This is a genomic window from Oleiagrimonas sp. C23AA (assembly GCF_011759385.1).
Classification (GTDB): domain Bacteria; phylum Pseudomonadota; class Gammaproteobacteria; order Xanthomonadales; family Rhodanobacteraceae; genus Oleiagrimonas.
Map to the genome: position 1 here is coordinate 113474 of NZ_JAARLY010000002.1, position 230686 is coordinate 344159.

The following is a 230686-nucleotide window of genomic DNA, read 5'->3' on the forward strand; positions in this document are numbered from 1 at the left end:
TTCGTGCGGCAGATGGACGTGCTGCTGCGCCAGGGGCAGGCGCAGGCGCTGACCGCCTCGGCGCATGCCATGGCACGCAGCCTGGTGGTGATCGGCGCCACGTTGCCGCATCGAAAAGATGGCTGGTATGTGCAGCGCAGTGTGCAGCCGATAAGCGTCGATGGCTATGGCGACGATTGGGCGCCGATGACGCCCTGGCAGATGACCGTGCCAGGCGACGGCAAGGCCATGCTGGCCACCTCCGGGCACCAGTTGTACTTGTTCGCGCGCGTGGCCGATACCAGCCGCCAGCGTGTCGATGTGGATGACCCGATGGCCATGCAGGCCGACCACCTGACCCTGGTGCTCGCACGCGGTGATCGGCGCGCGCGCTATCTTCTGGCCAGCGCCGCACCGGGCGCATTCACGGCCAGGCCGCTGCATGTGCCAGAGAGCTTTCCGCAGACGCTTTCCGGCGTCTGGCAGGAAGATGGCAGCGGCTATCAGGTGGAAATGGCCTTGCCGGATGATCCGGCGCTCAGCGGCATTGGCCTGGCCGCCTTCGACGGCGCGCATCCGGTGGCCAGCGCCAATACACCGCCGGTGCATCCGTTGTGGCGCTACCTTCCGGCGCTGGCTTCTCAGCTGGCCCAACTGGCGCCGCCGCGCACGCGTGCGCGATTGCTGGCGCCCTCGGCCTGGCTGCTGGCGCAAAGCGGCTCGTTGAGCATGGGCGATCAGCGCGAACCGGGTTGGTTGGCGGCCACGGTGTACCGCCTGCTGTTGGCCGCGCCGTTGTCCGAGCCGGTGATGTGGACGGCCGATTCGCCGCAGATAGGCACGCCGGAAGTGCTCAGCGCTCTTGGTGGCACACCGGCGTCGCGTTGGCGCGAGGGCCGGCTGCGCGGCAGCGTATTGCTGACCGTGGCGGTGCCGATTCGCGTGGATGGCCACGTGGTGGCGGCGCTGTCGCTGGAGCAGGCCAGCCGCGCCTTGCCGCTGTTGGCCAATCGCGCGCTGGCTGGCTTGTTGATGGCCAGCTTCGGCGTGCTGTTGCTGGCGGCGCTGGTGCTGTTTATTTTTGCTACGCGATTGAGCCTGCGCCTGGGGCGCCTGCGTGATGCCGCCGAATCGGCGCAGGCACACGATGGCCGCTTCGATGGACCCTTCCCGCAGGTGCAGGCGCAGGATGAGCTGGGCGATCTGGCGCGCAGTTTTGCGCGCCTGTTCGACGTGGTCGGCGGTTACACCGACTACCTGCGCACGCTGGCCTCCAAGTTGTCGCACGAACTCAACACGCCGCTGGCCATTGTCAAATCCTCATTGGATAACCTGGATCACAGCGGTCTGCCCGAAAGCGCACAACCGTATCTGGATCGTGCCCGTGACGGTGTGCTGCGCATGGGGCAACTGGTGCGCGCCATGAGCGAAACCAGCCGCATGGAACGCGCCATCGCCGCGGCCGAGGCCGAGGAAATGGATCTGGTCGACGTGGTCGGGGGTTGCGCCGAGGCCTATCGCGCGCTGCTGGGTTCGCGTCGGCTGTACGTGGAGTTGCCCGAGCAACCGCTGCCGCTGCACGGCGCGCCGGAACTGGTCGCGCAGGCCCTGGACAAGCTGTTCGACAACGCCATGTCGTTCACGCCGCAAGATGGCTGGATCCGCATCGGCCTGTATGCCACGGCCGATGGCGCAGAGATCGAGGTGGCCAACCAGGGCCCGCCCCTGCCCGAGGCCATGGCCGGGCGTCTGTTCCAGTCACTGGTGAGCATGCGCGACAAGGCCGAACGCGGTGGCACGCCGCACCTGGGATTGGGGCTCTACGTGGTGCGCCTGGTCGCCGAACGTCATGGCGGCCGAGCCGAGGCGCACAATCTGGAAAATGGCGCTGGCGTCGCGTTCTGCCTGCTGCTACGCGGTATGCCACGTCAGCGACTGGGCTGACCACACGGGTCGCCGCTGCGGCGATATATGACTTTGCGCAACTGTCGCCCCCGCGGTGGCCCTGTTATCTTCGCCGATCTTCCCAGCCTGATTTGTTGCCGTGATTTCCCAGGACGCTTTCGACGCGCTGGCCCGTGAGGGCCATACCCGCATACCGGTGGTTCGCGAGGTGTTTTCCGACCTCGACACACCGCTGTCGGTGTACATGAAATTGGCCGATGGCCCGTACACGTTCCTGTTCGAATCGGTCGAGGGCGGTGAGAACTGGGGTCGTTACTCCATCATCGGCCTACCAGCCAAGCGCGTGTACAAGCTGCGTGGGCACACGCTGGAGACGGAAGATTTCGGCGAAATCACCCAGACCCGCGAAGTGGCCGACCCGCTGGCCGAGGTCGAGGCACTGCGCACGCAATACGACGTGCCCAAGTTGCCCGAACTCCCGGCGTTCACCGGTGGCCTGGTCGGTTACTTCGGTTTCGAGACTATCGGCTACATTGAGCCGCGACTGGCCAGGTGGGACCAGCCCGACGAGCTGGGCACGCCCGACGTGTTGCTGATGCTGGCCGAAGAGCTGGCCGTGTTCGACAGCCTGAAAGGGCGCCTGTACCTGATCGTGCATGCCGACCCTTCGCAGCCGCAGGCCTATGCTCGTGCGCAGCGTCGCCTGGACGAGCTGGTGTACCGGCTGCGCCACTCGGGCTCGGCCTATCCCGACGCCATGCACGCGGCCTCGGTGGATGAAAGCGACTTCAAGTCCTCGTTCACGCGCGATGAGTTCGAGGCCATGGTCGAGCAGGCCAAGGAATACATCCGCGCCGGCGACATCTTCCAGGTGGTGCCATCGCAGCGCCTGTCGGTGCCGTTCACGGCGCGGCCGGTGGATGTCTATCGCGCCCTGCGCGCGCTCAATCCTTCACCGTACATGTACTTTCTGGATCTGGGCGGCACGCAGATTGTCGGCTCGTCGCCGGAAATCCTGGCGCGTCTCAAGGACGGCAAGGTAGTAGTGCGGCCGCTGGCCGGCACCCGCAAGCGTGGCGCCACCGAGGTCGAGGATCGGGCGCTGGAAGCCGAGCTGCTGGCCGATCCGAAGGAGCGTGCCGAACATGTCATGCTGATCGACCTGGGCCGCAACGATGTCGGCCGGGTCAGCGACAACGGCAGCGTGGAAGTCACTGATGCGTTCGCCATCGAGCGCTATTCGCACGTCATGCACATCGTCTCGCAGGTGCAGGGCACGGTGCGCGAAGGGCTCAATTACATGGATGTGCTCAAGGCCACCTTCCCGGCCGGCACCTTGTCGGGCGCACCCAAGATCCGCGCGCTGGAAATCATCCAGGAACTGGAGCCGTTCAAGCGCAACATCTATGCCGGTGCCATCGGCTGGATTGGCTGGTGGGGCGACGCCGATACCGCCATCGCCATCCGCACCGCGGTGATCCAGGACGGACGCCTGCACGTACAGGCCGGTGCCGGCATCGTCTATGACTCAGATCCCTCGTCCGAGTGGGAGGAAACCATGAACAAGGGCCGCGCCCTGTTCCGCGCCGTGGCGCAGGCGGCCAGCGGGCTTTAGGCGACCTTTTATGCGCTAAAGTGCCGATGACGGCCGCGCGGGGCGGCCTGCTTGAGGGAATGGCCATGCTGGTGGTGACGACGGAAAACGTGCCCGGTCGCGCGGTGCGCGACGTGAAGGGGCAGGTGTTCGGCGTGGTGGTGCGCAGCCGGGGGATTGGCGGCAACGTCATGGCGGGCTTGCGCTCGCTGGTCGGCGGCGAAATCCACGAGTACACCGCGCTGCTCGAAGAAGCGCGCCGCCACGCGCTGGATCGGCTGGTGGCCAACGCCTCGGCCATGGGCGCCAATGCGGTGGTGATGATGCGCTATGACTCCTCGGAAATCGGCCAGACCATGAGCGAGATCGTGGCCTACGGCACCGCCGTGGTGCTGGAGCCGGCCGGCTGACCGCACATGTTGCGCAAGACGCTGATGTGGGTGGGCGCGGCCTGCTTGCTGCTGGGCCTGCTATTGCTGGCGAGCGCGGGCACGGTGCTGTTGGCGCCGCAGTTATTGGTTCTTGGAGTGGTGCTCTTGCTGGGGCTGGCGATCGAGCGTTGGCGCTACAAGCGCGTGCACCATGCCCGTCCCGCACCTCACTGGCAAGACACCGGCGAGCGTTTTGTCGATCCTGAAAGCGGCCAGCTGACGGCGGTGTATTTCGACCCGGCGACGGCCGAGCGTCATTATCTTGGGGTTCGTGATGCGTCATAAAGGCGCTGTCAGCGCGTGCGCTAAAAACACATCAAGGAGACGATGATGAAACTTAAAAGGTTATTGCCGTGCGCTGCACTGCTCGCTTGTGCGCCGGCGCTCGCCCAGGAACACAGCCTGCCTGATGCGCCGCACATACTGGTGCGGGGCCACGCCGAAGTCGATGTGGTACCCGACCGCTTCACCATCCACCTGCGCATAACTGACACCGATCCATCGCCAGGCAAGGCGCGTGCGCAGGTCGAGCAGCACGTGAACGCCCTGCTCAAGTCCATTGATTCGCACCACGCCATGGCCAAGCTGACGCGAGCCAGCAGCCTGTCGATCGGTGACGCCAGCCGCTACGAGAATGGCCGAACGGTGCACGTGGGCACGGAAGTCGATCGGCGCGTCACCGCGACGTTCGACCGCTTGGATGATTTGCGCCGTTTCATCAGTGATCTGCCCAGTTCGTCCCATGTGCTGGTTCAGTCCACGGACGTCGCACGCAGTGATCGCTCACGCATCAGGCAGAAGCTGCGTCGTCAGGCGATTGCCAACTCGCGACAGGCTGCGCGTCACCTGGCCAAGGCTTATGGCATGCGTATTCGCGGGGTCTACAGCATCTCGGAGGTCGCGCCGAATTTCGCCTATGGCATCCAGGCCGGGCAGTGGGGTTCGGGCACGTCGCCAATGGAGCAGACGGCCATGAGCACGCCTCCGGCGCCCCCGGCTCCGCCAGCGGCATCAACGACCAGCCACATACCCACCCAGCTACGGGTCGGTACGATTACTTTCCGCCAGAACATGTATGCGGTGTATCTGATAGCGCCCGACGATAAGGCTCACTGACCGTTTGGCGTGGGTGTTGTCTGGTGGGTGTAGGCGTTCAATAGCGCCTGCATCTGCGCCTTGCGTACCTTGGTCGGTTGCCTGGAAAGTGCCTTCACGGCGCGATAAAACGCCGGCCAGTCATGGTGCTGGCGGCGAAACATTTCGGCGAAGGCCGGCTCCCAGTGGTCGTAAAGGCCAAAGGGCAGCAGCTTGGCGTTGTTCATGGGCGCGGCCATCCAGGCACTGAAACCGGCATCTTTGCCGTGCCACTGCTTTTTCAGCGCCTGAAATTGCTGGCGCATGTCATCGAAGGCGCGTGCCTTGCCGGCGCGTTTTTGTGCCTCGCTGGCGGCGCTGGCGTACAGCGACGCCAGGCGCTTTCGTGTGCGCAGGATGAGTTGGGTGATGGCCTTTCCGTGCGCCGCTTCGGCCGGTTGTTCCAGCGGCGTACCCTGGGCGGCGTGCCATTCGCGCAGGCCTTCGTGTTGCACAAAGGTGGCGAACGATTCGTTGAAGGCGGTATCGCCTTTCAGATAAAGCTTCTGGTGCGCCAACTCGTGGAAGACCGTGCCGATCAGCTCGTCGCGGCTCCAGCGATTCATGGTGCTGAGAACCGGGTCGGCAAAGTGCCCGAGCGTGGAATAGGCCGGCACACCGCCAATGTAGACATCATCGCCCTTGGCCCGAAGTCGCGCCGCGGCTGCTTGTGCGCGCTTCAACTGATAGAAGCCCTGGTAGGCCACGCAGCCGGCAAACGCAAAGCAGTGCGTTACCGGTGCCAGCGACAGCGCCGGCGTGGCGAACACGTTGTACATCACAAAGGGGCGATCCAGCTGGGCGTAAAGCGTATAGCTGCGATTGCGTGGCAGATGCAGGTGGTCTGACGCGAACGCGCGGGCTTTGAGTACGGCGGCAAGCCGCGCACGCAGCGCAGGCGGCGTATCGGCTTGTGCAATGACCTTGTGGATCGGTTGGCGTCGGCGCAGCACACCCATCTCGCCACTGGCCAGATGGGCGTAGTAGCCCAGCGTGCTGCATCCGCTCAGCGTCAGCAGCAAAAGTGTCGACAGCGCGCTGCGCCAGGCGATGCGGCGCCTGTGGACAGCGCGTGCGGGCCTAGCCACCGCTGCTTGGTGTGGCTGGAGTGCTGGCCGGGGCGGCGCTGCTGCTGGCAGCCGGCATATGGCCAAACTGATCCATGGTGCGGTCGGTGGCGTTGTGCTCCATCACCTGATTCAGCGCTTTGTCGTTTTGACTGTCCGAGGCAGGTTTGGCTGCGCTGGCGGCAGGTGCGGAAGCACTGGAGGCTGCCGCCGGTACGCTGGCGGGCGTGGCTGGTGCCGTGCTGCCCGCGCCGGCCGGGGCGGTGCCTTGGATGCCCAGCGCCTGATCCAGTGCCGGGAAAAACTGGTCCGGCGCCTGGATCTGCGGCAGGTGGCCCAGCCCCGGCAGGCGGATCAGCGTGGCATCGGGTATGGCATCGGCCGCCTCGGCACCCAGTTTGCGATAGTTGCCCAGCGTCTTTTGTACGCGTTCGGTGGCGAAGTTCTTGCCCACGGCGGTGGTGTCGGCCTGGCCGATGATCAGCGTGGTCGGCACATGGATATCTTCCAGCTGATGCACCACCGGCTGGGTCATGATCATGTCGTAGGTCTTGGCGGCGGCCCAGGCCACCTTGTCGGCATCGGGGCCCTTGTACATGCCGGCCTGTACCTTGGCCCATTTGGCAAAATCATCATTCCACTGGCCGCCAAAGTAGTTGGCCATCTGGTAGGCCTTGATGCTGGCGAAGTCGGTTTTGCGCGTGTGGGCGTACCACTGGTCGATGGTCTGGTAGGGCACGCCCTTGGCCAGCCAGTCTTCCAGCCCAATGGGGTCGACCAGCACCAGCTTGTCGATGGACTTGGGGTACATCAGCGCATAGCGCATGGCCAGCATGCCGCCCATGGAGTGACCGATGACGGTAACCTGATTGACTTGCAGCGAATCGAGCAGCGCGTGGGTGTTTTCGGCCAGCTGCGCCAGGCTGTACTGATAGTTTTCCGGTTTGCTGGATTTGCAAAAGCCGATCTGGTCCGGCGCGATCACGCGGTAGCCGGCGCGGGTCAGGTGCTGGATGGTGCTTTGCCAGTAATCGGAGCAGAAGTTCTTGCCGTGCAGCAGCAGCGCCACCTTGCCGTTGGCGGTAAGCGGCTGCACGTCCATGTAGGTCATGTGCACCTGGTCACGCTGGCTGGTGAAATCGTAGTTCTGAACCGGGTACGGGTAGTCGTAGTTGGCCAGGTCGCCGCTAAGTGGCTTGATCTGCGTCTGTGCCGACTGCGCCAGGGCGACCGATGTGGCGCCGCACAGTGTCACCAGGGTCAGGGCGCCGGCCAGGCGGTTGAAAACAGCGCGTGCAGACATGGAACACTCCCGAAAATCAGCCGGACATCAAAGGCAAAGTGTGGGCCAGCCACTGGCCAAGGTCCAATGCCACCGGCGCAGGTTATGGCGAAAGGTTGCTTGAGATGAACCGCAGCGAACCGCACAATGCGGTTCCAGTCTGTCCACGGCTCAGGCTGGCACCGAATGTGAATGCCCCACCCTGAACATGGCCCGGATGGACCGCGCATGCTGCTGATGATCGACAACTACGACAGCTTCACCTTCAACCTTGTGCAGTACCTGGGCGAACTGGGGCAGCAGGTGAAGGTGGTGCGCAACGACGCGCTGTCGGTCGAGGATGTGCGAGCGCTGGCGCCCAGCCACATTGTGATTTCGCCGGGCCCGTGCTCGCCGGACGAGGCGGGTATTTCCTGCCAGCTGATCGAACAGCTGGGCGGGCAGATTCCCATTTTCGGGGTGTGCCTTGGCTATCAGGCCATCGGCCAGGTCTACGGCGGCAAGGTGGTGCGCGCGCGCCAGATCATGCATGGCAAGGTGTCGCCCATTCGCCATACCGGCAAGGGCGTGTTCGAAGGCTTGCCCGATCCGTTCGAGGCCACCCGTTACCATTCGCTGGTGGTGGCACGTGACTCGATCCCCAAGTGCCTGGAAGTGACTGCCTGGACCGAGAGCGCCGATGGCAGCATCGACGAGGTGATGGGTTTCCGTCATCGCGAGCTGGCGGTGGAGGGGGTGCAGTTCCACCCCGAGTCCATCCTCACCCAGCACGGTCACGATCAGCTGCGCAACTTCCTGGGCCTGCCGCGCGCACTGGCGGCCTGACGCGACGATGACGGAATCTGCCATGAGTTTTACCCCGCAGGAGGCCCTGCAGCGCACCATCGAGCATCGCGAGATCTTCCACGACGAGATGATGTCGCTGATGCGCCAGATCATGCGTGGCGAGGTCAGCCCGCTGATGACGGCGGCCATCATCACCGGCCTTCGCGTCAAGAAGGAGACCATCGGCGAGATCACCGCTGCCGCGCGCGTCATGCGCGAGCTGGCCACGCCGGTGCCCAGCGCTGACAGTTCGCACTTTGTCGATATCGTCGGCACCGGCGGCGATGGCGCGGGCAGCTTCAATATTTCCACCACGGCCATGTTCGTGGCCGCGGCAGCAGGCGCGCGCGTGGCCAAGCATGGCGGGCGCAGCGTGTCGTCCAAGTCGGGCAGTGCGGACCTGCTCGACTCACTGGGCGCCAATATCGAACTGGGGCCTGAGCAGGTGGCCGAGTGCCTGGCCGAGACCGGCATCGGCTTCATGTACGCGCCCAAGCATCATCCAGCCATGCGCGTGGTGGCGCCGGTGCGCAAGGAGATGGGTGTGCGCACACTGTTCAATATTCTGGGGCCGCTGACCAACCCGGCCGGCGCGCCGAACATCCTGATGGGTGTGTTCCACGAGGACCTGGTCGGTATCCAGGTGCGCGTGCTCGAGCGCCTGGGCGCGCAGCATGCGCTGGTGGTATTCGGCCGCGATGGCTTGGATGAAATCTCGCTGGGCGCCAGCACCCGCGTCGGTGAGCTGCGCGACGGTGTGATCCGCGAATACGACATCGAGCCGGAAGACTTCGGCTTCCAGATGGCCTCCAGCCGCAACCTGCGTGTGGACAATCCCGATCAGTCGCGCGAGACCGTGCTGGAAGTGCTCGATGGCACGCCTGGCGTGCCGCGCGACATCGTCACGCTCAATGCCGGCGCGGCGCTGTATGCGGCCAACGTGGCCGATTCGCTGGCCGATGGCGTGGAAAAAGCGCGCGAAGCGGTGGTGTCCGGCGCCGCACATGCCAAAATGCAATCCTTTGTAGCGACTACCCGCCGCCTGGCGGCCTCTGCACCATGAGTGACATTCTGCAACGCATCCTGACGCGCAAGGCCGAGGAAGTGGCCGCGCGCCAGCAACAGATTCCGCTGGTCGAGCTGACTGCGCGCTGCGCGGACCTTCCCGATACGCGTGGTTTCGGCGACGCGCTGGAGGCGACCATCCACACCGGTCGCCCGGCGGTGATTGCCGAGGTGAAAAAGGCCAGCCCCAGCAAGGGCGTGATCCGGCCCGATTTCGACCCGGCCGCCATTGCCCGCAGCTACGAGCAGCACGGCGCGGCCTGTCTGTCGGTGCTGACCGATGCCGAGTTCTTCCAGGGCAGTGAAGACTATCTGGCGCAGGCGCGTGCGGCGTGCCAGCTGCCGGTGCTGCGCAAGGATTTCATCGTCGATCCGTACCAGGTGTTCGAGGCGCGCGCGATGGGTGCCGACTGCATCCTGCTGATTGTCGCCGCGCTCGATGATGCCGCCATGCTGGAGCTTTCCATGCTGGCGGCCGACCTGGACCTGGACGTGCTGGTGGAAGTGCACGATGGCCAGGAGCTGGATCGGACCTTGAGCGTGCCGGCACGCCTGATCGGCATCAACAACCGCAACCTGCGTACCTTCGAAACCGATCTGGACACCACGTTGGGCCTGCGCCGACGCGTGCCCGAAGAGCGTCTGCTGATCACCGAAAGCGGCATCCACACCGCCGACGATGTGCAGCGCCTGCGCAAGCACGGTATCGAGGCGTTCCTGGTCGGCGAGGCATTCATGCGCGCCACCGATCCGGGCGAGGCGCTGAGCCGCCTGTTCTTCGACGCCTGATACGCCGCACCATGACTGAAACAGGGGAACGGTTGCCCGAGCCGGCGGCAACCGAAACGACTGCTGCGCGGCTGGTGCTTTTTGATTTCGATGGCGTGATCCTGCGCGGTGACGCGTTCACGCTGCTGGTGCGCGAGCAATTGCGCCGCGGACGCTGGCGATATCTGCCCGCGCTGGCGATGGCGCTGCCCAGTGCGCCCTTGTTGCCCTTTACTCGCCGGCCGCTGCGCCATGGTGTGGTGCGTGCGGCGCTGATGGGCTTGGGCGAGGCGCGCTACAAGGCATTGGCACGGCGCTTTGGGCAGCGGCTGGCACGTCAGCCGGGGCGCTTTCACCGTGATGCGCTCACGGCCTTGCGCCGGCACCTGGCCGCGGGCGATCGCGTGGTCGTGGTGACCGGCTGCGAGACCGAGCTGGTGCGCGCCATTTTCGACGAGCTGGGCTTGCCCGATCTGCCGCTGGTGGCCTCGCGCCTGAAGCGCGGCTGGGTCGGCATGCGCATGGCCTGTCACAACGTCGGCGCCGAGAAGCTGCGCCAGTTGCTGGCCCACGAGCTTGGCGAGCGTTGGGATATCGCCTACAGCGATTCGCTGAAAGATTTGCCGATGCTGCGCGCGGCCGACTCACCGGTGCTCGTCAATGCCTCGCCGCGCCTGCAAAAGCGTGCCACGGCCGCGCTGGGGCGCGAGCCACGTTTCGTCGACTGGTGGTAGCTGACCGCGCCCGTCGCATGACGGGCGCAGGTGTAGCGGCGCGCCTTAACGCGTGCCGCGCACCACGATGGTCTTGCCGGACACATCGATCATGCCTTTTTCCTCCAGCTGCTTGAGCACGCGGCCGACCATTTCGCGCGAGCAGCCGACGATGCGGCTGACTTCCTGGCGCGAAATGCGGATCTGCGTGCCTTCCGGATGCGTCATGGCGTCCGGTTCGTCACACAGGTCCAGCAGGGTGCGCGCCACGCGATTGGACACATCCATGAAGGCCATGCGGCTGACCTGACGTGAAGTACGCAGCAGCCGGTTGGTCAGCTGGAAGCCGATGGCGAACAGCAGCTTCGGGCATTCGTCGCGCAAGGTGGTGTCAAACAGCTGGAACAGCCGTTCGTAGCTGATCTCGGCCAGCTCGCAGGCGGTGCGGGTGCGCACCAGCGAATCGCGCTGGGACTGATCGACGAACAAGCCCATTTCGCCGATGAACTGGCCGCGATTGATATAGGCCAGGATCAGCTCGTGTCCCTCGTCATCCTCGTTGCACACCGTGACCGAGCCATCGATCACGTAATACAGCGTGTTGGCTGGATCGCCCGGCCGGATGATGGCGGTCTTGCCCGGATAGCGGCGGCGATGGCATAGCGCCAGGAACCGTTCCATCGATTCGGGGTCCGGCGCCAGGTTGGGTGGAGCCTGGTGGCGTTCGAACTGTTGTTGCAGAAGATACTTCAGCTGGGCCACGGCAAATTCCCGTTTGCGACATGAGTCAGGGCACCGACCAAGGCCATGCCATGGTCGTGGCGGGCGCGGACAAGCCGGTCCTCAACTCCCCTCAACACCGCATACTATACAAATACATGCCGACCTGACCATTCCGGGCGGATGGGTTCAAATCGCGGTGATCTTGTTCCATAATTCCGCGCTTACGTCAGCGCTAGGCTGATCCAGAGGGTTGCGGCGCCAGAAGGCTCGCGCATCGCCATTCGTTTTTCGCGCGGGGACCCTTGTTGCGCTAACCCGCCGCTACTTCACGCCATCCAAGTGGTCGAGAGGGCAGCTGTGGTCAAACCGCTTCCGCGTCTCAGGCTCCAGGGGTTCAACAACCTCACCAAGGCCCTGAGCTTCAATATCTATGATGTCTGCTATGCCGTGTCGGAAGACCAGCGACAGCGCTACATCGAATACATCGATGAAGCCTACGACGCCGACCGCTTGACGCAGATTCTTACCGATGTGGCCGACATCATCGGCGCCAACATCCTGAACATCGCGCGCCAGGACTACGATCCGCAGGGCGCCTCGGTGACCATCCTCATTTCCGAGGAACCGGTGGTCGAGAAACTGGGCCGCGATTCCATCGCCGGCGCGGTGGCGCATCTGGACAAGAGCCACATCACCGTCCACACCTACCCGGAAACGCACCCGCACAACGGCATTGCGACCTTCCGCGCGGATATCGACGTGGCCACCTGCGGCGTGATTTCGCCGCTGAAGGCGCTCAACTACCTGATCGACAGCTTCGAGTCCGACATCGTCATCATGGACTACCGCGTGCGCGGCTTTACCCGCGACGTGAAGGGCAAGAAGCACTACATCGATCACAAGATCAATTCGATCCAGGACTATCTGGCGCGCCACATCCGCCAGAAGTACGAGATGTTCGACGTCAACGTGTATCAGGAAAATATTTTCCACACCAAGATGCACATCAAGGACTTCGACCTGGACACGTATCTGTTCGAGGCCACCGCCAGCGATCTGTCCTTCAAGGAGCGCCAGCGCATCGAGTCGCTGCTCAAGCGCGAGATCGAAGAGCTGTTCCACGGCCGCAACCTGATGTAACTGAGCGCGATGTAAGGCGTGCGCCCGTCGTGCGCTGGCCGCTATGCACACGCCCCGCCCTTGCGCGGGGCGTATGCGTTTTAAAGGGCGCCAGGTCGATATTCAGCGTTGGGCAGGGTGTGTGCGGCCACGGTGGGCGGCATGCGTGCGTGGCTGCTTTTTATCTTGCTGATCGTGCTGGTGGCCTGGGCCTGGCAGCGTGGCCTGCGTGTGCCGCCGCGCTATGTGCCGTGGACAGCGTTGCAGGTGCGCGAGCTGCCGGGGCCGTTCACGCGCCTCAAGCTGGCCCGGTTGGCGGCACGGCCTGCGCAGTGTCATGCGCTGCTCAAGCGCTTTGGTGCGGCTTTCGACCCCGTGCCCGATCACGATGCCGGCCACGGTTGCGGCTGGCGCGATGCGGTGCGCTTGCGTGGGATGGGCGATTTGCGGCTGTCGCGGCCGACCTTGGTGACCTGTCCGCTGGCCGTCGCACTGGCGGTATTTGATCGCCATATTTTGCAGCCGGAAGCACGGGCGGGTTTCGGGCAGGCGGTGACACGGCTGGATCATGTCGGCAGCTACGCCTGCCGTACCGTGGATCGGCGCGCGCATGCGCCGCTCAGTCGCCATGCTCGAGCGCAGGCCATCGATGTGACCGGTGTGCGTCTGGTAGATGGCACCACGATCGAGGTTGGCCAGAGCTGGAACGCCAACACGCCGGCCGGGCGGTATCTGCATCAGGTGGAGGCGGGCGCCTGTCGCATCTTCGGGCTGACGCTTGGACCAAACTACGATGCGCTGCATCGCCGCCATTTTCATCTGCAGCGGCCCGGTTTCGGCGGCTGCCACTGAATGGGCGTCGCCTCAAAGACGGTAGGCGACGCCCTTCATCACCTTCGAGGCCAGGCGCATCAGGCCGGGGATGGGCATCGGCAAGTCGACGCCGCCGCGCACCTGCGCCTCGCGGGCGTGGCGCGCCTCATCGGCCTGCATCTGGCGCAGCACCGCGCGCGAGCGGTCATCCTCGGCAGGCAGGGATCTCAAATGCTCGTCCAGGTGCGCTTCGACCTGGCGTTCGGTTTCCACCACAAAACCCAGGCTGACCGGATCGCCCACCGCGGCAGCAGCGGCGCCGATGGCAAAACTGCCGGCGTACCACAGCGGATTGAGCAGGCTGGGGCGGCTGTCCAGCTCCTTCAGGCGGTCCGAGCACCAGGCCAGGTGGTCGGTTTCCTCATCGGCGGCGTGCAGCAAGTGGCGATGGGTGTCGGCATCGCGCGCCATCATCGCCTGACCCAGGTACAGCGCCTGTGCGCAGACCTCGCCGGTATGGTTGATGCGCATCAGCCCGGCGGCATGACGACGCGCGTCGGCCGCCAACTTCGTATCGGCATGCTGGTGACCGGGCGAGGGGCGCTGCGCCTCGGGCTGGCCGCCAACCGCTTCCATGGCGCGCTCGATGCCGGCCAGCAGGCGGTCGGCGGCGGTCAATTGTCGAAAGCTCATGCGCGTCACTCCCAAGTCCAAGGCAAGGCACATGCCGGCCGGTGGGCCTGCATCGCCCTTATTGGACCGCACCGGCCGGCGCTTGCCCAGTCCTTGGCGTGTGAAAATTTCGTCTCAAGGGGTTTTCCTCGCGCCACCTTGCCGCTACCATACGCGGCCATTCCCGAACGGCAGGTGTCACACACCGAGCACTTGCGCCGAGAGGCGCGCTTCGTGTTAGACTTGCGGTTTGCCGAGTCGCCAACGACTCACTTGCGCAGAGCTGGCGGTTTCCGCTATTCTCTCGCGCCTTTCGGTTTCTCATTCCCATCCGCCCTGTGGGCGGCAGACAGGTTGTTTCGAGATGAAGACCTTCAGCGCCAAGCCTGAGAGCGTCAAGCGCGACTGGTTCGTGGTCGACGCCACGGGCAAGACGCTCGGCCGCCTCTGCTCCGAGCTCGCCCGCCGTCTGCGCGGCAAGCACAAGCCCGAATTCACGCCGCACGTGGATACCGGTGATTACATCGTGGTGATCAACGCCGCGAAGATTGCCGTCACCGGTGCCAAGCTGGACGACAAGTTCTACCATCGTTTCACTGGCTACGTCGGCAACCTGAAGAGCATGACGCTGCGCGACATGCTGGCCAAGCATCCCGAGCGCGTGATCGAGATCGGCGTCAAGGGCATGCTGCCGAAGAACCCGCTGGGCCGCGCCATGTACAGCAAGCTCAAGGTGTACGGCGGTGCCGAGCATCCGCATACTGCACAGCAGCCGCAGGCGCTGGAGATTTAATATGGCCATTTCGCAAAACTACGGCACCGGCCGTCGCAAGACCTCCGCTGCGCGCGTGTTCCTGCGCAAGGGCGAAGGCAAGATCATCGTCAACGGCAAGCCGCTGGACGAGTTCTTCGGCCGTGAGACCTCGCGCATGATCGTGCGCCAGCCGCTCGAGCTGACCGAAAATGTCGATACCTTCGACGTCAAGGTCACCGTGGTCGGCGGTGGTATCACCGGTCAGGCCGGCGCCATCCGTCTGGGCATCGCCCGCGCTCTGGTCGAGTACGACGAAGCGCTGAAGACTCCGCTGCGCCGCGCTGGCTTCATGACCCGCGACGCCCGTGAGGTCGAGCGCAAGAAGGTCGGTCTGCACAAGGCCCGCCGCGCTACCCAGTTCTCCAAGCGTTAATCGTCTGGTAGAATTGTCGCGATCCGTTATTGGGGGATCGTCTAATGGTAGGACTGCAGACTCTGACTCTGCCTATCTAGGTTCGAATCCTAGTCCCCCAGCCAAGTCAAAGGCCCCGCTGAAAAGCGGGGCTTTTGCTTTTTTGTATGCCGCATTCTGTGTATCGGTGATACGTTCGCCGGATAGCGCGGCTGCGCCCAAGCTGCCTGATGCAAGGTCAGGCTATGGCGTGCATGGTCCGGCATGTCATCAGTTTCCCGATGTAAACACGTTGAATATACCTCTGGCACTGTCGGGTGCTCGGGTGGATGCGTTGTGATGGTGGGCCTGAAGCGGTGCTTTTGACCGTTTCGCCTCCCCAAGACACATCCCCAAGGAGTTCTACGTGAAGCGAGCGATTCTGACTTTGGCGCTGTCGGGCCTGATGGTGTGCGCGATGCCGGCCCTGGCTGCGGACAGTGGTGCGCATTCGCACAGCGATCATGACGCCAGCCAGGCCACACCGGTGCCCAAGGCGCGTGCCGTCACCTCGCACGGCACCGTGACGGTGGATGGCAAGACCATTCACTACACCGCCACCACCGGCAACATCCTGCTGCGCGATGACAACAACAAGCCGATCGGCAGCATGTTCTATATCGCCTACACCAAGGACGGCAACGGCTCTGGTTCCAAGCGCCCGGTGACCTTTCTCTACAACGGTGGTCCCGGCTCGTCCTCGTTGTGGCTGCAGATGGGTGGCATCGGTCCGATGCGGGTCGACATGGGCAACGGCGAAGCCACTGCACCGGCGCCGTATCAGGTGCGCAAGAACCCGTACACGCTGCTCAACGACAGCGATCTGGTCTTCATCGACGCGATGGGCACCGGTTACAGCTATGCGGTCGGCAAGGCCAAGCCCAAGCAGTTCTGGGGCGTCGACCAGGACGTGCACGCGTTCGGGCAGTTCATCCGCCGCTATCTGAACAAGTTTCATCGCTGGAATTCGCCCAAGTTCCTGTACGGCGAAAGCTATGGCACCACGCGTTCGGCCGCGCTTTCCAACTACCTTCAGGACCAGGGTATCGCCCTCAATGGCGTAGTGCTGCAGTCCTCGGTGCTGAACTATTTCGCCTGGATGCCGGGTTCAGATGACGACTACATCTACAACTTGCCCACTTATGCGGCGCTGGCCTGGTATTACGACAAGGTGCCGAACAAGCCGGCCAAGCTGGCCGATTTCGTGCAGCAGGCGCGTGAATTCGCCGACGGCCCGTATCTGCAAGCGCTGGAGCGCGGCGATACACTATCCAGCGGCAAGGCGCAGCAGATCGCCGAGCGCATGCATCAGCTGATCGGCCTGCCGGTCGAGTACATCAAGCGCGCCGATTTGCGTATCGATCCGTCCAACTTCCGCAAGGAGCTGAACCTGCCGCAAGGCAAGATGATCGGCCGCTACGATGGTCGCTACGCCGGCCAGGATATGGATCAGATCAGTTCGGTGCCGGGCTTTGATCCGTCCAACCAGTTCATCTCGCCGGCGTTCACCGCGGCCTTCCACGGCTATCTGAACAATACGCTGAAGTGGAATACCGATCGCAAGTATCGGGTGATGAACGGCAAGATCATCCAGAAGTGGGACTGGAAGCACCACGGCGCGGGTGGCAATGGCTGGCAAGAGCCGATGCCGTATGTGGCCGGCGACCTGGCCGCGGCGTTGCGCAAGAACCCGTACCTGCGCGTGCTCTCGGAAAATGGCTACTATGACTTGGCCACGCCGTTCCACGCTACCGAGTACGACCTCAACCACATGATGCTGAAGGGCGATTTGCGCAGTCACGTGAAGTTCGCTTACTTCCCGTCCGGGCACATGATTTATCTGAACCCGAAGGCGCTGAAGGCGATGCACGCGCGTCTGGATCGTTTCTACGCCAACACGCTGAAGGCCGACCAGACCGGGCCGGCGTCGAAGTAACCGCGTCCGCGCAAGAAAAGCCGCCGGTTAGCCGGCGGCTTTTCTATGTGGGCGATATGGGTCGAGATCAGCGCTTTTGCGATTCGGCCAGCAGCTCGCGCCGGGCCTGGCCTTGGTGCTGGAGCATCCAGCCGGGATATTCGGCGGGCAGGGCGCTGACCTCGTCGAGCGTGGCCATCTCATCATCGCTCAGTTCGAGCTTGGCCGCGGCCAGGTTGTCTTCCAGCTGGTCCATGCGCTTGGCACCGATGATCACGCTGCTGACCACGTCCTGCTTGAGCAGCCAGGCCAGCGCCACCTGCGCGACCGATACCCCGTGCGCCTCGGCAATCGGGCGCATCGCATCGACGCAATCAAAGGCGCGTTCGCGGTTCACCGGCGGGAAGTCGAAGCTGGTGCGTCGGTCGCCCTGCTGGCCTTCTTCGTCGCGCGAATACTTGCCGCTGAGCAGGCCGCCGGCCAGCGGGCTCCACACCAGCAATCCTAAGCCCTCGCTGCGCAGCATCGGGGTCAGTTCTCGCTCCAGGTCGCGCCCGGCCAGCGTGTAATAGGCCTGCAGCGAGGCGAAGCTCTCAAGCCCCAGGCGCTCGGCGATGCCCAGGGCCTTCATGATCTGCCAGGCGGCCCAGTTGGACACGCCGACATAGCGCACGTGACCGTGCTGGACCAGGTTGTCCAGGGCGCGCACAGTCTCTTCGATCGGCGTGGCGGCATCGAAGCCGTGGATCTGGTAAAGATCAAGATGCTCGACTTGTAGCCGTTTCAGGCTGGCCTTGACGCCTTCCATGATGTGAAAGCGCGAGTTGCCGCGGCCGTTGATGCCGTTGCCGCTGGGTCCGAACACCTTGGAGGCGATGACCACCTCGTCGCGCGGTACCTTCAGATTTTTCAGCGCCTGGCCGGTCAATTCCTCGGCGCGGCCTTCCGAATACACATCGGCGGTATCGATGAAGTTGATGCCGCCTTCGAGCGCGCGGGCAATCAGCTTTTCAGCGTCGTTTTGCTGAAGATCGCCGATCTTGCTCCACATCTCGCCCTGACCACCGAAAGTCATGGTGCCCAGGCAAAGCTCGGAAACAAAAAGGCCCGTGCGGCCTAGCGTGCGGTATTGCATGAGGGACTCCTGCAAGCGTGGCGCGGACGGCGCGATGCACTGCCGGCAAGGCAGACGCAGGGGATATCGGCCGGCCCGCAGTGGGGGTCATGGCGTGGCGGTAATGTCACTAGCCGCCCAGACCATGCTTCAAAGGCTACCCGTCTGCGTGCATGCAGGGCGTCGAGTGGGCTGTTAAACCCACTTTACGTGCGGCCGTGAACCGGCGTCAGTCGATGACATCCTGGCCGCATACCACCACGTCGGCACCACGGGCGGCGAACAGCCCTACGGTGACCACGCCGGCAATCTGGTTGAGTTCGGCTTCCAGGGCTACCGGGTCGGTGATCTTCCAGCCGTGCACGTCGATGATCCAGTTGCCATTGTCGGTGGTGACGCCGTCGCGCCATACCGGCTGGCCGCCACGACGGACAATCTCGCGCGCCACGTGGCTGCGTGCCATCGGGATCACCTCAATCGGCAGCGGAAAGCGGCCCAGCACGTCGACGCGCTTGCTGGCATCGATGATGCAGACAAAACGCTTGGAGGCCGCGGCGACGATTTTCTCGCGGGTCAGGGCCGCGCCGCCGCCCTTGATCAGGCGCTTGTGCCCATCGCACTCGTCGGCGCCGTCCACGTACAGCGGCAGCGGGCCCACCGCATTGAGGTCGAACAGCTCGATACCCAACCCGCGAAGCTGTTCGCTGGACTGGTCCGAACTGGACACGGCACCTGCGATGCGATGCTTGATTGCGCCCAACGCATCGATGAAGTGCGCCACGGTGGAGCCGGTGCCGACGCCGACGATCATGCCTTCCTCGACGTAGCGAATGGCGGTTTCGGCGGCCTGGCGTTTGGCGGTGTCGTGGGTCATGCGCGAGCCTTGTCAGGTGAAGGGGCCTGCCGGCCCGTTGAGCTTGGGGGCGGTCAGAGCATGCCCAGAATGTATTGCCAGTCCGAGGCCTCGACCGGCATCACCGAGAGCCGGTTGCCCTTGCGCACCAGTGGCATCTCGGCCAGAGCCGGTTGCGCCTTGAGTTCATCCAGCGCGATTGTGCGCTCGAATTTGCGCTCGAACTTCACATCGACCAGCATCCAGCGTGGTTTGTCGCGGCTGCTCTTGGGGTCGAAATAGTGACTGTCCGGATCGAACTGGGAAGGGTCCGGGTAGGCCTCGGAGGCCACGCGGGCGATGCCGACGATGCCCGGCACCTTGCAGTTGGAGTGGTAGAAGAACACGCCATCGCCCACTGCCATGCCGTCGCGCATGAAGTTGCGCGCCTGGTAGTTGCGCACGCCGTCCCAGGGCTCCTGCTTGACGTTCTTCAGATCATCGATGGAAAAAGTGTCCGGCTCGGACTTCATCAGCCAGTAGTTCATGCGTGCGTGGTTTCCGTGTCAGTGGCCGGTGCCCAGGGCATTGCAGTCGATCAGTTCGCGTTCGGTGGCGACGTAATCGAGCCGCACATCCCATGGCTGCGGCATGATCGCATCCACTTCCTGAAAGACATAGCCGACGCCGACCAGCAACGGATGCGCGGGGCGATCCTGGCCGTTCAGAAAGTCAAAGGCGCGATCGTAGAAGCCGCCGCCAAAACCGATGCGCTGACCAAAGCGGTCAAACCCCAGCAGCGGCACCAGTACCAGCTGCACGGCCTCGGCGCCGAGCAGGGCACCCGCGTCCACCTGCGGTTCGGGGATGCCGTAACGGTTGGGGGCAACGGCGTCGCCGGCCTGCCAGCGCGCGAAGCGCATGCTGCGATCGTCACCAATGACCGGCAGATGCCAGTGCTGGCCGCGTTGCGCCAATCCGGCCTGGGCCAGGTTCAAGGGCAGCTCGCCGCCCATCGCCCAGTAGCCGGCGATGTGGGTATCGACCATGAATTCGGGCAGCGTTTCCAGCACGTGGCGCAGCCCCTGCGCCGCTTCGATGCGCTCGCGCGGTGACAGGCCGTTGCGTTTGGCCAGCATCTGCGCGCGCCATTGTTTGCGCTGTTCGGGGGCGATATCGACCACGGCCTCGTCCGGATGCGTTCCTAGACCGGTCGGCGCAGCACGCCGACCGGTCGCGAGGGAATGAGGGAGAGGCGTTCTCCACAGTGCCGATGCCCACCAAACGACCTTGATCCAGAGGGATCAGGTGGGTGGACTTGACGTGGCTTTAAGGCTTCCCGCTCATGGCGGACATGCACAACGGCCACGTTGCCGTCGACCCGGGTCGTATTTTAGGAACAAGGCAAATGTAAGAGTGAGCTGTCGCACACCGCAGGGAACGCCTTGGCCCTATTGTACCGCAGCGGCAGTGCAACGAAACCTGTCTGGGCAAGCTTGGGTGCCGAAAAGCTTAGCCCTGGCCAGCCTCGACGGCGCGCTCCAGCTTGCGGCACATGGCTTCCAGGCGATCGCCGACGCGATGGTCCTGATGCTCGCCACGGGTGCGCATTTCCAGCAGTTCATGCGTGATCGACAGCGCCGCCAGCACCGCCAGGCGGTCGAAACCGGGGCTTTTGGCGTTGGCGCGCAGGTTGCGCATGGCGTTGTCCAGATAGCCGGCGGCGGCGATCAGGCCGGGCTTTTCCTCCGGCTCGCAGGCGATCAGGAATTCGCGATCGATCAGTTTGACGGTGACCGGTTCACTCATGGTGCGGACCTTGGGGCCTTCAGCTCGGGTTCTCCAGCGCCTTCAAGCGCTGGATCATGGCTTCGACACGGCTTCGCGCCTGCTCGTTGCGCGCCATCAGTGCCGCACGTTCGCCCATCAATTGCTCTTGGCTGTGACGCAGGCTGCGGTTTTCCTCGCCCAGCCGGCGCACCGTCTCGACCAGTTGATCGACCATGGCCTCCATGGCGTCCAGTTGAGTCTTGATGGGGTCGGAAGTGTTCATGTCGAGCCGACTATAGCAGGGGTGCGGCTGCGATCATGCCATGACGATGGCAGGCAGGTCATGGTCGCTTTCACGATGCCGGAACGTGCTTGTCATTGGCGGTGCCGGGCTGATGCGCCGTACAGAAATCCAGGCATTCGCCAGCTGGCATCGGGCGTGCCAACCAGTAGCCCTGGATGATGTCGCAACCATGGTTGCGAAGGTACGCCAGCTGCTGCTCGTTCTCGACACCTTCAGCCACCACTCGCAGGCCCAGCGAGTGCGCCATGGTGATGATGGTATCCGTGATGGCCTCGTCGTCCGGGTCGATGGCGATGTCGGCAATGAAAGTCTGGTCGATCTTCAGCACGTCGATAGGCAGGCGCTTGAGATAGCCCAGCGACGAGTAGCCGGTGCCGAAGTCGTCGATGGCCACGTTGACGCCGATGGCCTTGAGCTCGCCCAGCGTGCGCGTGGACTGTTCGGCATTGCCCATGACCATGCTCTCGGTCAGCTCCAGCTCCAGCCGGTTGGCCGGCACCCCGTGAGTGGCCAGTACATGGCGCAGGCTGGCGGTCAGCTCGCTGCGCTGAAGCTGCGCCATGGAAAGGTTCACTGCGAGGCTGAGCTCGGTCAGGCCCTGCTCGCGCCAGCGCCGCAGGTCCGCGCAGGCGCGGTTGAGAACGAACTCGCCGATGTCGACGATCAATCCGGTTTCCTCGGCCAGGGGGATGAACACCGCCGGCGAGACCTGACCCAGGCGCTCGTTGTGCCAGCGCAGCAACGCTTCCACGCCGATGATGCGACCGCTTTCAAGCGCCATCTTCGGCTGGTAGACCAGACTGAGCTCTCCGTGCTCGAGTGCCCGGCGCAATGCGCCGGCCATGGTCGCGCGCAGTCGGGCGCTGGCATCCATGGCGTCGGTGTAGACCATCCAGATGTTGCGGCCGCGTTCCTTGGCCTGATACATCGCGGTGTCGGCATGCTTGAGAAGGTTGTTGATGCCGTGTGCGTGGTCCGGGTAGAGCGCGATGCCGATGGATGGCGAGATCAGCACCTCCTGGCGTGTATCGAGCAGCAGTGGCGCGTTGAAGGCCTCCACGATTTTCTGTGCCACGGCTTCGGCATCGGCGATGTCGGTGATGGCTTCGAGAATGAGCGTGAATTCGTCGCCGCCAACGCGGGCCACGGTGTCCTGCTCGCGAAGGCACTGGCGCAGGCGCGTGCCGGCCGCTTTCAGCAGGCGGTCGCCGGTGTCATGCCCCATCGAATCGTTGATGTGCTTGAAGCGGTCAAGATCGACGTACAGCAGCGCCGCCTTGGCGCGGTTGCGGCGTGCGCGCAGGATGGCATCGCCCAGGCGCTCGGTGAGCAGGGTGCGGTTGGGCAGGCCGGTGAGCATGTCGTAGTTGGCCAGGTAGCGCAGTTCCTGTTCGGCACGCTTGCGGTCGGTAATGTCGGTCATCACCGCCACATAATGTGTACGCTGGCCGGCGGCATCGCAGACCTGGCTGAGCTCGGTCCAGCACAGAAATTCGCTGCCGTTCTTGCGGCGTTGCCACAGTTCGCCGCGCCAGTGGCCGGTGGTGGTGACCAGTTCACGCAGTTCGGCGTAGGTTTCGGCCGACTGTTGCGCGCAGTTGAGCAGGCTGGCATCACGCCCGACGATGTCCGCTTCGCTGTAGCCGGTCATGCGTGTGAAGGCGGCATTGACTGAGGCGAAGCGGAAGGACAGGTCGGTGACGGTGACCGCCTCGGCCATGTTGCGGATGACTTCGGCGGCGATGCGCCGGTCACGTTCCTGGGAGCGGGTGCGGGTGATGTCACGCGAAGTGCCCGACAGGCGGGTTGGTTCACCCCTGGCATCGCGCTCGACCACCTTGCCGCGGATCAGCACCCAGGCCCAGCCGTCATTGTCCGATCGCACGCGAAGCTCGATCTCCAAATGATCGGCTTCGCCGGAAAGATGAGCGCGCAGCGCCGTCTGCACTCGCGGCAGGTCGTCCGGGTGCACGATATAGTTGCGCCAGTCGTCGATGGACATCTCGCCGGCATGGGCCATACCCAGCAGTTGCTGGGCGCCGACCTGGTACAGGCGGCCGTCTTTCAGGTTGAGATCCCAGAACTGGTCGCCCGAACCCCACAGCGCCATGCTCAGACGATCCTCGCGATCGCGCAGCTGTGACTGGTGTTGACGCTCCTCGCTGCGCCGGGCACGGATCGCCGCATTGATAGCCACGGCGGCCAGCGCGGCGCCGATGCCGTAGAGCAGCAGCATGGGCCAGGATTGCCACCACGGCGGCGTCACCATCAGATCCAGGGTGGTCGCCGGGCCGCCGAACTGACCTTCATGGTTGGAGCCGCGTACCTGGAACTGGTAGTGGCCGGCGTCCAGGTTGGTATAGGTGGCGCTGCGTCGCGTGCCGGCATCGATCCAGTGCTGGTCGAATCCCTCAAGGCGGTACTGGAAGCGATTGTGATGCGGGGCGGCAAAATCCATCGCGGCAAATTCAAAGCGCACCGCGCGGGCCGACTTGGGAACGCTCAGGTGGCCGCTGTCGGGCATCGGCCGGGCGGCGGTGCCGACGCCGACATAAAGATCGGTAATCGCCACCCGCGGCAGGAAGTTGCTTGGTTGTACCGACGCCGGCTGCACGCGATCGAAGCCATGAATGCCGCCAAACAGCAGGCTGCCATCGTGCGCTTGCAGACAGGCTTCCGAATTGTATTCCATGCCCTGAAGACCGTCTCGCAGTCCGAATGTGCGTACCTGCTCGGTCTGCGGATCGTAGCGCGAGATACCCAGGTTGGTACTCAGCCACAGTCGGTGCTGAGCATCTTCGCGGGTGCAGTAGATGGTGGCGTCAGGAAGGCCATCGCGCATCAGTATCCGCTTGAAGTGGGCACCATCCGCATTGATTTTGAGCAACCGGTTCAGGCCAGTTTGTGTGCCTACCCAAAGCGTGCCGGTCTTGTCCACGAACAGGCTTGTAATGACGTGCCCGCTGAGCGAGTCGCTCTTGGCATCGTGTTCGCGGAAGGTGCGTACGCGGTGGGTGACCGGGTCGACCATGCTCAGGCCATTGGCCGTGCCCAGCCAGATGCGGTGCCCTGCATCCTGGGTAATCGACAGCACACTGTCATTGGCCAGCGTGTCGTCTGGATGGTGTGCGTCGTGCTGGTAGCGGGCCACCACCTTGCCGTTGTCCACCACGCGTACGCCACGGGTGAAATAACCGATCCACCAGCGTCCCTGGCGGTCGCGCATGAGAGTGCGCGCCAACGCGCCCGTGATGTCGGCGTCAGCGCCGTGCAGCTGCAGGCGTTGCGCCTTGTCGCGACTGGCGTTGAGGATCAGTACCCCATGAGTGGTCGCCAGCCACAGCGAGTCGTGATCACCGGGAGCCACGCTGTAGATGCGCAGGTCTTCACGCTCACCTGGGGGCAACGCCCGTGCCAGAACGGGCAGATAATCGACAAAACGCTGCGTGCCAGGATCATAGCTGCGCAAGCCGTTGCTGCCCATGCCCAGCCAGAATAGGCCATGATCGTCTTCGTACAACGCTCTTACGTTGTTGCCACGCACAGCGTCGGCCATCGGCGGGCGGTCGAGAATGGAGCGAAAAGGAGTGCCGTCGGGCGCGGCGTAGGCGGCGCCGTGGGTCAGGGTACCCGCCCACAGCAGCCCGGAGCGATCGACCAAAAGATGCGTGATGCCCGCTTCCGGCAGACCGCCGGCAAGGTTTGGCCTGGGGCGCAGCAAGCGCGGGCTGAACGCGTTGTCCAGCCGCACCAGCCCGGTATGTGCCACCGCCAGCCACAGGCGGTGTGCATGGTCTTCGACAATGGCTCGAACATCGGCGTCCATGTCGCTGATGACATCATCCTGGCGGGGCCACAGCAGGGTACCGCGACCATTCACCGGATCGATGCGATAGAGGCCGTGAGCGCCGCCGGCGAGCAGTTCGCCGCTGCGGCGGCAGGTCAGCGCGCGCGGTGCCAGCGCCGCCAGTGAAACGCTACGAGTATGTGCTGCATCCTGACCCAGTATCAGTAACTGGTCGCCGGCCAACGCATAACGTCGGCCGTCACTGCAGCGCGTAAGCTGGCGCACCGGCGGTTGCTGGGCGACTGGGGCATGACTTTCCCACAGCGTCAGAGCGTTCGCATAGGGAGGGTCACTGATCAGCAGCCTGCCGCGTGTGGCTACCCACAATCGCTTGCCATCGCCGCCGGCCAGGTCGTCGATCATGCCCAGATGGCGGGTCCAGCCTCCGGGGAGTGGCACGGTGCGGTCATGCGAGGGGTCGAACAGTACCAGTCCGCCGGTGGCCGACCCGACCCAGAGGCGTCGGTTCTTGCCATCGGCCAAGGCCGTGATCAGATTGTCCGGCAAGCTCGCCTTGCGTGCGGCATCGTGCCGGTAGCGGCGCAGGTGATAACCATCCCAGCGGTGCAGCCCACCCTCGGTGCCTATCCAGATGAAGCCGCGCCGATCCTGCAGCAGCGCATGCACGGTACTTTGCGCCAGCCCCTTGTTGGCGTCGATGCGACCGAAATAGAAATCACGTTCATAGGCGTGCAGTGGGCCACTGAGCAGCAGCGCCAGACAGGCAAGCCAGGGCCACAGCCGCTGTCGGCGCCCGGATGATTGCGAGCAGGAGGTGTGTCTGGCCATGCGCCCTTGCGAGTGGTTCCCCTGTCCGCGAGTGTAGGCAATCCCACCTACGGGTGCCAGAATGGTCCCGATATCCAAGAAATACCGGGAAATACACGCGATGAGCGAACAGGCTTTCAGCCATGGTGAACTGCGCGAGGCGCTGGAAAAAGTACGGCTGGGGCCCTCGGCCAGCGAGCTGCATGGCTCGATGACCGGCTTCCTGAGCGCTGGTGGCCGCGCCGAAACCGCGCGCCTGCTCGATGCGCTGAAACTGGAAAGCGATGACACCCAGGCGCCGGCGCTGCTGTCGCGTTTGTATCGTGACTGCATGGTGCAGCTGGACGACCCGCAGTTGGCGTTCGAGCCGCTGCTGCCGGGTGACGAGGCCTCGCTGGATGCCCGCGCCGATGCGCTGGTCGAGTGGTGCCGCGGCTTTCTGGGCGGGTTTGGTCTGGCCGGCGTCGAGGCCAAGCGCCTGTCCGAGGACAGCCAGGAAATGCTGCGCGACCTGGCCACGATTGCCAGCTCCCAGCTCGATCATGGCGACAGCGAGGAAGATGAGCAGGCCTTTGCCGAGGTCAGCGAGTTCGTGCGCGTGGGAGCCATGCTGCTGCACGCGGAAATGACGCGTCCGGCGGCTCAGGGCAATACCACGGTGCATTGATGCGCGCTGGCCTGTACCGATGACGCGGGTGCGCGCCAAAGCCGCTTCGGCCGTGGTTCACGCATGATCGGCGCGGCGGAATTTGCCCGGCGCCGTCGGCAGCTGATGCGCATGGCCGGTGCCGACGCGGCGGTGCTGGTCGCTGCGGCGCCCGAGCGCATGCGCAGTGCCGATGCGGCCTGGCCGTATCGGCAGGATTCGGATTTCCATTATCTGTGCGGCTTCCCCGAGCCTGAGGCGGTGCTGGCCCTGCTGCCGGGGCGCGGTCACGGTGAAGTGGTGCTGTTCTGCCGCGAAAACGATGCCGAAGCCCATGCCTTGCGTGCGCCGGTGATCGGCGCCGAGGCGGCGATTGAGCGTTTCGGTGTGGATGATGCATTCCCTGTGGCCGACATTGACGACATTCTTCCCGGCATGCTGGAAGGACGTGAGCGCGTGTTCTGCCACTTCGGACGCGAGCCGGGTTTCGATGCGCAGCTCATGGGCTGGATGCGGCGCCTGCGCACCTTGCGCGGTGGTGGCATTGTGCCCAAGGAATTCCAGGATCTGGGCCACCTGCTGCACGACCTGCGGCTGTTCAAGTCGCGCACGGAGTTGCGCCTGATGCGCCGTGCCGCGGCATTGACCGCCGAGGCCCATCGCGATGCCATGCGCCTGACCCGTCCTGGCCGACACGAATTCGAGATCGAGGCCGAGTGGCTGCACGCAGTGCGCCGCCGTGGCGCGGTGGCCGCGTTCACGCCGAATGTGGCCGGCGGCGAGCGCGCCTTGATCGTGCACTATCACGCCAATAATGCGCGCCTGGCCGATGGCGAGATGGTGATGCTCGATGCCGGTGCCGAAATTGACTGCTATGCGGCCGACATCACCCGCACCTATCCGGTGAACGGCCGCTTTTCACCTACCCAGCGCGCCTTGTATGAAGTGGTGCTGCAGGCGCACACGGCGGCCTTGCAGGCCATTGCGCCAGGGCGCGCTTATCTGGATGCCCATGAAGCGGCGCTGGATGCGCTGGCCGAAGGACTTTGCCGCCTGGGCGTGTTGCCCGGCAGTGCAAAAAAGGTACGTGCCAGCGGCGCGCTGGAGCGCTTGTTTCCGCACAAGACCAGCCACTGGCTGGGCATGGACGTGCACGATGTGGGCGACTATCGCGTGGCCGACGAGCCCAGGCTGCTGGAGCCGAACATGGTGCTGACGGTGGAGCCGGGTCTCTATATTCCGGCCGATGCGACCGATATCGACCCGAAGTGGCGCGGCATGGGCATCCGTATCGAGGATGATGTGGTGGTCACCCGCGATGGCCACGAGGTGCTGACCGACGCGGTGCCACGCGATATCCCGGGCATTGAGGCCTTGATGGCAGGAAGCGGCTAACGCCGCTGGCTCAGGCGCGTTGCTGTCTGGCCGTGGCCTGCATCGGGACCGGCGTAAGGCGGCCTTCGTCCAGCCGCAGCACTTGGTCGACCAGCGTCGAGAGCCCACCCAGCCGGTGCGTGATCAGGATCACGCTGCGCCCTTCCATGGCGCGCGCCAGCGCCTTGTAAAGCGAGGCGGCCGTCAGCGCGTCCAGACCTTCGGTGGGTTCGTCCAGGATCAGGATCGGCGCATCGGCCAGCAGCGCGCGGGCGATGGCAATGCGTCGGGCTTCGCCACCGGACACGCGCGCGCCGTTCTCGCCCACCCAGCTGTCCAGGCCGCGGGGCAGGCGCGCGATCATGGGCTTGAGCTGCGCTTGCTCGATGGCCTGTTCGATCTCGGCGTCGCTGGCGTCTGGACGCGCCAGGCACAGGTTGTCGCGCAGGCTGGCATCGAACAGGTAGGGCTGCTGATCGACCACGGCAAAACGTTCGCGCACCGCATCCCCCGTGCAGCGCGCCAGCGGCACGCCGCCCAGGCTGATCTGGCCGCGCTGGTACGGATACAGGCGGGTCAGCGCATTGACCAGACTGCTCTTGCCGCTGCCGGAGCGACCCAAGATGGCCACGCGACGCCCGGCGGGAAGGTCCAGGTCCAGGCCGTCGAGTACCCACGGCGCCTGTTCGTCATAACGCAGACCCAGGCGCTCGATACGCAGATGAGAGTCCTGGCCAGGCGATTGCGGCTCGGCCGGGTCGACCATGGCCGGCGCGGTGTCGGCCAGCGTGAATACGCGTCGGGCCGAAGCCAGGGTGGCGCCCAGCTGACTCCAGGCATCGGGCAAGGGAGCTACCGCCTCGAACACCGCCTGGGCCAGCAGCACCAGCATGGTCAGCTCCGGTCCACTGATGGCCCCGCGCGCCAGCGCCGGCAGGCCCAGCACCAGTGCGCCGACCAGGGTGCATTGCGCCAGCGTGGTAACGCCGGCGCCGCCCAACGCCTGCAACCGGTCGAGCCGGCGTTGCGCGGCCTGCTGGCGTGCGGTGGCCTGCGCCAGGCGCGCGGCATGCGCGGTCTCGGCGCCATACAAGGCCAGCTCGGCGCGGCCATGCACGCCATCGGCGGCCAGCGCACGCAACGTTTCCAGGGCTTCGCCCTGCACCTGGCCCTGTGCGCGGCCGCGACGCAGCGCCCAGCGCGGCAGCGCCAGGCCGGCCACGGCCAGCACGACCGCCAACAGCAGCGCCAGTGATGGCAGATACAACGCCACCACCACCAGTACCACCAGCGTGGTGATAGCGGCCACGGCCATCGGCACCAGCAGCGCCAGATAAGCGTGCTCCAAAGCATCGACATCACCGCGCAGGCGCGAGAACAGCTCGGCACTGCGCAGCGCACCCAGTCGCGCCGGCGCCAGCGGTACCAGCCGCGCGAACAGCCAGCTGCGAAGGTCGGCCAGCACGCGCAGTGTCGCCTCGTGGGTGACCAGCCGCTCGACGTAGCGCCCGCCGGTGCGCAGGATCGCGAACAGACGGATCAGCGCCGCTGGCGTGTAGTAGTTGATCGCCGCGCCGCCAGCGCCGACCAGCGCCATGGCGGCAATGAAGTGGCCGGACACGGCCAGCAGGCCAATGCCCGAGAGCGTGCTGAGCAGGGCCAGTGCGGTGCCGCCGGCCAGCCAGCGCCAGTGGCGGCGCGCCAGCGCGCCCAGTCGCAGCAGCAGTTCGCGGTCGGTCATCGGGCGGTTCATGCGGCAAGGTCCGAGGCTAAGAGATCGGCAAAGGCACCGCCGCGCGCACGCAGCACACCGGCGGCACCGCGTTCGATAATGCGTCCGTGCGCCATCACCGCCACGATGTCGGTGTCGGCAATCGCATGCAGGCGATGCGCCACGCGGATGACCGTGCGTCCGCGCATCAGTCGATGCAGGGCGTCGTCGATCTGCGCGGCAGTGGCGCTGTCCAGGTGCTGGGTCGGCTCGTCCAGCAGCAGCAAGGGGGCATCGCGAAGCCAGGCCCGCGCCAATGCCAGACGCTGCACTTCACCGCCGGACAGTCCTCGGCCGTGTTCGCCCAGCGGTGTGTCCAGGCCGCGCGGCAGGCGTGCGATCACCGTCGACAGCCCGGCCGCCTGCACTGCCGCGGTCAGCGACTGCTCGTCGGCGTCGGCACGGGCCAGCAGCAGGTTGTCGCGCAGGCTGCCATGAAATACATGCGCCCGCTGCGGCACCCAGGCCACCTGCTGGCGCCAGCTGTCGACATCCATTTCGTGCAGCGGCTTGCCGTTGATGCGGATCTCACCGGCTACCGGCGCGGCAAAGCCCATCAACAGCGCCAGCGCCGTGCTCTTGCCGCAACCGCTGGCACCGACCAGGGTCAGGCAGCGGCCGGCGGCGACTTCCAACTGCAGCTCGTCGAGTACCGGCACGCCTTCGTCGTAGGCAAAGCTGACCCGTTCAAAGGCCACGGCCACCGACGCGCGATCAGGCGTCGCGCTGCTGGCCAGCACGGTTGTCGAGGCCTTGGTCGGCGCTTGTTCGCCAAGCAGCTTGGCCAGGTCCTCGGCCGCGGCGGCGGCATCCATGCGTTGATGGCGCTGCGCGCCCATCGAGCGCAGTGGCAGGAAGAATTCCGGTGCCAGCAGCAGCACGAACAGGCCGCTCTGAAAATCCAGGTCGCCCCACATCAGCCGGAAACCGATCAGTACCGCGACCACGGCAATGCTTACCGTGGCGAAGAACTCCAGCACCAGCCCGGAAAGAAACGCCACCCGCAGCACCGCCATGGTGTCGCGGCGATAGGCCTCGCCGGCCGCCTCGAGCGCTGCCTGCTCACGCGCGGCGGCGCGGCAAAGGCGCAGCGTGGTCAGGCCCGAGAGCGCGTCCATGAAGCGCGCGCCCAGGCGCTTCAGGCGCAGCCAGCGCTGCTCGCTGGCCGATTGCGCGGCCCAGCCGGCCAGCACCATGAACAGCGGTATCAGCGGTGCGGTCAGAAACAGGATCAGCGACGACCACGGATCGGCCGGCAGTACGCAGATAAGGATGATCGCCGGCACCATGCCGGCAAAGCCCACCTGCGGCAGATAGCGTGCGTAGTAGGGCACCAGTGCCTCGACGCCATCGACCACGCGGGTGATCAGCTCGCCGCTGGACTGGCGCTTGGCCCACAGCGGGCCGCGACGGGCCAGTTCGTGCTCGGCGCGCTCGCGCACGTTGGCACTGACCTGGGCGCCGGCCTCGAAGGTCAGGCGGCGTTGCGCCAGGGTCAGTACCAGGCGCATGCCGGCGAGCACCAGCAGCGCGACCAGATACGGCCACAGGCTGCCCAGCCCGGCATGCCTGAAGATGGCGCTGGAAAGCACATGCGCCACCATCCAGGCCGCCCCGCACATCGCCAGGGCCTGTGCCGCACCCAGCATAAGGCCGCGTGAGAGCAGGCGTTTGACCGGCGCGCGCTGGGCGCGCAGCCATGTGTCGGCGGCAGAACGGGGGCGGGAAGCGGACATGGCAGACGGCGCGGTAAAGAAGGGGAGAGATACGGGTTCTAACAAGAGGCGGGACCGGCCGCAGCCGGCCCCGCCGGGCGTTGCCACCTCAGGAGGCGGTGGCTTCGCGTTCGGCCGCTTCCTCGGCGGCGTGATCGTCCTGCGCGTCCAGCAGCATGCCGCCGGCCGCGGCGATGAGCACGATCATGGTGGTGCCGATCAGCCAGGCGAAGTACCAGGCGCCGGTGTCACCCAGGATCACCGCCATGGCGATCACAATCACCGCCAGGAACATGAAGAGCAGGAAGTAGAGGAAGGTTTTCATGGTTGTTTCCTCGCTATCAGTACGCGTGCTCGTCAGACGCCACGTGCTCGGCGCTGACTTTGCCGCGCATCACGTAGAACGCCCAGCTGGTGTACCAAACCACCAGCGGCACGAAGACCAGGGCAAAGCCCAGCATCCAGGTCAGCGTCAGTTGGCTGGAGCTGGCATTCCACACCGTCAGGCTTTGCGCCGGATGGCTTACCGACGGCAGCAGGAACGGGAACAGCGCCACACCGGCGGTACCGATCACGCCCAGCCAGCTGAGCGCGCCCAGCCACCAGGCCAGGTGCGAGCGGTTGCCGGCCGCGGCCAGATGGCCACAGATCAGCGCGGCAAAGCCGATAGCCGGCACCAGCCACAACACCGGGTGGGCGTTGAAGTTGGACAGCCAGGCGCCATCGGCCAGCTGCACGCTTTGCTGCAGCGGTGTCTGCGCGGTGCCGGCCAGCGGGCCGCCGGTGCGCACGAAGCCCTTCATCGCGTGCACCCAGATGCCGCCGATGGCGAACAGCACGATGCTCAGCAGCGAGGCCAGACGGGCCAGGCCGCGTGAACGGGCGTGGATGTCGCCCTCGCTGCGGTTCATCAGCATCACCGAACCCATATACACCGACAGGCACAGGCTGAGCACGCCGCAGAGAATGGCGAACGGATTCAGCAGGCCCAGGAACGAACCGGTATAGGTGGAGGTGAGGTTCCAGTTGAACTGGAACGGCACGCCGCGGAACAGGTTGCCGATGGCGGCACCGAACACGATCATCGGTACGAAGCCGCTGATGAACAGCGCCCAGTCCCACACGTTGCGCCAGCGCGGGTTGTCGATCTTGCTGCGGTACTCAAAGCCCAGCGGGCGCATGATCATGCTCCATAGAAGCAGCAGCATGACCACGTAGAAGCCCGAGAAGGCGGTGGCGTAGATCAGCGGGAAAGCGGCGAACACCGCACCACCGCCAAGGATGAACCACACCTGGTTGCCGTCCCAGTGCGGGCCAATGATGTTGAGCGCGACACGGCGTTCGATGTCGGAGCGTCCGACATAGCGCAGGATCGTGCCCACGCCCATGTCCATGCCCACCATGGTGGCCAGACCGATCAGCAGCACGCCGAGTAGCAGCCACCAGGTCACTTGAAGAATCGCGTACATATCCATGGATCAGGCCTCCGCGTGGGCCAGCGCCGGGTTGTCGTTGCCACCCAGCGTCGGTTGCGAGTCGATGGGCGTCGGTCCCTGCTTGATGGCGCGCACCATCAGGTACATCTCGACGATGATGAAGGCGGTATACAAGGCCACGAAGCCGATGATCGAGAAGATCATGTAGCCCAGGCTATGCGTGGACGCGGACATCCACGTCGGCAACATGCCGTACACCGTCCACGGCTGGCGGCCCAGCTCGGCCACCACCCAGCCGGCCTCGTTGGCCAGGAACGGCACCGGAATCATCCACACCGCGATCTTCAGGAACCAGCGCTTGTGCTGCACGTTGTTGCGCATGGTGTAGATCACCGCCATCACGAAGAAGGCCAGCATGGCAAGTCCCAGCGCGACCATGATGCGGAACGACCAGAACACTGGCGCCACTTCGGGAATGGAATCCTTGGCCGCCTTCTGGATCTGCGCCGGCGTGGCCTGACTGACATCCGGCGCGTAGCGCTGCACCAGGAAGCCGTAGCCCAGGTCATCCTCGTGCGCCTTGAACTGCGCCATGGCCTGGCTGTTGCCGGGGTCGGCCGACAGCTTCTGCAGGGCCTCGACCGCCGGAATGCCGTTCTCGATGCGCGCGGCGGCATTCTTCTTCAGCACGTCCACGCCGGGCACGGTGCCGTCGGTGGAGTGGGTGACCAGCAGCGAGAGCACGTAGGGCACCTGGATCTGGCCGTGGTTGGTCTCGTCCTTCTGCGAGGGGAAGGCGATCAGGTTGAACGGCATCGGTGCCTTTTCGGTCTTCCACAGGCCTTCCATCGCCGCCAGCTTGGTCGGCTGTGCCTGCGCGCCGATGAAGCCCAGCGCGTCGCCCAGGGTGATCACGCCGGCCGTGGCCAGCACGCCGAACAGGGCCGCCATGCGGAACGAGCGGCGCGCCAGTTCGGTGTGACGATGGCGGATCAGGTAGAAGGCGCTGACGCCGGCCACGAAGATCGCCGCGGTCACATAGCCGGCAATCGAGGTGTGCACGAACTTGGCCTGTGCATCGTGGTTGAAGATCAGCTGCGGCAGGCTGGCCAGTTCCATGCGCATGGTCGCCGGATTGAAGTGCGCGCCGGCCGGATCCTGCATGAAGGCATTGGCGACCAGGATCCACAGCGCCGACAGGTTCGAGCCCAGCGCCACCAGATAGGTCACCGCCAGATGCTGGCCGGCCTTGAGCTTGTGCCAGCCGAACACCATCAGGCCGACCATGGTCGACTCCAGGAAGAAGGCCATCAGGCCCTCGATGGCCAGCGGCGCGCCGAAGATGTCACCGACGAAGCTGGAGTAGAACGACCAGTTGGTGCCGAACTCGAACTCCATGGTCAGGCCGGTGGCCACGCCCAGGGCGAAGTTGATCAGGAACAGCTTGCCCCAGAACTGCGCCATCTGCTTGTAGATGGACTTGCGGGTGACGACGTAGACCGTCTCCATTGCCGCCAGCATGAACGACATGCCCAGCGTGAGCGGCACAAACAGGTAGTGATACAGCGCCGTCAGCGCGAACTGCAGACGCGAGAGATCGACAACACTTGGATCATGCATGACGGCAGGTCCTTGAAGTCTGGTCAGAAAAACGCCAACCGGCAGGGCTGCTGCGCTGCGTCAGGGGTGGGCGACGGTCAATGCGATGGGCCGCGACGGCACATCCGGACCACGTTCGCATCCGTGCCTGGATGCGTGCCGCGGTACCGGGCGATGGCGACCGGCCGGGCTGTTGAACGGGCATAGGCTTCACTCTCGGTCGAAAAGACAGCGGGGCGACACGCCGCTTGCACGCGCGCGTCGGCAACGGTGTGCATTGTTTCGCGGGATGAAAGTGAGTGACTTGACGACGATCAAGCGCGACCGGGCGATGCTGCGCTGCGACGCCCTGCCGCAGGGCGGCCTGTCGCAGTCTTGACCGCAGGTTCAAGCGCCGTCCGTATAGTTGGCGGCGCTTTCTGCCCATTAGGTGCGCATCATGCTGGATGCCGAGCTTCTGTCGCGAATCCAGTTCGGGTTCGTGGTCTCCTTCCACATTCTTTTCCCCGCATTTTCCATCGGTCTGGCCGCCTGGCTGGTCTTCATCGAGGCCATGTGGCTGCGCAAGCGCACGGATGTTTGGCGTGACCTTTATTTCTTCTGGCTGAAGATTTTCGCCGTCTCGTTCGGCATTGGCGTGGTCACCGGCATCGTCATGAGTTTCCAGTTCGGCACCAACTGGTCAAAGCTTAGCGAAGCGGCCGGCAGCGTGCTGGGACCACTGCTCAATTACGAGGTGCTGACCGCGTTCTTCCTGGAGGCCACCTTCCTGGGCGTGATGCTGTTTGGCTGGAAGCGGGTCAGCCACCGTCTGCACTTCATTGCCACCTGCATGGTCTCGTTGGGCACGTTGATCTCGGCGTTCTGGATCATGTCGGCCAACAGCTGGATGCAGACACCCACCGGTTTTGCCATCCGCCACGGCGTCTATGTGCCCACCGACTGGTGGAAGGTGATCTTCAATCCGGCCCTGCCGCTGAGCTATGCGCACATGGTGCTGGCGGCATTGTTGACCACCAGCATGGTGGTCGGCGGTGTGTCGGCCTGGTATCTGCTGCGCGGCCGCTTTCCCGAACGCTCGCGCTTGATGCTGAAAGCGGCGGTGGGGTTCGTTGCGCTGGCCATTCCGTTGCAGATCTTCGTCGGTGATGCCGCCGGCCAGCAGATTCTGCATACGCAGCCGGCCAAGCTGGCCGCGATCGAGGCCAACTGGACCACCGGCCGCGGGGTGCCGTGGACGTTGTTTGCCTGGCCCGACCCCGAAAACGAAACCAACCACGCGGCCATCGAGATTCCGCGGGTGGGTAGTTTGATCCTGACCCATCAGTGGGATGGCCAAGTGCCGGGGCTGAAAAGCTTCCCGCCTCAGGATCGGCCGCCGGTGGCGCCAACGTTCTTTGCCTTCCGGGTGATGGTGGCGCTGGGCTTTGCCATGCTGGCGCTGGCCTGGTTCGGCGCGTGGCGCTGGTGGCGCGGGCACCTGTTCGACCGGCGCTGGTATCTGCGCCTGTGGCTGTGGCTGTCGCCGGCCGGCTTCATCGCCCTCTTGGCCGGCTGGTACACGCGTGAGATCGGCCGCCAGCCGTGGGTTATCTACGGTTTCATGCGCACCGATCAGGCCTTCAGCGGCGTGCCGCTGGCCAGCGTGGCCATTTCGCTGACCGTCTTCGTATTGGTGTACATGGTGATCTTCGGCTTTGGCCTGCACTATCTGCTGAAGCTGGTGCGTCGCGGGCCGGTGGCCGCGCCGCCACGGCCACACGATGGCGCGCATACGCCTGCTCGTCCGCTGTCGGCGGCGCCGGATGCGGAGGATCTGCCATGAATCTGGACGTTTCCACCGTGTTGCCGGTGATCTGGTTCGCCATCATCGGCTTTGGCGTGATGATGTACGTGTTGCTGGATGGCTTCGTGCTGGGCATCGGGGCGCTGTCGCCGTTCGTCGACGATGAGCACCAGCGCAGCCTGATGATGTCCACCGCCACGCCGATCTGGGACGGCAACGAAACCTGGTTGGTGCTGGGTGCGGCCGGTCTCTATGCCTGCTTTCCCAAGGCCTATGGCGTGATTTTGTCCACGCTCTACCTGCCGGTGCTGATGATGCTGGTGGCGCTGGTGTTTCGCGGTGTGGCCTTCGAGTTCCGCTTCAAGGCGCATGCCACGCGCCACATCTGGGATGTGGCCTTTGCCGCCGGCTCGATTCTGGCCGCGTTCTCTCAAGGCGTGATTCTGGGCGCGCTGGTCAACGGCTTGCCGCTGACGCATGGCGGCGGCCCGGCCGGTGGCGTGCTGGACTGGTATCGCCCGTTCTGCCTGCTGACCGGGGTGGCGGTGGTGTGTGGTTACGCGTTGCTGGGGGCTACCTGGCTGGTATTGAAAACCGAAGGGCGGCTGCAGGCGATTGCCTTTGATCTGACCCGGCCGCTGGCAGTGGGGGTGATCGTGTTCATGCTGCTGGTCAGCGCCTGGCTGCCGTTCCTGCAGACGCACCTGATGCACCGCTGGTTCGACTGGCCCAATTTGTTGTACCTGTCACCTGTGCCGGTGGTCACCGCGGTGGTGGCAATGGCGTTGTGGCGGGCCATTGTGCGCAAGCGCGAGGTGGCGCCGTTCGTGCTGGCGATGGCGCTGTTCGTGCTGGGTTTTATCGGCCTGGCGCTGGGCCTGTGGCCGAATATCGTGCCGCCGGACTTGAGCATCTGGGATGCCGCGGCGCCGCCCAGCTCGCAGGGCTTCACCCTGGTCGGGGCGGCGATCATGATTCCGGTGGTGCTGGTCTACACGGTGTTCTCGTACCGGATTTTCCGCGGCAAGGTGCAGGCCGAGGACAGCTATCACTGAGCCTTGCTGTGATCGCAAGGCGGCAAGGCGGCGAGGCGCGCCAAGACGCCTCGCCGCCTTGCATCGGCGATCAGCCCAGCGCGGCGAAGGCGTCGCGGGTCAGGTTTTCCGGGTCGCCATCGGTGCACACCACATCGTCCTCGATGCGGATGCCGCCGTACTTGCCAAAGCGCGCCACCTTGTCCCAGTTCACCTGCTTGGCAGCCGGGGTTTCTTTCAGCTCACCCAGCAGCATGTCGATGAAGTACAGGCCCGGCTCGATGGTGCAGACCATGCCCGCCTCCAGGCCACGGGTCTGACGCAGGAACGGGTGTTCCTTGGGCTGCGGCACGGTGTCGCCCTTGGCGCTGGCCATGAAACCGCCGACATCGTGCACCTGCAGGCCAATGCTGTGGCCCAGGCCGTGCGGGAAGAAGGTGCGCGTCACGCCCTGTTCTACCGCCGCCTCGGCGCTCATCGAGATGAAGTCGTGCTCGGCCAGCAGCTGGCCGATCATGTGATGGGCCTTGACGTGCAGTTCGCGGTAATCCTGACCCGGACGCACCATGTCGCACAGTTCGCGCTGCAGACGGTTGACGCCATCGATCAGCGGCTGGAATTCGGCGGCCGCCTCGGTGGCGTAGCTGCGCGTGATGTCGCTGGCGTAGCCTGAGCAGCTGGCGCCGGCGTCGATCAGGAAGGTCAGGCTTTCGGCCGGCGGCGTGCGGTCAAAATGCATGTAGTGCAGTACCGCGCCGTGTTCGTTGAGGCCAACGATGGAGTTGTACGGCAGTTCGGCGTCGATCTGCCCTGCCGCCTGCAGGTAGGCCATATGTATGCCCAGTTCGCTTTCGCCGACACGGAAGGCGGTTTCGGCGGCGCGATGCGCCCGCGCACCAATGCGGTTGGCCTGACGCATCAGCACCAGCTCGTACGGGGTCTTGTAGACGCGGTGATAGTGCAGGTAGTCCAGCACCGCCTTGGGGTTGTTCGGCACCATGTCGCCGACCGCGTCGTGGGCCTCGCCGATGACCGCGCAGCGCGCAGGGTCCTTGGGCAGGTGCGCGCGCGCCTCGTCGGCCTCGCGGATGGTGACAATGTCGAACTGGTCGACCCAGTAGCCGGACGGCGCCTCGGGCACTACATGCCAGTAGTCGCGCGGCTGCAGGAACACCAGCTTGGGCTTCTTGCCCGGCGCATAGACCAGCCAGCTGCCGGGGGCATCGATCAGCGGCAGCCAGTGCTTGAAGTGCGGGTGCACGGCAAACGGGTAGTGCATGTCGTCCAGGAACTTCAGCGCCGGCTGGCCGGCCGGCACCACCAGTGCCTCCAGCCCGGCGGCATCCAGCGCCGCGTCGGTACGCTGGCGAAGCGCCTGCAAATGCTGCGGATAGAGGGTGGCAAGTTCGTCGTTCATGGCATGCGTCCCAAGGTATGACAAACCCTCATGGTGCCTGCCTGCGGGCGCTGCGCCAAGGCCTGTGCCCGCCCCGTGGCGGGGATTTCATGGGACATGCACCCGCTTTTTCAGGCCATGTTCACCGGTTGTAGCCAAGCATCCAGTGCCGCTCCGTCGGCATCGTCGATGGCGATGATGCGAAAGCCGGCCCAGTACTGGTCGGGCGCCTCGGCCGGTTCGTGCCATTGCTCTTGCACACCAACGTCGATCGGGCGGCGGCTGCCGTCCGGCTGGCGCAGCTCCAGGCGCAGTTGGTAAATTCCCTCGCTGCTTGGCTGGCGGCGGCTGATCAGCATCAGCCCGGTGCGTGAGAGATTGCCGACCTGGCCGATGGCTTCGCCAGCAATGCTGTCATAGGCGGGCAGCGGGCCGTCGGCGCGCTTGCGTGGGGCACGGCGTTTTTCCTCGCTCATGCCTCGTGTTCCTCGTTTTCGGCCGTGGCCTCCATGGGGGCCGACCAGTGGCGCAGGCCGCGTACCGTCGCTTGCCATGCCCGCTCGACCAGCGAGCCGACGCTGTGATCGGGCAGCTTCACCAGGTCGTTGACCATGTCGCGTGCCAGTTCACGCAGATTACGCCCGTCACAGCGTACGCCGCGGCGATTGACGATCAGACACTGGCCAGTCTCCGGAGAGTGCCAGGCCAGTTTGCGCCGCTGCATACTGTTGTCCGGTTGCAGGCATAACAGCCAGCTGCCGAAGGGCAGGGCGGTCAAGGCATCCAGCGCCGCCAGCGTTCTGGGGGTCAGCGGGGGCTGTCGGCGGATGGCCTCGGCCGCTGCCGCGCCACTGCCGGGGCGACGTTTGAGACGCGCGGCCAGTTCGCTGTCGCTGGGTATCGGCGCGGGTACTGGTGTCTCGCCGGTAGGGTTGCTCGGGCCCGGCAGTTCCGACCCTGCATGGGTATCGGGCGCAGCCGGCTTTGGTTCCCCGGGCAGATCCAGTTGCCGGGTAACCTTGTTGGCGATTTGCCAGGCATCCTGCCCCTGGATACCGACTTGCCCCAGGCCGGAGGCTATCTCGGTACGCAGCTCACGGCGTGCATCGGCGTCGGGTGTCTCGGCCAGGCGCAACAGCTGGTCGGTTACCTGCAAGCGGCGCTGAAATGCCTCGCTGTGTTCGCCCGCACGCAGCAGGGTGAGCGAAAGCACATCGGTCCATGTGTGATTGAGCATGATGCGCAGCAGGCCGTTGGCCTGACCCCGACCGAGACGTTCCCCGATCAGCTCGCGTGCGCGCTGACGTGCCAGTTGAAGGCGCTCGCGTCCCTGGGCAGCCTCGATGTGGCGACGCTCGGCCACTTCGGCACGCCGGCTGAGCGCACGTGTCTGCGCCTCGATTTCACGCCGTGCTTCGTCAAAACGCTCGCTGCGGCCATCGTATTCGTGGGCGACGCGCCGGGTCAGCGCGCGCAACTGGCGGGACAGGGCCGGATCCTCATCATCGCCGCCCAGCCAGCGTGTGCCGGCGTCGACCAGCGTTTCCAGCAGGCGTCGACCTGGGTGTTCCGATTGCACGAAGAAGTTGGGATCGGCCAGTGCGGCGCGCAGCATTGGCACCTGCACGGGGCCCAGCAATTGGCGTGCGCCGGGGCTGGAGCCAAGCTCGCCGGCTAGCTGGCCGAACAGCATCGACATCAGTTCGATGGTGTCATTCTGGCTGCGGCTGAGCCGTGTCGGGGTGCGGCCATCGCCAGACTGGCGCAGCTGCGCGGACAGGTCCTGGCGAATATGTTCCAGGGTGCGTTCGGCCGGTTCGCCGTCGGTTCGCGGCGTAGACCAGTGCAAATGCTGCAAGGCGTCCAGTGCCTGCTGTACCTGCTGATCACTGGCGACCGCTCCGGCAGCGGCCGGTGGCCGCTTGCCCTGCTGGGAACGGCGCTGCTGCAGCAGGCCGCTCAGTTCGTCCAGCCATTGATGGTTCTGTCGTGTTCCCGCCGATGGGCGTGGTGCGTTTTCGGATGTCGCCGCGTGCTGCTCCTGCAACTGGGGTCGCGTATCGGCGGAGCCAGGGCGGCGTGACAGGGCGGCACGCAGGTTGGGCAGCACGCGCTGGCGCAGCAACACCACGTTGGCCTGTTCGTACAGCGGTGCGAAGCGGTCGATAAGCTGCTGCTCGAAAACCCGGTGCATCATGATGCGATGCGCCGACGGCAGATCGAGCACGTCGGTGGCCTCGTGCCAGGCGCCGAGTAGCGCCTTGGGGCCCAAAGGCAGCTCTTCCGGGTCCAGCGGCGAGCAGGCCATCAACGCGGCGCAGCGATAGCCCAGTTCGAACAATGGCATGCTGGCGCGTGCATTGATGCGCGCGGCAATTTCATCGAGCAGCACATGCTCCTCGAACTGTTCCGGGTCGACCAGCGAAAGGCCACCACGGGTCGGGTGATCGATGGCCGGGGCAAGATCGTGATGGCCGGGGTTCTCCACCTGCTCATCCAGCGCCGCGGCAAAACGCTGGGCGATGTGGGAGCGGGCATGCTTGACCATGCGCAGGCTGTGCAGCACCTGTTGCTGATCGGCATTGTTGAAAGACTGATCGGCGCGCCTGAAAAGCTGCTCGCAAAGTTCATCGAGCAGCGCAGGAATATGCGGCTCGATATGGTTCAGGCACAGCGTGCGTAGCTCGCCGAGCATATGGCGCGCGCGTGGGGCTAGTGGCGTGCCGGCCGATGCCGTCGGCGAACGCTCCGTGTCGCGATTCATCCGATCTGTCTCCCCTTCCCTCCCGGCATTGTAAGCCTGCTTGGGGCGACCGCGCATCTATGCCGCAGAGCATTAGTTCAGGAACAGTGCGGTGACGTCGTTGAGCAGGCGTTGGCCCTCGTCGGTCGTGCGCAACCTATGGGCATCGTCCAGCAGCCAGCCACGATCGATGGCCTCGCGGCGTGGTGCCTCGATAGCCGAGAGGTGCAGGCCGGTTCGCGGGCTGAAATCGGCCAGCGGCGTGCCCTCGATCAGGCGCAGCGCATTGAGCATGTATTCAAAGCCGCGTTCGGATTCGGGTACCGGCTGATCGCCGCCGATGCGCGCGGCGTGGTCGGCGGCCTCTTGGTAGGCGCGCGGGTGGCGGGTTTTCCAGCGTCGGCGGATGCCGTCGGCGGCGGTGATCTTGCCGTGTGCGCCGGCGCCGATGGCCAGATAGTCGCCAAAGGTCCAGTAGTTGAGGTTGTGCCGACTGCGCCGGCCATCGCGGGCATAGGCCGACACTTCGTACTGGGCAAAGCCCGCCTCGGCCAGGCGTGCCTGGCAGGCCTCCTGCATGCTCCAGGCATCGTCATCGTCGGGCAGCGGTGGCGGCTTGGCGGCAAACAGTGTGTTCGGCTCCAGCGTCAGCTGGTAATGCGAGATGTGCGCCGGCTCCAGCGCCAGCGCGCGTTCGACATCGGCCAGTGCGCCGACCAGGTCCTGTTCGGGCAGCGCGTACATCAGGTCGATGTTGAAGTTGTCAAAGCCGGCCCGGCGCGCCAGTTGGATGGCCGACTCGGCTTCCGCGGCCGAGTGGATGCGCCCCAGACGGCGCAACTTGGCATCGTCGAAGCTCTGCACGCCGAACGAGAGCCGGTTGACGCCCGCGACAAGGTAGTCAGCGAAACGGCCGTGCTCGACCGTGCCCGGATTGGTCTCCAGCGTGATTTCGACGTCGCTGGCCAACGGCAGTCGTGCCGCTACGCCATCCAGGATGCGTCCGATCAGCGCCGGCGCGAACAGGCTGGGCGTGCCGCCACCGAAGAAGATACTGGTCAGTGCACGCCCGGCAATGGCATCGGCAAAGTCGGCCATGTCGCCATCCAGATCGGCCAGCAGCGTGCGTGTGTAGTCGATATGCGACTCGCCGCCGCGTGTGGCGTGCGAATTGAAGTCGCAGTAAGGGCATTTGCGCACGCACCAGGGGATATGCACGTACAGCGAGAGCGGGGGCGGAACTAGCCGGGTCATGGATTCATTCTACCGGGTGCGGGCTTGACCCGGGTCAAGATGGCGCGCGCGACGCTGGGCGAGCATGGTGACCTTGCTAAAGGACTTAAGGTTTCCAGGCCATGGCGCACGAGCTGTTCAGCAGCGATGAGCACAAGGTGGTGGTGTTCTCCAATCTGGTGCGTGGCGACGATGGCGTGCAGGCCAACCAGTGTCTGGTGGTGCATCAGGGCAAGAGCGCGCTGCTCGATCCGGGCGGGGCGCTGCTGTACACGCCACTGTCGATGGCCATGGCGCCGTACGTGAAGCTGACCGAGCTGACCTACATCCTGGCCTCGCATCAGGACCCGGACATCATTGGTGCCGTCGATCGCTGGCTGCTGTATACGCCAGCCACGGTGTGCTGCTCGCGGTTGTGGGGGCGCTTCGTGCCGCACAGCGTGCCGCATTATCAGTCCAATGCCGGACATGATCGCTATTGCCTGATCCCCGACAAGGGCATGGATCTGCCTCTGGGCGACAGCGTGATCCGTGCGGTGCCGGCGCACTTTCTGCACAGCGTGGGCAATTTCCAGTTCTACGATCCGGTCTCGAAGATTCTTTTCAGCGGCGACCTGGGCGCCTCGATGCAGGGTGATGATTTTGCCCCGGTCACCGATTTTGATGCGCACATTCCCGGCATGCTGGGTTTTCACCAGCGCTACATGGGTTCGAACCGGATCTGCCGCTTGTGGGCACGCATGGCCAGGCAGCTGGATATCGACACCATCGTGCCGCAGCACGGCCGGCCGTTCATCGGGCCGGCCATGGTCAAGCGCTTCATCGACTGGGTCGAGCAGCTTGAATGCGGCATCGACCTGATGGGGCCGTCCGACTACGCGGTGTGATCTCGCAGCCAGGCGTCGATGTCGCCACGCAGGCAGGCCAGGGCGCGGGCACGATGGCTGAGGCGATTCTTGCGCGCGGGCGACATTTCGGCCGCGCTTTCCTCGTGGCCATCGGGCAAAAACAGCGGGTCGTAGCCGAAGCCGCCGTCGCCGCGCTCGGCCTCCAGAATGCTGCCGTGCCAGCGACCTTCGGCAATCAGCGGTGCCGGGTCGTGGGCATGACGCAGCAGCACCAGGGTGCAGATGAAAAACGCCTGGCGGCGCCCGGCCGGCACGCCCTGCATCTCTTCCAGCAGGCGCAGGCGGTTGGCTTCGGCATCGCCATGACGGCCAGCGTAGCGGGCCGAGTACAAGCCCGGTTCGTTGTCCAACGCCGCCACGCACAGGCCCGAGTCGTCGGCCAGAGCCGGTCGACCGGTGGCACGCGCCGCGTGGCGGGCCTTGATCAGTGCGTTTTCGACGAAGGTCAGGCCGGTTTCCTCGGCATCGTCGACGCCAAGGTCGGCCTGCACTGTCAGCTCAAGACCGGTATCGGAAAGCAGGTCGGAAAGTTCGTCGAGCTTGCCGCGATTGCCGCTGGCCAGAACCAGTTTCATGCCGCTACCTCCAGCAGATCCCATGGGTTGCCGTACAGATCCTCGAACACCGCCACGGTGCCGTAGGCCTCGTGACGTGGCGCCTCGCGAAAATGCACGCCGGCCTCGCGCATGTGTGCATGATCGCGGGCAAAGTCGTCGGTGTGCAGGAAGAACACCACCCGTCCACCGGCCTGGCGTCCGACCGCGGCCTGTTGTTGTTCGCCGTCGGCGCGTGCCAGCAGCAGGCCGCCGCCCGGCGCTGCGGCAGGTGTCACCACCACCCAGCGTTTGCCGGCGCCAAGATCGGTATCGGCTTCCAGCGTAAAGCCCAGCGCGCCGGTGAAGAAAGCGATGGCCTCGTCGTAGTCACGCACCAGCAGTGTGCTGAGCGCCAGGCGTCGCATGCCCGCCATGGCTTTAATGCCCCGGGTGAGGCGTGTTAAGTGCCTGGCGCTGCAACTGCACCAGCTCGGCGACGCCCTTCTCGGCCAGGCCCAGCAGGCCGTCCAGCTCGTCGCGGCGGAACGCATGACCTTCGGCCGTGCCTTGCAGCTCGATGAAGCCGCCGCCATCGTTCATGACCACGTTCATGTCGGTGTCGCAGTTGGAATCCTCGGCGTAGTCCAGGTCCAGCACCGGCACGCCCTGGTATACGCCCACCGAGACCGCTGCCACGGCGCCGAAGATCGGGCTGCGCTTCAAATGATGGCGTTTCATCAGCACCTCGACGGCATCGACCAAGGCCACGTAGGCGCCGGTGATGGCCGCCGTACGGGTGCCGCCGTCGGCCTGGATCACGTCGCAATCGAGCGTGATCACGCGCTCGCCCAGCGCCGCGCGGTCCACGCAGGCGCGCAGGCTGCGGCCGATCAGACGCTGGATTTCCATGGTGCGGCCGCCCTGACCGCCGCGCGCCGCTTCACGCTGCATGCGGCTGTTGGTGGCGCGCGGCAGCATGCCGTATTCGGCGGTGACCCAGCCTTCGCCCTTGCCGCGCAGCCAGGCCGGCACGCGCTCTTCGATGCTGGCCGTGCACAGCACGCGAGTGTCGCCGAAGCTGACCAGCACCGAGCCCTCGGCGTGGCGGGTGTAGCCGCGTTCGATGCTGATCGGGCGCAGTTGGTCGGCGGCGCGGCCGCTGGGGCGCGAGAACGAAGTCATCAGATACCTCTTTGCATGCTGGCGTGGATTCAGTGCGGCGCAACCAGCCCTGCGCCGTGGTTCTGGCGCAGCCGGTGCGGCCGTCACGGGGCCGATGCTTGGGATCGGCGGGGCCGGCAGTTTACCATTAGCCTCTTTTTTATCGCTTGGAGTGCGCATGATCCGCAGCATGACCGCCTATGCCTCGGCGGAAGCGTCCGGCCCGCTCGGAACGCTGGTGTGCGAGTTGCGCACGGTCAACCATCGCTATCTGGAGCAGAGCCCGCGCTTGCCCGACGAGCTGCGCCGCTTTGAATCGACCCTGCGCGAGCGCGTGGCCGCACGCCTGTCACGCGGCAAGGTCGACATCACCGTGCGCGTGCGCAGCGAGGATCGCGCCGATGCACTGGAAGTGGACGAAGCCCAGCTCACGCGTCTGGCAGGTCTGGCCGCGCAGCTCAACAAGCGTTTCCCGAAGCTGGACGTCAGCCTGACCGAGCTGCTGCGATTCCCCGGCGTGATGCGTCAGCCCTCGGTGGACGCCGATGCGCTGGAAGCGGCGCTGGTCGACGTGCTGGAGGAGGCATTGACGGCGCTGGCCGACAGCCGTGGCCGCGAGGGCAGCAAGCTGGCGGCGATCATCGGCGAACGCCTGGATGGCATCGAGGCCATCGTCGCGCAGGTGCGCGAGTGGCTGCCGACCATCCGCGAGGCACTGCGTGCCAAGCTGGAAGGGCGTCTGGCCGACATCAAGGCGCCGGTCGAGCCTGGCCGTATCGAGCAGGAACTGGTGATGCAGCTGTCGCGCATGGATGTGGACGAGGAGCTCGATCGCCTCGGCGCGCATATCAGCGAGGCACGTCGCATTCTGGCGCTGGACGAGCCGGTCGGGCGCCGTCTGGACTTTTTGATGCAGGAGTTCAACCGCGAGGCCAACACCCTGGGCTCCAAGTCGGTGGACACGCGCACCACCAACGCCGCGGTTGAGCTGAAGGTGCTCATCGAGCAGATGCGCGAGCAGGTGCAGAACATCGAATGAGCCACGCACACCGCCACGGCACCCTGTTCATCGTTGCTGCGCCGTCCGGTGCCGGCAAGTCCACGCTGGTCAACGCGCTGCTCGAGCGTGAGCCGGACATCTCGCTGTCGATCTCGCACACCACGCGTCCGCCGCGCCCGGGCGAAAGCTACGGCCGCCACTACTACTTTGTCGAACGCGCCGATTTCGAGCGCGAGATTGCCGAGGGCATCTTCCTGGAGCACGCCGAAGTGCACGGCAATCTGTACGGCACCTCGCGCACCATGGTGCAGGAACTGCTGTCGGCCGGGCGCGATGTGCTGCTGGAAATCGACTGGCAGGGCGCGCAGCAGATTCGTGCCAAGGCCGAATGCGTGAGCGTGTTCATCCTGCCGCCCTCGCGCGCCGAGCTGGAGCGTCGCCTGCGCGGCCGCGGTTCGGATGCACCGGACGTGATCGAGCGCCGCCTGCGCAATTCGCGCGAGGAGATTGCCCACGCGCACGAGTTCGACCACATCCTGGTCAACGACGATTTCGAGCAGGCGCTCGATGAGCTGCAGAGCATTGTGCACGCCGTGCGTGAAGGCCGTGGCAGCGCCGGTGACCGCCACCAGGTCTTGATCGACGAATTGCTCGACGCCGGGCACGGATAAACACGGCGTGTCAGCCGGCGAATGTGGGAAGCCGGCGCCGCTGTGATGACGCATGGTTACAAAATGGTAAGCCCAAGGACGCGTGCAATGAGCATGGGCAAGTCAGTGGCGGTGCCGCCCATGTCGGTCAGCGCGACGGAGGCTGGCGCGGTGGCGCACGCCCCCAGCCGCCATCAGGCCGGCACCGATCACGGTTGTTTCTGCACGTTCCGGAACCAGGGTGGCGCGATGACGCTTGGGCCCTCTGAGCGCAGTCACACGTGCCGGCACAATATACGCAACTACATCGCCGGCATGGGCCGTAAGCACGGTGGCCGCCGCGCCATCCATTTTTCCGGCGCCTTCGCCGGCTCGGCACCGGCTACCTGGCGATCTCCGGCTGGACCCGGCATCCGCTGGTCGGGTACGACCTCGTCGAGGATCATGGCGACTGGACGTCGCCTGAGGGCAGGCCCATTGGCACCATCACCTCTGGTCATCACTTCGATGCGTGGACGAAGCCGGGCATGAAGCTGGGTACTTTCGACGACATAATCGTGGAAACCGAGGGTGACCACAGCAGTGGCCATGCGCATATCGCGGTGGGTCAGGACGTTGTTCGTTCGCCAACGCCCTGCGATGAAATTCACCAGAGCGGCGCAAATCGTCGCCCGCAGCCGAACACTGCGTCGCGTCCACGGCTCTAGCCGTCCACGCCAAGCTCGGATACCTTAGCCCGCTATGACCGATCATTCCGATCTTCGCCAGGCCGCCGACGAGGCCGCCGCCGCGGTACAGATCCGTGGCCTGACCACGGTGCTGAACGGCAAGACCATCTTCGATGCGCTGGATCTGGATATCCCGCGCGGCAAGGTGACCGCCATCATGGGCCCCAGCGGCACCGGCAAGACCACCCTGCTCAAGCACATCACCGGACAAATGCGTGGTGATGCGGGCCAGGTTCTGGTGGATGGGCAGAACGTGCCCAAGCTTTCACGCGAAAAGCTGTTTCGCCTGCGCGAGGGGATCGGCTTCCTGTTCCAGAATTCGGCGCTGCTGACCGATTTCGACGTGTTCGAGAATGTCGCCTTCCCACTGCGCCAGCACACCCGGCTGCCGGAAGTGCTGATCCGCGACATCGTGCTGACCAAGCTGCAGGCAGTGGGTCTGCGCGGGGCGGCCAAGCTCATGCCCAGCGAGCTGTCCGGCGGCATGGCCCGCCGCGTGGCGCTGGCGCGTGCCATCGTGTTTGATCCCAAGCTGATTCTTTACGATGAGCCGTTCGTGGGCCTGGACCCGATTGCGCTCAATCAGGTGCTGAAGCTGATCCGTACCTTGAACGAAACGCTGGGCATCACCAGTGTGCTGGTGGCCCACGAGCTTTCCGCCGTGCAGCAAGTGGCCGACCACATCTACCTGATCGCCAACGGCAAGGTGGTGGCCGACGGCAAGCCCGCGGACATTGCGCAGGACGGCTCGCCCTGGACCGGCCAGTTTTTTGGTGGCCAGGCCGACGGTCCGGTGCCGTTCCATTACCCGGCCGGTGACTACGCCACCGAGCTGGGTCTTGCAGGAGACGCTTCATGAGCGCACAGGCGCCCCGCCGCAATTTCCTGGCCGACGGTCTGGCGCAGATCGGCGACGCCGGCCTGTTTCTGCCGGCGCTGCTGGCCGCACTGCCGCGCAGCTTCCGCTATTTCCGCGAAACCGTGCGCCAGCTGTGGTTCGTCGGTGCCATGAGCCTGACCATCATCATGACCTGCGGCTTGTTCGTGGGCATGGTGCTGGCCTTGCAGCTGTATCACGTGTTGTCGATTTTCGGCGGTACCTCGTCCACCGGCACGGTGGTGGCGCTGGCGGTGTTCCGCGAGCTGGGCCCGGTGGTCACGGCATTGCTGTTTGCCGGCCGCGCGGGTACCTCGATCACCGCCGAGATTGGTCTGATGCGCGCCACCGACCAGCTTTCGGCCATGGAAATGATGGCGGTGGACCCTATGGCCTACGTCGCCACGCCGCGCTTTCTGGCCGGTATCATCGCTATGCCGCTGCTGTGCTCGGTGTTCAGCCTGCTGGCCATTCTTGGCGGGCATCTGGTGGGCGTGACCTGGCTGGGCATCGACAACGGCACCTTCTGGTCGAACATGACCGCCAATGTGGATGTCTGGAAGGATGTCATTGACGGCATGCTCTGGAAGGGCCTGGCGTTCGGCGGCGTGGTCTCGCTGATCGCCGTGCACCAGGGCTACACCACACCACCGACTAGCGAGGGCGTGGCCTATGCCACCACCCGCACCGTGGTCGCCTCCTCCATCGCCATTCTGGCGATCGATTTCGTGCTGACCGCCTTCCTGATGTGATGGCGGCCGGCTGCATGCTTTTTTCCCTTTCCGTTTTCCGCTTACTGAGGACCGTGCCGTGACCCAGAGACGCTCCTACGCCGTCGGCACCGGCTTGTTTATCGTGCTCGGCTTTCTGGCGTTGGCCTATCTCGCCACGCAGACCACTTCGCTGGCCAATTTCGACGAGGGTTCGACCTACGACCTCAAGGCCCGCTTCACCAACATCGGTCAGCTCAAGGACCGCGCGCCGGTGAAGATGGCCGGTGTGCGCATCGGTTCGGTCAAGTCGATTCAATTTGAGAACGACAAGCTCGATGCGCTGGTCACCATCAGCGTGGACAAGCGCTTCGACCAGATTCCCGATGACTCATCGGCGGCGGTATTAACCAGTGGTTTATTGGGCGATCAATACATTGGCATCCAGCCGGGTGGTTCGCCGCAGAACCTCAAGAACGGCGACACCTTCATCCTGACGCAGTCGGCCATGCAGCTGGAAGACCTGATCGGCAAGTTCCTGGTCAATGGCAATGGCGACAAGAAGAGCGGTGATGCCGACAGCGCCAGCAAGCCTGCCCCGGACGCCGGCCAGTAAGCCGGCGCTCCATCCCCCTAGGAGAACTTCCCCATGATGTTGCGTACCCTGGCCATGGCCTCTGTGATGGCGCTCGTCGGCGCGTTCGTGCCGATGCGCGCGAAGGCACAAGACAGCAGCGGTGTGAAAACGCCCGAGCAGGTGGTGAAAACCATTGCCAATGACCTTGGCAAGGCCATTGATGGCCACCGTGCCGAGCTGAAGGCCAACAAGGAAAAGTTGATCCAGGTGATCGACAAGGTCTTCCTGCCGCACTTTGACATCGACTACGCCTCGATCCTGGTGCTGGGTCGTCATGCCCGGCAGGCCACGCCCGAGCAGCGTGAGCGCTTTGCCAAGGCGTTCTACAACTCCATCACCCATCGCTACGCCGAGGGCCTGCTCAACTACACCCGAGGGTCGGTGAAGGTGTTGCCTTTCAAGGGCAGCCTGGACGATCGCCGCAGCATCGTGCGCACCCAGGTAGTGCTCGATGACGGCAAGACCGTGTCAGTCGACTACGCGTTCCGCAAGACCAGTGGTGGCCAGTGGAAAGCCTACGATGTGATCATCGAGGGTATTTCCTACATCACCAACTATCGTGCGCAGGTCGACGCCGAAATCCGCAAGGAAGGCATCGACGGCCTGATCAAGCGCCTGGAAACCCAGGGCGATCAGGTGCTCAAGGACATGTCCAAGGAAAGCAAGTAAACGGCCATGACTGACAGCGCCATCCATGTTTCCCAGGGCGAAGGGGTGCTGCGCTTGCGTGGCACGCTGGGTTTCGCCACCGCGGCCAAGGCGTTGCGTGAAGGCAGTCAGGCGCTCGCGGGTGGCCGTATCCAGATATTGGATCTGGCTGGGCTGGAGGCGGTCGACAGTGCAGGCCTGGCCTGCGTGCTGGCGCTGATGGCCGAGGGCCGGCGCCAGGGGCATGTGCCGCGCGTGCAGCAGCCACCCAAGGCGCTGTGCGATCTGGCTCGCGTATGCGAGGTCCAGGACCAGCTCGCGGCCTGACCGCATGGTGACCTGACCTCCAGGCTTTCGGCCAAGGGCCGGCGCTCGACAGGCGCCGGCCTTTTTATTAGCAGGTTTCGTGGCGGCTTTTTTCTTGCCCAGCGGTACCTTGGGCCTCCGGGGGCTGACGCGTATTCGATGCTGGACCGGAAGTCGGTCGAGGTGCTCGGCTCGTGCAGGCAGTGCGTATCAGGAATATCCCTTGGGGTTGCTTATCCGGCGTGCCGATGGATCACAAAAAAGCCGGCAAGGAGCCGGCTTCTTTGCATGTGTTGCGGAGCTCTCAGCCACCCGAGGCCGGTGGCGGGATGCTGCTGGCGCCCGCGGGGGCACCCTTGTTGCCGGACTTCCCGCCATGCGTCTTCTCCCAGTCGTGCTGCTCGTTGAGCAGTTGATCCGGGTCGAAGCCTTTCTCATCCAGACCCTGCATCTGTTCGATGATGGCTGCGGGCGGATTGCCGTCATAGAGCGCGTAGAGGCGCTGTTGACGATACGCATCGCGCAGGAAGATATAAGGGTCGTAGGCCGAATCCAGGAAGCTTTCGGCATCGATGGCACGCGCCCGCAACGTCACCAGATACAGCAGGCTGGGCAGGTACTGCTGGCTGTATTCATAGTCGTGGTTGCGTGCGTAGATCGACAGCGGGTCGAAGAAGTAGCTGTCTACCGGCAGGTGCCAGACGTCGCGTGTGGTAGTGGGTCCTATCAGTGGCAGCACCAGATAGGGGCCGTCGGGTACGCCCCAGCGCGCCAGCGTGATGCCGAAGTCCGTCTCCTGTTGCGGCAGGCCCAGCCGACTGGCCGGATCAAGGAAACCGCCCAGGCCTACCGTCAGGTTGACCAGGAAGCGGCCGGTATTCTGCAGAGCCTGCTTCGGACGGGCCTGAAGCACATCGTTGCCGATGGTGATCGGCAGGCGGATGTTGGAGAAGAAATCGGAAATGGCGCGACGCACCGGCGGATTGGTGACCTTGCGGTAGGTCACCGCGACCGGACGGATAACGGCCTTATCCACGTCCTGGTTGAAGGCGAACACCTTGCGGTTGAAGCCTTCCCACGGATCATCGGTGCGGGGTTTGGCAATGGCGCAGCCGGCCAGCACGGTGACCGTGGCCAACAGGGCGGCGCGACGCAAAAAGCGGTGGGGGACACGCATACGTAAGTGACTCAGGCCGTATATGTACCGAGCAGTTTATTTATTTTGTTGCCGCTTTGCCATGCCCCCAGCCTTACAAAGCGCCAAACTGTGCATGGTACGGCAGGTGTGCGTTGCCAGCAAAGCATGCCCGCAGCTAAACTTGTGAACTGACAAACTCTCTTTTACGTCAAGGATTTGAAATGGCGCGTATTACCGTCGAAGACTGCCTGCAGGCAGTCGATAACCGTTTCGAGCTGGTGCTGATGGCCACCAAGCGTGCCCGTCAGTTGGCCAAGGGTGCCGACGCCTTGCTCGATGCCGAGAACGACAAGCCCACGGTGCTGGCCCTGCGTGAAATCGCCGAGGACCGTATTGACGAGGCCACCATCGACCAGATCGACCGTGCCGAACGTGAGCGTGCCGAGCGCGAGGCGCTGGAATGGGCTGCCGCCGAAGTGGACGAAGACGCCGCCAAGAACGGCGACGAGTAAGCGTCCAAGTTTGCCGCGATCAGTTTGGCCCAGTGCGGCCCGTGCCCTGGTGGGGACTGTCGGGCTTGGCGCAAACGGTCGCTTGCCGACGGTGGTCCGGTTGGTCCTGATGCGTGATGCATCGGTGGCGACAGGCCGCGTACGCCGGCTGTGATCGGCGTGTCTCGACCCTGAGGCGTTTTTGTGGGCATCATGCCGTGTACGCCGGACCGGCCGGCTCTTCTTCATTGCGGCGCATGGGTATGATGGACATGGCGGCCACCACGCACGAGACCGATATTCCGGGCGACGTGCTCGACCTGGAACAGCTGCTTTCCGGCTATCTGCCGGAGGCGCAGGTGCGTCAGGTGCGCCAGGCCTATCTGATCGGCGCCGAGGCGCATGCCGGGCAAACCCGCAAGAGCGGTGAGCCGTACATCACTCATCCGGTGGCGGTGGCGCGCATCCTGGCCGAGCAGGCCATGGACGCCGAGACCATCATCGCGGCAATCTTGCACGACACGCTGGAGGACACCGGCCTGGCGCGCGAGCGCATTGTCGAGTGCTTTGGCGAAACCGTGGCCGAGCTGGTCGATGGCGTGACCAAGCTGGACGCGGTGCGTTTTTCCAGCCGCCAGGAAGCGGCCGCGGAAAGCTTCCGCAAGATGCTGCTGGCGATGGCACGCGACTTGCGCGTGATCCTGATCAAGCTCTCCGATCGCCTGCACAACATGCGCACGCTGGGCGCCAAGGCGGGCCCGTCACGCCGGCGCATTGCCCGCGAGACGCTGGAGATCTACGCCCCCATTGCGCAGCGCCTGGGCATGAACAAGCTCAAGGCCGAGCTGCAGGATCTGGGCTTTCGCGCGCTGTATCCGGATCGCCATCGCGTCATCTCGGCGCGCATCAAGAGCGCCATTGGCAATCGTCGCGAGTCGATGGCGCGCATCGATCACGCGCTGGAAGCGCGGCTCGAAGCCGAGCAGATTCCGGCGCGCGTGGTCAGCCGGGTGAAATCGCCTTTCAGCATCTATACCAAGATGCGCAACGACCACAAGTCGTTCAGCCAGGTGATGGATGTTTACGGGTTTCGCGTGGTCACCGACAGCGTGATGCGCTGCTACCATGCGCTGGGTGCCATCCACGCGCTGTTCAAGCCGGTGGAAGGGCGCTTCAAGGACTTCATCGCCATTCCCAAGGCCAACGGCTACCAGTCGTTGCACACGGTGCTGTTCGGGCCGTTCGGCGCGCCCATCGAGATCCAGATCCGCACCGAGGAAATGGATTCGGTAGCCGAGCGCGGCGTGGCCGCGCACTGGGTTTACAAGACCGAGGGTGGCCCGGCCAACAGCGCGCAGCACCGCGCGCGCGAATGGCTGGCCAATCTGGCCGACCGCCAGGCGGCGACGCCGTCGTCGATGGAATTCATCGAAAGCGTGAAGATCGACCTGTTCCCGGACGAGGTCTATCTGTTCACGCCGCGCGGCGACATTCTCTCGCTGCCGCGCAGCGCCACCGCCCTGGATTTTGCCTACGCCGTGCATACCGATGTGGGTTATCACGCGGTGGCCGCGCGCGTGGACGGCAAGCTGGTGCCGCTGCGTACGCCGCTGGCCTCGGGGCAGCAGGTGGAAATCATCACCGCCGCCTCGGCCGTGCCCAATCCTGCGTGGCTGGACGTGGTGGTCACTGGCAAGGCGCGCACCGCCATCCGCCAGTATCTGAAGCATCTGCAGCATGAGGATGCGGTCGACTTCGGCCACCGTATGCTCGATCGCGAACTCGATGCGCGCAATGCCACCCTGGACACCATTCCAGCGCCGGTGCTCGAGCACTTCCTGGCCGAGCATAATCTCAAGCGTCTGGAAGAACTGCTCGCCGATATTGCGCTGGGCAATCGCATGCCCGACCACGTCGCCGAGCAGTTGCTGGCCGGCGTGCGCGATGGCGGCGCCTCGGCCACGCGCCGTCCGGCCGGCGACAACATCCGCATCACCGGCACCGAGCGCGGCGTACTCAGTTTCGCCAATTGCTGTCATCCGTTGCCGGGCGACGACATCATCGGCTACCTGTCCTCGGGCAAGGGCATCGTGGTGCATCGTGCCGAGTGTCCGAACGTGGCCGAGCTTCGCAAATCGCCCGAGCGCTGCATCGGCATCGAGTGGGATCGCCAGGTCTCCGGCGACTACAAGGTGGAACTGCGCACCGAGGTGCTGAATCGCCCCGGCGTGCTGGCCACCGTGGCCGCGGCCATTGCCGAGGCCGAGTCGAACATCGAGAACGTCGAGTACATCGAGCGCGACTTCACCGCTGCCACGCTGCTGTTCACCATCGAGGTAAAAAACCGCAAGCACCTGGCCGACGTGATGCGTCGCGTGCGCCGTACCGCGGTGGTCAACGGGGTCTACCGCTACCCGCTGTAAGCGCGCCGATAAGCCTTTTTCGCACTTATGCTGCAGCGTGCCTCGACGTTCGCGCGGGGGCTGTCTAGGCTTGGCCTTTGTTTCCGTCCAAGGTAGCCATCTCCATGACCCGAGCCATCATCGCCACCGACCACGCCCCGGCCGCCATCGGTCCGTATTCGCAGGCTGTACGCGCCGGCAACACGGTGTTCCTGTCCGGGCAGATTCCGCTCGACCCGGCCAGTGGCCAGCTGGTCGAGGGTGATATCGCGGTGCAGGCGCGCCGGGTCTTCGACAACCTCAAAGCGGTTTGCGCCGCGGCTGGCGGTTCGCTGGGCCAGTTGGTGCGCATCGGCATCTACGTGACCGACCTGGCGCACTTTGGCGTCGTCAACGAGGTGATGGCCGAGTACTTCGCACAGCCGTATCCGGCCCGTTCGACCATCGAGGTGTCGGCGCTGCCCAAGGGTGCGCAGGTAGAGGTCGACGCCATCCTGGTGCTGGACTGACCCAGACGCTGGCAGCCGTTTGCGCGCGGCGCCGACAGCCGGTGTCTCCATGGACGTGCTGACGGCGCGGCGGGCCTCGGGTAGGCTTGCCGCGCATGTCCACCGTTTCTTCCCGCGCCCCGGCGGCTCTTGACGCCGGCACCCAGCCGCTGACCACGCTCAAGGGCGTGGGGCCGGCGCTGGCCGTGTCGCTGGGCAAGCTGGGGTTGGAGCGGGTGCAGGACCTGTGGTTCCACCTGCCGCTGCGCTATGAGGATCGCACCCGGCTGGTGCCGCTGGCTGAACTGAAGGTGGGCGATCGCGTGCAGGTCGAGGGCGTGATCGAGGCGATCGATCGCGGTTTTCGCTACCGGCCGCAGTTGAAGGTGGCGCTGGGTGACGATTCGCACGTCACTTTGCTGTTGCGCTTTTTCCATTTTCGTCGCGCGCAGGTCGAGCAGATGGCGGTGGGTAGCCGGCTGCGCTGTTATGGCGAGGTGCGTCAGGGTCCGACGGGCCTGGAGATGGTGCATCCCCAGTACGAGCGCATCAGTGGACCCGGCACGCCGCTGGACGGCACGCTGACGCCGATCTATCCGACCACCGATGGCCTGGGCCAGAAGCGCCTGGGCAGTGTCATCGACAAGGCGCTGGCACAGCTTCCCGGTGACGACGTGCTGGAACTGTTACCGCCGGCATTGCGTGCGCCACTGGGGCTGGGCTCATTGCGCGAGGCCTTGCTGACCGTGCACCGGCCGCCAGCCGGCGCCGACCTGCAGCGCCTGGCACGCAACCAGCATCCTGCGCAGCAGCGCCTGGCCTTCGAGGAGTTGCTGACCCAGCACCTGACGCTGCGTCGCTTGCGTGAGCGCGTGCGCCGTTATCGCGCGCCGCCACTGGTGGGTGATGGCCGTCTTCGTCAGCGTTTCCTGGCTGACTTGCCGTTCACGCCGACCGGCGCGCAATCGCGCGTGGCCGAGGAGGTCGCCGCCGATCTGCACCACGATCATCCCATGCTGCGACTGGTGCAGGGCGACGTCGGCAGCGGCAAGACGGTGGTGGCCGCGCTGGCGGCCCTCAATGCAGTGGAAAGTGGTTTCCAGATCGCGCTGATGGCGCCAACCGAGCTGCTGGCCGAGCAACACCTGCGCAATTTTCGCGACTGGTTCGAGCCGCTGGGGCTGGAGGTGGTATGGCTGGCCGGCAAGGTGCAGGGTCGGGCGCGCAAAGCCGCGCTGGAGGCGGTGGCCGGTGGCGCGCCAGTGGTGGTTGGCACGCATGCACTGATGCAGGAAGGGGTCATGTTCGCGCGCCTGGGCCTGGTCATCGTCGACGAGCAGCACCGCTTTGGCGTGCATCAGCGCCTGGCCTTGCGCGACAAGGGCCGCCAGGCTGGCGAGGTGCCGCATCAGCTGGTGCTCACCGCCACGCCGATTCCGCGCACCTTGGCGATGAGCGCCTACGCCGACCTGGATGTGTCCTCCATCGACGAGTTGCCGCCCGGGCGCACGCCAGTGCAGACCGTGGTGGTGTCTAACGCGCGTCGTGGCGAGGTGGTCGAGCGCATTCGCGCGGCCTGCCTGGAAGGGCGTCAGGCCTACTGGGTGTGCACGCTGATCGAGGAATCCGAACAACTGGAGGCACAGGCGGCCGAAGTGGCGCACGCCGAACTGCAGGCCGCCTTGCCGGAGCTTGCCGTGGCGCTGGTACATGGGCGCATGAAAGCCGCCGAGAAGCAGGCGGCGATGGATGCCTTCAAGGCCGGTGAGATCGCGGTGCTGGTAGCCACCACCGTGATCGAAGTGGGTGTGGACGTACCCAACGCCAGCCTGATGATCATCGAGAATGCCGAGCGTCTGGGGTTGTCGCAGCTGCACCAGCTTCGCGGGCGTGTCGGCCGAGGCGCCGTGGCCTCCAGCTGCGTGTTGCTGTATCGACCGCCGCTGTCGCAGATGGCGCGCGAGCGTCTGCAGGTGATGCGCGACACCGGCGATGGTTTCCGCATCGCCGAGAAGGATCTTGAACTGCGCGGGCCGGGCGAAGTGCTGGGTACGCGCCAGACCGGCCAGATGAGCTTCCGCGTTGCCGACCTTGCCCGTGATGCGCACCTGATGCCGGCCGTGCAGGAAGTCGGTGAGGTGCTGCTGGCCGAGCATGAGGCACTGGCCGAGCGCCTGGTGCGGCGTTGGGTGGGCGGCGCGGCACGTTATGCCGATGCCTGATGCGGCCACACGTGCCGTGCACGCGTCACGCTGCTAAGCTGGCCGTTTTCGCATCGGAGCCAACCGTGGCCGCACCCCATCTGCTGATCGATACCGACCCGGGCGTGGACGATGCGCTGGCGCTGTTGATGGCGCATGCGCATGCCAAGGTCGAGGCGCTTTCCATTGCGGCCGGTAATGTCGGTCTCGAGCACACGGTGCGCAACGCCTGCACGCTGCTGGACCTGATCGAGGCGGACACGCCGGTGCATGCCGGCTGCCCGACGCCGCTGGTGCGCCTGCCCGAGGAAGATGCCGCCTTTGTACACGGCAGTGATGGCTTGGGTGATGTCGGCTTCCCCGCGCCGCAGGCGCAGCCGCAGGACGAGCACGCTGCGCTCACCTTGATTCGCCGCACCCGGGAGCGTCCGGGCGAGCTGACACTGGTGGCCCTGGGGCCGTTGACCAATCTGGCCCTGGCGCTGCGCCTGGACCCGTCGCTGCCCGAGCGTGTGAAGCGACTGGTCATCATGGGCGGCGCGGTCACCGGTCACGGCAACACCATGAGTGTGCCGGCCGAATTCAATATCGGCTTTGACCCGGAGGCGGCCAAGGTGGTGTTCGAGGCCTGGCCGATGTTCGATTTGGTCGACTGGGAAGCCACCTTGCGTCACGCTTTTGATGGCGACACCTTCGCCGCCTGGTTGAAGGCGGGTGACCGGCGCGCCCGCTTTTTCGACCAGATTTTCGGCAAGGCGCGCCAGTACAATGCCATGCGCGGGCGCAGTGGCGTGATTGCCGCCGATGCGCTGGCCATGGCGGTGGCGCTGGATGAGTCGATCATCACCCGCGCCGAAACACGTCACGTCGGCGTGGAAACCGAGGGTCGTCTCACCCGCGGTTCCACCGTGGTCGACTGGGAAAACCGTCTTCAGCGTCCGCCCAATGCGCGTATCGTGTTCGACGTCGATCAGGCCGCCTTCGGCGCTATGGTGGCGCGGGCGCTGGGCGCCACGGACTGATTTGCCGTCAGGGACTTGCAGGTGCCCTGACACGCCTATACAATGCCGCTCTTTTCGCCGAGCTTTTCTTCGGAGCGCCCCATGAAAGCCGATATCCATCCGAACTACCAGCCGGTGGTGTTCCAGGATCTGTCATCCGATTTCTCGTTCCTGACGAAGTCGACGATGACCAGCAAGGAAACCATCAAGTGGGAAGATGGCAACGAGTACCCGCTGATCAAGGTGGATATCTCCAGCCATTCGCACCCGTTCTACACCGGCAAGCAGAAGACCATCGATTCCGGCGGTCGCGTCGACAAGTTCCGTCGCCGCTACTCGGTCGGCGGCAAGCAGTAAGCTGCTTGTGCTTGGCGGCGCCGGTCCTTGGGATCGGCGCTGGTCAAAGCATGGTTGGACGTGCGCGTCCGATCTGCCTGAAAACGCTCGCCAGCAAGTCTTGCTGCGCGGGCGTTTTTCGTATGCGCGCGCGGCGGGACTTGTAATTGCGAAGATGGCCCCCAGTCAGCAACGGCGCGGCGGCTGTGCGATAATGGCGTGCTATCGGATGCCTGCGCATCCGTTGCGCAGCCGGCCGATTTCCCGTTGGCCGCGCCTTCCCCTATCCCCACCGACGCCGACCCCGTTTCCCATGAGTCGCGTCGGGGCTGAACGCAAGGAGTCTGCCGTGTCCGACAAGACCGTCAAGCTGATCGACGAGGCCAACAAAACGACCGAGCTTCCGCTGGTCGGTGGCACCATGGGTCCCGAGTGCATCGATATCGCCAAGGTGTACAAGGAAACCGGTCATTTCACCTTTGATCCGGGCTTTGCGGCCACCGCCAGCACCAAGAGCGCCATCACCTACATCGACGGCGACCAGGGCGTGCTGCTGTATCGTGGTTACCCCATCGAGCAGCTGGCCGAGCACTCCAACTTCCTGGAAGTGTCGTACCTGCTGATGAACGGCGAGCTGCCGAACAAGAGCGAGTTCGACAACTTCGAGCATCAGGTCACGCACCACACGATGATGCACGAGTCGCTGAAGAACTACTTCCGCGGCTTCCACCATGATGCGCACCCGATGGCCATGCTGTGCGGCGCCGTCGCCTCGCTGTCGGCGTTCTACCACGACGATCTGGATATCGAGGATCCCGAGCAGCGCAAGATGGCCGCGATCCGTCTGATCGCCAAGATGCCGACGCTGGCCGCTGCCGCCTACCGCTACACCATCGGTTGGCCGATCCGCTATCCGAAGAACAGCCTCGAATACTGCGATCGCTTCCTGCACATGATGTTCGAAGTGCCGAGCGAGCCGCTGGAGCTGAACCCGGTGGCCGCCAAGGCCATGGATCTGCTGTTCATCCTGCACGCCGATCACGAGCAGAACGCGTCGACCTCGACGGTGCGTCTGGTCGGTTCCACCGGCGCCAACCCGTACGCCTCGGTCGCGGCCGGCATTGCCGCGCTGTGGGGGCCGGCCCATGGCGGCGCCAACGAAGCGGTGTTGAAGATGCTGGCCGAGATCGGCTCGCCCGATAACGTCGAGACCGCGGTCAAGCGCGCCAAGGACAAGGATGACAGTTTCCGCCTGATGGGCTTCGGTCATCGCGTCTACAAGAACTTCGATCCGCGCGCCAAGATCATCCGCGAGATGTGCCACAAGGTGCTCAACGAGCTGGGTGTGTCCGATCCGCTGCTGGACGTGGCGCTGAAGCTGGAAGAGGCTGCCCTGAAGGACGACTACTTCGTCGAGCGCAAGCTGTATCCGAACGTCGACTTCTACTCCGGCCTCATCTACAAGGCGCTGGGTATCCCGACCGAGATGTTCACGGTAATGTTCGCCATTGCCCGTACTGCCGGCTGGGCCGCGCACTGGTGCGAGCACCACGAAACCCCGGGCGCCCGCATAGGCCGTCCGCGCCAGATCTACACCGGCGCTGCCACGCGCGATTACGTGGCTGCCGACAAGCGCTGATTCACCGCGCTTGCGAAGATCTGAAAAAAGCCCCGGTTCGCCGGGGCTTTTTTTATGGAGCGGGTGTGCCTGAACGTGGGCGGATGACGGCCATGGTGCGCACGAATCAGCGTAGAGCGGCGGCCAGCATGGCCTCGAACTCGTCCTCGTGTTCGACTTGATGGTGTGCCGATGCCAGCAGTTCGCGCACGCCCTGCAGTGAGGCGCGCCGCATCGGTTTCTCATCGACCCGGTCCAGCGGTGCCTGGCGCAGGCTGTCGCCGGGCATCACCGTCAGGTCAAACGGCAGGTTGTCGGCGGCGAACAGAAACACCGGAAAGTCGCGCTGGCTGTCGCGGTCCTCGCGCAGGGTGCGTGTCTGGGTTTCGTACGGCACGCCATGTTCCTGCAGGAACAACGGCACCGCTTCGGGGTCGTCGGTGAAAAGGTGCAGGCACACGGCCGAATGCGTATCGGCGGTGCCCTCCAGTACTGCGCCGACCAGTCGCGGCCGGAAACGGGCGAAGAACTGCATGGCTTCCACGGCCGCTTCGCGCCGCTCGCGCAAGGCCTGCGGCTGGCTATCGGCCTGGAAAATGCGCTGGTGTTCGCGCAGTGCCTGCTCGATTTCGCTGTTGCGGGGCAGGGCCTGGGTTTCGGGCATGCCCAGGCGATCGGCGGCCTTGTGCTTGGCGTGATGGTAGTCGCGGATGCCGTGTTCGCTCATCAAGCGGGCGGCTTCCTGGGCAATCAGGATGCGGTTGCGTTGCTGGCGATCCTGGGCGTGGATGCGATGGTGCTCACCTCTGGCCATCATTGCTGCTCCGGTCGGGGGTCCACACGCAAACAGACTACCTGAGCGCGCACCTGCTGTGGAAGCAGCTTGTCGTCCAGGCCATTCACGGTTCAGTGGCGGTGCGGTGGTGTCGGCCAAACGCCATAAAAAAAGGCCCGCCTGTGACCAGGCGAGCCGTAAGTTCCTTGCTTGAATTTTCGTGGGCCTAGAAGATGTCGTAGGCGTGTTGCTGTTCCTTGGTTTCCTGCTGCTGCTTGGCCTTGGCGCGCAGGCGATCGACATCCTCGACCTTGAAGTATTCCTTCATCGCGTCCGGGTCATCGACGCTGGTCGGCAGGCCGCTGTGCTTGTTGATGGTCAGCGTGGTGATGCCTGGCGGCATCGGCAGCTCCGCCGGCGGCTTGCCCTTGAGCGCGGCGCCCATGTAATCCATCCAGATCGGCAGCGCGGTTTCGGCACCGAATTCGCCGCGACCGAGAATGCTGAAGTCGTCGAAGCCGACCCAGACCACGGTGACAAGATCGGTATTGAAGCCGCCGAACCAACCGTCGCGGTGATCGTTGGTGGTGCCGGTCTTGCCGGCAAGGTCGGTGCGACCCAGCGCCATGGCGGCGTGGCCGGTGCCCTTGCGGATCACGTCCTTCATCAGCGAGGTGATCAGGAAGTCATTGCGCGGGGTGAGCACGCGCGGTGCCAGGCGCGGCTTGTCGTCGGCATGTTCGTCGGTTGCTCCTGCAACGCTGGCGGCGTTGACCGGTGCCGTGGCCGGCGCCTGCGGTGCGTTGCTGGCCGCCACCGTGCCGGCGGTGGCCGGTGCGGCCGAGCTGGCGGCACTGGCCAGCGGGTCGGTGTCGACATCGGTGGGGTCTTGCAGCAGGCGCTGCTGGCACTGGCGGCAGGCACGCTGCGGGTCGGCCTTGTATACCGGCGTGCCGTTGCGGTCGTCGATCTCGGAGATGAAGTACGGCGTGATCAGGTAACCGCCATTGGCGAATACCGAGTAGCCGCGCGCCATGCTCATTGGTGACACCGATGCTGTGCCCAGCGCCATCGACAGGTTGTCCGGCAACTGCGACAGGCTGAAGCCGAAACGGATGATGTAATGGCGCGCGTAGGGCAGGCCCAGCGCATCGAGCAGTCGCACCGAGACCAGGTTCTTCGACTCGACCAGCGCGGTGCGAAGGCGCATCGGGCCGTCGAACTTGCCGTCGTCGTTGCTCGGCGTCCATACGCCGTTGGGCTTGGACGGGTCGGGCAGCACCACCGGCGCATCATTGATGATCGAGGCCGGCGTATAGCCGTGCTGCAGCGCCGCCGAGTAAAGATACGGCTTGAAGCTGGAGCCGGGCTGGCGACCGGAGCCGGTCATCAGGGCGCGGTTGAACTTGCTGCGCAGGAAGCTGAAGCCGCCGACCAGCGCGCGCACGGCGCCGGTGTCGGGGTCCAGCGACACCAGAGCCGACTGGGCGGCGGGAATCTGTGCCAACTGCCACTGCTTCTTGGTTTCACTGGTCGAGGCGACGTTGTCATCCTTGGTTTTGCTGTCGTGCTTGGTGGTGACCTGTGTCACGCGCACCACGTCGCCGCGCTTGATCACCGCATCCACGGCCTTGGGTCGGGCGCCGGGGTAGTTGGCGTTGACGTAGGGGCGCGCCCAGGCCACTGCATCCATGTCCAGGGTGATGGTTTTCGAATCACCGAGATACACCGTGGCCTTTTTGGCATCGGCATCGGTGACGATGCCCGGTAGCAGTCCGGCGACGGAGTTGTAGCTGTCCAGGTCGTGATCGAGCTGGTCGTCGGTAACCTGTGGCGGCAGCTGCACATGGGCCTCGGGGCCGCGGTAGCCGTGACGGTGGTCGTAATCGATCAGGCCCTGGCGCAAGGCGTGGTTGGCGTCGCCCTGCAAGTCGCCCTCGATGGTCGTATGGATCACATAGCCATCGGTCAGCGCCACATTGCCCAGGCGATCCAGCGCCGCTTGACGCACCATCTCGGCCACATAGGGTGCATGCACCTGCACCGGCGGCTCGTGCAGCGAGGCGTGGTCGGGCTCGGCGATGGCCTGCTTGTACTGCTGCTGGTTGATGAAGTGGTGCGACAGCATCTGCCCCAGCACCCAGTTGCGGCGATCGATCGCGCGCTTGGGGCTGGTGATCGGGTTGACCACCGAAGGCGCCTGATACAGCGAGCCGAGCATGGCGCACTCGGCGATGGTCAGCTGGTCCAGGGTCTTGCCGTAGTACACCTGCGCGGCGGCCGCGACGCCATAGGCGCGGTGGCCCATGAACATCTTGTTGAGATACAGCTGCAGGATCTGGTCCTTGCTGAGCTCATTCTCGATGCGGAACGAGAGGAAGATCTCGGTGAGTTTGCGCGTATAGCTTTTCTGCGGGCTCAGGAAGAAGTTGCGCGCCACCTGCTGGGTGATGGTCGAGCCGCCCTGCACCTTGCGACCGCCGGCCAGCACCACGTGTACGGCCGCGCGCAGCGTGCCTTCCACATCAATGCCCGAGTGGTGATAGAAATCGGCGTCCTCGGCCGAGAGCACGGCATTCTTCAGGCGCGCGGGTACGTTCTCGATCTTGATCGGGATGCGGCGCATTTCGCCAAAGCTGGCGATAAGCTTGCCGTCCTTGCTGAGAACACGCAGCGGCACCTGCATGCGGACATCTTTTAGGGAGTCGACAGAGGGCAGGCGCGGGGCAATCAGCCAGTAGGCCACGCCGAGTGCTGCCGCCCCGAGGACGATGCCGGCCAGCGCGAGAATGAGCGCATAGCGCAGCAGTCGCTTGAGGATTCGCATGGATGCAGATCGCGGTTGAGTGAAAGGGTACAGAACAAATGTTTAACCACCCGAGTATAGGGGGAGCGGGTGGCCAATGAGAAACGCCTGATCATCGACACGTGGCGGCGCCGTTCAGTTCGCCGTGACTGTATCGGGTATCGCATTTCGTGCAGCGATCCGCGAAATTGCGGGTGCCGGCAGTGTATAGTGCAGGCGCTTGTTGCCTTGGCAGTCGTCGACTGGGTGCTTTGGCGTGGGGACGCCAACGGGCACCCGGCGTGCGAAAACCAGTTGTTGCCAATGCGTTAAGTTTGGGATTTAATGTCATTGCGCAGCTTTTTCTCCTAAGGGCGCAAGGGGAAGGGGGAAACGTGGGACTGTTCACTCCGAAGGCGCCACCGTTGATCGGTGTTGACGTCAGTTCGACAGCGGTCAAACTCCTGCAATTGAGTCAGGTCGGTGGTCGATACCGCGTGGATCACTACGCGGTCGAGCCCTTGCCGCCAAATGCCGTGGTCGAGAAGAACATTGTCGAGGTCGAGGCCGTCGGCGATGCCGTGCGACGCGCATTGGCCCGTTCCGGGTCGAAGCTCAAGCACGCTTCGGCGGCCGTGGCCGGGTCGGCGGTTATCACCAAGGTCATCCCGATGCCATCGGAACTGACCGAGGATGATCTCGAAGGCCAGATCCAGGTTGAGGCCAATCAGTACATCCCGTATCCGATCGAGGAAGTCAGCCTCGATTTCGAGGTCATCGGGCCGATGCGCGACAACCCGGAAATGAGCAATGTGTTGCTCGCCGCCTCGCGTACCGAAAATGTCGACATGCGCGTGGCCGCGCTCGAACTGGGCGGGTTGACCGCCAAGGTGATCGACGTCGAGGCGTTCGCCATGGAGAACGCCTTTGGCCTGATCGTCGACCAACTCTCGGTGGCGCGTGACGCGTTGATCGCCGTGGTCGACGTCGGCGCCACCATGACCACTCTGGCGGTGCTGAAGAATCAGCGCACCGTCTATTCACGCGAGCAGGTCTTCGGCGGCAAACAGCTGACCGACGAGATCATGCGTCGCTACGGTCTGTCCTACGAGGAAGCCGGCCGCGCCAAGCGGCAGGGCGGGCTGCCCGAATCCTACGAGGAGGAGCTGCTGCTGCCGTTCAAGGAGGCCATGGTGCAGCAGGTCAGCCGATTGCTGCAGTTCTTCTTCGCCGGCAGCGAATACAGTCGCGTCGATCAGGTCGTGCTGGCCGGTGGTTGCGCCTCCATCGAAGGGGCCAGTGAGCTGGTCGAGGAACAGATGGGTGTGCCGTGCTGCGTGGCCAACCCGCTGGCGCGGATGTCGCTGGCGCCACGCATCCAGGCACAGGCGCTGGCTAAGGACGCGCCGGCATTGATGATCGCCGCCGGCCTCGCGCTGAGGAGCTTTGACTGATGGCGCGCATCAACCTACTGCCCTGGCGTGCCGAACGCCGCAAGCAACGTGAGCGCGAATTCTACATGCAGCTTGGCGCCGCCGCCCTGGCCGGGGTGGTGGCGGTGTTGCTGTGGGGATCGTGGATGAGCGCCCGCATCGATAACCAGCAGCAGCGCAACAGCTATCTGCAGGGCGAAATCAAGCAGCTGGACAACAAGATCGCCAAGATCAAGGATCTGGAAAAGGTCCGTGACCGGCTGCTGGCGCGCAAGCAGATCATCGAGCAGCTGCAGGCCAACCGCTCGCAGATGGTGCATCTGTTCGACGAGCTGGTGCAGACCATCCCCGACAGCGTGCGCCTGACCGACATGAAGCAGACCGGCGACGACCTGGCGCTGGACGGTGTGGCGCAGTCCAACGCCAGCGTGGCGCAGTACATGCGCAACCTCGAGAACTCGCCGTGGATGAAGGACGTGGACCTGCGCAAGACGGAGAACCGTCATGACGGCACACGCACCCCCTACAGTTTCAACATCAAGCTCAAGCTGACCAAGCCCCCGGCCGATGAGGGTGGCGATACCGGCGCCTCGTCGCCGATCGCCAAGCCAAGGGGAGGAGCCAAGTCATGAGTTTCATCGATGACCTGCGCAACCTCGACCGCAATAACGTCGGCGGCTGGCCCACCTCGGTAAAGGGGTTCTTCACTGGCCTGCTGGTGGTAGTGATCATCTTCTTTGGCTGGTACCTGTATGTCAGTGACCAGCAGGACGACCTGGAGCGCTATCGTCGCCAGGAAGTGCAGCTCAAGCAGGAGTTCGCCAAGAAACAGGCCAAGGCGGCCAACCTGGTGGCGCTGCGCAAGCAGCTCGATTCCATGCAGGACATGCTGCGTCAGCTGCTGCGCCAGCTGCCCAGCAAGACGGAAATGCCGCAGTTGCTGGTGGATATCTCACAGACGGCCCTGGCCGCCGGCCTGCAGGTGGATCTATTCCAGCCCGGTCCGGAGGCGCCCAAGGAATTCTACGCCGAGAAGCCGATCCAGATCCGCATGGCCGGCACCTATCACCAGTTCGGCACCTTCATCAGTGGCGTCGCCTCGCTGCCGCGAGTGGTCATCCTGACCATGCACAACGTGTCGCTGAGTCCGCAGCGGGCCGCGGCCAAGGGCGCCGACCCGGTTCCCGGTGGCGTGCTGGTGTTGCAGGGTACGGTCAAGACCTATCGCTACCTGGATGAGGACGAGACGGCCAAACAGGCCGCCAAGGGCAAGTCGCGGAGGGGCCGCAAATGAGCCTGCGTCAGACCACGATTCGCCTGATCACCCTGGTATTGGCCGTCTGCGTGCTGGCCGCTTGCACCAAGGGCACCTCCGATGTGCGTGACTGGGTGGCCAAGGAGAAGGCGCGCAAAGGGGCGCCGCTGCCGCCGCTACCGGTGATCAAGACTTTCGAATCATTTACCTATCGCGATCAGGACAAGCGCGATCCGTTCGAGCCCAGCCCCACCGAAGACCGGCATACCAGTGTCGACAGCGGGCCGCGTCCGGACGAAAACCGGCCCAAGGAGCCGCTTGAGGCCTTCGCGCTGGACAGCCTGAAGATGGTGGGGACCATCGGCAAGGCCGGCTCGCACCTGGTGGCGCTGGTGCGCGACCCCACGGGCGTGATCCATCGCGTCCACGTCAATGACTACATGGGACAGAACTATGGCCACGTCACCGATATCGGCGAGGACCACATCGACCTCACCGAGCTGGTGTCGAACGGCAACGGGGGCTGGATGGAACGCCATGCAAGCATCGCGCTCGAGCAATGAGGACCCATCGGGGGTGATCAACATGACTAACAGGACGCATCATTCTCGGGGCCGCAACGGTTCGTCGCTGCGCCGTGGCTGGATCAGTGCACTGGCCGCCCTGGCCATGCTCGTGGCGGTACCGGCCTGGGCGCAAAGCACGCTCAAGGACGTCAGCTACCAGCCCATGCCGGGTGGCAAGGTGGCCGTGAAGATGAGCTTCGGTGGCAAGGTGCCTTCGCCGAAGATCTTCACCACGCAGAAGCCGCCACGCATCGCCATCGACTTCGACGACACGCGTAACGCATTCGCCAAGCGTCACCTGGATATCGGTGAAGGCGCCACCTCCGGTGTGTCGGTGGTATCGGCTGGCGGGCGCACGCGCGTGGTGGTCGAGCTCGATCACGTTTCCAACTACCACACCCACGTGCAGGGTGATGCACTGGTGATGACGGTGGCCAACGGCGATGACATCGATCCGGCCGCCACGGCCGGTACGGTGGACCCGACCAAGCAGCTGCCAGTGCCGGCCAATGCACCGCAGGTGTCTGACATCGATTTCCGGCGCAGCGCCGATGGCGCGGGCAAGGTGCTGATCGACTTCACCGGTCCCGGCGCCGATGTCGACATGAATCAGACCGATGGCAAGGTCTCGCTCAATCTTTCACATGTGCGCGTGCCGGAGCGTCTGGCCAAGCGCCTGGACGTGCTCGATTTCGCCACGCCGGTGCAGTCGGTGACCACGCACCCGGATCACGGCGGCGCGCGCATGGAAGTGGTGTTTGCCGGCCAGGTCGAGGCTTCTGCCTATCAGACACCCAAGCAGTACGTGCTGGAGATCGCGCGCAAGAAGAAGAGCGACAGCAGCAACGGCACCGAGCTTGGCAAGGTCAAGAAGCCTCACTACACCGGCAGCCGCGTCACCTTCAACTTCCAGGACATCCAGGTGCGTTCGGCGCTGCAGCTGCTGGCGCAGATGTCGCATCTGAACATGGTGGCGGCCGACAGCGTGACCGGCTCGGTGACCCTGCGCCTGGAAGACGTGCCCTGGGACCAGGCGCTGGATGTGATCCTGCGCGCCAAGGGGCTGGACAAGCGTCGCAGCGGCAATGTGGTGTGGATTGCGCCGCAGAAGGAAATTGCCGACTACGAGGAGAACCAGGCCGAGGCACGCCTGAAGGCCCAGCAGGCCGCCGATCTGGTCTCCGACTACATTCCGATCAGCTATGGCAAGGCCGCCGATATCGCCAAGCTGCTGACCACCGGTTCCATGCAGGGTGGCGGTGGTGGCGGTGCCGGCAACCGCACTCGCGGCTTCCTTTCGCCGCGCGGCAGTGTTTCCTATGACCAGCGCACCAACACGCTGCTGATCAACGACATTCCGGAAAAGGTCAAGGAGATCCGCCAGCTGGTGGCGGTGCTGGACAAGCCGGTGCGTCAGGTGCTGATCGAGTCGCGCATCGTCGCGGCCACCAACAGTTTCACCCGCGAGCTGGGCGTCAAATGGGGCGTGAGCGCGTTCCATACCAATCCCAGCGGTCAGCGCATCATTACTTCAGATACGGCGGCCCACGCCAACGATCTGAACAACAACATCACCGACGTCCAGACCGGCAACAGCGATACGCTGACCTTCCCGGGCGGCCTGAATGTCAATCTGCCGGCGTCGGATGCGGCCTCCAAGGGCGGCAGCGTGGGCCTGGCGATCCTGGGCGCCAACTACCTGGTCGATCTGGAACTGTCTGCGGCGCAGTCCGAAGGCCGCACCGAGATCATCTCCAGTCCGCGCGTGATCACGGCCAACCAGCAGGAGGCCGACATCAAGCAGGGTGAGCAGATCGGTTACGTCACCTACCAGAACTCCAACGCATCCGGTGCCAACAGCGGTACCGCGACGGTGCAGTTCAAGGATGCCGTGCTCGAGCTCAAGGTCACCCCGACCATCACCGCCGACAACCGCGTATTCCTGAAGATCAACGTCAACAAGGATGCGCTGGATGGCTTCGTCAACAACCCGGGCGGTGGCCAGGTGCCGCAGATCTCGACCAAGTCGCTTAATACCTCGGTATTGGTGGACAACGGCCAGACCGTGGTACTGGGCGGCATCTACGAGATCACCAAGAACAACACCACGGCCAAGGTGCCGGGGCTGGGCGACATCCCGATCCTGGGCTACCTGTTCCGCAACACCTCGCGCCAGGACAACAAGGCCGAGTTGCTGATCTTCGTCACGCCGCGCATCCTCAGCGACAACGAGTAGTGTGCGGCAAGTGTGAGACTCAGAAGGGGCGGCCTGGCCGCCCCTTCGCTTTTGCGGCATCTTGAAACCTTCAGGGGCATCGTGCTGTCAGTAGCCGGTGTCCGGATTCACGAAACCCACGGGATGGATATGTCAGACAGCCACACCGGTGATCTCCAGGCCGCCTTCGTGCGCCTGCGCGAGGAACTTTCCAAGGCCATCATCGGCCAGCCGCACCTGGTCGAGTGCCTGCTGATCGCACTGCTGGCCGACGGCCACCTGTTGGTGGAGGGGGCCCCGGGTCTGGCCAAGACCACCGCCATCAAGGCGCTGGCCGCGCGAGTCGAAGCGGATTTCCACCGCGTGCAGTTCACCCCCGACCTGCTGCCGGCCGACCTTACCGGTACCGATGTGTTCCGGCCGCAGAGTGGCGAGTTCCAGTTCGAACAGGGGCCGCTGTTTCACAACATTGTGCTGGCCGACGAGGTCAATCGTGCTCCGGCCAAGGTGCAGTCGGCGCTGCTGGAAGCGATGGCCGAGCGCCAGATCACCATCGGTCGGCGCAGCTGGCCGCTGCCCGAGCTGTTCATGGTGATGGCCACGCAGAACCCGATCGAGCACGAGGGTACTTTCGCCTTGCCCGAAGCGCAGCTCGATCGCTTCCTGATGCATGTGTCCATCAGCTATCCCGATGCCGAGGCGGAGCTGGCCATCCTGGAGCTGGCCCGCGATCAGGCGCGTCGCACCCGCCATCCGCAGCCGGCCGATATCCAGCGTGTCAGCCAGACCGATGTGTTTGCCGCCCGCGATGCCGTGCTCGACGTGCACATGGCGCCGGCGCTGGAGCAATACCTGACGCAGATCATCCTGGCCACGCGTGATGCTGGCCGTTACGACGCCGAGCTGGCCCGCTGGATTGCCTGGGGTGCCAGCCCGCGCGCCACCATCGCGCTGGATCTTTGCGCACGCGCCCACGCCTGGCTGGCCGGCCGCGACTACGCCCTTCCCGAAGATGTGCAGGCGGTCGCCCACGAGGTGTTGCGCCACCGTGTGCTGCCCAGTTACGAGGCCGAGGCCGAAGGCATCCGACCCGACGCAATCATCGCGCGCCTGCTGGAACACGTGCCGCTGCCGTGAACAGACCGGCCGCTTCCGCCACGCCGGCACCGGATCCGAATATCGCGGTGACGCTGGACGAGCTGTTGGCGCAGCGCCTGCGCGTGCCGGCATCGGTGCGTACCGCGCCATCGCTGGCGCGTGCGCCCATGGCCGGCGCGCACGCCGGGCGCACGCGTGGACGTGGCATGGACTACGTCGAATCGCGTGCCTATGAGCCGGGCGATGACATGCGCCAGATCGACTGGCGCGTCACCGCCCGCACCGGGCGCATGCATACCAAGCTTTTCCAGGAAGAGCGCGAACGCATCTTCATGGTGCTGGGCGACACGCATGCCAGCCTGCAGTTCGGTACCCGCGTCCGCTTCAAGTCGGTGCAGGCCGCGCGCGCGCAGGCGCTGGCGACGTGGCTGGCCGTACGCGCTGGCGAAAGGGTCGGTGCAGTCGCCTTCGGTGCCGTGCAACATGCCATGAAGCCACGGGGCGGACAACGCGGTGCGCTGGCGCTGGCCGGGGCCTGGGTCGACTGGGATCGCCAGGTCCGTGCGCAGTCGGCGCCGGCCCGCGAACCCTTGTCGGCGGCATTGGCGCGTGCAGCCACCTTGATGCGCGGTGCCGGACAGGTGCTGCTGGTTACCGATGGTCAGTGCGTGGACGACGACGCGCGCGCCCACCTCTTGCAGCTGCGCCGGCGTGCCGATGTCAGCGTGTTGATTGTGGCCGACGCGCTGGAACTGGCGGCGCCGCCCGCCGGACGCTACCCGGTGGAGGTGGGTGGTCTGCGGCGTTTGCTGGATCTTCGCGGGGCGGCTCAGCGCCAGCATTTTCATGAGCAGCTGGGCCAGGGTGTGGCGCATATCACGGCGTTGTGCCGTGCGCTGGGGCTGCGCCATCGCATCATCGACACGGCTGTCGATCCGTTGGATGCGGTGCTGGCATTACGCAGTGGTCGTGGCGAGGTGGCGGCATGATCGCTGCACCCAGTGGCCCCAAACTGCGCGATATTCATCCGCCCCCGCCGCCCTCGTGGTGGCCGCCGGCGCCGGGTTGGTGGTTGCTCGCCGGACTGGTGCTGGTCGTGCTGGTTCTGTTGGCGTGGTGGTGGCGCCGTCGTGGCATGCAGCGTCGCCGCCGCCAGCAGGCATACGCTGAGCTTGATCACTTGCTTGACGCTTATCGCCAGCATCAGGACGCCGCCGCGCTGGCGGGTGGCCTGTCGCAACTGCTGCGCCGTGTCGGGCGCCTGCATGATGCGGCCGCCGCCGCTGATGCCGGCGAGCGCTGGCAGGCGCTGCTGGCCCGGTTCGCGCGCGACTCGGGTCAGGTTGAAACACTGGCGGCTCTGGACACCGTGATGTATCGGCGCCATGTCGAGCTCGACGTCGAGGCAAGTGTCGATGCCGTGCGCCAGTGGCTGCGTCGGGCCTTGCGCCAACGGGGGGCGTCATGACCGTATTTGTCTGGCCCTGGGCGTTTGTCGCACTGCCGCTGCCCTGGCTGATCTGGCGCTTCTGGCGTGCGGCGTTGCCGGGACGCGCACTGCGCCTGCCTTATCAGGTGCTGCAGACATCGGCACCTGGCCCGCGTGCACGCACGCCGCGGCTGGTCGTCATGCTTCTGGCGCTGGCCTGGCTGGGCGCAGTTGCTGCCGCCGCGCGTCCGCAATGGGTGGGCCCGCCGCAGGCCATCAAGCGCAGCGGCCGCGCGCTGATGCTGGCGGTGGATATCTCCGGTTCCATGGCGCTCAAGGACATGCGGGTGGGCGGCCATCCGGTAAGCCGCTTCGCCGACGTGGAGGCCATCGCCGGGGACTTCATCAGCCGTCGCCAGGGCGACCAGATGGGGCTGATCCTGTTCGGCTCGCAGGCTTATCTGGTGACACCGCTGACCTTCGATCTTTCCGCCGTGCGTGCGCAGCTTGATGGCGCGGCGGTGGGCCTGGCCGGGCGCGAAACCGCCATCGGCGATGCCGTGGCCGTGGCCGTGCGCCGGCTGCGCAAGTTGCCGGCCAAGGCGCGCGTGCTGATTTTGCTGACCGATGGCGTCAACACCGCTGGAGCGCTGGATCCGAAAACCGCCATCCAGCTGGCCAAGGCGGCTGGCGTGCGTATCTACACCATTGGCATTGGCGCCACCCACATGCAGGTGCAGGGATTCTTCGGCAGCCAGGTGGTCAATCCCTCGGCGGATCTGGACACCGACATGCTGACCCATATGGCCAGCGAAACCGGCGGCAAGTTTTTCCGTGCCACCGACAGCCATCAGTTGGCCGAGGCCTATCGCGCCATCGATCGCCTGGAGCCGGTAGCCCACGACAACGTGGTAGTGCGTGAGCGTGACGAGTTGTTTCGCTGGCCGCTGGGCGCTGCGCTGGTGCTGGGGCTGATGACCGCGTTGGCTGCGGCGCTGCCTGCACGGAGGTCGCGCGCATGATGCATTTGTTCGGCCCCGTGCAGCTGTTGCACCCGCTGGCGCTGTGGTTGTTGTTACTGCTGCCGGTGAGCTGGCTGTGGCTGGCCCAGGGCGACAACGGCGAGCGCGCGCTGTCGCGCCTGGTCGATGCCAGCTTGCTGCCGCACCTGGTCGCCGGGCGGCGGCGCCGTGGCTGGGCACCGTGGGTGATCGTCACGCTGGGTTTGTTGTTGCTGGTGGTGGCCATGGCCGGGCCGGCCTGGCGGCAGAAGCCGCAGCCGCTGTATACCGCCCATGCCGCGCAGGTGGTGGCCATGTCGATGTCCTCGCGCATGCTGGCGCGTGATGTCACGCCGGACCGGCTGACCCGCGCCCGCTACAAGGTGCATGCGTTGTTCGACGCCAACCGTGGTGGCCAGAACGCGCTGGTCGCCTATGCCGGGCAGGCCTTCGTGGTGGCGCCGCTGACCAGCGATGCTGGTGCGTTGTCGGATCTGCTCGACGCGCTATCGCCCGACACCATGCCGACACCGGGCAACAATGCCGCCGATGCCATCAAGCGCGGCGTGAAGCTGCTTGATGGCGCCGGCATCAAGAATGGCTCGCTGGTGCTGGTGACCGACAGTGCAAACCAGGCGGCGGTTGACGCCGCCAAGGCCGCTCATGCCGACGGCGTGCGCGTATCCGTGCTCGGTGTGGGCGCTGCCGGCAAGGGCGCGCCGGTGCCGGGCGAAGGCGGCGGTTTTCTTACCAACCGTCAGGGCCAGATCGTCATGGCCAAACGCGATGACGGGCAGCTGCGGGCGCTGGCCGCCGCGGGAGGTGGCATCTACCAGCCACTGACCAACAATGCCGAGGACATTCACGTGCTCGCTGCGCAGCTGCGTCAGGGCCAGGCGGCCAAGCGCGCGAAGGACCGCGCCAGCCGGCAGTGGATCGACGAAGGCCCGTGGTTTGCGCTGGCACTGTTGCCGCTGCTGGCCCTGGGTTTTCGCCGTGGCTGGCTGTTGCTGCTGTGCCTGGCGGTGGCCCCCATGTGGCCGGCACCGGCGCAGGCTTCCACCTGGCAGAATCTTTGGCAGCGCCGCGACCAGCAGGCCGAGCAGGCGTTGCGCCAGGGCCATCCCAGGCAGGCCGAGAAGCTGGCCCATTCGCCCATGCTTCGTGGCACGGCGGCCTACCGTGCCGGGCAGTACAAGGCGGCGGCCAAGGCCTTCGCACAGGCCGGCGGTGCGCAGGGCGCCTATAACCTGGGTAACGCCCTGGCGCGCCAGGGCCAGTATCAACAGGCCATCAAGGCCTACGACCGCGCGCTCAAACTCGATGCCGGTCACGCCGATGCCAAGGCCAATCGCAAGGCCATCGAAGACTGGCTCAAAAAGCACAAGCCGCCCAAACAAAGCGGCAATGGTGCCAAGGATCGCAAGCACGGTGGCAAGGGCGGCCAGGGGCAGTCCAAGCAAAAGAGCGCCGGCAAGGGCAAGGATTCGGATCAATCCAAGCAGTCCGGCCAGAAGGGCGGCTCCCAGGGCGGCAATGGCCAGCATGGCCAGAACCAGTCGGGCCAGAAAAAATCCGCCAACAAGGACCGCAGCGGCGCCGACGCCAAGCAGGACAAGGCGCAGCAGCAACAGGCAGAGCAGGCGCGCAAGGCCATGAAGCAGCAGATGGACCAGGCGCTGAAAAAGCCGCAGGGCCAACACGGCAAGCAGGCGGCGCAAGGCAGCTTTGCGCTGGGCCGCCAGAATCCGCCGCAGGACAAAAACCACAAGGCGCTGTCGGCACCGCTGCGTCAGGCGCTGGACCGTGTGCCAGATGATCCGGGCGGTCTGCTGCGGCGCAAGTTCATGCTCGAATATCAGCGTCGCCAGCAGGGCGATACTTCCCGCAGTGACGGAGGCGATCGATGAGTGTGCGGCGACTGGCATGGCTGGCCGTGGCGTGTCTGGCATGGGCGGCGGCCTGTATGGGCCTGGCGCAGGCGGCGGCCGCGCAGGTACACGCCTCGTTCGATCGCGATCACGCCGCACTGGGCGATACCGTGACGCTGAACGTCAAGGTGCAGGGCGCGACTCGGCTCACACCGCCCGATACCAGCGCGCTGTCCCAGGATTTTCAGGTGCTGGGCACCTCTCGCAGCACCTCGATCAGCATCATCAACGGCCGCCGTCAGGACAGCGTGACCTGGTCGGTCGCGCTCAAACCGCTGCATGCCGGCACGCTGACCGTGCCGCCGCTGCAGGTAGATGGCCAAACCACGCGGGCGCTGACGCTGACCGTGTCGCCACCTTCACCGCAAGGGCAGGGCCACGCCGGCGATCCGGTGTTTGTCGAGGCCACTCCCAGCAGCACCCAGCCTTACGTTGGTCAGCAGATCGATCTGACGGTGCGCCTGTTTTTCCAGCCCAGCCTCAGTGATGGCAGCCTGGACAAGCCCAGCGCCAAGGGCCTGCAGGTGCGGCGCATGGGCTCGGATGACCAGTATCAGACCAACCGCGACGGCCAGTCCTATCACGTAGTCGAGCGTCACTATGCGCTGATTGCACAAAAAGCCGGGCGCATGGATATCCCCGGCATCGGTTTCTCCGGCACGGCGCTGGACCCGAACGGTTTTGCCAGCTTCATGGGCGGCGGTCAGGCGGTGCAGGCGCGCTCGCCGGCCATCGTACTCAATGTGCGTGCGCAGCCGGCCTCGGCCAAGGGCAGCACCTGGCTTCCGGCGCGCTCGGTGAACCTGTCGCTGCAGGGCTTGCCCTCCAGCGGCAAGGTGCAGGTGGGCGAGCCGTTGACGCTAACCCTGACCGAACAGGCCAACGGGCTGCCGTTTGAATCACTGCCGGAACCGGCACTGCCGCCGATCGCCGGCGCCCAGGTGTACCCGGACAAGCCCCAAGGCCAGACCGACGACGATGGGCACTGGTTGCAGGGCAAGCGCACCCGCAAGTTCGCCATCGTGCCCTCGGCGCCCGGCAAGCTGCACATCCCGGAGCTGACCCTGAGCTGGTGGAACACGGTGACCGACAAGCCGGTGACCACGCGCATTCCCGCGCATGACATCCAGGTGGTGGGTGCCGCGGGTGCGGCCACGCCTCCGGCCCAAGCCGGATCATCTTCGGCACCTGGCGTCCCGGCCAAGGTGAGCCGCAGCCCGGCGCCGGCCGCCAGTGTCGCCGCTTCGGGTTTGGCATCCTCGCCATCCGGACTTTCCGATCGCTGGATGTGGATTGCATTGGGCGTGCTGGTGCTTTGGCTGCTGACGCTGGCCGGTGCGGTGTGGCTATGGCGTCGTCGCCGCGGCGCGAAGGTGCCGCCGCCGCCCGAAAAGCCTTCCTCTGCCGAACGCAAACCGTCGCCCCGGGCCGGGCGCCAGCACTTCCTGCTGGCCGCGCGGCGCGAGGACGCCGATGCCCAGGCGCATGCGTTGCTGGACTGGGCGCGGCAAGAGCGACCGGGCGTGCCGCATCTGGAGGCGCTGTCGCAGGCGCTGGCCGATACCGAGCAGCGCGCGGCCATTGAGGCCTTGCAGCAACTTCGCTTTGCCGGCAAGGGCGAGTCCGGTTCGCTGGGCGAGCGCCTGGCCCGGGCCTTCGGCAAGGGCTTTGCCTGGAAGGTGGGCAACGGCGGTAACGGTAAGGCAGATGACTTGCCGCCGCTGTATCCGTTCGATCTGGGCGATTCCACGCGGCGTTGATTGTCCCCAGGCTGGCGCTGGGTGGTCAGCGCCGGTCAGTTCGGTAGACTCGACCGACAGGCTGATTTCAGCCTTGGGGAGGGTGCACATGGGCGATCAGGATCACCCGCAGGTGCCGCATCGCGGCTGGCGTGCCATGGCGCTGCACACGCGCATGCTGATCGGTTTCATGGTCGGTGCACTGGCCGGCATGGCCTGCTATGCATGGGCCGGGCAGGCGCCATGGCTGGACATGGTGGTGGCGTACATCAGCCAGCCGGTGGGCGATCTGTTTCTTCGCCTTCTGTTCATGCTGGTGGTACCGCTGGTTTTCTCCGCGCTCGTGTTGGGCGTGGTCGAGATTGGCGATCCGAAGCTGCTTGGCCGGCTGGGCCTGCGCACGCTGCTGTGGATCATCGCGGTCACCGCCATTGCGGTGACTATCGGCCTGGTGCTGGTCAACGTATTTCAGCCCGGCCGCGGTTTGCCGGCCGAGGTCGGTGAGCATCTGCTGGCGCAGGCCTCGCAGCGTGCCGGTGATATCGCGGCGCGCCGCGAAGCGCTCTCGGCGCGCGAACTGCTGCTCAATATCGTGCCGACCAACCCGGTGAATGCCGCTGCCAGCGGCAACCTGATCGGGCTGATGTTTTTCGCGCTGATGTTCGGCATTGCCGCCACCGTGCTGCGCACCGACGGCACGCGCACCTTCGTGGGCACGGTGCAGGGCGTGTACGACATCTGCCTGCGGCTGATCAGCTGGGTCATCGGTCTGGCGCCATACGCGGTGGCGGCACTTTTGTTCACGCTGACCGCGCGGCTGGGCTGGGATGTGCTGGGCCAGCTGGCGCGCTATGTCGGCGTGGTGGTGCTGGCGCTGGGCCTGCAGACCTTCGTGGTGTTGCCGGTACTGGTACGGTTTCTGGGTGGCGTGCGGGCGCGGGCCTTTTTTCGCGGCGCGCAGACGGCCATGCTGACCGCCTTTTCCACCTCATCCAGCAGCGCCACCCTGCCAACCACCCTGCAGGCGGCCGAGCATCGCCTGGGCGTGCCCAAGCGCGTGTCACGCTTTGTCTGCACCCTCGGCGCCACCGCCAACATGAATGGAACGGCGCTGTACGAGGGCGTGACAGTGCTGTTTCTGGCCCAGTTCTTCGGCGTGGACTTGAGCCTGCTGCAGCAGATGGTGGTGCTGTTGATCTGCGTGCTGGGTGGCATTGGCGCGGCCGGCGTGCCCGGCGGTTCGCTGCCGGTGATTGCGATGATCCTGGGCATGTTCGGCATTCCGCCCGAAGGCATTGGCCTGGTGTTGGGCATCGACCGCTTTCTGGACATGTGCCGCACCGCGCTGAACGTGACCGGCGACCTGGCCGCCTCGGTGGTGGTGGCGCGCAGTGTCGGCGAAACCGTGGTGCCGGTGACCGAGCCGGCACTGTAGCCGTCAGCTGTTGAGCATCACCGCTTCCTGCACCGCCTCGGTCAGTTCATCGCCAAAGCAGCACAGCGTCACGCTCATGCCTTTGGGGGCGCGGCGCACCTCGCGCACGGCAATCGCGGCCGCCTTGGCCGGCGGGTAGCCATATCCACCGCAGCTGATGGCTGGAAAGGCGATGCTTTGCACGTCATGCTCGTAGGCCAGTGCCAGACTGTGCCGGTAGCACCCGGCCAGGGCCTCGGGCTCGCCACTTTCGCCGCCATGCCAGACCGGACCCACGGTGTGGATGACATAGCGCGCGGGCAACTGGTAGGCGTCGGTGATGCGTGCTTCGCCGGTACGACAGCGCACGCCTGAATCCATCTCTGGAATGGCCTTGCATGCTTCCAGCAACCGGGGGCCGGAGGCGCGATGGATGGCGCCATCAACACCGCCGCCGCCGAGCAGGGTGCGATTGGCGGCATTGACGATAGCATCAACCTTCAGGGTGGTGATGTCGGCTTGGATCACTTCGATGTTCATGGCGCCAGCCTAAATAAGGCAACCTGTATATTCGGGTGCCGGTGGCGAGGATTTGTCATACTCCGTTCATCGCCTGCATGACGTTAGACCATGGCTACCACTGAAAATACTTCGTTCGGCTACCTTCTGAGCGACGTTACATTGCTGTTTCGCAAGCATTTTGACCGTCGCGCGGTGCGCTTCGGCCTGACTCGCGCGCAATGGCGCGCGGTGAAGGTGCTGCATTTCCGGCCGGGCATCCGGCAAAGCCAGCTGGCCGAGTTCCTGGAAATGGAGCCGATTGCGGTCGGTCGTGTCATCGACCGTCTGCAGGCGGCGGGCTTTGTCGAGCGCCGTGCCGATCCCAACGACCGGCGCTGTTGGCGGCTCTACACCACCGACCAGGCCGCCGCCGTGGTCGGTGACATGGAGCAGATCAGCCGCGAACTGCGCGTCGATGCCACTCGCGACATTCCGCTTGCAGAGCTGGAAGCGACCATCGCCACGCTGGAAAAGATCAAGGCCAACCTGCAGGCGATGGATGGCGGCATGGCGCTGCCCACCGACGGCGACTGAGCGCCGCCGCCGTTCGCTGGCCTACTCGCCGGCACCATCGCCGGCAAAGGCGCCCCGGCCTGAGCCGAAATCGCCCTTGGCCTGCGCCGCCATGTAGCTCCACACCGCATACACGGCCACATTCTGCGTCAGCGCATCGCGGTCGATCTTGTCCAGCGTGTCGTTGGAGGTGTGGTGCCAGTCGAAATAGCGCGTCGCGTCCTGCGACAGCGAAAGTGCCGCCATGCCCACGCCGTGGATCTGCGACAGATCCGAGCCGCCGCCGCCCGGTCGCTTGGGGTCGTAGGCCACGCCCAGTGGTTTGAGCACCGTGGCGATTTGCGCCACGGCCGGGCGCGCCTCCGGCTTCACCGAGGCGCTCATGCGGTAGATGCGGTCGGCGCCCAGGTCCGACTCGCTGCCCAATACGTGGCCGGTCACATCCTTGGCGTGGGCCCTGGCGTAGGCCTTGCCGCCCCAGAGGCCAAATTCCTCGTTGGCAAAGGCGATCACCCGAATGCCTCGCGCCGGCCGCTGCGGCAGCTGGGCGATCAAGTGGGCGGCGCCGACGGCGATGGCAATGCCGGCACCATCGTCGATGGCTCCGGTGCCCGGATCCCAGGAATCCAGGTGCCCGCCCATGTCGATGAACTGGTGCGGGTAGCGCGAACCATCGAGTTCTGCGACGACGTTGGCGCCGGTGTATCGGCCGTCGAAGCCCACGTCCAGATCCAGATGCACACGCACCGGCTGGCCCGAGGCCAGTTCGCGTTCAAGCTGGTCGGCATCGGGATTGGACAACGCCGCGGCCGGGATGGCCTTGGCCGGATCGGTGAACCCGGTGACGCCGGTATGGGCGATGCGCTCGTGCATGTCGGTGCCAGCCGAGCGCAGGATATAGGCTACTGCGCCCTTGGCCGCGGCGATTGGCGGTCCTGCCACACGCTGCGGCGAGCCAATGCGGCCGTAGTCGCGTCCATCGCGAAAGCGGTGCATGGCCTGGCCCAGGTAGACGATCTTGCCGCGCACCTTGGCGGCCGGCGCGGCCTTCAGCGCGGCCAGATTCTTGAAGGCCACCACTTCGGCGGTGAGTCCGCCCTTGGGTGTGCCGGCCGAATAGCCCAGCGCGCTCAACACCAGATGCTGGCGGTAGGGCGACACAATGGCGCCCGACTCGCTGCGACGCACCCACTTGGGGTAGCTCACAGGTTCGGTGTAGACCCGGTCGAAGCCCATCTTTTGGAGCCGTGCCATCAGCCAGGCGCGCGCCTTGGCATCGTTGGCTCCGCCGGCCAGGCGCGGGCCCACCTGCGTGGTCAGGTCGCGCACCAGTTGGTAGGCGGTGTCATCGTGGCGTGCCTGCTTGCGCAGCTGTATGGCCGTTTTTACGGCTGCGTCCGGTATGTGCGTGGTGGCCGCGTAGGCGGGCAAGGTCGCGGTGCCGGCCAGCGCCAGGGCACCGGCCAGGATCAGATATCGCATGTGTGGTCTCCCCGAGGTAACCGCTTCGATTATGCCGCGCTGGCGCATTTGCGCCAGCGACAGACGTCACCGCCAATCAGGGAGCGCCGCGCTCCTTGATCAGGTCGCGGATTTCCTGCAGCAGGGCCACATCCGGTGGCGGCGCGGCAGGAATGGGCGGGGCTTCTTCCTTCTTGCGCTTCAAGTTGTTGATGGCACGAATGACGAAGAAGATCACCAGCGCGATGATGACGAACTGGATCACGGTGTTCAGGAAGGCGCCGATCATGATCGCCACCTCGCCCTTGCCGTCGGCCGCGGCGGGTTTGAGCACCCACTTCCATTTGGCAAAATCCACGCCGCCGATCAGCAGGCCGATCGGCGGCATGATCACGCTGTTGACCAGGGCGGTGACGATCTTGCCGAAGGCACCGCCAATGATCACGCCCACGGCCATGTCGATGACATTGCCGCGCAGCGCGAATTTCTTGAACTCACTCAGAAGGCTCATGGCTCCCCACGAAGCTGACCCGGTCCCAACGCCGGCCGCTTCACTTTAGCGCCACTTGGCTGAGTGCGAAGGTGAACGCCTAGACGATACGCCCTTGCAGTGTGGCGATGCCTTCCAGTTCGGCGACGAAGGTGTCGCCACGGTGCAAGGCGGCCACGCCGGCCGGGGTGCCGGTGAACAGCAGGTCGCCGGCTTTCAGTTCGAACAACCGGGACAGCTCGGCGATCATCTCCGGCACGCTCCAGAGCATGGCGTCCAGGGTGCTGTGCTGGCGCTGCTGGCCGTTCACACTGAGGCTGAGCGTGGTCTGTGGCGAGGGCTTAGCCTGGCTCGCTGGCACCAGTGCCGATACCGGTGCCGAGGCATCGAAGGCCTTGGCCGTGTCCCAGGGCTGGCCCTTGTCCTTGGCACGCGACTGCAGGTCGCGCCGGGTCAGGTCCAGGCCAATGCCATAGCCATAGATCAGCGCCTCGGCCTGTTCCGGCGCGATATCGCGCCCGCCGCTGCCCAACGCCACCACCATTTCCACCTCGTGATGCAGATTCTCCGTAGCGGTGGCGTAGGGCACATCGGCGCCATCGGTGACGACGGCATCGGCTGGCTTGGTGAAGAAAATCGGCTGGCTGCGGTCGACCGCCATGCCCATCTCCTTGGCATGGTCGGCGTAGTTGCGGCCAATGCAGAAAATGCGGCGCACCGCGAAGCGCTGGTCACTGCCGGCCACCGGCACGCTGGGCGTCGGGGCAGGGGCAAACACGTAATCCATGGCATCGGTTCCGGGTGGGGGAAGCGCCATTTTACGCCGTCGGCGCCGGCCGCCATGGGCCAGGTGACACCTGTCAGTGCAAACGCTTGATGTTTCGCGCTTATCCGCTTGGCGCGGCTGCCCGATGCTGGGCGCCGACGCATCAGGGGAGACGGCAAGGTGAGTGAAGGCGATCTGCTTGAGCAACTGAAGATCGATCGGGGACAGCGCGAGGACGGCAGCGGCCACGGCCGGCGTTGGCCGTGGCTGGCGGGCGTGGTGGTGCTGCTGGTGGCGCTGGGCGCGGGGTTCTGGTGGTGGCAGCAGCGTCCGGTACAGGTGAACGTGGTCTCCGCCGAACGACCGCAGTCCGGTGCCGCGGCGGCGGCCGTGCTGCAGGCCACCGGTTATGTGACCGCACGGCGCCAGGCCACGGTCTCGGCGCAGATCACCGGCACGCTGACCCAGGTACTGATCGAGGAAGGCGATCACGTCAGGAAAGGCCAGGTGCTGGCGCGGCTGGAGGACAAGGCGCAGCGCGCCGATCTGGACGCGGCCCAGGCCAGTGCGGCAGCCGCCCACGCGCAGATTGGCCAGGACCGCGCACAACTGCGCCAGGCCGAACGCGACATGCGCCGGCAGGAAAGTCTGGTCAGGCGCGGGCTGGTCACCCGTCAGGCCGCCGAACAGGCGCAGACCCAGGTCGATGCGCTGCACGCGCAAGTCGATGCCGATCGCAAGCGCGCCGCCGCGGCCGATGCCCAGGTGGCCGTGGCCCGTGTGCAGTTTGGCTACACCGTGGTGCGCGCGCCCTTCGCTGGCGTGATCACCGCCAAGGCGGCGCAGGTCGGCGAGATTGTCTCGCCGCTGTCGGCCGGCGGCGGCTTCACCCGTACCGGCGTGGGCACCATCGTCGACATGGACTCGCTGGAGGTCGATGTCGACGTCAACGAGGCCTACATCGGCCGCGTCAAACCCGGCATGCCGGCACAGGCGGTGCTCGATGCCTATCCGGACTGGAGCATTCCGGCCCACGTGATCGCCATCGTGCCGGCCGCCGACCGCGGCAAGGCCACGGTGCCGGTGCGCGTGGCGCTGGATGCCCACGACGAACGCATCGTGCCGGACATGGGGGTGCGTGTCAGCTTCCTGGAGAAGCGCCAGGCGCCCGGCCGCCAGGCGCCGGATGGGGTGCTGATTCCGGCCTCGGCCATCGTCCGTCGTGGTGGCCACGAAACGGTGTTTGTGGCCGATGGCGACACCGCACGTGCGCATGCGGTGTCGCCGGCCAAGGGCAGTTACGGCGATCTGAAGCGCATTCCCGCGGGCCTCAATCCCGGCACCCGCGTGATCGACCATCCGCCGGCCGGACTGCAAGACGGCGACCGCATCCGCATTGCCAAACCCGCTTCCTGACACGCCGCGCGGCGGCTTTCTTAAGACGAGGACATGCCATGGGCACGCTGATCGACATCAAGGGGCTGAGCAAGGTCTACGAACGTGGCAAGCAGAAGGTCGAGGTGTTGCATCACATCGACCTTGAGATTGCCGAAGGTGACTTCCTGGCGCTGATGGGTCCGTCGGGTTCGGGCAAAACCACGCTGTTGAACCTCATCGGCGGGCTGGATTCGCCCAGTGGCGGCAGCATCAGCGTGGGCGGTCAGCAGATCGGCCGCCTGGGCGGCAGCGCGCTGGCCAAATGGCGCGCGGCCAACGTCGGCTTCATTTTCCAGTTCTACAATCTGATGCCGATGCTCTCGGCGCAGAAGAACGTGGAGCTGCCGCTGCTGCTGACCAAGTTGTCGGCCGCCCAGCGCAAACGCAATGCGGCGATCGCCTTGAAGCTGGTGGGTCTGGAGGAGCGCGCCTCGCACCGGCCTGCCGAACTGTCCGGTGGTCAGCAGCAACGCGTGGCGATTGCCCGCGCCATCGTCTCGGACCCGACGCTGCTGGTCTGCGACGAGCCGACCGGCGACCTGGATCGCCAGTCGGCCGAGGATGTGCTCTTGCTGCTGCAGCGACTCAATCGCGAGCACGGCAAGACCATTGTCATGGTCACCCACGATCCCAAGGCGGCCGAGTACGCCTCGCACACGCTGCACCTGGACAAGGGCTCGCTGGTGGAGCAGGTGACGGCATGAACAGGCCAGCACGTTCATTCACGCCAAGGCGGCGCGGCGCCGCCCGGCGAGGGAGGGCAGCATCGTGAAATATCTTCATCTGATCTGGGCGGGCCTGTTCCGCCGCAAGTCGCGCACCTTGCTGACGCTGGTCTCGATCGTGGCCGCCTTCGTGCTGTTCGGCCTGCTCGATTCGGTCAGCATCGCCTTCAGCGCCGGCAACAGCGTGGAGGGTGCCGGGCGCCTGATCGTGACCTCGCGCATGTCCATGCAGCAGGCGTTGCCCGAATCACTGGGCGCGCGCATCAAGGCCGTGCCGGGGGTGACGGACGTGGCCTCGGCCAACTGGTTCGGCGGTGTCTATCAGGACGCCAGGAACCAGGTGATCTCGTTCGCCGTCAGCCCCAGCTACATCGATCTGTATCCGGAGCTGACCCTGCCGGCCGATCAGCGCAAGGCGTGGATGGCCACCCGCACAGGCGCCATCGTGGGCGCGGCGCTGGCGAAAAAGTTCGGCTGGAAGGTGGGCGACAAGATTCCGCTGCAATCGACCATTTTCCCCTCCAAGGCCAGCGGCGGGCAGACCTGGACTTTCGACATTGCCGGCATCTTTCACGCCAAGGATCCCAAGGCCGCCGGCCGCGAACAGATGCTGATGTTCCACTGGAAGTATTTCGACGAGAACAACGCCTTCGGCTCGGGCACGGTGCACTGGTATGTGGTGAAAGTCGCCGATCCGGCTCACGCCGACGCAGTGGCCAACGCCATCGACACGCTCTCGGCCAATTCCGACCACGAAACCAAGACCCAGACCGAGCAGGCTTTCCAGGCCTCGTTTATCAAGCAGATGGCCAACGTCGGGCTGATCGTGGCCTCGATCATGGGGGCGGTGTTCTTCACCCTGCTGCTGCTCACTGGCAACACCATGATGCAGGCGGTGCGCGAGCGCACCTCGGAGCTGGCGGTGTTCAAGACCATCGGTTTTTCCAGCCGCTCGGTGCTGTGGATGGTGCTGGCCGAAAGCGTGCTGCTGCTGGTGCTGGGCGGTTCGATCGGCCTGGGCGTCGTGGCGCTGGTCATTCCCGGCATGGCGGCCGCCAGCGGCGGCATGCTGCCGATCCATGGTCTTGACCCGCGCACCTGGGGGCTGGGTGTGGCGCTGATGCTGATCATCGGCGTGGTGGTCGGCCTGCTGCCGGCGTTGCGCGCGATGCGCCTGAACATCGTCGATGCGTTGAGCGGACGTTGAGGAGCCAAACTCATGAAGCGATTTCTTTTCAATCTCATGCTGGTCGTGCTGATCGCCGTGGTGCTGGCGGTGTGGGTCATGCTGCCGTGGATGGGGGTGCTGGCGGCCGCGGTGCTGCTGGCGCTGTGGCTGGGCCTGACACGCAACGGGCGCCAGACCGTGTCGGTCACCTCGGTGGGCCTGCGCACACTGGGCCAGCGGCTGGGTTCGGTCTCGGTGATCGTGATCGGTATTGCCGGCGTGGTCGGTGTGCTGGTGGCACTGCTGGCGATGGGGTCGGGACTGAGCGCGACCTTGCAGGGCGGTGGTCGTGATGACACCGCCATCGTGTTGCGCGGCGGCTCGACGTCCGAGGCGCAGTCGGTGCTGGTGCGCAGCGATGTCGATGCCATTACCCAGGAGCCCGGCGTGCAGCAAGATGCCAAAGGCAAACCGCTGGCATCGGCCGAGCTGGTGGTGGCCGCCAACGTGCGCAAGAAGGGCTCCGATGACGATGCCAACGCGCAGCTGCGCGGTATCGATCCGATGGCCTGGGCACTGCGGCCGGATCTCAAGATCATTCGCGGACGCAAGTTCCATACCGGCATGCGCGAGCTGGTGGTGGGCGAGGGCGCGGCGCGCGAGTTCGCGCACATGGATGTCGGCGATACGGTCAAGCTGGGGCGCGAGGACTGGAAGGTGGTCGGCGTGTTCGCCTCGCACGACGCCTACGATTCGGAACTGTGGGCCGATCGCGCCGCGGTGTCCGATGCCTTTCGCCGCGGCAACAGCGCCGAGTCGGTGCTGGTGCGGCTGACCTCGCCGGCGGCCTTCGACCGCTTCAAGGCGGCGTTGGCCTCCGATCCCAAGCTGAAGGTGGAGGCGCAGACCACCCGCGATTACTTTGCCAAGCAGTCCGAGCAACTGACCCGGGTGATCCGCGTGGTCGGCATCACGGTGGGTGTGATCATGGCCATCGGCGCCGTGTTCGGCGCGCTCAACTGCATGTTCGCGGCGGTCGCTTCCCGGGCCCGCGAAATCGCCACACTGCGCGCGATCGGCTTTCGCGGCACGCCCGTGGTTACTTCCGTGATGCTCGAGACCATGCTGCTGGCGCTGGCCGGCGGCGTGCTGGGAGCGGCGGTGGTGTGGCTGTTGTTCAACGGTTACACCGCCTCCACGCTGAGCGGCTTCAACCAGGTGGTGTTCCGCTTCCGGGTCGACCCGGCGCTGATCTGGACCGGCCTCAAATGGGCCTTGGCCATCGGCTTCGTCGGCGGGCTGTTTCCCGCGGTGCGGGCGGCCCGCTTGCCGGTAAGCACGGCGCTGCGCGAGCTGTAGGCGTGCGGTGTTGAGCCTGACTCATGAGACAAAGGCGGCGGCATGACCCGCCGCCTTTGTCATTACCGTGCTTTCTGGCGCGCGAAGATGACCGTTACCACGCCAATCAGGATGATGCCCATGCCGGCCAGATCCACGGGGCCGACGTGTTCGCCGGCCAGCAGCACGCCAAACAGCACGGCCACCGGCGGGTTGACGTAGGCGTAGCTGGTGGCCAGCGCCGGGCGTACGGATTTGAGCACATACAGATACGCGCTGAAGGCGATCAGCGAGCCGAAGATAATCAGGTAGATCAGCGCCGCGGTGGCATGCGCGCTGGGATGGGCCGGCAGGTGCTCGCCGCTCAGCCAGGCGGTCAGGGCCAGGGCCAGGCTGGCGCTCAGCATCTGCGCGGCGGTGTTCATGGGGCCCTTGGGCATGTCCTGGCGCCGGCTCCAGACCGATCCGAAGGCCCACAGCGCCGCTGCCAGCAGCAGCGCCAGGGCGCCGAGGCGCGAGCCGGAAAGTCCGGCACCCAGATTCAACACCACCACGCCGACAAAGCCGATGACCAGCCCGAGGCCTTCACGCCAGTGTGGCCATTCGCCGTAAAAGCCGGCAAAAACAGCCGCGAACAGCGGCATGCTGGCGACGGCCACGGCGGCAATGCCGGAATTGACGGTCTGTTCGGCAAAGCACACCAGTCCGTTGCCGCCGAGCAGAAGCAGCGTGCCGGTGATGGCCGCGTTGCGCCACTGGCGCCGGCTGGGCGCGGGCACACCGCGCAGGCGCAGCGCGAGGAACAGCACGAGGCCGGCGATGGCAAATCGGATCGCGGCCAGCGCGAACGGCGGATAGCTTTCCAGCGCGAAACGGATACCCAGGTAGGTCGAGCCCCAGACCACGTACAGCGTGCCCAGCGCCAGTGGTACCAGCCAGCGTTCACGCGAGGTTTCGACGCTGTCGCCGGTGCACGAAACCGCCGGGCGCGGCATGGCGGCGCCGACGGGAGGCGGAGTGGGCGAGACTTCCTGGTGACTCATGGCTCGATGCTCAGCGGGCACGGTGGCGCGCATGGTAGCCGCAGCGGCGGATGCGCGTGATGGCCATCGGTCATGTGCCGGCGTGTTCGTGGTCGAGCACGCGTTGCTTGCGTTCCAGGCCCCAGCGATAACCGCCCAGGCTGCCGTCTTCGCGTATCACGCGGTGGCAGGGCACAATCAGTGCCAGGCGGTTGCTGGCGCAGGCGCGGGCCACCGCGCGCGCGGCGCGGCGCGGTTCGCCAATCACCTGGGCCAGTTCGCCGTAGCTGACGGTGCGGCCGGGAGGCAGGCGCGTCAGGGCTTGCCACACGCGCCACTGAAAGGCAGTGGCGGCGACATCCAGCGGCGGCAAGGTGTCGGGCGCAGCGTCGGCCCAGCCCATGTCGTGTCCGACGCGGGCGATGACCGCATCCAGCCACTCGTCGCGCCCGGCGTCGACACGCTGATGGCGGGCCTGCGGAAATTCTTCGCGCAGCCGCTCGGCGAGGGTCGGCGCATCGTCACCCAGCATCACCGCGCAGATGCCGCGGGCCGTGGCCGCCACCAGCAGTTCACCCAGTGGCGTGGCGACCGTGGTGTGACGGATATCGATACCGGCCCCACCACGGCGGTAGCGCTCGGGCGTCATGCCGAGCAGGCGGTCGGTCTGTTCGTAGACGCGACTGCCCGAGCCGAAACCGGCGGCATAAACGGCCTCGGTCACCGGGGTCCCCTCGCGCAGTTCGGCCTTGAGCACCGCAAAGCGCCGCGCACGCACGTATTCTGCCGGGCTGACGCCAAAGCGCTGGCGAAAACGGCGCTGCAGGTGCGAAGGGCTTAGACCGACCGCGCGGGCCAGTTCGGCCAGCCCCGGCGCTTGCGCATGCGTATCGAGCAGGCTCAGCGCGCGATCAAGCGCATCGGCGCACGTATTCGGGTGAGGTGTGACGGTTCGCGGTGCCATGCAGGCAAGTATCGCCACCGCGTCCGCCGTCTGCCATCCGCTTCTTGCGCGGTCAGTGGTGCGTGTGCGCGTGACGCGATTCGCGGATGACCACGTATTCGCCTTCCAGCACCTGACCGGCATCGGCCTGGCGGCTGCCCGGCTTGGCACCGCGCGGGCGATGGCGCTGGACACGGGCAATTTTCCACTGGCGCACCAGCAGCATGACGGCACCGACGCTGACCAGTACAGCCAGCGCGATCAGGCCAAACACCATGAACACGCCCAGCACGGCCAGGCCGAGGGCGGCCATCAGAATGCGCGCCAGCGGATGGCGCGGACGACGCACGGGGGGCAGCACGAAGCGCATGACGGAACTCTAGAAGCTACAATCGAGCCCCTAAGATGAGGTCAATCACGGTTTGAGACAAGTGCCGATGGATATGCAAGCCCCCGCCGCACAATCACTTTGCCGCCTGGACGAGCTCCAGGACGGTGTCGCTCTAGGCGTTGAGACGCGCATCGACGGCGAGGATGCCTCGTTGATCGTGCTGCGCGAAGGTGAAGCGGTGGCCGCCTATCACAACGTCTGCCCGCACGCCGGGCGTCGCCTGGACTGGGCGCCGGGCAAGTTTCTGCTCAAGGATGGTGTGCTGGTCTGCGCCGCCCATGGTGCGGCGTTCGCGGCGGCAAGCGGCCTTTGTACCGATGGCCCGTGCAAGGGCGAGCACCTGGTAACGGTGGCGGTAAAGGTGGATGGCGAGGACGTGGTGCTGGCCTGACCTGAAGCGCCCGCCTCAGCGGTACAGCAGGTTCACCGTGACCAGGGTGACCACCAGCATGAGGATGGTCAGCGGCAGGCCCACGCGGATGAAGTCGCGCGAACGGTAGCCTCCGGGGCCGGCCACCATCATCAGCGCCGGATGGCCAGAGCTGATCAAGAAGGTATTGGACGAGGACACCGCCACGATCAGCGCGTAGGCAGCCGGGTTGCCGCCGGTGGCCACGGCCACGCTGATGGCGATGGGTACCATCATCACGGTGGCGCCGACATTGGACATCACCTGCGAGAACATCAACGTCAGAATGGCGATGGCCGCCTGCAGCATCCACTGCGGGGCACCATCGGAGAAATGCAGCACTTCCTGCGCCAGCCAGGCGGCGGCGCCGGTCGAGTCCATCGACCAGCCCAGCGGGATCAGGCAGGCGGTCACGAAGATGGTCTTCCAGTTCACCGCCTTGTAGGCCTCGTCCATATTCAGCACGCCGGTCAGCAGCATGCCGATGGCGCCGCTCATCATGGCCACGGAAAGGTCCAGATTGGTGAACAGCGCCAGGCACATGGCGCCCAGGAAGAAGCCCAGCGCGTTCCAGATCTTGCCGGGGCGCTGTTCCTCTTTGGGTACGTCTGTGACCACCACCAGGTCGCGATCTTCCTCGGCCAGCGTCAGGTCGCGCCAATGGCTGTGCAGCACCAGCGTGTCACCGGCGCGCACGGTGATGCCGCGCAGATCCTCGCGGAACACCTGGTCGCCGCGATTGACCGCCAGCACCGAGATGCCATAGCGCTTGCGCAGACGAAGGTCGCCGATGCGTTCCTTGATGAAGCGCGAGGAGGGCGGAATCACCGCCTCGGAAATGCCGGCGCGGGTCGGGTTGAACAGGTCGCCCAGCTGCTTCATGCGCGTGGAGACTTTGCACAACTGGTTGTTGGCGAAGGTGGCCACCGCCTCACGCGAGTCGAGCACGCCCAGCACCGTGCCGACCCAGATCATCTGGTCCGAGGGCGGCGCCATGCGCGATTCGTTGCCGTTCTTCATGGCCAGGATCAGCGGCGCGCCGTGCAGCTGCTCGACCTCGCCCACGCTCATGCCCACCAGCGGGCTTTCGGCGGTGACCGTCAGCTCGGCCGGGTCACCGGCGATGCCGTAGGTTTCGGCAAAGTAGCTCTCGGTGCGGCCGGGCACCACCTTCTGGCGCTCCACCTCGTGCGTGGGCAGCAGGCGACGGGCGAAGAAATAAAAGTAGCCGATGCCGACCACAGCCAGTGTCACGCCGACCGGTGTCACGCTGAACAGGCCGAATTTCGGAATCGTGTGCGCACCCGGCGGCAGGTTGCGGTTGGCGCTGGCGATCAGGTCGTTGAGCAGGATCAGCGGCGAGTTGGCGATCAGCGTGGTGTTGGTGCCGGTAAGAATGCAGAACGCCATCGGCAGCAGCAGCTGCGCCAACGGCACGCCGGTGCGTGCCGACAGTCGGCTGGACAGCGGAATCAGCAGCGCCGCCAGCGCCTGACTGGGGATGATCGCACTGAAAATGGAGCTGACCGTGTTGATGATCGGCCCCAGTCTCTTCTCTTCGCCACGCGCCACGCGCATGACGAAACTGGCGGTCTTGCTGAGCGCGCCGGCACGATCCAGCCCCGCGCCCATGATCATGATCGCGATGATCGCAATCACCGCGTTACCGGCAAAGCCCTGGAATACCTGGTCCGACGGAATCAGCCCGGTCAGGCCGATCACCACCACCACCAGCAGCGCCACCATGTCGGCGCGAATCCACTCCAGCACCAGCATGATCATGGTGAACGCCACCAGGGCGAGCACCAGCATCATGTCGGGAGTGAGGGTCAGGCCGGCGGCAGAGGGGTCCATGGGTTAACAGGCGGCGTACGCAGGGGAGGGGCTGCCCGCGGCGGGCAGAAGCAAGTCAGGGCAGGCGCGTTCAGTCGCGCACATACAGCAGATCCCACACGCCATGGCCCAGGCGCAGGCCGCGACGTTCGAAATGGGTCTGGATGCGCCAGTCCGGACGCTCGGCGTAGGCGCCGGGCGCCACCTGGTTATGCCAGCCTGGCGCCGCCTCCATCACCTCTCGCATGTGTTCGGCGTATTCGGCCCAGTCGGTGGCCAGGTGTAGCAGGCCGCCCGGCGCCATGCGCGAGGCCAGCAGCTCGGCCAGCGCCGGCTGCACGATGCGGCGCTTGTGGTGACGCTTCTTCGGCCACGGGTCGGGGAACCAGATGCGCACTTCATCGAGCGCGCCCGGGGCAATCTCATCGCGCAGCACTTCCACCGCGTCATGGCGATACACGCGCACGTTCTGCGCGTGCTGTTCGGCCAGGGCGTTCATCAGCCGGCCAACGCCGGGACGATGCACCTCGATGCCGATATAGTCGCGCTCAGGATCGTGCTCGCAGGCCCAGGCCAAGGCCTCGCCATTGCCGAAACCGATTTCCAGCACGCGCGGCGCTTTGCGCTCGAACACCGTGTCCAGATCACGCGGCGTGCCCCGGTAGTCCAGGCCGAAGCGCTGCCAGTGTGCATCGAAGGCGCGCTGCTGGGCGGGGGTGATGCGACCCTCGCGCAATACGAAGCTGCGCACCGGACGACGGGTCGGTGGCTTGCCGTCTTCGTAGGCCACCGGTGGATCCTCGCGATGCTCAGCCACGGCACAGCTCCGCGCAGGTCGGCTGGCAGCACAGGGCGCGGGCCGGGGCGGCAGGGGCGATAAGGCGGTGGCGGTCCATCCAAACTCCAGCGACAACAGGCAGGCGAGGCAGCGGCCATGCAGGGCGTGCCCGCGCGCCGACCGGCCGCTTGGCACGGCGGCGTCGGCTTCACGATACTGGCGCGGCAGCCCCACGTGTCATCCGCATGGCGCCATTGTAGCGGACCGTTGCGTGATCGGGGCGATGCTTTGGTCCATGGTAAGCCGCCAAAGGGCGGATGATGACCCGTTGACCTGTCACCACCGACGCCGGCGCTTGCCAGCACGAGGCAAACCGGCTTAAATCGGAGCCTTCGCGGGTGTAGTTCAATGGTAGAACGGCAGCTTCCCAAGCTGCATACGTGGGTTCGATTCCCATCACCCGCTCCAGACAAACGAAAAACGGCCGGGTTGGCTGTCGCCCCGGCCGTTTTTGTATGCGTCGCCGGATGGTCGCTAGTGATCGTGCGCCAGCATGGCGCGCACCGAGTTGACCGCAAACTCGACGCTGGGTGCGTGGTTCAGCTGGCCGTTGCCGATTTTTTCCGCCACGCCGCCGATGACCACCTGCGGCCCGGCATGGAGGTGGCAGCCGCAGGAGAGCACGGTTTCGTGCAACTGCGCCAGGGCGCGCACGCCGCCGGTAAAGGCCGGTGAGTTGGCCACCGCTTGCACGCGCTTGCCCTTCAGCGGTGAAGCGCCCATCGGTCGCGAAGCCCAATCCAGGGCATTTTTCAGCACGCCGGGCAGCCCGTGGTTGTATTCAGGCGTGACGATCAGCAGCGCATCGGCTTGATCAATGGCCTGTTTCAGTGTGGCCACGGCGGTGGGGCGTGGCTCCACATCCAGATCCTGGTTGTACAGCGGCAGGTCGACACTGGCGATGTCGACGTGGGCGATGCCTTCGCGCTCGATGGCACGGGCGAGTGTGGTCAGCACACTGGCCGAGTAACTTTGTTCGCGCAGGCTGCCGGCCAGGCCCAGCAGCAGTGGGAGACGGGGCGCATCATTCATGGATGAATCCTGTATCGGGAACAAGGCACGCTACGTGGCCGCCCGACATCTTTCCACTGGATCACAAACGGCGCTCATGCCTTGAGGTGCTGGTCGAGCCTGCCAGGCGCCCGGCACGTGCGATTTCGCTCCGTTCCCGGGCGGTGTGTGCCCAGTGCGTGACGGGACGCGCCGAAGGCAGCCGGGAGACTGGTTCGGAGCATGGCTGGCAGGGTATGACGCAAGGCTTGCGGCGCGCGCATGCCGCGGCCGGAGTAGCGATGGGCAGGGGCGCGCGAAAGTGTGCAAAAAACACTTGTGCGCAGGGGCATCTGGCCTCACCATCGCGGCCGAATTTCATCCTGCCACGGAGCCGGCGCCATGCCCTCCATTATCTTGTTGGGTTGGCGTGAGTGGCTGGCTCTGCCGGACCTGGGCATTCCGGCACTGCGTGCCAAGCTCGATACCGGCGCGCGCAGTTCAAGCCTGCATGTCGAGTCGCTGGAAACGTTTCGCCGCCACGGGGACGACTGGCTGCGCTTTGCTGTACGCAGCTACGGCCGGCGCGGATTGATGCACGGCTGCGAAATGCCAGCCTGCGATCGGCGCCGTGTCACCGATGCCGGTGGCCATAGCAGTGTGCGCTGGTTCATCCGCAGCGCGGTGATACTGGCTGGTGAAAGCTTCGAGATCGAGTTGAATCTGGCTGATCGTCGAAGCATGCGCTTTCCCATGCTGGTGGGCCGCAGTGCGCTGGAAGGGCGCTTTGCGGTTGATCCGGCGCAATCCTATGTCGGCGGCCATGCCGCCCCGTCTGTGCTTCCGCTTTCATGAAACTTGCTGTGCTTTCGCGCAATCCGCGCCTTTACTCCACCCAGCGCCTCATTGAGGCGGCGCGTGAGCGCGGCCACACCGCGCGCGTGCTGGACCCGCTGCGCTGCTACATGAGTGTGTCGCCGGACAACTTTGGCGTGCATTACAAGGGGCGCGCGCTGACCGGTATCGACTGCATCGTGCCGCGCGTGGGTACCGCCACCACCTTCTACGGCACCGCGGTGCTGCGCCAGTTCGAGATGATGGGCGTGTTCGTGCCCAATCCGTCCGATGCCATCCTGCGGGCACGCGACAAGCTGCGCTGCCTGCAGATACTGGCGGCCAAGGGCATCGCCATGCCGCTGACGGTGTTCGGCGACAACCCGGACGATACCGACGACCTGCTGGCCATGCTCGGCGAGCCGCCGCATGTGATCAAGCTCAACGAGGGTATGCAGGGCCAGGGCGTGGTACTGGCCGAGAAGCGCTCGGCGTCGCGCAGCGTCATCCAGGCTTTCTCGGGTCTGGACGCCAACTTTCTGGTGCAGGAATTCATCCGCGAGGCGGAGGGTTCGGACTTGCGCTGCTTCGTGGTCGGCGATCGTGTCGTGGCCGGCATGCAGCGCAGCGCGGCGCCGGGTGAGTTTCGCGCGAATCTGCATCGTGGCGGCCGTGCCGAGGCGGTGCAGCTGACCGAGGCCGAATGTGCCATGGCGGTGACCGCCGCGCAGGCGCTGGGGCTGGAAGTGGCCGGGGTCGATCTGCTGCGTTCGGCGCGCGGCCCGCTGCTGCTGGAGGTCAATGCCTCGCCGGGTCTGGAAGGCATCGAGGCGGCCACGGGTGCGGATCTGGCCGGGGCCATCGTGGCGCATTGCGAAACCCGGGTGACGCCGAGGCCAGCGCGAAAACGGCGCGCAAAGGCCTGAGATCGATACTTCGACCTTGGTCTTAACCTAAGCGTTCGGCGTACTTAACGCGCGCTTAAAACCTGCGCGACTAGCCTCGTAGGCGCTGTGATCCGCTCACCCTCTGCAACAGGTCTGGTGTCCAGCGAATTGCGGTAATCGGGGCAGTATTTTGGCCCAGGTCGATGTCCACTTAAGGTGTGGCAGGTGCCTGGGCCTTTTTGTGTCCGCTTGGGCGACGGGCGGGCCGGTCAGATGAACCGTGGCCACGCCATGCCCTGATGGCACGACCCAACGGCGACAATTGCCGTTAAGCTTGGTGCTTACGGATACATGTCCGACAAACGGATGTTCAAAGGTGCCGCATGCGCGTACTGGTGATTGAAGACAACAACGACATCGCCACCAATATCGGTGACTACCTGGAAGACCGCGGCCACGTGGTCGACTTCGCCGGCGATGGCGTGACCGGCCTGCACCTGGCGGTGGTGCACGATTTCGACGTGGTCGTGCTCGACCTGACGCTGCCGGGAATGGATGGCCTGGAGGTGGCGCGCAAGCTGCGTCACGAGGCGCACAAGCAGACCCCGGTGCTGATGTTGACCGCGCGCGATGCGCTGGAGCAGAAGATCACCGGTTTCGAGTCCGGTGCTGACGACTACATGACCAAGCCGTTTGCGCTGCAGGAACTGGGCGTGCGCCTGGAAGTGCTGGCGCGTCGCGGCAAGGGGCCGCAGAGCCGGGTGCTGAAGGTTGGCGATCTGACCTACAACCTGGATACGTTGACGGTCAGCCGTGGCGGCAAGCAGATCCAGCTCAACCCGATTGGCCTGAAGCTGTTGCAGGCGCTGATGGATGCCAGCCCCTCGGTGGTCACCCGCCAGGATCTGGAACAGAAGGTGTGGGGCGAGGAGCTGCCCGACAGCGATTCGTTGCGTGTGCATATCCACGGACTGCGTGCGGCCATCGACAAGCCGTTCGACAAGCCGCTGATCCATACTCGTCACGGCATCGGTTACCGCATGGTCGATCCTGATGCGCTCCCGACGTAGGCTTCGCTTTCGCGTCACGCTGTCGTTTGCGCTGTTCGGTCTTGCTCTAAGTGTGCTGTTCGCCGTCTCGGCGATGTATGTGCGCTCGAAAGTGGAAAACCAGCTTGTCACCTCGGCACTGCAGAACGATGTCGACCAGGCGGTGGAAAAGGTGCACGCGCACCCGGATCGCCCGGTCAGCTCGGAATTGTTGCAGGCCTGGATGAAGAGCGAGCGCACGCTCTACAAGATGCCGCTGGCCTGGCAGCATCTGAAAAGTGGCGTGCACGACATCCACGAAGTGGGCGATGACGGCAAGGTGCACCACTACAAGCTGGCGGTGCAGCGCAAATACGGCATCATCGGTTTTATCCGCTACGACGTGACCCGGGATGAACTGGGCAAGCGCCAGTTGCTGATCGCACTGATCGGCGCGGTGCTGCTGTTCAGCGCGCTCAGCTGGATGTTTGGCCGCTGGCTTTCCGGGCGCGTGATGCGGCCGGTGACCGACCTGGCGGCACGCCTGCGTGGTTTCCGCAAGCAGGGCAAGGCCGAACCGCTGGCCCCGCACTTTGCCGATGACGAGGTCGGCGAACTGGCCGTGGCGCTGGATGAGTACGCGGCGCGGCTGACCGCGCTGGTCGAGCGTGATCGCGAATTCAATTCCGACGTCAGCCACGAGCTGCGCACGCCGCTGGCGGTGATCGCAAGCACCACCGAGCTGTTGCAGTCTTCGCCCGACCTGACCGACAAGCTGCGCGAACGCCTCAAGCGCATCGAGCGCGCTTCGCGTCAGGCTACTGAAATGATCGAGGCGCTGCTGTTGCTGTCGCGCGCCGAGCGCCGTGGCCCAACCTTCGGCGAAATTACCGATGCGGCCAAGAGCGCGGCCGACGTGGTCGAGAGCCAGCGTCCACAGTTGCGTGGCAAGCCGATCGAGTTCAACGTCAAGGTCATGCACCCGCTGAAAGTGGACGCGCCGGCTTCGGTGCTGGCGGTGGTGCTGACCAACCTGATCGGCAACGCGGTGAAGTACACCCAGGAAGGCGAGGTCACCGTGTGCGTGCTCGATGACCGCATCGTGGTCGAGGACACCGGTCCGGGCATCGATGCCGAGCAGGCCGAGAAGCTGTTCCAGCGCGGCGTGCGAGGCGATGGTGCTGGCGGCAGTGGCGCCGGGCTGGGTCTGGCCATCGTGCGCCGGCTTTGCGATCTGTACGGCTGGGGCATTTCGCTGGCCCCGCGCGAGGACGTGAGGGGCGCCGTGGCGGTGCTGCAGTTTCCGCCGGCACGCTGACGCCTTGCCCGACGTACGCCTGTCATGCTGTGCTGAATGGCCCTGCCGCGCCTTGGCGGGCCAAGTTTCAGAAGCCAGATGAGCGACGCCGTGACGTTTGATTTTCATACCCTTATCGATCGCCGCCAGCATCCGTCGGTGAAGTGGCAGCGGTATCCGGACGATGTCCTCCCGCTGTGGGTGGCGGACATGGATTTTGCCTCGCCGCCGGCGGTGATCGAGGCGCTCAAGGCGCGGTTGGCGCACGGCGTGTTCGGCTATGGCAATCGCTGGTCCGAACTTGAGCACACGCTGGTTGAATGGAGCGGCATGCATTACGGCTGGGCCATCGAGCCCGAGTGGCAATGCTGGCTGCCAGGTGCCGTGCCGGCCCTGCATATCGCCGCACTGGCATTTGCCGAGGCGGGTGAGGGCGTGCTGACGCCGCGGCCGATCTATCCGCCCTTCCTGGCCACACCTGGCCACCTGGGGCGCCAGTTGCAGACCTTCGAGCTGGCTGAGCCGGGTGGTTCAGATGGCCAGTGGCGGCTTGACCTGGAGCGTCTGGAAGCAGCTATCGAGCCCAATACGCGGGTGCTGCTGTGGTGCCATCCGCACAATCCGACCGGGCGCGTGTGGCGTGCGGACGAGCTATGTGGTCTGGCCGAGTTGGTGCAAAAGCACGATCTGGTCGTGGTATCCGACGAGCTGCACTGCGATCTGGTACTCGATCCGCAGCGGCCGCATCAGCCGCTGGGCGCGCTGTGCCCGCAACTGGCCGAGCGTCTGATCACGCTTTGGGCGCCGTCCAAGACCTTCAACGTGGCCGGGCTGTCCACGGCATGCGCGGTGATTGAAGATCGCACGCTGCGTCAGCGCTTTCTGGCCAAGGTCGAAGGCCTGTTGCCGCACGTCAACGTGCTGGGCATCGCCGCCGCGCAGGCAGCCTATGCCCACGGTGAACCATGGCGGCAGGCCCTTTTGCAGGTGCTACGCGACAATCTTGCCTTGCTCGAACAGCACGTGGCGCATTGGCCGGGCGTGCATCTGGTTTCACCACAGGCCACCTATCTGGCGTGGCTGGATTTTCGCCAAAGTGCGCTGGCCGGTGATCCCTACCGCCGGCTGTTGAAACAAGCTCGCGTGGCCTTGTCGCCGGGGCCCGATTACGGTCGCGAAGGTTTCGCCCGCCTCAACTTCGGCACGCCGACCGCGGCACTGGCCGAAGCTTTGCAGCGCATGGATGGGGTATTGGGTGAGTAAGACGGGTCTGGACTAGCCCGTGTCAGGCGTCCGCATCCATCGTGCGCTCGTTCTTTCCGGGGTGTGCTGCTGGCGCATCGGCGACAATCAGGCGGTTGCGACCGCCCCATTTGGCCCGATACAGCGCGGTATCGGCGTCGTTGCATAGCTGGTTCATGTCATACCCGCTTTGATCGGTGCAGGCCAGACCGAAACTAGCCGAAATGCTCACTTCCGCATGGTCCTCGAAAGCGCGCACCGGCGTATCGGCCAGCGCCAGGCGGATACGGTTGGCGATATCCACACCCTGCTCGCAGGTGCAGCCCGGCAACAGCATGCCGAATTCCTCACCACCCAGACGGCCAAACAGGTCTTCGCCACGCAACATCTGCCGACACAGCGCCGTGGCCTGGCGCAGCACTTCATCACCAGTGGCATGTCCATGGCGATCGTTGACCTGTTTGAAGTGATCCAGGTCCATCAGCACCAAGCTGGCATGGCTGCCTGAGCGCTTGAGCCGGTTCAAGACGCGCTCGCATTCGGCCATGAAGTGCTGATGATTCATCAGTCCGGTCAGGCCATCGTGCCGCGCCAGATGGCGGAAGCGGCGCTGCGAGTGATGGACCCGAAATAGCCACAGGCAAAGAAAACCCACCACGACAGAAAGTAATATGAATTGCAGTCGACGAGTTTCAGTTTTTTTGTGATTGAGCTGCTGCTGAAGAGTGAGTAATTGATTTTTTTTGGCGAGCGATTTAAGTCGCATCTGATTTTGAAGAACATCCAGCTTGACGCGCTGATAAGCTATGAGTGTGTTCTTGATATCAGTCTTATACTTGTCGTTCTGTCTATTGTATTTCTCTAGATAAGCGAGTGCTGAAGGTGTGTCGCCGGTTGCTTTGGACAACTTATAAAAGAGCCAAAAAACATAGCGCATTGAGCTGCTGTCATTTGCCGCTATTGCGGATTTCATGGCGTATTTGACGTAGCGTTTGGAGCTTGAATAGTCTTTCTTCAAAAATAGAGCGTACGCAATAATATAATCGCGCCATATGTTTTGCACCTTATAGCCTCCTTTCATGATGGCGGCCTTCGCGTCCGTCATCAATTTAATGGCGCGATCTGGTTGTCCTGTGCCATTATAAAGGCTGGCCTTTTGAATTAGCGCGTTATTCGCAAGGACATTGATTCCGCTTTTCTTGCACTGGGTAATTGTCTTTTGGAAAAGATCGCTGTCGGGGCTGAGGCTTTTCAAGCGTTGCTGGGCGAGAATTTTGTTGAAAAAAATATGGCAGTGGGATGCGTTGGCCGGAAGTTCTTTCTCCCACAGGTCAATGTATTTCAGCGCAAGCTTGGGTTCGGACGCATCAATCAAGATTTGGGAAAGTGTTTCCAGAACATGGAATCGGACCTTGTCTTGAGTAATCTGCGGAAGCCGCCTGATACTTTCCTGTGCGATATTGAAAGCTTCGTAGAATTTGCCTTGCGAGGCCAACGATCTTGTCAAGGTTGCAGCTGCATCTTCGCGGATGTTAATGTCATGCGCGTCGCGCATAACGCCGCGAAGCTCAGGGACTGCGATCGCATAGTTTGTGTCGAAGGATGCGAGTTTACCTTCGTAGAGTCGAAGCAGGAGCTTCTGTTTATTGTCTAGCTGATCTTGATGCTCCTGGATTTTCTTTATTGCACTCCTGAACTCATGTGTCCCTGTCACGAGATGGGAAATCTCATTGAGCGAGGTAGTAGCACTAAAGCTGTTGGGCGGCGATGAGGCACAGGCCAAGAGACTGTATCCAGCGCACGCCAAGGTACAGAGAATCTTGGTGATAAGTCGGATCACTTTAGGAGCACCTTCATTATGGAAGGTTCTTGATATTAAGTTTTATTCTTTTCACCGTCCTCGTCATCTTCCCAGTCGCCGTGCGTATTGGGGCAGCCAACATTGGAATCTGTGGTGATCGGAGGCGGGTCGCCATCTTTGTTGATCTGGGCCATCAGCAAGGCCCGGTCACCTTGGGCCATGGCGTGCTTCACGCCTTTTTCGAGAGGCAGTTGCCCCAATAAGGCTTCAAGGGCGCCTTTCTTCGCTCCTCGGCACAGCGATGCGTCGCTACCAATCGTTTCCAAGGCGGCAATCAATTCACGCATGTTGGTTTTCCTGTGGTTTTTCGTTGGTTGTGCATAGTTCCTGCTGCCAAGCCGCATCCAGGGCTTTAAGGCGAGCGCGTGCGACACGATTAGGCGTGTATTGTCTGGCCGGCGGGATGACCACGGTCTCATCCGGGCGTACATCGACTTTGCTTAGATCTCGCAGCGCGATACGTCGGATGGTGGGTTGCTCGATAGGCAGGGTGGCACCGCGGTAAATGATGATTTCATGCTGCGGCGGGTACTCAGCGGCCAACACATCGACGAGGACCTGCCTATACTCCGGTCCGGTGGTAAAGCGCTTGGAACTGATGTCGCCGACGAGGCCCGCCTGCCACAGCACCAGATAGGCTGCGGAATTGATGGGGACGTTGCAGAACACCATTTGGCTAGCCTCGTAGTGCTGGCAGCCATTGGCCGGATCGAAGCCGACGTCGGCGTAAAGGCAGTCTTCCGAGGATATACCCGGTTCCATGACTGCCTCGTAGCCTTCCTCACGCGCCCGTCGAATCACTTCATGGGGTGTCCAAGCGAATATGCCCGGATGGCCATAGAACACAGCGCACACGCTGCGGCCCGCACGAACCTCATCCATCATGAGGTCGGCCCATTCGCGATAGGTCTGCATGCGCGGCTTGTCGGTGCCATTGCCGTAATAGGGCTGCAGGCTGCGAACATTCGCATTCATCTGTTCCAGCCAAGCCTCGACCAGGGGATCGGACAGGGCAGCGAAGACCACGTCCGCCTGCTCGATGTGGCTGCGCGCCAGCGGGGTGAGGTGCGATCCCAGTGTCATGCCCATGCCGACACAGGCAATGCGGCCGCGGGGGGCGGTGTATTGGTTGGGCGATAGCGTGCTCATGGCCGCATGATAGGCCAGCTTTGAGCAAACTTCATCGCTGATTCAGCTTGTTGCCAACGTGAATGAAAAAGGGCGCCGCGTGGCGCCCTTTCCCGCGGCTTTAGCCGGTGTCTCAGAGCGACTCCAGCCAGCCCCATCGGTCTTCCGTGGTGCCATCGAACAAGCCGAAGAACAGCTCCTGAAGGCGCTTGGTGACCGGGCCAGGCTTGCCTTCGCCGACCGGCTTGCCATCGACCGAGCGCAGCGGGGTGATCTCGGCGGCGGTGCCGCACATCAGTACTTCGTCGGCCAGGTACAGATATTCACGCGGCAGGTCGCGCTCGATCACTTCGATGCCGTTGTCGCGGGCCAGGGTGATCAGGCTGTGACGGGTCAGGCCGGCCAGGATCGAGGCGCTGGCCGGGCTGGTGTGCAGCTGACCGTCGAACACCAGGAACAGGTTTTCGCCGGCACCCTCGCTGAGCAGGCCGGTGTTGGCCAGGGCGATGCCCTCGCCAAAGCCCAGGCGGCGAGCTTCGCGTGCAATCAGCTGACCGGACAGGTAGTTGCCGCCGGCTTTGGCGCCGGCCGGGATGGTGTTGGGCGCAAAGCGCTGCCAGCTGGAGACGCAGGCATCAATGCCCGAGGCCAGGGCTTCCTCACCCAGGTACGGCCCCATCGGCCACACCGCCACGGCGACGTCGGTCGGGCACTCGGCAGCCAGACCGAAACCGCCCAGGCCACGGAAAGCGACCGGACGCAGATAGGCCTGCACCAGGTCGTTCTTCTTCACCGTTTCGCGGCAGGCGTCGGTCAGTTCGTCCAGCGTGTACGGAATCTCGATGTCGTACACCTTGGCCGACATGTACAGGCGCTTCAGGTGATCGGTCAGGCGGAAGATGGCGCCGCCGTTGGGCGTCTTGTAGCTGCGGATGCCCTCGAATACCGAGGAGCCGTAATGCAGCGCATGCGCCATCACGTGCACGGTGGCTTCGTTCCAGGGTTTGATCTGGCCGTTCTGCCAGATCCATTCGGGGTAGCTCATCGCCATCGGCGCGCTCCTAGAAAAGTCGTCGGACACAAGCGGCCTATTCTACGCGGGCGTGGCGGCCCGCGGCGATGTGCAGTGCACGATGCGCGGCGAATTACGGTTGCAGCCAGACACAGCCGGCGCGGTGGGCCAGAGCGTAGCGGCGCACGTCAGGGCGGTCCGCGCGCCCGCCCAGGTGCAGATCCAGCGCGTCGACAGACGGTGGCGAAGGCGCCGTCGGTGCGGAGCGGTATTCATGCGTGGGCGCCAGCGGCGGCAGGCCGGCAAAGGCGGGATCGTCACGCTCGGATGGCCCGGAGATGTCGTCGCCGAAACCGAGCAGGGGCTGTTTGACCAGCTCGCGCAGTTGCTCGGCTTCACCGATGGCCGAACGGCGCCCGTAACTGGTCCACAGCATCAGCCCGGCCAGGGCGTTGGCATCGTGATGGGCAAAGGCCTGGTCGATGCGCTGCTTCAGGCTGGGCAGGTCCGCCGGGCACGTGGCATGGGGCGGGGCATGATCGGGCATGGCCGCATCGCCGCGGCCGGACCCTACCGGTGTGGCCGACAGGTTGGCGCAGGGCTGGTCGGTAAATACCGGCGTGCCGTCGGCGGCGACGCAGCGATGAATGGCCGTCTGCGCCGCCACGGGCGCACCCGGCAAAAGCAGCATGAGAATAAGCCAGCGACGCATCGGCACAGGCTAACCGGCCTGGCATGGCGGCCAAGTGAACGCGCGTTCAGGCCTGGATATGATCGAGCACTGCCAGTGTCGCCTTGGCCCGGTTGAGCGTGTAGATGTGCAGCCCCGGCGCGCCGCCCTCGAGCAGACGCCGGCACAGCTGGCCGACCACTTCGGCGCCCAGCTGACGCACGCTCTCGGCATCGTCACCATAGGCCTGCATGCGTTTGGCGATCCAGCGGGGGATCTCGGCGCCGCACATCTCCGAGAAGCGGCGCAACTGGGTGAAATTGGTGATCGGCATGATGCCCGGCACGATCGGCACATCCACGCCCAATGCCCGCACATCGTCGACGAAGCGGAAGTAGGCATCGGCGTTGAAGAAATACTGCGTGATGGCGGCATCGGCGCCAGCGTCGATCTTGGCCTTGAAATGCTTCAGATCGGCCAGGTGATCGTCGGCCTGCGGATGGGTTTCTGGGTAGCAGCCCACCTCGATGTGGAAGTGGTCGCCGGCGTGGTCGCGGATGAAGGCGACCAGCTCGGCGGCGTAGCGGAAGTCGCCAGGCCGGGCCATGCCTGAGGGCAGGTCACCGCGCAACGCGACCACGCGGTGGCAGCCGATGGCGCGGTAGTCGTCGAGCAGCGCGGCAATTTCCTCGCGCGTGCCGCCCATGCAGGAAAGATGCGGCGCCGCATCCAGGCCCGCGGCCATCAGCGCCTTTACCGTTTCCGGTGTGTAGCTGAGCGTGGAGCCACCGGCGCCAAAGGTGACGCTGGCGTACTCGGGCTTGCGCGGAATCAGGCGCGACAGCGCACGCTCGAACTGGCCGCGCTGATCGTCGGTCTTGGGCGGAAAAAATTCCAGGGAAATGGCGGCCATGGTGTCGGGTCCGAAAGTATTTATCTTTCCATCAAGATGAAAAGAATAATGGACCATCGACCGATATCCGCGCAAGCCCGTCACAGCACCAGGGCGGCCGCGTCGCGCGCTGGCGCCCTGGTGCCGACGAAATCTCAGTCCTGATCGGGCTGCATGGCCGTATAGCCGTCCGGTACCTTGGTGCTCAGATAACCGGCGGGAATGGCCGTATCCAGTCGCACCCGAAGGTGCTGGGTCAGCCCGTGGCCTTGCACATCGATGGCGCGGGGCATCTGCTGGGCATCGGCCCACACCGTCATGGCCATCCCGTGCTGCTGGGCCTTCCAGCCATGGGTGATGACGCCATCGATGACACGCGGCTTGTCCAGTTCGGTCACCGGGCCATCGAATTGCGCCAGCGCCTTCAGCCAGTGCATGGGGTCGGCCTGTTTGGCGGCATCCTGACCGCCGGCCGGCAGCGTCACCTGCATGGCCATGTGCGGCCCGTGCAGCAGGGTCAGCAGTTGGTGCTGGCGTGGATCGACAATGACGCTGGTGGCATCGCTGATATCGGTGCGGGTGCGGCCATTGCGTTCGGCCCACACGTTGATGGTTGGCATGTTCATGCCACCGCTTTGCTGGGTGACCGTCAGGTGCACGGTGGTGAAGTCACGCAGCTGTTGCTGGATGGCGGCAAAGGCATTCTGGCCGCCACCGGGCAAGGTCGGCAGGACCAGCAGGGCGATGGCGAGCACGGCGGCACTGGCGGCGCCGATCCAGCCGGCGCGACGCAGGCGCGGGGCACGGGTGCGGCGCAGCCGATCTTCCAGGGCGCGCTGAGCGTCTTCGGCGCGACGGGTGTCGGGGGTGGCGTCACGCAGGCTGCGCACGTGCGCATCGAGAGTCGGTGACAGCGAGTCGATGGAAAAATCAGTGGTCATGGCGGTTCTCCGGGGCGAGGGCGGCTTCCAGCGCGTGTCGGGCGCGGTGCAGGGTGACGCTGACGTGATTGCGACTCATGCCGGTGGCGCGGGCGATGGCGTCGATCTCCAGCCCTTGCACGCAACGCAGCGTGAAGCATTCGGCTTCGGCCGGTTTCAGCCGTGCCAGCGCCTGGCGCAGACGTTGCGCGCGTTCGCCCTGTTCGGTGTGGGCGTCCGGCTCCGGTTCGGCGCTGTCCAGACGGTGTTGCGCCCAGTGCGGCAGCAGGCGCTGGCGGCGTTGCTGGCGGCGCAGCCGATCAATCGCGGCACGGGTGGCGGCGGTCGCCAGCCAGGCCGGCCACGAGCTCACCTGGTGTGGTGGGGACTGCAGCAGCTTTACGAATACATCCTGCTGCACGTCTTCGGCGCTGGCATGACGACCCAACACGCGATAGGCGGCCAGATAAACATGGCGCCCGTACTGGCGGGCGAGCGAGGCGACCTCGGCGTGGCTGGGCGGCGACATGGCGGCCTCGTTCGGTGGTGAGGCGGTGATGGACACGGGCGATTCCTCGGCTGCAATTCACCCATAAAGACGTGCCACGCGCGCTGATCTTACAAAGCCGCGCCGCGGCGTGCGCATAATGGGCGCCAACGTGCACGAAGGAGGCGCACATGATGGTTGTCGCCACGATGGCGCTGGCGCTGGCGTCGAGTGCTGGCACATGCGCCCGCGTACCGCACAGCGAGGCGCTGGCCGTGGTTTGCTCGCAGCCACCCCTGCATGCCTTGCAGCAGCGTATCGACCGTTTGAGCGCGGTACTTCGAGGTGATTATCGCGGTGAACAGCGGCGTCTTTTCGCCGAGGGCGAACGGTTTTTCCGCATCGAGCGCGAGGCGTGCGCACAAGCAGATGCGGCCGGTGGCATCAGCGAGTGCCTTCGCCAGACATTGGGCCGGCGCTTGCACACCTTGCAGCGCCTGCAGAAAGCGCCGCAGGCCCTGGCGGGGTCCGTGGCCAGCTACCTCTATGTCTATCCCGACTACCTGCAACGCTTCGCCAACGACTACCAGGGGCGAACGGTACACGTCTTTGGTGTGGTACGGCCCGCGCATTGCAGCGTGGATGGCCATCTGGCGGCCTCACGTGCGGCGCTGGTATTTCACGGCACATCGTTGTCGCTGGATCTGCCGCCGTTGCGCGCCGAGCAGGGCAAGGCATTGTGTCGCCAGGCCCCGGCACGCTGGTGGCGTGTGCAGGTTCAGCTGCGCGATCGTCGCCTGCGATTGACATGGAAACCGCAAGGAGCAGGGCGTTGAAGCCGTTGGCTGGCGTGCAGCTGGAGACGACCACCGATTGGCCAGCCGCCGAGGCGAAGATACTCAGCGACGGCATCGTCGGCTTCAACCGTGCGGCCCGGCCCGACCTGGAGCCGGTCGAGGCCGAGCAGCGCTTTCTGGTGGTGGCGCGCGATGGCGCTGGCCGGGTGTGTGGCGGGCTGCGTGCACGCTGTTTCTGGAACACGCTGCACATCGAGTTGATGTGGGTGCACCAGGCGCAGCGCGGTCGGGGGCTGGGGCGCGACATTCTGGCCGCCGCCGAGGATCGGGCGGTGTCGCTGGGCTATGCGCTGGCCCATGTAGAAACCACCAGCTGGCAGGCGCTGACGTTTTATCGCAAGGTCGGCTACGCCTTGCGTTACGCCATGGAAGGGCGTCCGGTGGGCGAGACGTCCTACTATCTGTCGCGCAGCTTGCCCGTTTAGTCGCAGTACTTTAAGGTTGGCGCGCCTGCAGGGCGACCTGCTTGCCGCCAGGAAGGTGCTGGCGGCCGACCTCGACAAAATCCATGGCGGCATGGAAAGCAGCCGACGCCGGGTTGGGTGGCGCGATGTCGTACTCGCAGCCGATCACGCTGACGTCTTTCCGCGCCCAGGTGAAGGCGCCCGCGTACAGCGCCGCCGCATGGCCGGCGCGGCGCGCCTCGGGCGCCACCACGACACGGTCGATATAGGCAAAACGCGCGTAGCGGTCGGCAAACCAGCGGTAGTTGGCACTGGCGTAATCGGCGCCTTCGCGCAGCACCAGTACAAAGGCATGCGGGGCGCCCACCGGACCGATAGCGCGGTGCCAGCCCGGTTGTGCCAGCAGGTGCGCCAGATGCGCACCGTCCATGGGGCTGAGCACGGCGACAAAGCGCGCGTTGAGCGACAGGATGGCCGCATGATCAGCGGACTCGATGGGCCGCGGTTGCATGCTCACCACATCAAGTCGTCGGGCACCGGCGGGAACTGGTCGTAGTAATCGTCGTCCTCGCTGCGCTTGGCATCAGCGTCGCCGTGATCGACCACGATCAGGGTGGCCTCGCGTTCGCGTACCTTGTCGGCCGACGCGCGCGGCAGCAGCGCGTAGCCCTCGCCATGACGGCAGATCACCAGCGCGCCGCGCGCCAGCTGACCGCGCAGGTCGGCGGTGATGCGCACATCACGAATCACGCTGCCATCGGTAAACCGATACGGCTCTTCGCCGTCCAAGGGAATCTGGTGCGTGTTGATGATGTGCACCGCCTGGGCGTGGGCTTCCCTGGCCTGCGCCTTGGCCTTGTGCTCGGCGGCCAGAGCGCGGTCACGCTCGGCGCGTTCGGCCTGCAGGCGCGCGCCGTCCACGTCTGACGCGGGCGCGTCGGCCTGCTTGCCTTTCTGCTTGCGCTGGCGATTTTTCTCGCGCACCACTTCGTTGACCTTGGACTTCTTGGCCAGGCCTTGTTTGAGCAGCTGATCCTGCAGGGCGTTTCGCATGGGATTTTTCCGGGCGGCGCTTCAAGTCCGCCATCACGTGCCAAAGTGATGATTTTCGTGGATGCGTGGTGGCCTGTCCATGTGTCCGGACATGTCTTCGCGCCATGGACAATGCGGGTGTGCAGTGTCAGATTTCTGGACCAGGCAAGCTTCACACGATTGGGTTGTTGGTAACGAGGGGAAACGCATGCGAGCGATCAGGGGTGTTTGGCTGGGACTGATGCTGGCGTTGCCGGCGGTGGCCACGGCGGCGAGCGCGCCACCGGACGGGGCGACTGTCGAGCTATGGCACGGCCGAATACCACCCGACGGCACGCGCCAGGCGGTCACCGAGAAAAACGGTGGCACCAACAGCCAGACGCCGGCCTCGAAAGCCGATCCGCAGGCTACCCAAGCCAGCTTGCCGAACCTGACCATCCACCTGCCCAAGTCCAACCCGACGCACACGGCGGTGGTGGTGTGCCCGGGTGGCGGTTACGGCTTTCTGGCGTTCGACTGGGAGGGCACGCAGGTGGCGCGCTGGTTCAACGCGCACGGCGTGGCGGTGTTCATACTGCAGTATCGCTTCGGGCCGAAACATCACTACCCGCAACCGACCGACGATGGCCGCCGCGCGATGCGCTGGGTGCGTTATCACGCCGCCGACTACGGCATCGATCCCAGGCACATCGGCATCATGGGGTTCTCGGCCGGCGGCCATCTGGCGTCCACCGTATCCACGCATTACGCCGACAGCACGGCCATTGGCCATGACGCCATCGCCCGCGTATCGGCGCGACCGGATTTCACCATTCTGGGTTATCCGGTGATCACCATGAAAAAGTCCTTCACGCACATGGGATCGCGCCAGAACCTGCTGGGCAAGCACCCGTCGCAGGCCTTGGTGAACAAGCTTTCCAACGAAACCCAGGTCACGTCGGACACGCCGCCGGCTTTCATCTATGTGACCGATGCCGACACGCTGGTGCCGCCCACCAACAGCATTGAGTACTACCTGGCACTGCATCGCCACCATGTGCCGGCGGAGCTTCATGTGTTTCGTGTCGGCGGGCATGGCTCGGGGCTGGGCAGCAAGGACAAGCTGCTGGCCGTGTGGCCCGATCTGCTGGCGCGCTGGATGGCCGGCATGGGCCTGATGACATACCCGGGACTTGGTGTCGAACACAGTCCGATCCAGTAAGCGTCAGGTGGCCGGTCCGATCATAAAAAAAAGCGCGACCGCAAAGGCCGCGCTTTTTTGTTGACCGATACCGGTGCCAGGTACCGGAGGCGATCAGTAGCGGTAGTGCTCGGGCTTGTACGGGCCGTCCACCGGCACGCCGATGTAGTCGGCCTGCTCCTTGGTCAGACGCGTCAGCTTCACGCCGATCTGCTCCAGGTGCAGGCGCGCCACTTCTTCGTCCAGCTGCTTGGGCAGGCGGTAGACGGTGTTCTGGTAGCTGTCCTTGTTGGCCCAAAGGTCGATCTGCGCCAGCGTCTGGTTGGAGAAGCTGTTGGACATCACGAACGCCGGGTGGCCGTGCGCGCAGCCCAGGTTCACCAGGCGACCGTCGGCCAGCAGGTAGATGCCGTGGCCATCCGGGAAGGTGTAGTAATCGACCTGCGGCTTGATGTTCTCGCGCTTGATGCCATCGGCCTGCTGCAGCTTCTCGACCTGGATCTCGTTGTCGAAGTGGCCGATGTTGCAGACCAGGGCGTGGTTCTTCATGCCCTTCATGTGTTCGAAGGTGATGATGTCGCGATTGCCGGTGGTGGTGACGTAGATGTCAGCCTCGCCAAGGGTGTCCTCGACGGTGGTGACCTCGAAGCCTTCCATCGCCGCCTGCAGCGCGTTGATCGGGTCGATCTCGGTGACGATGACGCGCGCGCCGAAGCCCTTCAGCGAATGCGCACAGCCCTTGCCGACATCGCCGTAGCCGCAGACCACGGCGACCTTGCCGGCCACCATCAGGTCGGTGGCGCGCTTGATGCCGTCGGCCAGCGATTCGCGGCAGCCGTAAAGGTTGTCGAACTTGCTCTTGGTGACCGAGTCGTTGACGTTGATGGCCGGCACCAGCAGCTTGCCCTGTTCGGCCAGCTGGTACAGGCGATGCACGCCGGTGGTGGTCTCTTCGGAGACGCCCACCCAGTCAGCGGCGACAGTCTTCCAGAAGCCCGGGCGCTCGTCGCGGGTCTTCTTCAGCAGGTTCTTGATGACCTGCTCTTCGGTGCTGGTGCCGGGCTGGTCGACCCAGTCCGAACCATTTTCCATTTCCACGCCGTTGTGGATCAGCAGCGTGGCGTCGCCGCCGTCGTCGACGATCAGCTGCGGACCCTTCTGGCCCGGATGGGTCAGCATGTCCAGCGTGCACTGCCAGTATTCTTCCAGCGTCTCGCCCTTCCAGGCGAACACCGGCACGCCGCTGGCGGCGATGGCCGCGGCGCAGTCATCCTGCGTGGAGAAGATGTTGCACGAGGCCCAGCGCACCGAGGCGCCCAGGTCGACCAGGGTCTCGATCAGCACCGCCGTTTCCTTGGTCATGTGCAGTGAGCCCGACAGGCGCACATCCTTCAGCGGCTTGTCACCGGCATATTTGGCGCGGATTGCCATCAGGCCTGGCATTTCCTGCTCGGCCATGGTGATGCGCTTGCGGCCGGCGTCGGCCAGACCAATATCGCGGACGTTGTAGTCGTGCGTGGAGTCTTTCATCACGGCATTCATGGTTTGCTTGGCTCCGTTGTCTAGGGCGCCGTTGCGGGTGGTTCGCCGAGCCTGACCGAGGCCGAAAACGCGCTCTTCCAAGCGCTTCCCAGCCCAGTTGCAACGCCCCTCGGCGGCATTGAGACGGTCATTATATCGCTGTGTCCGGATAAAACGATGTCAACCGCGTGGAAACGGCGTAAATGCGCACATGCCATAAGCGTGTGGCCGGTGCGTTCACATTCGGCGCGTATAGTGGAGGGCTAACCGAACTGGAGGAAACATGACCACGCGAACCGATTCCGACGAGCTGCGCAACATCGAGTTTCTGCCCCACGACGGCCCGCTGCGTGATGACGTCAGACGTCTGGGCGCCCAGGTGGGCCGGATGCTGGCAGAGCAGGGTGGCGAGCCCTTCCTGGAACGCGTGGAAAATGTGCGCACAGCGGCCATCAGCCGACGCGAGGCTGGCAATGACGTGCAGACCCTGGCCGGCAAGCTGAGCGGCCTGGATGTGGCCGAAAGCGAGTCGCTGGCGCGCGCCTTCGCCGCCTACTTCCATGCCGTGAACATTGCCGAGCGCGTGCATCGTATTCGCCGTCGCCGCGACTATCAGCGCGACGCCGACGCACCCTCGCAGCCCGAATCGCTGGCCGATGTGCTGGAAAAGCTCAAGGCCCAGGGCGTGTCGGCCGACGAGTTGCTGCAGTGGATCGACCGGCTGGATGTGGAGCCGGTGTTTACCGCCCACCCCACCGAGGCCGTGCGCCGCTCGCTGCTGGAAAAGGAGCAGGAGATCGTGCGTGCGCTGGTCGCCGATTTCGATGCCAGCCTGCCGCCGGCCGAGCGCGCCGTGGACTTGGCGCGCATGCGCATGGCCATGACCGCCAGCTGGCAGACCGCCGAGGCCTCGCGCGTGAAGCCCTCGGTGCAGGACGAGTTCGAGCACGTCACCTTCTACCTGTCCGATCCCATCTACCGAGTGCTGCCGGCGTTCTATGAAAGCTTCCAGCACGAGCTCAAGCGCGTTTACGGCATCGAGCAGCCGCTGCCGCGCGTGCTGCGCTTTGCCTCGTGGGTGGGCGGCGACATGGACGGCAACCCCAACGTCGGTGCCGATACCATCACCGAGACGCTGCGTGCGCAGCGCGCGCAGGTGCTGGAGCGCTACATCGACGACTGCGCTCACCTGGGTCGGCTGCTCAGCCAGACCGATGACCGCATCAACGTCGATGCCGCCTTGCGCGAGCGCCTGGCGCATTACCGCGAACAGTTCCCCGAGGCCGATGCGCAGATTCGTCCGCGCCATCGCGACATGCCGTATCGCTGCCTGCTGACGCTTATGAAGGCGCGCCTGGAGGCCACGCTGGACGATGCCGACACCGGTTACGCCAGCGTTGACGGCTTCGCCGAGGATCTGGGCCTGATCGCCGCCAGCCTGCGCGCCAACAAGGGCGAGCATGCCGGTCTGTTTGCCGTCGAGCGTTTGCAGCAGCGCGTGCGCAGTTTCGCCTTCCATCTGGCGCGCCTGGACGTACGCCAGGATTCACGTGTGCATGCCGATGCGCTGGCTGCGCTGCTGGGTGACGAAGGCTGGGCCGAGCGCGAGGTCGGCGAGCAGGTTGCCACGCTGCGTGATTACGCCAAGGGCGACAAGGCGCTGGCCGCCGGCGAGGACGAAACCGCCACGCGTCTGCGCGATGTATTCACCGCCATGGCCGCCGGCCGCGAGCGTTACGGTGCCGAAGCGCTGGGTCTTTACATCATCTCCATGGCCGAATCGGCGGCCGACGTGCTGGCCGTGCTGGCGCTGGCGCGCCACGGCGGTTTGACCGAGCCTGCCGACGCGGGAGGCGATCGCGTGCCGCTGGATATCGCGCCGCTGTTCGAGACCGTGGATGATCTCACGCATGGCCCGGACACCTTGCGCGCGCTGCTGGAGGATCCGGTCTACCGCGCACACCTGAAGCAGCGCGGTGATCGTCAGTTCATCATGTTGGGTTACTCGGACAGCGGCAAGGATGGTGGCATTCTGGCTGCGCGTTGGGGGTTGCAGCGCGCTCAGGTGGAACTGCTCAAGGTGGCCCGCGAGGCCGGCATCGAAGTGGTGTTCTTCCACGGCCGTGGTGGTTCGGCCAGCCGCGGTGGTTCACGTGTGACGCCGGCGCTGATGTCCTCGCCGCGTGGTTCGGTCGCCGGTCGTTTGCGTGTGACCGAGCAGGGCGAGGTGATTCATCGCCGCTACGGCATCCGCGCGCTGGGCGTGCGTCATCTGGAGCAGACCGTGGGCGCGGTGCTGCGCGCCAGCCTGCGCCCGCGCGAACCTGACACCCGCGAGGATGACTGGCGTGCGCGCATGTCGCAGCTGGCCGCCTACAGCCGCGAAACCTATCGCGATTTCGTCACCGATCCGAACTTCGTGCAGTACTTCCGCACCGCCACCCCGATCGACGTGATCGAGCACATGACGCTGGGCTCGCGCCCGTCGCGCCGTCGCTCCATGCGTGGCGTGGAGGATCTGCGTGCCATTCCCTGGGTGTTCTCCTGGACGCAGTGCCGCTCCATCATGCCCGGCTGGTACGGCGTGGGCAGCGCGCTGGAGCGTGGTGCGGAAGAATTCGGCGAAGATGCGTTGGCGGAAATGGCCCGCGACTGGCCGTTCTTGGCGACGCTGCTCAACGACGTGGAGATGGTGCTGGCCAAGGTCGACCTGGATATCGCCGAGACCTTCTCGCGCCTGTCCGGTGATCTGCACGGCCACTTCTTCCCGAAGATTCGCGAAGAGTTCGAGCGCACCGTGAAATGGGTGCTGCGCCTGAAGGGTCAGGATCGCCTGCTGACTGATGATCGCCGCCTGGAGCTGTCGATCCGCTTGCGCAACCCGTACATCGATCCGATGAGCGTGCTGCAGGTGAACCTGCTTGAGCGCTGGCGTCAGGGCGGTAGCGACGATGCCCAGCTGTTGCGCGCGCTGGTCGCTTGCGTCAACGGCGTGTCGCAGGGGCTGCAGAACACCGGCTGAGCCGCACGCGTACCCGCGGCGCTGTGGCACCGGTGTCGACCGCGCTGGCGATACTTCGATCCCGCAGCGGTTCGCAGCCTTGGGTCGCGGGAAGACCGCATGCGTGCCCGCCGTTTTGCCGTGCCGGTGCGTCCCTCGACGGGAGCGCACCGGTCGACGGCGGCGCTTGCGCCCGGGACGTCGCCCCATGCGGCTTCATCCGGAGCCATCCGCTGCCTATTCCGTTCCATCGCCGAATCGGCCGTCCGCCGGCCGGATGCCTTGGCAGGCGTGGAAGCGACATCCGTGTGCGCGGCGAAAAATTGTGAATGGACGCTTAAACGTCCATCAATTGGATTGGATGGCTGGTCTTGAAGGTCGGCGTCAATGCCCTATCTACCGCAAAGCCAGAGCCGCGGACCGCGGGTACCGTGCCTGGCGTCGTATCGCTGCGCCAGGGTGCGACAATCCGCCGGCCGCCTGCCGGCGAATCGATCCCGGTGACGAGACGACGCCAGGGCGCCGAGCCGTCTTCCGCAATGCGAATGCCGCGGCACCGGCAACCGAACCGATCGATGCGTTGGAGGTGATTGTCATGAGCGTGAGTCAACTCATCCCCTGGAACCGTAACCGCACCGCGCTGGCGACCCAGCCGCAGGCGCGTGATCCATTCCTTTCCCTGCACCGCGAGGTCAACCGCCTGTTCGACGACCTGTGGCGCCAGTTCGACGCGCCAGCGGCCGTCGGCGGCATGGGCGGCTGGCCGGCCATCGAGCTGGAGGAGCAGGACAAGGCGCTCGTACTCAGTGCCGAGCTGCCGGGCATGGACGAGAACGACGTCGAAGTCACTTTCGTCGACCAGGCTCTGGTCCTGCGCGGCGAACGCAAGGGCGGCCGCGACGACAACGCGCGCCGCGCCAGCGAGCGCTTCTACGGACGTTTCGAGCGCCGCATTCCGCTGGACGTGGAGATCGAGCCGGAGAAGGCCAAGGCGGAATTCCGCAACGGCGTGCTGACGGTGACCCTGCCGAAGTCGCCGCAGGCGCAGTCCGAGCCGGTGCGCATCCGCGTCTCGAAGGCCGCCTGAGCGTGGCTGCTTCCGTTTTGCCGCCGGCTTCTTCCGCCGGCGGCCTATTCTAGGGCCCGCGGTCGGCGCGGCGGTGCGCGCCGGCCGCCTTTTTCCAAGGGGGTAGCGATTCATGCGTATTGCCCAGATTGCTCCGTTGTACGAGTCGGTACCGCCGCGTCTTTACGGCGGCACCGAGCGCATCGTGGCCTACCTGTCCGATGCGCTGGTCGATCTCGGCCACGAGGTCACCGTGTTTGCCAGCGCCGATGCGCACACCCGCGCGCGCCTGGTGCCCGTGCGCGACTGCGCCGTGCGCCTGGACCCGGCGCCGCTGAAGTCCGACATTGCCTCGCACCTGTCGATGCTGCAGGAGGTGCGCCGCCGCGCCGATGCATTCGACATCCTGCATTTTCATACCGAGCTGCTGCACCTGCCGTTCTTCGAGGACCGTGCCAGCCGTACCCTGACCACGCTGCACGGGCGTCTGGACCTCAAGGGCCTGGCCGAGGCGTACCACGATTTCCCGCACTATCCGCTGGTGTCGATTTCCGAACAGCAGCGCCAGCCGCTGCGTTTCGCCAACTGGGCCGGCACCGTGCCGCACGGGCTGCCGGCCGACCTGTACCGGCCGGTGGCGGAGCCGGCCGGCGACTACCTGGCCTTTCTCGGCCGCACCGCGCCGGAGAAACGGCCCGATCGTGCGGTGGCGATCGCGCGTCGCGCCGGCGTGCCGCTGCGCATGGCGGCCAAGGTCGATGCCGTCGATCTCGACTATTTCAACAAGCAGGTCAAGCCGCTGCTGGACGATCCGCTGGTGCGCTTCATCGGCGAGATCGGCGATCAAGGCAAGCAGCACTTCCTCGGCAATGCCCGCGCGCTGCTGTTCCCGATCGACTGGCCCGAGCCGTTCGGCTTGGTGATGATCGAGGCCATGGCTTGCGGCACGCCGGTGATCGCCTGGGATTGCGGTGCCGTGCGCGAGGTGGTCGAGGACGGCATCAGCGGTTTCGTGGTGCGTTCGGAGGAAGAAGCGGCTGCCGCCGTCCGCAAGGTACGCGAGCTGGATCGCCGGCGCGTGCGCGAGGCATTCGAGCGGCGCTTTTCGGCGACGGCGATGGCACGTGGCTACCTGGCCATCTACCGGCGCCTGGCAGCGACCGGCACGCCGGCTCCGGATCCGCAGTCGGCGCAATATGCCTGAGGCGGCCATGGACGCGAACGTGACCCAGGGTGCGGCGACGACCGCGCGCAGCCTGTTCGCGCTCAAGGACGGCGACAGTTTCGTCGTCTGCGACGCCCATGGCGACATCGGCGGTGGCGACGGCGACGATGGCCTGTTCCGCGACGACACACGCGTGCTGTCGTGCTGGCGGCTGCAGGTCGGCGGTCGCCCGCCGTCACTGCTCAGCGCCGCGGTCAGCCAGGACAACGTGTTCTTCACCGCCCACCTGGGCGACCGGCCGATGCCGCACGGCACGGCCTACATGGAGCGCATGCGTTTCCTGTGGGACGGGCGCCTGTACGAGCGTATCGCCTGCGTGAACTATGGCGAGCAGCCGCTGCGGTTGCCATTGCGCCTGGTGTTCGCAGCCGACTTCCACGACATGATGGAAGTCCGCGGCGCGTACCGGGGCGCTCGCGGGCGCCTGCTGGCGGCCGAGCTCGGCACGCAGTCGGTGGCGCTGCGCTACGCCGGCCTGGATGGCTGCCTGCGCCGCAGCGTGATCGCGTTTTCCCGGGTTCCGGACGCGCTCGCCGCCGACGCCGCGGATTTCGTCGTCACGCTGCCACGGCTGGGACGCAGCGAGTTGTACGTCGAAATCGGTGCCGAGCCGGCGCGGCCCGGCCGCGCCCGCTTCCGCCATGCCGCCGCGCAGGCGCGCCGGACGATGCGCGCGCGCCGGCGCCGCGGCGCCCACGTGCGCAGCAGCGGCCATCTGTTCAACGCCTGGCTGGAGCGTTCCGGCGCCGACATCGCACTGCTGACCAGCGAGTTGCCAACCGGGCCGTATCCGTATGCCGGCATCCCGTGGTTCTCCACGCCGTTCGGTCGCGACGCCATCGTCACCGCACTGCAGACGCTGTGGCTGGACCCGGCGCTGGCACGCGGGGTGCTGGCCTTCCTGGCCCGGCACCAGGCGCACGAGACCTCAGCGTTCCGCGACTCGGCGCCGGGCAAGATCATGCACGAGACGCGCAAGGGCGAGATGGCGCAGTTGCAGGAGTTGCCGTTCGGCCTGTACTACGGCGGCGTCGACACCACACCGCTGTTCGTGATGCTGGCCGGCGCCTACGCCGAGCGCACCGGCGACGACGCTTTCATCGACACCTTGTGGCCGTCGCTGATCGCCGCCTGTGGCTGGATCGAGCGTGCCTGCGACGCGCATCCGCAGGGCTGGCTGGCCTACGATCGCGGCGCCGACAGCGGCCTGGCCAATCAGGGCTGGAAGGACAGCGGCGACTCGGTGTTCCACGCCGATGGCCGCCTGCCGCGCGCGCCGATCGCGCTGGTCGAGGTGCAGGGGTATGCCTTCGCCGCCTGGCGCGCGATGGCGGCGCTGGCCGAGCGGCGCGAGGACGCGGCTGCCGCCGCACGCTGGCGCCGGCGTGCGGCGGCCATGCGCGAAGCGGTGGAACGCCATTTCTGGGACCCTCAGCTGGGCACCTACGGCCTGGCCATCGACGGCGACGGCGCACTGTGCCGGGTACGCACCTCCAATCCCGGCCACCTGCTGTACGTCGGCCTGCCGGCTGCGGCACGCGCGCAGGCGGTGATCCGGCAGTTCCGCTCGCCGGCGTTCGACAGCGGCTGGGGCGTGCGCACGCTGGCCTCGGACCAGGTGCGCTTCAACCCGACCTCCTACCACAACGGTTCGGTGTGGGCGCACGACGTGGCCCTGTGCGCGGCCGGCATGGCGCGCTATGGCGACCGTGACGGCGCGGTGCGCATCCTCGGCGAACTGTTCGAGGCGGCAGCGCATTTCGGCATGCGCCTGCCGGAACTGTTCTGCGGCTTCAACCGTGCCGCCGGTGAGCCGCCGGTCGCCTATCCGGTGGCTTGCCTGCCGCAGGCCTGGGCCGCTGGCGCGGTGTTCATGCTGCTGCAGGCCTGCCTGGGATTGCGCGTGGACGGCCGCCGCGGCGTGGTGCACCTCGACCGGCCACGGTTGCCGCACGGCCTGGACCGCCTGTCGCTGCAACGGCTGGCGGTGGGCAGGGGCGGCATCGACATCGGTTTCGAGCGCATTGGCGGGCGGGTGGTGGCGTACCGCACCGGCGGCGATCCGGGTATCGACGTGCTGGCGCGAATCTAGCCGCCGGGTCTGGCGCGGAGCCGTGGCTGATTCGCGGCGGCCGCGCCAGGCCCGGTGGATGGTTGCGGTGCCGCGGACGGTGCGGTCCGACGCGGATCGACGGATCATGGACCGGGATTCGGGATTGCTGCCCGCCGGTGCGTCCGTTATCGGACACGGCGTCCGCGAGCGGACGCACCGGCGCCGGCGGGTGTCGCCTGGGCATCACACAAGCCGTTGATATACAAGCCCGCGGTGGCATCGGACACGGTTGGCACACGGTTTGCGAAAGCCGTCGCATGGACGTCGCCAACACCACCCTCAAGACCCGCAAGCGGCGCCGGCTGCGCTGGATGATCGGCGCCGGCGCGTGTGCCGCCGCCGTCCTGGCGGTCGTGCTGTGGCGGCTCGGCCCCGCGTTGCCGACAGTCCAGCGCGCCAGCGTCTGGATCGACACCGTCAAGCATGGCCCGATGCTGCGCGAGGTGCGCGCCACCGGCACGCTGGTGCCGCTGGAAAGCCGCTGGCTGGCGGCGGCGACCCCGGCGCAGGTGGAAAAGATCCTGGTCTGGCCCGGCGCCCGGGTGAAACCGGACACGGTGCTGATGCGTCTGGGCAATCCGGAAGTCGAGGACCGCCTGCGCAACGCGCAGGCGCAGGTGGCGGCGGCGCGGGCACAGGTGGCGGCCAAGCGTGCGCAGCTGCATTCGCAACTGCTCGATACGCGCGCCCAGGAAGCCGATGCCCAGGCCGCCTACGCCTCGGCCCGGGTGAAAGCCGCAGCCGATGCCAAGGCGATCAGGCAGCAGTTGATTCCGCGTGTGGAATATCAGCAGGAGCTGATCGCACTCAAACAGCTCAAGTACCGCGTGGACATCGACACACAGCGCGTCGTCGCCTTCGCCGGAGCAATGCAGGCACAGCTGGCCGCGGCGACGGCCGATCTCAACCAGCAGCGCAGCAACCTGGTGCTGCGCCAGCGCCAGGCCGACGCACTGGTGGTGCGCGCCGGCATCAGCGGCGTGCTGCTGCAGCAGGTGCCGGTGCAGGAGGGCCAGCAGGTCGCCGCCGGTGCCAACCTGGCGCGGGTGGCGCGGCCGGACGTGCTGATCGCGCGGCTGCAGGTACCGGAGGTGCAGGCCAAGGACGTCGCACTCGGCATGCCGGTGACGGTGGACACCTACAACGGTCTGGTGCAGGGCACCGTCTCGCGCATCGACCCGGCGGTGACCGACGGCAGCGTGCGCGTGGACGTGCACCTGAGCAGTCCGTTGCCGCCCGGCGCGCGGCCGGATCTGTCGGTGGACGGTCGCATCCTGGTCGCGCGGCTGGCGCACGTGCTCTCCGTCGGCCGCCCGGCGCAGGCCAAGGCCCATGGCGACATCAGCCTGTTCCGGCTCGACCCGGCCAGCGGCATCGCCACGCGGGTGCCGGTACGCATCGGCGCGGTCTCGGTCGACCGCGTGCAGGTGCTGCACGGCCTGAAGGCCGGCGACCAGGTGATCCTGTCCGATACCAGCCAGTGGGACGGCTACGACCGGATCCGGGTCGAATGAGCGTCCGGACCCCGTATGCGGCATGCCGCCATGCGGCCGGGACACGGCCGTGCGCCGCCCGGCACGCCCGGCACGCCCGGTGCGCCCGGTGCGCCCGGTGCGCCCAGTGCGCCCAGTGCGCCCAGTGCGCCCAGTGCGCCCAGTGCGTGCCGGGTGCCTTGCCGTCGGAGACGTCTGCCGCCATCCGAAGGGTATCCATCGTCATCCCGGCGCAGGCGGGGACCCGGTGACTTGGTACGTTTGCAGACACGTGCTGCCAGCGTGCGCCCGGGTGGCGACGGCGGGTGGTCCGTGCCGGGGTGCGCAGTTTCTCTTTCCCTGTTTTCAACCCATTCGACAAGGATGAAGCCATGCATGCGTCCGAGCCCGTCATCACCCTCGAAGGCGTGCGCAAGGTGTTCCAGACCGACGAGGTCGAGACCCACGCGCTCAGCGAAGTGCACCTGGGCGTGGCCCAGGGCGAATACGTGTCGATCTCCGGTCCGTCCGGCTGCGGCAAGACCACGCTGTTGTCGATCCTGGGCCTGCTCGACACCGCCAGCGAAGGCCGCTACGTGCTCAACGGCCACGACGTCGCCGGCCTCAACGCGGCGGCCCGGGCGCGCATTCGCAATGCGCACATCGGTTTCATTTTCCAGGCCTTCAATCTGATCGGCGACCTGACCGTGGCCGAGAACGTGGAGCTGCCGTTGACCTATCGCGGCGGCATCGGCACCGCCGAGCGCCGCCAACGCGTCGAGGAGGCGCTGCAGCGCGTGGGCATGGCGCACCGCATGCGTCATTACCCGGCGCAGCTGTCCGGCGGCCAGCAACAGCGCGTGGCGGTGGCGCGCGCGCTGGTCGGCAAGCCGGCGATCCTGTTGGCCGACGAGCCCACCGGCAACCTGGACTCGCGCAACGGCGAAGCCGTGATGGCACTGCTGGACGAGCTGCACAAAGCCGGCTCGACCATCTGCATGGTTACCCATGATGCGCGCTATGCCGAGCTTGCCCAGCGCAAAATCCGCCTGTTCGATGGCCGCGTGGTGGACGAGGACACCTTCGAGCGCCTGCGCCGCGAGGATGAAGCCCGCCTCGAAGCGCTGATCGCCCCGCACACCGGCGCACCGGCGTGAACGTCGCTCTGACCGAACTATGGCGCGCCTGGCGAGCCAGCCTGCGCCGTCCGGGGTTCGTGCTGCTGGCGGCCGGCGTGCTGGCTCTGGGTATTGGTGCCAGCGTGGCAGTGTTTGCCCTGATCAACGGCACATTGCTGCAGCGCCTGCCATTTCCGCAGGCATCACGCGTGGTGGTGCTGGGCAAAATTTTTTCGGGCGAAGTGGGGCCGATCTCGCCACACGAGTATCAGTATCTCAAGCACATGCCGGGCGTGAAGTCACTGGGCCTTATCCGTCCTGGCTCGGTGACCAATATTTCCGGTAGCGGCGCACCGCGCCAGATCCCGGTGACCTACATCGATCGCGGCCTGCTTCCTGCGCTGGGGGTTCGGCCCGTGCTGGGGCGAAATTTCAGTGTTGCCGAGGATCGTCCTGGCGGCCCCTCTGTGGTGCTGCTGAGCCACGGTCTTTGGCAGCGCCGCTATGGCGGCGCACGCGATGTGGTGGGCCAGGGCATGCAGGTGGAAGGGCGCGCGGCGACCATCATCGGCGTATTGCCCAAGGGGTTGGATACCTTGTCGCACGCTGGCGGTATCTTTCTGCCATTGGCTTTGCCAGCGGCCAGCCGTGATTACAACCATAGCGGCCACATGGCCATTGCCCGCCTTGATGGTGGTGTATCGATTCACGACGTGGCCGCGCAGGCCGATGCACGTGAGCGGGCGATGTATCGCGATATGGGCATGGGCGGTCACTGGGACCGGCCACAGTTTGGCGCTGCCACGCTGGACGTCACCCTGCATCGTGGTGAGCGGCCGCTGTTGATGCTGTTCACTGCCAGTGCCGCCGTGGTGCTGCTGATCGCCCTGGTCAATCTGACCAACCTGATGCTGCTACGCACCTTGTCGCGAAGCCATGATGCCGCTGTGCGTCATGCCTTGGGCGCGCCATTTCTTCGCCTGCTGCTACCTGCCATGGGCGAAGGCCTGTTGGTCGGCGCGGGCGGGGCTCTGGTTGGCATGGCGTTGGCATGGGCCGGATTGGTGGCCTTGCGAGATCGCATTCCAGCCGAGTGGCTGCATGGTGGCCAGATCACGGTGGGGCCGATGGCGTGGGTGTTGGCCTTTGCCGTGGGCATCATCGGTGCGCTGCTGGCGGCGTGCCTGGGCGCTTGGCGCAGCCGTCACGCCATGGGCGTGGACACCCTGCGCGAAGGTGGACGCAGTGGGTTGGGGCTGCGCAGCGGCCGCCTGGGACGCGCGCTGGTGGTGGCCCAGGTGGCTTTGGCCATGGCCCTGTTGAGCTCAGCCGGCGTTGTCGCGCACAGCCTATACACCGCCTCGCAGACGCCGCTGGGCTTTTCCAGCGAGCACATCCTCACCTTCGAGCTGGCGCCGGTGAAAGCCCACTATCCAGACGGGCAGGCGGTCAAGGCGATGTCGCAGCGCCTGGTGCAGCGCCTGCGCTTGATTCCCGGCGTGACGGATGCGGCCGTGACCACCAACCTGCCCACAGGTGATGGGCTCTATGATCAGTTCAACAATCGTCTTGAAGCGGCCGGCGGCAAACAGTTCTATGCCCAGCTGCATGGTGTGGGAAATGGCTTTTTCCAGTTGTTTTCCATGACCCGGTATCAGGGCCGGGTGTTCACGCATGACGACACGGGCGGCAGTGAGCCGGTGGCTGTGGTCAGTCGTGATTTGGCCACCAAGTATTACGACGGCCATGCCGTCGGCAAGCTGATCAAGATCGACATGGCCGAGGGACCGGCCGTGCCTGTGCGCATTGCCGGGGTGGTCGCCAGCACCTATCAGTATGGGCCGTTGGCGCCTAGAACCCCGGTACTTTATCTGCCGTTGGCGCAGATGCCTGCATCCACGTTCGCGATCGTGCAGAAGATAGAGCCGCTGCGCTTTGCCCTTCACGTACAGGGCCGGGTGGGCGACTGGCGCGCAGCGGTGCAAAAGGCGGTGGCCGAGGTGGCGCCCGCTCAGCCCATTTCCCATGTGCAGCCCATGCGCCGCATCGTTCGGCAAACCACGGCCAACGCTCGCCTGAGCCTGTGGCTGATCAGCCTGTTCGCTGCGCTGGCGCTGCTGCTGGCGGTGGCGGGCTTGTATGCGGTGATGGCGGTGGCCGTGGCCTCCCGCGAACGCGAGTTCGGCACCCGCATGGCGCTGGGCGCGTCACCGGCCCGGATGACCCAACTGATTGTGCGTGGCGGTATGTACCAGGTGGCGATCGGTCTGCTGCTGGGCATAGCGCTGGCATGGGGTGCGGCTCGCGTTCTCGCCCACATGTCGGCGGCGCTTTCGGTAACGCGTGTGGGGACCATCGATCAGGTGGACCCGTTGGCGTGGTCATTGGTGGGCGTGGTGCTTACGCTGGCCGGTTTTGTGGCCTGCCTGCGGCCGGCATGGCGAGCATCGCGCGTGCAGCCGATGTGCGCGCTGCGCGGGGAGTGAGGCGAGGTTATGAGCATCGTACTGAGTGAAATGTGGCGTGCCTGGCGCGCCAGCCTGCGCCGGCCGGGGTTTGTGTTGCTGGCGACCGCGGTACTGGCGCTGGGCATTGGGGCCACGGCATCGGTGTTCATGTTGATCGATCAAGTGCTGCTGAAGCCCTTGCCGGTTCCGCAGGTCTCGCGTCTGGCCGTGCTCGGCCCGCTCGACGGCGGGCAGGTGTCGGGCATTTCCCCACAGCAGTACCAGCATCTCCAATCGCTTTCCGGAGTACGTTCGATCGGACTGATGGAGCGCTTCACGCCCACGGCGAACATTGCCGGCGGCGGCGCGCCGGAGCAGGTGCCGGTGACCTACGCCGACCGCCATCTGTTGCCGACCCTGGGTCTGCACGTGCAATTGGGGCGTAACTTCAATGCCCAGGAAGATGCGCCGCATGGGCCGAAGGTGGTGATTCTGACCCATGGTTTCTGGTTGCGGCGCTACGGCGGCGATCCCGATGTGATCGGGCGCGACATGCAAGTGGAAGGGGTGCCGCACGCCATCATCGGTGTGCTGCCGGCCAGTTTCGATGCCGTGGGCAACGACGGCGAGATCATGTTGCCGACAGCTTTGCGCGCGGGATCACTCGATGACGGAACCAACTACATGGCGGTTGCCCGACTCGACCAGGGCACGACCGTAGCCAGTGTCGCGCAGCAGGTCGATGCACGTCTGCACGCCATGTACGTGCAGTCCGGCAACAAATACTGGCTGCACGCCCGCCTCGGTGCGCAGGGTTTTCGCGAGGCGATGCATGCGGACAGCCGCCCCAAACTGATCCTGTTCCTTTGCAGCGCGCTGTTCGTATTGCTGATTGCGTTGGTCAATCTCACCAATCTGATGTTGCTGCGCTCGTTGTCGCGCAACCACGATGTCGCCGTGCGTCGCGCGCTGGGTGCGACGCGCTTGCGGCTTGTCTTGCCTGTGCTGGCCGAAGGCTTGTTGATCGGTGTCGGCGGAGCGCTGCTCGGGGTGCTTCTGGCTGCTTTGGCGATGGCATGGCTGCAGCATTTCATTCCCGCGGCATGGTTGTCTGGTGGTCGGGTGCATCTCAGAGCGTCGGTGTGGGTTCTGGGACTGACGCTAGGGATTGCTGGTGCGTTGCTGACCGCAGTCCTGGGTTTGTGGCGCAGCCATTCCGGCATGTCTAGTGACGAATTGCGCGAAGGTGGGCGCAGTAGCATCGGCGTGCGTAGCGGTCGTCTCGGCCGGGCGCTAGTGGTCGTGCAGATGGCCTTGGCCATGGCGTTGCTCAGTGTGGCTGGCGTGTTTCTGCATACGCTTTACGATGCCGCACGCACGCCGTTGGGCTATGCCAGTCAGGGGATTCTCACGGTGGATCTGGCGCCGATGAAAGCAGAATATCCGGACGCCGCCTCGGTCGTATCACTGTCCCGTCGCCTGGTGGAGCGATTCCGTGGTATTCCCGGTGTCGATAGCGCTGTCGGCATGACCAACTTGCCCGGCGGAACCCGGTTCGACCAATTCAATATCGGGGCCCTGCACGCACCGGGTGGCGAGGACTTCAATAGTCAATACCACGCGGTCGGCCCCGGCTTCTTTCAGCTGTTCGGGATTCATTTGTTGCAGGGACGCGCGTTTTCGCGCAACGACATCCGGGGTAGCGAGGCTGTGGCTATCGTCAATCAGGCCATGGCCGAAAAGCTTTATGGCGGGCATGCCCTGGGCAAGACGATTCAGCAGTTCCACGGCGAGAGCGGTTGGTCGGCACGTATTGTCGGCGTCGTCGGCAACACCAAGCAGTTCGGTCCGCTGGGCTCGGAGCCCATGGTGCTCTACGTGCCGCTTGCGCAGGTTTCGGAAGATGCATTGCGTGTGTTCCGCAGTTTCGAGCCGATGCGGTTCACGATTCGCGTGCACGGCGATCCGAACGGATATCGCGAGGCATTGCGTCAGGCGATTGCCGAGGTGGCGCCGGATCAGCCCATCGCCCACATGCGCACGATGTCGGACGTGGTGGCCTCCACGTTGGACGCGGTGCGCTTGAATCTTCTGCTGGTGGGCGTTTTCTCGGCCTTGTCGTTGTTGCTGGCCTCCGCGGGGTTGTACGCGGTGATGGCGGTGGCGGTCGCGGCACGCGAGCGCGAGTTCGGCGTGCGCACTGCGCTCGGTGCGTCATCCTCGCGACTGATCCAGTTGGTATTGCGGGGTGGTTTGCTGCAGATCGCGATTGGACTGGCCCTCGGCGTGGTGCTGGCGCTTTCCTTTACCAGTATGTTGCGTGCGGTGATGGAGCAGATCGGGCGCAGTGGCCTGTTTGATCCCGGTGCAATGCTGTGTGTGGCGCTGACGTTGTCGTTCGCCGGTTTGTTGGCCTGTCTTGTACCGGCTTTGCGCGCAGCGCGTACCCCGCCGATGCGAGCCTTGAGAGGGGAATGAGCATGCTACGCACGTTTTGGCAGTCAGGGCGGCGTTTGGCGCGCCGTCCGGGACACACGGCGATTTCGGTGCTGGTGCTGGGTGTCGGGCTGGGCATGGTGGGGTTTCTTTTCAGTCTGGTGCAGCGCACGGTGCTGGAGCCGCTGCCGTTCGCTCATGCTGACCACCTGGTGGTGGTGGGACATGCGCATGTCGATGGCATCGGCATTGGGCATGTGGGCAGCCGCGAGTGGCTGGCGATGCGGGGCTCGCTGCAGGGCGTGCGCCGGCACGGCGCCTTCCCGGTGGCCAGCTATGTGCTCGAAGGCGGGGGCGATACACCCGCCAGCTTCGAGCAGGGCGGGCAGATGACCGCATCGACCATGCATATGCTTGGTGCCAAGCCCTTGCTCGGTCGTGGGCTGACCGCTGCCGATGAGCGCCCTGGTGCCACGCCAGTGGTGGTGCTGAGTGCCGCCTTGTGGCGTCACCGCTTCCACGCTGACAAAGCGGTTCTGGGCCGAAAAATTCAGGTCAATGGCCAATGGCGCACGGTGGTTGGCGTGATGCCGTCACGCTTTCAGTTTCCGGGCCGGCCACCTTGTGGACGCCGTTGAATTTGAAGGCGGCACAGGACTTCGATGTCGAGGGTTTGGTCTGGCTGGCGCGGGGTACCTCGCTGGCCGCGTTGCGCCAGCAATTGGCCAGCCTGCAGTCGCAGCTCGATCCATTGATCCACGGCGCGCATCGCGCGCGCCAGCTCACTGCCAAGCCGTTGGGCGTTTACGCCGTGCACGAGGATATCCGCCGCTGGGTCGGGCTGATGTTCGCCGCCGGCTGCCTGGTGCTGCTGCTGGCGTGCATGAATGTGGCCAACCTCCAGCTGGTGCAAGTACTGAGCCGGCGCCATGAACTGGCCTTGCAAGGCGCGTTGGGATGCAGTCGCTCACGGCTGCTGATGGAAGCCTTGCTTGGCAGCGTGTGGCTGAGTGCGGCGGCGCTGCTGGTGGCGCTGCCGATCATGCACGGCTGCAGCCAGTGGCTGATCCAGATATACGCCGACAACGACCAGGCGCTGAGTAGCTTCACCCAGCGCGGTGTCGGTGCGCCGGTGTTGGGTTTCGTGGTGGTGATGGCGCTGCTGTGTGCCGCCATGGCTGCAGTGATTCCGGTATGGCGGGTGTCCAGGGAAGATATCTCGGGCCTGTTGCGCGACGGCAGCAAGGGCTCGGCGTCGGGTTTCGCCCGTGTCGCGCGCGTGTTGGTGGTCGCCGAAATTGCCCTGACCGTGGTGCTGTTGACCGGAGCCGGCACGCTGGTGAAAACCCTGCGGCAGATACTGGCGCAGCCGGCGGCGGGGCAGGTGGCACCCGAGCGGATATTGACCGCAAGGCTGGCTTTTCCGGTCTCGAACGGTGGGAATGCGCATCAGGTCGAGAGTGTCCTTCGGCTGACACAGCACTTGCGGGACGATCCGGCCGTGGCGGCGGTGACGCTGGCCAATCTGATCCCCGAATACGATTACGGCAGCGACGAGTACATCGCCGCGCAGGGGCAGCCCAAGCCCGCCCAGGGTTGGGTCGATGCGCACACTGGCATGGTCGATCAGCATTTCCTCGCCACCTACGGCGTGCCGTTGCTCAAGGGGCGCTTTTTCGGCGCGCAGGATGACGCGACCAGCGCGCCTGTGGCGGTCATCGACACGGTAACTGCCCAGCGCTTGTGGCCGGGACGCGAGGCGCTTGGGCAGACTCTGGTATTGCACCCGGAGGCGCACGTTGAGCGATTCAAGGTCATTGGTGTGATCCCGCCTCTGCGCGCCACCGGGCCGTTCGATCCACCGCAGCCGGAAGTGCTGCTGGCGTGGCGACAGATGGCCGGTGACTTCTCTGTGCAATCGCTGGCGATACGCACCAAGGCCACGCAGGCGGAAAGTTATCTGCCGAGTCTGCGCCGGCGCGTCCAGCAGGTGCTGCCGCAGGTGGCCGTCTACCGCGCCTTCAGCCAGGCGCGCTTGGAGCAGATGGATCGTCTGGGGTTACGTGTGTTGTCGCAGGTGTTCAGCGTGTTGGGGGCGGTGGCGCTGGGTCTGGCCGGGCTCGGCCTTTATGGCGTGCTGGCGTTCTCGGTGGCGCAGCGCACGCGCGAAATCGGCATCCGCCGGGCCATTGGTGCCGGGCATCAGGCGATCATCGCTCAGGTCGCGCAACGGCTGGTCTGGCAGGCGGGCCTTGGTTTGCTGATGGGGCTGGCGCTGGCCTGGCCGTGGACCTCGTTGCTGGCACGTTCGGCACTGCCCATGCAGCCGCACGACCTGACGGTGTTTGCGCTGTCGGTGGCGGTCATTTTGCTGGCCATGGCTTTGGCTACGTGGCTGCCGCTACGGCACGCTTTGCGCGTCGATCCGGCCGTGGCGCTGCGCTATGAGTGAGGGCGATGTGTCGCCGATGAGCGATACGTGATCGAACGCGCCTGTTAGGAACCCGCGCCTGCGCCGTGCGGCACGGCACATGGCAGACGTTTCACTTTGGAAGGCAGAGCGCCGGTGTGAGGAAAATCAGGACGCTCCCCAGCTGCCTTTTCCCCCGCCGGCGCTCTGCTTTTCCAATTTACTTTTTTGCTCGGTTGCGGCCAGCGTGCCATACGCGATGCGCTGCCATTCGCCGCTACACTGCGCGTATGGGAGAGACGATGAATCCTCAGGTGCTGGTCGCTGACGATCAGTCCGATGTGCGCGAGGCCCTGCGCATGTTGCTCAAGGCCGAGGGGCTGTCGGCGCTGTGCGCCGAGACACCGGAAGCGGCCGAGCGTGCCGCGCGCAGCCGTCAGGTGGATGTGGCACTGGTCGACCTCAACTACAGCCGTGACACCACCTCGGGCGAGGAAGGTCTGGCCCTGATCGAGCAATTGCGCCAGCACGTGCCGGATATGCCGGTGGTGGCGATGACCGCCTGGGGCAATGTGCCGCTGGCAGTGCAGGCGATGCGCCGCGGCGCGGCGGATTTCATCGAAAAACCCTGGGACAACGCCCGTCTGGTGCAGGTGCTGCGCACCCAGCTGCAACTGGCCGGCGCCATGCGTCGTCAGCGGCGGCTGGAAGCGGAAAATGCCTTGCTGCGCGGTGATGACGAGGATGACTTCATCGGCCAGTCGCCGGACATGCAGCGGCTGATGCAGGCAGTGGCGCGCGTGGCGCCCAGCGATGCCAGTGTGTTGCTGCGCGGCGAGAATGGCACCGGCAAGGGCGTGATCGCCGCGCGCCTGCATGCGCTGTCCTCGCGTGCCCGCGGGTCGCTGGTGAAGGTGAACATGGGCGCCATTGCCGAGAACGTCTTCGAGTCGGAAATGTTCGGCCATGTGCGTGGCGCCTACACCGACGCCAAGGGCGAGCGCATGGGCCGCTTCGAGCTGGCCGACGGCGGTACGCTGTTCCTGGACGAAGTAGGTAACGTGCCGGCCTCGCAACAGCCCAAGTTGCTGCGGGTGCTGGAGGATGGTGAGTTCGAGCGCCTGGGTTCCTCGCGCACGCTCAACGCCGACGTACGCCTGGTATCGGCGACCAATGCCGACCTGGAAGATGACGTGCGCGAAGGGCGTTTTCGCAAGGATCTGCTTTATCGGCTCAATACAGTGGAACTGACCTTGCCGCCGCTACGTGAGCGGCGCGAGGACATTCTGCCGTTGGCGCGTGCCTTCCTGACCCGCAGCGCGATGCGTTACGGACGTGGCGGCATGCATCTGGCGCCGTCGGCCGAGCAGGCGCTGCTGGCCTGGCGCTGGCCGGGCAATGTGCGCGAGCTCTCGCACCTGATGGAGCGCGCCGCTTTGATGGCCGAGAACGACCAGGTCAGCGCCGCGGCATTGCATTTCGGTCGCGCCGATGCCGCAGCCGAGAGCGATTTCGAGGCCATGACCCTGGATCAGGCCGAGGCCGAACTGATCGCCCGCGCCTTGCGCCGATATCACGGGCACCTGCAGCAGACGGCCGATGCGCTGGGGCTGACGCGGCAGGCGCTGTACCGGCGCCTGGACAAGTACGGCCTGCGCGAACAGGCCCATGACTGAGCCGGCACCGCCACGTCGCAGCCAGATGCCGCGTTTCGAGCGGCAGGTGCTGTGGGGCAGCGCGCTGTGCGCGTTGCCGGCCGCCGCCAGCTGTGGGCTGGTGGCCTGCTGGCCGCAGCTGTTTGCCAAGCCGCTTTGGGCGATCGTGCCGCTGGCGCTTACCGCATGGCTGGTGCGCTGGCAGTTTCGGCGCGTGGTCTATCCCATCTACTCGCTGGGCAGCCTGCTGGAGTCGCTGCGTCAGGGCGATTACAGCCTGCGTGGCGTCAAGGGCGGCATGCTGGGCGATGTCATCTACGACATCAATGCGTTGGCCGAACGGCTGCAGGATGAACGCCTGGCGTTCGAGGAATCGAGTTTCCTGCTCGGCAAGACCCTGGCCGCCATGGACAACGCGGTGATGGTGTTCGATCGCGACGGCCGCTTGCGCCTGGCCAATCCGGCGGCCTGCGAGCTGCTGGCGCGCACGCGCGAAGCGATGTTTGGCAGCACCGTGGCCGAGCTGGGTCTGGACGAGGTCTGGAGCCAGCCCAGTGGATCGTTGATACGCCAGCGCTTTGCCGGCCGTGAAGGGCGCTTTGAAGTGCGCCGCGCGCCCTTGCGAAGCGGTGGTCACAGCGCACAGCTGATGGTGCTGAGCGACGTGGGGCGTGCCCTGCGCGAGGAAGAACGCGCCGCCTGGCAGCGCTTGCTGCGCGTGCTGGGGCACGAGGTCAACAATTCGCTGGCGCCGATCCACTCCATGGCGGGCACACTGGCCAGTCTGCTGGCACGCGATCCATTGCCGGACGACTGGCGCGAGGACATGACCTCGGGCCTTGAGGTGATCGGACGTCGCGCCGAGTCACTGGGGCGCTTTTTGGCCGGCTATAGCCGCCTGGCCAGATTGCCGCCGCCGCAGCGCAAACGTGTCGAGCTGGATGCGTTGTGTCGTCGTGTGGCCAGCATGGAAACCTCGCTGACGGTGGTGGTGACCGGGGGGGCGGCGCTGCATGTCTGGGCCGATGCCGATCAGCTGGAACAGGCGCTGATCAATCTATTGCGCAACGCGGCCGAGGCGGCCGGCCAGGACGGCGAGGTCAGCATCGCCTGGCGTGTCGAGCATGCGCAGGCACTGATCGAAGTGCTGGATGATGGCCCGGGCCCGCCGCCCAGCGAGAATCTGTTCGTGCCGTTCTTCACCACCAAGCCGGGCGGCTCGGGTATCGGCCTGGCGCTGGTGCGACAGATTGCCGAGGCGCACGAGGGCCAGGCGCAATTGCTGATGCGCGCCGACGGCAAGTGTGGCGCGTGTGCAAGGTTGTGGTTGCCGTTGGCGACAGCACCAAGCACCGACTAGGTCTTCTGGCCCTGCTGCGCTGCCGCAAGGCGCGGCATGCTGAGTGTGGATCAAGCACCGGGTGACAAGATGAGCGCATCCAAACCAGTGATCGGCATTGTCGGCAACGCAGGCGCCTACGGGCGTTGGCTGCAGCAGTTTTTTGTCGAGCGCATGGGGCTGACGGTGGTCGGTCGTGACCCCGGCGGTGATGAGAGCCTGTCCGAACGCGCGCTTGTCCAGCGCAGCGACGTGTTGGTGTTCAGTGCGCCGATCCGGCATACGCCGGCGCTGATTGCGCACTATGTGGATATCGCCAGTGGTGCCGAAGCGGACCAGCTATGGCTGGATATCACCTCGATAAAGAGCACGCCGGTGGCGGCGATGCTGGCATCCAAGGCCGAAGTGGTCGGTCTGCACCCGATGTGCGCGCCGCCGAAGGCGCCGACGCTGAAAGGCTATCCCATGGCGGTATGCCAGGCGCGGCTAGCGCGTTGGCGACCGTGGCTGGAGGCGTTTCTTGCCGCCTCACAGGCACGCTGCGTCACCTGCGACCCGCAGCGGCATGATCAGGCCATGGCACTGGTGCAGGGCATGGTGCATGCCAGCCACATGGCACAGGCCGCCACCTGGCGCGAGCTGGCGCCGGCGGTGGGTGGTCTGGATGCCCTGGCCGCGTTTGCCACGGTCGGTTACGAGCTGGACCGCGTGACCACGACGCGCATGCTTGCCGGCAATCCGGCCATCTATCAGGACATTCAGTTCGAGAACCCGCACGTGGCGCCGATGCTGGCGCGCCTGGGGGCGCATCTGCAGCGCCTGATCGATGATGTGTCGCGCGGTGACGAAGCGGCGCGCGAGGACATGCGCGCGCATTTGCTGGCCGACAGCGCGGCCTATGTCGGCAGCGACGCACTGGCTACGGGCAGTCATGCCTTCGAGCAGTTGGGCTACCTGCGGGCGGACCTGGATGAGCCGTGTTTCTTGAGCGTGTGGCTTCCGCGCGACCGGGCAGGGTCACTGCGTGAATTGCTGAGCGTGTTCGAGTCGCGTGGCATCACCCTGGACTCCATCCACTCCTCACGCACCGCGGCCGGGCGGCTGCATTTTCGCATCGGCTTCGATGCGGGCACGCCGCGCGCGGTGATCGATGAAGTGGCGCTGGCCATCGAGGAAGCCGGTATCGGCCAGGTGCTGGCCAGCGGCGCACGCTGATATCGGCCTCAATGGTTCTAGGCCACCACGTTCGTCAAATGGTTCCCCATGCGCCGGACCAGACGCGTGCCGGCCTGATGCATCAGCCTGGCGATATGCACGCAGGAGCGTCGCCGTGCGCCTTACCTGACTGGGTGGTTTGGTGTGTGCGAGTGCAGCAAAACACGCTGCGGCGCCAAGCGTTGTCAGCGCGATGTGCATTCATGGGCGCCTGCGGAAGCGCGTTCGGCGTGGCGGCATGACCTGATTCTTGTCGTGACATAGCGCCTGTAGGCCGTGATGCTGGCAATGCGAGGCATTCAGGCTGTTTAAATCAAACCGTCGTGGCATGTAATGCATGCCAAATACGCACATTCTATGTTGCAGTGCGGTAGAATATGCTTTGCGTTGTCTGCCGGCTGGATGAGGTCGTCATGCTTTACACCCTTCGTGAGATGCAGCGTGCGGCGATGAGCCCCTGGGCCTACGGGGCCGAGGCGATGTCGCGCATGTTTTCCGAATCAGGCAGCTGGCTGTCGCGGCTGCCAGGTGCCGAGCGGGTGGCGGCGGCCTCGGAGCTGATGTATCGCATCGGCAAGGATTACGAAAAGCCCGACTTTGGCATCCACAAGGTGCAGGCGGCCGGCCAGGATGTGGCCGTGCTGGAACGCGTGGCGCTGGAAAAGCCGTTCTGCCGACTGCTTCGTTTCAAGCGCTACAGCGACGATGCGCAAACCCTGGCGCGTCTGCGCGCCTCGCCGATTGTGCTGGTGGTCGCGCCACTGTCCGGACATCACTCGACGCTGCTGCGCGACACGGTGCGCACGCTGCTGCGCGACCACAAGGTGTACATCACCGACTGGACCGATGCACGCATGGTGCCGGCCAAGGCCGGGCCGTTTCATCTGAGCGATTACGTGACCTATGTGCGCGAGTTCATCGAGCACATCGGCGCCGAGAATCTCAACGTGATCAGTGTGTGCCAGCCGACGGTTCCGGTGCTGGCGGCGGTGTCACTGATGGCCAGCGACGGCGCCAAGGTGCCGCGCACGCTGACCATGATGGGCGGGCCGATCGACCCGCGCCGTAATCCGACCAAGGTCAACAACCTGGCCACCACACAGCCATTGTCGTGGTTCCGGTCCACGGTGATTCATCCGGTGCCGGCAAACTATCCGGGCCATGGCCGGCAGGTGTATCCCGGCTTTCTTCAGCATGCCGGCTTTGTGGCCATGAATCCCAGCCTGCACTTCAATTCGCACTGGGATTTCTACCGCAATCTGGTGCAGGGCGATCTGGACGATGCCCAGTCGCATCGCAAGTTCTACGACGAGTACAACGCGGTGCTGGACATGGCCGCCGAGTACTACCTGGACACCATCGATGTGGTGTTCCAGCGTCACTTGCTGCCGCGCGGCGAGTGGGACGTCAACGGCAAGCGTGTGCGGCCGCAGGACATCACCGGCTCGGCGCTGATGGCCATCGAGGGCGAGCACGATGATATTTCCGGCCTGGGCCAGACCGAGGCCGCGCTGGAAATGTGCGCCGGGGTGAAGCCGGCCGACAAGCACCACCTGATGGTGGAGGGCGCCGGCCATTACGGCATTTTCAGCGGCCGGCGCTGGCGCAACGTGGTCTATCCCAAGCTGCGCCAGTTCATCGCCGATTATCACGTGCCGCATGAGCTTGACGAGGTCCGCGGCTCGGACGACTGAGCCGCACCTGGTTATCGTCAGCCTTCCAGCGCTTCCCAGCGCGTGTAGGCTTCGTCCAGCTCGGCCTGCAGCGCGGCCAGCGCCTCGTTGGCCTCGGTGATCGCTTGCGGCGCCTGCTGGAAGAAGGCCGGCTCGCCCATGGCCTGGGTACGCTCGGCAATGTCGGACTCCAGCTGCTCGATGCGCTTGGGCAATAGTTCCAGCTCGCGCGCGTCCTTGTAGCTGAGCTTCTTTTTCGCCGGTTTGGCCGGCTCGGGCGAGGCTGCCGCTGCCGTCCTGGATGGCGTGCTGTCGGCGCGCGGTGCCGCGGTGGCTGCGCTGCCCACCACCAGCGGCGCTTCCGGCGCTTTCGGGCGCTGGCGCAGCCAGTCTTCATAGCCGCCGACGTACTCGCCGATGCGGCCGTGGCCTTCCAGCACCAGGGTGGAGGTCACCACGTTGTCCAGGAACTCGCGGTCATGGCTGACCAGCAGCAACGTGCCCTGGTATTGAGCCAGCAGCTCTTCGAGCAGCTCCAGGGTTTCCACGTCAAGGTCGTTGGTCGGTTCGTCCATGACCAGCAGGTTGGACGGTTTGGCGAACAGGCGCGCCAGCAGCAGGCGGTTGCGCTCGCCGCCGGACAGACGCGTGATCGGCGCGCGGGCGCGTTCCGGGCTGAACATGAAGTCCTGCAGGTAGCCCATGATGTGCGTACGTCGGCCGTTGAGCTCGATGTATTCGCGGCCCTCGGCGACGTTGTCCAGCGCCGACAGGTTTTCGTTGAGCTGGGCGCGGTACTGGTCGAAATAGGCCACTTCCAGCCCGGTGCCCAGCTTCACCTCACCGGCATCGGGCTTCAGGTCGCCCAGCAGCAGCTTGATCAGCGTGGTCTTGCCCGCGCCGTTGGGACCGACCAGACCGATGCGATCACCACGCATCACGGTGGTGGAGAAATCGCTGACCAGGCGGCGATCGCCGAGGGTGAGGTCAAGGTGCCGGGCTTCGATCACCTTCTTGCCCGAGGCCTGCGCATCGGCCAGTTGCATGCGCGCGGTGCCGGACTGCTCGCGGCGTTGCGCGCGTTCCTGGCGCATGGTTTTCAGTGCGCGCACGCGGCCCTCGTTGCGGGTGCGGCGCGCCTTGATGCCCTGGCGAATCCAGGTTTCTTCCTGCGCCAGGCGACGATCGAAATCGGCGTTGGCCTGGGCCTCGGCATGCGCGCGCTCCTCGCGGCGGCGCAGGTAGTTGTCGTAATCGCCCGGCCATGAGGTCAGCTGGCCACGGTCGATTTCCAGAATGCGGGTCGCCAGCGCGCGCAGGAAACGGCGGTCATGGGTGATGAACACCAGACTGCCGGCGAAGCTTTTCAGGAACGTCTGCAGCCATTCGATGGCCTCGATGTCCAGATGGTTGGTCGGTTCGTCCAGCAGCAGCACGTCGGGCTGGCTGACCAGTGCCTGCGCCAGCAGCACGCGGCGCTTCATGCCGCCGGAAAGGCGCGCGAAATCGGCCTCGCCATCCAGTTCCAGCTTGGCCAGGGTCTGCGTGACGCGGCCTTCCAGATCCCAGCCGTGCCCGGCCTCGATGCGCGCCTGCGCGGCGGCCATGGCGTCGGTGTCGCCTTCTTGCGCGGCGTGGTGGAACGCGGCCAACTGCGCGCCCAGATCGCCCAGGCCCGCGGCGACCACGTCGAACACGCTGCCGTGCGCATCCTGCGGCACTTCCTGGGTGAGCCGGGCCACGCGCACGCCGTCGCTGCGGCGCACTTCGCCGTCGTCGGGGTGAATCTGGCTATCGAGCAGGCGCAGCAGGGTGGACTTGCCCGCGCCATTGCGGCCGACCACACAGACGCGCTCGTTCGGTTCCAGGGTGAAATCCACGCCGTCGAGCAGCAGGGGGCCGCCGACGCTGTAGTCGACATTGAGAAGTTGAATCAGAGGCATGACCCCATTGTACCGGGGCCGGGCGCGTAGAATGCAGGCGAAATCCACCAGACTTTAAGGAGAACCGCTCATGGTCGACTGGAACGAGCGCTATTCGGGCGAGGGCTACCTGTTCGGCACCGCGCCCAGCGCGTTCCTGCTTGCGCAGCGCTCGCGCCTGCCGGCGCACGGCACGGCGCTGGCCGTGGCCGACGGTGATGGTCGCAACGGCGTGTGGCTGGCCGAGCAAGGTTTGGACGTGCTGGCCGTGGATGGCTCGCAGGTGGGGCTGGACAAGAGTCGTCGGCTGGCCGCCGAGCGCGGTGTTTCGTTGCGCTACGAGCTGGCCGACCTGGCGCACTGGGAATTTGGCCAGGCCCGTTTTGATGTGATCGTCGGCATTTTCATCCAGTTTGCCGATCCGGCATTTCGCGCACGCATGTTCGCCGACATGCAGCAGGCGCTGAAGCCGGGTGGCGTGCTCCTGTTGCAGGGCTATCGTCCCGAACAGCTGGCCTATGGCACCGGCGGGCCGCCGCAGGCGGAAAACATGTATACCGAGCCGATGCTGCGCGAGGCCTTCGCCGATCTGCATATCGAGCACCTGGCCAGTTACGACGCCCAGCTGCACGAAGGCCGTCACGAGGGCATGTCGGCGCTGATCGACCTGATCGCGCGCAAGCCCGCCTAGGTGCTTTGCCGATCGCGCTTATTTTCGATCAGCCGCACCAGCGTATGCAGCGTGCGGTTGGCCGGCGTGGCGATGCCATGTGCCTGCCCGCGCGTGATCACGTAGCCATTGAGGTGGTCGATCTCGCTGCGCTTGCCGCGGGCCAAATCCTGCGCGGTCGAGGCGTACTGGCCGGGCATTTGCTGTGCGAGTGCCAGCAGTGGCTGCCAGAGGCCTGGCTTGATGGCGATGCCATCGGCATCGGCCACGGCACGGCATTCGTCGAACACCGCGCGCATGGTATCGACCACGCCTTCGCCTTCGATCAGCTCGCCGTAGGGGAGCTGGGTGATGGCCGAGAGCGCGTTGTAGGCGCAGTTGATGGTCAGTTTCGACCACAGCGCTTCGAGCACGCCCTCCGATACCTGCGTCGGCACACCGGCGTCGCTGAGCTGTTCGGCGATGGACTGACTGTGCGTGGACGGGCCGATGACCAGTTCGCCGCGACCGTGGTGTTTGACGTGGCCTGGGCCGGCCATGCCAACGGCCACATACACCACCGCGGGCACCGCCTCACGGCCCAGTGCCTGGGTCAGGCGTTCGGCATTGTCGACGCCGTTTTGCAGGCTGAGCACGGTCGCCCGCTCGGCAAGATGCGAGGCGATGGCACGGCCGGCGCTCTCGGTGTCGTCGGATTTGACGCAGAACAGCACCAGCTCGGCATCCGCGACGGCCTGCGGCGAGGTGTCGGCGGCCAGCTGTACGGTTTCATCGAAGCGCGTCGTTTCCATGTGCAGGCCGTGTTCGCGCACCGCCTTCACCAGCCGCTCGCGGCCAATCAAGGTGACCTGATGTCCGGCCCGCGCCAGCATGCCGCCGTAGTAGCAACCCACGGCACCGGCGCCCATCACTGCGATCTTCATGCGCTGTCTCGTTGGAAGAAGCCTTCATGGTAGCCAATGCCGGCGCGGGTGCTGTGGTGGCGATGCTGCGACTTTGGTCCAATCGCAACGCTACAGCTTGGGATCGCGGCTGGCGTGCTCGGAAGTGATGGTGGTGACCACATCGCGCGGGTAGGTGCGACGCGTGCGCAGCAGCATGATCAAGCCGGCCACCAGCAGCGGCACCAGCATGACCAGAAACGCCATCTGCAGGCCGGTGGCATCGTTGCTGCCTTTGGTGACGGCCCGACTGGCGTCCTGCAGCATGCCGTCGCCGTGGCTGAACTTGCCGGCCAGGTAGCCGAACAGCGGCGGCGCACCGGCCTCCAGCGCAAAGCGCAACGTCGCGCGCACACCCTCGGCGCGGCCCCACAGCGCCGAGTGCATCACGTCCAGGCGCGCCGCATCCACCGCCGGATTGGCGCCCCCCAGACCGGCGGCGGCCAGGAACAGCAGCGGTGCGGCCAGCAACAGGCTGTGACAGACCAGACCCAGCAGCAAAGCGGCCGTCGCCAGAAGATAGGCCAGGCCGCCGGTCCAGATGCGTCCGGTCAGCGTGCCGCGGCGAATCAGGGCATCGCCCAGTCGGCCCACCAACAGCACGCCGACCACCGCGCCCAGGCCGATGCCGACCGACAGTGTGCTGGCCATGGCCTGGCCCAGATCGAACTGGCGGCGCATGTAGACAATGGCGAATGTGCGCAGGCCGGTGAAATAGAAGTAGCCCAGCGCCGAGGCCAGAATCAGCGTGCGGTAGGTGCGCACCGACAGCACATGGCGCACGGCCTGCCAAAGCGACATGCTGGTGGGGTCATCGTGCAGGATCTGGTCGCTGTGCGGTGTCACATGGCAGCGCTTCCACTGCTCGTCGATGTCGCTTTCCTCACAGACCGTCTCGTCCTCACGTCGGGCCTGCGGCGGCGGCTGCGAGGCATCGATGTCGTTTTCCGATGGGACTTCTTCGGCGCCCTCGGGCACGTAGCTGTAGCCGCCGCGGGCGGGTTCCGGCAGGAATTTCCAGATCACCCCGGCCAGCAGCAGGCCCAGTGCCGCCAGCGACCAGAACGACACCCGCCAGGAATACCAGGCCGCCAGATTGCCGCAAATCAGAAAACCCACGGCCACGCCGACCAGCTCGCCGGCGATGATGTAGCCGAAGATGCGCCCGCGTTCGCCCGGGCGGAAAAAGTCACCGGTGAGCGAGGCCACCAAGGGGCTGGCCGAGGCGACGATGCAGCCCAGCAGCAATCGGCTGATCAGCAGCAAGGTGTACGAGCCGGCGGCGCCGCTCAGTACCATGGTCAGCGACCAGGCCAGGATGGCCCACACCAGCACCCGCGTGCGTTTGACGCGGTCGGCCAGAATGCCAAACGGCAGCGTGAGAATGGCGCCCACCGCCGTCGAGGCGCTGACCAGTAGCCCCACTTCCACATTGCCGATGTGCAGCGCCTTTTCCAGCTGCGCGGCGACGGCGCCGACGGTGGCCTTGTCGGCCGAATCGAGACCCAGCACGCTGGCCAGCAGGGCGATCACCTTCAGCCGCGCCGGGCCGCCGACCAGCCGCGCCAGTGGATATTCCACGTCGCGCCGGAACCAATCACGCAGCATTCGCGCCGACACCGTTACGTTGTTCTCTTCGGTCACCCGCGGTCGTCCTTATCGATGGCCTGATGGTGAGAAGCGGCGCGCCGCCTCAGCCCGGAAAGGACTTTAGAAAAGCCATGATGAAAAGAGAGTGGTTGCCCGCATGGCGCGTGCACCGGGCACAGTGGGTGTTCAGGGAGCGCGCACGTTGAGCCGGCACGAACGCATGCAAACGCCGGCGCTGTGGCTGCTGGGGCTGATGATGTCGATCGGCCCGTTCGGCGATACCGAGTACACGCCGTCGATGCCGAACATCGCGCACGGCTTGCACGTTTCCTATGGTGCGGTGCAGGCGACGATGACCGCCTACCTGGTCGGCTCGACGCTGAGCCGCCTGCTGTATGGCCCGGCCTCGGACCGCCATGGACGTCGGCCGGTGATGCTGCTGGGCGCGTCGATTCTGGTCGTTGGCGCGCTGTTGTGTCTGCTCAGCCCGCATATCGCCATGCTCGCCGGTGGGCGTTTTGTCCAGGGCGTGGGGGCCTGCGCCGGCGGCGTGATCGCCGATGCGGTGGTGCGCGATGCCTTTGCCGCCAAGGAGCGTCCGCGCGTTTTCGCAAGGCTCAACGCGATCTTCGCGCTGGCGCCGGCGTTGGGGCCGATTGTGGGCATTTACGTGACGCCGGTATTTGGCTGGCAGGGCAACTTCGCACTGCTGCTGGTGCTCTCGGTGGCGATGTGGCTAGCGGTGTGGTGCCTGCTGCCGGAAACATTGGCGCAGAAAAAGCCGCGCGCGCTGGAACCGGCGCGCCTGTGGCGAAATTATCTGGCCGTACTGCGACACCCGGGCTTTGCTTTTTATGCCGTCATCGGTGGTTTCAGCGTGGGTATTGTCTACACCGCGCTGATTGGTGCGCCGGACCTGGTGATGAACCTGCTCGGTGGTGGGCACACGGCGATCATCATCGTTGCCATCGCCATCCTGGTCGCCTTTGTGCTGGGCGCGGCATTGAGTGGCTGGCTGAGCCGCCATGTCGATGCCATGGTGATCCTCGGCGGCGGCTTGCTGGTGCAGGCGCTGGGCGCGGCGGCGCTGTTGCTGATTGCGCAGATGCTGGGCAAGGCGGGCGGCTTGTACGCCTTCCTGGTGCCGATTGGGGTGTGTTTTGTCGGCGTGGGCATGATCGAACCGGCGACCACCGCGCGAGCGATGGAACCCTTCCAGGAACATGCCGGCACGGCGTCGTCGCTGCTGGGCTCGCTGCAGTTGGCCGTCGCCGGCCTGGCCACCGCGGCGATGAGCCTGCTGCACGCCGGTTCGCTGCTGGATACGCCGGCGGTTTTCCTGGGGCTGGTGATCGGTGGCGGCGCGCTGTACGTGGGCTTTTTCATGCGCTACCGCAGCATCACGCGCATTCGCCAGCTGGCCCATGCAAGCGTTAACCCGGCCGCGGCGTGAGTTTGCGCGTGTGGCTTGCGTAGAATGCAGGCCATCGCCTTTTGCGGATGTCCGTGCATGCCTGACCGTTTTGTTCGCCGTCTGTTCTCATTCCTGCTGGTGCTGGGTGCCGGTCTGATGACCTTCGTGGCGCAGGCCACGACGATTCCGGTCTATGGCTTCAAGGTGGTCAAGCGCTATCCGCATGACACCAGCGCCTTCACCGAGGGTTTGTTCTACAAGGACGGCGTGCTCTACGAGAGCACCGGCGAGGCCGGGCAATCGCGCGTGCGCAAGGTGGATCTTGAAACCGGCAAGTCGCTCCAGGAAATCAACGTGCCACCGGCTTTTTTCGGCGAAGGCATCGTCGCCTGGGGCAAGCACCTGATCCAGCTGACCTGGCAGCATCAGATCGGCTTCATCTACGACCTTAAAACCTTGAAGCGCGTCGGCACCTTTCACTACAAAGGGCAAGGCTGGGCGCTGACCCGCAACGACACGCACATTTTCATGAGTGATGGTTCGCCGACCATCCGCGTGCTCGATCCGGACACGCTCAAGGTGGTGCGCACCATCACTGTCACTGCCGACGGTCAGCCGGTGCAAAACGTCAACGAGCTTGAGTGGGTCAAGGGCCAGCTTTACGCCAACATCTGGCTGAAGGACATCATCGCGCGCATCGACCCCAAGACCGGCCACGTGGTCGGCTGGATCAACCTGGAAAACCTGTTCGACAACGCCATGCTGCCCGACCCCACCGATGACGTCCTCAACGGTATCGCTTATGACGCCAAGCACGACCGGCTGTTCGTTACCGGCAAGTGCTGGCCGTGGTTGTATGAGATCAAGTTGACCGCGCCGCACTGAGCCGGCTGTACGCTGCCTGCATCTTGCCATTTTCAGGTCGGCAGGCTGTCAGAGCGGCGCGCGAGGCTGAGCCTCACCATAGGGTTTGCTCAAGAGGGGTAAGGCATGCAGCGTCGTGACGTGCTCAAGTCGATGGTGTGGGGTTTGGGCGCCGGACTGGCCGGCTCGCGGCGGGCCTGGGCCAGAAGTGCGGGCCCGCGTGAGCTGCTGCACACGCGTTTGGCGGCACTGGAGGCACGCCACGGTGGCCGCCTGGGTGTGGCCATGCTCGATACCGGCACCGGGGCGCAGCTGCGCTATCGCGCCGATCACCGTTTCATGATGTGCAGCACGCACAAGGTGCTGACCGTGGCGGCGATTCTGGCGCGAGTGGATCGCGGTACCGAGCGCCTGGATCGGCGCGTTGTGTACGGCCGTGATGTGCTGCTCGAATACGCGCCCACCACGCGTGCCCACGTCGGTCCACCGGGGATGACCATCGAGGCGCTTTGCCAGGCGGCCATCACGCTCAGCGACAACACCGCCGACAATCTGTTGCTGGCGCAGCTGGGCGGGCCGGAAGCGGTCACCGGTTTTGTACGCAGCCTGGGTGACCACATCACCTGGCTGGCGCGCACCGAGCCGGCGCTGAACTACGCCATGCCCGACGACCATCGCGACACCACCACGCCCGACGCCATGCTGGCCGACCTCAAGGCCCTGCTGCTGGGCACCGCGTTGAGTCCGGCCTCACGCCTTCGCCTGCTGGGTTGGATGCAGGCCTGCCAGACCGGTACCCAGATGTTGCGTGCGGGACTTGCGGCACATTGGCGTTGTGGCGACAAGACCGGCAGCGGCCCGGCCAACGAGTTGAACGATGTCGCCATCGTGCACCCGCCGGGTGCCGCGCCGCTGCTGATCACCAGTTTCTATGCCGAATCGGTGGCTTCGTTGGAAGAGCGCCACGGGGTGATCGCCGATATCGGCCGACTGGCGGTGACGCTGCACGCTTGAACGCGCCGCTCAGGCGTTGCCGTCGGCTTCGGCATCGGCGCGCTTGAGGCTTTTGTGGTTGTCCTCGTCGCTGCCCTGTTTCCAGTAGCTGGAAATGTACATGTCGGTGCGTTCGACTCCGCGCTCGTGGCGAAAGTGCTCGCGCAGCGCGCGCATGCTGGTGAATTCGCAAGCAGCCCACACCGCCACCCGGCCATGCGGCCAGGCCAGCGCCGCCACCGCCTCGACCAGTGGCGTAGCCTGGCCCGGCGTGGGGTTGATCACCCATTGCAGGTCCACGCGCTCCGGTTTGCTCAGGGGCTGGATATCCTCTTCGTGCGGCACTTCGACAATCACCCGGCCCTGCGCGCTGGCGGGAAGTTGTTCCAGATTCACGCTGATCGCGGGCAGGGCGGTCATGTCGCCGACCATCAGCACGAAATCGGCTTCGGCATCGGCCAGCTTCTTCGGCCCCGGGCCACCGATGTCGATGCGATCGCCGGGCTGGCAGTTCAGCGCCCAGCCCGAGGCCGGGCCACCGCCATCGGCACCGTGCAGGGCAAAGTCGATATCGATGGCATCGCTGCGCTGCGCGCGCACGGTGTAGGTGCGCAGCAACGGACGTTCGCGGCCGTCGACGGGGAACATCAGTTTGACGTAGGCGCTGGCCTGGTCATCGGGAAAGCTTTCAAGGCCTTCGCCGCCCAGGCTGACACGCAGCATGCGCGGGGTGACGGGGTGTTTGCCCAGGACGGTGAAGGTGCGGGGAGCGGGACGATTCATGGGGCGATCTCCGGTCGGTCCAGGTTGGCCGCCATGGCCTCGGTCAATGCCAGAAACTGCGCCACCGCTTGCGGCGACAGCCCGTGCATCATGCGCTCGCCGGCGCGGCGCTCGACCACCGTGACTCGCTGCATCAGCGCGCGGCCTTCGGGCGTGGGCGTCAGCAGGCGCGCGCGGCCGTCGTGCGGATCGGTCTGGCTTTGCACCAGTCCGGCCGCACGCAGTTCTTTCACCACGCGGGTGATCTGCGATTTGTCGCGATGCATGCGCTCGGCAATGGCTTGCACGGTGGTGCCGCGACCATGGCAGATGCCCTTGAGCGCGCGCACGTGCGAGATCGGCAGCGCAATCTGCTCGGCCCGATAGGCCTCGCGCATGGCGCGTTTGTAGGCATGCAGCAGGCGATGCAGCGCATCACCGGGATGGAGGGAGGACATGGCGGTAAATAGATGACAATGTCAACCAATTGTGCGATTAATGGTTGATACTGTCAACTTTCTTTCGCACTTTCAGCGCGACACGGCAGGTAGTCCATCCGATGTGGGCCGATAGGGCTTCATGCGCCAGGCGTCCAGATGCACCAGCTTGGCCTTGCCACCGCGTGCCTGGATTGACCAGCGCATGGTTTCGCTGCCGGGGAAAAAGCGATCAGTCAGCGTCTTTTCGCCTCGATCGACAAACACTTCGATGATCGAGCGATCGACGAAGATGTTCAGATGCACGCGGCCGGAGTGCATATCCACGTGCGTGCTCTGGCGCCCGCCAAAGCCGTCGTTGAAATGGGGGCCGGCGCGGTCGCGGTCGATGAAAACCTCGTTCACCGCCGGATTCACTCCCACCACCGTCTGGTAGCCCTGGGCGTCGCGCAGGGTAAGTAGAATCTGCTGGGCCGAACCCGTGCTCACATCCAGCGACAACTCGGACGAGGCGGCATCGGTCAGCGCCGACTCAAGCGACGTGGGCCTGCCCGACAGCGCGACGTGATTCAACACATGGTGATCGGCGCGTAGCGCGAGCAGCTCTTTCACCGGCTGCTGCTGCAAGCGGTAGCCTTTCGCGGTGCGATGCAGGGTCAGTGCTCGTGGCAATGACATCGCTCCCCGTTCCGGGTAGCCCGGGATGGCACCGGCGTAGCGCAGGTTGTTGGCCCAGCCGATCAGCAGACGACGGCCATCTTTGCTGGGAATATCGTTCCAGGTCGCGGTGGCGTAGAGGTCGGCACCATCATCCAGCCACACGGGTGCCTTGCCCCAAGCCTGCACTGGCGTGAAGTGCTGGCCGTCGAAACGACCGACGAAATACTGCGTGCCCGAGCCGCCAGCGGGTGCACCATTGCTGGCATTGACGCTGAGTACCCAGCGCACCTGGCCGGGATGGCCAGCCACCGCCATCGGATACAGGTCAGGGCATTCCCACGCTGTGGCGCGAGCGCCCATGGGGCCGAAGGTGCTGGCGTGTGTCCAGTGGGTCAGGTCGGGCGAGGTATAGATGGCCACCTGATTGCGCGTGGCGCGCACGGCGGCCATCACCCAGTATTTGGTGGGGGCGTACCAGAACACTTTCGGGTCACGAAACTGCTTGGAGCCGATATCCAGTACCGGGCCGTGGCCGTAGCGCTTCCACGTTGTGCCGCCGTCCTGGCTGTAGGCCAGGTATTGCGACTGCGACAGCGTTTTCGGATTGAAGCCAGTGTACAGCGCCACCAGCGGGGGGTGACCGTGTACACCCAGGCCGCTGCTGTTGTGCCGGTCGACCACGGCGCTGCCGGAAAAGGCCATCACCTGGGTTTCCGGTATCGCCACCGCGTGCTGTTTCCAATGCACCAGATCGCGGCTGGTGGCGTGGCCCCAGCTCATGTGACCCCAGCTGTTGCCGTACGGGTTGTACTGGAAAAACAGGTGATAGCGACCGCGGTAATAGACCAGGCCGTTCGGGTCGTTGCCCCAGTTGCGGTTGGGCGTGAAGTGATAGCGGGGCCGGTACAGGTTGGGCGCTGGGGGCGCCGCCTGCGCTGTCGCCATCAAGCCTGCTACCAACAGCAACACGCATCCGCCAAACCATGTTCGCTTTGCCGTGTGCGTGTGCTGCCTGCGGTGCATGCTCAGCGGTCCGCGCCGGCCTTGATATGCATCGCCCGCAGCGCCAGCGGTGCGAAGATGCCGCCTTGCACCGGGCGCGCTGAAAACGCCGTGCGACGCGCGGTCACGGTGTTGTACAGATCGCTGAAGGGCACGCGATCAGGGGTGGTGTCGGCGTAGGCGTAGACGCGGTCGATCAGCTGCTGTGCTACCGGCTGGTCGGCCAGCCAGGCGGCGGTGAACAGCTCCCAATCCGACTTGGCGTAGCTGTGTGGCACCTGCAGCGGCAGCCCGAACGCATTGCTTTGCTGTGCGTACCATTTGGCCTGCATGCGGCGGATTGATTCGGGAATCAGGCCGGTGCCGAGCAGCACATCGGCAAAGCCGTTGTAGAGCGTGCCCCAGGTGCCATCGCCGCCGCCCTTGCCGTGGTAGGTGAGGTCCAGATGTGCGGCGTTCGGATCCTTGGCGTGTTCGGCCCAGAATGCCATGTCCTTGCGGGCGCGGGCCTGGTAATGCGTGGCCTCGTCATCGTGTCCGGCGGCGCTGGCAATCTGGCCCATGGCGGCCAAGGCGATGATGCCCTTCAGCGCCAGGTTCACGCTGTGCGCGATGGAGCCGGCAAAATCGTCGGTCTGGTTCTGAAAGCCGGGGTCGGGCAGTTCGCGCTCCAGGTAGCCGGCCCACTGCTTCAGAATGCGGTAGTGGCGACGGGCAAACGTGCGCGCATCGGCACGCGCGGCACGTTTCAGGTAGGCCGCCACCATGATCAGCATGTTGCCGGTTTCCTCCACCGGCATGTCCTCTTCCTTGCCATCGTTGTGACCGCTGGCTTGCGGGTAGGACGAGCCTAGGTCGTGCTCGGCGAAGGGCTTTGGCCAGCCGCCTTTCTCGGCGTAGTGCAGCAGCGGCACCAGCAGCAGGCGAAGGTAGTCGGGGTCCAGGTACATCCACACCGGCGCGGCCGGGTACACCACGTCGACCGTGGACATGTTGCCGTCGCTGGAAATCTCCTTGAGGAACGCCCACGGTTCGCCATCAGGCCCGATGACCAGCTCAGTGCCGCCATAGGCCTGTCGCAGCGCCAGCGCGCACAGGCCTTCGTAGCTGTGCCCGCCCGCGGTGTGGGCATCGCGACGTACCCGCGCATCGAGCAGATCGGCGCGCTTGCGGGCGGCGCCTGCATCGCCATGGAAGAACGCCAGCATGTCCTGCCAGTGCGGGAAGTGGCGCGTCCACAGCGCGCGCAGCGGTGTGCCAAGGTAATTGATGCAGGTCTCGCGCACCTGGCCGATGATGAAGTCGGTGCGTTGCTCGGACCCGGTCACCTGGCCAAGCTCGACGGCGAGGCCGTAGACGGGGCCATCCTTGATCTGCGAGGGTGCGGTGTCCGAGCCATCCAGTGTGCCGTGCGCGGCAAAGTGGCCGCGCACATCCACATCCTTGCCCGCCTGATGGCTGACATGCGCGCCGGCGGCGGTGGCCCATACCGTATGGCCCCAGGCGGCAAATTCCTTTTGCTCGGACAGCGGCTTGGGATTGGCCAATGTCAGTGACCAGGCCTGCATGCCCTTGGCCTGCGAGGCACTGGCTTTGACGGCCTGGTCATGCTCGGCGCTGGCCCAGTTACCGGCCATATCCATGTACAGCTGCACGTGATGCGCTTTGCCATCCAGGCTGCGCACGCTGACATGCACGTAGCTCAACGGCATGGACTGGCGCCGCGTATCGCCCGGTTCCACCGGTGACAGGAATTCCACCACCAGCTCGATGCCACCGCCTTGCAGCGTGAAGCGCGAGCGCGTGGCGGTGACTTCCAACACGGTCTGCTCCAGCGCGCGCGGGAAATCCTCGATGCTGTGCGCCTTGCCGTGGTTGCCGTCGGGCACGTTGCGGGTGATTTTTCCATCACCCATGAACAAGTACGTCTCGCCATCCACGCGCACCATGCCAGCCATGCCGGTGGGGCTGCCATGCCAGAACTGCGGCGAAGTGCCAGGCAGGATCGTCGCCGGCAACCAGGTGCTCAAGTAAGGCTGACGCACCGCCAGTGGCACGGCCGGAGGGCGGATTGGTTTGACGGTGGCCAGCAATGGCGTGATCGCGCCAGAGCCTCCTGCAGCGCGGTTCGCCTTCGCCCCGGTCAAACCACCCGTGGTTTTGGCCTCGGCCGGAAGCAATGCGGCGCCCGCCAGCGCCAGGCCGGCGCTACCAGAAAGCTTGAGAACACCGCGGCGACTGGGGTTGTCCAGCGTTGGCTCGGAAGAGGAAGGCGTGCGCTTGTTCGTCATGGAAACTCCAGCCCGGTGGTATCTGGTCCGACAATTTGTGAGGGAACGTTATCACAACTTGTCTACGCATGAGCGCCGTACTGGCGTGGGGCTGGAGAGCCTTTTATGGGCGTCCCGTCAGCGGCGCAGGCGGAAGGTTCAGCGCATTCTTCGGCGGTGGCGACAAAAGTCCGACGCAGACCGGCGCGCGTTCCGGATGAGGACGCTGGCGGCAGTCGGCGGCCAGGCTCATGCCCTGTGTGCGCAGCGATTGGTAAGGATGTGGGCTGATATGCAGGGACGGCTTGGGCGTCGAGTCTTGCACAGGTGGCTGATAAGGCCGGGCATCCTCGGTGAGCCTCTTGTACGCCTTGCGCTGCTTGTCGGTCGCATAGGGCATCAGATGCTTCAGTTGATCATCGCGCTTTCGGTAGATCTGCATCAGACCAAGGCGATAGTTGATCGTCCGGTGAAAGTAACGTGCGGTTTTGGGTGGCGGTTGCTTGTCGGCCTTCGGCGGCAGATGCACATGGTGGCCCGCTTGAGCCGCCGGTGCCGCGAGCAGGCCGAGCAGCGCCGAGCAGACCCAGAGAAATTTCGCGATTGCTTTCATCGATCACATCCTGTGTCGGGAGCCGTGGCGGGGTTCCTCGCCATCATCATGCCGCGTCCCTGCATTCAATCGGTGTGAACGTGTCGCTCAATGGGCGGAGTCGGCCGCACGCTTGGGCAACACGGCAATCAGCACGGCGATGCTGACAAGCAAGATGGCACTGGCGGCGACACGGCTCAAATCCAGGCCGCCCTGGGCCAGCGGCTTGTCCAGGAAATCTCCGACAACGGCGCCCAGTGGTCGGGTCAGCACGAAGGCCACCCAGAACAGGGCAGTGGTGGAAAGGCGGCTCCAGCGCCAGGCGGCGAGCACCATCAGCAGGGCGCCGCCGAACACGACAATGGCGCCCAGGTAGCCCAACCCGGCGCTGTCGGCGGTCCAGTCGCCCAGCGCGGTGCCCAGCGTCTGCGAGCACATGATGGCCAGCCAGTAGAAGCCTTCGGTGCGCCAGTCGCATACCGACTTCACGTTGATCGAGCCCAGTGTCCAGCGCCAAAGGGCCAGCACGACCAGCAACAGAGCGAGCAGGGTGCTGGCGCCGCCGGCATAGCCAATGCCAAGTGAGCGGTCAGCGAAGTCGGCCAAGGTGGTGCCGACCGTGGTCGAGGCCAGAATGGCGAACCAATACAGCCACGGCTGAAACTCTCGGGCACGAATTTGTGCGGCAACTGCCGCTATGAAGATCGCGGCAAATAGGGCCGTGCTCAGTAAATAGCCCAACCCCGCGGACATCGATAACGCATCACCACCGGTTTCGCCCAGTGTGGTGGCCAGAATCTTGATGATCCAGAAGCCCAGGGTGAGGGCGGGCACCTTGCTCACGGTGTGTCGGGTGCTTGGGTCCATGGAGTAGCTCGGAGAGATGGGGCAAGACGGGCAGGCTAAGGCCCCAAGCTGAGGCTGCGCTCAGTTCGCAAAGGGCTTGGCAAGGGCTGAGGCGCAAGCTCCTGTGAACGCGAGCGCCCGCGCGCTCGCGCAACTTGCGATAAGGTTGAGCGCACAACGGACTGACAACAAAGGTGATTGCCATGGATGTGCCCCTGAATGGCTCGATTTGCAGCCGCCTTCTCGCGGGCTGCGCACTGGCCCTTGTTTTCTCGACGCCGCCGGTGGCGGCGTCGCCCTCCGCCACGCCGGCCTCCCCGGCGCAGGTGCCGCCGCCGCACATGACGCAGCAGGTCAAGCAGTTGCTGAAGGCCATGCGACGGGCATCCACGCGCGGTCATCCAGACCTCTACGGCGAGTTCGGCGGGATGAAGCGGCTGTTCGATGGCGATTACCAGGGCGCGCTCAAGTACTTCCGATACGGCGCGCGCTATGCCGACAAGCTGTCCCAGGCAAGCCTCGGCATGATGTATCTCAATGGCCGTGGCGTGGCACGCAGTCCGGCCATGGCTTGCGCCTGGATGACACTGGCTGCTGAGCGCGGCTATCCGCCCTATGTCGAGGCGCGCACGCGCATCTGTAGCGCCTTGGCGCCCGCCATGCGCGCTCAATCCAACACGGCGCTGGCCAGCCTGCGCCCCGAGTACGGCGACAAGGTAGCCAAGCGCCGCATGACGCGGGCGCTGCTGCGGGGGCGCAACACGCTTACCGGATCACGTGTGGGCTTTGACGCCGGCCTGAAAACCCAGGAGCTTCCGACCAGCCCTGTCGACTGCTCCAAGCCTGCGCTTACCGTGGGTGCGTTGGCGGTGCCGCTGGATGGTTGCCCTGGTTTTCAGTTGGCAACCTGGCAACCGGCGACCTATTTTGCGGCGCGGGACAAGTCACCCCTGCCCACGGTTGATGTCGGGCCTCTGCACGAGGTGTCATCGCCTTCGTCGCCGGACCACCAAGCGGTGGGATTTGGCTAGGAAAAAGGCCGCCCGGAGGCGGCCTTTTTCAGCTTCGGAGCGGTTGCTCCGAGCCAGCAGGCTTACTGCAGGCCGGCCGCATCACGCAGCACGTCGGCCTTGTCGGTCTTCTCCCACGAGAACGCGGTGAAGGTGTTGCCATTGGCGTCCTTCAGCTGCTTGGGCTTGCGGCCGAAGTGGCCGTAGGCGGCGGTCAGCTGATACATCGGGTGGATCAGGTCGAGCATCTTGACGATGCCGTACGGGCGCAGGTCGAAATGCGCGCGCACCAGCTTCTCGATTTCGGTGTCGGCAATCTTGCCGGTGCCGAAGGTGGTTACCGAGATGGAGGTCGGCTCGGCCACGCCGATGGCGTAGGAGACCTGGATCTCGCACTTGTCGGCCAGGCCCGCTGCGACGATGTTCTTGGCCACGTAACGGCAGGCGTAGGCCGCCGAACGGTCGACCTTGGACGGATCCTTGCCCGAGAACGCGCCACCGCCGTGACGGGCCATGCCGCCGTAGGTGTCGACGATGATCTTGCGGCCGGTCAGGCCGCAATCGCCAACCGGGCCGCCGATGACGAACAGGCCGGTCGGGTTGATGTGGATCTTCGACTTGGGCAGCGATTTGAGCCACGCCTCGGGTAGCACCGGCTTGAGCACGTGCTCGCGGATGCCCTCGACGATGTCCTTCTGCTTGATGCCCGGATCGTGCTGGGTGGACAGCACCACCGCATCGATGCCGGCGATCTTGCCGTTGTCGTAGCGCAGCGTGACCTGGCTCTTGGCGTCCGGGCGCAGCCACGGCAGCGGGCTGTTCTTCTGCTTGCGCACCTTGGCCTGCTGCTCGACCAGACGGTGCGAGTAGTAGATCGGCGCCGGCATCAGCTCGCGGCTCTCGTTGCAGGCGTAACCGAACATCAGGCCCTGGTCGCCGGCGCCCTGTTCCTCGGGGCTCTTGCGGTCCACGCCACGGGCGATATCGGGCGACTGCTTGCCGATCAGGTTGAGGATGCCGCAGGTATGGCCGTCAAAACCGACATCCGAATTGGTGTAGCCGATGTCGTTGATGACCTCGCGCGCCAGCGACTCGATATCGACCCAGGCGCTGGTGGTCACTTCGCCGGCGACGATGGCCACGCCGGTCTTGACCATGGTTTCGCAGGCCACGCGCGCGCGATCATCCTGCTTGAGGATGGCATCGAGCACGGCATCGGAGATCTGGTCGGCGACCTTGTCCGGATGGCCTTCGGAGACCGATTCGGAAGTGAACAGGTGGCTGCTCATCGCGGCATATATCCTTGGTTACGGATAGAGAGATAAATGAAGGTGCGCATGATACATGCGCTGTCCGGCGAATGCATCGTGCGATGCGAAATAGACGTCCGCTTCATTCAGCCATGGGCGTGGCTCTTGCCAAGGACACCCAGCACGCGCGTCGCACTCACTGACTGCCTGCACCCATGTATTTCTTCAGCCGTGCCGGCCAGCTGGGCGCGTTGATCCGCTGCAGCAGCGAGGCGTCGATGGCCTCGCGCAGCGGGCTTTGCTGGGGCAGGGCAAAGGCGTAATCCTGTCGCGCCAGGGTCAGCGCCAGCACGCGCAGCTTGCCCTGATAGTGCTGGGCGATCATCCAGCGCATCAGCGGCTTGTCGTACACGGCCGCCTGGCAGTCGCCCTGGCGAAGGTGCGCCAGTGCCTGCGGCAAGGTGTCGCTCTTGTTGTACTCGTAATGGTGGATGTCCAGCCAATGCGCACTGGTGCTTCCCGGTACGCTGCAGATGCTCAAATGCGCCAGGTCGTCGGCATTGTCCACTTGCGTGCTGAGCTGACCCACGGTGAGCGCGCTGGTGATCGAGGCGGTGAAGAAGGAAACAATCAGCAAGGCACTGAGCATCCAGGCCATGCCCAGCAGGCGCCCCGGTACCGTGCGCGGGGCGATGTCGCCGTAGCCGACGGTGGTCATGGTGACCATGGCCCACCAGAAGCCGGCGAACAGGCCGCCGGCGCGGGTTTGGCCAAACTGCTCGGGATTGTGCCGGCGCTCCAGCAGCCAGATCAGTACGCCGACGCCGAACAGCAGCAGCGCCAGTGCGCCGATCACCTTGAGAAAGGCCGCCGACACCAGCGCCTGGGCGACTGCCAGCCAGCCCGACGTCTGCTGCGTGCGCACCGCGATGCCAAGGCCCGAGCTGGTGATGGGGTGGGCAAAATCCATGCGCCGCTCGCGCGCGGCGGTGGCGGTGATCGCGCCCAGGCCCACATCGACCTTGTCGGCGCTGACCGCATCGAGCAGGCCCTCCAGGTCATAGGGCTGGTAGGTGTAGTGCCAGCCATGATCGGCGGCGACTTCTTCCCACAGTTGTACCGAGAGGCCGTGGTAGTGGTTTTTGCTGTTCATCACGAACGGCGGCGCCACCTTGACGCCAACCACGAACGGATGCGCCGCGCTGCCATCGGCGGGGCGGTCGATCGCGGGCGTATTGGTGTGGGCTGGCGATGCATCCTGCGCCACGGCCAGCGCGCTGACAGCGCTCAGCAGCACGATGAGAACACAACGGGTGAGACGGTGGCGCATGACGGCTCCCTGGCAGATGGCACCTTGGTCGGCGCGCGGAACATAACCGGGTAAAGCATAGCGCCGGTGCACGTCACGTCCATCGAACCGGCCCGGCGCGGTGCCGCGCCGGGCCGGTTCCACTCATGCCGCGTCGGTGTGCGCCGAAGCCTGACGGCGGGCGCGGGCGGCCGCCACCATGTGCCGCAGCGCCGGCTCCACTTCCGACCACTGCCGGGTTTTCAGACCGCAGTCGGGGTTGACCCACAACTGGCGCTTGTCCAGCACCGCCAGCGCCTTGTCCAGCAGCGCGAGCACCGAAGCGGTGTCGGGCACATGCGGCGAATGGATGTCGTAAAGACCCGGGCCGATCGCGTTGGGATAGTGCTGATCGACAAAGGCTTCGAGCAGTTCCATGTGCGAACGGCTGGCTTCGATGGAAACCACATCGGCGTCCATCGCCGCCACCGCGCCGATGATGTCGTTGAACTCCGAGTAGCACATGTGGCTGTGGATCTGCGTGCTATCGGCCACGCCACCGACGGCGACGCGGAAGGCCTGCACCGCCCAGTCCAGATAGGCATCCCATTCGGATCGGCGCAATGGCAGCCCTTCACGCAGCGCCGGCTCGTCGACCTGGATCACGCCGATGCCGGCGCGTTCCAGATCATGCACCTCGTCGCGCAGCGCCAGGGCGATCTGCGCGCATACCTGGTCGCGCGGCAGGTCGTCGCGAACGAACGACCACTGCAGCATGGTCACCGGCCCGGTCAGCATGCCCTTGACCGGTCGCTTGGTGAGCGACTGGGCGTAGCGTGACCAGCGCACGGTCATGGCCGCCGGCCGGCTGACATCGCCAAAGATCAGTGGCGGCTTCACGCAGCGCGAGCCATAGCTTTGTACCCAGCCCAGGCGGGTAAAGGCGTAGCCGGCCAGCTGTTCGCCGAAGTACTCGACCATGTCGTTGCGCTCGGGTTCGCCATGCACCAGCACGTCCAGGCCGATCGACTCCTGGGCGCGGATGACGTGCTCGATGTCTTTTTCCAGGGCGCGTTCGTAATCGGCCTGCGACAAACGCCCGGCGCGATGGTCGGCACGCAGCCGGCGCAGTTCGGGTGTCTGCGGGAAAGAGCCGATGGTGGTGGTGGGCAGCTCGGGCAGATTCAGCGCGCGCTGCTGCGCATGATGGCGCGCGTGGTAGGACGAGCGCCGCTGGCCGGCCTGCTGACTGAGCGCGGCCAGGCGCGAGCGCACCTTGGCATCGACCACGCCCGGGTGCTGCGCGCGGCTGTCCAGCAGGGTCTGCTGCGCATCCAGTGCCGCCAGTGCTTCAGGGCGACCGTCCAGGGCGGCGGCGTAGTGGCGCAGTTCCTCGATCTTCTGGCGCGCAAAGGCCAGCCAGCTGCGCAGCTTCGGCGCCAGCCGCGTTTCCTCGCGTGCGTCGATCGGCACATGCAGCAGCGAACATGAAGGGGCCAGCCACAGCTTGGGGCCGTGGCGTTCTATCGCTTGGCGAAGACGCGGCAGCACCTGTGCAGGCTGGCTGCGCCAGACGTTGCGGCCATCGACCACGCCCAGACTCAGCACGCGATCACGCGGCCAGGCCCCCAGCACGGCGTCGAGCTGCTTTGGCGCGCGGCAAAGGTCCAGGTGCACGCCATCCACGGTAAGGCTTGCCAGTAGTTCGACATCGCTGACGCCGCCAAAATAGGTGGCCAGCAGTAGATTGGGGCGTTGTGTTTTGCCCAGCACGGCGTAGGCGCGTTGATAGGCGGCGCGGTCAATGTCATCCAGGTCGGTGACCAGGCACGGCTCGTCAAGTTGCAGCCATGGCACGCCGGCGGCTGCCATGCGTTGCAGCAGGTCCACATAGGCCGGCAGCAGCGCTTCGAGCAAGTCCATCGGGCAGCTGCCGTCGGTGGCTTTGGAAAGGCGCAGGAATGACACCGGCCCCAGCAGCACCGGGCGGGCGTTGTAGCCCAGCGCCTTGGCTTCGCGCCAGGCATCGAGCGGCGCTTCGCCGTGCAGTGCGAAGCCCTGGCCGGCGTGCAGCTCCGGCACCAGGTAGTGGTAGTTGGTGTCGAACCATTTGGTCATTTCCAGCGCTGGGCGTGGCGCGCCTTCGCCGCGCTGGCCGCGGGCCATGGCGAAGTAGCCGGCCAGCGGGTCAGCATCGAACAGCTCGCGGTGCCGCTGGGGCACGGCGCCAAACAGCACCGCGGTATCGAGTACATGGTCGTACAGACTGAAATCGTTGCATGGCACGACATCGGCGCCGGCGCTCACGCTCAGCGCCCAGTGGCGCTCGCGCAACTGACGGGCGGTATCGAGTAGTTGGTTGGCGTCGCTTTCGCCGCGCCAGTGGCTTTCCAGCGCCTTTTTCAGTTCGCGGCGTGCGCCGATGCGCGGAAAGCCCAGGTGAGTAACCAGTGGCATGGTGGTGTGATCCTCTTTTGCAGCTGACAAAGAGGAACGAAGGGGTCGACCGCCGGCGCTTCCGGTGAGGTCGTCGACCTTCGCCCCCGCGGGCGAACCGGATCGCCACGGGGCACGCGCACGCTCACCCGGCCGTGAAAGCCATGCGACGTGCCGTCTCTCCCCGCGGAGAGCCAGGTCGGAGCGCAGGCATGGATGGCCTGCGGCCGGGGCAGGTCTTCGGGCTCGTGGACAAGGCAGGCGTTGACCTGCTGGCCTAGTGGCCACCGCTTCCCGGATGGCAGGCATCCAGTGCATGAGGTGGCGTTCGTTTCCACTGACCGCTGCGGGGCAGCTCCGGATTCACACCGGATTCCCTTTTAATTTCATCTTTCCATGCGGATGAAAAGATGAAAACCGTCGGCGACGCCGATTCTGCGCCGAGCCGGCAGCAGCGTCAATGCATGGATGAGTGCTGGCAGGCCGGAGTCAGCCGAGCTCGCAGCGATTGCGGCCGGCGCGCTTGGCCCGGTACATGGCCTGGTCGGCGCGCTCAAACGCCTGCTCGGGCGAGTCATCATCCCCAATGGCGGTAACGCCCGCCGACAGCGTGATGGTCAGCGGCTGGCCCTTCATGTGAAAGCCCAGCTGGGCGATGTGCGCGCCCAGGCGTTCGGCCACGGTCAGTGCCGCCGCCGTGTCGTGCTGCTCCAGGATCAGCACGAACTCCTCGCCGCCAAAGCGGGCCAGGAAGCCGGCGCCATCGAGCGCTTTCTTAAGCTGATGGGCGACGATGCGCAGCGCCTTGTCGCCAGCGGCATGGCCGTGATCGTCGTTGATGCGCTTGAAGTGATCGACATCGAACACGATCAGCGCGATCGGCCCTTCACCTCCGGCGCGGCGGCGGCAGACCTCGGCCATGCGGCTTTCCAGCGCCAGCCGGTTGGCCAGGCCGGTCAGTAGATCGGTCGCCGCCTGTTGGCGGTTCTGATCCAGCGACAGCGTCAGTTCGCGCGCGCTTTGTTCCAGCTCGTTGATGCGCTTTTGCATCTGCTCGCTGAGGTCGGCCCAGCCACGGCTACGTTCGGCTTCGCGTTCGCGAAAGGCGCGCAGGTGATCGTCGAAACGATGCAGGCGCTCCCGGACCTGGGTGCGCAGGGTATCTAGCTCGGTGGCGGTGTCGATCTCATTGCCCAGCTGGCGGACCTGGGCGGCCATGTTCGTTTCCAGCTCCTGACGCGAGGCCTCGCCGCTGGCCTGGTCGATCTCCAGATAGCGCCCCATGCTGTCCAGGCGGTGCGAAACCTGTACCAGCAGACGCTCCAGCGCGGCCTTGTCCGCGCGCAGGCGCTGGCACTGGCTCTCGACCAGGCCCACCAGCGCGCGACCATGGCTGGCGATGTCGCCGCCATCGGCAATGGCCTGTTGCAAGGCGTCGCGCTCATCTTCCAGCGCCGTATCCAGGGGCAGTTGCTCAAGCACCGCGAGCAACACGCCAGCATGGGTGGTACCTGGCTGGGCAGGTTCTGGTGCATTGACTACGGCTTCGGCGTCAGGCAGCGGACGGGCGCCGTCCAGCTGGGCCAGCGCATCGGACAAGCTGCCGATAAGGGCTTCAAGACGCGGTCCTTCGGCCGATTCGCGGGTGCCGTGTCGGACCCGTTCCAGGGCGTCATCGAGCATGTGGTGACGCCCTTCCGCGGCGCTGCGCAGCCGACTGACCAGGCGTCTGAGCAAGCCGTCTACCGCTTGCCATTGGCGCTCGTCGGCCTCCATGCGGTCGACGGCTTCGTAGTAGCGTCGTTCCCAGTGCGGCGTCGAATCCATGGCAGGCCCCGGGGTGATATCAGTGGGATCAGGCGGCGGTGCGCAGCGCGGCGTGGTGTTCTCCTACGCGCGCAAAATACTCGAGTGTCAGGCGCAGTTGCTCGCGCGCCGATTCGGCGCGATTGACCACCGCGCGAAAATCGGCGTTTTCCGGGCGGTCCTTGGCGTACCAGCCCAGATGCTTGCGCGCGATGCGCACGCCCATGTGCTCGCCATAGAAGGCGTGCAGGTGCTCAAGGTGTCCGATCAGGATGGCACAAACCTCATCCGGCGTCGGCTCGGGGAGTTTTTCACCGGTCGCCAGGTAATGGGCAATCTCGCGGAATATCCACGGCCGGCCCTGCGCGCCACGCCCGATCATCACCGCGTCGGCGCCGGTGACCTCAAGCACGTGGCGGGCGCGTTCGGGCGACGTGACATCGCCATTGGCCAGCACCGGAATATCGATGGCGGCTTTCACCGCGGCGATGGTTTCGTATTCGGCCTCGCCGGCATATTTGTCGGCGCGAGTGCGCCCGTGCACGGACAGCGCGGCGATGCCGGCATCCTGCGCGATGCGCGCGATCGTCAGCGCGTTCTTGTGCTCGCGGTCCCAGCCGGTGCGAATTTTAAGCGTGACCGGCACCTCCACCGCCTGCGCCACGGCCTCGCAGATGCGCGCCACCAGCGGCTCGTCCTGCAGCAGCGCGGAGCCGGACCACACGTTGCACACCTTCTTGGCCGGGCAGCCCATGTTGATGTCGATGATCTGCGCGCCGTGATCGACATTGAAGCGCGCCGCCTCGGCCAGCATCTGCGGATCGTAGCCGGCAATCTGCACGGCGATGGGATCGGGCTCGCCGGAGTGGTCCATGCGCTTGCGCGACTTGGTGGTGTGCCACAGCCGCGGATCGGCGGTGGTCATTTCCGACACGGCCAGCCCCGCGCCCAGTTGCTTGCACAACAGGCGGAACGGCTTGTCGGTGACGCCGGCCATGGGCGCCAGCACCACCGGCGGATCAATGCGGTAGGGACCAATCTGCATGGCGCGCATTGTAACGGGCCGGCGCACTGGAGCGCAGCGCCGGCATCCTGGCGTTGTTTCAGGCCTCGAAACGGGCGCGGACCTGATCCGGTGTGGGCACCGATTCGGCGGCACCGCGGCGTTCGGTGGCCAGCGCGGCCACCCGGTTGGCGTGACGCACGGCGGCGGCAAAACTTCCTTGCGGCAGCTGCGACAGACCTGCGGCCAGGGCACCGCAGAAGGCATCGCCGGCGGCGGTGGTGTCGATGGCGTTCACCTTTTCGGCGCTGACGCGGTAATGCTCGCCGCTATCGCCATGGCGTTCGGCGCCGTGCGAGACAAAGCAACCGTGCTGGCCCAGGGTGACCACCAGCGTGCCGTCGGTGAGCTGGCGCGCCACCGCGTGCAGCGTGGTGTCATCCATCGCCGCGACGCCGTCGGTGTCCATGTCGATATCCAGAAAACGTCGCGCCAGTAGGGCAAACTCGCCCTCATTGGGCGTCACCACTTCGGCCTGGCGCAGCAGACTGGCGGTGAGCTTTTCGTGGATCGGTGCCGGATTGAGTACGCGCAGCAGGCCGTGTTCACCGCCCAGCGCAAGCGCGGCCTCGGTGGCCTCGATATTGTTTTCCATCTGCGTGAGCAGCACGCGGGCCCGGGCGATGTGCTCGCTCTGCTGACGCAGGAAGCCCGGTGCCAGCGCCTCGTTGGCGGCCAGATGCACCACGATCTGGTTCTGGCCACTGGCATCGACAACGATGCAGGCGCTGCCGGTAGGCTGGTCATCACAGACCTGCCAGAGACCGGTCAGGCCCTCGCGTTCGGCAGTGCGCACGGCGCCCTCGCCCAGTGCATCGTTGCCGCGCGCGCCGATGAAGCAGGTGTCCACGCCCTGGCGCACGCAGGCCACGGCCTGGTTGAAGCCCTTGCCGCCGGGGCCGGTGTGAAAGCCCTGGCCGCGCCGGGTTTCGCCCGGCTGCGGGACACGGTCGACCTGCCAGGCATGGTCCTGGTTATAGCTGCCGATGACGACGACAGGCGTGTTGCGTTCACTCATGGCGATTACGGTCCGGCTACCGAGTCGACCGCGTCAAGCCGCGCCCCCTGCTGCGGGCGCTCGTGCTTGTGACGGAACAGAATGGCAAACAGGATCGCCACCACCAGCGCGTAGGCGGCAAAGGTCAGCCAGATGCCGTGCCACTGCAGCGAGCCGTCCGGCGCGGTGAAGTAGGCATCGATGATCACGCCGCTGAGCGAGCTGCCCAGCACCGCGCCCACGCCGTTGGTCATCATCATGAAAATGCCCTGCGCGCTGGCACGGATCTTCGGGTCGGCCTGACCCTCGACGAACAGCGAGCCGGAGATATTGAAGAAGTCGAAGGCCATGCCGTAGACGATGTTGGAGGCAATGATCATCCACAGCAGGCCGGCCGGGTTGCCGTAGGCGAACAGGCCAAAGCGCAGCACCCAGGCCAGCATCGAGATCAGCATCACCTTCTTGATGCCAAAACGGCTGAGGAAGAACGGAATGGCCAGGATGAACAGCGTCTCGGAGACCTGCGAAATGGACATGGTGATCGCCGGGTAGCGAATCGCCAAAAGGTGCGTGTAGGCCGGGTTCTTGGCGAAATCGTGCAGGAAGGTATCGCCGTAGGCGTTGGTCAGCTGCAGCGCGGCGCCCAGCGCCATCGCAAACAGGAAGAACACCGCCATCTTGTAGTTCTTGAACAGCTTGAACGAGCGCAGGCCCATGGCATCGATCAGCGAGGCCGGCTTGGTATCGCGCGGCGGGCAGGGCGGCAGCGTGAACGCGTACAAGCCCAGCACCACCGCGGCGGCGGCGGCGACGTAGAACTGCCCGGTAGTTACTTCCAGGTGCAGCAGGCTGACCGTCCACATGGCGACGATGAAGCCCACCGTGCCCCACACCCGGATCGGCGGGTACACCTTGACGATATCCACGCCGTCGGTCTTCAGCGCGTTGTAGGCCACCGTGATCGAGAGCGCGATGGTGGGCATGTAGAAGCACATGTTCACCAGCATCACCCAGAACAGAACCTTGGGATCGTCGATCATCGGCACGATGGCCAGCATCACTGCGCCCAGCAGATGCATGATGCCGTACAGGCGCTCGGCCCGGATCCACTTGTCGGCAATGATGCCGGCAATCGAGGGCATGAACAGCGAGGCGATGCCCATGGTCGAGAAGATGGCGCCGAAATCGGTGCCGGACCAGTGCCGGGTCTGGAACCAGTACGCACCAATGGTGATCAGCCACGAACCCCACACGAAGAACTGCAGGAAATTCATCACGATCAGGCGGGTTCGGAGGTTCATGAGGCGTTCGTTCAGCGCAGGGTTAAGCGGATCAGACTAAGCGAGCCCGCGGCGGCCGGCAAGTTGCGTCGCGTCACCGGCGTGGCGCGGTTTACACTGCCTGGAAGGCATCGCGAAGCCAGGCAAGGCGTGGCGCCAGGCGCTCGCCGTCGAAGCTGACGACATCGAAGCGACAAGGTGCTGCCGCCCAGCGCGGGTGGGCGGTGAGAAAACCCTGCGCGGCGCGTATCAGGCGGGCCTGCTTGCTGGCCGTGACCGAGGCGGCGGCTCCACCGTGCCCAGCGTCGCGCCGGTAGCGCACCTCCACGAACACCAGCGTGTCGCCGTCGACCATGACAAGGTCGATTTCGCCAAAACGGGTGTGGAAGTTGCGCGCGACCGGTTTCAGTCCGGCGCGTCGCAGGTGTTTGAGCGCCAGTGCCTCGAAGGCATCGCCGGTGGCGCGGCGTGGGGTTTTGGCTGTTGGGTTCGGGGGTGTTCGGGTCATGGCATCGCCTCCCTGTGACGCCGATACAAACACGGCGCCGTTGCCGGCGCCGTGTTTGACGATCAAGGTTGGCCGCTGCTGGTTGCCGGGGCCGGCATGGCCGCCGGTTGAGCGCTGCTTGGCGAAGCGGCCGGCAGGTCACCGCTGGAGGGGGTGTCGGCCTGCAGACTGCCGGCGACCGGCTCGGCGATGCCGTTGGCAAAGCGTGCCCAGACCAGTTCGCGATGGATGCGGCCGAACGGATCGGAGGCCAGGCGGCCGGTCGCACCCGGCAGATAGCTGCCCGGATGGTTGTGCAGCCAGTCCAGATACGGCGCCAGTGCCCACGCGTCCATGCCCAGCGCGAACAGGCGCGCGCCGGCGCCGCGGATGCCCGGCAGCGAGCTGGCCATGGCATCGCGCGAGGGCAGGCCCGGTTGGGCGTTGAACAGCCACGGTGCATCGCAGAAGCTCAGGCCGTTCAAGTCGCCATTGTCCTCGGCATCGTTTTCGCCGTTGTAGACGTGCGAGGTGGCAAAGGCCGGCGCATCCAGCTTGGCCAGGCGCAGCTGCGGCATCAGCAGCCGTGCCTGTTGCGGGCGCATGCTGATGAAAATGCCGCCCTTGGCGCCAAGCGCATCGGCCGACAACTGCTTGAGCTGATCGCCGTAGTTGATGGCCCGCGGGTCCAGTGACAGCTGCTGCACCACCTGGCCACCATCGGCCTTGAACTGGGCGCTGAAAGCACGTGCGGCACGCTGCGCAAAATCCTCGCTGGACACCAGCACCACGGCCCGATCAAGACCCTGTGCGGCCATGTGATCGGCCACCTGACGGCCCTCGGTTTCCGGTTGCAGGCCAAACTCGGTGACATTGGCCGGCGGCAGCTGCTGGGTGTCTGGATGGTTCAGCGCCAGCACGGGTGCCGGCAGCTTGTCCTGACCCAGCACGGCGCTGACCGAGTCGCGCGCCAACGGGCCGACGACCAGGTCGGCACCATCGGCCACCGCCTGCTGGTAGGCCTGCACCGCCTGCTGCGGGCTGGTGCCGGCATCGTAGGTTTTCACCTGCGTCTGCAGCTGGCTGTCCGAGGTGGCGCTGTCATCGCGCTTTTGGAAATAGGCGGCGAAGAAACCTTCGCGGATGACCGCCGCCGCGGCGCTCAGCGGACCGGAAGCGGGCAGCAGCAAGGCCACATGGTGCGGCGGCTTGTAGCCCTGCTGGCGCTGGCTGCCCGGCAGTACCGTGCCGACCGGGTGATCCAGCTGCGGGCTGCTACGGCCGACGTCCACACCCAGCTGGCCCAGCGCCTCGTTGACCCAGTGCGTCATCGGCGCATCCGGGCGCAGTTCGCTGGCGTGTTGTCGCAGTGCCGGCGCGCCCATGCCGACCAGCAACTGGGCGATGTGACGGCGGTTCTCGGCCTGATCCAGACCCTTGAGCTGGTCATCCATGCCGACGCGAATGCGCGCGGCCTGATAGGGCTTGCCGGCGGCCTCAAGGGCGCGGGCGCGCAGTTCATGCTGGCGCAGCACCAGGCTCGGCGACAGCGCCGGCGGCGTCTGCGCGGTCAGCGACAGTGCCTGCGCGGTGTCGCCCTTGTGCAGCGCCACTTCGGCACGCAGCAGGTCGAAACGGGCCGCGTCGGCCGGCGTCAGCTGCTTGCGGTCGATGCCGACCAGCGCCTGGTCGGCCTTGCCGAGGCTGCCTTCCTCGCGCCAGGCCTCGGCCGCACGCAGACGGAAGTAGCTGGCGCCGCTGGCGTCCTCGCTGGCCAGTTTCATATAGGCCTGGGCGGCCTGGTCGTAGTTGCCCTGGTGCAGCATCGACTGCACCTGCTGCGAGCGGGCCAGTTGCTGCGGCGACGGACCGCTGACCGTGGCGCAGCCGGCGGCAGCGAGTACGGCCGCCAGGCCAAGGACACGAATAAGGCGCATGAACAAGTTCCTGTTCGTCATCTGGGGCATTTGCGCGATGATAGCCCATTGCGTCAAATCAACCGTGTGCTCGCCATGCAGAACGTTCAGCCCGGCACCCTCTGGGTCGTCGCCACCCCCATCGGTCAGCTGACCGACATCTCCCAGCGCGCCATCGAGGTGCTGGGCAAGGTGGCGGTGATCGCGGCCGAGGACACCCGTCACAGCCGCCCGCTGCTCAGCCATTACGGCATTGCCACGCCGGCGGTGGCGCTGCACGAGCACAACGAGCGCGAGGCGGTGGACCAGCTGGTGCGGCGCCTGGAGCAGGGCGACGAGGTGGCCTTGATTTCCGATGCCGGCACGCCGCTGATCAGCGATCCGGGGTTTCGGCTGGTGCGCGCGGCGCGTGCAGCGGGGCTGAAAGTGGCGCCGGTGCCGGGCGCTTGCGCCGCGATTGCTGCGCTGTCAGCGGCCGGCTTGCCGAGCGACCGCTTTGTATTCGAAGGCTTCCTGCCGCCCAAGTCGGCGGCACGGCGCACGCGTCTGGCCGAACTGGCGGGCGATGCGCGCACACTCATCTTTTATGAGTCGCCGCATCGCGTGGCCGAGTGTCTGGCCGATATGGTCCAGGTGTTCGGCCCCGAGCGCGAAGCGGCGCTGGCGCGTGAGCTGACCAAACTGTTTGAAACGGTCATCGACGCACCGCTGGCCGAGCTTGCCGAGCGCGTGGCGGGCGATCGCGATCAGCAGCGCGGCGAAATCGTGTTGCTGGTGGCGGGCGTGGCCGATCGCGCCCAGGCACAGCTGGCCGAAGGTCAGCGCGTGTTCGCCCTGTTGCGCGATGATCTGCCGCCGGCCAAGGCAGCGCGACTGGCCGCCGCCATCACCGGGGCGCCGCGCAAGGCGCTATATCAGTAATGCATGGCCAAGCCTCTTCAACGGCACCTCGCGTCGACACATAGGCGCCCGGTGGGAGTTGCCGTACACTACGCGCCGGGAGTCGGCCGGACAGTCGCGTCGCCTGTCCTTGTGACAGGCATCGAGGAAAGTCCGGGCTCCATAGGGCAGGGTGCCAGGTAACGCCTGGGCGGCGTGAGCCGACGGCCAGTGCAACAGAGAGCAGACCGCCGAACGGCGCCTTTCAGGCGTGCGTGGTAAGGGTGAAAGGGTGCGGTAAGAGCGCACCGCGCACGGGGACAACGCCGTGTGGCACGGTAAACCCCACCCGGAGCAAGACCGAATAGGGGAACATTGACGTGGCCCGCGTCGTTCCCGGGTAGGTTGCTGGAGCCTGGCGGTGACGCCAGGCCGAGAGGAATGACTGTCGCGCCGCAAGGCGAACAGAACCCGGCTTACAGGCCGGCTCCCCTTTATCGAGTGTGCACACGCCCCGGCCGGCTATCGGCCGGGGCGTGTCGTATCGGCCCCACGTTTTTCCACGCCGGTGGTGTGCGGTGGGGCTTGCATCGCCGCCCCGGGGTCGATACGCGAGAGTGTGGCTGGGCTCCACATCGGCTTCACGTAAGTGAAACACAGTAAAATCGTTGATGATTCAAGGGCCTTAGGCGCACTCCTCACAAAGCGCTGGAAAATTCAGCAAACGTTACTTTACTCCTTGATCTGCAAGCAAAATTTTCTTGACAGTCTCAGGGGGCGAGACTATCGTGGGTTCCAGTGTGAAATCGTGGGATTTCGTGGAAGCCACCGGGCATGTTCCAGGGCGAAACCGCCATCACCGTCGATGACAAAGGCCGCATGGCTATCCCGACCGCGTATCGGGAGGCCATCGCACAGGCCTGTGGCAGTCGGCTGGTGATCACCTACAACCCGTTCGAGCACGGTTGTCTGTGGATTTTTCCGCAGGACGAATGGGAGCAGGTGCGGGATCAGGTCAATGCGCTTCCCAGTGTCAAGGCCGTGCATCGTGCGTTGCAGATGAAGCTGGTCGGTGCCGCCGCGCAGGTTGAGCCCGACAGCGCCTCTCGCGTGTTGTTGCCCAGCAGCCAGCGCAACTCGGCGGGTATCGAGAAGCGCGCGGTATTGCTGGGTATGGGCAACAAGTTCGAGCTCTGGAGCGAGCAGGCGCACTTGGCCAAGATCCGCCAGACCATCGGCGAGGACGAGATCAGCGAAGACATGTCGGATTTGAGGCTGTAAGGCACATCACTTTTCAAGGCGGGGCGGGGTGTCAGCCATGGGCAATGACGAACTGCGGCACATCCCGGTGATGCTGGATGAGGCGGTTGAAGGTCTCGCGGTGCATCCAGGGGGCCGGTATCTGGACGGCACATTCGGTCGCGGCGGTCATGCGCGCGCCGTGTTGTCGCGTCTGGATGAAAGTGGTCGCCTGCTGCTGATGGATCGCGATCCGCAGGCCATCGCCCGTGCCCAGGCGCTGTTTGCCGACGATGCGCGCGTGGCCATCCGCCACGGCAATTTTGCCGACATGGCGCAGTGGGATGCCGTCGCCGAAGGGCTGGACGGCGTGCTGCTGGATATTGGCGTGTCCTCGCCGCAGCTCGATGATGCCAGCCGCGGTTTCAGCTTCATGGCCGATGCGCCGCTGGACATGCGCATGGACACCACACAGGGCGAGAGCGCGGCCGAGTTTCTGGCCCACGCCGAAGAGCGCGAGATCGCCGACGTACTGTTTCGTTTCGGCGAAGAGCGCTTCAGCCGCCGCATTGCCCGCGCCATCTGCGAGCGCCGCGAGCAGGCGCCGATCACCCGCACCGGCGAGCTGGCCGAGCTGGTGGCCAAGACCATCGGCCGCCGCGAGCCGGGCAAGCATCCGGCCACGCGCACGTTCCAGGGGCTGCGCATCGCGGTCAATGCCGAGCTGGACGCGCTCGAACGCGGGCTGTCGGCCGCGGTCGACTGTCTCAAGCCTGGTGGTCGTCTGGCGGTGATCAGCTTCCACTCGCTGGAAGATCGCATGGTCAAGCGTTTCATCAAGGATGAGTCCGGCCGCGTGCAGGGCGGTCGCCGCGGCCTGCCGCCGCCCGAGGCGCCCAAGGCGCGCCTGCGTGCCGTGGGCAAGGCGCAGTTTCCTTCCGCTGACGAAGTGGCGGTCAACGTGCGCTCGCGCTCGGCGGTGTTGCGCGTGGCGGAGCGACTGGCGTGAAGCCGTATCAGGCCATCTCCCTGACCACGCTGCTGCTGGCCGTGCTTGGCAGTGCCATCGGTGTGGTGTGGGTGCGTCACGAGTCGCGCGTGCTGTTCATTCGTCTGACCGAACTGCAGAACCGCCGCGACAGCCTGAACGTGGAATTTGGCCGCCTGGAGCTGGAGCAGGCGACCTGGGCCGACCCGAGCCGTATCGACCGGGTGGCCCGTGATCAGTTGCACATGGTCGACCCCAAGCCGGGCGATATCGAGTTGATCCGTCGATGAGCAAGCGCACGCTACATCGCGATCTGCAGCTGCCGGACCGCCGTCGCGGTCCGAGCGCGCGCAAGCGTCTGACGCTGGTGGTGGTGTTGCTGGGCCTGGCCACGCTGGGTCTGGTAGTGCAGGCAGTGCGCCTGCAGGTGGTCGACAAGGGTTTTTACCAGGCCCAGGGCAACGCGCGTTTCCTGCGTCAGGTGAAGATTCCGGTCTCGCGCGGCACCATCTTCGATCGCAATGGCGAGCCGCTGGCGGTGTCCACGCCGGTCGAGTCGCTGTGGGCCAATCCCAAGGATGTGCTCGATCACGATGATCGCATTCCGGCCCTGGCACACGCGCTGGGCGTGGATCCGGCCGAGCTCAAACAGCGCCTGATCGAGCGCGCCGACCGCGAATTTGTCTACCTCAAGCGCCAGATGAGTCCGGACGCGGCCAAGGCGGTGCTGGATCTGGACATTCCCGGCGTCAACGAGCAGCGCGAATACAAGCGTTACTACCCGATGGGCGCGGTCACCGCGCACGTGCTGGGCTTTACCAATATCGACGATGAAGGCCAGGAAGGCCTGGAGCTGGCCTTCAACAACTGGTTGTCGGGCAAGCCCGGTGCCAAGCGCGTGATTCGCGACAACAAGGGTCACACGGTGGAGAACGTGGACCTGGTGCGCGCGCCGCAGCCGGGCCGTGACCTGCATCTTTCCATCGACAATCGCCTGCAGTACCTGGCCTACAGCCAGTTGTCCGACGCGCTGACCAAGTTCGAGGCCTCCTCGGCGTCGATGGTGGTGATGGATGTGCGCACCGGCGAGGTGCTGGCGATGGTCAATCTGCCCTCGTACAACCCCAACGCGATTGGCAACAGCACCGCCGCGCAGCGCCGCAACCGCGCGGTGACGGACGTGTTCGAGCCCGGCTCCACGGCCAAGCCGTTCACCATCATGGCCGCGCTCGACTCGGGCAAGTGGACGCCGACCACCAAGATCGACACCTCGCCGGGCTGGTACGTGCTGTATGGCCACACCATCAAGGACGATGCCAATTTCGGCATGCTCGACACCACTGGCGTGATCACCAAATCGTCCAATATCGGCGCCTCCAAGATCGCGCTGACGCTCAACACCGAGCAGATGTACGACGTGTTCCGCAGCTTCGGCTTTGGCAACAGCACCGAAAGCGGCTTTCCGGGCGAAGTCTCAGGCTATCTGCCGATCGGTGCCGACTGGCGCCCCATCCGCCAGGCCACCATTGGCTACGGCTATGGTTTCAACGTGACCGCCTTGCAATTGGCGCAGGCCTATTCGGCCATCGCCGACGGCGGCGTGCTGCATCACCCGACGTTTGTGAAAGGTGGCGGCAAGCCCGGCAAGCGTGTGATCAGTCCGAAAATCGATCACGAAATCATCCAGATGCTCAAGACCGTGGTCACCAAGGATGGCACTGCGCCATCGGCACAGGTGGCCAACTATTCGGTGGCCGGCAAGACCGGCACTGCGCGCATCGCGGCCGCGGGCGGCTACTCCAAGGGCAAGTACTTCTCGGTGTTTGCCGGCATGATTCCGGCCTCCGATCCGCGTCTGGTCGGCGTGATCATGGTGCGCGACGCGAAGAAGAAGAGCTATTTCGGCGGCAAGGTTTCCGCCCCGGTATTCAGCAAGGTGATGGCTGGCGCCGTGCGCCTGCTGGATATTCCGCCCGATGATGTCAAAACCTGGTACACCGGCGTCGGCGCGCCGGACGCCAGCAAGCCTCTTGCCGGCAGCAACGGCGAGGGGGTGGCGCCATGAGCATGCGTCTGGGTGAATTGCTGGCCGGTATCGCCGCCGTCGGCGCCAGCGCCGATCTGCCGGTGCGCGGCCTGAATCTGGATTCGCGCGCCATGGCTCCGGGCGAGGTGTTTGTGGCCCTGCGCGGCACGCGTGCGCACGGCATGGATTATGTCGCCACCGCCATCGCTCGCGGCGCGGTCGCCGTGCTTGCCGAGGCGCCGTTGCCGGCGCACGCGCCCGACGGCGTGCCGGTGATCGCCATCGAGGCGCTGTCGCAGCGCCTGGGCGAGATCGCCGCGCGCTTTTACGGCCAGCCGTCGCGTGCGCTGACCGTGATCGGTGTCACCGGCACCAATGGCAAAACCTCAACCGTGCAGATGCTGGCGCAGGCGCTGGAAGCGCTGGGCCATCGCGCCGCCTCCATCGGCACGCTGGGCGCCGGGCTTCATGGCGCCATCGAGGCCGGTGAGCGCACCACGCCCGATGCCATCCAGGTGCAGGCGCTGCTGGCACGTTTTCGCGACGCCGGCGCCACGCACGTGGCAATGGAGGTGTCCTCGCACGCGCTGGTGCAGGGCCGGGTGGCTGGCGTTGGCTTCGACGTGGCGGTGTTCACCAACCTCAGCCGCGATCATCTGGACTATCACGGCACCATGGAAGCCTACGGCGCGGCCAAGGCCACGCTGTTTGCCTGGCCGGGGCTGAAGGCCGCCGTGGTCAATGTCGATGACAGCTTCGGCCGAGCATTGGCCGAGCGCCTGCCGGCCAGCGTGATGCGCCTGCGCGTCAGCCAGGGTGGTCCGCATGCCGAGCTTTGCGCCGATGCGGTGCGCACCCGCGCCGACGGCCTGCATTTCACACTGCGCTCGCCGTGGGGCGAGGGTGCCGTCGACAGCGCCCTGCTGGGGCGTTTCAACGTCGCCAACCTGCTGGCCGTGGCCGGCACCTTGGGTGCCTTGGGTCACGACTTTTCCGCCATTGCCCAGGCGCTGCACGCGCTGCGTCCGGTGCGTGGCCGCATGAGCCGCCTGGGCGGCGACGGCGAGCATCCGCTGCTGGTGGTCGACTACGCACATACGCCCGATGCGCTGGAGCAGGCACTGCAAAGTCTGCGCGCGCACTGCGCCGGGCGACTGGTGTGCGTGTTTGGTTGCGGTGGCGAGCGCGATACCGGCAAGCGAGCGCTGATGGGCGCGGTCGCCGAGCGCCTGGCCGATGTGGCCATCGTCACCGACGACAACCCGCGCGGCGAGGATGGCGACGCCATCGTGGCGCAGATTCTTGAAGGTTTTGAACGGCCGGCGCAGGCCCGGGTGCAGCGCGACCGCGCCGCAGCCATTGCCGATGCGGCGGCCATGTGTGGCGCCGACGACGTGATTCTGATCGCCGGCAAGGGCCACGAGGATTACCAGGAGGTGGCCGGCGTGAAGCGGCCTTTCGACGATCTGGCGGTGGCGCGCAAAGCGCTGGGGGCGGTGTCATGCTGAACCTGCGCCTGAGCGAAATCGCATTGTGGACCCACGGCCAGCTGATGGGCACCGACGGCGCCGTCAACGGCGTGTCCACCGACACCCGCAGCATGGAGCGTGGCGCCCTGTTTGTGGCGCTCAAGGGTGAGCATCACGATGGTCACGATCATCTGGCTGCCGCCGCCGAGGCCGGGGCAGTCGGTGCATTGGTCGATCACCGCATCGATATCAACCTGCCGCAGGTCGTGGTCAGCGATACGCTGGCCGCGCTGGGCGACCTGGCCAGCGCCGTGCGTGCTAAGCGCCGTGCGCGGGTGATCGGTATCACCGGTTCCAACGGCAAGACCACGGTCAAGACGCTGACCGCGGCCATTCTGTCGCGGCACGGCCGCACGCACGTCAACGCCGGCAATTTCAACAACGAGATCGGGCTGCCGCTGACCTTGCTGGCGATGCCCGAAGACGCCGAGTACGCAGTGCTGGAAATGGGCGCCGGCAAGCCGGGCGACATCGACTACCTGGCTGCCATCGCACGGCCAGATATCGGCCTCGTCAACACCATCGCGCCAGCGCATCTTGAGCGCATGGGTACGCTGGAAATGGTCGCCGAGACCAAGGGCGCCGTGTATCAGGCGCTGCCCTCCGATGGCATCGCCGTGATCAACGCCGACGATGACTTTGCCGGTTTCTTTGCCGGCCTGGCTGGTGCGCGCACGACGCTGCGCTTTGGCCTGTCGGCGCCGGCCGACATCAGTGCCGAGATCCTGTCGCTGGATACCACCGGTTCGCGCTTCGTGCTGCGCACGCCGCAGGGCGAAGTGGCCGTGGCGCTGCCGTTGCCGGGTCGGCACAACGTGGCCAATGCGCTGGCCGCCGCCTCCATCGCCTGCGCGCTGGACGTGCCGCTGGCGACCATCGCCGAGGGCCTGCAACACGCCGGTGGCGTGCCGGGCCGTCTGCGCAGCCGTGCCATGAGCGGCGGCTGGACGTTGATCGACGACAGCTACAACGCCAATCCCGCCTCCACCAACGCGGCCATCGACACGCTGGCATTGGCCGGCGGCGAGCGCTATCTGGTGCTGGGCGACATGGCCGAGCTTGGGCCCAACGCCGAAGCGTTGCATGCCGAAGTGGGCGCGCGGGCACGTGAGCGCGGCTTGCAACGCCTGTACGCGACCGGCCCGCTGTCGGCCGCCGCCGTACGCGCCTTTGGCGAAGGCGCACGACATTTTGATTCACGCGAAGCCTTGCTGGCCGCGCTGCACGCCGATCTGCACGCCGGCGTCACCTGCCTGGTGAAGGGCTCGCGCAGTTCGGCCATGGACCGCGTGGTCAGCGCGCTGGAAACACACTCGGGGGGAGACGCGCACCATGTTGCTTGAGTTGGCCAACTGGTTGTCGACGTACTTCAGTGCGTTGCACCTGTTTCAGTACATCACCTTCCGCACCATCATGGCGGCGCTGACCTCACTGGCGGTGTCGCTGCTGCTGGGCCCGGCGGTGATCCGCAAGCTGGCCGCGCTCAAGGCCGGTCAGGTGGTGCGCAGCGACGGTCCGCAGACGCACCTGTCCAAGGCCGGCACGCCGACCATGGGCGGCGCCATGATCCTGGCCGCGATCACCGTCACCACGCTGCTGTGGGCCGACTTGCACAACCGCTACGTGTGGGTGGTGCTGGCGGTGACGCTGACCTTCGGCGTGGTCGGTTTCTACGACGACTACAAGAAGCTGGTGCTTAAGGACAGCCGTGGCCTGCCGGCGCGCTGGAAGTATTTCTGGCAATCGGTGTTCGGCCTGGGCGCGGCGCTGTTTCTGTATCACTCGGCCACCACGCTGGCCGAAACCTCGCTGTTCGTGCCGCTGTTCAAGCATGTCGAGCTGCCGCTGGGCGTGGGCTTCATCGTCATCGGTTATCTGATGATTGTCGGCTTTTCCAACGCGGTGAACCTGACCGACGGCCTGGACGGCCTGGCGATCATGCCCAGCGTGCTGGTGGCCGGTGCCCTGGGAATCTTCGCGTATCTAGCCGGTAACGCCGTTTTCTCGCAGTACCTGGGCATTCCCTCGATTCCCGGTGCCGGTGAGCTGGCCATCTTCTGCGGCGCGCTGGGCGGTGCGGGGCTGGGCTTTCTCTGGTTCAACACCTATCCGGCGCAAGTGTTCATGGGCGATGTCGGCGCGCTGGCCATTGGCGCGGCGCTGGGCTGCATCGCGCTGATCGTGCGTCAGGAAATCGTGTTGCTGGTGATGGGCGGCGTGTTCGTGATCGAAACCGCCTCGGTGATGCTGCAGGTGGCCAGCTTCAAGCTGACCGGCAAGCGCATCTTCCGCATGGCGCCGCTGCATCACCATTTTGAGCTGAAGGGCTGGCCCGAGCCGCGCGTGATCGTGCGCTTCTGGGTCATTTCCGTGGTGCTGGTGCTGATTGGTCTGGCGACCCTGAAGGTTCGTTGATGGCGTTTGATTTCTCCAGCTCGCAGGCAAAGCGCAGGCATGGCCCCCGTGGCCATTACGACCTGCCGCTGATGCTGGCCGCGATTGCGCTGGCGGCGATCGGTATCGTGATGGTGGCGTCAGCCTCCATTGCCGTGGCCGACGGCCAGCACATCGGTGCGTTCCATTATCTGGACCGTCACCTGATGTATCTGGCGCTGGGCCTGCCGCTGACCTTCATCGCCATGCGCGTGGAGCTGAAGTTCCTAGAGAAATACAGCTTCCAGCTGATGCTGCTGGGGGTACTGGCGCTACTGCTGGTGTTCCTGCCGTTCTTTGGCATGCGCATCAATGGCGCCCGGCGCTGGATCAATCTGGTGGTGATCAGCTTCCAGCCGGTGGAGGCGATCAAGCCGATCTTGGTGATCTACGTCGCCAGCTATCTGGTGCGCCATCGCGAAGCGGTAGAAACGAAGTTCTTTGGCGCCATCAAGCCGGTGCTTGTGACCGGTGGACTGGTGGTGCTGCTGCTGGCGCAGCCGGACTTTGGCTCCTCGGCCTTGCTGATTGCGGTCACCGTGGCCATGGTCTGGCTGGGCGGCGCGCGCATGCGCAACCTGATGATCATGGCGCTGCCGATGATTCCGGCGCTGATCTTCATCGCCACCTCGTCGGACTATCGCGTCAAGCGTCTGACCTCGTTCCTGGACCCCTGGAAGGATCCGTTCAATGACGGCTTCCAGTTGACCCAGGCGCTGATCGCCATCGGCCGTGGCGAGTGGTTTGGCGTCGGGCTGGGCAACAGCGTGCAGAAGCTGTTTTACCTGCCCGAAGCGCACACCGACTTCATTCTCGCGGTGATCGGCGAGGAACTGGGGCTGGTCGGCATTCTGACCGTGCTGGGCTTGTTCGCGCTGCTGGTCGGGCGCGGCCTGTACGTGGGCCTGCGCGGCGTCGAGGTCAATCAGCGCTTTGCCGGTTATGTGGCTTTCGGCTTGTCCTTGATGCTGGGGCTGCAGGCGATGGTGTCGGTGGGCGTGAATTTGGGCGTGCTGCCGACCAAGGGACTGACCCTGCCGCTGATCAGCTCCGGCGGCTCCAGCGTGCTGATGACCTGCGCCATGGTGGGTGTGCTGCTGCGCGCCACCTACGAAATTCACCGCGCCGAGGATGCCCGGCGCACCGCGGTGCGCACGGCGCCCACGGCCGATTCGGTACCGGAAACGGCGATGACGGAGGCGCACGCATGAAGTCGACGCTGCATGCCAGCCTCACGGCCAGCGCCCAGGGCGGCTTGCCCAAGGGGCCGGTGTTGATCATGGCCGGTGGCACCGGCGGGCATATCTTCCCGGGCCTGGCCGCGGCCGATGCCCTGCGCGAGCGAGGTATCGAAGTGCGCTGGCTGGGCGCGGCGGGCGGACTGGAAACGCGGCTGGTGCCGCCGCACGACATTGCCATCGACACCGTGCCGGTCGGTGGCCTGCGCGGCAAAGGCCTGGCCACACGCCTGCGCGCGCCGTTCATGCTCGTCCGCTCGATCTGGTGCGCGTTGCGCATCATGCGTCGCCTGCGCCCGCGTGCGGTGCTGTCGATGGGCGGGTTCGTCGCCGGTCCTGGTGGCGTGGCGGCGCGTCTGACCGGTACGCCGCTGCTGGTGCACGAGCAAAACCGCGTGCCCGGTTTCACCAATCGCACGCTGGCCCGCTTTGCGCGCCGCGTGCTGGTCGGCTTTGTCGATGCCTTCCCGGCCGATGTGCAGGCGCAATGGGTGGGCAATCCGGTGCGTGCCGATATCGCCGCGCTGCAAGCGCCTGCGCAGCGCATGACCGGTCGCACCGGTCGTGCGCACCTGCTGGTGCTCGGCGGCAGCCAGGGCGCGCGGGCCTTGAACCAGCGTCTGCCCGAAGCGCTGGGTCGTATTCCAGCCGAGTCGCGCCCGGAGGTTTTGCACCAGTGCGGCCAGCGTCATCTGGAGGCCGCGCGCGAAGCCTACGCCAAGGCCGGTGTCGAGGCGCGCGTGGTGCCGTTCATCGGGGACATGGCCGAGGCCTATGCCTGGGCCGACTTTGCCGTGTGCCGCGCCGGTGCACTGACGCTGGCAGAGTTGTGCGCGGCGGGCCTGGGCGCACTGCTGGTGCCGTTCCCCTTCGCCGTGGACGACCACCAGACGCGCAACGCCGAGGCGATGCGTGACGTGGGCGCCGCCATGGTGGTGCCCGAGCGCACGCTGGATGCGGCCATGCTCTCGGCGCAGCTGCGCTCGCTGCTGGATGATCGCCAGCGCCTTGTTTCCATGGCTGTCGCTGCGCGCTCGCTGGCGCGACCGGAGGCGGCCCAAGCCATTGCTGCTCAATGCCTGGAGGTCACCGCATGAGCCCGCGTCGCCTGCGTCCCCACGACGACATCATGCTGGCCTTGCGCCGTGTCCACTTCATCGGCATCGGTGGCGTGGGCATGAGCGGCATCGCCGAAGTACTGCACAACCTGGGCTATCAGGTATCCGGTTCGGATCGCGCCCGTACGCCGACCACCGAGCGCCTGGCCGCGCTGGGCATCACCGTATTTGAGGGACATGACGCAGCCCAGGTCGATGACGTCGATGTGGTGGTCACCTCCAGTGCCATCCGCGACGACAATCCAGAGTTGGAAGCGGCGCGCGAACGACGTATCCCGATGGTGCCGCGCGCCGAGATGCTGGGTGAACTGATGCGCTTTCGCCGTGGCATTGCGATCGCTGGCACCCACGGCAAGACCACCACCACCAGTCTCACCGCCAGCGTGTTGGCCGAGGCCGGCTACGATCCGACCTTCGTCATTGGCGGCCAGCTCAATTCGGCCGGCGCCAACGCGCGTCTGGGCACGGGCGAGTATCTGGTCGCCGAGGCCGACGAATCGGATGGCTCGTTCCTGATGCTGTCCCCGGTGATCGCCGTGGTCACCAATATCGATGCCGATCACCTTGAGAACTACGGCGGCGATTTTGCACGGGTGAAGCAGGCCTTCCACGATTTCCTGCACCGGCTGCCGTTCTACGGCATGGCCGTTTTGTGCATCGACGACGAGGAAGTGGCGCGCCTGGCCAGCGGCGACATGGCGCGCAGCGTGATCACCTACGGTATCGACAACGACCACGCGGACGTGCGCGCCACGAACCTGAGCCAGCGCGGCTTCGAGATGGAGTTCGAGTTGATGCTGCCCGGACGCGCCGAGGCGCTGACGGTGCGTCTGAATCTGCCGGGGCGGCACAACGTGCTCAACGCGTTGGCCGCTGCCGCCGTGGGCTGGCAGCTGGGCGTGGACGCCACCGCCATTGTCGGCGCGCTGGCCAATTTCCAGGGCGTGGGCCGGCGGTTCCATCGTCGCGGCGAGCTGGCGCTGGATGAAGGCCATGCGCTGCTGGTGGACGATTATGGTCACCACCCGCGTGAACTTTCGGCCGTGTTCGAGGCCGTGCGTGGCGGCTGGCCGGAGCGGCGTGTGGTGGTGGTGTTCCAGCCGCATCGCTACAGCCGCACGCGCGATCTGTTGGACGACTTTGCCAACGTGCTGTGCGACGCCGATGTGCTGGTGCTGACCGAGGTCTATCCGGCTGGCGAGGCGCCGATTGCCGGCGCCGACGCGCGGACTCTGGCGCGCGCCGTGCGCGCCCGCGGCAAGGTCGATCCGGTGCTGATCGGGCAGCCGTCCGACCTGACCGACTTCCTGCCGGCACTGCTGCGTGACGGCGATCTGGTGCTGATGCTCGGCGCCGGCAATATCGGCACCGCGGCGGCCCAACTGGCCGAGCGTGGTCACTTGCGGAGTGAAAAGGCATGAGTGGCGTCACCGATCCGCGCGCTTTCGGACGCGTCGCCGTGGTCATGGGCGGCAGCTCCGCCGAACGCGAGGTCTCGCTGACCTCCGGTCGCGCCGTGCTCGCCGCGCTCAAGGCCCGCGGCGTGGACGCTCATGCCATCGACGGCATTCCGGCGCTGCTCGACGCACTGCGCGCCGGACATTTCGCGCGCGTGTTCAATATCCTGCATGGTGCCGGCGGTGAAAATGGCGAACTGCAGGGCGCGCTCGATTCGCTGGGCGTGCCCTATACCGGCTCGGGCGTGCTCGGGTCGGCGCTGAGCCTGGACAAGGTGCGCAGCAAGCTGGTGTGGCGTGCGCTGGGCCTGCCGACGCCGGATTTCGAGGCCGTGCGCCGTGGTGGCGATGTGCATGCCGCGGCGGGTCGCGTTGGACTTCCAGTAGTGGTCAAACCCGTGTGGGAAGGCTCCAGTGTGGGCGTCTCGCGCGTGTTCCATGATGACGATCTGGACGCGGCCGCCGCGCTGGCCGAGCGCTCGCCCGGCGACATGCTGGTCGAGCGCATGGTCGAGGGTGAGGAACTGACGGTATCCATCTTGGGCCGCCGCGTATTGCCCTCGATCCGCATCGTGCCCAAGGGCGAGTACTACGACTATCACGCCAAGTACGTGGCCGAAGACACGCAGTACCTGTGCCCGGGCCTGGAGGACGCCGCCGAGGCGGAACTGGCCGAGTTGTCGCTGCGCGCGTTCGACGCGCTGGGCTGCGAAGGCTGGGGCCGCGTCGATGTGATGCGCGACCATGAAGGGCGCTTCTGGCTACTGGAAGTGAACACCGCGCCGGGCATGACCAGCCACTCGCTGGTGCCCAAGGCGGCCGGCGTGGCCGGCATCGATTTCCAGCAGCTTTGCTGGACCATCCTGGAACAAACCTTGGAGGGCGATGCGTGAGCGGCGGTGTCGCCAAACGAACGCTGGCCTGGAGCATCGCCGTATTGCTGGTGGTGTTGCCGGTGGTCGGCCTTATGCAGGGTTGGTTTGCCTCCAAGCGCTGGCCGATCCGCGAGCTGACGGTACAGGCGCCGCTGCGTCATGTCAGCGCGGCGACGCTGCGTGGCGTGGTCATGCCGCTGCTGGGCAAAGGCTTTTTCGCCACCGATCTGGATGACGTGCAGAAAGCCGTTGCCGCGCTGCCGTGGGTGGCCAGCGTCGAGGCTCGCAAGCGCTGGCCCGACACGCTGGTGCTGACCGTCAGCGAACGCCAGCCGTTCGCGCACTGGAATGACGATGAGCTGATCAGTCGCAAGGGGCGCCTGTTCTCGGCGCCGGGTGCGGCCGCGCTGGGCGGCCTGCCCAGTCTGCGCGGGCCTGACGACCGCATGCTCGAGGTGGTCGATTTCTACCTGGATGCCGCGCGCGAGGTGGCCTCGGTGACCCGGCGCCAGGTCAGCGGCGTGACCTTGAGTGGCCGCGACGCCTGGACGCTGCACATGCACGACGGTGCCGACATCGTTATCGGTGGTACCGACCCGCAGGCCCGTCTGAAACGCTTTCTGGACGTCTACCCGACGCTGATGCGCGGTCGCCAGCAATCGTTCGTCTACGCCGATCTTCGTTACAGCAATGGATTTGCGGTGCGCTGGCCCCAGCCCGCCGCCGCCACCGATCAGCCGGCCACTGCCGGAGGACACCCAAGCACATGAACCGCAAGAACGAAAAACAACTCGTCGTGGGCCTGGACATCGGCACCTCCAAGGTGGTGGCGATCGTCGGTGAATACGCGCCGGGCGAACCGGTTGAGATCATCGGTCTGGGCTCGCATGTCTCGCGCGGCCTGAAGCGCGGCAGTGTGGTCGACATCGAGTCGACCGTGCACTCGATCCAGCGTGCCATCGAGGAAGCCGAGCTGATGGCCGGCTGCGATATCCGCTCGGTGTACGCCTCGATCTCAGGCAGCCACCTGGAGACCAAGAACTCGCATGGCACCGCCGCGATTCGCGATCGCGAGGTCACCGCCGGCGACCTGGAGCAGGTGCTGGAAGCGGCGCGCGCGGTGGCCATCCCTGCCGACCGCAAGGTGCTCTACAAGGAGCCGCAGGAATACCGCATCGACGGTCAGGATGGCATCCGCCATCCGGTCGGCATGAGCGGCGTGCGCCTGGAGGCGAGCGTGCACCTGGTCACCGGCGCGGCGGCGGCGGTGCAGAACATCGCCAAGTGCATCGAGCGCTGCGGCCTGAGCGTGGACGAACTGGTGCCCTCGGGCGTGGCCAGCGCTAAGTCGGTGCTGACCGACGACGAGCGCGAGCTGGGCGTGTGCCTGGTCGATATCGGCGCCGGCACCACCGATATCTCCATCTATACCCAGGGTGCGATTCGTTACACCAAGGCGCTGCCGGTGGGTGGCGATCAGGTCACCAACGACATCGCCTATGGCGTGCACACGCCGACCGCGCACGCCGAGGACATCAAGATCAAGTACGCCTGTGCGCTGGCGCAGCTGGCGCATGCCGATGAGACCGTGCAGGTGCCCAGCGTGGGTGATCGTCCGCCGCGGCGTCTGGCGCGCCAGAACTTGGCGCAGTCGGTGCAGGCGCGCTACGAGGAAATCTTCGAGATGGTGCAGGACGAGCTGCGCCGTTCCGGCTACGAGAGCCTGGTCGCGGCCGGCATCGTGTTGACCGGCGGCGCGGCCAAGATGGAAGGCGCGCTGGAGCTGGCCGAAGAGGTGTTCCACAAGATGGTGCGCCTGGGGCTGCCGCAGCACGTCGATGGCCTGGGCGATGTCATCGCCAACCAGATTCACGCCACCGGCGTGGGCCTGCTGCTGCACGGAGCCCGTCAGGGTGGCATGCGTGCGCACGGTCCGATGGGTGGCTCGATGGGCGGCATGGTCGAGAAGGTCCGCGGCTGGCTGACCCGCAATTTCTGACGCTGTAGGGGCCCCGATGCGAGGGGCCATTACAGGCAGGGGCGGCGCACGAGGCGCCACCACAAGGGCGATACGAAACGGTCGCCCGCCCCGCACCGGTCATCGAGGCCGGGCGGTCATAACCAAAATGAGACACGTCATTAAAAGAAAGACGGAGGACGGGAAATGTTCGAGATGATCGATTCAATCGCACCCAACGCGGTGATCAAGGTGATCGGTGTCGGCGGCGGCGGTGGTAACGCTGTGGCGCACATGGTCAATGCCAATATCGAAGGCGTGGAGTTCATCTGCGCCAACACCGATGCCCAGGCCATGAAGAACTCCGGGGCCAAGGTGTCGCTGCAGCTCGGTGCCAATGTCACCAAGGGGCTGGGCGCGGGCGCCAATCCGGAAGTGGGCCGTCAGGCCGCACTGGAAGATCGTGAGCGCATCGAGGAAATGCTGGAAGGCGCCGACATGGTCTTCATCACCGCCGGCATGGGCGGTGGCACCGGCACCGGCGCCGCGCCGGTGGTGGCGCAGCTGGCCAAGGAGAAGGGCATTCTCACCGTGGCCGTGGTCACCAAGCCGTTCCCCTTCGAGGGCCGTCGCCGCATGCAGGTGGCGATGAAGGGCATCGAGGATCTGCAGCAGCACGTGGACTCGCTGATCACCGTGCCCAACGAGAAGCTGCTCACCGTGCTGGGCCGGGAAGTGACGCTGCTGTCGGCCTTCAAGGCCGCCAACGACGTGCTGCAGGGCGCCGTGCAGGGTATCGCCGACCTGATCACCGCGCCGGGCCTGATCAACGTCGACTTCGCCGACGTGCGCACGGTGATGTCCGAAATGGGCATGGCGATGATGGGTTCGGGCGTGGCCAGTGGTGATGATCGTGCCCAGGCGGCGGCCGAGGCAGCCATCAACAATCCGCTGCTGGAGGACGTGAACCTGGCCGGTGCCTGCGGCATCCTGGTCAACGTCACCGCCGGCATGAACCTGACCATGCGCGAGTTCGATGAGATCGGTCGCGTGGTGCACGATTTTGCCAGCGAGGACGCCACGGTGGTGATCGGCACCTCGATGGACGCCGACATGAAGGACGACGTGCGCGTGACGGTGGTGGCCACCGGCCTCAACCGTGCCGCCGCGGTGCGCCAGCCGGTGCGTCATGGCCAGGGCTCGGGCAGCGCATCATCGAGCCAGGGCAGTCAGCCGCGTCAGGACGAGCCGCGCGCGCGTCCGCGTCCGGTGGTGCTGCGCACCGGTACCGGCAACGAAGTGGTCGACTATGCCTCGCCGCAGGCCGCGTCCAATCCTTCGACCCAGGGCAAGGCCGAGCCGGCCGAGCAGAGCAAGTCCGAGCCGGCCATCGACTACCTGGATATTCCGGCGTTCCTGCGTCGCCAGGCCGATTGACCTGACGCTTCGGCGTCTGCGCAACTGACGGACCGCGGGCGCGACTGCGCATCCAGCCGCCCAGCCTGTGCGGTCCATCACGACCGCCACCGGAACTCCCGTCCTCCGGTGGCGGTCTATCTTCAGACAGGGCGGGGCGCTGGTCGGCTTGTATGCCGAATCCGGGCGCCGGGCAACGTCGGCGATGCGCCGAAACGGCTGTCCGCACTTTAGGGACCATCAGGAGGTGTCGGCCTGCGCCGGTAGGAAATTTCAGCGCGCGCCAAGGTGTTACACAAAGCTGGCAATAGCGTAAACGGCTCAAAAGCTGTACGCGTCGGTACACTTTCCCGCTGGTTAAGACTGTGTTAGCATGCGGTCACTTTTGGCTGCTGCCCCATGGGCTTACAAGAATGATCAAGCAGCGCACGTTGAAGAACATCATCCGCGCCACCGGTGTCGGCCTGCACACGGGCGAGAAGGTCTACATGACCCTGCGTCCGGCGGCTGTCAACACGGGTATCGTGTTTCGCCGCACCGATTTGCCGGAGCCGATGGAAATTCCGTCGCGCTGCGACTACGTCGGTGACACGCGCCTTTCCAGTACGCTGGTCAAGGATGGCGTACGCATCGGCACCGTCGAGCATCTGCTCTCGGCTATCGCTGGTCTGGGTATCGACAACGCCTATGTCGACCTGTCGGCGCCGGAAGTGCCGATCATGGATGGCAGCGCCGGCCCCTTCGTGTTCCTGCTGCAGTCGGCGGGGATCGAAGAGCAGGAGGCGCCCAAGCGCTTTATCCGCATCAAGAAGCCGGTGAAGGTGGAAGACGGTGACAAGTGGGCCCGCTTCGAGCCATTCGACGGCTTCAAGGTCGGTTTCTCCATCGATTTCGCCCATCCGATCTTTTCCAAGCGCACCTCGCATGCGGAAATCGATTTCTCCACGACCTCGTTCGTGAAGGAAGTCTCGCGCGCGCGCACTTTCGGCTTCATGCGTGACATCGAAATGCTGCGTGAGCACAATCTGGCGCTTGGCGGTTCGATGGACAACGCCGTGGTGCTCGATGACTACCGCGTGCTCAATGAAGACGGCTTGCGTTACGAGGATGAATTCGTCAAGCACAAGATCCTGGATGCCATTGGTGATCTGTACATGCTTGGCCATAGCCTGATTGGCGCCTTCTACGGGCACAAATCCGGCCACGAGCTCAACAACAAGCTGCTTCGAGCCTTGATCGCCGATGAGGCGGCATGGGAAGAAGTGAGCTTCGACGATCCCGAGCTGGCGCCGATTTCCTACGCGCATCCGGCGCAGGCGGTCTGATCCTAAACATGCTTACAACTTTACCGGCCCCACAACGGATGTCGGTGGAAGGAGAAAAAACGGCGCTCCTGAGGCGCCGTTTTTTTTCGCGTGTGGGCTGTGTCTGCCATCGTCGATGTGATCCTCTTGCAGCCAAGGCGCATCGTTGCGGGCTTCTCAAAATTTGCTGAGACGCATCACTTTTCCCTCCACCTGAACATGTTATAAAGGTCCGGTACGCAGTACGGGCGGTTGCCCGGCAAGGTGACGCCGGCTGCATACAGGGGACGAAGCATAAGCGCTTGCTTCGTGCGGGAAAGCGTTATTCGGCGAAGGAGGCCAGGCTCAGGAACAGTGAGCGCAGTTCCGGGTCAGAGATGGACGGTGCAGCAGACCTTAGGTGGTCGGCAGCGCCCTTCGAAAGTGGCATGCGTGGCGGTGGCTCCGACGGGGGCGGCGGTGGCGAACCCACTTTCACGGTGACCAGATTGGCATTGGTGCCCATGGCGCGTGCAGCTTGCAGGATATCGGCCTGCGCCACGCGGATACGGGACGCCCAGGCCGGAGATGGCACCAGAAAGACGATGCGCCCGTGTCGGACATCGGCGAGGCGAACCTGCTCGCGAATGGACGGCGCAAGTACCTGGCGCAACCGTTTATCCAGTTGATCAAGTTCGTGGGCGCGCTTGGATAGCGCCGCCACTGGCCCACATTCGGCCAACGCACGCGGGCCGCGGTCGGGGCGTAACTTGGCACGGGATTTGGACGGTTGCACGGAGCCGAAGACACCATTAGCGAAAGACAGCATGCAGATCATACTCGTCTCGCGTCATCAAAAGGCGCCCAAAACCTACGATCTCTCCCAACGCGCGGTGCGATTTCGCCTGGCCGGCCTGGTGGCTGGTGCCGGTGTGGTGTTGGCCGGGCTCGGCGCGGCGGTGGCGCTGGCGGTGGCCAGCCCCAATGGCCGCACGGTGTCGGAAATCGACGCGCTGCATCACACCATTGCCACTCAGAATCACCAGCTGGCCGAGGTACGCGCTGACGCACAGCGCGACGTCAACGCGCTGGCGGTGAAGCTGGGCGAGCTGCAGGCGCAGTCAGTGCGGCTCAATGCGCTGGGTGAGCGTCTGACCCAGGCCGGCAAGCTGGATGATGGCGAGTTCAATTTCGATCAGCCGCCGGCCGTGGGCGGTCCGGATACCGGCGCCGAAGGTGCCTATGCGCTGCCGTCCTCGCTCGATCACAGCATCAATCAGCTGGCCGGCCAGTTCGCCAGTCAGCAATCGCAGCTGCAGGCGCTGGAAGACATGCTGCTGGACCGCAAAGTGGCTTCCAGCCTGCGCCCGACCGGTATGCCAGTCGGCGGCTATATTTCTTCATACTTCGGCGCTCGCGTCGATCCCATCAACGGGCATCGTGAGTTTCACTCCGGTCTGGACATCGCCGCCCCCGATGGCAGCGCCGTGCACGCGGTGGCCGAAGGCATCGTCACCTACGCCGGCAGGCGTCGTGGTTACGGCAACGTGGTCGAGGTAGACCACGGCAATGGCTACATGACCCGCTTTGCCCACAACAGCAAATTGCTGGTGCACCCGGGCGAGCGCGTGCGTATCGGCCAGGTGCTGGCCAGATCCGGCTCTACCGGGCGCTCCACGGGTCCTCATGTGCATTTTGAAGTCTGGTACAAGGGTCGCCCGGTCAACCCGCTGGCATACGTGCGCAGCCACCGCTGAATCTCTTTTTCCCCCGCGTTGGATGGTGTGACTGGGCGCGTGGTGCAGCGGCCGCCTCTTGAAAGCGATGGGCGGTGACGCCATGCCACGGACATAGCTGGCGCCAGCCGTAGTATGATCGACTATTCGCCCGCGCAAGTTGCCACCGCGCGGTCATCCGTTTATCTGGAATTACGGACGTTCGATGTTCAACCGTGTACTGACGAGTGTTTTCGGCAGCCGCAACGAGCGCGTGCTGCGACAACTCTCCAAGACCGTAGCGCGCATCAACGCGCTCGAGCCTGAATTCGAGAAGCTTTCCGACGATGCGCTGAAGGCCAAGACGGATGAGTTCCGCAAGCGTCTTGAGGAGGGCGCCACGCTGGATCAGCTGCTGCCGGAGGCGTTTGCCACCGTGCGCGAGGCGGCCAAGCGTGTGCTCGGCATGCGCCATTACGACGTGCAGATGATCGGTGGCATGGTGCTGCACTCGGGCAAGATTGCCGAAATGCGTACCGGTGAGGGCAAGACCCTGGTGGCGACGCTGCCGGTGTACCTGAACGCGCTGGAAGGCAAGGGCGTGCATGTGGTCACCGTCAACGACTACCTGGCCCGCCGCGATTCGGCACAAATGGGCAAGCTGTATGGCTTCCTGGGCCTGACCACCTCGGTGGTGTGGCCGGGCATGGAGTACGAGGACAAGCACGACGCGTACGCCGCCGACATCACCTACGGCACCAACAACGAATTCGGCTTCGACTATCTGCGCGACAACATGGCGCTCTCCAAGGAGCAGCGTTATCAGCGTGGCCTGCACTACGCGATCATCGATGAGGTCGACTCGATCCTGATCGATGAGGCGCGCACGCCGCTGATCATCTCGGGCCCGGCCGAGGATTCGCCGGAGCTGTACGTGGCCGTCAACAAGGTCGTCCCGTCGATGGTCCGCCAGCAGGAAGAAGAGGGCGAAGGCGACTACTGGGTCGACGAGAAGCAGAAGCAGGTTCACCTGTCCGAAGCGGGCATGGAGCACGCCGAGGAGCTGCTGCACCAGGCCGGCGTGATCGAGGAAAACTCAGGCCTGTACGATTCCAAGAACCTGGCCGTGGTGCATCATCTCAACGCCGCGCTGCGCGCCAACGCGCTGTATCAGCGAGATGTGGACTACATCGTGCGCGATGGCGAGGTGGTGATCGTCGATGAGTTCACCGGCCGTACCTTGCCGGGGCGTCGTTGGTCCGATGGCCTGCATCAGGCGGTCGAGGCCAAGGAAGGGGTGCCGATTCAGCGCGAGAACCAGACGCTGGCCACGGTCACCTTCCAGAACCTGTTCCGCATGTACAACAAGCTCTCGGGCATGACCGGCACCGCCGATACCGAGGCGTTCGAGTTCCAGTCGATCTACGGCCTGGAAGTGGTGGTTATCCCCACGCACAAGCCGATGATCCGAAAGGACAATCCGGACATGGTGTTCCTGGGCCAGGACGCCAAGTACAAGGCGGTGGTCGAGGACATCAAGGATTGCCACCAGCGCCAGCAGCCGGTGCTGGTCGGTACCACCTCGATCGAGGTTTCGGAAATCCTGTCGCAGTACCTGAATCAGTCCAAGATTCACCACGAGGTGCTCAACGCCAAGCAGCACGAGCGCGAGGCGACCATCGTCGCCCAGGCCGGCGCGCCGGGCTCGGTGACCATCGCCACCAACATGGCCGGCCGCGGCACCGATATCGTGCTGGGCGGCAGCCTGGAAGTGGCCTTGGCCGAACTGGGCGAGGACGTCACCGACGAGGCACGTCAGCAGGCGCGCGCCGAGTGGCAGGAGCGTCACAATCTGGTGCTGGAGGCCGGTGGCCTGCACATCATCGGTACCGAGCGCCACGAGTCGCGTCGTATCGACAACCAGCTGCGTGGCCGTTCCGGCCGTCAGGGTGACCCGGGCTCCTCGCGTTTCTACCTGTCGCTGGAAGACAACCTGCTGCGCATCTTCGCCGGCGAGGCCGTCGGGCGCTGGATGCGCATGTTCGGCATGAAGGAAGACGATGCGCTGGAAGATCGTCTGATCAGTCGTCAGATCGAGAAAGCGCAGCGCAAGGTCGAGCAGCACAACTTCGATATCCGCAAGCACCTGCTGGAGTTCGATGACGTTGCCAACGATCAGCGCAAGGTGATCTACAACCAGCGCAACGAGCTGCTGGAATCGGACGATGTCTCGGCTACCGTGCGCGATATTCGCGAGGATGTGGTCATCGCCACCGTGCGCAGCTACGTGCCAGCCGACTCCATTGACGACCAGTGGGATATTCCAGGCCTGGACCGCGCGCTGGAATCAGACCTGGGTCTGCAGCTCAACCTGCCGCAGTGGATCGAGCAGCACAGCGAGATCGATGCTGATGGCATTCTCGAATATGTCGGCCAGCAGGTCGAAGCCTTGTTCGAGGAGAAGGAAAACCTGGTCGGCGCCGAAACCATGCGTCAGCTGGAGAAGCACATTACGCTGTCGGTGCTGGATAACGCCTGGAAGGAACACCTGGCCAGCATGGACTATCTGCGCCAGGGCATCTATCTGCGTGGCTATGCGCAGCAACAGCCCAAGCAGGAGTTCAAGCGCGAGTCGTTTGAACTGTTCTCGGCCATGCTCGATCGCATCAAGTCGGAAGTGACCCAGGTGCTGGCGCGTGTGCAGGTGCGCAGCGAAGAAGAAGTCGCCGCGATGGAGGCCGAGCAGCAGCGTCAGGCCCAGGCCAAGGCCCTGCAGTTCCAGCACGCTCAGGCCGATGCCATGGGCAACGAAGAGGCTGGCGAACAGGCTCCAGATGCGGCTTCGCCGGTGTTGCGTGAAGGCCCCAAGGTCGGCCGCAACGACCCGTGCCCGTGCGGTTCGGGCAAGAAGTACAAGCATTGCCATGGCCAGCTGAGCTAAGTCTCGACTTTGCCAAGGCAGGCCACGGAAAAGCCGCCCAACTGGGCGGCTTTTTTATTGTTCAATCGACGAGGGCTGGCGCCGGTACTCAGTCGGCGTCAGGGGGGCGCTGGCGGTGTGGCTCGGCGGCGACGCTGATGTAGCGCGGCTCCTCGCTATCCAGTCTCAGCGCAGTCAGGTGGCCGCCCCACACGCAGCCGGTATCGATCGCGTGCACGCCGAAGCCGGCGAAGCGGTCCAGCGCCGACCAGTGACCACAGACAATACGCAGATGGCGCTGGCGCATGCCGGGCACCTCGAACCACGGGTACAGGCCGGGCTTTTGCGTACCCGGCACGCCCTTGTGTTCGAAATCGATACGACCGCGTACATCGCAGTAGCGCATACGCGTAAGCACGTTGATGCTGGCGCGCAGGCGGTCGATGCCACGCAGGCGTGGCGTCCATGTGGCCGGCTTGTTGCCGAACAGGTTGCGTAGCAGCCGACGGTGCTTGCCGCCCTGCAACTCGCGCTCGATCTCGCTGGCCGAGCGCAGTGCCTGGCGCAGCGTCCATTGCGGTGCCAGGCCGGCGTGCACCATCGTCCAGTTGAGTTCGGCGTCGTGGTGCATCAGTTTCTGGCCGCGCAGCCAATCCAGCAGGCTGTCACGGTCCGGCGCAAACAGCACCGCACGCAGTTCCGGATTGACCCGTGCCTGGGCCTCTTCGGTGCGCTCGGCAATGGCCAGCAGGCTCAGGTCGTGATTGCCCAGGGTGATGATGGTTGAGGCCGAGAGACTCTGGATCAGACGCAGCGTCTCCAGCGACTGCCCGCCACGATTGATCAGGTCACCGCAGAACCAGAGTTTATCTGCGGCCGGATCGAAATCCAGCTTGTCCAGCAAACGTTGCAGCTCGGGGTAGCATCCCTGTACGTCGCCGATCGCATAGACGGCCATTACGTGTCCTCGCCGAGCGCCAGGCCGCCTCGTGCGGCGGCGCGTCGTGTGTTGCTTGGCGCCGCGCCGGTCACACTGGCCGCGAGGCCAGGGGCGGGAGCCTGGGGTTCGGGTACGGCCATCAATGCAGCGTGCGCGGTATCGACAGCGTGAAGGTGGGAATGTTCGCCTCGAACGTGGTGCCATCGTCAGCCACCATCCGGTAACTGCCCTGCATGGTGCCCACCGAGGTGTCCAGGACGGCGCCGGAAGTGTATTCGAAGCGTTCGCCCGGACGCATCCAGGGCTGCTCGCCGACCACGCCATCGCCGGCCACTTCCTCGACCTTGCCATTGGCGTCGGTGATGACCCAGCGGCGGGCGACCAGCTGCGCACCGACCTTGCCCGCATTATGCAGGCGCACGGTATAGGCAAATACGAAGCGGTCGTTGTCCGGCTCGGATTGATCGGGGACGAAGCGCGACTCGACGCTGACGTCGATGGCGTACGGGGATTTTCCACTCATGAGGGGGATTGTCCGGTAGTCGCCGCGCACGGGGCAAGCCCGGCGCGCGGCTGCGCTTCAGGCGGCGGCGTCGGCCAGCGCCTGGCAAAGCTGCACGTAGCCTTGCGGTGGCACGGTTTCGGCGCGGGCCTTGGGGTCGATCCCCGCCGCCTGGATCTGTTCAGCCGTGGCCAGCTGGCGCAATGCATTGGAGAGCGTCTTGCGCCGTTGCGCGAACGCGGCCTTGACCACGCGTTCCAGCAGCGCGGTATCGGTCTGTGGGCGTTCAGCCGGCGGCCTTGGCACCATGCGCACCACCGCCGAGTCAACCTTCGGAGGTGGCCGGAACGCGCCGGGCGGCACCACGAACAGCGGCTCGACCCGACACACCAATTGCAGCATCACGCTGAGTCGGCCGTAGGTCTTGCTACCGGGCTCGGCCGCCATGCGATCGACCACTTCCTTTTGCAGCATGAAGTGCATGTCGGCGATGGCGTCCAGGTGCTCGACGCAGTGGAACAGGATCGGGCTGGAGATGTAATAGGGCAGGTTGCCGGCGATGCGCAGTTTGCCACCCGCAGCCATGGCGGTGAGGTCCACCTTCAATACATCGGACTGCACGATGCTCAGTTCGCCGACTTCGGCTGCGGCTGCGGTAAGGCGTGGCAGCAGGTCGGTATCGAGCTCGATCGCCGTCATGCGGCGAGCGACCTTGAGCAGCGGCAGCGTGAGCGCGCCCTCGCCGGGGCCGATCTCGACCACGCAATCCTCGTCGCGTGGCGCGATGGCGGCGACGATGCGGTCGATGTAGCGGCGCTCATGCAGAAAATGCTGGCCGAAATGTTTCTTGGGTCGGGCGTTCATGCGTGTGTCTGCGGCTGGGCCAGGCGCAAGGCCAGGTGCGCGGCGGCGATCAGGCTGGAGGCATCGGCGCGACCGCTGCCGGCCAGGTCCAGAGCGGTGCCGTGGTCGACCGAGGTGCGCACGAAAGGCAGCCCGAGGGTGATATTGACGGTGCGATCGAAGGCTTCGGACTTGAGCACCGGCAGCGCCTGATCGTGATACATGGCAAGCACCGCGTCGTAGCGCGAACGCATGCCCGGCACGAAGGCGGTATCGGCCGGCAGCGGTCCGAGCAACTGCATGCCTTGGGCGCGCAGCGCCTCCAGGGTGGGCGTGATGACGCGAATTTCCTCATCGCCCAGGTGACCGCCTTCACCGGCATGCGGGTTGAGTCCCAGCACGGCGATGCGTGGTGCGGCAAGCGCGAAGCGTTCGACGAGTGCGGTATGCAAGGTGCCCAGCACCCGCTCAAGGCGTTCCCGGGTAACGGCCGAGGGCACCGCCGAGAGTGGCATGTGGGTAGTGGCCAGCGCCACGCGAAGTTCGTCGCTGGCCAGCATCATCACCACATCGCAGCCGGCGCGCTGGGCAAAAAACTCGGTATGGCCGGAAAACGGTTCGCCGGCATCGTTGATCACCGATTTTTGTACTGGCGCGGTGACCACGGCGGCGTATTCGCCATCCAGGCAGCCATCGGCGGCGCGGCTCAGGGTGGCCAGCACGTGGAAGGCGTTGCGTGGATCGAGCTTGCCCGGAGTTTCCTCGGCGCGCAGCGGCACCGGGTGCACGTGCAACATGCCTGGCGCGCGCATCTGTCGCGACGTGCCATCATCGATCTGGATATCCAGGGAAAGACCGCACCGCGCGGCGGCGCGGTGCAGCAGATCGGGATCGCTGATGGCGATCAGGTCGGCGGCCAGAGGTGTATGCGCCAGCCGCGCGACCAGTTCCGGGCCGACACCTGCCGGATCGCCGGCAGTGACGGCCAGCCGCGGCAGGGCCGCGGCGCGACTCACGAGCTGGCCTTGTCGCTATCTGAGGGCTCGCGCAGCGACGGCACCAGAATGTGCACGTACGAGGTTGAGCGCAGGTTGCGCAGGAAGTCCTCGTAGGCCTGCTCGGCCTTGCGGTTGGTGATCGCCGCACGCGCCTGCTGGCGCTGCACTTCGTCGGTGCGGTCGGCCTTGCGCGTGCCCAGGCGCTGAAGGATGTGCCAGCCACCTTGGGTATGGAACGGCTGTGATACCTGGTTGTCGTTCAGCGACTTCAGCTTGACGGCCACAGCGGTGCCCCAGGCGTCGACCGGGAACCAGCCCATGTCGCCACCGATGTTCGCGGTGGTGTCATCGTCGGAGTCCTTCTTGGCCAGCTTGGCAAAGTCGGCGTGCTTGTCGACGATTTGGTGGTAGATCTTCTCGGCCTTGGCCTTGGCCTGCGCATCGGTCAGCAGGGCCGACGGCTGGATCATGATCTGGCGCGCGTGATACTCAGTGATCATCTTGCGCTCGGGCTGGCGGCGCGCGATCAGCTTCAGGATGTGGAAGGCGTTGGGGCCGCGCATGGGCGGGGTAACCTCGCCGCCATGCATTTTCTTGACCACGTCGGTGAACGCCGGCGGCAGCGCATCCAGACGGCGCCAACCCAGGTCACCACCATCCAGCGCGTCTTGGGCATCGGAGTAGCGGATCGCCGCGGCGTTGAAATCCATGCCGCCGTGAATGGCCTGCTCGGCCTGCTTGGCTTTGGCCGCAGCCTGCTGGATCTGCTGAGCGCTGGCGCCGCTCGGGATCGAGATCTGGATGTGGGCCAGATGCACTTCGCCGGCCTTGAAAGCGGGGCTGTTGAGCAGGTTGTTGATCTCGGCGTCGGTAACCTGCACCTGGTCGTGCACCACGCCCTGACGCAGGCGCTGCACCATGATCTGGTCGGCCAGCTGGCGCTGGAAGGCGCCAAAGCTCATGCCCTGGCTCTGGATGGCCTGGCGCAGCTGGTCGATCGACATGTGATTCTGGCGCGCCACATTCTGCGCCGCCTGGCTTACTTCCTGGTCGGACACGTGCACGCCGTTCTGCTCGGCGCGCTGCACCTGCAGACGCATCAGCACCAGACGCTCAAGTACCTGGCGGCGCAGCACGTTGTCCGGTGGCAGCTTCTGAGGGTCGCTGGCGTACTGCTGCTTGACTTGCGCCACGGCCTGGTCAAGTTCGCTCTGCAGCACTATGCCGTCTTCGACCACGGCGACGATGCGGTCCAGGCGCTGTGAGCCGCCCGATTGATTGGCAGGGCCGGACAGCAACTGGGCGCGGGCGTACGGGGCGGCCAGCAAGGCCAGCGTAAGGAGAACAAAGGCGGAAATCTGCTTCATCGGGACACAACCTGATGGGCGCGCGAAGCACGCGTGCTCGGGCGGATTTGTGGATCCGGCGCGGCGGCAATGCCGCCGGTCGGCCATAAAGATGTCAGTGCAGACCGGTGCACGAAGGGCGGCCACACCACGGGTGAGGCCGCGCGGCCAACGTGGGCCTTACTGATAGCCAAGGATAGCATGGCGCAGGAAGTCCTCGGTCTGTGGATTGAATGAGCCCAGACCCTTGAACTGGATCTGCAGCATGATGGCGTTGTTGGTGTCACCCTGCTCGTCGTCCACGTAATGGCGGCCGACTAGTTGCACGGCCACGCAACAGCTGTCGTACTCGATGCCGGCCAGCGCCTCGATGGTTTTCGGGGCGCCGCGCTTGAAGGTGGTCTGGTCACGCAGTGAGACATTCCAGCGTCCCAGCAAGCGCCAGCGATCGGACAAGGGATAGACCGCAGAGACATCGAACTGTTCCATGAACTGGTCACGGTACCGGTACGAGAAGTTGACGATGCCGTTGGCGCCGAGGCGACGCTGGAAGCCGACCGTACCGACATCGGTCTGACGATTATTCGGATCCCACTGGTAGCTGCTGGTCAGGCGCCATTTGTCGGTGAGATTGAGGGTGCCCTGGGCGACGTAGGCCGAGCCGGAGTAATCGGTCTCGGCACCATAGGCCTGCACCCGTTGCGGTGTGAAATAGCGGATCTGGCCAAAACTGACCGAGGCGCGTTCCACACCACCGTCATCGAGAAGTCGGGAGGTCACCGCCGCCGTGAGGTTATTGGCGTTCATCTGACGGTCGGCGCCGGAGAAGCGGTTGGTGGTGAAAAGCTGCCAGTAATCGAACGTCATCTCGCGTGTATCGAACAACGGCTGGTTGCTCTGGTCGCGGTACGGCACATACAGGTAGTAGAGGCGCGGTTCCAGGGTCTGCGTGTAGTGATGGCCGAACAGGTCGGCATCACGTTCGAAGATCAGACCGCTGTCGACGTCGACGATGGGCACCGAGCGGGTCGGGTTTTTTTCGGTGTAACCGTATTTCTGATAGCCATCGAGCAGTTGGTAGCCGGTAAAGCGATAACCGACTTCCGGACGCACATACCAGGCGGCGCCCTGGAACGGCATGGCCAGCTTGGGATAAATGTCCAGCCGGTTGCCCTCCACCGCATCGTTCTTGCGGAACGCGACCGCCTCGTTGGTCATCGAGAACTGCAGGCGTTCGTCGATGGGGATGTTCAGATTGAACGTGGCTCGTGGCCAGCGCTTGTACTGCAACCCGGAGTCGGTCAGGCGTTGGTCGATGCTCTCGTAGCGGTCCGCGCCGAACGAGGCACTCCACCACTGGCCCGAGCCGCGTAGGTAGGCATCCGAATGCAGCACGCTGGACGAACTGCGCACCAGGTCATTACTGAAGTCACGGAAAAAATAGCGGTCCGAAACATGACGAATGTGCGTGGTGAAGGACCAGCGCCCCGGTAGGCGAGTGTAGTCCTGATAATTGATGAAGTAGCGATTGGCACCATTGTCCAGGTCGTTGCGCACGTTGCCATGGTGGTCGGTATGGGCGTGCTGGTCGCTGGGCAGGTAGCTGAAATCCAGAATGCCGTGGCTGCCCTGGGTCAGATAGCGGAACTCGCCACTGGCCATGGTGCCGCGCTGGCTATAGAGCTGCGGCGTGATGGTGGCGTCGTAGTTCGGTGCCAGGTTCAGATAATACGGCAGCGACAACATGTACCCGGCGTTGGACGAGTGTCCGATCATCGGGAACAAAAATCCGCTCTTGCGCCGGTCGTCCACCGGAAAGGTGAAATAGGGCAGGTACATGAACGGCACGCCCTTATAGCGCATCACCGCCGAGTGGGCCTTGCCCACCCCCGATACCTTGTCGATGACGATGCTCTTGGCGTCGAATTCCCAGACGCGGTCGTCCGGGTCGCAGGTGGAATAGGTGGCGTAGTGGTAATTGCTGTGCTGCTTGTCGATCAGCGTGGCGGTCTTGGCCTTGCCGTTGCCGCGTGAGCTCAGCAGCTGATAGTTCACATCATCGGCCACGCCGTGCTCGGGCGTGGTGGTGCCGCGCATGTGCGAGGCCGACATCAGCAGCCCCGACTCCTGGTAGCGCACATTACCCTTGGCGTCATAGGCCGTGGTGCGGTCGTTGTAGGTGACATCGTCGGCGCGCAGCAGCTGGTCGTAGCGTTGCAGTCGCACGCGGCCACTGAGGTGATAGACCTGGCGGTCCGAGGCGTTGGCATGCACCGCGTGGACATCGGTGAGCGCGGTTTCGCGGCCCAGCGTGTCGCGGGGAAGTCCGGGCTGATAAAACGACAGCAGCGCATTGGGCCGGCACATGGCATAGCTGACCGGTCGCGGTGGACAGATGAAGGTGCCCAGCGGGCAGGCCTGGCCGGCGGGCGCGGCATCATCGCTGGGCGCGTGGTGCTTTTTGGCCTGCGCTGTCGGCGGCGCGCCGGCGCATGCGGCCAGCGCGATGGCCAAGGCCAGCGGGCGCAATCCTGGCAGGGGGCGTGAACGGGTCGGCACGGCCCGTGTCTCCTACATGTCGTAAAGCTCGCTAAGCTATCAGAAACGCTGCGCCACGGGCAGCAGGCAGAGTCTGAACGAAATCGGATCAGGCCATCAATTCGCCGACGTGGGCGGCCACCCCGGCGCGCAGTGCATCCAGGTGATAGCCACCTTCCAGCGCCGACACCAGTCGTCCACGGGCGTGCGCATCGGCCAGTTGCAGCAGGCGATGGGTGATCCAGGCGTAGTCCTCGCTTTCCAGTTCCAGATCGGCCAGTGGATCCAGACGGTGACCATCGAAACCGGCCGAAACCAGCACCAGCTGCGGCTTGAAGCTGTAAAGGCGCGGCAACAGACGTTCTTCCCACAGTTCGCGGAAGGCCTGCGAGCCCGATCGCGGGGGCAGGGTGGCATTGATGATATGACCGCCGCAGGGTTGGTCCTCTTCGCCGGTGCCGGGATACAGCGGCGCCTGATGACTGGAGGCATACATCACCCGCGCATCCTCGGCGAAGATGTCCTGACTGCCATTGCCGTGGTGCACATCAAAATCGACGATGGCCACGCGCTTGAGCCGATGCACCGCCATGGCGTGCGCCGCGCCTACGGCAATGCTGTTGAACAGGCAAAAACCCATGGCGCGGTCAGGCGTGGCGTGGTGCCCCGGCGGGCGCACGGCGCAGAAGGCATGGCTGGTTTCGCCGGCCAGTACGGCATCGACGGCCGCACATACCGCGCCGGCCGCGCGACGGGCGGCCGCGACCGAGCCGGGGCTCATCACGGTGTCCTCGTCCAGCCGGAAGGTTCCTGCATCGGGCTCGCTGCCGAGAATGCGCTGGATGTAGTCGGGCGCATGTACGCGCTCCAGCTGCTCGATTTCCGCCAGCGGCGCCTCGACGCGGTCGAGCGCGGCGAAACGGTCGTGATCGAGCGCTTCGAGCACCGCCCGCAGTCGCGCCGGCACCTCGGCGTGGCCGGCGCCCGGATCGTGGCGCAGGCAGTCGGCGTGGGTGTACAGGCGCGTCAGCATGGGGTCAACCGCGGCTGCGACGGGCCTTCTGCCACAGCACTTCGCCGTGGCCGGCGCGGCGTGCCAGCACACGTGCCAGCACGAACAGCAGGTCCGAAAGCCGGTTCAGATACTGGCCGATTTGCGGACGCACCTGCGCTTCGCGGCCCAGCGCCACCACTTCGCGTTCGGCGCGGCGGCATACGGTGCGAGCCAGGTGACAGGTCGAAGCGGCCATGCCACCGGCCGGCAGGATGAAGTCCTTCAGCGCTGGCAGCTTGGCATTGAAACCGTCCAGTACCTCTTCCAACTTGGTGACGTCGGCATCGTCGATCAGCGCCATGCCCGGTACACACAGCTCACCACCCAGATCGAACAGGTCGTGCTGTATCTGCACCAGGGCTTCGGTGACATCGTCGCCCAGGCCGTCGCAGGACAGCACCATGCCGATCACGCTGTTGAGCTCGTCAGTGGTGCCATAGGCGGCCACGCGCGGCGAGTCCTTGGGCACGCGCGAGCCATCGCCCAGCCCGGTGCTGCCGTCGTCGCCGGTGCGTGTGTAGATCTTGGAGAGGCGATGGCCCATGGCGGCTTAGTGCGCGTCGCGGTGATGAGGTTGCGGCAGTGCGCGCACCAGCTGCACCACAGCGGTGTGCAGCACGGCGCCGATGGCGCTGTAGATGGCGGCGGTGCGCAGGTACGGCAGGTACCAGTCGGCGAAGTTGCCGATCCAGCCACCGAGGCTGCGTGCCGGCACGTTGGCGCTCAGCCAATAGAAGCTGCCTTGCGCCACGAAGTGGCACACGGTTACCGCGCCCAAAAGGCACAGCGCGATGGTGCCCAGGCTGTGCAGATTGGTGCCGGTGTACAGGCGGTGTGCCAGCGAGCCGCCGGCCCACAGCGCGCCGTAGGCGGCAATCAGGAACCAGTAAGCGGCCGAGACGCAGTAGGCGTCGAAGAAGTTGATGCCCTGATGGGTGATGACGATGAAGTCGATCAGCACCGCTTCGGCCATCAACAGCGGGAAGGCCCAGCGGGCCGAGCCACGCAGGTAGAAGCCAGCGGCGAAGAACACCGCCCAGGAAGCATCGGGCAACGCACCGAAGTGGTTGATGCGGGTGGCGGCCATGACAAGGGCCAGTACGGCAAACAGGCCGACGCGCTGCGTCTGCGTCAGATTCATGGGGCGTTACTCCGGAAACGTCTTTGGGATTCGGTCAAGCACCCATTCTAACGGATGCATCGGTGCTGTCGCCTGCGCAGTGCAGCATACGCACTGCGGTTATCATGGCAGCCATGAGTGAACGCACCGATATTCTCATTGTGGGCGGTGGCCTGGTCGGCGCCAGCCTGGCGATCGCGCTGGATCAGGCCGGCTGCGATGCGACGCTGGTAGAGGCCAGTGCGCCGCGTGCCGGTGCCCAGCCCAGCTATGACGAGCGCAATCTGGCCTTGGCCCGCGCCACCGTCAATGGTCTGCGTGCGATCGGCGTGTGGCCGCATGCGGCTTCGCGTGCGACCGCCATCAAACACATTCACGTCAGTCGTGCCGGAGAGTTCGGCGCCGCACGCATCGATGCGGCTGAAGCCGGTGTCGATGCCGTGGGTTGGACGTTGCCGGCACGCGAGCTGGGTGCGGCCTTGCTGGCGCGGCTGGATGAAACCACGCGTCTGAAGCGTCTGGCGCCCGCGTCAGTCAAGTCGCTGCAGCCGGTGGCCGATGGCTGGCAGGTGCGGATCGAGGCCGACGGCCAGGTCCGTGATATCCACACCCGGTTGCTGGTCGGGGCCGACGGCACGCACTCGATGGTGCGCCAGAGCGTAGGCATTCAGGCTGAGACCTACGATTATGGCCAGCACCTTTTCGTCTGCACGGTGACGCCACAGCGGGCACCGGACGGGCGCGCGTTCGAGCGCTTCAGCGATCAGGGGCCGGTGGCGCTGTTGCCGCTGGCGGCCGGTAGCGCCGGGCTGGTGTTGACGGTGCCGGAAGATCAAGCCGAGACCGTCGCGGCGCTGGATGATGCCGGCTATCTGGACCTGGCGCAGCAGCGCTTTGGCTGGCGCCTTGGCGCGCTGACACGGCCGGGCAAGCGCTTTGGCTATCCGATTCAACGGGTGGCATCCACGCGCCTGACCGGCTCGCGCGCGGTGCTGGTGGGTAACGCCGCGCAAACGGTGCATCCGATCGGCGCCCAGGGCTTCAACCTGGGCCTGCGAGATGCACTGACGCTGGCCGAGAAGGTCGCCGGTACGGACGATCCGGGCGCATCGGCGCTGCTGGCCGCCTACGCCGAACAGCGTGCGCCTGATCGCGAAGGCGTCATGGCCATGTCGCACGGTCTGGTGCGGTTGGCCTGTCTGGATGAGCCGATGCTGGCGCCGCTGCGTTCGGCGGCCTTGCTGGCTTACGACCGGTTTACACCGCTGCGGCAGCTGATGGCCCGTCGCGGCATGGGCTTTCGCGGCCGGCCGCCACGTCAGGTGCTGGAGGTGACGCCATGAGTGGCGCGATGGAACGTCCGCGTCGGCGCCGTGCCGATGCACTGGATGTGGTGGTAGCCGGCGGTGGCATGGCCGGTGCCGCCACCGCGCTGTCACTGGCGCGTGAAGGCTTTGCTGTCGCGCTGGTCGAGGCGCGGCAACCGCGGCCCTGGGGGCCACAAGACGAGCTTGATCTGCGCGTGGTCGCGCTGGCGCCATCCTCGGCCCATCTGCTGTCGCGGTTGGGGGTGTGGGATGCGCTGACCGACGCGCGAGCCAGTGGCTATTCGGGCATGCACGTGTGGGATGCCGAAAGCGGCGCTTCGCTAAGCTTCGATGCCGCCGAGCGCGGTCAGTCGGCGCTCGGCTGGATTGTCGAGAACCGCTTGGTGCAGCACGTGCTCTGGCAGGCGCTGGAGGCCGCCGGCGTGCGTGTCGAATGCCCGCAAACGGTGACCACGTTCCAGGCGCGCGAGCACGACATGGCCGTGACCCTGGACGATGAGCGCGTGCTGTCCACGCAACTGTTGGTAGCCGCCGACGGCGCCGCCTCGCCCTTGCGCGACATGGCTGGCATCGAGGTGCGCGGCCGTGGCTATGCGCAGCGCGCGGTGGTGGCGCATGTGACTACCGAGCGTGAGCATCAGGCTACCGCCTGGCAGCGCTTCCTGCCGGGCGGGCCGATTGCACTGCTGCCACTGGCCGACGGGCGCAGCTCCATTGTCTGGTCGATGCCCGAGGCCGATGCCGAGGCGGTGCTGGCGTTGGACGATCAGGCGTTCTGTGATGCAGTGGGCGTTGCCAGCGATTTTCGGCTGGGCCGGGTCACTGCCACCTCAGCGCGCGCGGCGTTCCCGCTGCGCCTGCAATTGGCGCGCAGCTATCAGGCCGAGCGCATGGTGTTGCTGGGTGATGCCGCGCATGTGGTGCATCCGCTGGCCGGGCAGGGCGTGAACCTGGGGCTTCGCGATGTGGCCGAGTTGCGCGACGTGCTGGTGCAAGCGCGTGACGCGGGGCGCGACATCGCCGCCGAGCACGTGCTGCGGCGTTACGCACGGCGCCGGCGCAGTGCCGATACGCTCGACGCGCTGTCATTTGATGCCCTGTCGCGCGCGTTCGCCCACAGCGCCGCGCCGTGGGTGGGTTTGCGTGGCATGGGCGTGCGCCTGCTCGACCGTGCCGGCCCGTTCAAGCGCCTGCTGGCCAGTCACGCCGCCGGGCGTTGAGGTGACGATAAGCCGGGTCTGATTGACCCGGCTGCGGCTTATTTCTCGCGATAGCGCTCGTGGCAGGCTTTGCAGGCCTTGGCGGTATCCATGAAGGCTTTCTTGGACGCCGCCTCATCGCCGCGTTCGGCCACCTGTGCCATATGCGCCGACGTCGTCTCGAAGTCGCTCATCTTCTGCTTGAAGTCGTCAAAGTGACTCCAGATACCCGGCTTGGCATCGGTCTTGGCGCCCTTGTCCGACCCGGCCGGAAAGCCTTCCAGCAGCTGCTGGCTATAAAAGGCAATGCGCTTGGCGCGCTTGCTGAACTCGGCCTGGTTCCAGGCCTGCTTGCCACGCACCATGTCGAGCATGGGGTGAAAGTTCCAGCCGATGGCGTGATAGATGCCCTGACGGTATTCGATGGCCCGCGTCGATTGACTGGCCGCCAGTGCCGCCGCACTGACCGCAAACCCAGTGGCGGCCACAAACCCCAATACAAGCAAATGACGTCGCATGATGCTCTCCCCGATGGATGGCTTGGAGTGTAGCAACCGTTTGATTGCGCGCGGCAAGGGGGCGCTGGTGGAGGTCGCGGCGCTACTGGAAAAGTGGGCGGGCAATATGCGGGGGTGCGTCCTTTTGCAGTTGGGTCAGGCACTGTGCATGCGGAACAAGCTGAGACGATGGTGTTTCGGCAAGCCCTGCGAGTTATTCCATATATCGGTGCCTTCAGAACGTGCGTTCGACCGCGTAGTCGGCCAACGCCGCCAGGGCCTGGCGCTGCGGGGAGTCGGCCAGGGCCAGCAGGGCTTCGTGGGCGCGTTGGGCGTGGGCCTGTGCGGCGCCGCTGGTGCGTTCCAGGGCACCGCTTTCGCGGATCGCGGCAAGAATGGTGTCCATGTGCTCCAGGCCGCCGTGTTCGATGGCCTGGCGGATGGCGGCCGACTGGTCCGGGGAAGCCTTTTCCAGTGCGAAGATCAGCGGCAGGGTCGGCTTGCCCTCGGCCAGATCGTCGCCGATGTTCTTGCCCAACGTGTCGGCGTCGGAGATGTAATCGAGCAGGTCATCGGCGATCTGGAAGGCGTAGCCCAGCTCCATGCCGTAGGTGCGCAGTGCCTTGACCTGATCGTCCGGCAGGCCACCGAGTACGCCGCCCAGCTCGGTGGCGGCGGCAAACAGCACCGCGGTCTTGCGCTCGATGGTTTGTAGATAGGTCTGCTCGTTGACGTCGGCATTGCCGATATTGAGCAGCTGCATCACTTCACCTGCGGCAATGGTGTTGGTGGTGTCGGCGAGGATGCGCATGATCGGCATCTGGTCCAGTTCCACCATCAGCTGGAACGCGCGCGAGTAAAGAAAATCGCCGACCAGCACGCTGGCGGCATTGCCCCAGACCGCGTTGGCGGTGCTGCGACCACGGCGCAGGTCTGATTCGTCGACCACGTCATCGTGCAGCAGTGTGGAGGTGTGGATGAACTCGATCACCGCCGCCAGCTTGGCGTGATCCTCGCCCCGGTAGCCGGCCGCGCGCGCGGCCAGCACGTGCAGCATCGGGCGCAGGCGCTTGCCGCCACCGCCGATGATGTGTTCGGCAATCTGGTTGATCAGCACCACGTCCGAGGACAGGCGGTGACGGATCAGCGCATCCACCGCGGCCATGTCGTTCGCCGCCAGCTCACGCACGGCGGCAAAATCGAAGGGATGGGCGGCGTCAGCGGGGACGGACATGGGCACGTTCTTTCTTGGTGGGACAAAGCGCCATTATAGCTGCGACGGCCTGTCGCGAGGCGTATTCACCCTTGGGTCTTATAATGGCCGATTGTTCTTGCAGTTAACGGTGGCCAAGCAACGTGAGCAAGCTAAGCACACTCGAACGACGCAGTGCCCTGACGCTGGCCTGCGTGATCAGTCTCAGGCTGTTCGGTCTGTTTCTCATTCTTCCCGTGTTCTCGGTGTATGCGCAGCATATGCCGGGCTCGACACCGTTCATGATCGGCCTGGCCATGGGCATCTACGGCATTGGCCAGATCCTGTTGCAGATCCCGCTTGGGATGCTGTCCGACCGCATCGGCCGCAAGCCAGCCATCACGCTGGGTTTGATCGTGTTCGCCGTCGGCGGCCTGGTGGCGGCCATGTCGCACACTCTGACCGGCATTGTGATTGGCCGCGCCTTGCAGGGCATGGGGGCGGTTTCCGGGGCCGGCACCGCGCTGGCGGCTGATCTTTCGCGCGATGAAAATCGCGGCAAGATGATGGGTATCATCGGCGTTTCCATCGGCCTGGCGTTTCTGTTGGCGCTGATTCTGGGGCCGGCGCTGGAGTCGGTCGGTGGCCTGCCGGGGCTTTTTGGCGCCACCTCTGTGCTGGCGCTGATGTCGCTGGTACTGCTGTGGATCATCGTGCCGACGCCTGATCACGCCAAGGCGCCGGCCAGCGCCGGCGTGGGCGAAATCATGCATGTGCTGCGTGACGGCCGCCTGATGGTGATGAACGGTTCGGTGTTCTTCCTGCACGCGCTGCTTACGGCCTGCTTCGTGTCATTGCCGTTGTTGCTGGAGAAGCGCATGCACCTGCCGGTAGCCCGGCACTGGGAGCTGTACCTGCCGGTGATGATCGTGGCCGCGTTCGTGATGGGCGCGGTGCTGCCGCGCGCCAAGGAAATCGCACAGGGCATGCGAGTGATCCTTGCATGTGTGGTGGCGCTGGGACTGGCGCTGCTGGGCCTGGCAGTGGCTGGCGGGCAATGGGCGGTGGTGGCTATCGCTGCGGCGCTGTTCTTCTCGGCCTTCAATCTGCTGGAAGCGACCCTGCCCAGCCTGGTATCGCGCCTGGCGCCGAAGGCGCACCGCGGCGGCGCGCTGGGGGCCTATTCGACCAGCCAGTTCTTCGGCGCCTTTGTCGGCGGTGTGGTCGGTGGTTGGGCACTGGGTGCCCTGGGCGTGGCTGGCGTGTTTGGTTGCGCCGCGGCCCTCACGCTGATCTGGGCGCCGTTGGTGGCCTGGGGCACGCGGCGCATCGTGGCCAGTCAGGCGTGAGGTGACCTGCCCCATCGGTTCGCGAAGAAGCCGGCAGCATGCCGGCTTCTTCACGCCTGAGCTCTCACAGTGTCACGGGTGGCGCTGCTCGCCATTGGCCAGCAGATCGCGTACCCGCCAGATGGAAAGCTCGCCCAGCAGGTAGGGCTGACGATAGAGCGGTGTGGCGCTGTAGCGGAAATGGCGGTCGCTGGAAATCACCCAGCCGTCCGGATGTGCCCGCATCCAGGCATCAAGTGCGCCATGGCCCTGTACAAAAGGTACCGGGTGCTGCAGTTTGCCGGCGAAGTCGTACATGCCGTCATGGTCGCCTGCGCTCATCACCGGGATGTGATGGGCCTGCGCATAGGCCAGCTGCTGCGCGGCAGGCGTGATGTCGAAGCGCTCACCACCGGCCTGTACAGCCGCAACGCGGGTGAACAGCAAAGCCAGGGCCATGGCCACGGCGACCCAGGCCGTAGGCAAGGGGCGCGGGCGGCGCCACGCCAGCGCCACGCCAAGCAGTGCCGAGGCGACACCCCAAAGCGCAGGCGCCATGGTGGTATCGGGCAGTCGTACCCGATACACCAGCACTGCGGTCAGCACACCAAGCAGTGCCAGTACCGCTCCCGCCCGTGCCGGACTCAGGCGCCAGCGTTGTTCGGCCGTGGCCACACCGGCCAGCAGGGCCAGTGCAGGCAACAACGGAAGCAGATAATGCGGCTGCTTGCCGCTGATCAGGCTGAAGGCGACAAAGGCCGGCACGAAGGCCGCCAGCCCGAATCGCTTGAGTCGCTGGCGGTCGTCGCTGGCGACCTGTAGCGAGGGCGTGGTGCGGGTGCGGGCCATGCATGCGACCCAGGGCAGTATCAGCACTGGAAGCAACGGCAGATACCACCATATGGGGCGTCGATGCGCGAAGCTGTCGGCAACCCGACCCACGGTCTGGCGAAGGAATATGGCGTTTTCGTAGGCGGCGCCACCGGCGTGCGCCGCCGGCAGGGCCCAGGACAGGGCGAGCGCGGCACCGGCGATCAATGCGATGAGCAACGCGCCCAGCCAGGCCAGCCATTGCGCGCGCGCATGGCCGGACCACCAGGGTGCCAGTGCCAACGGCAGTCCGCCGACCAGCAGTGCCACAGGTCCCTTGGCCAGGATGCCCAGCCCAAGCGACAACGCGATCACCACGATGCCGAGCAAGCGCCGCCGCGCACCGCGGTCGCCAGTCAGGTCGATACCACCCAGCCACATGCCGAGAGAACAGGCCGTCAGCAGGCCATCGAACATGATGGTGCTGGAGAAGGCGATCACCGCCAGCGAGCCCACCCACAGCCAGGCTGCCTCGCTTTTCACCTTGGGTGAGCCGCCAAGGCGGCTCACCAGGGCACGCAGTAGCAGCACGCCCAGGCCCGTCACCGCCACGTTCAGCGCGCGCGCGGCCCAGGCGTGCACGCCGGTCAGTGTCCAGAAGAGGTTGATCAGCCAGAACAGCAGGGGTGGCTTGTCCGGATACGGATGGCCGTTCAGAAACGGCACCAGCCACTGTCCGCTCTCGCGCATATGCCAGGCCACGCCGATATAACGTGTCTCGTCGATCGGCACCGGAGCCATCAGAAAGGCGGGAATCAGCAGCAGCGCGCCAGCCAGCCAGGGCAGCACACGCGACCATGGTTCCGGATTGCGTTCAGGGGTTGGCGAGTGGACGTGAGGCATGAAAGGTCGCAATTCGGGATTGGGGACAAGCATCGGCGACGGTGCTTATGGACCGCTTAGCCGACGCGCGCGTGCGCAGAGGGACTACATAGCGGCCCGCACCCAGGCTGGCAAGTCACTGTGGTGCGCGTGGTATTATCGGCCGTCAATTGACGCAATTTAGTTTCGAGGGTATTCCATGGCTCGCGGCATCAACAAAGTCATTCTGGTCGGTAACCTGGGCGCCGATCCGGAAACCCGCTACACCGCCAGCGGCACGGCCATTACCACCCTGCGTCTGGCCACCTCCGAGCAGTGGCGCGACAAGCAGTCCGGTGAGCGCCAGGAGCGCACCGAGTGGCATCGCGTGAAGCTGTTCGGCAAGCTGGCCGAGATTTCCGGTGAATACCTCAAGAAAGGCCGTCAGGTGTACATCGAAGGCAGCCTGCGCACCGACAAGTACACCGGCCAAGACGGCGTCGAGCGCTACAGCACCGACATCATCGCCAACGAGATGCAGATGCTCGGTGGTGGAGAAATGGGCGGCGCTGGCGGTGGCGGCCCGCGCCCGCAGCAGCGCGGCGGCGGCTACGGTCAGGATGCCGGCTACGGCGGCGGCGGTGGCTACAACCAGAACCAGGGTGGCGGTTACGGCGGCGGTCAGCCGCGCCAGGCGCCGCCACAGCAGCGCGGCCCGGCCCAGCCGCCGGCGCAGGAGCCGGGTGGCTACAACGGCCCGGACAATAATTTCGATGACGACGACATCCCGTTCTAAGCTCAGGGATGTCCGTTTATCGCTCAAGAAAAAGGCCCGCTGTGTGCGGGCCTTTTTCTTTGGTGAGTGGGTGAACCAGCCTACGCGGCGCTTTGTTCCGGGGCGTTGAGCAAGTCCTCGATGCGCACCGGCAAGTCACGCACGCGCACGCCGGTGGCGTGGTACACCGCGCTGGTTACCGCCGCGGCAAAGCCGGCCAGGCCGATTTCACCGATACCGCGCGCGCCCAGCGCGTTGAGCGCGTAGTCGGGGTAATCCAGGAAGGTGACATCGATCTCGGGTGTGTCGGCATGCGAGGCGACCAGGTAATCGGCCAGGTTCGAGTTGATCGGCGCGCCGTTGCGCGAGTCGTACTCGGTGTCCTCGAGCATCGCCATGCCAAGACCCATGACGATGGCACCCTCAATCTGGTTGCGCCCGGTGCGAGTGTTGATCACGCGGCCGCCATCGATCACGGTGACCACACGGCGCACGCGCAGGCGGGCAATATCCGGCTGCCAGCCGATCTCGACAAAGTGCGCACCGTAGGAGTGGATGGAGAGCTTCTTCTCCTTGGGATCGTCGCCACTGCCCTTGGACTGGCCCTTGCCACTGACGTGATCGACGCGCGCATCGGCGAGGATCTTGCCGAAAGGCACACCATCGTCGGGCGCCTGATCCTTGCGGTGCACGCGGCCCTCGCTCAGGGTCAGCTGGTCGGCCGATACCCCAGCGAAGTGACCGCCGCTGCCGGTGGCCGTATGCAACAGCTGAGAGATCGCCGCGCGGGTGGCCTCGTCGGTGGCCGGCACCATGGAACCGGTGACCATCGAGCCGCCGGACAGCGGCCCCGGGGGCAGCGTGGATTCGCCCAGTTTCACCTCGATACGGTCCAGGCCGATGCCGGTCAGCTGCGCCACCATCTGTGCGATGACGGTGTAGGTGCCGGTGCCGATATCCTGCGTGGCGCTGGCCACATGCGCGCTGCCATCGGCGTTGAGCTGCACGCTGATCTGTGCCGGCAAGCGCTGCGCCATCCACGAGCAGGCGGCCACGCCCCAGCCGAGCACGGTATCGCCGTCGCGCATCGAGCCGACCTTGGCCTGGCGCTTGTCCCAGCCGAATTTTTCCGCCCCGGTGGTCAGGCATTCGACCAAGTGGCGCGAGGAGAACGGATGGCCGTTGGTCTCATCGACCTTGGGCTCGTTCTTGATGCGCAGTTGCACCGGGTCCATGTCCAGCGCCACGGCCAGTTCGTCCATCGCCGATTCCACCGCATAAAGGCCCGGCACGGCGCCGGGTCCGCGCATGGCGGTGGGATAGCCGACATCGCGCCGCGCATAGCCGGCGGTCACACGGAGATTGGGTGTGCTGTACAGAAAGCCGGTGGCCTCGCCGCAGTTTTCCTTGTAGTCACCCTCGCGCGAGCGCGTCCACAGGTAATCCTGTTGCAGCGACAGCAGCTTGCCGTCGTGGCTGGCGCCAAGGCGCATGCGTTGCTGGGTGTTGGTGCGATGACCAACGCTTTCGAACATCATCTTGCGCGACACCACCAGCTTGATGGGCCGCTCCAGGTTGCGCGCCGCGGCCGCGGCCAGCAGCGCGTGCGGCCACGGCCACAGCTTGCCGCCGAAGCCCGAGCCCAGGTAGTGCATGATGATCTTCACCTGTTCCTGCGGCACACCCAGCATGGCCGCCATCACCTTGCGGTGATTCATGGTCGACTGCGTGGTTTCGTACAGGGTGAAGTGGCCGTTGTCGTACACGGCGACACTGGCGTGCAGCTCGATCGGATTGTGGGTTTCCGGCGGCGAGCGGTAGGTGTGGTCCACCTTCACCGGGGCCGAGGCGAAGGCCGACTCCGGATCGCCGCGCTCGGTATCGACATCCGGCTTTTCGGCGGCGGCGAGCTGGGTCGACACGTCCGGCGTGTCTTCCTGATAGCTCACCTTGACGTGGCGTGCCGCGTCGGTGGCCTGCTCGAAGGTGTCGGCCACCACCAGTGCCACGTACTGGCCCCAGTAATGAATGGTGTCATCGGATAGCGGCGGACGCTTTTCATCGATGGTGCCGTCGCCCTTGCCGGGGCGATGCAGCGGGCCGATGTTGTGGCGGGTGTAGACCACATGTACGCCAGGCATGCGCTCGGCTTTGGCGGTATCCATGCCGGTGATGCGGCCGCTGGCAATGGTGGCGCACACCGGCACGGCATACAGTAGTCCGGGGAAATTGAAATCGGACGAATACACGGCGCGGCCGCTGCATTTGAGCGGGCCGTCGATGCGTGAGAAGTCGCCGCCGATGTAGGAAGCTGGTGATTTGCCCATGGGAATCTCCTCTCGCGCGCGGCGTCAGGCCGCCGCAGCGGTGGAAAGTGCCTTGGTCAGGCCGCGCCGCGCCAGTTCGATTTTGAAGCCGTTCTGGCTGTAGGGCTTGGCGCCGGCCAGGGCGGCTTCGGCCGCGGCATGAAAGTGGTCGGCATCGGCCGGTTGGCCAAGCAATGCCTTTTCCGCCTCGTGCGAGCGCCACGGGCGCGTGCCGACGCCACCCAGCGCCACACGCGCATGGCGCACCGTGCCGTTATCGACGCCCAGCACCACCGCAGCCGATGCCAGTGCAAATTCATACGAGGCACGATCGCGCAGTTTCAGGTAGTGCGAGCGCACGCCGCGGGTGGGAGGTGGCAGGATGGCGTGGGTGATCAGCTCGCCCGGCTTGAGCACGTTCTCGCGCTGGGGCGTGTCACCCGGCTCCAGGAAAAAGTCCTCGATCGGCACCTGGCGCTCGCCGTGCGGGCCATGGATGACGATTTTCGCCTCCAGTGCCGTCATCGCCACATTCATGTCCGACGGGTTGGTGGCAATGCAGTGTTCGCTGGTGCCCAGCACCGCCATCATGCGGTTGGCGCCGCCGATGGCGCCGCAACCGGAGCCCGGTTCACGCTTGTTGCAGGGCATGGCGGTGTCGCGGAAATACATGCAGCGCGTGCGTTGCAGCAGGTTGCCGCCGGTCGTGGCCATGTTGCGAAGCTGGCCCGAGGCGCCCGACAGCAGCGCTTCGGAAAGCACGGTGTAATGGGCTTTCACCTTGGGGTGGTTGGCCAGGTCCGAATTGCGCACCAGGGCGCCGATCTTCAATCCGCCATCGGCCGTTTCTTCCACCTCGCCCAGCGGCAGATGGTTGATGTCGATGACGCGCGCCGGCGTTTCAACATCCAGCTTCATCAGGTCCAGCAAGGTGGTGCCGCCGGCCACGTAGCGAATCTGCGCGCCTTGCTGGGCGGTCTGTGTCTGGGCTGCGGCGGCCACGGCCTGTTCCACGGAAGCGGCGCGGATGTAATGGAATGGTTGCATCGGCTTTAGCCCTCCCGTACCTGCTTGATGGCGCCCAGGATGTTCTTGTAGGCGCCGCAGCGGCAGATGTTGCCGCTCATCGCTTCGCGCACGTCATCGTCGCTGCGGCCCCAGGGTTCGTCCAGCATGGCTACCGCCGACATGATCTGGCCGGAAGTGCAGTAGCCGCACTGATAGCCGTCGTGGTCGACGAAGGCCTGCTGCATCGGATGCAGCTGGCCGGGCTTGCCCAGCCCCTCGACCGTGGTGATGGTGTCGCCCTCGTGCATCACCGCCAGGCTGAGGCACGAGTTCACGCGGCGCCCGTTCACATGCACCGTGCAGGCGCCGCACTGGCCGTGGTCGCAACCCTTCTTGGTGCCGGTCAGGCCGACATGCTCGCGCAGCACATCCAGCAGCGTGGTGCGCGGGTCGATCTCCAGCCGGTGCGGCTTGCCGTTGATGGTGAGCGTGGTGCGCACCTTGCTGCCGCCATCTGGACGCGTCGGCGGCCCGTCGGCGGAGGCGCCCGGTCCGCTATCGGCCGCATAGGCCAGTGAGGAAACGGAGGCAGCGGCGGCACCGCTGGTACCGACAAAGCGCAGAAAATCGCGTCGCGACATGCCGGCGCGGCGCGCGTCGGCGATGGATCGGGAGGCATCGGACATGGCTTCGAACCCTTCGGGACGTGGCGAGTTGAGGCTGGCCCCGAAGTTGAGCCAGCCTACGATGCTTGGTGGTTTACCCTGCCACCTTTAAAGCACGTGCTGTTAATCGTGCGTGATGGTGGCGGGCAGGGCCATCATTCAGGCGGCGCGAATGAGGGCGCCGCCGCCTTGGCGGCGCTGCCCCAGCTTGTATTGGGCTTACCCCCTAGACCATAGTCGAGGCTGCCGCCATGGCGGGCGAACGTCGCCGGCAACCATGGCCGGTCATAGCGTCGACCATTCACCCGGAGCGATTGCACGTAGGGTCGGCCGGCCGGGTTCGGTTGGGCCGTGATGGTGAGCTTGCCACCGGGCCGCTGCACGGTGATGTGCGCAAACAGCGGGCTGCCCAGGATCAGTTCGGCACGGCCGGGAATGGCCGGGTACATGCCCATGGCCGCCCACACGTACCAGGCCGACATCTCACCCAGATCGTCATTGCCGGGAATGCCCGATGGGGTGTCATTCCATAGAATGTTTTCGACGATGCGCACGGCTTTTTGCGTTTTCCACGGCTGCCCTGACCAGGCGTAAAGCCAGGGCGTATCCACCGAGGGTTCGTTGTTGAGCTCGGCGTGCAGCGGACCGGCATGGGTCAGTGCCCATTGGCCGCTCTTGTGGTGAAAGAACGCATCCAGCCGCGCCGTGGCACGCGTTTTTCCGCCCAGCGCATCAAACAGACCGTGCACATCAAACGGCACCATCCACAGGTATTGCGCGGCGCTGCCCTCGGCAAAGCCTTCGCCGCTGTCGGGCGAGAACTTGGGCCAGCTGCCATCGGCGTTGCGATCCTGCAGATAGCCGCCTTGGGCCGTGGCGTTGGGGTTGAAGATGTTGCGCCAGTAGCCGGAGCGCCTCAGGAAGCGTTTCTCGCCGGTGGTGTCGCCGACATCGGCGGCCAACTGGGCCAGCGCAAAATCGGCGGTGGCATCTTCCAGCGTTTCGCCGGCGCCACCCCAGGCCGGCGCATCCTTGGGGATGTAATGCAGCTTCATCCAGGCATCGAGCGAGGGACGCTCGCCAACGCACACGTGATAGCAGCCGGCATCGGAAAGATCATCTGCATTGACGTGGGTGGCGGCGTACTTCAGCGAGCGATAGGCGCCCTGAAGATCGAAATCGCGGGCGCCGAACGCCACCATTTCCGCCAGCGCCGGGGCCGACGGGTCGCCGGACATCACATGTGTGGCGCCCGATTCATGCGTCCAGCGATCCCATTCGCCATGGTTCTGCTTGGCCTGGTTGTACAGCGATTGCGCAATGTCGCTGGCGCGTTTGGGCATCAGCCAGGCCAGCAGGGGAATCTGCGAGCGGTAGACATCCCAGCCGGAGAAATTGGCGTACTGCACTTTCTGCGCGCCGCCGACGGTATGCGTTTTCTGGTCGAAGCCGCGGTACTGGCCGTTGACGTCACTGAACGTGTTCGGCGCCAGCATCACGTGGTAAAGCGCGGTGTAGAAGGTGCGTTGCTGCGCGTGGCTGCCGCCCTTGATCTGGATGCGCGACAAGGCCTGATTCCAGGCCGCGCGCGCGTTCCAAGCAACTGTCGCCAGCGAGGTACCGGCGGGAATCTCGGCGCGCAGGTTGGCCTTGGCATTGGCCAGGCTGACGTAGGAGATGCCCACGCGCACATGCACGTCGGCACCCGGTTTGAAGCTGATCCAGGCACCGGAGCCTTTGCCATTGGGTGGAAACCCTTTCTCGCCATAGCTGGTGCCGCCGTGGGCGGTCAGCGCGTGCGGGTGCAACGTGGCGTCGTGCCATCCGCCATGGCCGGTGAAGGGCTGGTCGAAATGGGCCACAAAATACAGGCGGTAATAGCTGTGCCGGTCCACCTTGGTGTGGAAACCGCAGAAATTGCCGCTGGCCACCCAGCCGTGCACCGTGCGCGTGGCCGGGTCGATGGTCACGGCCGCGTCGCTGGAGCCCGATTCGGAGTCCGAGGTGCGTACCAGCAGATTGGCCGGTTTGCCGGCCGGATAGTCAAATTGGCCCATGCCGCTGCGCAAGGCGGCCGCCAGGTTCACCTGTACGCCATTGGCCAGCGTCACCGCGTAGTGGCCGGCCCGCGCCTGCTCGTGGGTATGGCTGAAATCGCTGGCATAGCGGGTGTCGTGGATGTCGGCCGAAGGCGAGCTGTTGACGGCCACGGTCACCGGCATGAAGGGCACATCGCCGCTGGCGCCGGCGCAGCCGGCACCGGAAAGGTGAGTCAGGCTGAAACCGCGGATGCGGGTGGCGTCATAGGCGTAGCCATCGGGCACGGCGACCCGGTTGTGCTGCCCGCGTGTGGTTTCCGGGCTCCATTGCAACATGCCGAACGGCAAGGTGGCGCCGGGATAGGTGTTGCCGCCGTTGGCGGTGCCTACCAGTGGATTGACCAGATCGGCGGGGTGGCTGGCCGCCATGACCGGCGCGCTGGCCAGCACGCCCATGAGTGAGATGAAAGCGGTCAGTGGCCGTGGCATGCAAGCTCCTTGTCCAATGGCTGCCAGGCAGCCTGCCACGCGCTGCCGGTTGGCTCCGGCCTTGGGGAAAGTCAGGCAAAAAAGAGGTGCCACGGCGTGGCACGTGGCACCTCTTTGAGCGTGCGCTGGTCGCGGTGACTTACTTGGCGCTGGGCGCGAACGAGGGCGGCACGGCGTCGGCGGCGCTGCCCCACTTGGTGTTCGGCTTGGCACCCAGCGTGTAATCGAGCGTACCGCCGTGTTGCACGAAGCTGCCCGGTAGCCAGGGGCGATCGTGCGTGGCGCCGTTGACCTTCAGCGCCTGCACATACGGCTTGCCGGCCGGGTCCGGGTGCGCGGTGATGGTCACGTCACCGTGCGGACGGCTGATGCGGATGTGCTTGAACAGCGGGCTGCCCAGGACCAGTTCCGGACGCCCCGGGATGGCCGGGTACATGCCCATCGCCGCCCATACGTACCAGGACGACATTTCACCCAGGTCGTCGTTGCCGGGGATGCCATCAGGCTGGTTCTTCCACAGCTTGTTCTCGACGATGCGCACCGCCTTCTGGGTTTTCCACGGCTGACCGGACCAGGCATACAGCCACGGTGTATCCACCGACGGCTCATTGTTGAGCTCGGCGTGCAGCGGGCCGGCATTGGTCAGCGCCCACTTGCCGTCCTTGGTGTGGAAGAAGTCGTCCAGGCGCTCGGTGGCGCGCTGCTTGCCGCCCAGCGCATCGAACAGGCCGTTGACGTCATACGGCACCATCCACAGGTAGACCGAAGCGCTGCCTTCGACAAAGCCGTCGCCGGTATCGGGCGAGAACTGGGGCCAGCTGCCATCGGCGTTGCGGTTCTGGATGTAGCCGCCCTCCGGCGTGGCCTTGGGGTTGAACAGGTTCTTCCAGTAGGTGGAGCGTTCCAGGAACAGCTTCTTGCCGGCGCTGTCGCCGACGTGCTCGGCCAGCTGCGAGAGCGCGAAGTCGGCGGTGGTTTCCTCCAGCGTCTCACCGGCGCCGCCCCAGGCGTGCGACTTGGTGGGGATGTAGTGCAGCTTCATCCAGTCGTCCAGCGACGGGCGCTCGCCGACGCACTCGACGTTGCAGCCGGCGTCGGACAGGTCGTTTTTGGTCACGTGCGTGGCGGCGTATTTCAACGACTGGTAGGCGCCCTTGACGTCGAAATCGCGGCCGCCGAAGGCGAGGATATCGGCCAGCGCCGGTGCGGCCGGATCACCGGACATGACATGGGTGCCGCCGGAGTTGTGCGTCCAGCGATCCCATTCGCCATGATTCTGCTTGGCCTGGTTATACAGCGATTGGGCAATGTCGCTGCCGACCGTGGGCATGATCCAGGTCACCAGCTGCAGGTGCGAGCGGTAGATATCCCAGCCGGAGAAGTTGGCGTACTGCATCTTCTGCGCGCCGCTGACCGTGTGTGTTTTCTGGTCGAATCCGCGGTATTGGCCGTTGACGTCGCTGTAGACGTTGGGGTGCATCATCACGTGGTACAGCGCGGTGTAGAAGGTGCTGCGCTGGTTCGCCGTGCCGCCGTCGACGGCAATGTGGCCCAGCGCCTTGTTCCAGGCCGCGCGCGCCTTGGCGTGTACACCGGACAGCGTGGCACCGACCGGAATTTCCGCCTTCAGATTGGCACGCGCGTTGGCCAGGCTGACGTAGGAAATACCCACACGAACATGCACATCGGCGCCCTGCTTGAAGCTCAGCCAGGCGCCTGAGCCCTTGCCGTTCTTGGGCCAGCCCGAGCTGCCATGGCCCTTCATGCTGCCGTCGTAGGTGGTGCCACCAGCGGCGCTGTCGGCTTTGGGCGCAAGCTTGGCATCGTGCCAGGTGCCGTGACCGGCGAATGGCTGGTCGAATTCGGCCACGAAGTACAGCGTGTAGTAACTCTTCTGGTCGGCCTTGGCCAGGTAACCGCAGAAGTTGCCGCTGGTAACCGAGCCGGTCACGCTGTGGCTGCCCGGATGGATGCGCACATGAGCATCGCTGGAGCCCACTTCCGAGTCCGAGGTGCGAATCAAAAGGTTGGCCGGCTTGCCGGCTGGATAGGCAAATTCGCCCATGCCGCTGCGCAGCGCCGCGGTCAGGCGCACGTCGGTGCCGTTGGCCAGTTTCACGCGGTAGAAGCCGGCCTTGGCGCTTTCATTGGCGTGACTGAAATCGCTGGCGTAGACGGCGTCGGTGCTGTCGGCGGAGGGCGAGCTGCTGATCGCTTGGGTGACCGGCATAAACGGCACATCGCCACTGGCGCCGGCGCAGCCGGTACCGGAAAGATGCGTCAGGCTGAAGCCGCGGATGCGCGTGGCATCGTATTGATAACCGCCTGGCGCGGCGGTGCGGTCGTGATGTCCGCGCGTGTTTTCGGGGCTCCAGGCAAACATGCCAAATGGCAGCACGGCGCCGGGAAAGGTGTTGCCGCCGTTGCGACTGCCGATCAGCGGATTGACCGCATCGGCGGGCGTGGCCACGGGTGCGGCGGCTGTGGCGGCGCTGAGCCCGGTGGCGACCAGCGCGGCCAGAATCATGGAACTGCGATGACGCGTGGACATGACAGTGAAGTCTCCTCGGAACGGATGGACGGCGGGCCGCGTGGCGGCATCTCCCCAGGGTGACGGCCGGAGTCGTCAATCCGGTAACGTTATCTCAAGCCGTGGCCAAATTGGCAACTCGCCGATCATGACATGCGCGCAAGGGCCGGCGATGTGTCGGGAGTCATGCCCGCCCCAGGTTGCACCCACAAAAAAGCCCGGCGCGATGGCCGGGCGTTTTTTGCGAGAAACGTGCCGTTTCAGGGCTTGCGCAGTGGGAACTGGCCGGCGTCCTTCAGCAGCTCGTAGCAGGCGCCCATGGTGTGGTAGTCGGTTTTGCCGGCGGGGCTCTTCTCATCGTCGAATTTGCTGTTGTCGCGATGCAGTATGCGATACCAGGCGCCGTGCTTGTGGTCGACCAGGTGCTTCCAGCTGTAGTCCCATAGGCGATCGTGCCACTGCCAGTAGCTGTCATCGCCGGTGCGGCGCGCCAACATGGCCGCCGTGGTCAGCGATTCGGCCTGCACCCAGTAATACTTGTCCACATCGTAGAAGCCGCCTTCGCGGTCGTTGCCATAGACCATGCCGCCGTATGTCTCGTCCCAGCTCATGGCCATGGCGCGATCGAACAGCTGGCGAGCCAGCGGCAGACGCCAGTCTTCCGGTGCGTGACGATCCAGGATCATCAGCAACTTGGACCACTCGGTCTGGTGGCCGGGCTGGTAACCCCAGGGGCGGAAGATATTGCTGCGATCGCCGTAGTTGTAATCCCAGTCGATCTGCCAGTCGCGCGTGTAGTGCTCCCACACCAGGCCGTCGGACAGCTTGGCCTGGCGCTGGGTCATGTTGTGCGCCAGCAGGGCGGCGCGATCCAGGTAGCGCTGCTCGCCGGTGGCTTCGTAGGCGGCCAGCCACGCTTCGCAGCTGTGCATGTTGGCGTTCTGGCCGCGATAGTCGGACAGATTCCAGTCGATGTCCGCTTCGTCGGCGTACAGACCATGCTCGGGCTCCCAGAACCGGCGCTCCATCAGCTGCCAGGTTTCATCCAGGTAGGCGGCCGCTTCTTCCACGCCGGCCTCGTAGGCCTTGGCGTAGGCCAGGGCGACAAAGGCCAGACCGTAACAATGGTTGGTGGTGTCCAGCGCCTCGCCGTTCTTGTTCAGCATCCAGGTATAGCCGCCGGTGTCGGCATTGCGATGCACGTTGCGCAGGTAGTCGATGCCGTGGCGCACGCCTTTCAGGTAGGCCTCGTCGCCAAAGGCATGCCAGGCCATGGCGTAATCGAACACAAAGCGGGTGCTGCTGACCAGGTGGCGCGTGTCGCGGTCGTAGATCTCGCCGTTGTCGCGGAAGAACTGGAAGAAGCCGCCGGCAGGGTCGATGCAGTGCGGATGATAGAAGGCCATGGTGTCGGCCGCGTGCTGGCGCAGAAAGGCGGCGGAACGGAAGTCGGGCTGTTGCGATGCGGCAACGTCCTCGTGCTCGGTCATGTGGATGGCTCCCGGAGGCTTGGAAATCTTTGACGCCTGTCAGGCCTTGTGAGCAGGCGCTTTGGCAGGATGTTCGCGAGGTAAGGTTACCATGCGTATGTCAGCGTACCTATGCCTGAGGTCACGCTCTGGCGCCTTGTTCGGATGATATCGGTGCGGTGTGATCAGCGCCCGGGCGGCGCGGCCGAGGACTGGCGTTTGACCAGGGTGTATTTCATCACCTGATGCTCGCCGGACTTGCTGCGTCCGGCGCGACGGCGGCGGATTTCCTCGAGCATCAAGCGCACCGCGGCGCGACCCATCGCCGAAACCGGCTGATGCACGGTGGTCAGCATGGGCCAGATGGTAGTGGCCACCGGGGTGTCGTCAAAACCGGTAACGGTGACATCTTCGGGCACGTGCAGGCCGATGCCGTGGGCGACCGACACGGCCGCGGCGGCCATGTCATCGTTGCTGGAGAAAATGGCCGTGGGCGGGGTCGGCAGTTCCAGTAGTGCGCGGGCCGCGGTCATGCCCGAGCGATAGGTAAACAGCCCTTGTGCCACGTAGTTCTCGGGAACCTCCAGGCCGGCCTTTTCCATGGTGTCGAAATAGGCCTGCGCACGCAGTGCCGCCGGGGTGTGCTTGGGGTCGCCCTTGATCAGCGCGATACGCGTGTGCCCGAGCTTGATCAGGTGACGCATCATCGCGCAGGCGCCGTGATAATCGTCAATGCGCACCGAGGCCACGCCTTCGGCCGGCTGGCCGGTGGCGACAGCGACCACGGGAATATCGGCCTCGTCCAGCTCTTGCGTGGTCTGGCGCGAGTCGCACAACGGCGGCGGCAGAATCACGCCGTCGATGCCGGCATCGAGCAAGCGCTTCATGGCCACGCGCTGGCTACGAATGCCGCTGCATTTTTCCACCAGTACCTGGGCGCCGCTAAGGCTGGTCTCTTCCAGCACGCCGATCATCAGCTGGTTAAGGTAGGCCGCGCTGGGGTTGGAGTACAGCACGCCGATGCGTGCGGTGTTGGAGGTGCGCAGCGAGCGTCCGGCCAGGTTGGGCCGGTAATTGAGCTCCTTGGCCGCCGCCTGCACGCGATCGCGCAACTCGGCGCCGACGCGTGGGTGCTTGTTGATCACGCGCGAGGCGGTCATCGGCGAGACGCCGGCGCGTTTGGCAACGTCGAGAATGGTGACCGAGCGGGGCGTGTTTCGCTTGCGTGGTGGCATGGCGTGGTCGGGCGCGTGTCGGATCGGAAGGCCCGGTGCGCTGACAGCTCACCGGGGTGGTGTCGGGCCGACCGGCGTGGCCGGCCTCGAAAATCAGATCCTAAAGCTTAACCGCTTGCGCGTGATGCTGCCTGTGGCGGCCAGTTCAGGCATGCTCGGCCATCAGCTGGCGCGCGGTTTCTGGCGTGGGCATGGCCTCGAACGACCCGCGACGGCTGACGGCCACGGCGCCGCAAGCGGCGGCAAAGCGCAGCACGTCATCGCGTTGGCTGGCATGGGTAACGAAGGCGCCGAGACTGTCCGGCGTGACGCCGGCCTGCTCCAGTCCGTAGATCAGTCCGCCGACAAACGCGTCGCCGGCACCGGTGGTGTCCACCGCCGGCACCTTGTAGGCGGTCAGCGTACCGTCGCTATCCGGGGTGAACCAGCGAATTGGCGCATCGCCGTCGGTGATCACCAGCCAGCGTGCGCGACCCTGCCAGAGCTTGGCCAGCACCGCCGCTTCGCCACTAAGCGGCTGGGCCAGGAAGTCCAGCTCTTCGGTACTGAGCTTGACCACATCGGCTGCGTGCAGGGCCTGCCAGAGTCGCGGCGTGGGGTCTTCGTTGCGTGGCCACAGCGCCGGGCGCAGGTTCATGTCGAAACTGACCAGGGTGCCGGTGGCATGCGCGCGTGCCATGCCCTCCAGCGTGGTGGCGGCGATGCCGGCTTCGGTCAGGCTGTTGGAGCACACGTGAAAAATGCCGGCGCGTTCGAATGCCGGTGCCGGGAAATCCTCGGCACGATACAGCAGGTCGGCCGCCGGCGGGCGGTAGAAGGTGAAGCTGCGTTCGCCGTTGGCATCCAGCGAGACGAAGGCCAACGCCGTGTTGGCCTCGTCGGTGCGTGTGACGTACTGCATGTCCACGCCCGCCTCGCCCAGACTCTTGGCCAGCAGGTCGCCAAAGGCATCGGCGCCGAGCATGCCGATGAAGGCGGCATCGCCACCCAGCTTGGCCACGGCCACGGCCACATTGGCGGGCGCACCGCCAGCGAAGGGCAGGTAGGCCGGCGGGGCATCGGGCGTGGCCGGCGGCTGGGCGTGAAAATCGATCAGCGCCTCACCAAAACACAACGTAGTCCTCATGCGACCTTGGACCCCTTGAAGCCGTAGAACATGATGTACAGGTAGCAAAGCAGCGGCAGCACGAAGGCATGCTGCACACCGATATGGTCAGCCAGCGCGCCCTGCGCCAGCGGCACCAGCGCACCACCGACAATGCCCATGATCAGAAGGCTGGAGGCTTTGCCGGCCAGCGGCCCCATCTTGTCGATGCCCAGCGTGAAGATGGTCGGGAACATCACCGAGTTGAACAGGCCGATGGCGACCACCGTCGTCACCGCGACGTTGCCATGCGTGCTCATGGTGGTAATCACCAGCAAGCTGGCGATGATGGCGAAGAAGCCCAGCACCTTGCGCGGGTCCAGAACCTTCAGCAGGGCTGCGCCCACGAAGCGGCCAATCATGGCGCCGCCCCAGTACAGGGCCACATACTTGGTGGCGTCGTGCTCGGACATGTGGCCGATGTCGGGCAGGGCGATGTAATTGACCAGGAAGCTGCCGATGGACACTTCCGCGCCCACGTATAGAAAGATCGCGATGACGCCCAGGAATACGTGGCTGTGACGCAGCGCATCGAAGAAGCTGTGTTCATCCTTGGCAGCGCTCTGTTCTTCCTTGGCTTCCAACGGTGGCAGTCGGAACAGCCAGATGGCTACGGCCAGCACGACCAGTACCACCGCCAGCACCGCGTAAGGGCCTTCCACCAGTTTGGCTTGCGCGGCCTGATAGGCGGCCTGCTGCACGGCTGGCAATTTGGCCAGCTCCGCCGCGCCGAGCACCGTGCCGGCCAGGATCATCGGGCCGATCACATAAGGACCAAATACCGTGCCTACCGAGTTGAAGGCCTGCGCCAGGTTGAGGCGGCTGGAAGCATGGCGTTCTTCACCCAGCAGGCTGACATAGGGGTTGGCCGCCACCTGCAGGCCGGTGATGCCAGTGGCCATCACGAAAAAGGCGAACAGGAACAGCGGGTATGAGGCCACCGCAGCGGCCGGCAGAAACAACGCGGTGCCAATACCCGTCAGCACCAGCCCGGCGATGATGGTGGCGCGGTAACCAATGCGCGAAAGCACCGCACCCCAGGGCGTGGCCATGATGAAGTAGGCGCCGAAGAAGCAGAACTGCACCAGCATGGCCTGGAAGTAGCTCAGCGTGAACATCCCTTTCAGATGCGGAATGAGGATGTCGTTGAGGACCGTCATCAGGCCCCACATGAAGAACACGGCATTGATGACGACAAGCGCCGTCGTCGTGCTGGCGTTTTGGCGACTCATGAAAATTCCTAGGCGAATTGAGCGATAGGCATCAGGCGACCCGCTCCGGGCCGCTGCTGGCGCGAACATTGAGGGTGACCGGCGCCACCATGCGCATTGGTTCCAGGTCGGGCTGGCTGGCCCGCATCAGGATGCGTTCGGCGGCCTGGCGACCACGGGCGCGTGGGCCGGTAGACAGCGTTGTCAGCGGCGGCAGACTGGCGGCCGCTTCCGGGATGTCATCGAAACCGGTAAGGGCAAAGTCATGCCCCGGGCGACGCCCGCGGGCGGTCAGACCCAGCGACAGTCCCAGCGCCACCGCATCGTTGTAGCATACCGCCGCGGTCGGCGCCGGGTCGCGCACGAACAGTGCTGCGGTTTGCGCGGCAGCTTCCAGGCGTGTCGGCGCACTTTCCACCAGCCACTGCGGTTCCACCTCGATACCGGCCGCGCGCATGGCCTGGGCATAGCCCTGGCGACGCTCGCGGCATGAGCTGGAATCGGCATGGCCGCCAAAAAAGGCGATGCGCCGATGGCCGCGTTCGAGCAGATGCTCGGTGGCCAGCTGCGCGCCGCGGCGGTTGTCCAGCACCAGAAAGTCCCAGTGCGCGTGCGGCAGCTCGCGGTTGAACACCAGCATCGGCGTGCGCGTGCCGACCACCGGCATCAGGCGGTCGCCGTCGCTGTGCTCGGCCGGCGACAGGATGATGCCGGCCGGGTCGTGCTCCATCAGCGAGGCCAGCACTTTCTGCTGGCGCTCGGTCGACTCGTTGGTACTGCCCAGCAGGGTGACGTAGCCGGCCGCGCCCAGCGCCTCGTCGACGCCGGCGGCAAACTCGGCAAAGAACGGGTTGGACAGGTCATTGATGACCAGGGCCACGCTGGAGGAGGTGCGCCGGCGCAGGTTGGCGGCCGCACGGTTGTAGACGTAACCCTGTTTCTTGAGTTCCGCCTCGACGCGCTCTCGGGTGGACTTTGCCACCAGTGGGCTGCCACGAAGTACCAGCGACACGGTGGCGCGCGAGACGCCGCATCCTGCGGCGATATCGGACAGCGTGATGCGCCGACGACTCATGCATGAACCTCACTGGACAGTACGCGCAAGGCGCGCTTAACCTCGGGCCGGGCGCAGGGCAGACGGCGTCCGCGGGGGACGTCGTCGCGCCGGAACAGGCGACGGGCTCGACATGGGGGGCGTTTCAACGTTGCGGTCTCCCTTCACGGATTGAAACGATCTAAAGTTGGCATGATGCCGCGTACGTACGACGATGAAAATCGTGCAGTGCAACATGACGTGGCGTCAATGGACTGCCGAGTATTGCCAAGAATTTATAACGATCCAAGGGGTATCACCATGCATGTAGCCGGTAGGCGCGGGCGCGGCAGGCGTCAGGGGTTGTCGTTGTTGATGGCGGGACTGGTCGCTGGCGCAGGCGCGCAGGCGCATGCGGACACGGTCAAACATGTCGATTCGGGCACCGCGGCCTGGTCGCAGGTGGACCCGATGGTCGGCACCGGTGGCGACGGCCACACCTTCCCGGGCGCCACGGTGCCGTTTGGCATGATCCAGCTCAGCCCGGACACGGCGATGCCGGACTTCAAGCATGCCTACAAATGGGCGGCCGGTTATCGCTATGACGATCCGACCATCCGTGGCTTTTCGCATACGCACTTTTCCGGCAGCGGGCATTCGGACCTGGGCGATGTGCTGCTGATGCCGATCGGCGGCAAGGTGCACCTGGATGCGGGCGAGCCGTCCAAGCCGGGCTCGGGCTATCGCTCGCGTTTCAGCCATAGCACTGAAACCGCGCAGCCGGGCTATTACGCAGTCACGCTGCCGGACAACCATGTGCGCGTGGAGCTGACCGCCGGTGCGCGCGTGGGCTGGCATCGCTATACCTTCGAGAAGGGCGAGCCGGCGCATGTGCTGCTGGATCTTCGCCCCAGCATCTACGACTACAAGGGCAAGGTGTCCTGGGCGCGGCTGAATGTGCGCAAGGACGGCACCGTCACCGGCATGCGCGAGACGCGTGGCTGGGCGCCGGGTCGGCAGCTGTTCTTCGCCATCCGTTTTTCCGACAAGATGCTCTCGCGCCAGCTGATGGATCGCGAGCAGCACGTGCTCTACAAGGGCTTCACGGGCCCGGGCAATTCACCGTCCGACACCGACGCGGTCTCGGGCCGTGCGCTGGAAGGCGTGTTCAATTTCGGCAAGCTCGATAAGCCGCTGGAGGCCAAGGTCGCCATTTCCACGGTGAGCGAGGCCAACGCCATCGCCAACCTGGATGCCGACGGCAAGGGCTGGAATTTCGACCAGCGCCGCGCCGAGGCCAAGGCCGACTGGGTCAAGGCGCTGTCGGCCATTGATGTCAGCGCGCCGGCCAAGACGCTGAAGAACTTCTACACCTCGATGTATCACGCCATGATTGCGCCGAACCTGGCCATGGACGTGAACGGCCAGTATCGCGGCCCCGATCACGGCATCCATCAGGCCAAGAACTTCACCTTCTACTCGACCTGGTCGCTGTGGGATGTGTACCGCGCGCAGCAGCCGCTGATGACGCTGATTCAGCCCAACAAGCGTGTGGACAACTTCGTGCAGTCGCTGGTCGCCGCGCAGGAATCGAGCCCGTGGGGCATCCTGCCGGTGTGGGCCTATCAGGGCCTGGAAACCTGGTGCATGATCGGCTACCACGCCGTGCCGGTAATCGCCGATGCCTACATGAAGGGCATTCGCGGTTTCGACACCAAGGCCGCGCTCAAGGCCATGGTCGCCAGTGCCACCTACAAGCCGTATGGCGGTCTGGGCTGGTACATGAAGCTGGGCTACGTGCCCATCGACAAGGAGCCCGAAGCGGCCTCCAAGACGGTGGAATACGCCTTTGACGACTGGACGCTGTCGCGCATGGCCCACGCCATGGGCGACGATGCCATCGCCCAGCGCTTTGCCAAGCGTGCCGGCTATTGGCGCAACTCGTTCGACCCCAAGACCGGCTTCCTTCGCGCGCGCAAGAGCGATGGCAGCTTCCGCACGCCGTTCGATCCGGCATCGGCCGGCTACGGCAGTGACTACACCGAAGGCAACGCCTGGCAGTATTCCTGGTACGAGCCGCAGGACATCGGCGGCCTGATCCGCGTGCTGGGAGGTGACGACAAGCTGATCGCCAAACTCGACCACGTGTTCGACGCCAAGGTCGATCCGAAGGAGTTTGCCAACGTCGAGGATATTTCCGGCCTGATCGGCTACTACGCCCACGGCAACGAGCCCAGCCATCACATCGCGTACCTGTACGACTACGCCGGCGCACCCTGGAAAACCCAGCACCGCCTGAAGCAGATCATGGACACGCAGTACGCGCCGACGCCAACCGGCCTGGCCGGCAATGATGATCTGGGCCAGATGTCGGCCTGGTACATCTTCACCGCGATGGGCTTCTACCCGGTGGCGCCAGCCAGCAATCAGTACGTGATTGGCCGCCCCTTCGTCGACAAGGCGGTGGTGCATCTGCCCAACGGCAAGACCTTCACGATCGAGGCCCATCACCTGGATGCGACGCACCCGTATGTGGGTAACGTGACGCTCGATGGCAAGGCGTTGGACCGCAGCTACATCACCCACGGCCAGATCATGGCCGGTGGCACGCTGCGCTTTGACATGCAGGCCAAGCCCAATACGCACTGGGCCACCTCCGATGCGGCCCGGCCCTACTCGATGACGCCATACGGCTCATAACCTGAAAGGCAAGGCAAGCGCGGCCGGTGCGGCCGCGTTTGCTTGCGCTCAGGTGTTTCATGCAAGAATCACCCGCTTATATTGTGAGCAACGCTCGGGGAGAATCCATAGTGGCGGGACGCATCGGTGAAAGGATGGCCTTGCGCTGGCGTCTGGTAGGTCTGCTACTGGTAGTCAGTGTCAGTGTCGCCCTGCCGTACCTGGTAACACGTGACAGTACCAATAGCGCCATGAAGGCGCGCACCTGGGTGGCCCACACCGCCGAGGTCAAGAGCGTGGTTTACCGGGTGCTGTTCCATGTGCGCGACATGGAAGCGGCGGTTTACTCGTCGATCAATGACTTTGGTGACGCCAAGTTCATGCAGTTCCGTCTGCAGAACGATGCCCGCGAAGTGCCCGACCTGCTGAACAATCTGCGCAACCTCACTGTCGACAACAGCTCCCAGCAGGTGCGTATCGGCAGTTTCGAAGCGGTCGTGCGTGGACGCATGAAGTTGCTGGCCGAAGCGGCCGACTTTGCGCGCAAGGGTGATGTCAAACGTGCCTATGCGGCGCTCAGTGATGGGCAGAAGATGTTTCACTTCCGTCGCTTGGGTGCGGACATCGTACAGACCGAAGAGCAGCTGATGACCGAGCGCAGCGCCTCGGCAACTGAGCGCACGCACCGCCTGCATTTCGTGCAGGCGGTAACCACCGCTGCGCAGTTGGTGCTGCTGTTCATCGTGGTGGTGGTGTCCGAGCGTCAGATTTCCCGACGGCTTCTGGCCGAGCGCGAGACGCGTGAGGCCGTGGCGCGGGCACAGTCGATCGTGCAGGCGGTACGTGAGCCCATCGCAGTGCTCGATGACGAGCTTTGCACGGTCAGCGTCAACGCCGCCTTCGTCGAGCTGTATGGACATGACCCGGCGCGCGAGGGCTCGCGTCACCTTTCCGAAGTGGGCGAGGGCGCGTGGTCGGACAAGGCACTGCTGCAGCGTCTGACCGATGTCATGGCGCGTAGCCGCGAGCTATGGGACTTCGACCTGGAGCAGACGACCCAGGATGGCGTCGATCGCCATGTGGTGATCAACGCCCGTCAGATGGAATTGCCCGAGCGCACGCACGCGGTGTTGCTGCTGACGGTGAGTGATGTCTCGGCCCGTCGCATGGCCGAGGAGCAGGTGTTCGAGCTCAATCGCCAGCTGGAAGGCAAGATCGAGCAGATCTCGGATGTGAACCGCGAGCTGGAGGCTTTCAGCTATTCGGTGTCGCACGATCTGCGCGCGCCGCTGCGCCACATTGCCGGCTTCTCCGACAAGCTGGCGCGGCATCTGGGCGACAGTGCCGACGAGCGCTCGGCGCATTATCTGGACATCATTGGCGATGCGGCGCGCCGCATGGCTTCACTGATCGACGACCTGTTGGTTTATTCACGCCTGGGCCGCGGCGCCATGCGCATGCAGTCGGTGGATATGCAGTCGCTGGCCGAAGAAGCGCGCTCACTGACCACGTCCAATATCGGCGAGCGCGATATCGAGTGGCGCATCCAGCCGCTGCCGGTGGTGGTGGGCGATGAAAATATGCTGCGCACGGTGTGGCAGAACCTGATCGGTAATGCCGTCAAGTACACCGGTCAGCGCGAACATGCGATCATTGAAATTACCGCTGAGCGTAGTTCGAGGGGCGACTACCTGTTCAGCGTCAAGGACAACGGCGCCGGCTTCGACATGCGCTTCGTCAATAAGCTGTTCGGTGTTTTCCAGCGTCTGCACAAGACCTCGGAATTCACCGGCAGCGGCATTGGCCTGGCCAACGTCCGCCGCATTGTTGCGCGTCACGGAGGACGCACGTGGGCCGAGGGCGAGCCGGACAAGGGCGCCACGTTCCACTTCTCACTTCCAGCGTCGGCCTCGGCCGATGCCCAATCCTGAAGTCGGCAAACATATTTATGAATAAGAAGGAATTGCGCACCATCCTGCTGGCCGAAGACAGCCCCGCCGATGCCGAAATGGCCATCGACGCGCTGCGCGAAGCCAAGCTGGCCAACCCAGTGGTGCACGTGGAAGACGGCGTCGAAGCGCTGGACTTCCTCAACTCCACCGGCCGCTTCGAGGGTGATCCTAAGCCACTGCCGGCGGTGGTGTTGCTGGACATCAAAATGCCGCGTATGGATGGTCTGGAAGTGCTCAAGCACCTGCGCAGCGACGAAAAACTCAAGCGCGTACCGGTAGTGATTCTTTCCTCCTCGCGCGAGGAAAGCGATCTGGCGCGCAGCTGGGATCTGGGCGTCAACGCCTATGTGGTCAAACCGGTGGATGTGCGCCAGTTCTTTGATGCGGTGCAGACGCTTGGCCAATTCTGGGCGGTGCTCAACGAGGCTCCGGAGTCGGACGATTGATGCTGAGAGGCAGGCGCATCCATGCAAGACGGTAAATCGGCGGCCGCCGCTGCCACCCGGGTACGAATACTACAAGTCGAGGATTCCGAGCTCGATGCCGAGCTGATTATCGACGAATTGTGCGATGACGGCCTGATTTGCGAGGTGCGTCTGGTCGCCGACGAGCAGGCGTATCTGGCCGCGCTGGACGAGTTCGATCCGCACATCGTGTTGTCGGATCTGTCCATGCCCGGCTTTGACGGGCATCGCGCGTTGGAGCTTTTGCGCGAGCGTGATCGCCTGCTGCCGTTTATCTTCGTCTCCGGCACCATCGGTGAGGACGCGGCCATTCGCGCCCTGCGCAATGGCGCCACCGACTATATCCTCAAGCACAACATGACGCGCATGGCCACCGCCGTGCACCGCGCGCTGCGTGAGGCCAATGAACAGCGCGCGCGCGAGCATGCCGAAAACGAGCTGATGCGCGCGCAGCGCTTTGAAAGCCTGGCGCTGCTGGCCGGTGGCCTGTCGCACGATTTGCGCAATCTGTTGCAGCCACTGCTGCTGGCCGCCGACACGCTGGATGACTACAGCGACGATCCGCGCCTGCGCCGTCTGGGCGACCTGGTGCGCGACTGCGGACGGCGCGGCCTGGAAATGGTGACCTCCATGCTCACCTTCGCGCGCGGCGCCCGCCGTGCCGAGCGGGTACGCGTGGGCGGCCTGTTCGACGCACTGGGTCTGCTGCTGCAGGGCAGCGTACCGAAAAAGATTTCGCTCAACATCGATGCCGATGATCCAGAGCAGGAGTTCGAGGGCAACCACACCGAGCTGCAGCAATGCCTGCTCAATCTGTGCCTCAACGCCATGCAGGCCATGCCCGAGGGCGGGCACCTGAATCTGCACGCCCGTCAGGTGGAGCTGGATGATGGCTTCTTCAACGAAGGCGAAGCCGCCAGCGGGCCGGGCACGTATCTGCGCCTGAGCGTCAGCGATACCGGTACCGGCATGACGCCGGAGGTGCTTGAGCGCCTGTTCCAGCCGTTCTTCACCACCAAGGACGATGGCACCGGACTGGGTCTGCTCTCGTGCAAGCGCATCGTCGGCAGTCATGAAGGCGTGCTGCGTGTGGAAAGCGAGGTCGGCGAGGGCACCACGTTCCACCTGTACCTGCCGCTGCGTGATGCCGCCGAGTTGGACGATTCCGATGCCATGCCATACGGCGATGGCGAGCAGGTGCTGGTGGTGGTCGAGGAGGCGGCCCAGCTGTCGCTGCTGTCCGACACGTTGGACAGCTACGGCTACCAGGTGCGCACCAGTCAGAGTGGTACTGCGGCGCTGCAGGCCATCGGCCAGTCGGGTTTGCCCGACATGGTGGTGATGGACGCAGACATGAACCTGCTGACCGGCGTGCGCACGCTGGTGGCGCTGATGGAGAAAAACTACAACGGCGCGGTGTTGCTGTTGACCCGTCCCGAGGCGCCACCGAACCTGGAAGAGTTGCCGCCGCTGCCGCATCTTCAGGTGCTTGAGAAGCCGGTCAATGTCGGCTCCCTGTTGCGCGCGACCAAGCGCTCACTGGAGCTGGCCCGGGCCGATCGCGAGGATGAGCAGACCGACGGCACCCAGGCCGACGGCGAGCAGGACTGAGTCGAGCGTCCCCGGGGCGCCAGCGACGACAGCAAAACGGCCGCCTTGTGAAGGGCGGCCGTTTTGCTTGCCGGGTGGCTAAAGCCGGCCCGGTTATTCGATATCTAGCTTCTTCAGCTTGTAGCGCAGTGCGCGGAAGGTGATGCCCAGCTTCTTGGCCGCCGCGGTTTTGTTGTAACGGCACTCCTCCAGCGCGCGCATGATCGCCTCGCGCTCCAGATTGGAAATGTAGTCGTCCAGCGGCTGGCCACCGGTACTTCCGCCGCGTGCTGCCGCAGTGGCCGGGCCGGTGGTGGAGATCGACGACTCTCCCGGTTCGCTGGCGCGTTCCAGCGGTTCGTCGCCGGGCACCCGTGGCGCGCGCGTGGGCAGCATGAGGTCGGCCACTTCGATCTCGTCCCCGTCGCACATGGCCATGGCCCGCTCAAGGATGTTTTCCAGCTCACGGACGTTACCCGGGAATGGATAGCTCTCAAGGGACTGGAGCGCGTCGCGGCCAAGCTTGACCTCATGCTCCTCACTTTCGCGGGCCAGTTGCGCAAGAATCGCCGTGGCCAGACGTGGCACGTCCTCGCCGCGCTCACGCAGTGGCGGCACGTTCAATTCAATGACGTTGATGCGATAGAAAAGGTCCTGCCGAAACTGTCCCTCTTCGACCAGGTGCGCCAAGTCTTTGTGTGTGGCCGACAGCACGCGAACATCCACCGGGACTTCACCGCGTCCTCCGATCGGGCGAACCGCCTTTTCCTGGATCACGCGCAGCAGCTTGACCTGCATGTGCATGGGTAGTTCGGCGACCTCGTCCAGGAACAGCGTGCCGCCCTGGGCCGCCTGGAACAATCCTTCCTTGTCTGAATGGGCGCCGGTAAAGCTGCCGCGCCGATGGCCAAAGAACTCACTTTCCATCAACTCGGAGGGAATGGCGCCGCAGTTGACCGGAACGAACGGGCCCTGTGCACGCGGCCCCTGTTCGTGAATCAGTCGCGCAACCAACTCCTTGCCCACCCCCGACTCGCCGCTGATGTACACCGGCGCCTGGCTGCGCGCCAGCTTGGCGATGGTGGCGCGAACCTGCTGCATCGCCGGCGACTGACCTATCAGGCGCTCACCGGCGGCTTGGGCACGGGACTCGGCCTGTCCACTGCGGCGCTGCTGATCGAGCTCAAGCGCGGTGTGCACGAGCCGGCGCAGCAACTGGATATCGACCGGTTTGGAGACAAAGTCGAAAGCGCCGGCCTTGAGCGCAGTGACGGCCGCTTCCACGTTGCCATAGGCGGTGATCATGGCGACGGGAGTTTCGGGATGCTGCTCGGCGATCAGCTCGATCAGCTCCTGTCCCGAGCCATCGGGCAGGCGCATGTCGGTGAAGCACAGTTCGTAATGCCGCGTGCCCAGCAACTGGCGCGCTTCGCTGACATTGGCCGCTGCGTCCACGTCCAGGTCCATTCGGCCCAGGGTGATGGTCAGCAATTCGCGGATGTCGCGCTCATCATCCACCACCAGGACGCGCTGTTTGCTCATGACGATGCATTCCTTTGTCGAGGACGAAACACGCCAAGATTAGCGTGTGAAGACGTCGGCCGCCAAAAAATCGACATCACGCGGGTACAGGGCTGAATCCTGGCGCGCGTGCCGGGGCCGCCAGTGTGATGCGAAAGCAGCTTCCGCCGCCGGCCACCGGCACATATTCGAGCGTGGCCTGGTTGGCTTCACACATCTGTCGGGCCAGGTAGAGGCCCAGGCCGGTGCCGTATTCGTGGGTGGTGTAGAACGGCTCGAAGATCTGCGCGGCCACCTTGGGTGGGATGCCCGGCCCGCGATCGACTACCTCGATCAGGGGTGGGCCAACCTCGGAGGCGTGCCGGGCGATGACCATGACGCGGGCCGGCTCGCCCGGCATGCGACCGTAGCGCAGCGCGTTCTGTACCAGGTTCCAGACCACCTGTTGCAGATGCTGGGCATCGGCCAGCGCCTCCACGGCGCGCGGCTGCACGATGGCACGCAGCGAATCGCTGCCCAGGTCCACGCCCTGCTTGAACTCGTCGACAAAGCTCAGCGCCCAGGCATTGAGATCCAGCGTTTCCGGCCGCGAGCGCTCGCGGCGCGATAGTTGCAGGATGTTCTCGATGATCTCGTTGAGCCGCGAGCAATGGTTATTGATGATCTCGACCATGCGCAGGTCGGCGTTGTCCAGGCCTTCCGACTCGGCCAGAAGTTGCGCTGAATAGCGGATGGCCGCCAGCGGATTACGGATCTCGTGGGCAATCGAGGCCGACAACCGGCCCAGCGAGGACAGGGTGAGCTCCTCGGCACGCCGCGATACCAGCGAGGTGTCATCAAGAAAAATGAGCACGTGGGAATCGTCGTTGGCGGCCAGGCGGGTGAAGCGAGGCACCACCTCGGGTGTGCCGTCGGCCAGCGCCACCGCCGTTTCGTCCAGCTTGCCGTAGCTGCGCCACTGGAACAGCCGGCGTGACAGCTCCGGCGCCAGCGTGCCCAGATCGCGCTCCTGTGGGGGTGGATTGCCCAGCAGCACCCACGCCGATTCATTGAGCTGGTGCACACGGTTGGCATCGTCGACCAGCATCACGCCGGTCTTCATGCGCCGGATGATCAGCTCGTTCACCTGTGCCAGGTTGGCCAGATCCAGCCCCCGTTGCTCGGCCAGCGCATGGGTAGCCTTCATTTGCCGTTCCAGCGAATGGCACAGCAGGGCCGAGGCCATGTACGCGAGCCCGAAAAGACCCGGCTCCAGCAGCTCGTGGCCCAGGTCGGCGCCGGGCGTCAGCAGCACGATGGCCCGCGCGATCATGCCCAGCGATGCCAGCGCCGCGAAGAACAGCGACAGGCGCAATGGCAAGAGCAGCGCACCGACGGCAATGTTGATCACCAGCATCAGGGTGATGCCGGTGTGCATGTCCGAGATCAGGGTGGCGGCGGCCAGCGCGCCCAGCACATCCACGCTCAGTAGTGCCGTTACGGTCGCCTGCACGCGGGTCACGCCGCGCTGGGCGCGCCACAACCCGGCCAGCGCCAGCGCCGCCATCGCCAGCGCAAGGAGGTGGGTGGGAGCCGGTGCCTTGAGCACGGTCAGCCGTGCCGAGGCCGGGCTGAAGGCCAGCACCACATAGATCAGGGCCTGGGCGACCCGATACCAGCACAGGAACAGCAGTTCCTGACGTTGTGTGGCGGCCTGGCTGCGGGCGGCGCGGGCGGGCATGGCGGACTCTAACTCACCGATTCGAAAGACATTGGCGGCAGTATAGCGGGGCGCGCCGCCGTCTGTTTCGGGACCGGCCCTTTCCATCGGCGGGCGTATCCGGGACAATAACGGGCCGTTTCGTATGGGTCGCCCCGGGCCAGCTGGTCTGCTCGCGCACCCCCGACGCACTCAACCGCGCTCGCCCCGCCAGCGTCTTTCGCCGGCCTGTCGCGTCCGCATGTTTTTTCGTTCGCTCGAGGTACCGAATGAACTTCCACGAGTATCAGGCAAAAGAACTGTTCGCCCAGTACGGCATCACCGTACCGCCGGGCAAGGTGGCCGATAGCGCCGATGCGGCCGTCGAGGCGGCCAAGGCTCTGGGTGGCACGCAGTGGATGGTCAAGGCGCAGATTCACGCCGGTGGCCGTGGCAAGGCTGGCGGCGTCAAGTTCTGCCGCAGTCTGGATGACGTGAAGGCGGCCGCAGCCGGCATGCTGGGCACGAAGATGGCCACCTACCAGTCCGGCGGCCGCGCGCTGCCGGTCAATCTGGTGCTGGTCACCGATGCCACCGACATCGCCAAGGAACTGTACCTGTCCATCCTGGTCGACCGCGACACCAAGAGCGTGTCGTTCATCGCCTCCAAGCACGGCGGCGTGGACATTGAGCAGGTGGCCAAGGACACTCCGGAAGACATCCACACCATCGCCGTGGATTTTGTCGAGGGTCTGCAGCCGTACCAGTGCCGTCAGCTGGGCTTTGCCATGGACCTGAACCCCAAGCAGGTCGGTCAGCTGACCAAGATCATGCTGGGCCTGTACAAGCTGTTCAACGAGAAGGACCTGTCGCTGGTTGAGCTCAACCCGCTGGCCATTCTCGAGGACGGCAACCTGGCTGCCCTGGACGGCAAGGTGAACTCGGACGACAACGCCGAGTTCCGCCACAAGGATCTGGCCGCCATGCGCGACCCGACCCAGGAAGATGCGGCCGAAGCGGCCGCCATCCAGCACAACCTCAACTACGTCACCATGGACGGCAGCATCGGCTGCATGGTCAATGGTGCCGGTCTTGCCATGGCCACCATGGACGTCATCAAGCTGGCAGGCGGCGAGCCGGCCAACTTCCTGGACGTGGGCGGCGGCGCCACCAAGGAGCGCGTGACCGAGGCCTTCAAGCTGATCCTGTCCTCGGACAAGGTCAAGGCCATCCTGGTCAACATCTTCGGCGGTATCGTGCGCTGCGACCTGATCGCCGAGGGCATCATTGCCGCGGTCAAGGAAGTGGGTTTGACCATTCCGGTGGTGGTGCGCCTGCAGGGCACCAACGTCGAGAAGGGCCGCGAGCTGCTGGCCAACTCCGGTCTGGCGATCACGCCGGCCGATGATCTCAACGACGCCGCCCAGAAGGCGGTTTCCGCGGCGGCCTGAGGGAGAGAGAGAAAAGCATGAGCGTTCTCGTCAACAAAGATACCAAGGTGATCGTGCAGGGCTTCACCGGCCAGCAGGGTACCTTCCATGCCGAACAGGCCATCGATTACGGCACCAAGATTGTCGGCGGCGTCACGCCGGGCAAGGGCGGTACCGAGCACATCGGTCTGCCGGTGTTCAACAGCGTCAACGAAGCGGTCGATGAGACCGGCGCCAATGCGTCGGTGATCTTCGTGCCGCCGCCGTTCGCCGCCGATTCCATCCTGGAAGCGGTCGACGCCGGCATCGAAGTGATCGTGGCCATCACCGAGGGCATCCCGGTGCTGGACATGCTGCGCGTGAAGAACGTGCTCAAGGAGCATCCGGAAACGGTGCTGATCGGCCCCAACTGCCCGGGCGTCATCACTCCGGGTGAGTGCAAGATCGGCATCATGCCGGGCCACATCCACACGCCGGGCAAGGTGGGCATCGTCTCGCGTTCGGGCACGCTGACCTACGAAGCGGTCTACCAGACCACGCAGGAAGGCCTCGGTCAGTCCACCTGCATCGGCATCGGTGGCGATCCGATCAATGGCCTGTCGTTCATCGACTGCCTGAAGCTGTTCCAGGACGATCCGGGCACCGAAGGCATCATCATGGTCGGCGAGATCGGCGGCAGCGCCGAGGAAGATGCGGCCGAGTTCATCGCCGAGTACGTGACCAAGCCGGTGGTGTCGTTCATCGCCGGTGCGTCGGCCCCTCCGGGCAAGCGCATGGGTCATGCCGGCGCCATCATCTCCGGCGGCAAGGGCACGGCCGAGGCCAAGTTCGCCGCGCTGGAGAAGGCGGGCGTGACCACGGTCAAATCGCCGGCCGACCTGGGCAAGACCCTGGCGGCAAAGATGAAGTAAACCGCGCCGCGGTTTGCCTCACGTAATATGCGAGGGCCGCGGAATTTCCGCGGCCCTTGTTTTTTCAAGGTAAGGAGAACTCATGGCCACGTTGCGCCTTGCGCTGGCCCAGCACGATTTCGCCGTTGGCGCCGTTGAGGCCAATACGCGTCGCGTTATCGACCTTGCGGCGCGCGCTCGCGAGGCCGGTGCGGGGCTGGCCGTGTTTCCCGAGTTGGCCTTGAGTGGCTATCCGCCCGAAGACTTGCTGCTGCGCCCGAGCTTTCTTGAGGCCTGCGATCGCGGGCTGGCCGAAATCGCCGAGGCCTGTCGCGGTATCGATGTGCTGGTCGGGCATCCGGCGCGCGTGGCCGAGGCCACCTACACGCCCGACGAAAGCGCCTCCGAGCCGCCGCTGATGAACGCTGCCAGCCTGTTGCGCGATGGTGCCGAGCTGGCGCGTTATGCCAAGCATGCGTTGCCCAACTACGCGGTGTTCGACGAAAAGCGTTACTTCACGCCGGGTAGCGACTGCCGCGTGGTCGATATCGATGGCGTGCGCGTGGGGCTGCTGGTGTGCGAGGACATCTGGGTGGAGGCGCCGGTGCAGGCCGCGTGTGCTGCCGGCGCCGAACTGCTGGTGGTGATCAACGCTTCGCCCTATTGCGTGGGCAAGCATGCGCAACGCCTCGACGTGCTCAAGCGTCAGGCCCGCAAGCATGGCGTCGGCGTGGCCTATGTGAACCTGGTCGGCGGCCAGGATGACCTTTTGTTTGATGGTGGCTCGGTGCTGGTCGATGGTGATGGCCGCGTCGCGGCGGTGGCGCCGGCGTTTGCCGAAGCGCTGCTGATCACCGAGTTCGACAGCGCCACGCGCCGCTTCCAGGCGGTGGACTGGCCGCAGCCCGACGCGCCGGACACCGGCGAGTTGGCCACGCTTTACAGTGGCCTGGTCATGGGTCTGCGCGACTATGTGCACAAGAACGGCTTTTCCGGGGTGCTGCTGGGGCTTTCCGGCGGCATCGATTCGGCGCTGACACTGGCGCTGGCGGTGGATGCCCTGGGCCCCGGTTCGGTCACGGCGGTGATGA

At 65.4% G+C, this 230686-nt stretch carries 197 protein-coding genes, 2 tRNA genes, 2 other RNA genes and 2 riboswitches (2 of these 203 cut by a window edge); of the genes, 110 read left to right on the top strand and 91 right to left on the bottom strand.

Annotated features, from left to right (window positions below; genetic code table 11):
* The 5 genes from HBF24_RS03530 to HBF24_RS03550 all read left to right on the top strand — a co-directional run.
* Positions 1–1923, top strand: partial view of an ATP-binding protein gene (locus tag HBF24_RS03530; RefSeq protein ID WP_167169102.1) — the 3' portion only. 69 nt of this gene lie to the left of the window's left edge; 1923 of the gene's 1992 nt are visible here — the last part of the coding sequence; its start codon lies off the left edge, out of view; its stop codon occupies positions 1921–1923.
* Between the two features lie 100 nt (positions 1924–2023).
* Positions 2024–3499, top strand: coding sequence for an anthranilate synthase component I (gene trpE / locus HBF24_RS03535; RefSeq protein ID WP_167169104.1), 1476 nt, complete (start codon positions 2024–2026; stop codon positions 3497–3499).
* Between the two features lie 65 nt (positions 3500–3564).
* On the top strand, positions 3565–3888 hold the full coding sequence (locus HBF24_RS03540) for a YbjQ family protein (RefSeq protein WP_167169108.1): 324 nt from the start codon (positions 3565–3567) through the stop codon (positions 3886–3888).
* A gap of 6 nt (positions 3889–3894) precedes the next feature.
* Entirely contained in the window at positions 3895–4194 is a 300-nt protein-coding gene (locus tag HBF24_RS03545) for a hypothetical protein (RefSeq protein ID WP_167169110.1), read from the top strand.
* A 45-nt stretch (positions 4195–4239) separates the two neighbouring features.
* Positions 4240–5025: an SIMPL domain-containing protein gene (locus tag HBF24_RS03550; RefSeq protein WP_167169113.1), complete on the top strand. Its 786-nt coding sequence runs from the start codon at positions 4240–4242 to the stop codon at positions 5023–5025.
* Here HBF24_RS03550 and HBF24_RS03555 read toward each other — a convergent pair.
* Positions 5019–6131, bottom strand: coding sequence for an aminopeptidase (locus tag HBF24_RS03555; protein WP_343162705.1), 1113 nt, complete (start codon positions 6129–6131; stop codon positions 5019–5021). The genes HBF24_RS03550 and HBF24_RS03555 overlap by 7 nt on opposite strands.
* Positions 6124–7413 (bottom strand): alpha/beta hydrolase, encoded by a 1290-nt coding sequence (locus tag HBF24_RS03560; RefSeq protein ID WP_167169116.1) that lies wholly within the window; start codon positions 7411–7413, stop codon positions 6124–6126. The genes HBF24_RS03555 and HBF24_RS03560 overlap by 8 nt, the downstream gene beginning before the upstream one ends.
* A gap of 207 nt (positions 7414–7620) precedes the next feature.
* On the opposite strand from HBF24_RS03560, the gene HBF24_RS03565 reads away from it, so the two are divergent.
* The 4 genes from HBF24_RS03565 to HBF24_RS03580 are packed head-to-tail and all read left to right on the top strand — an operon-like array spanning position 7621 to position 10784.
* The gene (locus tag HBF24_RS03565) at positions 7621–8217 is read left to right on the top strand and encodes an aminodeoxychorismate/anthranilate synthase component II (RefSeq protein WP_167169119.1); all 597 of its coding nucleotides are present in this window, start codon (positions 7621–7623) and stop codon (positions 8215–8217) included.
* A gap of 7 nt (positions 8218–8224) precedes the next feature.
* Positions 8225–9280 carry an anthranilate phosphoribosyltransferase gene (trpD, locus tag HBF24_RS03570; RefSeq protein WP_167169122.1) on the top strand — a complete coding sequence of 352 codons (1056 nt, stop codon included), beginning with the start codon at positions 8225–8227 and terminating at the stop codon, positions 9278–9280.
* The gene (gene trpC, locus HBF24_RS03575) at positions 9277–10071 is read left to right on the top strand and encodes an indole-3-glycerol phosphate synthase TrpC (protein WP_167169125.1); all 795 of its coding nucleotides are present in this window, start codon (positions 9277–9279) and stop codon (positions 10069–10071) included. The genes trpD and trpC overlap by 4 nt, the downstream gene beginning before the upstream one ends.
* An 11-nt stretch (positions 10072–10082) precedes the next feature.
* Positions 10083–10784: a haloacid dehalogenase-like hydrolase gene (locus tag HBF24_RS03580; RefSeq protein ID WP_167169128.1), complete on the top strand. Its 702-nt coding sequence runs from the start codon at positions 10083–10085 to the stop codon at positions 10782–10784.
* Between the two features lie 45 nt (positions 10785–10829).
* On the opposite strand, the gene crp is transcribed toward HBF24_RS03580, so the two are convergent.
* Positions 10830–11444 carry a cAMP-activated global transcriptional regulator CRP gene (gene crp, locus HBF24_RS03585; protein WP_206064189.1) on the bottom strand — a complete coding sequence of 205 codons (615 nt, stop codon included), beginning with the start codon at positions 11442–11444 and terminating at the stop codon, positions 10830–10832.
* A gap of 399 nt (positions 11445–11843) precedes the next feature.
* Between crp and speD the strand changes: the two genes are divergently transcribed.
* Together speD and HBF24_RS03595 are read left to right on the top strand one after the other, a co-directional pair.
* Positions 11844–12626, top strand: a complete 783-nt coding sequence (speD, locus tag HBF24_RS03590) for an adenosylmethionine decarboxylase (RefSeq protein ID WP_167169134.1) — start codon at positions 11844–11846, stop codon at positions 12624–12626.
* Positions 12627–12767: 141 nt separating this feature from the next.
* Positions 12768–13457: an extensin family protein gene (locus HBF24_RS03595; protein ID WP_167169137.1), complete on the top strand. Its 690-nt coding sequence runs from the start codon at positions 12768–12770 to the stop codon at positions 13455–13457.
* A 12-nt stretch (positions 13458–13469) separates the two neighbouring features.
* Here the strand turns inward: HBF24_RS03595 and coq7 are convergent, their stop codons facing one another.
* Entirely contained in the window at positions 13470–14120 is a 651-nt protein-coding gene (gene coq7 / locus HBF24_RS03600; protein WP_167170005.1) for a 2-polyprenyl-3-methyl-6-methoxy-1,4-benzoquinone monooxygenase, read from the bottom strand.
* A gap of 334 nt (positions 14121–14454) precedes the next feature.
* Between coq7 and rplM the strand changes: the two genes are divergently transcribed.
* From rplM to HBF24_RS03620, 4 genes are all read left to right on the top strand, one after another.
* The gene (gene rplM / locus HBF24_RS03605) at positions 14455–14883 is read left to right on the top strand and encodes a 50S ribosomal protein L13 (RefSeq protein ID WP_167169140.1); all 429 of its coding nucleotides are present in this window, start codon (positions 14455–14457) and stop codon (positions 14881–14883) included.
* A 1-nt stretch (position 14884) separates the two neighbouring features.
* Positions 14885–15277 (top strand): 30S ribosomal protein S9, encoded by a 393-nt coding sequence (gene rpsI, locus HBF24_RS03610; protein ID WP_167169143.1) that lies wholly within the window; start codon positions 14885–14887, stop codon positions 15275–15277.
* 30 nt (positions 15278–15307) lie between these two features.
* Positions 15308–15381, top strand: a tRNA-Gln gene (locus tag HBF24_RS03615).
* 281 nt (positions 15382–15662) lie between these two features.
* On the top strand, positions 15663–17231 hold the full coding sequence (locus HBF24_RS03620) for a peptidase S10 (protein WP_343162706.1): 1569 nt from the start codon (positions 15663–15665) through the stop codon (positions 17229–17231).
* 67 nt (positions 17232–17298) lie between these two features.
* Here the strand turns inward: HBF24_RS03620 and HBF24_RS03625 are convergent, their stop codons facing one another.
* From HBF24_RS03625 to HBF24_RS03660, 8 genes are all read right to left on the bottom strand, one after another.
* Entirely contained in the window at positions 17299–18345 is a 1047-nt protein-coding gene (locus HBF24_RS03625; protein ID WP_167169146.1) for an aldo/keto reductase, read from the bottom strand.
* A 208-nt stretch (positions 18346–18553) separates the two neighbouring features.
* Positions 18554–19198 (bottom strand): ribose-5-phosphate isomerase RpiA, encoded by a 645-nt coding sequence (gene rpiA / locus HBF24_RS03630; protein WP_167169149.1) that lies wholly within the window; start codon positions 19196–19198, stop codon positions 18554–18556.
* A gap of 53 nt (positions 19199–19251) precedes the next feature.
* Positions 19252–19704: an EVE domain-containing protein gene (locus HBF24_RS03635; protein ID WP_167169152.1), complete on the bottom strand. Its 453-nt coding sequence runs from the start codon at positions 19702–19704 to the stop codon at positions 19252–19254.
* Between the two features lie 18 nt (positions 19705–19722).
* Positions 19723–20340, bottom strand: a complete 618-nt coding sequence (locus HBF24_RS03640; RefSeq protein ID WP_343162707.1) for a 5-formyltetrahydrofolate cyclo-ligase — start codon at positions 20338–20340, stop codon at positions 19723–19725.
* A 71-nt stretch (positions 20341–20411) separates the two neighbouring features.
* A non-coding RNA gene (gene ssrS, locus HBF24_RS03645) (6S RNA) lies at positions 20412–20599 on the bottom strand.
* A gap of 69 nt (positions 20600–20668) precedes the next feature.
* Positions 20669–20965 (bottom strand): cell division protein ZapA, encoded by a 297-nt coding sequence (locus HBF24_RS03650; RefSeq protein ID WP_167169155.1) that lies wholly within the window; start codon positions 20963–20965, stop codon positions 20669–20671.
* A gap of 19 nt (positions 20966–20984) precedes the next feature.
* Positions 20985–21209, bottom strand: a complete 225-nt coding sequence (locus HBF24_RS03655) for a TIGR02449 family protein (RefSeq protein ID WP_167169158.1) — start codon at positions 21207–21209, stop codon at positions 20985–20987.
* A 70-nt stretch (positions 21210–21279) separates the two neighbouring features.
* A complete protein-coding gene (locus tag HBF24_RS03660) occupies positions 21280–25866 on the bottom strand; it encodes an EAL domain-containing protein (protein WP_167169161.1) in 4587 nt (1528 codons plus the stop codon).
* A 100-nt stretch (positions 25867–25966) separates the two neighbouring features.
* Between HBF24_RS03660 and HBF24_RS03665 the strand changes: the two genes are divergently transcribed.
* Together HBF24_RS03665 and HBF24_RS03670 are read left to right on the top strand one after the other, a co-directional pair.
* Positions 25967–26512 carry a UPF0149 family protein gene (locus HBF24_RS03665; RefSeq protein ID WP_167169164.1) on the top strand — a complete coding sequence of 182 codons (546 nt, stop codon included), beginning with the start codon at positions 25967–25969 and terminating at the stop codon, positions 26510–26512.
* Positions 26513–26575: 63 nt separating this feature from the next.
* A complete protein-coding gene (locus HBF24_RS03670) occupies positions 26576–27886 on the top strand; it encodes an aminopeptidase P N-terminal domain-containing protein (RefSeq protein ID WP_167169166.1) in 1311 nt (436 codons plus the stop codon).
* A gap of 10 nt (positions 27887–27896) precedes the next feature.
* On the opposite strand, the gene cydC is transcribed toward HBF24_RS03670, so the two are convergent.
* The 5 genes from cydC to HBF24_RS03695 form a co-directional block, all read right to left on the bottom strand.
* Positions 27897–29618 (bottom strand): thiol reductant ABC exporter subunit CydC, encoded by a 1722-nt coding sequence (cydC, locus tag HBF24_RS03675; protein ID WP_167169169.1) that lies wholly within the window; start codon positions 29616–29618, stop codon positions 27897–27899.
* Positions 29615–31372: a thiol reductant ABC exporter subunit CydD gene (gene cydD, locus HBF24_RS03680; RefSeq protein ID WP_167169172.1), complete on the bottom strand. Its 1758-nt coding sequence runs from the start codon at positions 31370–31372 to the stop codon at positions 29615–29617. Before cydD ends, cydC begins: the two co-directional genes overlap by 4 nt.
* Positions 31373–31460: 88 nt before the next feature.
* Positions 31461–31676 (bottom strand): hypothetical protein, encoded by a 216-nt coding sequence (locus HBF24_RS03685; RefSeq protein WP_167169175.1) that lies wholly within the window; start codon positions 31674–31676, stop codon positions 31461–31463.
* Between the two features lie 16 nt (positions 31677–31692).
* On the bottom strand, positions 31693–32826 hold the full coding sequence (gene cydB, locus HBF24_RS03690; RefSeq protein WP_167169178.1) for a cytochrome d ubiquinol oxidase subunit II: 1134 nt from the start codon (positions 32824–32826) through the stop codon (positions 31693–31695).
* Positions 32827–32829: 3 nt separating this feature from the next.
* On the bottom strand, positions 32830–34407 hold the full coding sequence (locus tag HBF24_RS03695) for a cytochrome ubiquinol oxidase subunit I (protein WP_167169181.1): 1578 nt from the start codon (positions 34405–34407) through the stop codon (positions 32830–32832).
* Positions 34408–34828: 421 nt separating this feature from the next.
* Between HBF24_RS03695 and HBF24_RS03700 the strand changes: the two genes are divergently transcribed.
* Entirely contained in the window at positions 34829–36211 is a 1383-nt protein-coding gene (locus HBF24_RS03700) for a cytochrome ubiquinol oxidase subunit I (RefSeq protein WP_167170013.1), read from the top strand.
* Between the two features lie 2 nt (positions 36212–36213).
* Positions 36214–37227: a cytochrome d ubiquinol oxidase subunit II gene (cydB, locus tag HBF24_RS03705; RefSeq protein ID WP_167170016.1), complete on the top strand. Its 1014-nt coding sequence runs from the start codon at positions 36214–36216 to the stop codon at positions 37225–37227.
* A gap of 70 nt (positions 37228–37297) precedes the next feature.
* Here the strand turns inward: cydB (HBF24_RS03705) and pepQ are convergent, their stop codons facing one another.
* From pepQ to hemW, 4 genes are all read right to left on the bottom strand, one after another.
* Positions 37298–38623: a Xaa-Pro dipeptidase gene (gene pepQ, locus HBF24_RS03710; protein WP_167169184.1), complete on the bottom strand. Its 1326-nt coding sequence runs from the start codon at positions 38621–38623 to the stop codon at positions 37298–37300.
* Between the two features lie 110 nt (positions 38624–38733).
* On the bottom strand, positions 38734–39078 hold the full coding sequence (locus tag HBF24_RS03715) for a PilZ domain-containing protein (RefSeq protein WP_167169187.1): 345 nt from the start codon (positions 39076–39078) through the stop codon (positions 38734–38736).
* On the bottom strand, positions 39075–41366 hold the full coding sequence (locus tag HBF24_RS03720) for a DUF1631 family protein (RefSeq protein ID WP_167169190.1): 2292 nt from the start codon (positions 41364–41366) through the stop codon (positions 39075–39077). Before HBF24_RS03720 ends, HBF24_RS03715 begins: the two co-directional genes overlap by 4 nt.
* Positions 41367–41438: 72 nt before the next feature.
* Positions 41439–42599: a radical SAM family heme chaperone HemW gene (hemW, locus tag HBF24_RS03725; protein WP_167169192.1), complete on the bottom strand. Its 1161-nt coding sequence runs from the start codon at positions 42597–42599 to the stop codon at positions 41439–41441.
* Between the two features lie 101 nt (positions 42600–42700).
* Here hemW and HBF24_RS03730 point away from each other — a divergent pair, with 101 nt between their 5' ends.
* The gene (locus HBF24_RS03730; protein ID WP_167169195.1) at positions 42701–43465 is read left to right on the top strand and encodes an MBL fold metallo-hydrolase; all 765 of its coding nucleotides are present in this window, start codon (positions 42701–42703) and stop codon (positions 43463–43465) included.
* On the opposite strand, the gene rdgB is transcribed toward HBF24_RS03730, so the two are convergent.
* The 3 genes from rdgB to rph are packed head-to-tail and all read right to left on the bottom strand — an operon-like array spanning position 43453 to position 45204.
* The gene (gene rdgB, locus HBF24_RS03735; protein WP_167169198.1) at positions 43453–44061 is read right to left on the bottom strand and encodes an RdgB/HAM1 family non-canonical purine NTP pyrophosphatase; all 609 of its coding nucleotides are present in this window, start codon (positions 44059–44061) and stop codon (positions 43453–43455) included. The two genes, HBF24_RS03730 and rdgB, sit on opposite strands and share 13 nt — an antisense overlap.
* Positions 44058–44456 (bottom strand): VOC family protein, encoded by a 399-nt coding sequence (locus tag HBF24_RS03740; protein ID WP_240922177.1) that lies wholly within the window; start codon positions 44454–44456, stop codon positions 44058–44060. The genes rdgB and HBF24_RS03740 overlap by 4 nt, the downstream gene beginning before the upstream one ends.
* A gap of 4 nt (positions 44457–44460) precedes the next feature.
* Positions 44461–45204 carry a ribonuclease PH gene (gene rph, locus HBF24_RS03745; RefSeq protein WP_167169201.1) on the bottom strand — a complete coding sequence of 248 codons (744 nt, stop codon included), beginning with the start codon at positions 45202–45204 and terminating at the stop codon, positions 44461–44463.
* A gap of 157 nt (positions 45205–45361) precedes the next feature.
* Here rph and HBF24_RS03750 point away from each other — a divergent pair, with 157 nt between their 5' ends.
* From HBF24_RS03750 to HBF24_RS03785, 7 genes are all read left to right on the top strand, one after another.
* Complete coding sequence (locus HBF24_RS03750) at positions 45362–46222, top strand: YicC/YloC family endoribonuclease (protein ID WP_167169204.1); 861 nt, start codon at positions 45362–45364, stop codon at positions 46220–46222.
* The gene (gene gmk / locus HBF24_RS03755) at positions 46219–46854 is read left to right on the top strand and encodes a guanylate kinase (protein WP_167169206.1); all 636 of its coding nucleotides are present in this window, start codon (positions 46219–46221) and stop codon (positions 46852–46854) included. Before HBF24_RS03750 ends, gmk begins: the two co-directional genes overlap by 4 nt.
* Positions 46855–47574: 720 nt before the next feature.
* Positions 47575–48420, top strand: a complete 846-nt coding sequence (locus HBF24_RS03765) for an ABC transporter ATP-binding protein (protein WP_167169208.1) — start codon at positions 47575–47577, stop codon at positions 48418–48420.
* On the top strand, positions 48417–49190 hold the full coding sequence (mlaE, locus tag HBF24_RS03770; RefSeq protein ID WP_167169211.1) for a lipid asymmetry maintenance ABC transporter permease subunit MlaE: 774 nt from the start codon (positions 48417–48419) through the stop codon (positions 49188–49190). Before HBF24_RS03765 ends, mlaE begins: the two co-directional genes overlap by 4 nt.
* A 58-nt stretch (positions 49191–49248) precedes the next feature.
* Positions 49249–49764 (top strand): outer membrane lipid asymmetry maintenance protein MlaD, encoded by a 516-nt coding sequence (mlaD, locus tag HBF24_RS03775; RefSeq protein ID WP_167169213.1) that lies wholly within the window; start codon positions 49249–49251, stop codon positions 49762–49764.
* A gap of 36 nt (positions 49765–49800) precedes the next feature.
* The gene (locus tag HBF24_RS03780) at positions 49801–50454 is read left to right on the top strand and encodes an ABC transporter substrate-binding protein (RefSeq protein WP_167170025.1); all 654 of its coding nucleotides are present in this window, start codon (positions 49801–49803) and stop codon (positions 50452–50454) included.
* Between the two features lie 6 nt (positions 50455–50460).
* Positions 50461–50760: an STAS domain-containing protein gene (locus HBF24_RS03785; RefSeq protein ID WP_167169216.1), complete on the top strand. Its 300-nt coding sequence runs from the start codon at positions 50461–50463 to the stop codon at positions 50758–50760.
* Positions 50761–51043: 283 nt separating this feature from the next.
* On the opposite strand, the gene HBF24_RS03790 is transcribed toward HBF24_RS03785, so the two are convergent.
* The gene (locus HBF24_RS03790) at positions 51044–51916 is read right to left on the bottom strand and encodes a VacJ family lipoprotein (RefSeq protein WP_167169219.1); all 873 of its coding nucleotides are present in this window, start codon (positions 51914–51916) and stop codon (positions 51044–51046) included.
* A gap of 182 nt (positions 51917–52098) precedes the next feature.
* Between HBF24_RS03790 and rpoZ the strand changes: the two genes are divergently transcribed.
* The 7 genes from rpoZ (at position 52099) to HBF24_RS03825 (ending at position 60435) form a co-directional block, all read left to right on the top strand.
* Positions 52099–52389: a DNA-directed RNA polymerase subunit omega gene (rpoZ, locus tag HBF24_RS03795; protein WP_167169222.1), complete on the top strand. Its 291-nt coding sequence runs from the start codon at positions 52099–52101 to the stop codon at positions 52387–52389.
* Positions 52390–52625: 236 nt separating this feature from the next.
* A complete protein-coding gene (locus HBF24_RS03800; protein WP_240922179.1) occupies positions 52626–54791 on the top strand; it encodes a bifunctional (p)ppGpp synthetase/guanosine-3',5'-bis(diphosphate) 3'-pyrophosphohydrolase in 2166 nt (721 codons plus the stop codon).
* A gap of 104 nt (positions 54792–54895) precedes the next feature.
* On the top strand, positions 54896–55279 hold the full coding sequence (locus HBF24_RS03805; protein ID WP_167169224.1) for a RidA family protein: 384 nt from the start codon (positions 54896–54898) through the stop codon (positions 55277–55279).
* A gap of 95 nt (positions 55280–55374) precedes the next feature.
* A complete protein-coding gene (gene recG, locus HBF24_RS03810) occupies positions 55375–57480 on the top strand; it encodes an ATP-dependent DNA helicase RecG (protein ID WP_167169227.1) in 2106 nt (701 codons plus the stop codon).
* 65 nt (positions 57481–57545) lie between these two features.
* Positions 57546–58481, top strand: coding sequence for a nucleoside hydrolase (locus tag HBF24_RS03815; RefSeq protein ID WP_167169230.1), 936 nt, complete (start codon positions 57546–57548; stop codon positions 58479–58481).
* Between the two features lie 81 nt (positions 58482–58562).
* A complete protein-coding gene (locus HBF24_RS03820; RefSeq protein ID WP_167169233.1) occupies positions 58563–58817 on the top strand; it encodes a type B 50S ribosomal protein L31 in 255 nt (84 codons plus the stop codon).
* A gap of 292 nt (positions 58818–59109) precedes the next feature.
* Positions 59110–60435, top strand: coding sequence for a citrate synthase (locus tag HBF24_RS03825; protein ID WP_206064174.1), 1326 nt, complete (start codon positions 59110–59112; stop codon positions 60433–60435).
* A 106-nt stretch (positions 60436–60541) separates the two neighbouring features.
* Here the strand turns inward: HBF24_RS03825 and HBF24_RS03830 are convergent, their stop codons facing one another.
* Together HBF24_RS03830 and HBF24_RS03835 are read right to left on the bottom strand one after the other, a co-directional pair.
* Positions 60542–61228 carry a hypothetical protein gene (locus HBF24_RS03830; protein WP_167170031.1) on the bottom strand — a complete coding sequence of 229 codons (687 nt, stop codon included), beginning with the start codon at positions 61226–61228 and terminating at the stop codon, positions 60542–60544.
* A 187-nt stretch (positions 61229–61415) separates the two neighbouring features.
* Positions 61416–64016, bottom strand: coding sequence for a penicillin-binding protein 1A (locus HBF24_RS03835; RefSeq protein WP_167169238.1), 2601 nt, complete (start codon positions 64014–64016; stop codon positions 61416–61418).
* A 353-nt stretch (positions 64017–64369) separates the two neighbouring features.
* On the opposite strand from HBF24_RS03835, the gene HBF24_RS03840 reads away from it, so the two are divergent.
* From HBF24_RS03840 to HBF24_RS03895, 12 genes are all read left to right on the top strand, one after another.
* Positions 64370–65428 (top strand): pilus assembly protein PilM, encoded by a 1059-nt coding sequence (locus HBF24_RS03840; RefSeq protein WP_167169241.1) that lies wholly within the window; start codon positions 64370–64372, stop codon positions 65426–65428.
* Positions 65428–66039: a PilN domain-containing protein gene (locus HBF24_RS03845; RefSeq protein WP_167169243.1), complete on the top strand. Its 612-nt coding sequence runs from the start codon at positions 65428–65430 to the stop codon at positions 66037–66039. The genes HBF24_RS03840 and HBF24_RS03845 overlap by 1 nt, the downstream gene beginning before the upstream one ends.
* Entirely contained in the window at positions 66036–66701 is a 666-nt protein-coding gene (pilO, locus tag HBF24_RS03850; protein ID WP_167169246.1) for a type 4a pilus biogenesis protein PilO, read from the top strand. Before HBF24_RS03845 ends, pilO begins: the two co-directional genes overlap by 4 nt.
* The gene (locus HBF24_RS03855; protein ID WP_167169249.1) at positions 66698–67225 is read left to right on the top strand and encodes a pilus assembly protein PilP; all 528 of its coding nucleotides are present in this window, start codon (positions 66698–66700) and stop codon (positions 67223–67225) included. The genes pilO and HBF24_RS03855 overlap by 4 nt, the downstream gene beginning before the upstream one ends.
* Positions 67226–67331: 106 nt before the next feature.
* On the top strand, positions 67332–69464 hold the full coding sequence (pilQ, locus tag HBF24_RS03860; protein WP_167170034.1) for a type IV pilus secretin PilQ: 2133 nt from the start codon (positions 67332–67334) through the stop codon (positions 69462–69464).
* A gap of 123 nt (positions 69465–69587) precedes the next feature.
* Positions 69588–70580, top strand: a complete 993-nt coding sequence (locus HBF24_RS03865; protein ID WP_167169252.1) for a MoxR family ATPase — start codon at positions 69588–69590, stop codon at positions 70578–70580.
* Positions 70577–71530 carry a DUF58 domain-containing protein gene (locus HBF24_RS03870; RefSeq protein WP_343162708.1) on the top strand — a complete coding sequence of 318 codons (954 nt, stop codon included), beginning with the start codon at positions 70577–70579 and terminating at the stop codon, positions 71528–71530. Before HBF24_RS03865 ends, HBF24_RS03870 begins: the two co-directional genes overlap by 4 nt.
* Positions 71527–72009 carry a DUF4381 family protein gene (locus HBF24_RS03875; protein WP_167169255.1) on the top strand — a complete coding sequence of 161 codons (483 nt, stop codon included), beginning with the start codon at positions 71527–71529 and terminating at the stop codon, positions 72007–72009. Before HBF24_RS03870 ends, HBF24_RS03875 begins: the two co-directional genes overlap by 4 nt.
* Positions 72006–72992 carry a VWA domain-containing protein gene (locus HBF24_RS03880; RefSeq protein ID WP_167169258.1) on the top strand — a complete coding sequence of 329 codons (987 nt, stop codon included), beginning with the start codon at positions 72006–72008 and terminating at the stop codon, positions 72990–72992. The genes HBF24_RS03875 and HBF24_RS03880 overlap by 4 nt, the downstream gene beginning before the upstream one ends.
* Positions 72989–74881: a VWA domain-containing protein gene (locus HBF24_RS03885; protein ID WP_167169261.1), complete on the top strand. Its 1893-nt coding sequence runs from the start codon at positions 72989–72991 to the stop codon at positions 74879–74881. Before HBF24_RS03880 ends, HBF24_RS03885 begins: the two co-directional genes overlap by 4 nt.
* On the top strand, positions 74878–76662 hold the full coding sequence (locus tag HBF24_RS03890; RefSeq protein ID WP_167169264.1) for a BatD family protein: 1785 nt from the start codon (positions 74878–74880) through the stop codon (positions 76660–76662). The genes HBF24_RS03885 and HBF24_RS03890 overlap by 4 nt, the downstream gene beginning before the upstream one ends.
* An 88-nt stretch (positions 76663–76750) precedes the next feature.
* The gene (locus HBF24_RS03895) at positions 76751–78076 is read left to right on the top strand and encodes a dicarboxylate/amino acid:cation symporter (protein WP_240922180.1); all 1326 of its coding nucleotides are present in this window, start codon (positions 76751–76753) and stop codon (positions 78074–78076) included.
* 3 nt (positions 78077–78079) lie between these two features.
* Here HBF24_RS03895 and HBF24_RS03900 read toward each other — a convergent pair whose 3' ends face one another.
* Positions 78080–78595 carry an O-acetyl-ADP-ribose deacetylase gene (locus HBF24_RS03900; protein ID WP_167169267.1) on the bottom strand — a complete coding sequence of 172 codons (516 nt, stop codon included), beginning with the start codon at positions 78593–78595 and terminating at the stop codon, positions 78080–78082.
* Between the two features lie 90 nt (positions 78596–78685).
* On the opposite strand from HBF24_RS03900, the gene HBF24_RS03905 reads away from it, so the two are divergent.
* Positions 78686–79150 (top strand): MarR family transcriptional regulator, encoded by a 465-nt coding sequence (locus tag HBF24_RS03905; RefSeq protein WP_167169270.1) that lies wholly within the window; start codon positions 78686–78688, stop codon positions 79148–79150.
* 21 nt (positions 79151–79171) lie between these two features.
* Here HBF24_RS03905 and HBF24_RS03910 read toward each other — a convergent pair whose 3' ends face one another.
* The 3 genes from HBF24_RS03910 to HBF24_RS03920 all read right to left on the bottom strand — a co-directional run bounded on the left by HBF24_RS03910 (position 79172) and on the right by HBF24_RS03920 (position 81867).
* Positions 79172–80611 (bottom strand): M20/M25/M40 family metallo-hydrolase, encoded by a 1440-nt coding sequence (locus tag HBF24_RS03910; protein ID WP_167169273.1) that lies wholly within the window; start codon positions 80609–80611, stop codon positions 79172–79174.
* Positions 80612–80687: 76 nt separating this feature from the next.
* The gene (mscL, locus tag HBF24_RS03915) at positions 80688–81101 is read right to left on the bottom strand and encodes a large-conductance mechanosensitive channel protein MscL (protein ID WP_167169276.1); all 414 of its coding nucleotides are present in this window, start codon (positions 81099–81101) and stop codon (positions 80688–80690) included.
* A 79-nt stretch (positions 81102–81180) separates the two neighbouring features.
* The gene (locus HBF24_RS03920; protein ID WP_167169279.1) at positions 81181–81867 is read right to left on the bottom strand and encodes a fumarylacetoacetate hydrolase family protein; all 687 of its coding nucleotides are present in this window, start codon (positions 81865–81867) and stop codon (positions 81181–81183) included.
* A gap of 159 nt (positions 81868–82026) precedes the next feature.
* On the opposite strand from HBF24_RS03920, the gene HBF24_RS03925 reads away from it, so the two are divergent.
* From HBF24_RS03925 to HBF24_RS03940, 4 genes are all read left to right on the top strand, one after another.
* Positions 82027–83262, top strand: a complete 1236-nt coding sequence (locus HBF24_RS03925; RefSeq protein ID WP_167169282.1) for an efflux RND transporter periplasmic adaptor subunit — start codon at positions 82027–82029, stop codon at positions 83260–83262.
* 38 nt (positions 83263–83300) lie between these two features.
* Positions 83301–83987, top strand: a complete 687-nt coding sequence (locus HBF24_RS03930) for an ABC transporter ATP-binding protein (protein WP_167169284.1) — start codon at positions 83301–83303, stop codon at positions 83985–83987.
* 64 nt (positions 83988–84051) lie between these two features.
* Entirely contained in the window at positions 84052–85215 is a 1164-nt protein-coding gene (locus tag HBF24_RS03935; protein WP_167169288.1) for an FtsX-like permease family protein, read from the top strand.
* A 12-nt stretch (positions 85216–85227) separates the two neighbouring features.
* Positions 85228–86535, top strand: coding sequence for an ABC transporter permease (locus HBF24_RS03940; RefSeq protein ID WP_167169291.1), 1308 nt, complete (start codon positions 85228–85230; stop codon positions 86533–86535).
* Between the two features lie 62 nt (positions 86536–86597).
* Here HBF24_RS03940 and yedA read toward each other — a convergent pair whose 3' ends face one another.
* The 3 genes from yedA to HBF24_RS03955 form a co-directional block, all read right to left on the bottom strand.
* Positions 86598–87509, bottom strand: coding sequence for a drug/metabolite exporter YedA (gene yedA, locus HBF24_RS03945; protein WP_167170042.1), 912 nt, complete (start codon positions 87507–87509; stop codon positions 86598–86600).
* 118 nt (positions 87510–87627) lie between these two features.
* Entirely contained in the window at positions 87628–88500 is an 873-nt protein-coding gene (locus HBF24_RS03950) for a methylated-DNA--[protein]-cysteine S-methyltransferase (RefSeq protein WP_167169294.1), read from the bottom strand.
* Between the two features lie 52 nt (positions 88501–88552).
* On the bottom strand, positions 88553–88849 hold the full coding sequence (locus tag HBF24_RS03955; RefSeq protein ID WP_167169296.1) for a hypothetical protein: 297 nt from the start codon (positions 88847–88849) through the stop codon (positions 88553–88555).
* A gap of 73 nt (positions 88850–88922) precedes the next feature.
* Here HBF24_RS03955 and HBF24_RS03960 point away from each other — a divergent pair, with 73 nt between their 5' ends.
* A complete protein-coding gene (locus tag HBF24_RS03960) occupies positions 88923–89261 on the top strand; it encodes a Rieske 2Fe-2S domain-containing protein (RefSeq protein WP_167170045.1) in 339 nt (112 codons plus the stop codon).
* Positions 89262–89276: 15 nt separating this feature from the next.
* Here HBF24_RS03960 and HBF24_RS03965 read toward each other — a convergent pair whose 3' ends face one another.
* The gene (locus HBF24_RS03965; RefSeq protein WP_167170048.1) at positions 89277–91094 is read right to left on the bottom strand and encodes an SLC13 family permease; all 1818 of its coding nucleotides are present in this window, start codon (positions 91092–91094) and stop codon (positions 89277–89279) included.
* A 109-nt stretch (positions 91095–91203) separates the two neighbouring features.
* Entirely contained in the window at positions 91204–91929 is a 726-nt protein-coding gene (gene trmB, locus HBF24_RS03970; protein WP_167169299.1) for a tRNA (guanosine(46)-N7)-methyltransferase TrmB, read from the bottom strand.
* Between the two features lie 355 nt (positions 91930–92284).
* On the opposite strand from trmB, the gene HBF24_RS03975 reads away from it, so the two are divergent.
* Positions 92285–92358, top strand: a tRNA-Gly gene (locus HBF24_RS03975).
* A 66-nt stretch (positions 92359–92424) separates the two neighbouring features.
* Here HBF24_RS03975 and HBF24_RS03980 read toward each other — a convergent pair.
* Positions 92425–92982 carry an NADPH-dependent FMN reductase gene (locus HBF24_RS03980; protein WP_167169302.1) on the bottom strand — a complete coding sequence of 186 codons (558 nt, stop codon included), beginning with the start codon at positions 92980–92982 and terminating at the stop codon, positions 92425–92427.
* A 360-nt stretch (positions 92983–93342) separates the two neighbouring features.
* Here HBF24_RS03980 and HBF24_RS03985 point away from each other — a divergent pair, with 360 nt between their 5' ends.
* The 5 genes from HBF24_RS03985 to HBF24_RS04005 all read left to right on the top strand — a co-directional run bounded on the left by HBF24_RS03985 (position 93343) and on the right by HBF24_RS04005 (position 98249).
* Positions 93343–93795 (top strand): RimK/LysX family protein, encoded by a 453-nt coding sequence (locus HBF24_RS03985; protein ID WP_167169305.1) that lies wholly within the window; start codon positions 93343–93345, stop codon positions 93793–93795.
* Positions 93792–94700, top strand: a complete 909-nt coding sequence (gene rimK, locus HBF24_RS03990) for a 30S ribosomal protein S6--L-glutamate ligase (protein WP_167169308.1) — start codon at positions 93792–93794, stop codon at positions 94698–94700. Before HBF24_RS03985 ends, rimK begins: the two co-directional genes overlap by 4 nt.
* A 344-nt stretch (positions 94701–95044) precedes the next feature.
* The gene (locus HBF24_RS03995) at positions 95045–95731 is read left to right on the top strand and encodes a response regulator transcription factor (protein ID WP_167169311.1); all 687 of its coding nucleotides are present in this window, start codon (positions 95045–95047) and stop codon (positions 95729–95731) included.
* Positions 95715–97007, top strand: coding sequence for a HAMP domain-containing sensor histidine kinase (locus HBF24_RS04000; protein ID WP_167169314.1), 1293 nt, complete (start codon positions 95715–95717; stop codon positions 97005–97007). The genes HBF24_RS03995 and HBF24_RS04000 overlap by 17 nt, the downstream gene beginning before the upstream one ends.
* A 78-nt stretch (positions 97008–97085) precedes the next feature.
* The gene (locus tag HBF24_RS04005) at positions 97086–98249 is read left to right on the top strand and encodes a PatB family C-S lyase (RefSeq protein ID WP_206064175.1); all 1164 of its coding nucleotides are present in this window, start codon (positions 97086–97088) and stop codon (positions 98247–98249) included.
* A 22-nt stretch (positions 98250–98271) separates the two neighbouring features.
* Here the strand turns inward: HBF24_RS04005 and HBF24_RS17455 are convergent, their stop codons facing one another.
* From HBF24_RS17455 to HBF24_RS04045, 8 genes are all read right to left on the bottom strand, one after another.
* Complete coding sequence (locus tag HBF24_RS17455) at positions 98272–100068, bottom strand: GGDEF domain-containing protein (RefSeq protein WP_167169317.1); 1797 nt, start codon at positions 100066–100068, stop codon at positions 98272–98274.
* A 35-nt stretch (positions 100069–100103) separates the two neighbouring features.
* Positions 100104–100376: a hypothetical protein gene (locus tag HBF24_RS04015; protein ID WP_167169320.1), complete on the bottom strand. Its 273-nt coding sequence runs from the start codon at positions 100374–100376 to the stop codon at positions 100104–100106.
* A complete protein-coding gene (locus tag HBF24_RS04020) occupies positions 100369–101238 on the bottom strand; it encodes an SAM-dependent methyltransferase (protein ID WP_167169322.1) in 870 nt (289 codons plus the stop codon). The genes HBF24_RS04015 and HBF24_RS04020 overlap by 8 nt, the downstream gene beginning before the upstream one ends.
* 112 nt (positions 101239–101350) lie before the next feature.
* Positions 101351–102268, bottom strand: a complete 918-nt coding sequence (locus HBF24_RS04025; RefSeq protein ID WP_167169325.1) for a branched-chain amino acid transaminase — start codon at positions 102266–102268, stop codon at positions 101351–101353.
* Between the two features lie 94 nt (positions 102269–102362).
* A complete protein-coding gene (locus HBF24_RS04030; protein ID WP_167169328.1) occupies positions 102363–102941 on the bottom strand; it encodes a DUF4124 domain-containing protein in 579 nt (192 codons plus the stop codon).
* 46 nt (positions 102942–102987) lie between these two features.
* Entirely contained in the window at positions 102988–103812 is an 825-nt protein-coding gene (gene metF, locus HBF24_RS04035; RefSeq protein ID WP_167169331.1) for a methylenetetrahydrofolate reductase [NAD(P)H], read from the bottom strand.
* A gap of 134 nt (positions 103813–103946) precedes the next feature.
* Positions 103947–104732: a hypothetical protein gene (locus HBF24_RS04040; RefSeq protein ID WP_167169334.1), complete on the bottom strand. Its 786-nt coding sequence runs from the start codon at positions 104730–104732 to the stop codon at positions 103947–103949.
* Positions 104722–105276, bottom strand: a complete 555-nt coding sequence (locus HBF24_RS04045) for an RNA polymerase sigma factor (protein ID WP_167169337.1) — start codon at positions 105274–105276, stop codon at positions 104722–104724. Before HBF24_RS04045 ends, HBF24_RS04040 begins: the two co-directional genes overlap by 11 nt.
* A 113-nt stretch (positions 105277–105389) precedes the next feature.
* Between HBF24_RS04045 and HBF24_RS04050 the strand changes: the two genes are divergently transcribed.
* Positions 105390–106034, top strand: a complete 645-nt coding sequence (locus tag HBF24_RS04050; protein ID WP_167169340.1) for a hypothetical protein — start codon at positions 105390–105392, stop codon at positions 106032–106034.
* Positions 106031–106480: a GNAT family N-acetyltransferase gene (locus tag HBF24_RS04055; protein WP_167169343.1), complete on the top strand. Its 450-nt coding sequence runs from the start codon at positions 106031–106033 to the stop codon at positions 106478–106480. Before HBF24_RS04050 ends, HBF24_RS04055 begins: the two co-directional genes overlap by 4 nt.
* 10 nt (positions 106481–106490) lie before the next feature.
* On the opposite strand, the gene HBF24_RS04060 is transcribed toward HBF24_RS04055, so the two are convergent.
* Together HBF24_RS04060 and HBF24_RS04065 are read right to left on the bottom strand one after the other, a co-directional pair.
* Positions 106491–106970 carry a GNAT family N-acetyltransferase gene (locus tag HBF24_RS04060; protein WP_167169346.1) on the bottom strand — a complete coding sequence of 160 codons (480 nt, stop codon included), beginning with the start codon at positions 106968–106970 and terminating at the stop codon, positions 106491–106493.
* Between the two features lie 2 nt (positions 106971–106972).
* The gene (locus tag HBF24_RS04065; protein ID WP_167169349.1) at positions 106973–107512 is read right to left on the bottom strand and encodes a DUF2058 domain-containing protein; all 540 of its coding nucleotides are present in this window, start codon (positions 107510–107512) and stop codon (positions 106973–106975) included.
* A 187-nt stretch (positions 107513–107699) separates the two neighbouring features.
* Between HBF24_RS04065 and HBF24_RS04070 the strand changes: the two genes are divergently transcribed.
* Positions 107700–108692, top strand: a complete 993-nt coding sequence (locus tag HBF24_RS04070) for an alpha/beta hydrolase (RefSeq protein WP_167169352.1) — start codon at positions 107700–107702, stop codon at positions 108690–108692.
* Between the two features lie 93 nt (positions 108693–108785).
* On the opposite strand, the gene ahcY is transcribed toward HBF24_RS04070, so the two are convergent.
* On the bottom strand, positions 108786–110213 hold the full coding sequence (gene ahcY, locus HBF24_RS04075; protein WP_167169355.1) for an adenosylhomocysteinase: 1428 nt from the start codon (positions 110211–110213) through the stop codon (positions 108786–108788).
* 16 nt (positions 110214–110229) lie between these two features.
* A riboswitch (S-adenosyl-L-homocysteine riboswitch) is annotated at positions 110230–110328 on the bottom strand.
* Positions 110329–110475: 147 nt separating this feature from the next.
* On the opposite strand from ahcY, the gene ppc reads away from it, so the two are divergent.
* The 14 genes from ppc to phaZ all read left to right on the top strand — a co-directional run bounded on the left by ppc (position 110476) and on the right by phaZ (position 133383).
* Entirely contained in the window at positions 110476–113214 is a 2739-nt protein-coding gene (gene ppc, locus HBF24_RS04080; RefSeq protein ID WP_167169357.1) for a phosphoenolpyruvate carboxylase, read from the top strand.
* A gap of 574 nt (positions 113215–113788) precedes the next feature.
* Positions 113789–114280, top strand: a complete 492-nt coding sequence (locus tag HBF24_RS04085; protein ID WP_167169359.1) for an Hsp20/alpha crystallin family protein — start codon at positions 113789–113791, stop codon at positions 114278–114280.
* Positions 114281–114392: 112 nt separating this feature from the next.
* On the top strand, positions 114393–115463 hold the full coding sequence (locus HBF24_RS04090; protein ID WP_167169361.1) for a glycosyltransferase family 4 protein: 1071 nt from the start codon (positions 114393–114395) through the stop codon (positions 115461–115463).
* A 7-nt stretch (positions 115464–115470) separates the two neighbouring features.
* The gene (locus HBF24_RS04095; RefSeq protein ID WP_167169363.1) at positions 115471–117576 is read left to right on the top strand and encodes an amylo-alpha-1,6-glucosidase; all 2106 of its coding nucleotides are present in this window, start codon (positions 115471–115473) and stop codon (positions 117574–117576) included.
* A 278-nt stretch (positions 117577–117854) separates the two neighbouring features.
* A complete protein-coding gene (locus HBF24_RS04100) occupies positions 117855–119111 on the top strand; it encodes an HlyD family efflux transporter periplasmic adaptor subunit (RefSeq protein WP_167169365.1) in 1257 nt (418 codons plus the stop codon).
* A gap of 350 nt (positions 119112–119461) precedes the next feature.
* A complete protein-coding gene (locus HBF24_RS04105; protein ID WP_167169367.1) occupies positions 119462–120226 on the top strand; it encodes an ABC transporter ATP-binding protein in 765 nt (254 codons plus the stop codon).
* Positions 120223–122673, top strand: coding sequence for an ABC transporter permease (locus tag HBF24_RS04110; RefSeq protein WP_167169370.1), 2451 nt, complete (start codon positions 120223–120225; stop codon positions 122671–122673). The genes HBF24_RS04105 and HBF24_RS04110 overlap by 4 nt, the downstream gene beginning before the upstream one ends.
* A gap of 9 nt (positions 122674–122682) precedes the next feature.
* On the top strand, positions 122683–125112 hold the full coding sequence (locus tag HBF24_RS04115) for an ADOP family duplicated permease (protein WP_167169373.1): 2430 nt from the start codon (positions 122683–122685) through the stop codon (positions 125110–125112).
* Between the two features lie 2 nt (positions 125113–125114).
* Complete coding sequence (locus HBF24_RS04120; RefSeq protein WP_167169376.1) at positions 125115–125708, top strand: ABC transporter permease; 594 nt, start codon at positions 125115–125117, stop codon at positions 125706–125708.
* Complete coding sequence (locus tag HBF24_RS04125; protein WP_167169378.1) at positions 125705–127522, top strand: FtsX-like permease family protein; 1818 nt, start codon at positions 125705–125707, stop codon at positions 127520–127522. The genes HBF24_RS04120 and HBF24_RS04125 overlap by 4 nt, the downstream gene beginning before the upstream one ends.
* Positions 127523–127782: 260 nt before the next feature.
* Positions 127783–129156 carry a sigma-54 dependent transcriptional regulator gene (locus tag HBF24_RS04130; RefSeq protein ID WP_240922181.1) on the top strand — a complete coding sequence of 458 codons (1374 nt, stop codon included), beginning with the start codon at positions 127783–127785 and terminating at the stop codon, positions 129154–129156.
* Complete coding sequence (locus HBF24_RS04135; protein ID WP_240922184.1) at positions 129149–130495, top strand: ATP-binding protein; 1347 nt, start codon at positions 129149–129151, stop codon at positions 130493–130495. The genes HBF24_RS04130 and HBF24_RS04135 overlap by 8 nt, the downstream gene beginning before the upstream one ends.
* Before the next feature lie 69 nt (positions 130496–130564).
* Positions 130565–131689, top strand: coding sequence for a prephenate dehydrogenase (locus HBF24_RS04140; RefSeq protein WP_167169384.1), 1125 nt, complete (start codon positions 130565–130567; stop codon positions 131687–131689).
* Between the two features lie 413 nt (positions 131690–132102).
* Positions 132103–133383, top strand: a complete 1281-nt coding sequence (phaZ, locus tag HBF24_RS04145) for a polyhydroxyalkanoate depolymerase (RefSeq protein WP_167169414.1) — start codon at positions 132103–132105, stop codon at positions 133381–133383.
* 17 nt (positions 133384–133400) lie between these two features.
* On the opposite strand, the gene HBF24_RS04150 is transcribed toward phaZ, so the two are convergent.
* Positions 133401–135305 (bottom strand): ATP-binding cassette domain-containing protein, encoded by a 1905-nt coding sequence (locus HBF24_RS04150; RefSeq protein ID WP_167169417.1) that lies wholly within the window; start codon positions 135303–135305, stop codon positions 133401–133403.
* A 70-nt stretch (positions 135306–135375) separates the two neighbouring features.
* Here HBF24_RS04150 and HBF24_RS04155 point away from each other — a divergent pair, with 70 nt between their 5' ends.
* Positions 135376–135975 carry a class I SAM-dependent methyltransferase gene (locus HBF24_RS04155; protein WP_167169421.1) on the top strand — a complete coding sequence of 200 codons (600 nt, stop codon included), beginning with the start codon at positions 135376–135378 and terminating at the stop codon, positions 135973–135975.
* Here HBF24_RS04155 and HBF24_RS04160 read toward each other — a convergent pair.
* Both HBF24_RS04160 and HBF24_RS04165 read right to left on the bottom strand, forming a co-directional pair.
* Positions 135972–136877 (bottom strand): 2-dehydropantoate 2-reductase, encoded by a 906-nt coding sequence (locus HBF24_RS04160; protein ID WP_167169423.1) that lies wholly within the window; start codon positions 136875–136877, stop codon positions 135972–135974. The two genes, HBF24_RS04155 and HBF24_RS04160, sit on opposite strands and share 4 nt — an antisense overlap.
* Before the next feature lie 90 nt (positions 136878–136967).
* Complete coding sequence (locus HBF24_RS04165; protein WP_167169426.1) at positions 136968–138503, bottom strand: MFS transporter; 1536 nt, start codon at positions 138501–138503, stop codon at positions 136968–136970.
* Positions 138504–138687: 184 nt separating this feature from the next.
* Here HBF24_RS04165 and HBF24_RS04170 point away from each other — a divergent pair, with 184 nt between their 5' ends.
* The 3 genes from HBF24_RS04170 to bla all read left to right on the top strand — a co-directional run bounded on the left by HBF24_RS04170 (position 138688) and on the right by bla (position 141777).
* Complete coding sequence (locus HBF24_RS04170) at positions 138688–139938, top strand: multidrug effflux MFS transporter (RefSeq protein ID WP_167169428.1); 1251 nt, start codon at positions 138688–138690, stop codon at positions 139936–139938.
* A 117-nt stretch (positions 139939–140055) separates the two neighbouring features.
* On the top strand, positions 140056–140784 hold the full coding sequence (locus HBF24_RS04175; RefSeq protein ID WP_240922239.1) for a glutaminyl-peptide cyclotransferase: 729 nt from the start codon (positions 140056–140058) through the stop codon (positions 140782–140784).
* A 105-nt stretch (positions 140785–140889) separates the two neighbouring features.
* The gene (gene bla / locus HBF24_RS04180) at positions 140890–141777 is read left to right on the top strand and encodes a class A beta-lactamase (RefSeq protein WP_167169434.1); all 888 of its coding nucleotides are present in this window, start codon (positions 140890–140892) and stop codon (positions 141775–141777) included.
* Between the two features lie 9 nt (positions 141778–141786).
* Here bla and HBF24_RS04185 read toward each other — a convergent pair whose 3' ends face one another.
* From HBF24_RS04185 to HBF24_RS04210, 6 genes are all read right to left on the bottom strand, one after another.
* Positions 141787–142539 (bottom strand): siderophore-interacting protein, encoded by a 753-nt coding sequence (locus HBF24_RS04185; protein ID WP_167169437.1) that lies wholly within the window; start codon positions 142537–142539, stop codon positions 141787–141789.
* Positions 142536–142976, bottom strand: a complete 441-nt coding sequence (locus HBF24_RS04190; protein WP_167169440.1) for a MarR family transcriptional regulator — start codon at positions 142974–142976, stop codon at positions 142536–142538. Before HBF24_RS04190 ends, HBF24_RS04185 begins: the two co-directional genes overlap by 4 nt.
* 72 nt (positions 142977–143048) lie before the next feature.
* The gene (locus tag HBF24_RS04195; protein ID WP_167169443.1) at positions 143049–144560 is read right to left on the bottom strand and encodes a glycoside hydrolase family 32 protein; all 1512 of its coding nucleotides are present in this window, start codon (positions 144558–144560) and stop codon (positions 143049–143051) included.
* Positions 144561–144640: 80 nt separating this feature from the next.
* On the bottom strand, positions 144641–146908 hold the full coding sequence (locus HBF24_RS04200) for a glutaminase family protein (protein ID WP_167169446.1): 2268 nt from the start codon (positions 146906–146908) through the stop codon (positions 144641–144643).
* Between the two features lie 103 nt (positions 146909–147011).
* A complete protein-coding gene (locus HBF24_RS04205) occupies positions 147012–147500 on the bottom strand; it encodes a hypothetical protein (RefSeq protein ID WP_167169449.1) in 489 nt (162 codons plus the stop codon).
* A gap of 87 nt (positions 147501–147587) precedes the next feature.
* Positions 147588–148322, bottom strand: a complete 735-nt coding sequence (locus tag HBF24_RS04210; RefSeq protein WP_343162709.1) for a hypothetical protein — start codon at positions 148320–148322, stop codon at positions 147588–147590.
* Between the two features lie 206 nt (positions 148323–148528).
* Between HBF24_RS04210 and HBF24_RS04215 the strand changes: the two genes are divergently transcribed.
* A complete protein-coding gene (locus tag HBF24_RS04215) occupies positions 148529–149356 on the top strand; it encodes a sel1 repeat family protein (protein ID WP_167169454.1) in 828 nt (275 codons plus the stop codon).
* 62 nt (positions 149357–149418) lie between these two features.
* Here the strand turns inward: HBF24_RS04215 and metK are convergent, their stop codons facing one another.
* The 9 genes from metK to HBF24_RS04260 all read right to left on the bottom strand — a co-directional run bounded on the left by metK (position 149419) and on the right by HBF24_RS04260 (position 161879).
* Positions 149419–150624: a methionine adenosyltransferase gene (gene metK, locus HBF24_RS04220; RefSeq protein ID WP_167169457.1), complete on the bottom strand. Its 1206-nt coding sequence runs from the start codon at positions 150622–150624 to the stop codon at positions 149419–149421.
* 157 nt (positions 150625–150781) lie between these two features.
* A complete protein-coding gene (locus HBF24_RS04225; RefSeq protein WP_167169460.1) occupies positions 150782–151915 on the bottom strand; it encodes a transporter substrate-binding domain-containing protein in 1134 nt (377 codons plus the stop codon).
* A gap of 123 nt (positions 151916–152038) precedes the next feature.
* Positions 152039–154330, bottom strand: coding sequence for a 5-methyltetrahydropteroyltriglutamate--homocysteine S-methyltransferase (gene metE, locus HBF24_RS04230; RefSeq protein ID WP_167169462.1), 2292 nt, complete (start codon positions 154328–154330; stop codon positions 152039–152041).
* 192 nt (positions 154331–154522) lie between these two features.
* Positions 154523–154746, bottom strand: a riboswitch (cobalamin riboswitch).
* Between the two features lie 52 nt (positions 154747–154798).
* Positions 154799–156136, bottom strand: coding sequence for a diguanylate cyclase (locus tag HBF24_RS04235; protein WP_167169465.1), 1338 nt, complete (start codon positions 156134–156136; stop codon positions 154799–154801).
* A 28-nt stretch (positions 156137–156164) separates the two neighbouring features.
* Positions 156165–157160: a tRNA dihydrouridine synthase DusB gene (gene dusB / locus HBF24_RS04240; RefSeq protein WP_167169468.1), complete on the bottom strand. Its 996-nt coding sequence runs from the start codon at positions 157158–157160 to the stop codon at positions 156165–156167.
* A 58-nt stretch (positions 157161–157218) separates the two neighbouring features.
* A complete protein-coding gene (locus HBF24_RS04245) occupies positions 157219–158196 on the bottom strand; it encodes a ribokinase (RefSeq protein WP_167169471.1) in 978 nt (325 codons plus the stop codon).
* 5 nt (positions 158197–158201) lie between these two features.
* Complete coding sequence (locus HBF24_RS04250; protein ID WP_167169474.1) at positions 158202–159476, bottom strand: nucleoside permease; 1275 nt, start codon at positions 159474–159476, stop codon at positions 158202–158204.
* Between the two features lie 91 nt (positions 159477–159567).
* Complete coding sequence (locus HBF24_RS04255; RefSeq protein WP_167169476.1) at positions 159568–159963, bottom strand: YraN family protein; 396 nt, start codon at positions 159961–159963, stop codon at positions 159568–159570.
* Positions 159964–160025: 62 nt separating this feature from the next.
* The gene (locus HBF24_RS04260; protein WP_167169479.1) at positions 160026–161879 is read right to left on the bottom strand and encodes a penicillin-binding protein activator; all 1854 of its coding nucleotides are present in this window, start codon (positions 161877–161879) and stop codon (positions 160026–160028) included.
* Between the two features lie 75 nt (positions 161880–161954).
* On the opposite strand from HBF24_RS04260, the gene rsmI reads away from it, so the two are divergent.
* The 17 genes from rsmI to lpxC all read left to right on the top strand — a co-directional run bounded on the left by rsmI (position 161955) and on the right by lpxC (position 180338).
* Positions 161955–162779: a 16S rRNA (cytidine(1402)-2'-O)-methyltransferase gene (gene rsmI, locus HBF24_RS04265; RefSeq protein ID WP_167169482.1), complete on the top strand. Its 825-nt coding sequence runs from the start codon at positions 161955–161957 to the stop codon at positions 162777–162779.
* A gap of 78 nt (positions 162780–162857) precedes the next feature.
* Positions 162858–163232: RNase P RNA component class A (gene rnpB, locus HBF24_RS04270), an RNA gene on the top strand.
* Positions 163233–163571: 339 nt separating this feature from the next.
* Entirely contained in the window at positions 163572–164018 is a 447-nt protein-coding gene (mraZ, locus tag HBF24_RS04275; RefSeq protein WP_167169485.1) for a division/cell wall cluster transcriptional repressor MraZ, read from the top strand.
* A 37-nt stretch (positions 164019–164055) separates the two neighbouring features.
* Positions 164056–164985, top strand: a complete 930-nt coding sequence (rsmH, locus tag HBF24_RS04280; RefSeq protein ID WP_167169488.1) for a 16S rRNA (cytosine(1402)-N(4))-methyltransferase RsmH — start codon at positions 164056–164058, stop codon at positions 164983–164985.
* Complete coding sequence (ftsL, locus tag HBF24_RS04285) at positions 164982–165254, top strand: cell division protein FtsL (protein ID WP_167169491.1); 273 nt, start codon at positions 164982–164984, stop codon at positions 165252–165254. Before rsmH ends, ftsL begins: the two co-directional genes overlap by 4 nt.
* A complete protein-coding gene (locus tag HBF24_RS04290; protein ID WP_167169493.1) occupies positions 165251–167029 on the top strand; it encodes a penicillin-binding protein 2 in 1779 nt (592 codons plus the stop codon). The genes ftsL and HBF24_RS04290 overlap by 4 nt, the downstream gene beginning before the upstream one ends.
* Positions 167026–168498 (top strand): UDP-N-acetylmuramoyl-L-alanyl-D-glutamate--2,6-diaminopimelate ligase, encoded by a 1473-nt coding sequence (locus HBF24_RS04295; RefSeq protein WP_167169496.1) that lies wholly within the window; start codon positions 167026–167028, stop codon positions 168496–168498. Before HBF24_RS04290 ends, HBF24_RS04295 begins: the two co-directional genes overlap by 4 nt.
* A complete protein-coding gene (gene murF, locus HBF24_RS04300; protein WP_167169499.1) occupies positions 168492–169862 on the top strand; it encodes a UDP-N-acetylmuramoyl-tripeptide--D-alanyl-D-alanine ligase in 1371 nt (456 codons plus the stop codon). Before HBF24_RS04295 ends, murF begins: the two co-directional genes overlap by 7 nt.
* Positions 169852–170934, top strand: a complete 1083-nt coding sequence (gene mraY, locus HBF24_RS04305; RefSeq protein ID WP_167169501.1) for a phospho-N-acetylmuramoyl-pentapeptide-transferase — start codon at positions 169852–169854, stop codon at positions 170932–170934. The genes murF and mraY overlap by 11 nt, the downstream gene beginning before the upstream one ends.
* Positions 170934–172163, top strand: coding sequence for a putative lipid II flippase FtsW (gene ftsW / locus HBF24_RS04310; protein ID WP_206064176.1), 1230 nt, complete (start codon positions 170934–170936; stop codon positions 172161–172163). The genes mraY and ftsW overlap by 1 nt, the downstream gene beginning before the upstream one ends.
* Positions 172160–173287 carry an undecaprenyldiphospho-muramoylpentapeptide beta-N-acetylglucosaminyltransferase gene (gene murG / locus HBF24_RS04315; protein WP_167169506.1) on the top strand — a complete coding sequence of 376 codons (1128 nt, stop codon included), beginning with the start codon at positions 172160–172162 and terminating at the stop codon, positions 173285–173287. The genes ftsW and murG overlap by 4 nt, the downstream gene beginning before the upstream one ends.
* On the top strand, positions 173284–174729 hold the full coding sequence (gene murC / locus HBF24_RS04320) for a UDP-N-acetylmuramate--L-alanine ligase (RefSeq protein ID WP_167169509.1): 1446 nt from the start codon (positions 173284–173286) through the stop codon (positions 174727–174729). Before murG ends, murC begins: the two co-directional genes overlap by 4 nt.
* Entirely contained in the window at positions 174726–175658 is a 933-nt protein-coding gene (locus HBF24_RS04325; protein WP_167169512.1) for a D-alanine--D-alanine ligase, read from the top strand. The genes murC and HBF24_RS04325 overlap by 4 nt, the downstream gene beginning before the upstream one ends.
* Positions 175655–176410: a cell division protein FtsQ/DivIB gene (locus HBF24_RS04330; protein ID WP_343162710.1), complete on the top strand. Its 756-nt coding sequence runs from the start codon at positions 175655–175657 to the stop codon at positions 176408–176410. The genes HBF24_RS04325 and HBF24_RS04330 overlap by 4 nt, the downstream gene beginning before the upstream one ends.
* Entirely contained in the window at positions 176407–177639 is a 1233-nt protein-coding gene (ftsA, locus tag HBF24_RS04335) for a cell division protein FtsA (protein ID WP_167169515.1), read from the top strand. Before HBF24_RS04330 ends, ftsA begins: the two co-directional genes overlap by 4 nt.
* A gap of 165 nt (positions 177640–177804) precedes the next feature.
* Positions 177805–179034: a cell division protein FtsZ gene (gene ftsZ / locus HBF24_RS04340; protein ID WP_167169518.1), complete on the top strand. Its 1230-nt coding sequence runs from the start codon at positions 177805–177807 to the stop codon at positions 179032–179034.
* A gap of 392 nt (positions 179035–179426) precedes the next feature.
* Positions 179427–180338 (top strand): UDP-3-O-acyl-N-acetylglucosamine deacetylase, encoded by a 912-nt coding sequence (gene lpxC / locus HBF24_RS04345; RefSeq protein ID WP_167169521.1) that lies wholly within the window; start codon positions 179427–179429, stop codon positions 180336–180338.
* A 301-nt stretch (positions 180339–180639) separates the two neighbouring features.
* On the opposite strand, the gene HBF24_RS04350 is transcribed toward lpxC, so the two are convergent.
* The gene (locus HBF24_RS04350) at positions 180640–181125 is read right to left on the bottom strand and encodes a DciA family protein (protein ID WP_167169523.1); all 486 of its coding nucleotides are present in this window, start codon (positions 181123–181125) and stop codon (positions 180640–180642) included.
* Here HBF24_RS04350 and HBF24_RS04355 point away from each other — a divergent pair.
* Together HBF24_RS04355 and secA are read left to right on the top strand one after the other, a co-directional pair.
* Positions 181124–182053 (top strand): M23 family metallopeptidase, encoded by a 930-nt coding sequence (locus HBF24_RS04355; RefSeq protein ID WP_167169526.1) that lies wholly within the window; start codon positions 181124–181126, stop codon positions 182051–182053. The genes HBF24_RS04350 and HBF24_RS04355 overlap by 2 nt on opposite strands.
* A gap of 184 nt (positions 182054–182237) precedes the next feature.
* The gene (gene secA, locus HBF24_RS04360) at positions 182238–184952 is read left to right on the top strand and encodes a preprotein translocase subunit SecA (RefSeq protein ID WP_167169529.1); all 2715 of its coding nucleotides are present in this window, start codon (positions 182238–182240) and stop codon (positions 184950–184952) included.
* An 88-nt stretch (positions 184953–185040) separates the two neighbouring features.
* Here the strand turns inward: secA and HBF24_RS04365 are convergent, their stop codons facing one another.
* From HBF24_RS04365 to HBF24_RS04405, 9 genes are all read right to left on the bottom strand, one after another.
* A complete protein-coding gene (locus tag HBF24_RS04365; RefSeq protein WP_167169532.1) occupies positions 185041–185889 on the bottom strand; it encodes a symmetrical bis(5'-nucleosyl)-tetraphosphatase in 849 nt (282 codons plus the stop codon).
* A 121-nt stretch (positions 185890–186010) separates the two neighbouring features.
* Positions 186011–186394 carry a Co2+/Mg2+ efflux protein ApaG gene (gene apaG / locus HBF24_RS04370; protein WP_167169535.1) on the bottom strand — a complete coding sequence of 128 codons (384 nt, stop codon included), beginning with the start codon at positions 186392–186394 and terminating at the stop codon, positions 186011–186013.
* A gap of 57 nt (positions 186395–186451) precedes the next feature.
* Complete coding sequence (gene rsmA, locus HBF24_RS04375; protein ID WP_167169537.1) at positions 186452–187237, bottom strand: 16S rRNA (adenine(1518)-N(6)/adenine(1519)-N(6))-dimethyltransferase RsmA; 786 nt, start codon at positions 187235–187237, stop codon at positions 186452–186454.
* Complete coding sequence (gene pdxA / locus HBF24_RS04380) at positions 187234–188232, bottom strand: 4-hydroxythreonine-4-phosphate dehydrogenase PdxA (protein ID WP_343162711.1); 999 nt, start codon at positions 188230–188232, stop codon at positions 187234–187236. The genes rsmA and pdxA overlap by 4 nt, the downstream gene beginning before the upstream one ends.
* Complete coding sequence (locus HBF24_RS04385; RefSeq protein WP_167169540.1) at positions 188229–189581, bottom strand: peptidylprolyl isomerase; 1353 nt, start codon at positions 189579–189581, stop codon at positions 188229–188231. The genes pdxA and HBF24_RS04385 overlap by 4 nt, the downstream gene beginning before the upstream one ends.
* Positions 189582–189740: 159 nt before the next feature.
* A complete protein-coding gene (lptD, locus tag HBF24_RS04390) occupies positions 189741–192119 on the bottom strand; it encodes an LPS assembly protein LptD (protein WP_343162712.1) in 2379 nt (792 codons plus the stop codon).
* Positions 192120–192207: 88 nt separating this feature from the next.
* On the bottom strand, positions 192208–193128 hold the full coding sequence (locus HBF24_RS04395) for a histone deacetylase family protein (protein ID WP_167170065.1): 921 nt from the start codon (positions 193126–193128) through the stop codon (positions 192208–192210).
* Between the two features lie 7 nt (positions 193129–193135).
* Positions 193136–193696 carry a cob(I)yrinic acid a,c-diamide adenosyltransferase gene (locus tag HBF24_RS04400; RefSeq protein ID WP_167169542.1) on the bottom strand — a complete coding sequence of 187 codons (561 nt, stop codon included), beginning with the start codon at positions 193694–193696 and terminating at the stop codon, positions 193136–193138.
* Positions 193697–193702: 6 nt separating this feature from the next.
* Positions 193703–194293, bottom strand: coding sequence for a hypothetical protein (locus HBF24_RS04405; RefSeq protein WP_167169545.1), 591 nt, complete (start codon positions 194291–194293; stop codon positions 193703–193705).
* Positions 194294–194406: 113 nt separating this feature from the next.
* On the opposite strand from HBF24_RS04405, the gene ubiH reads away from it, so the two are divergent.
* Together ubiH and HBF24_RS04415 are read left to right on the top strand one after the other, a co-directional pair.
* A complete protein-coding gene (gene ubiH, locus HBF24_RS04410) occupies positions 194407–195615 on the top strand; it encodes a 2-octaprenyl-6-methoxyphenyl hydroxylase (protein WP_167169548.1) in 1209 nt (402 codons plus the stop codon).
* On the top strand, positions 195612–196820 hold the full coding sequence (locus tag HBF24_RS04415) for a UbiH/UbiF/VisC/COQ6 family ubiquinone biosynthesis hydroxylase (protein WP_167169551.1): 1209 nt from the start codon (positions 195612–195614) through the stop codon (positions 196818–196820). Before ubiH ends, HBF24_RS04415 begins: the two co-directional genes overlap by 4 nt.
* Positions 196821–196858: 38 nt before the next feature.
* Here the strand turns inward: HBF24_RS04415 and HBF24_RS04420 are convergent, their stop codons facing one another.
* Both HBF24_RS04420 and HBF24_RS04425 read right to left on the bottom strand, forming a co-directional pair.
* Positions 196859–197317: a cytochrome c gene (locus tag HBF24_RS04420; RefSeq protein ID WP_167169554.1), complete on the bottom strand. Its 459-nt coding sequence runs from the start codon at positions 197315–197317 to the stop codon at positions 196859–196861.
* Positions 197318–197531: 214 nt separating this feature from the next.
* Complete coding sequence (locus HBF24_RS04425; protein ID WP_167169556.1) at positions 197532–198530, bottom strand: polyprenyl synthetase family protein; 999 nt, start codon at positions 198528–198530, stop codon at positions 197532–197534.
* A 122-nt stretch (positions 198531–198652) separates the two neighbouring features.
* On the opposite strand from HBF24_RS04425, the gene HBF24_RS04430 reads away from it, so the two are divergent.
* Positions 198653–199837: an MFS transporter gene (locus HBF24_RS04430; protein ID WP_167169559.1), complete on the top strand. Its 1185-nt coding sequence runs from the start codon at positions 198653–198655 to the stop codon at positions 199835–199837.
* 72 nt (positions 199838–199909) lie between these two features.
* Here the strand turns inward: HBF24_RS04430 and HBF24_RS04435 are convergent, their stop codons facing one another.
* Positions 199910–201529, bottom strand: coding sequence for a glycosyltransferase family 39 protein (locus HBF24_RS04435; protein WP_167169562.1), 1620 nt, complete (start codon positions 201527–201529; stop codon positions 199910–199912).
* Positions 201530–201707: 178 nt separating this feature from the next.
* Here HBF24_RS04435 and ssb point away from each other — a divergent pair, with 178 nt between their 5' ends.
* Positions 201708–202283, top strand: coding sequence for a single-stranded DNA-binding protein (gene ssb, locus HBF24_RS04440; protein ID WP_167169565.1), 576 nt, complete (start codon positions 201708–201710; stop codon positions 202281–202283).
* 80 nt (positions 202284–202363) lie between these two features.
* Here ssb and HBF24_RS04445 read toward each other — a convergent pair whose 3' ends face one another.
* The 10 genes from HBF24_RS04445 to HBF24_RS04490 all read right to left on the bottom strand — a co-directional run bounded on the left by HBF24_RS04445 (position 202364) and on the right by HBF24_RS04490 (position 217433).
* On the bottom strand, positions 202364–204589 hold the full coding sequence (locus HBF24_RS04445) for a xanthine dehydrogenase family protein molybdopterin-binding subunit (RefSeq protein ID WP_167169568.1): 2226 nt from the start codon (positions 204587–204589) through the stop codon (positions 202364–202366).
* A 24-nt stretch (positions 204590–204613) separates the two neighbouring features.
* Positions 204614–205615, bottom strand: a complete 1002-nt coding sequence (locus HBF24_RS04450; protein ID WP_167169571.1) for a xanthine dehydrogenase family protein subunit M — start codon at positions 205613–205615, stop codon at positions 204614–204616.
* A 5-nt stretch (positions 205616–205620) separates the two neighbouring features.
* Positions 205621–206217, bottom strand: coding sequence for a 2Fe-2S iron-sulfur cluster-binding protein (locus tag HBF24_RS04455; RefSeq protein WP_206064200.1), 597 nt, complete (start codon positions 206215–206217; stop codon positions 205621–205623).
* A 179-nt stretch (positions 206218–206396) separates the two neighbouring features.
* Positions 206397–208769, bottom strand: a complete 2373-nt coding sequence (locus tag HBF24_RS04460; RefSeq protein WP_167169576.1) for a GH92 family glycosyl hydrolase — start codon at positions 208767–208769, stop codon at positions 206397–206399.
* 139 nt (positions 208770–208908) lie between these two features.
* Positions 208909–211320, bottom strand: coding sequence for a GH92 family glycosyl hydrolase (locus HBF24_RS04465; protein WP_206064177.1), 2412 nt, complete (start codon positions 211318–211320; stop codon positions 208909–208911).
* Positions 211321–211559: 239 nt separating this feature from the next.
* Positions 211560–212789, bottom strand: coding sequence for an AGE family epimerase/isomerase (locus HBF24_RS04470; protein WP_167169579.1), 1230 nt, complete (start codon positions 212787–212789; stop codon positions 211560–211562).
* 164 nt (positions 212790–212953) lie between these two features.
* Positions 212954–214003, bottom strand: a complete 1050-nt coding sequence (locus tag HBF24_RS04475; RefSeq protein ID WP_167169581.1) for a LacI family DNA-binding transcriptional regulator — start codon at positions 214001–214003, stop codon at positions 212954–212956.
* Positions 214004–214148: 145 nt separating this feature from the next.
* Positions 214149–215129: a carbohydrate kinase gene (locus HBF24_RS04480; protein ID WP_167169584.1), complete on the bottom strand. Its 981-nt coding sequence runs from the start codon at positions 215127–215129 to the stop codon at positions 214149–214151.
* Positions 215126–216379 carry a sugar MFS transporter gene (locus HBF24_RS04485; protein WP_167169585.1) on the bottom strand — a complete coding sequence of 418 codons (1254 nt, stop codon included), beginning with the start codon at positions 216377–216379 and terminating at the stop codon, positions 215126–215128. Before HBF24_RS04485 ends, HBF24_RS04480 begins: the two co-directional genes overlap by 4 nt.
* 31 nt (positions 216380–216410) lie before the next feature.
* A complete protein-coding gene (locus HBF24_RS04490; RefSeq protein ID WP_167169588.1) occupies positions 216411–217433 on the bottom strand; it encodes a LacI family DNA-binding transcriptional regulator in 1023 nt (340 codons plus the stop codon).
* A 279-nt stretch (positions 217434–217712) separates the two neighbouring features.
* Here HBF24_RS04490 and HBF24_RS04495 point away from each other — a divergent pair, with 279 nt between their 5' ends.
* The 4 genes from HBF24_RS04495 to HBF24_RS04510 all read left to right on the top strand — a co-directional run bounded on the left by HBF24_RS04495 (position 217713) and on the right by HBF24_RS04510 (position 224097).
* Positions 217713–220091 carry a GH92 family glycosyl hydrolase gene (locus HBF24_RS04495; protein WP_240922185.1) on the top strand — a complete coding sequence of 793 codons (2379 nt, stop codon included), beginning with the start codon at positions 217713–217715 and terminating at the stop codon, positions 220089–220091.
* A 134-nt stretch (positions 220092–220225) separates the two neighbouring features.
* Entirely contained in the window at positions 220226–222001 is a 1776-nt protein-coding gene (locus HBF24_RS04500; protein WP_167169590.1) for an ATP-binding protein, read from the top strand.
* A 17-nt stretch (positions 222002–222018) separates the two neighbouring features.
* Positions 222019–222468, top strand: coding sequence for a response regulator (locus tag HBF24_RS04505; RefSeq protein ID WP_167169592.1), 450 nt, complete (start codon positions 222019–222021; stop codon positions 222466–222468).
* A gap of 21 nt (positions 222469–222489) precedes the next feature.
* Positions 222490–224097: a response regulator gene (locus tag HBF24_RS04510; RefSeq protein WP_167169595.1), complete on the top strand. Its 1608-nt coding sequence runs from the start codon at positions 222490–222492 to the stop codon at positions 224095–224097.
* A gap of 93 nt (positions 224098–224190) precedes the next feature.
* Here HBF24_RS04510 and HBF24_RS04515 read toward each other — a convergent pair whose 3' ends face one another.
* Complete coding sequence (locus HBF24_RS04515) at positions 224191–225618, bottom strand: sigma-54 dependent transcriptional regulator (RefSeq protein ID WP_167169598.1); 1428 nt, start codon at positions 225616–225618, stop codon at positions 224191–224193.
* Between the two features lie 76 nt (positions 225619–225694).
* Complete coding sequence (locus tag HBF24_RS04520; protein ID WP_167169600.1) at positions 225695–227317, bottom strand: HAMP domain-containing sensor histidine kinase; 1623 nt, start codon at positions 227315–227317, stop codon at positions 225695–225697.
* A 248-nt stretch (positions 227318–227565) separates the two neighbouring features.
* On the opposite strand from HBF24_RS04520, the gene sucC reads away from it, so the two are divergent.
* The 3 genes from sucC to HBF24_RS04535 form a co-directional block, all read left to right on the top strand.
* The gene (sucC, locus tag HBF24_RS04525; protein ID WP_167169603.1) at positions 227566–228726 is read left to right on the top strand and encodes an ADP-forming succinate--CoA ligase subunit beta; all 1161 of its coding nucleotides are present in this window, start codon (positions 227566–227568) and stop codon (positions 228724–228726) included.
* 17 nt (positions 228727–228743) lie between these two features.
* The gene (sucD, locus tag HBF24_RS04530) at positions 228744–229616 is read left to right on the top strand and encodes a succinate--CoA ligase subunit alpha (RefSeq protein ID WP_167169606.1); all 873 of its coding nucleotides are present in this window, start codon (positions 228744–228746) and stop codon (positions 229614–229616) included.
* Between the two features lie 82 nt (positions 229617–229698).
* On the top strand, positions 229699–230686 hold the 5' portion of the coding sequence (locus HBF24_RS04535; protein WP_167169609.1) for an NAD+ synthase. It continues 674 nt past the right edge of the window; only the first 988 of its 1662 coding nucleotides appear in the window; it begins with the start codon at positions 229699–229701; its stop codon lies off the right edge, out of view.

Coding starts and splice junctions, on each gene's coding strand:
- HBF24_RS03540 (WP_167169108.1), top strand. CDS start 3,565: ATGCTGGTGGTGACGACGGAAAACGTGCCCGGTCGCGCGGTGCGCGAC.
- HBF24_RS03545 (WP_167169110.1), top strand. CDS start 3,895: ATGTTGCGCAAGACGCTGATGTGGGTGGGCGCGGCCTGCTTGCTGCTG.
- HBF24_RS03550 (WP_167169113.1), top strand. CDS start 4,240: ATGAAACTTAAAAGGTTATTGCCGTGCGCTGCACTGCTCGCTTGTGCG.
- HBF24_RS03560 (WP_167169116.1), bottom strand. CDS start 7,413: ATGTCTGCACGCGCTGTTTTCAACCGCCTGGCCGGCGCCCTGACCCTG.
- HBF24_RS03565 (WP_167169119.1), top strand. CDS start 7,621: ATGCTGCTGATGATCGACAACTACGACAGCTTCACCTTCAACCTTGTG.
- trpD (WP_167169122.1), top strand. CDS start 8,225: ATGACGGAATCTGCCATGAGTTTTACCCCGCAGGAGGCCCTGCAGCGC.
- trpC (WP_167169125.1), top strand. CDS start 9,277: ATGAGTGACATTCTGCAACGCATCCTGACGCGCAAGGCCGAGGAAGTG.
- HBF24_RS03580 (WP_167169128.1), top strand. CDS start 10,083: ATGACTGAAACAGGGGAACGGTTGCCCGAGCCGGCGGCAACCGAAACG.
- crp (WP_206064189.1), bottom strand. CDS start 11,444: ATGGAACGGTTCCTGGCGCTATGCCATCGCCGCCGCTATCCGGGCAAG.
- HBF24_RS03595 (WP_167169137.1), top strand. CDS start 12,768: ATGCGTGCGTGGCTGCTTTTTATCTTGCTGATCGTGCTGGTGGCCTGG.
- rplM (WP_167169140.1), top strand. CDS start 14,455: ATGAAGACCTTCAGCGCCAAGCCTGAGAGCGTCAAGCGCGACTGGTTC.
- rpsI (WP_167169143.1), top strand. CDS start 14,885: ATGGCCATTTCGCAAAACTACGGCACCGGCCGTCGCAAGACCTCCGCT.
- HBF24_RS03625 (WP_167169146.1), bottom strand. CDS start 18,345: ATGCAATACCGCACGCTAGGCCGCACGGGCCTTTTTGTTTCCGAGCTT.
- rpiA (WP_167169149.1), bottom strand. CDS start 19,198: ATGACCCACGACACCGCCAAACGCCAGGCCGCCGAAACCGCCATTCGC.
- HBF24_RS03635 (WP_167169152.1), bottom strand. CDS start 19,704: ATGAACTACTGGCTGATGAAGTCCGAGCCGGACACTTTTTCCATCGAT.
- HBF24_RS03650 (WP_167169155.1), bottom strand. CDS start 20,965: ATGAGTGAACCGGTCACCGTCAAACTGATCGATCGCGAATTCCTGATC.
- HBF24_RS03655 (WP_167169158.1), bottom strand. CDS start 21,209: ATGAACACTTCCGACCCCATCAAGACTCAACTGGACGCCATGGAGGCC.
- HBF24_RS03660 (WP_167169161.1), bottom strand. CDS start 25,866: ATGGCCAGACACACCTCCTGCTCGCAATCATCCGGGCGCCGACAGCGG.
- HBF24_RS03665 (WP_167169164.1), top strand. CDS start 25,967: ATGAGCGAACAGGCTTTCAGCCATGGTGAACTGCGCGAGGCGCTGGAA.
- HBF24_RS03670 (WP_167169166.1), top strand. CDS start 26,576: ATGATCGGCGCGGCGGAATTTGCCCGGCGCCGTCGGCAGCTGATGCGC.
- cydC (WP_167169169.1), bottom strand. CDS start 29,618: ATGAACCGCCCGATGACCGACCGCGAACTGCTGCTGCGACTGGGCGCG.
- cydD (WP_167169172.1), bottom strand. CDS start 31,372: ATGTCCGCTTCCCGCCCCCGTTCTGCCGCCGACACATGGCTGCGCGCC.
- HBF24_RS03685 (WP_167169175.1), bottom strand. CDS start 31,676: ATGAAAACCTTCCTCTACTTCCTGCTCTTCATGTTCCTGGCGGTGATT.
- cydB (WP_167169178.1), bottom strand. CDS start 32,826: ATGGATATGTACGCGATTCTTCAAGTGACCTGGTGGCTGCTACTCGGC.
- HBF24_RS03695 (WP_167169181.1), bottom strand. CDS start 34,407: ATGCATGATCCAAGTGTTGTCGATCTCTCGCGTCTGCAGTTCGCGCTG.
- pepQ (WP_167169184.1), bottom strand. CDS start 38,623: ATGAACGACGAACTTGCCACCCTCTATCCGCAGCATTTGCAGGCGCTT.
- HBF24_RS03715 (WP_167169187.1), bottom strand. CDS start 39,078: ATGAGCGAGGAAAAACGCCGTGCCCCACGCAAGCGCGCCGACGGCCCG.
- HBF24_RS03720 (WP_167169190.1), bottom strand. CDS start 41,366: ATGAATCGCGACACGGAGCGTTCGCCGACGGCATCGGCCGGCACGCCA.
- hemW (WP_167169192.1), bottom strand. CDS start 42,599: ATGACCCGGCTAGTTCCGCCCCCGCTCTCGCTGTACGTGCATATCCCC.
- HBF24_RS03730 (WP_167169195.1), top strand. CDS start 42,701: ATGGCGCACGAGCTGTTCAGCAGCGATGAGCACAAGGTGGTGGTGTTC.
- rdgB (WP_167169198.1), bottom strand. CDS start 44,061: ATGAAACTGGTTCTGGCCAGCGGCAATCGCGGCAAGCTCGACGAACTT.
- HBF24_RS03740 (WP_240922177.1), bottom strand. CDS start 44,456: ATGGCGGGCATGCGACGCCTGGCGCTCAGCACACTGCTGGTGCGTGAC.
- rph (WP_167169201.1), bottom strand. CDS start 45,204: ATGACTTCGTTCTCGCGCCCCAGCGGCCGCGCCGCCGACCAACTGCGC.
- HBF24_RS03750 (WP_167169204.1), top strand. CDS start 45,362: ATGATCCGCAGCATGACCGCCTATGCCTCGGCGGAAGCGTCCGGCCCG.
- gmk (WP_167169206.1), top strand. CDS start 46,219: ATGAGCCACGCACACCGCCACGGCACCCTGTTCATCGTTGCTGCGCCG.
- HBF24_RS03765 (WP_167169208.1), top strand. CDS start 47,575: ATGACCGATCATTCCGATCTTCGCCAGGCCGCCGACGAGGCCGCCGCC.
- mlaE (WP_167169211.1), top strand. CDS start 48,417: ATGAGCGCACAGGCGCCCCGCCGCAATTTCCTGGCCGACGGTCTGGCG.
- HBF24_RS03780 (WP_167170025.1), top strand. CDS start 49,801: ATGTTGCGTACCCTGGCCATGGCCTCTGTGATGGCGCTCGTCGGCGCG.
- HBF24_RS03785 (WP_167169216.1), top strand. CDS start 50,461: ATGACTGACAGCGCCATCCATGTTTCCCAGGGCGAAGGGGTGCTGCGC.
- HBF24_RS03790 (WP_167169219.1), bottom strand. CDS start 51,916: ATGCGTGTCCCCCACCGCTTTTTGCGTCGCGCCGCCCTGTTGGCCACG.
- rpoZ (WP_167169222.1), top strand. CDS start 52,099: ATGGCGCGTATTACCGTCGAAGACTGCCTGCAGGCAGTCGATAACCGT.
- HBF24_RS03800 (WP_240922179.1), top strand. CDS start 52,626: ATGGGTATGATGGACATGGCGGCCACCACGCACGAGACCGATATTCCG.
- HBF24_RS03805 (WP_167169224.1), top strand. CDS start 54,896: ATGACCCGAGCCATCATCGCCACCGACCACGCCCCGGCCGCCATCGGT.
- recG (WP_167169227.1), top strand. CDS start 55,375: ATGTCCACCGTTTCTTCCCGCGCCCCGGCGGCTCTTGACGCCGGCACC.
- HBF24_RS03820 (WP_167169233.1), top strand. CDS start 58,563: ATGAAAGCCGATATCCATCCGAACTACCAGCCGGTGGTGTTCCAGGAT.
- HBF24_RS03825 (WP_206064174.1), top strand. CDS start 59,110: ATGAGTCGCGTCGGGGCTGAACGCAAGGAGTCTGCCGTGTCCGACAAG.
- HBF24_RS03830 (WP_167170031.1), bottom strand. CDS start 61,228: ATGGCCAGAGGTGAGCACCATCGCATCCACGCCCAGGATCGCCAGCAA.
- HBF24_RS03835 (WP_167169238.1), bottom strand. CDS start 64,016: ATGCGAATCCTCAAGCGACTGCTGCGCTATGCGCTCATTCTCGCGCTG.
- HBF24_RS03845 (WP_167169243.1), top strand. CDS start 65,428: ATGGCGCGCATCAACCTACTGCCCTGGCGTGCCGAACGCCGCAAGCAA.
- pilO (WP_167169246.1), top strand. CDS start 66,036: ATGAGTTTCATCGATGACCTGCGCAACCTCGACCGCAATAACGTCGGC.
- HBF24_RS03855 (WP_167169249.1), top strand. CDS start 66,698: ATGAGCCTGCGTCAGACCACGATTCGCCTGATCACCCTGGTATTGGCC.
- pilQ (WP_167170034.1), top strand. CDS start 67,332: ATGCTCGTGGCGGTACCGGCCTGGGCGCAAAGCACGCTCAAGGACGTC.
- HBF24_RS03865 (WP_167169252.1), top strand. CDS start 69,588: ATGGATATGTCAGACAGCCACACCGGTGATCTCCAGGCCGCCTTCGTG.
- HBF24_RS03875 (WP_167169255.1), top strand. CDS start 71,527: ATGATCGCTGCACCCAGTGGCCCCAAACTGCGCGATATTCATCCGCCC.
- HBF24_RS03880 (WP_167169258.1), top strand. CDS start 72,006: ATGACCGTATTTGTCTGGCCCTGGGCGTTTGTCGCACTGCCGCTGCCC.
- HBF24_RS03885 (WP_167169261.1), top strand. CDS start 72,989: ATGATGCATTTGTTCGGCCCCGTGCAGCTGTTGCACCCGCTGGCGCTG.
- HBF24_RS03890 (WP_167169264.1), top strand. CDS start 74,878: ATGAGTGTGCGGCGACTGGCATGGCTGGCCGTGGCGTGTCTGGCATGG.
- HBF24_RS03895 (WP_240922180.1), top strand. CDS start 76,751: ATGGGCGATCAGGATCACCCGCAGGTGCCGCATCGCGGCTGGCGTGCC.
- HBF24_RS03900 (WP_167169267.1), bottom strand. CDS start 78,595: ATGAACATCGAAGTGATCCAAGCCGACATCACCACCCTGAAGGTTGAT.
- HBF24_RS03905 (WP_167169270.1), top strand. CDS start 78,686: ATGGCTACCACTGAAAATACTTCGTTCGGCTACCTTCTGAGCGACGTT.
- HBF24_RS03910 (WP_167169273.1), bottom strand. CDS start 80,611: ATGCGATATCTGATCCTGGCCGGTGCCCTGGCGCTGGCCGGCACCGCG.
- mscL (WP_167169276.1), bottom strand. CDS start 81,101: ATGAGCCTTCTGAGTGAGTTCAAGAAATTCGCGCTGCGCGGCAATGTC.
- HBF24_RS03920 (WP_167169279.1), bottom strand. CDS start 81,867: ATGGATTACGTGTTTGCCCCTGCCCCGACGCCCAGCGTGCCGGTGGCC.
- HBF24_RS03930 (WP_167169284.1), top strand. CDS start 83,301: ATGGGCACGCTGATCGACATCAAGGGGCTGAGCAAGGTCTACGAACGT.
- HBF24_RS03940 (WP_167169291.1), top strand. CDS start 85,228: ATGAAGCGATTTCTTTTCAATCTCATGCTGGTCGTGCTGATCGCCGTG.
- yedA (WP_167170042.1), bottom strand. CDS start 87,509: ATGCCGCGCCCGGCGGTTTCGTGCACCGGCGACAGCGTCGAAACCTCG.
- HBF24_RS03950 (WP_167169294.1), bottom strand. CDS start 88,500: ATGGCACCGCGAACCGTCACACCTCACCCGAATACGTGCGCCGATGCG.
- HBF24_RS03955 (WP_167169296.1), bottom strand. CDS start 88,849: ATGCGCTTCGTGCTGCCCCCCGTGCGTCGTCCGCGCCATCCGCTGGCG.
- HBF24_RS03960 (WP_167170045.1), top strand. CDS start 88,923: ATGCAAGCCCCCGCCGCACAATCACTTTGCCGCCTGGACGAGCTCCAG.
- HBF24_RS03965 (WP_167170048.1), bottom strand. CDS start 91,094: ATGATGCTGGTGCTCGCCCTGGTGGCGTTCACCATGATCATGCTGGTG.
- HBF24_RS03980 (WP_167169302.1), bottom strand. CDS start 92,982: ATGAATGATGCGCCCCGTCTCCCACTGCTGCTGGGCCTGGCCGGCAGC.
- HBF24_RS03985 (WP_167169305.1), top strand. CDS start 93,343: ATGCCCTCCATTATCTTGTTGGGTTGGCGTGAGTGGCTGGCTCTGCCG.
- rimK (WP_167169308.1), top strand. CDS start 93,792: ATGAAACTTGCTGTGCTTTCGCGCAATCCGCGCCTTTACTCCACCCAG.
- HBF24_RS03995 (WP_167169311.1), top strand. CDS start 95,045: ATGCGCGTACTGGTGATTGAAGACAACAACGACATCGCCACCAATATC.
- HBF24_RS04000 (WP_167169314.1), top strand. CDS start 95,715: ATGCGCTCCCGACGTAGGCTTCGCTTTCGCGTCACGCTGTCGTTTGCG.
- HBF24_RS04005 (WP_206064175.1), top strand. CDS start 97,086: ATGAGCGACGCCGTGACGTTTGATTTTCATACCCTTATCGATCGCCGC.
- HBF24_RS04015 (WP_167169320.1), bottom strand. CDS start 100,376: ATGCGTGAATTGATTGCCGCCTTGGAAACGATTGGTAGCGACGCATCG.
- HBF24_RS04020 (WP_167169322.1), bottom strand. CDS start 101,238: ATGAGCACGCTATCGCCCAACCAATACACCGCCCCCCGCGGCCGCATT.
- HBF24_RS04025 (WP_167169325.1), bottom strand. CDS start 102,268: ATGGCGATGAGCTACCCCGAATGGATCTGGCAGAACGGCCAGATCAAA.
- HBF24_RS04030 (WP_167169328.1), bottom strand. CDS start 102,941: ATGCGTCGCTGGCTTATTCTCATGCTGCTTTTGCCGGGTGCGCCCGTG.
- metF (WP_167169331.1), bottom strand. CDS start 103,812: ATGGCCGCCATTTCCCTGGAATTTTTTCCGCCCAAGACCGACGATCAG.
- HBF24_RS04040 (WP_167169334.1), bottom strand. CDS start 104,732: ATGACCACTGATTTTTCCATCGACTCGCTGTCACCGACTCTCGATGCG.
- HBF24_RS04050 (WP_167169340.1), top strand. CDS start 105,390: ATGATGGTTGTCGCCACGATGGCGCTGGCGCTGGCGTCGAGTGCTGGC.
- HBF24_RS04060 (WP_167169346.1), bottom strand. CDS start 106,970: ATGCAACCGCGGCCCATCGAGTCCGCTGATCATGCGGCCATCCTGTCG.
- HBF24_RS04065 (WP_167169349.1), bottom strand. CDS start 107,512: ATGCGAAACGCCCTGCAGGATCAGCTGCTCAAACAAGGCCTGGCCAAG.
- HBF24_RS04070 (WP_167169352.1), top strand. CDS start 107,700: ATGCGAGCGATCAGGGGTGTTTGGCTGGGACTGATGCTGGCGTTGCCG.
- ahcY (WP_167169355.1), bottom strand. CDS start 110,213: ATGAATGCCGTGATGAAAGACTCCACGCACGACTACAACGTCCGCGAT.
- ppc (WP_167169357.1), top strand. CDS start 110,476: ATGACCACGCGAACCGATTCCGACGAGCTGCGCAACATCGAGTTTCTG.
- HBF24_RS04085 (WP_167169359.1), top strand. CDS start 113,789: ATGAGCGTGAGTCAACTCATCCCCTGGAACCGTAACCGCACCGCGCTG.
- HBF24_RS04090 (WP_167169361.1), top strand. CDS start 114,393: ATGCGTATTGCCCAGATTGCTCCGTTGTACGAGTCGGTACCGCCGCGT.
- HBF24_RS04095 (WP_167169363.1), top strand. CDS start 115,471: ATGGACGCGAACGTGACCCAGGGTGCGGCGACGACCGCGCGCAGCCTG.
- HBF24_RS04100 (WP_167169365.1), top strand. CDS start 117,855: ATGGACGTCGCCAACACCACCCTCAAGACCCGCAAGCGGCGCCGGCTG.
- HBF24_RS04105 (WP_167169367.1), top strand. CDS start 119,462: ATGCATGCGTCCGAGCCCGTCATCACCCTCGAAGGCGTGCGCAAGGTG.
- HBF24_RS04115 (WP_167169373.1), top strand. CDS start 122,683: ATGAGCATCGTACTGAGTGAAATGTGGCGTGCCTGGCGCGCCAGCCTG.
- HBF24_RS04120 (WP_167169376.1), top strand. CDS start 125,115: ATGCTACGCACGTTTTGGCAGTCAGGGCGGCGTTTGGCGCGCCGTCCG.
- HBF24_RS04130 (WP_240922181.1), top strand. CDS start 127,783: ATGAATCCTCAGGTGCTGGTCGCTGACGATCAGTCCGATGTGCGCGAG.
- HBF24_RS04135 (WP_240922184.1), top strand. CDS start 129,149: ATGACTGAGCCGGCACCGCCACGTCGCAGCCAGATGCCGCGTTTCGAG.
- HBF24_RS04140 (WP_167169384.1), top strand. CDS start 130,565: ATGAGCGCATCCAAACCAGTGATCGGCATTGTCGGCAACGCAGGCGCC.
- phaZ (WP_167169414.1), top strand. CDS start 132,103: ATGCTTTACACCCTTCGTGAGATGCAGCGTGCGGCGATGAGCCCCTGG.
- HBF24_RS04150 (WP_167169417.1), bottom strand. CDS start 135,305: ATGCCTCTGATTCAACTTCTCAATGTCGACTACAGCGTCGGCGGCCCC.
- HBF24_RS04155 (WP_167169421.1), top strand. CDS start 135,376: ATGGTCGACTGGAACGAGCGCTATTCGGGCGAGGGCTACCTGTTCGGC.
- HBF24_RS04160 (WP_167169423.1), bottom strand. CDS start 136,877: ATGAAGATCGCAGTGATGGGCGCCGGTGCCGTGGGTTGCTACTACGGC.
- HBF24_RS04165 (WP_167169426.1), bottom strand. CDS start 138,503: ATGCTGCGTGATTGGTTCCGGCGCGACGTGGAATATCCACTGGCGCGG.
- HBF24_RS04175 (WP_240922239.1), top strand. CDS start 140,056: ATGACCTTCGTGGCGCAGGCCACGACGATTCCGGTCTATGGCTTCAAG.
- bla (WP_167169434.1), top strand. CDS start 140,890: ATGCAGCGTCGTGACGTGCTCAAGTCGATGGTGTGGGGTTTGGGCGCC.
- HBF24_RS04185 (WP_167169437.1), bottom strand. CDS start 142,539: ATGAATCGTCCCGCTCCCCGCACCTTCACCGTCCTGGGCAAACACCCC.
- HBF24_RS04190 (WP_167169440.1), bottom strand. CDS start 142,976: ATGTCCTCCCTCCATCCCGGTGATGCGCTGCATCGCCTGCTGCATGCC.
- HBF24_RS04195 (WP_167169443.1), bottom strand. CDS start 144,560: ATGGCGACAGCGCAGGCGGCGCCCCCAGCGCCCAACCTGTACCGGCCC.
- HBF24_RS04200 (WP_167169446.1), bottom strand. CDS start 146,908: ATGACGAACAAGCGCACGCCTTCCTCTTCCGAGCCAACGCTGGACAAC.
- HBF24_RS04205 (WP_167169449.1), bottom strand. CDS start 147,500: ATGAAAGCAATCGCGAAATTTCTCTGGGTCTGCTCGGCGCTGCTCGGC.
- HBF24_RS04215 (WP_167169454.1), top strand. CDS start 148,529: ATGGATGTGCCCCTGAATGGCTCGATTTGCAGCCGCCTTCTCGCGGGC.
- metK (WP_167169457.1), bottom strand. CDS start 150,624: ATGAGCAGCCACCTGTTCACTTCCGAATCGGTCTCCGAAGGCCATCCG.
- HBF24_RS04225 (WP_167169460.1), bottom strand. CDS start 151,915: ATGCGCCACCGTCTCACCCGTTGTGTTCTCATCGTGCTGCTGAGCGCT.
- metE (WP_167169462.1), bottom strand. CDS start 154,330: ATGCCACTGGTTACTCACCTGGGCTTTCCGCGCATCGGCGCACGCCGC.
- HBF24_RS04235 (WP_167169465.1), bottom strand. CDS start 156,136: ATGGATTCGACGCCGCACTGGGAACGACGCTACTACGAAGCCGTCGAC.
- dusB (WP_167169468.1), bottom strand. CDS start 157,160: ATGCAGATTGGTCCCTACCGCATTGATCCGCCGGTGGTGCTGGCGCCC.
- HBF24_RS04245 (WP_167169471.1), bottom strand. CDS start 158,196: ATGAGTGAACGCAACACGCCTGTCGTCGTCATCGGCAGCTATAACCAG.
- HBF24_RS04250 (WP_167169474.1), bottom strand. CDS start 159,476: ATGAACCTCCGAACCCGCCTGATCGTGATGAATTTCCTGCAGTTCTTC.
- HBF24_RS04255 (WP_167169476.1), bottom strand. CDS start 159,963: ATGACCCGAACACCCCCGAACCCAACAGCCAAAACCCCACGCCGCGCC.
- HBF24_RS04260 (WP_167169479.1), bottom strand. CDS start 161,879: ATGCGCCTTATTCGTGTCCTTGGCCTGGCGGCCGTACTCGCTGCCGCC.
- rsmI (WP_167169482.1), top strand. CDS start 161,955: ATGCAGAACGTTCAGCCCGGCACCCTCTGGGTCGTCGCCACCCCCATC.
- mraZ (WP_167169485.1), top strand. CDS start 163,572: ATGTTCCAGGGCGAAACCGCCATCACCGTCGATGACAAAGGCCGCATG.
- rsmH (WP_167169488.1), top strand. CDS start 164,056: ATGGGCAATGACGAACTGCGGCACATCCCGGTGATGCTGGATGAGGCG.
- HBF24_RS04290 (WP_167169493.1), top strand. CDS start 165,251: ATGAGCAAGCGCACGCTACATCGCGATCTGCAGCTGCCGGACCGCCGT.
- HBF24_RS04295 (WP_167169496.1), top strand. CDS start 167,026: ATGAGCATGCGTCTGGGTGAATTGCTGGCCGGTATCGCCGCCGTCGGC.
- murF (WP_167169499.1), top strand. CDS start 168,492: ATGCTGAACCTGCGCCTGAGCGAAATCGCATTGTGGACCCACGGCCAG.
- mraY (WP_167169501.1), top strand. CDS start 169,852: ATGTTGCTTGAGTTGGCCAACTGGTTGTCGACGTACTTCAGTGCGTTG.
- ftsW (WP_206064176.1), top strand. CDS start 170,934: ATGGCGTTTGATTTCTCCAGCTCGCAGGCAAAGCGCAGGCATGGCCCC.
- murG (WP_167169506.1), top strand. CDS start 172,160: ATGAAGTCGACGCTGCATGCCAGCCTCACGGCCAGCGCCCAGGGCGGC.
- murC (WP_167169509.1), top strand. CDS start 173,284: ATGAGCCCGCGTCGCCTGCGTCCCCACGACGACATCATGCTGGCCTTG.
- HBF24_RS04325 (WP_167169512.1), top strand. CDS start 174,726: ATGAGTGGCGTCACCGATCCGCGCGCTTTCGGACGCGTCGCCGTGGTC.
- ftsA (WP_167169515.1), top strand. CDS start 176,407: ATGAACCGCAAGAACGAAAAACAACTCGTCGTGGGCCTGGACATCGGC.
- ftsZ (WP_167169518.1), top strand. CDS start 177,805: ATGTTCGAGATGATCGATTCAATCGCACCCAACGCGGTGATCAAGGTG.
- lpxC (WP_167169521.1), top strand. CDS start 179,427: ATGATCAAGCAGCGCACGTTGAAGAACATCATCCGCGCCACCGGTGTC.
- HBF24_RS04355 (WP_167169526.1), top strand. CDS start 181,124: ATGCAGATCATACTCGTCTCGCGTCATCAAAAGGCGCCCAAAACCTAC.
- HBF24_RS04350 (WP_167169523.1), bottom strand. CDS start 181,125: ATGCTGTCTTTCGCTAATGGTGTCTTCGGCTCCGTGCAACCGTCCAAA.
- secA (WP_167169529.1), top strand. CDS start 182,238: ATGTTCAACCGTGTACTGACGAGTGTTTTCGGCAGCCGCAACGAGCGC.
- HBF24_RS04365 (WP_167169532.1), bottom strand. CDS start 185,889: ATGGCCGTCTATGCGATCGGCGACGTACAGGGATGCTACCCCGAGCTG.
- apaG (WP_167169535.1), bottom strand. CDS start 186,394: ATGAGTGGAAAATCCCCGTACGCCATCGACGTCAGCGTCGAGTCGCGC.
- rsmA (WP_167169537.1), bottom strand. CDS start 187,237: ATGAACGCCCGACCCAAGAAACATTTCGGCCAGCATTTTCTGCATGAG.
- HBF24_RS04385 (WP_167169540.1), bottom strand. CDS start 189,581: ATGAAGCAGATTTCCGCCTTTGTTCTCCTTACGCTGGCCTTGCTGGCC.
- HBF24_RS04400 (WP_167169542.1), bottom strand. CDS start 193,696: ATGGGCCATCGCCTCTCCAAGATCTACACACGCACCGGCGACGACGGC.
- HBF24_RS04405 (WP_167169545.1), bottom strand. CDS start 194,293: ATGAATCTGACGCAGACGCAGCGCGTCGGCCTGTTTGCCGTACTGGCC.
- ubiH (WP_167169548.1), top strand. CDS start 194,407: ATGAGTGAACGCACCGATATTCTCATTGTGGGCGGTGGCCTGGTCGGC.
- HBF24_RS04415 (WP_167169551.1), top strand. CDS start 195,612: ATGAGTGGCGCGATGGAACGTCCGCGTCGGCGCCGTGCCGATGCACTG.
- HBF24_RS04420 (WP_167169554.1), bottom strand. CDS start 197,317: ATGCGACGTCATTTGCTTGTATTGGGGTTTGTGGCCGCCACTGGGTTT.
- HBF24_RS04425 (WP_167169556.1), bottom strand. CDS start 198,530: ATGTCCGTCCCCGCTGACGCCGCCCATCCCTTCGATTTTGCCGCCGTG.
- HBF24_RS04435 (WP_167169562.1), bottom strand. CDS start 201,529: ATGCCTCACGTCCACTCGCCAACCCCTGAACGCAATCCGGAACCATGG.
- ssb (WP_167169565.1), top strand. CDS start 201,708: ATGGCTCGCGGCATCAACAAAGTCATTCTGGTCGGTAACCTGGGCGCC.
- HBF24_RS04445 (WP_167169568.1), bottom strand. CDS start 204,589: ATGGGCAAATCACCAGCTTCCTACATCGGCGGCGACTTCTCACGCATC.
- HBF24_RS04450 (WP_167169571.1), bottom strand. CDS start 205,615: ATGCAACCATTCCATTACATCCGCGCCGCTTCCGTGGAACAGGCCGTG.
- HBF24_RS04455 (WP_206064200.1), bottom strand. CDS start 206,217: ATGTCGCGACGCGATTTTCTGCGCTTTGTCGGTACCAGCGGTGCCGCC.
- HBF24_RS04460 (WP_167169576.1), bottom strand. CDS start 208,769: ATGCCACGGCCACTGACCGCTTTCATCTCACTCATGGGCGTGCTGGCC.
- HBF24_RS04465 (WP_206064177.1), bottom strand. CDS start 211,320: ATGTCCACGCGTCATCGCAGTTCCATGATTCTGGCCGCGCTGGTCGCC.
- HBF24_RS04470 (WP_167169579.1), bottom strand. CDS start 212,789: ATGACCGAGCACGAGGACGTTGCCGCATCGCAACAGCCCGACTTCCGT.
- HBF24_RS04475 (WP_167169581.1), bottom strand. CDS start 214,003: ATGCCACCACGCAAGCGAAACACGCCCCGCTCGGTCACCATTCTCGAC.
- HBF24_RS04480 (WP_167169584.1), bottom strand. CDS start 215,129: ATGAGGACTACGTTGTGTTTTGGTGAGGCGCTGATCGATTTTCACGCC.
- HBF24_RS04485 (WP_167169585.1), bottom strand. CDS start 216,379: ATGAGTCGCCAAAACGCCAGCACGACGACGGCGCTTGTCGTCATCAAT.
- HBF24_RS04490 (WP_167169588.1), bottom strand. CDS start 217,433: ATGAGTCGTCGGCGCATCACGCTGTCCGATATCGCCGCAGGATGCGGC.
- HBF24_RS04495 (WP_240922185.1), top strand. CDS start 217,713: ATGCATGTAGCCGGTAGGCGCGGGCGCGGCAGGCGTCAGGGGTTGTCG.
- HBF24_RS04500 (WP_167169590.1), top strand. CDS start 220,226: ATGGCCTTGCGCTGGCGTCTGGTAGGTCTGCTACTGGTAGTCAGTGTC.
- HBF24_RS04505 (WP_167169592.1), top strand. CDS start 222,019: ATGAATAAGAAGGAATTGCGCACCATCCTGCTGGCCGAAGACAGCCCC.
- HBF24_RS04510 (WP_167169595.1), top strand. CDS start 222,490: ATGCAAGACGGTAAATCGGCGGCCGCCGCTGCCACCCGGGTACGAATA.
- HBF24_RS04515 (WP_167169598.1), bottom strand. CDS start 225,618: ATGAGCAAACAGCGCGTCCTGGTGGTGGATGATGAGCGCGACATCCGC.
- HBF24_RS04520 (WP_167169600.1), bottom strand. CDS start 227,317: ATGCCCGCCCGCGCCGCCCGCAGCCAGGCCGCCACACAACGTCAGGAA.
- sucC (WP_167169603.1), top strand. CDS start 227,566: ATGAACTTCCACGAGTATCAGGCAAAAGAACTGTTCGCCCAGTACGGC.
- sucD (WP_167169606.1), top strand. CDS start 228,744: ATGAGCGTTCTCGTCAACAAAGATACCAAGGTGATCGTGCAGGGCTTC.